152 protein-coding genes and 3 tRNA genes are annotated in these 181,290 nt (G+C 62.6%); 84 read left to right on the top strand and 71 right to left on the bottom strand.

Annotated features, from left to right (window positions below):
• Window positions 1–676: 676 nt before the first annotated feature.
• The 7 genes from GYH35_RS32385 to GYH35_RS32415 all read right to left on the bottom strand — a co-directional run bounded on the left by GYH35_RS32385 (window position 677) and on the right by GYH35_RS32415 (window position 8,379).
• Complete coding sequence (locus GYH35_RS32385; RefSeq protein ID WP_161830532.1) at window positions 677–1,051, bottom strand: helix-turn-helix transcriptional regulator; 375 nt, start codon at window positions 1,049–1,051, stop codon at window positions 677–679.
• Window positions 1,048–1,260, bottom strand: a complete 213-nt coding sequence (locus GYH35_RS32390) for a hypothetical protein (RefSeq protein ID WP_161830533.1) — start codon at window positions 1,258–1,260, stop codon at window positions 1,048–1,050. The genes GYH35_RS32385 and GYH35_RS32390 overlap by 4 nt, the downstream gene beginning before the upstream one ends.
• Complete coding sequence (locus GYH35_RS32395) at window positions 1,257–1,484, bottom strand: hypothetical protein (RefSeq protein ID WP_161830534.1); 228 nt, start codon at window positions 1,482–1,484, stop codon at window positions 1,257–1,259. The genes GYH35_RS32390 and GYH35_RS32395 overlap by 4 nt, the downstream gene beginning before the upstream one ends.
• Before the next feature lie 270 nt (window positions 1,485–1,754).
• The gene (locus GYH35_RS32400; protein ID WP_161830535.1) at window positions 1,755–2,540 is read right to left on the bottom strand and encodes a hypothetical protein; all 786 of its coding nucleotides are present in this window, start codon (window positions 2,538–2,540) and stop codon (window positions 1,755–1,757) included.
• A gap of 63 nt (window positions 2,541–2,603) precedes the next feature.
• Window positions 2,604–4,001: an AdeC/AdeK/OprM family multidrug efflux complex outer membrane factor gene (gene adeC / locus GYH35_RS32405; protein ID WP_161830536.1), complete on the bottom strand. Its 1,398-nt coding sequence runs from the start codon at window positions 3,999–4,001 to the stop codon at window positions 2,604–2,606.
• Between the two features lies 1 nt (window position 4,002).
• A complete protein-coding gene (locus GYH35_RS32410) occupies window positions 4,003–7,161 on the bottom strand; it encodes an efflux RND transporter permease subunit (RefSeq protein ID WP_161830537.1) in 3,159 nt (1,052 codons plus the stop codon).
• A 36-nt stretch (window positions 7,162–7,197) separates the two neighbouring features.
• Window positions 7,198–8,379, bottom strand: a complete 1,182-nt coding sequence (locus tag GYH35_RS32415; protein WP_161830538.1) for an efflux RND transporter periplasmic adaptor subunit — start codon at window positions 8,377–8,379, stop codon at window positions 7,198–7,200.
• Window positions 8,380–8,492: 113 nt separating this feature from the next.
• Here GYH35_RS32415 and GYH35_RS32420 point away from each other — a divergent pair, with 113 nt between their 5' ends.
• Window positions 8,493–9,101, top strand: a complete 609-nt coding sequence (locus GYH35_RS32420) for a TetR/AcrR family transcriptional regulator (RefSeq protein WP_161815492.1) — start codon at window positions 8,493–8,495, stop codon at window positions 9,099–9,101.
• A 1-nt stretch (window position 9,102) separates the two neighbouring features.
• On the opposite strand, the gene GYH35_RS32425 is transcribed toward GYH35_RS32420, so the two are convergent.
• Window positions 9,103–10,158, bottom strand: a complete 1,056-nt coding sequence (locus tag GYH35_RS32425) for a DUF1579 family protein (RefSeq protein WP_202624937.1) — start codon at window positions 10,156–10,158, stop codon at window positions 9,103–9,105.
• A 98-nt stretch (window positions 10,159–10,256) separates the two neighbouring features.
• On the opposite strand from GYH35_RS32425, the gene GYH35_RS32430 reads away from it, so the two are divergent.
• From GYH35_RS32430 to GYH35_RS32455, 6 genes are all read left to right on the top strand, one after another.
• Complete coding sequence (locus GYH35_RS32430) at window positions 10,257–11,189, top strand: LysR substrate-binding domain-containing protein (RefSeq protein WP_161830539.1); 933 nt, start codon at window positions 10,257–10,259, stop codon at window positions 11,187–11,189.
• Window positions 11,190–11,294: 105 nt separating this feature from the next.
• The gene (locus GYH35_RS32435) at window positions 11,295–12,614 is read left to right on the top strand and encodes a sugar MFS transporter (protein WP_161830540.1); all 1,320 of its coding nucleotides are present in this window, start codon (window positions 11,295–11,297) and stop codon (window positions 12,612–12,614) included.
• A gap of 166 nt (window positions 12,615–12,780) precedes the next feature.
• Window positions 12,781–13,167, top strand: a complete 387-nt coding sequence (locus GYH35_RS32440; protein WP_161815489.1) for a VOC family protein — start codon at window positions 12,781–12,783, stop codon at window positions 13,165–13,167.
• A 24-nt stretch (window positions 13,168–13,191) separates the two neighbouring features.
• A complete protein-coding gene (locus GYH35_RS32445) occupies window positions 13,192–14,094 on the top strand; it encodes a class I SAM-dependent methyltransferase (protein WP_161830541.1) in 903 nt (300 codons plus the stop codon).
• A 123-nt stretch (window positions 14,095–14,217) separates the two neighbouring features.
• Complete coding sequence (locus tag GYH35_RS32450; RefSeq protein ID WP_161830542.1) at window positions 14,218–17,463, top strand: LpqB family beta-propeller domain-containing protein; 3,246 nt, start codon at window positions 14,218–14,220, stop codon at window positions 17,461–17,463.
• Between the two features lie 227 nt (window positions 17,464–17,690).
• Window positions 17,691–17,951 carry a hypothetical protein gene (locus GYH35_RS32455; RefSeq protein ID WP_161815486.1) on the top strand — a complete coding sequence of 87 codons (261 nt, stop codon included), beginning with the start codon at window positions 17,691–17,693 and terminating at the stop codon, window positions 17,949–17,951.
• 55 nt (window positions 17,952–18,006) lie between these two features.
• Here the strand turns inward: GYH35_RS32455 and GYH35_RS32460 are convergent, their stop codons facing one another.
• From GYH35_RS32460 to ftrA, 3 genes are read right to left on the bottom strand one after another with little or no spacing between them, the layout of a single operon-like run.
• Window positions 18,007–18,285, bottom strand: coding sequence for a Dabb family protein (locus GYH35_RS32460; RefSeq protein ID WP_161815485.1), 279 nt, complete (start codon window positions 18,283–18,285; stop codon window positions 18,007–18,009).
• A 36-nt stretch (window positions 18,286–18,321) separates the two neighbouring features.
• On the bottom strand, window positions 18,322–19,491 hold the full coding sequence (locus GYH35_RS32465) for an MFS transporter (protein ID WP_161815484.1): 1,170 nt from the start codon (window positions 19,489–19,491) through the stop codon (window positions 18,322–18,324).
• An 11-nt stretch (window positions 19,492–19,502) separates the two neighbouring features.
• Window positions 19,503–20,486, bottom strand: a complete 984-nt coding sequence (ftrA, locus tag GYH35_RS32470) for a transcriptional regulator FtrA (RefSeq protein ID WP_161815483.1) — start codon at window positions 20,484–20,486, stop codon at window positions 19,503–19,505.
• A gap of 92 nt (window positions 20,487–20,578) precedes the next feature.
• Between ftrA and GYH35_RS32475 the strand changes: the two genes are divergently transcribed.
• From GYH35_RS32475 to GYH35_RS32485, 3 genes are read left to right on the top strand one after another with little or no spacing between them, the layout of a single operon-like run.
• Window positions 20,579–20,980: a rhodanese-like domain-containing protein gene (locus GYH35_RS32475; RefSeq protein WP_161830606.1), complete on the top strand. Its 402-nt coding sequence runs from the start codon at window positions 20,579–20,581 to the stop codon at window positions 20,978–20,980.
• On the top strand, window positions 20,977–21,438 hold the full coding sequence (locus tag GYH35_RS32480) for a GNAT family N-acetyltransferase (protein WP_161815482.1): 462 nt from the start codon (window positions 20,977–20,979) through the stop codon (window positions 21,436–21,438). The genes GYH35_RS32475 and GYH35_RS32480 overlap by 4 nt, the downstream gene beginning before the upstream one ends.
• A 42-nt stretch (window positions 21,439–21,480) precedes the next feature.
• The gene (locus GYH35_RS32485) at window positions 21,481–21,900 is read left to right on the top strand and encodes a hypothetical protein (protein WP_161815481.1); all 420 of its coding nucleotides are present in this window, start codon (window positions 21,481–21,483) and stop codon (window positions 21,898–21,900) included.
• Here the strand turns inward: GYH35_RS32485 and GYH35_RS32490 are convergent.
• Complete coding sequence (locus GYH35_RS32490) at window positions 21,895–22,278, bottom strand: VOC family protein (protein WP_161815480.1); 384 nt, start codon at window positions 22,276–22,278, stop codon at window positions 21,895–21,897. The two genes, GYH35_RS32485 and GYH35_RS32490, sit on opposite strands and share 6 nt — an antisense overlap.
• A gap of 164 nt (window positions 22,279–22,442) precedes the next feature.
• Here GYH35_RS32490 and GYH35_RS32495 point away from each other — a divergent pair, with 164 nt between their 5' ends.
• The 10 genes from GYH35_RS32495 (at window position 22,443) to GYH35_RS32540 (ending at window position 32,346) form a co-directional block, all read left to right on the top strand.
• Complete coding sequence (locus GYH35_RS32495) at window positions 22,443–22,715, top strand: DUF4242 domain-containing protein (protein WP_161815479.1); 273 nt, start codon at window positions 22,443–22,445, stop codon at window positions 22,713–22,715.
• Between the two features lie 87 nt (window positions 22,716–22,802).
• Complete coding sequence (locus GYH35_RS32500; protein WP_161830543.1) at window positions 22,803–25,397, top strand: ATP-binding protein; 2,595 nt, start codon at window positions 22,803–22,805, stop codon at window positions 25,395–25,397.
• A gap of 676 nt (window positions 25,398–26,073) precedes the next feature.
• Window positions 26,074–26,295, top strand: a complete 222-nt coding sequence (locus GYH35_RS32505) for a hypothetical protein (RefSeq protein WP_161815476.1) — start codon at window positions 26,074–26,076, stop codon at window positions 26,293–26,295.
• A complete protein-coding gene (locus GYH35_RS32510; protein WP_161815475.1) occupies window positions 26,292–26,483 on the top strand; it encodes a twin transmembrane helix small protein in 192 nt (63 codons plus the stop codon). The genes GYH35_RS32505 and GYH35_RS32510 overlap by 4 nt, the downstream gene beginning before the upstream one ends.
• A gap of 23 nt (window positions 26,484–26,506) precedes the next feature.
• On the top strand, window positions 26,507–27,919 hold the full coding sequence (locus tag GYH35_RS32515; protein WP_161815474.1) for an aminotransferase-like domain-containing protein: 1,413 nt from the start codon (window positions 26,507–26,509) through the stop codon (window positions 27,917–27,919).
• Between the two features lie 103 nt (window positions 27,920–28,022).
• Entirely contained in the window at window positions 28,023–28,409 is a 387-nt protein-coding gene (locus tag GYH35_RS32520) for a YciI family protein (protein ID WP_161815473.1), read from the top strand.
• Entirely contained in the window at window positions 28,409–29,662 is a 1,254-nt protein-coding gene (locus GYH35_RS32525; RefSeq protein ID WP_161830544.1) for an RNA polymerase sigma factor, read from the top strand. Before GYH35_RS32520 ends, GYH35_RS32525 begins: the two co-directional genes overlap by 1 nt.
• 78 nt (window positions 29,663–29,740) lie before the next feature.
• The gene (locus GYH35_RS32530; protein WP_161815471.1) at window positions 29,741–30,700 is read left to right on the top strand and encodes a hypothetical protein; all 960 of its coding nucleotides are present in this window, start codon (window positions 29,741–29,743) and stop codon (window positions 30,698–30,700) included.
• 117 nt (window positions 30,701–30,817) lie between these two features.
• On the top strand, window positions 30,818–31,600 hold the full coding sequence (locus GYH35_RS32535; protein WP_161830545.1) for a cytochrome b/b6 domain-containing protein: 783 nt from the start codon (window positions 30,818–30,820) through the stop codon (window positions 31,598–31,600).
• Window positions 31,597–32,346 (top strand): molybdopterin-dependent oxidoreductase, encoded by a 750-nt coding sequence (locus tag GYH35_RS32540; RefSeq protein WP_202624941.1) that lies wholly within the window; start codon window positions 31,597–31,599, stop codon window positions 32,344–32,346. The genes GYH35_RS32535 and GYH35_RS32540 overlap by 4 nt, the downstream gene beginning before the upstream one ends.
• 13 nt (window positions 32,347–32,359) lie before the next feature.
• On the opposite strand, the gene GYH35_RS32545 is transcribed toward GYH35_RS32540, so the two are convergent.
• The gene (locus tag GYH35_RS32545; RefSeq protein ID WP_161830546.1) at window positions 32,360–32,782 is read right to left on the bottom strand and encodes a GNAT family N-acetyltransferase; all 423 of its coding nucleotides are present in this window, start codon (window positions 32,780–32,782) and stop codon (window positions 32,360–32,362) included.
• Between the two features lie 382 nt (window positions 32,783–33,164).
• Here GYH35_RS32545 and GYH35_RS32550 point away from each other — a divergent pair, with 382 nt between their 5' ends.
• Together GYH35_RS32550 and GYH35_RS32555 are read left to right on the top strand one after the other, a co-directional pair.
• Window positions 33,165–33,812: a PEP-CTERM sorting domain-containing protein gene (locus GYH35_RS32550; protein WP_161830547.1), complete on the top strand. Its 648-nt coding sequence runs from the start codon at window positions 33,165–33,167 to the stop codon at window positions 33,810–33,812.
• A gap of 49 nt (window positions 33,813–33,861) precedes the next feature.
• Window positions 33,862–34,560 (top strand): extensin-like domain-containing protein, encoded by a 699-nt coding sequence (locus GYH35_RS32555; RefSeq protein WP_161830548.1) that lies wholly within the window; start codon window positions 33,862–33,864, stop codon window positions 34,558–34,560.
• On the opposite strand, the gene GYH35_RS32560 is transcribed toward GYH35_RS32555, so the two are convergent.
• From GYH35_RS32560 to GYH35_RS32570, 3 genes are read right to left on the bottom strand one after another with little or no spacing between them, the layout of a single operon-like run.
• Window positions 34,557–34,976: a VOC family protein gene (locus GYH35_RS32560; RefSeq protein WP_161830549.1), complete on the bottom strand. Its 420-nt coding sequence runs from the start codon at window positions 34,974–34,976 to the stop codon at window positions 34,557–34,559. The genes GYH35_RS32555 and GYH35_RS32560 overlap by 4 nt on opposite strands.
• 33 nt (window positions 34,977–35,009) lie before the next feature.
• On the bottom strand, window positions 35,010–35,783 hold the full coding sequence (locus GYH35_RS32565) for an AraC family transcriptional regulator (RefSeq protein ID WP_161830550.1): 774 nt from the start codon (window positions 35,781–35,783) through the stop codon (window positions 35,010–35,012).
• A 10-nt stretch (window positions 35,784–35,793) separates the two neighbouring features.
• Window positions 35,794–38,091, bottom strand: a complete 2,298-nt coding sequence (locus GYH35_RS32570; RefSeq protein ID WP_161830551.1) for an ATP-dependent DNA helicase — start codon at window positions 38,089–38,091, stop codon at window positions 35,794–35,796.
• Window positions 38,092–38,219: 128 nt separating this feature from the next.
• Between GYH35_RS32570 and GYH35_RS32575 the strand changes: the two genes are divergently transcribed.
• The 6 genes from GYH35_RS32575 (at window position 38,220) to GYH35_RS32600 (ending at window position 45,370) form a co-directional block, all read left to right on the top strand.
• Entirely contained in the window at window positions 38,220–38,750 is a 531-nt protein-coding gene (locus GYH35_RS32575) for a GNAT family N-acetyltransferase (protein WP_202624959.1), read from the top strand.
• Window positions 38,747–39,634, top strand: coding sequence for a DMT family transporter (locus GYH35_RS32580; protein ID WP_161815462.1), 888 nt, complete (start codon window positions 38,747–38,749; stop codon window positions 39,632–39,634). The genes GYH35_RS32575 and GYH35_RS32580 overlap by 4 nt, the downstream gene beginning before the upstream one ends.
• Window positions 39,635–39,742: 108 nt before the next feature.
• Window positions 39,743–42,841, top strand: coding sequence for a response regulator (locus GYH35_RS32585; protein WP_161830552.1), 3,099 nt, complete (start codon window positions 39,743–39,745; stop codon window positions 42,839–42,841).
• Window positions 42,838–43,659 carry a CheR family methyltransferase gene (locus GYH35_RS32590; RefSeq protein WP_235936898.1) on the top strand — a complete coding sequence of 274 codons (822 nt, stop codon included), beginning with the start codon at window positions 42,838–42,840 and terminating at the stop codon, window positions 43,657–43,659. The genes GYH35_RS32585 and GYH35_RS32590 overlap by 4 nt, the downstream gene beginning before the upstream one ends.
• Window positions 43,659–44,234 carry a chemotaxis protein CheB gene (locus GYH35_RS32595; RefSeq protein WP_161830553.1) on the top strand — a complete coding sequence of 192 codons (576 nt, stop codon included), beginning with the start codon at window positions 43,659–43,661 and terminating at the stop codon, window positions 44,232–44,234. Before GYH35_RS32590 ends, GYH35_RS32595 begins: the two co-directional genes overlap by 1 nt.
• A complete protein-coding gene (locus tag GYH35_RS32600; RefSeq protein ID WP_161830554.1) occupies window positions 44,231–45,370 on the top strand; it encodes a hybrid sensor histidine kinase/response regulator in 1,140 nt (379 codons plus the stop codon). The genes GYH35_RS32595 and GYH35_RS32600 overlap by 4 nt, the downstream gene beginning before the upstream one ends.
• Here the strand turns inward: GYH35_RS32600 and GYH35_RS32605 are convergent, their stop codons facing one another.
• From GYH35_RS32605 to GYH35_RS32630, 6 genes are all read right to left on the bottom strand, one after another.
• Complete coding sequence (locus GYH35_RS32605) at window positions 45,371–46,741, bottom strand: sigma-54-dependent transcriptional regulator (RefSeq protein WP_161815458.1); 1,371 nt, start codon at window positions 46,739–46,741, stop codon at window positions 45,371–45,373.
• A complete protein-coding gene (locus GYH35_RS32610) occupies window positions 46,738–47,859 on the bottom strand; it encodes a sensor histidine kinase (protein ID WP_161830555.1) in 1,122 nt (373 codons plus the stop codon). The genes GYH35_RS32605 and GYH35_RS32610 overlap by 4 nt, the downstream gene beginning before the upstream one ends.
• A complete protein-coding gene (locus tag GYH35_RS32615; RefSeq protein ID WP_161830556.1) occupies window positions 47,846–48,502 on the bottom strand; it encodes a hypothetical protein in 657 nt (218 codons plus the stop codon). Before GYH35_RS32615 ends, GYH35_RS32610 begins: the two co-directional genes overlap by 14 nt.
• On the bottom strand, window positions 48,499–49,683 hold the full coding sequence (locus GYH35_RS32620; RefSeq protein WP_161830557.1) for a BamA/TamA family outer membrane protein: 1,185 nt from the start codon (window positions 49,681–49,683) through the stop codon (window positions 48,499–48,501). The genes GYH35_RS32615 and GYH35_RS32620 overlap by 4 nt, the downstream gene beginning before the upstream one ends.
• A gap of 262 nt (window positions 49,684–49,945) precedes the next feature.
• On the bottom strand, window positions 49,946–51,157 hold the full coding sequence (gene manD / locus GYH35_RS32625) for a D-mannonate dehydratase ManD (RefSeq protein WP_129644403.1): 1,212 nt from the start codon (window positions 51,155–51,157) through the stop codon (window positions 49,946–49,948).
• A gap of 112 nt (window positions 51,158–51,269) precedes the next feature.
• Window positions 51,270–52,019 (bottom strand): FadR/GntR family transcriptional regulator, encoded by a 750-nt coding sequence (locus GYH35_RS32630; RefSeq protein ID WP_161815453.1) that lies wholly within the window; start codon window positions 52,017–52,019, stop codon window positions 51,270–51,272.
• A 233-nt stretch (window positions 52,020–52,252) separates the two neighbouring features.
• Between GYH35_RS32630 and GYH35_RS32635 the strand changes: the two genes are divergently transcribed.
• Window positions 52,253–52,969 carry a glutamine amidotransferase-related protein gene (locus tag GYH35_RS32635; RefSeq protein WP_161815452.1) on the top strand — a complete coding sequence of 239 codons (717 nt, stop codon included), beginning with the start codon at window positions 52,253–52,255 and terminating at the stop codon, window positions 52,967–52,969.
• Between the two features lie 61 nt (window positions 52,970–53,030).
• Here GYH35_RS32635 and GYH35_RS32640 read toward each other — a convergent pair whose 3' ends face one another.
• The 3 genes from GYH35_RS32640 to GYH35_RS32650 are packed head-to-tail and all read right to left on the bottom strand — an operon-like array spanning window position 53,031 to window position 55,394.
• Window positions 53,031–54,404 carry a sensor histidine kinase gene (locus GYH35_RS32640; RefSeq protein ID WP_161830558.1) on the bottom strand — a complete coding sequence of 458 codons (1,374 nt, stop codon included), beginning with the start codon at window positions 54,402–54,404 and terminating at the stop codon, window positions 53,031–53,033.
• Window positions 54,404–55,069, bottom strand: a complete 666-nt coding sequence (locus tag GYH35_RS32645) for a response regulator transcription factor (RefSeq protein ID WP_161815450.1) — start codon at window positions 55,067–55,069, stop codon at window positions 54,404–54,406. The genes GYH35_RS32640 and GYH35_RS32645 overlap by 1 nt, the downstream gene beginning before the upstream one ends.
• 1 nt (window position 55,070) lies before the next feature.
• On the bottom strand, window positions 55,071–55,394 hold the full coding sequence (locus GYH35_RS32650; RefSeq protein ID WP_161815449.1) for a PepSY domain-containing protein: 324 nt from the start codon (window positions 55,392–55,394) through the stop codon (window positions 55,071–55,073).
• Between the two features lie 158 nt (window positions 55,395–55,552).
• On the opposite strand from GYH35_RS32650, the gene GYH35_RS32655 reads away from it, so the two are divergent.
• Window positions 55,553–55,876, top strand: coding sequence for a PepSY domain-containing protein (locus GYH35_RS32655; protein ID WP_161830559.1), 324 nt, complete (start codon window positions 55,553–55,555; stop codon window positions 55,874–55,876).
• 48 nt (window positions 55,877–55,924) lie between these two features.
• Here the strand turns inward: GYH35_RS32655 and GYH35_RS32660 are convergent, their stop codons facing one another.
• Window positions 55,925–58,264: an NADP-dependent malic enzyme gene (locus tag GYH35_RS32660; protein ID WP_161815447.1), complete on the bottom strand. Its 2,340-nt coding sequence runs from the start codon at window positions 58,262–58,264 to the stop codon at window positions 55,925–55,927.
• A gap of 167 nt (window positions 58,265–58,431) precedes the next feature.
• Here GYH35_RS32660 and GYH35_RS32665 point away from each other — a divergent pair, with 167 nt between their 5' ends.
• The 8 genes from GYH35_RS32665 to GYH35_RS32700 all read left to right on the top strand — a co-directional run bounded on the left by GYH35_RS32665 (window position 58,432) and on the right by GYH35_RS32700 (window position 65,802).
• Window positions 58,432–58,947 (top strand): hypothetical protein, encoded by a 516-nt coding sequence (locus GYH35_RS32665; protein WP_161830560.1) that lies wholly within the window; start codon window positions 58,432–58,434, stop codon window positions 58,945–58,947.
• 130 nt (window positions 58,948–59,077) lie between these two features.
• Entirely contained in the window at window positions 59,078–59,788 is a 711-nt protein-coding gene (locus GYH35_RS32670) for a response regulator (protein ID WP_161815445.1), read from the top strand.
• A 1-nt stretch (window position 59,789) separates the two neighbouring features.
• Complete coding sequence (locus GYH35_RS32675; protein WP_161815444.1) at window positions 59,790–61,136, top strand: ATP-binding protein; 1,347 nt, start codon at window positions 59,790–59,792, stop codon at window positions 61,134–61,136.
• A gap of 58 nt (window positions 61,137–61,194) precedes the next feature.
• A complete protein-coding gene (locus tag GYH35_RS32680) occupies window positions 61,195–61,887 on the top strand; it encodes a carbonic anhydrase (RefSeq protein ID WP_161815443.1) in 693 nt (230 codons plus the stop codon).
• 10 nt (window positions 61,888–61,897) lie between these two features.
• The gene (locus tag GYH35_RS32685) at window positions 61,898–63,445 is read left to right on the top strand and encodes a SulP family inorganic anion transporter (RefSeq protein WP_202624943.1); all 1,548 of its coding nucleotides are present in this window, start codon (window positions 61,898–61,900) and stop codon (window positions 63,443–63,445) included.
• 35 nt (window positions 63,446–63,480) lie between these two features.
• On the top strand, window positions 63,481–63,750 hold the full coding sequence (locus GYH35_RS32690; protein ID WP_161815442.1) for a hypothetical protein: 270 nt from the start codon (window positions 63,481–63,483) through the stop codon (window positions 63,748–63,750).
• Between the two features lie 34 nt (window positions 63,751–63,784).
• Window positions 63,785–64,309 carry a hypothetical protein gene (locus GYH35_RS32695; protein ID WP_161815441.1) on the top strand — a complete coding sequence of 175 codons (525 nt, stop codon included), beginning with the start codon at window positions 63,785–63,787 and terminating at the stop codon, window positions 64,307–64,309.
• Between the two features lie 110 nt (window positions 64,310–64,419).
• Window positions 64,420–65,802, top strand: coding sequence for an alginate export family protein (locus tag GYH35_RS32700; protein ID WP_161815440.1), 1,383 nt, complete (start codon window positions 64,420–64,422; stop codon window positions 65,800–65,802).
• 3 nt (window positions 65,803–65,805) lie between these two features.
• On the opposite strand, the gene GYH35_RS32705 is transcribed toward GYH35_RS32700, so the two are convergent.
• The 7 genes from GYH35_RS32705 to GYH35_RS32735 form a co-directional block, all read right to left on the bottom strand.
• Window positions 65,806–66,153, bottom strand: coding sequence for a GFA family protein (locus GYH35_RS32705; protein ID WP_202624945.1), 348 nt, complete (start codon window positions 66,151–66,153; stop codon window positions 65,806–65,808).
• Between the two features lie 12 nt (window positions 66,154–66,165).
• Window positions 66,166–66,600 carry an NIPSNAP family protein gene (locus GYH35_RS32710; protein ID WP_161815439.1) on the bottom strand — a complete coding sequence of 145 codons (435 nt, stop codon included), beginning with the start codon at window positions 66,598–66,600 and terminating at the stop codon, window positions 66,166–66,168.
• Window positions 66,601–66,629: 29 nt separating this feature from the next.
• On the bottom strand, window positions 66,630–68,252 hold the full coding sequence (locus tag GYH35_RS32715; protein WP_161815438.1) for an ATP-dependent DNA ligase: 1,623 nt from the start codon (window positions 68,250–68,252) through the stop codon (window positions 66,630–66,632).
• Window positions 68,249–69,256, bottom strand: coding sequence for a ligase-associated DNA damage response exonuclease (locus tag GYH35_RS32720; RefSeq protein ID WP_161830561.1), 1,008 nt, complete (start codon window positions 69,254–69,256; stop codon window positions 68,249–68,251). Before GYH35_RS32720 ends, GYH35_RS32715 begins: the two co-directional genes overlap by 4 nt.
• Before the next feature lie 19 nt (window positions 69,257–69,275).
• A complete protein-coding gene (locus GYH35_RS32725; protein WP_161815437.1) occupies window positions 69,276–70,667 on the bottom strand; it encodes a UdgX family uracil-DNA binding protein in 1,392 nt (463 codons plus the stop codon).
• Window positions 70,668–70,669: 2 nt separating this feature from the next.
• Window positions 70,670–71,890 (bottom strand): putative DNA modification/repair radical SAM protein, encoded by a 1,221-nt coding sequence (locus GYH35_RS32730; RefSeq protein ID WP_161830562.1) that lies wholly within the window; start codon window positions 71,888–71,890, stop codon window positions 70,670–70,672.
• A 92-nt stretch (window positions 71,891–71,982) separates the two neighbouring features.
• A complete protein-coding gene (locus GYH35_RS32735; RefSeq protein WP_161815435.1) occupies window positions 71,983–72,429 on the bottom strand; it encodes an Lrp/AsnC family transcriptional regulator in 447 nt (148 codons plus the stop codon).
• Between the two features lie 174 nt (window positions 72,430–72,603).
• On the opposite strand from GYH35_RS32735, the gene GYH35_RS32740 reads away from it, so the two are divergent.
• Together GYH35_RS32740 and amaB are read left to right on the top strand one after the other, a co-directional pair.
• Complete coding sequence (locus GYH35_RS32740; RefSeq protein ID WP_407700241.1) at window positions 72,604–73,623, top strand: saccharopine dehydrogenase family protein; 1,020 nt, start codon at window positions 72,604–72,606, stop codon at window positions 73,621–73,623.
• A gap of 127 nt (window positions 73,624–73,750) precedes the next feature.
• A complete protein-coding gene (amaB, locus tag GYH35_RS32745) occupies window positions 73,751–75,271 on the top strand; it encodes an L-piperidine-6-carboxylate dehydrogenase (protein WP_161830563.1) in 1,521 nt (506 codons plus the stop codon).
• A 17-nt stretch (window positions 75,272–75,288) separates the two neighbouring features.
• On the opposite strand, the gene GYH35_RS32750 is transcribed toward amaB, so the two are convergent.
• A complete protein-coding gene (locus GYH35_RS32750) occupies window positions 75,289–75,888 on the bottom strand; it encodes a DUF938 domain-containing protein (RefSeq protein WP_161815432.1) in 600 nt (199 codons plus the stop codon).
• A 56-nt stretch (window positions 75,889–75,944) separates the two neighbouring features.
• Complete coding sequence (locus GYH35_RS32755; protein WP_161815431.1) at window positions 75,945–76,838, bottom strand: rhamnogalacturonan acetylesterase; 894 nt, start codon at window positions 76,836–76,838, stop codon at window positions 75,945–75,947.
• 322 nt (window positions 76,839–77,160) lie between these two features.
• Here GYH35_RS32755 and GYH35_RS32760 point away from each other — a divergent pair, with 322 nt between their 5' ends.
• From GYH35_RS32760 to GYH35_RS32770, 3 genes are all read left to right on the top strand, one after another.
• Window positions 77,161–80,397 carry a TonB-dependent receptor gene (locus GYH35_RS32760; RefSeq protein WP_161830564.1) on the top strand — a complete coding sequence of 1,079 codons (3,237 nt, stop codon included), beginning with the start codon at window positions 77,161–77,163 and terminating at the stop codon, window positions 80,395–80,397.
• A 10-nt stretch (window positions 80,398–80,407) separates the two neighbouring features.
• A complete protein-coding gene (locus GYH35_RS34725) occupies window positions 80,408–82,723 on the top strand; it encodes a pectinesterase family protein (protein WP_202624947.1) in 2,316 nt (771 codons plus the stop codon).
• A gap of 74 nt (window positions 82,724–82,797) precedes the next feature.
• The gene (locus GYH35_RS32770) at window positions 82,798–84,423 is read left to right on the top strand and encodes a glycoside hydrolase family 43 protein (RefSeq protein WP_202624949.1); all 1,626 of its coding nucleotides are present in this window, start codon (window positions 82,798–82,800) and stop codon (window positions 84,421–84,423) included.
• A 60-nt stretch (window positions 84,424–84,483) separates the two neighbouring features.
• Here the strand turns inward: GYH35_RS32770 and GYH35_RS34730 are convergent, their stop codons facing one another.
• The 3 genes from GYH35_RS34730 to GYH35_RS32785 all read right to left on the bottom strand — a co-directional run bounded on the left by GYH35_RS34730 (window position 84,484) and on the right by GYH35_RS32785 (window position 89,938).
• Window positions 84,484–86,592 carry a carboxypeptidase-like regulatory domain-containing protein gene (locus GYH35_RS34730; protein ID WP_202624951.1) on the bottom strand — a complete coding sequence of 703 codons (2,109 nt, stop codon included), beginning with the start codon at window positions 86,590–86,592 and terminating at the stop codon, window positions 84,484–84,486.
• 121 nt (window positions 86,593–86,713) lie between these two features.
• Window positions 86,714–88,801, bottom strand: a complete 2,088-nt coding sequence (locus GYH35_RS32780) for a carboxypeptidase-like regulatory domain-containing protein (protein ID WP_161830566.1) — start codon at window positions 88,799–88,801, stop codon at window positions 86,714–86,716.
• Window positions 88,802–88,819: 18 nt separating this feature from the next.
• A complete protein-coding gene (locus tag GYH35_RS32785) occupies window positions 88,820–89,938 on the bottom strand; it encodes a helix-turn-helix transcriptional regulator (RefSeq protein WP_161830567.1) in 1,119 nt (372 codons plus the stop codon).
• 68 nt (window positions 89,939–90,006) lie between these two features.
• Here GYH35_RS32785 and GYH35_RS32790 point away from each other — a divergent pair, with 68 nt between their 5' ends.
• Window positions 90,007–91,068, top strand: a complete 1,062-nt coding sequence (locus tag GYH35_RS32790) for an isoaspartyl peptidase/L-asparaginase family protein (protein WP_161830568.1) — start codon at window positions 90,007–90,009, stop codon at window positions 91,066–91,068.
• Here the strand turns inward: GYH35_RS32790 and GYH35_RS32795 are convergent.
• Together GYH35_RS32795 and GYH35_RS32800 are read right to left on the bottom strand one after the other, a co-directional pair.
• On the bottom strand, window positions 91,052–94,552 hold the full coding sequence (locus tag GYH35_RS32795) for a PAS domain S-box protein (protein WP_161830569.1): 3,501 nt from the start codon (window positions 94,550–94,552) through the stop codon (window positions 91,052–91,054). The genes GYH35_RS32790 and GYH35_RS32795 overlap by 17 nt on opposite strands.
• On the bottom strand, window positions 94,549–96,657 hold the full coding sequence (locus GYH35_RS32800) for a PAS domain-containing sensor histidine kinase (protein WP_161830570.1): 2,109 nt from the start codon (window positions 96,655–96,657) through the stop codon (window positions 94,549–94,551). The genes GYH35_RS32795 and GYH35_RS32800 overlap by 4 nt, the downstream gene beginning before the upstream one ends.
• A gap of 248 nt (window positions 96,658–96,905) precedes the next feature.
• Here GYH35_RS32800 and GYH35_RS32805 point away from each other — a divergent pair, with 248 nt between their 5' ends.
• Genes GYH35_RS32805 through GYH35_RS32820 form a run of 4 tightly spaced genes read left to right on the top strand, consistent with a single transcriptional unit; the run spans window position 96,906 to window position 99,638 of the window.
• Window positions 96,906–97,859 (top strand): response regulator, encoded by a 954-nt coding sequence (locus tag GYH35_RS32805; protein ID WP_161830571.1) that lies wholly within the window; start codon window positions 96,906–96,908, stop codon window positions 97,857–97,859.
• A 5-nt stretch (window positions 97,860–97,864) separates the two neighbouring features.
• On the top strand, window positions 97,865–98,908 hold the full coding sequence (locus GYH35_RS32810; protein ID WP_161830572.1) for a diguanylate cyclase: 1,044 nt from the start codon (window positions 97,865–97,867) through the stop codon (window positions 98,906–98,908).
• A gap of 2 nt (window positions 98,909–98,910) precedes the next feature.
• Window positions 98,911–99,297, top strand: a complete 387-nt coding sequence (locus tag GYH35_RS32815; RefSeq protein ID WP_161830573.1) for a response regulator — start codon at window positions 98,911–98,913, stop codon at window positions 99,295–99,297.
• Window positions 99,297–99,638 carry an Hpt domain-containing protein gene (locus GYH35_RS32820; protein ID WP_161830574.1) on the top strand — a complete coding sequence of 114 codons (342 nt, stop codon included), beginning with the start codon at window positions 99,297–99,299 and terminating at the stop codon, window positions 99,636–99,638. Before GYH35_RS32815 ends, GYH35_RS32820 begins: the two co-directional genes overlap by 1 nt.
• Here GYH35_RS32820 and GYH35_RS32825 read toward each other — a convergent pair.
• Window positions 99,635–100,288, bottom strand: coding sequence for a TetR/AcrR family transcriptional regulator (locus GYH35_RS32825; RefSeq protein ID WP_161815419.1), 654 nt, complete (start codon window positions 100,286–100,288; stop codon window positions 99,635–99,637). The two genes, GYH35_RS32820 and GYH35_RS32825, sit on opposite strands and share 4 nt — an antisense overlap.
• Window positions 100,289–100,453: 165 nt before the next feature.
• Here GYH35_RS32825 and GYH35_RS32830 point away from each other — a divergent pair, with 165 nt between their 5' ends.
• The 3 genes from GYH35_RS32830 to GYH35_RS32840 all read left to right on the top strand — a co-directional run bounded on the left by GYH35_RS32830 (window position 100,454) and on the right by GYH35_RS32840 (window position 106,990).
• Entirely contained in the window at window positions 100,454–103,954 is a 3,501-nt protein-coding gene (locus tag GYH35_RS32830) for a methylmalonyl-CoA mutase family protein (protein ID WP_161830575.1), read from the top strand.
• A 24-nt stretch (window positions 103,955–103,978) separates the two neighbouring features.
• Window positions 103,979–105,751 carry an acyl-CoA dehydrogenase gene (locus tag GYH35_RS32835; RefSeq protein WP_161830576.1) on the top strand — a complete coding sequence of 591 codons (1,773 nt, stop codon included), beginning with the start codon at window positions 103,979–103,981 and terminating at the stop codon, window positions 105,749–105,751.
• Window positions 105,752–105,994: 243 nt separating this feature from the next.
• Window positions 105,995–106,990, top strand: a complete 996-nt coding sequence (locus GYH35_RS32840; RefSeq protein ID WP_202624953.1) for an ornithine cyclodeaminase family protein — start codon at window positions 105,995–105,997, stop codon at window positions 106,988–106,990.
• On the opposite strand, the gene bioD is transcribed toward GYH35_RS32840, so the two are convergent.
• Genes bioD through bioA form a run of 3 tightly spaced genes read right to left on the bottom strand, consistent with a single transcriptional unit; the run spans window position 106,945 to window position 110,052 of the window.
• Window positions 106,945–107,649 carry an ATP-dependent dethiobiotin synthetase BioD gene (bioD, locus tag GYH35_RS32845; RefSeq protein ID WP_161830577.1) on the bottom strand — a complete coding sequence of 235 codons (705 nt, stop codon included), beginning with the start codon at window positions 107,647–107,649 and terminating at the stop codon, window positions 106,945–106,947. The genes GYH35_RS32840 and bioD overlap by 46 nt on opposite strands.
• Window positions 107,650–107,671: 22 nt before the next feature.
• Window positions 107,672–108,781 carry an aminotransferase class I/II-fold pyridoxal phosphate-dependent enzyme gene (locus tag GYH35_RS32850; protein WP_161830578.1) on the bottom strand — a complete coding sequence of 370 codons (1,110 nt, stop codon included), beginning with the start codon at window positions 108,779–108,781 and terminating at the stop codon, window positions 107,672–107,674.
• Window positions 108,778–110,052 carry an adenosylmethionine--8-amino-7-oxononanoate transaminase gene (bioA, locus tag GYH35_RS32855; RefSeq protein WP_161815414.1) on the bottom strand — a complete coding sequence of 425 codons (1,275 nt, stop codon included), beginning with the start codon at window positions 110,050–110,052 and terminating at the stop codon, window positions 108,778–108,780. The genes GYH35_RS32850 and bioA overlap by 4 nt, the downstream gene beginning before the upstream one ends.
• Window positions 110,053–110,108: 56 nt before the next feature.
• On the opposite strand from bioA, the gene GYH35_RS32860 reads away from it, so the two are divergent.
• Window positions 110,109–110,678, top strand: a complete 570-nt coding sequence (locus tag GYH35_RS32860) for a phosphoribosyltransferase (protein WP_161815413.1) — start codon at window positions 110,109–110,111, stop codon at window positions 110,676–110,678.
• A 1-nt stretch (window position 110,679) separates the two neighbouring features.
• Here the strand turns inward: GYH35_RS32860 and GYH35_RS32865 are convergent, their stop codons facing one another.
• Window positions 110,680–111,945, bottom strand: coding sequence for a M20/M25/M40 family metallo-hydrolase (locus tag GYH35_RS32865; protein ID WP_161830579.1), 1,266 nt, complete (start codon window positions 111,943–111,945; stop codon window positions 110,680–110,682).
• A 587-nt stretch (window positions 111,946–112,532) separates the two neighbouring features.
• On the opposite strand from GYH35_RS32865, the gene GYH35_RS32870 reads away from it, so the two are divergent.
• Window positions 112,533–113,537 (top strand): sulfate ABC transporter substrate-binding protein, encoded by a 1,005-nt coding sequence (locus GYH35_RS32870; protein ID WP_407700240.1) that lies wholly within the window; start codon window positions 112,533–112,535, stop codon window positions 113,535–113,537.
• Window positions 113,538–113,615: 78 nt separating this feature from the next.
• On the top strand, window positions 113,616–114,449 hold the full coding sequence (locus tag GYH35_RS32875) for an AraC family transcriptional regulator (protein ID WP_161830581.1): 834 nt from the start codon (window positions 113,616–113,618) through the stop codon (window positions 114,447–114,449).
• Here the strand turns inward: GYH35_RS32875 and GYH35_RS32880 are convergent.
• Window positions 114,399–115,778 (bottom strand): mechanosensitive ion channel family protein, encoded by a 1,380-nt coding sequence (locus GYH35_RS32880; protein WP_202624957.1) that lies wholly within the window; start codon window positions 115,776–115,778, stop codon window positions 114,399–114,401. The genes GYH35_RS32875 and GYH35_RS32880 overlap by 51 nt on opposite strands.
• A gap of 145 nt (window positions 115,779–115,923) precedes the next feature.
• Between GYH35_RS32880 and GYH35_RS32885 the strand changes: the two genes are divergently transcribed.
• The 8 genes from GYH35_RS32885 to GYH35_RS32920 all read left to right on the top strand — a co-directional run bounded on the left by GYH35_RS32885 (window position 115,924) and on the right by GYH35_RS32920 (window position 124,083).
• Window positions 115,924–117,027, top strand: a complete 1,104-nt coding sequence (locus GYH35_RS32885) for a flavodoxin family protein (RefSeq protein WP_161830582.1) — start codon at window positions 115,924–115,926, stop codon at window positions 117,025–117,027.
• 105 nt (window positions 117,028–117,132) lie between these two features.
• A complete protein-coding gene (locus GYH35_RS32890) occupies window positions 117,133–117,906 on the top strand; it encodes an enoyl-CoA hydratase/isomerase family protein (protein ID WP_161815408.1) in 774 nt (257 codons plus the stop codon).
• Between the two features lie 8 nt (window positions 117,907–117,914).
• Window positions 117,915–118,676: a coenzyme F420-0:L-glutamate ligase gene (gene cofE / locus GYH35_RS32895; protein ID WP_161815407.1), complete on the top strand. Its 762-nt coding sequence runs from the start codon at window positions 117,915–117,917 to the stop codon at window positions 118,674–118,676.
• The gene (cofD, locus tag GYH35_RS32900) at window positions 118,673–119,614 is read left to right on the top strand and encodes a 2-phospho-L-lactate transferase (RefSeq protein WP_161815406.1); all 942 of its coding nucleotides are present in this window, start codon (window positions 118,673–118,675) and stop codon (window positions 119,612–119,614) included. Before cofE ends, cofD begins: the two co-directional genes overlap by 4 nt.
• A gap of 69 nt (window positions 119,615–119,683) precedes the next feature.
• Window positions 119,684–120,001, top strand: a complete 318-nt coding sequence (locus GYH35_RS32905; protein WP_161815405.1) for a 2Fe-2S iron-sulfur cluster-binding protein — start codon at window positions 119,684–119,686, stop codon at window positions 119,999–120,001.
• Between the two features lie 22 nt (window positions 120,002–120,023).
• Window positions 120,024–121,304 (top strand): NAD(P)/FAD-dependent oxidoreductase, encoded by a 1,281-nt coding sequence (locus tag GYH35_RS32910; RefSeq protein WP_161815404.1) that lies wholly within the window; start codon window positions 120,024–120,026, stop codon window positions 121,302–121,304.
• Between the two features lie 153 nt (window positions 121,305–121,457).
• A complete protein-coding gene (gene prpC / locus GYH35_RS32915; protein WP_161815403.1) occupies window positions 121,458–122,615 on the top strand; it encodes a bifunctional 2-methylcitrate synthase/citrate synthase in 1,158 nt (385 codons plus the stop codon).
• Between the two features lie 13 nt (window positions 122,616–122,628).
• Entirely contained in the window at window positions 122,629–124,083 is a 1,455-nt protein-coding gene (locus GYH35_RS32920; protein WP_161815402.1) for a bifunctional 2-methylcitrate dehydratase/aconitate hydratase, read from the top strand.
• Between the two features lie 300 nt (window positions 124,084–124,383).
• On the opposite strand, the gene GYH35_RS32925 is transcribed toward GYH35_RS32920, so the two are convergent.
• Window positions 124,384–125,571, bottom strand: a complete 1,188-nt coding sequence (locus tag GYH35_RS32925; protein ID WP_161830583.1) for a hypothetical protein — start codon at window positions 125,569–125,571, stop codon at window positions 124,384–124,386.
• Window positions 125,572–125,802: 231 nt separating this feature from the next.
• Between GYH35_RS32925 and GYH35_RS32930 the strand changes: the two genes are divergently transcribed.
• Window positions 125,803–126,666 (top strand): VOC family protein, encoded by an 864-nt coding sequence (locus GYH35_RS32930; RefSeq protein ID WP_161815400.1) that lies wholly within the window; start codon window positions 125,803–125,805, stop codon window positions 126,664–126,666.
• A 14-nt stretch (window positions 126,667–126,680) separates the two neighbouring features.
• Window positions 126,681–126,836, top strand: a complete 156-nt coding sequence (locus tag GYH35_RS32935; RefSeq protein ID WP_161830584.1) for a hypothetical protein — start codon at window positions 126,681–126,683, stop codon at window positions 126,834–126,836.
• 5 nt (window positions 126,837–126,841) lie between these two features.
• Here GYH35_RS32935 and GYH35_RS32940 read toward each other — a convergent pair whose 3' ends face one another.
• Window positions 126,842–127,765: a S1/P1 nuclease gene (locus tag GYH35_RS32940; protein WP_161830585.1), complete on the bottom strand. Its 924-nt coding sequence runs from the start codon at window positions 127,763–127,765 to the stop codon at window positions 126,842–126,844.
• A gap of 195 nt (window positions 127,766–127,960) precedes the next feature.
• On the opposite strand from GYH35_RS32940, the gene GYH35_RS32945 reads away from it, so the two are divergent.
• The 3 genes from GYH35_RS32945 to GYH35_RS32955 all read left to right on the top strand — a co-directional run bounded on the left by GYH35_RS32945 (window position 127,961) and on the right by GYH35_RS32955 (window position 132,870).
• Window positions 127,961–129,829: a gliding motility protein gene (locus GYH35_RS32945; protein WP_161830586.1), complete on the top strand. Its 1,869-nt coding sequence runs from the start codon at window positions 127,961–127,963 to the stop codon at window positions 129,827–129,829.
• A gap of 7 nt (window positions 129,830–129,836) precedes the next feature.
• A complete protein-coding gene (locus GYH35_RS32950; protein ID WP_161830587.1) occupies window positions 129,837–131,333 on the top strand; it encodes an SWIM zinc finger family protein in 1,497 nt (498 codons plus the stop codon).
• A 229-nt stretch (window positions 131,334–131,562) separates the two neighbouring features.
• Window positions 131,563–132,870: a reverse transcriptase family protein gene (locus GYH35_RS32955; protein ID WP_161830588.1), complete on the top strand. Its 1,308-nt coding sequence runs from the start codon at window positions 131,563–131,565 to the stop codon at window positions 132,868–132,870.
• Window positions 132,871–132,917: 47 nt separating this feature from the next.
• Here GYH35_RS32955 and GYH35_RS32960 read toward each other — a convergent pair whose 3' ends face one another.
• Window positions 132,918–134,198 (bottom strand): glycerophosphodiester phosphodiesterase family protein, encoded by a 1,281-nt coding sequence (locus GYH35_RS32960; RefSeq protein ID WP_161830589.1) that lies wholly within the window; start codon window positions 134,196–134,198, stop codon window positions 132,918–132,920.
• A gap of 180 nt (window positions 134,199–134,378) precedes the next feature.
• Window positions 134,379–134,597, bottom strand: a complete 219-nt coding sequence (locus GYH35_RS32965) for a DUF3562 domain-containing protein (protein WP_161815393.1) — start codon at window positions 134,595–134,597, stop codon at window positions 134,379–134,381.
• Between the two features lie 342 nt (window positions 134,598–134,939).
• Here GYH35_RS32965 and GYH35_RS35295 point away from each other — a divergent pair, with 342 nt between their 5' ends.
• Window positions 134,940–136,661 carry a methyl-accepting chemotaxis protein gene (locus GYH35_RS35295; protein WP_161815392.1) on the top strand — a complete coding sequence of 574 codons (1,722 nt, stop codon included), beginning with the start codon at window positions 134,940–134,942 and terminating at the stop codon, window positions 136,659–136,661.
• Here the strand turns inward: GYH35_RS35295 and GYH35_RS32975 are convergent.
• Window positions 136,658–138,847: a sensor histidine kinase gene (locus tag GYH35_RS32975; protein WP_161815391.1), complete on the bottom strand. Its 2,190-nt coding sequence runs from the start codon at window positions 138,845–138,847 to the stop codon at window positions 136,658–136,660. The two genes, GYH35_RS35295 and GYH35_RS32975, sit on opposite strands and share 4 nt — an antisense overlap.
• A gap of 362 nt (window positions 138,848–139,209) precedes the next feature.
• On the opposite strand from GYH35_RS32975, the gene GYH35_RS32980 reads away from it, so the two are divergent.
• Window positions 139,210–139,701 carry a chemotaxis protein CheD gene (locus GYH35_RS32980; RefSeq protein WP_161815390.1) on the top strand — a complete coding sequence of 164 codons (492 nt, stop codon included), beginning with the start codon at window positions 139,210–139,212 and terminating at the stop codon, window positions 139,699–139,701.
• A 7-nt stretch (window positions 139,702–139,708) separates the two neighbouring features.
• Here GYH35_RS32980 and GYH35_RS32985 read toward each other — a convergent pair whose 3' ends face one another.
• Both GYH35_RS32985 and GYH35_RS32990 read right to left on the bottom strand, forming a co-directional pair.
• The gene (locus GYH35_RS32985; RefSeq protein WP_161830590.1) at window positions 139,709–142,048 is read right to left on the bottom strand and encodes a putative bifunctional diguanylate cyclase/phosphodiesterase; all 2,340 of its coding nucleotides are present in this window, start codon (window positions 142,046–142,048) and stop codon (window positions 139,709–139,711) included.
• 154 nt (window positions 142,049–142,202) lie between these two features.
• The gene (locus GYH35_RS32990) at window positions 142,203–142,832 is read right to left on the bottom strand and encodes a response regulator transcription factor (protein ID WP_161815388.1); all 630 of its coding nucleotides are present in this window, start codon (window positions 142,830–142,832) and stop codon (window positions 142,203–142,205) included.
• Between the two features lie 313 nt (window positions 142,833–143,145).
• On the opposite strand from GYH35_RS32990, the gene GYH35_RS32995 reads away from it, so the two are divergent.
• The 3 genes from GYH35_RS32995 to GYH35_RS33005 are packed head-to-tail and all read left to right on the top strand — an operon-like array spanning window position 143,146 to window position 148,883.
• Window positions 143,146–146,778 carry a response regulator gene (locus GYH35_RS32995; protein WP_161830591.1) on the top strand — a complete coding sequence of 1,211 codons (3,633 nt, stop codon included), beginning with the start codon at window positions 143,146–143,148 and terminating at the stop codon, window positions 146,776–146,778.
• Between the two features lie 4 nt (window positions 146,779–146,782).
• Complete coding sequence (locus GYH35_RS33000) at window positions 146,783–147,667, top strand: CheR family methyltransferase (RefSeq protein WP_161830592.1); 885 nt, start codon at window positions 146,783–146,785, stop codon at window positions 147,665–147,667.
• 25 nt (window positions 147,668–147,692) lie between these two features.
• Window positions 147,693–148,883, top strand: a complete 1,191-nt coding sequence (locus tag GYH35_RS33005) for a sensor histidine kinase (protein ID WP_161815385.1) — start codon at window positions 147,693–147,695, stop codon at window positions 148,881–148,883.
• Here the strand turns inward: GYH35_RS33005 and GYH35_RS33010 are convergent.
• Complete coding sequence (locus GYH35_RS33010) at window positions 148,850–151,336, bottom strand: PAS domain-containing hybrid sensor histidine kinase/response regulator (protein ID WP_161830593.1); 2,487 nt, start codon at window positions 151,334–151,336, stop codon at window positions 148,850–148,852. The two genes, GYH35_RS33005 and GYH35_RS33010, sit on opposite strands and share 34 nt — an antisense overlap.
• 241 nt (window positions 151,337–151,577) lie before the next feature.
• Between GYH35_RS33010 and GYH35_RS33015 the strand changes: the two genes are divergently transcribed.
• Window positions 151,578–153,224 (top strand): SulP family inorganic anion transporter, encoded by a 1,647-nt coding sequence (locus GYH35_RS33015; protein ID WP_161815383.1) that lies wholly within the window; start codon window positions 151,578–151,580, stop codon window positions 153,222–153,224.
• On the opposite strand, the gene GYH35_RS33020 is transcribed toward GYH35_RS33015, so the two are convergent.
• The 10 genes from GYH35_RS33020 to hemN form a co-directional block, all read right to left on the bottom strand.
• Window positions 153,218–153,946, bottom strand: coding sequence for a sulfite exporter TauE/SafE family protein (locus GYH35_RS33020; RefSeq protein WP_161830594.1), 729 nt, complete (start codon window positions 153,944–153,946; stop codon window positions 153,218–153,220). The two genes, GYH35_RS33015 and GYH35_RS33020, sit on opposite strands and share 7 nt — an antisense overlap.
• Window positions 153,924–154,091 (bottom strand): cbb3-type cytochrome oxidase assembly protein CcoS, encoded by a 168-nt coding sequence (ccoS, locus tag GYH35_RS33025; RefSeq protein WP_161815381.1) that lies wholly within the window; start codon window positions 154,089–154,091, stop codon window positions 153,924–153,926. The genes GYH35_RS33020 and ccoS overlap by 23 nt, the downstream gene beginning before the upstream one ends.
• A complete protein-coding gene (locus tag GYH35_RS33030; RefSeq protein WP_161830595.1) occupies window positions 154,088–156,541 on the bottom strand; it encodes a heavy metal translocating P-type ATPase in 2,454 nt (817 codons plus the stop codon). Before GYH35_RS33030 ends, ccoS begins: the two co-directional genes overlap by 4 nt.
• Window positions 156,538–157,935: a cytochrome c oxidase accessory protein CcoG gene (ccoG, locus tag GYH35_RS33035; protein ID WP_161815379.1), complete on the bottom strand. Its 1,398-nt coding sequence runs from the start codon at window positions 157,933–157,935 to the stop codon at window positions 156,538–156,540. Before ccoG ends, GYH35_RS33030 begins: the two co-directional genes overlap by 4 nt.
• The gene (locus GYH35_RS33040) at window positions 157,932–158,228 is read right to left on the bottom strand and encodes a hypothetical protein (RefSeq protein WP_161815378.1); all 297 of its coding nucleotides are present in this window, start codon (window positions 158,226–158,228) and stop codon (window positions 157,932–157,934) included. The genes ccoG and GYH35_RS33040 overlap by 4 nt, the downstream gene beginning before the upstream one ends.
• Window positions 158,215–159,150, bottom strand: a complete 936-nt coding sequence (gene ccoP, locus GYH35_RS33045; RefSeq protein ID WP_161830596.1) for a cytochrome-c oxidase, cbb3-type subunit III — start codon at window positions 159,148–159,150, stop codon at window positions 158,215–158,217. The genes GYH35_RS33040 and ccoP overlap by 14 nt, the downstream gene beginning before the upstream one ends.
• Window positions 159,147–159,320, bottom strand: coding sequence for a cbb3-type cytochrome oxidase subunit 3 (locus GYH35_RS33050; protein ID WP_161815376.1), 174 nt, complete (start codon window positions 159,318–159,320; stop codon window positions 159,147–159,149). Before GYH35_RS33050 ends, ccoP begins: the two co-directional genes overlap by 4 nt.
• Window positions 159,317–159,964 (bottom strand): cytochrome-c oxidase, cbb3-type subunit II, encoded by a 648-nt coding sequence (ccoO, locus tag GYH35_RS33055; protein ID WP_161830597.1) that lies wholly within the window; start codon window positions 159,962–159,964, stop codon window positions 159,317–159,319. Before ccoO ends, GYH35_RS33050 begins: the two co-directional genes overlap by 4 nt.
• An 8-nt stretch (window positions 159,965–159,972) precedes the next feature.
• Entirely contained in the window at window positions 159,973–161,445 is a 1,473-nt protein-coding gene (gene ccoN, locus GYH35_RS33060) for a cytochrome-c oxidase, cbb3-type subunit I (protein ID WP_161830598.1), read from the bottom strand.
• Window positions 161,446–161,681: 236 nt separating this feature from the next.
• Window positions 161,682–163,055, bottom strand: a complete 1,374-nt coding sequence (gene hemN / locus GYH35_RS33065; protein WP_161830599.1) for an oxygen-independent coproporphyrinogen III oxidase — start codon at window positions 163,053–163,055, stop codon at window positions 161,682–161,684.
• Between the two features lie 277 nt (window positions 163,056–163,332).
• On the opposite strand from hemN, the gene GYH35_RS33070 reads away from it, so the two are divergent.
• Window positions 163,333–164,604: an SAM-dependent methyltransferase gene (locus GYH35_RS33070; protein WP_161830600.1), complete on the top strand. Its 1,272-nt coding sequence runs from the start codon at window positions 163,333–163,335 to the stop codon at window positions 164,602–164,604.
• Window positions 164,601–165,725 (top strand): NAD(P)/FAD-dependent oxidoreductase, encoded by a 1,125-nt coding sequence (locus tag GYH35_RS33075; protein ID WP_161830601.1) that lies wholly within the window; start codon window positions 164,601–164,603, stop codon window positions 165,723–165,725. The genes GYH35_RS33070 and GYH35_RS33075 overlap by 4 nt, the downstream gene beginning before the upstream one ends.
• Before the next feature lies 1 nt (window position 165,726).
• On the opposite strand, the gene GYH35_RS33080 is transcribed toward GYH35_RS33075, so the two are convergent.
• From GYH35_RS33080 to GYH35_RS33090, 3 genes are read right to left on the bottom strand one after another with little or no spacing between them, the layout of a single operon-like run.
• Complete coding sequence (locus GYH35_RS33080; protein WP_161830602.1) at window positions 165,727–168,102, bottom strand: phosphoketolase family protein; 2,376 nt, start codon at window positions 168,100–168,102, stop codon at window positions 165,727–165,729.
• A gap of 31 nt (window positions 168,103–168,133) precedes the next feature.
• Window positions 168,134–168,781, bottom strand: a complete 648-nt coding sequence (locus GYH35_RS33085; protein ID WP_161815369.1) for a response regulator transcription factor — start codon at window positions 168,779–168,781, stop codon at window positions 168,134–168,136.
• A 5-nt stretch (window positions 168,782–168,786) separates the two neighbouring features.
• Window positions 168,787–169,536, bottom strand: a complete 750-nt coding sequence (locus tag GYH35_RS33090; RefSeq protein ID WP_161815368.1) for a sensor histidine kinase — start codon at window positions 169,534–169,536, stop codon at window positions 168,787–168,789.
• A 220-nt stretch (window positions 169,537–169,756) separates the two neighbouring features.
• On the opposite strand from GYH35_RS33090, the gene GYH35_RS33095 reads away from it, so the two are divergent.
• Both GYH35_RS33095 and GYH35_RS33100 read left to right on the top strand, forming a co-directional pair.
• Complete coding sequence (locus GYH35_RS33095; RefSeq protein ID WP_161830603.1) at window positions 169,757–171,313, top strand: hybrid sensor histidine kinase/response regulator; 1,557 nt, start codon at window positions 169,757–169,759, stop codon at window positions 171,311–171,313.
• Between the two features lie 63 nt (window positions 171,314–171,376).
• Window positions 171,377–172,336, top strand: a complete 960-nt coding sequence (locus tag GYH35_RS33100; protein WP_161815366.1) for a universal stress protein — start codon at window positions 171,377–171,379, stop codon at window positions 172,334–172,336.
• A gap of 21 nt (window positions 172,337–172,357) precedes the next feature.
• Here the strand turns inward: GYH35_RS33100 and GYH35_RS33105 are convergent, their stop codons facing one another.
• The gene (locus tag GYH35_RS33105) at window positions 172,358–173,305 is read right to left on the bottom strand and encodes a 3-oxoacyl-ACP synthase III family protein (RefSeq protein WP_161815365.1); all 948 of its coding nucleotides are present in this window, start codon (window positions 173,303–173,305) and stop codon (window positions 172,358–172,360) included.
• Between the two features lie 98 nt (window positions 173,306–173,403).
• Entirely contained in the window at window positions 173,404–175,284 is a 1,881-nt protein-coding gene (gene recQ, locus GYH35_RS33110; RefSeq protein WP_235936899.1) for a DNA helicase RecQ, read from the bottom strand.
• Here recQ and GYH35_RS33115 point away from each other — a divergent pair.
• Window positions 175,253–176,725 (top strand): spinster family MFS transporter, encoded by a 1,473-nt coding sequence (locus tag GYH35_RS33115; RefSeq protein WP_268894972.1) that lies wholly within the window; start codon window positions 175,253–175,255, stop codon window positions 176,723–176,725. The two genes, recQ and GYH35_RS33115, sit on opposite strands and share 32 nt — an antisense overlap.
• Window positions 176,726–176,746: 21 nt before the next feature.
• On the opposite strand, the gene GYH35_RS33120 is transcribed toward GYH35_RS33115, so the two are convergent.
• A complete protein-coding gene (locus GYH35_RS33120; RefSeq protein WP_116808918.1) occupies window positions 176,747–177,025 on the bottom strand; it encodes a PilZ domain-containing protein in 279 nt (92 codons plus the stop codon).
• A gap of 171 nt (window positions 177,026–177,196) precedes the next feature.
• On the opposite strand from GYH35_RS33120, the gene GYH35_RS33125 reads away from it, so the two are divergent.
• Window positions 177,197–178,180 carry a threonine ammonia-lyase gene (locus GYH35_RS33125; protein WP_161830604.1) on the top strand — a complete coding sequence of 328 codons (984 nt, stop codon included), beginning with the start codon at window positions 177,197–177,199 and terminating at the stop codon, window positions 178,178–178,180.
• Window positions 178,181–178,199: 19 nt separating this feature from the next.
• Window positions 178,200–179,090, top strand: a complete 891-nt coding sequence (gene murI, locus GYH35_RS33130; RefSeq protein ID WP_161815361.1) for a glutamate racemase — start codon at window positions 178,200–178,202, stop codon at window positions 179,088–179,090.
• Here murI and GYH35_RS33135 read toward each other — a convergent pair.
• The gene (locus GYH35_RS33135; RefSeq protein ID WP_161815360.1) at window positions 179,087–180,625 is read right to left on the bottom strand and encodes a sensor domain-containing diguanylate cyclase; all 1,539 of its coding nucleotides are present in this window, start codon (window positions 180,623–180,625) and stop codon (window positions 179,087–179,089) included. The genes murI and GYH35_RS33135 overlap by 4 nt on opposite strands.
• A gap of 180 nt (window positions 180,626–180,805) precedes the next feature.
• Between GYH35_RS33135 and GYH35_RS33140 the strand changes: the two genes are divergently transcribed.
• From GYH35_RS33140 to GYH35_RS33155, 4 genes are all read left to right on the top strand, one after another.
• Window positions 180,806–180,891, top strand: a tRNA-Tyr gene (locus tag GYH35_RS33140).
• A gap of 9 nt (window positions 180,892–180,900) precedes the next feature.
• Window positions 180,901–180,974: transfer RNA gene (locus tag GYH35_RS33145), tRNA-Gly, on the top strand.
• Between the two features lie 67 nt (window positions 180,975–181,041).
• Window positions 181,042–181,117 (top strand) — tRNA-Thr (locus GYH35_RS33150).
• Between the two features lie 66 nt (window positions 181,118–181,183).
• The coding region (locus GYH35_RS33155; RefSeq protein WP_161815359.1) for a GTP-binding protein at window positions 181,184–181,290 on the top strand (107 nt) is incomplete at its 3' end.

A 181,290-nucleotide genomic window follows, 5' to 3' on the forward strand; every position in this document is an offset into this window, starting at 1 on the left:
CCACACCTCATTGAGACTATGAACATGTGTGCAATTATCGTCCGCCAGATCTGTGCAGCTTTAACCCGGCGTTGACAGTTGACTGGTCACAGATGCCAAAGTAGACCATCAACGGCATGAAAGAAGAGCCCAACAAATTGCCGCACGCGACGCGCGAAACGCGCGCGTGAGCAATGGCGCTGGGCGGCATGAAGGAAGATGGATTTATGAAAATTGTCTACACAGCTTTGTGCATATGGATGGTCACTGGCTATTTTCTTACCGGAATCCGGATGGTCATCGGGGACCTGCGCCAGCCGCTTCACAATCAACCAGCATATGTGAGGCAGCGGCAGTTCGGAAAAATGCTCCTGGCTACTGTTGCTTGGCCAATGCCTTGGTATCACGTGTGGTCAATGTGCAGAAGTCGCGGAATGAAACGAACTAGCGGCATGAAAGCGCAGATACCAGTCTTGTCATCGTTTCTCCTCGCTTTTTTCACCACGGCAGCAACATACGCGCTGCGTCAGTAGGGAACAGATGCCCAACAATCGCGTGGAGCACGCGCACGTTGTGCGCTCGACTCGTAAAGGTGAAGCACCTTTACTCGCGGCTCACGCGGGACACTGAGTGACGAGAAAAGCCCCGGCCGCGAGCACCGGGGCGATTACAGCCGAGGCTGAGGCAGATCGTTCGGTTACTTGCCGGCAGCGGATCTGTCCTCCAGCAGATCGAGAATCCTGACGACAAAGCGTTGCTGTGTCTTCGACAGCGCCATCAGGCGCTCCGCGTGGCGGATCGCGCGATGCGACACCCGTCGCTTGCGATCGTGCACCGGCCGCGCCATGCCGATCAGTTGCTCGACCGGCATGGCGAACACTTTGGCGACCCTGGCTAGAATGAGCACCGACACTCGACGCTCGCCCAACTCGTAGGCAAACACTGCTTGCTGAGAAACGCCGATGGCACGCGACAGCTCCGCCTGCGTCATGCCTCGTGCCTTGCGTAGCTGACAGATGTGCGCGCCAAGAGCGGCGAAGTAGCGTTTCGATTCTGCGCGTATCGTGCTCATGACCGCTGCGCCTCCAGCTCATCAAGCGCGTCCAGCGCGCCTTCAAGCAGCGGCAGGATCGCGAGGAGAACATCAGCAAGGTAGTGAAGCTCTATCAGGTCGTGCGTCGCGGCTCGCTCCGCCACAGTCGCCACTGCATGTGCTTTCTGAAGACTTCGGATTGCCATATCAAGCGATCCGGGCTTGAACGGCGAACCTGGGGCGCTCATTGAGCACCGCCCTGGCCTTTGGGCCTGAGTTGCTGCAACTCACCTTCGAGAACTTCGATGCGCTCGATGGCGCGCACGGCAATCAACACGATAGCGTCAAGCGACTCTGCCGCCCGCATCAGGCGGAACTTCAATGGCCCCTGGCCCGGTGCGCAGGCGCCGGCCGAAGCGCGCAGCGACAACGCGGAGGCGCGGGCCTCGGCGATCTCGGGCATGGCGTTCATAGGCCACCTCCGGACCGAACGGTCTCGGCCAGGGCGAAGGCGGGGAAGAGAACGTCGGCGACACGGACGTAGAGACGATCCCGGACCAGCCGGGACATAATTGGCATAGCCATGACTACACCTCCAGCGTGCGGTTGTGGTTAGGCCGGCTGTCCGTCTGATACACGGGCAGTCGGCCGCTCACGGCTAGGGATGGAGTCGCGGGGGTATTATTGGGGGTATAAGCGCTTTTTCGTGATCGGCTGAAGCTGGAAAAAGGCCGAAATCAGCCTATTCCTTCGAGTCCCTCAGCCGCACCACCTTACGCGCGTCCTCTTTGGGCTCGTACACCGCCTGCAACAGCAAATCGTCGTCGGCAATCAGGCCGATGTGTGGGCAGTAGCGCTTGGTCGATTCGTCGCCGGGCTCGAGCGGTGTCGTTTCCGTGACTTGAATGCAATCGCGGAACGAGCCCGCCGGCGTCTGGATCTTCAAGTCGATCTCGACATGCTCGGCGCGATCCAGCGCGACGCCGGGTGCGAGCTCCTGGTAATAGCGGGAGCCGATCAGAAAGCCGGAGTCAGGCATGATGATGCCCGGCTTGGCTTGGTCGCGGCCGGCGAGCCACTCGCCTTCGTGGCTCACGATCTCGCCATCTTCGTAGATGTCGACTTCCTCGCCGAAGTAATACACATCGTTCGATGGACGGCAGGTGGCGAAGAAGTTTCGCGAGATCTCGACCAGCTCGCCATCGGCCGTTTCCTTTTCTTCGACGACGCGCGTGGTGATTTCTCGTTTGCGGCCGCCATCGCCGATTACGACGTTGCGCGTTTCAGCTAACGCGGTGATCCAAAGCTCCTCCAGCTCGTCGCATTCGCCTTCCGCCACGCATTGCTGATTGCTGAGATACAGCTGCCGTCCGGGCGTGAGATCGAAAAAGGGATTGCCGCCGCGCGCGACGAAGTTGCAGTCCTCGATGGGGAAGTCGTCGGTAAATTCACGATCATTATCGTTGCCTAGTGCAACTTGGGACGACGCGACGCACCAGGTGGCGGCAACAAGTAATTCGCTACGCATGGGAAGCTCCTCGGAAGGTTGCCCGACGTCATTAGACGCTTCCCGGCGCTTTCATCAATCGCGCTACTCCGACCACCCGCCGCCCAGCGTCTTGTACAAGGTCACAGTATTCGTGAGCTTCTGCAGGCGCGCGTCGATCAGGCCTTGTTGGGCGGCGTAGAGGGAGCGCTGGGAGTCGAGCACGTCAAGGTAGCTGTCGACGCCGCGTTCGAAGCGGGCTTGTGAGAGGCGGAAGCTGGTCGAGGTCGCTTCGACCAGTGACTCGCGAGCGGCGAGTTGGTCGCCGAGGGTGTTGCGTTCGGCGAGGGCGTCGGCGACTTCGCGGAACGCCTGCTGAATCGCCTGCTCGTATTGTGCGACTTCGATCTGACGGCCGACGTTTGCGGCATCGAGGTTGGCGCGATTCGCGTCGCCGGCGAACAGAGGAATATTGATCTGGGGCACGAAGCTCCATGCGCCGGAGCCGGCTTCGAACAAGCCGTTGAGGTCGTTGCTGCTGCTGCCAGCCGAGCCAGTCAGTGTGATGCGTGGATAGAAAGCCGCGCGTGCCGCGCCGATGTTGAAGTTCGCAGCTTTGAGCTCGTGCTCGGCTTGCACGATGTCGGGGCGGCGAGTCAGCAGATCGGAAGGCAATCCCGCAGGCAGATCGGCCACAGTGCTGACGGTGTCGCTCAACGTCGTCGGCGTAAGATCTTCCGGCACAGCCGTGCCGAGCAGTAACACGAGAGCATTGCGATCCTGTGCGATGAGCCTCGTGTAAGTCGCAACGTTCACGCGCGCCGTATCGACGCTCGTTTGAATCTGGCGCAAGGTCAATTCAGAAGCGCTGCCCAACTCGAAGCGACGCTTGGTGAGGTCGTAACTGTCGCTCTGGCTCTTCAGCGTCTGCTGTGCGAGCGCGAGCTGTTCGAGATCGGCCGCCCAGGTCAAATAGGTGTTCGCGACTTCGGAGATCAAGCTGATCTGCGCCGCCTTGCGCGCTTCGCCGGTCGCGAGGAATTTCTCCAGCGCCTGGCCGTTCAAGCTGCGCACCCGGCCGAACAAGTCGACCTCGTAAGCGCTCAATGCGATATTCGCGTTGAACTGCCGCATCGTCATCGAGCGCCCGAATTGCGAAACACTCTCGGGCACGCGATTCACGCTCTCATTGCCGACCGCATCGATCTGCGGAAAGCTTTCCGAGCGCTGGATCCGATATTGCGCGCGGGCCTGGTCTATGTTGAGAACGGCGACGCGCAGATCGCGGTTATTGGCGAGTGCAAGATCGATCAGCTCGCGCAGCTTGGGATCGGCATAGAACTCACGCCACTGAATATCGGCGATGCTCGCAGTCTCCGCCTCGCCGGCATCCGGAAACGCCGCCGCGACGGGCGCAGCGGGGCGCTCATAAGAAGGAGCCATCGTGCAACCGGCGAGCCATGAAGCCACGAGGGAGCCAATCAACAGTTTGCTGTAACTCATATCAATGCGTCTCCGCCGGAGCGGCGAGGGCCAGGGTCGCATCGCCCTGCGGAGCAGGGCGGCGCGAGAACACTTTCATCACGACGACGAACAAGAGCGGCACAAAGAAGATCGCGAGCACAGTGCCCGAGATCATGCCGCCGATAACCGCCGCACCGAGCGCGCTTCGAGCGCCAGCGCCTGCACCGGTGCTGAGCATCAGCGGCAGCGCACCGAGGATGAATGCGAGCGAGGTCATGAGGATCGGGCGCAAGCGCATGCGTGCCGCCGTCACCGCAGACTCGATCAAGTCGGCGCCGCGGGCATACAAGTCCTTCGCGAACTCGACGATCAGAATCGCGTTCTTCGACGCGAGGCCGATGGTCGTGAGCAAGCCCACCTGGAAGTAAACGTCATTCATCTTCCACATCAGCATCGCGGCGATCAGCGCACCGAGCACGCCGAGCGGCACGACCAGAATCACGGAGAGCGGAATCGCCCAGCTCTCATAGAGCGCCGCGAGACAGAGGAACACCACCGCAATCGACAAGGTGTAGAGCAGCAACGTCTGCGAGCCGGCCTCGCGTTCCTGCAAGGACACGCCGGTCCACTCGAAGCCGATGCCCGGAGGCAGTTCCTTCACGTGGCGTTCGACGATGTCCATCGCTTCGCCGCTCGACGCCGCGCCCGGCATCGCCATGCCCAGAATCTCGATCGAGGGTACGCCGTTATAACGTTCCAATCGCGGCGAGCCGGATGTCCACTCGGTGCTCGAGAACGCGCTGAACGGCACCATGTCGCCGGTGGCATTGCGCACGTACCAGCGATTGATGTCTTCGGGCAGCATGCGATAGGGCGCGTCGGCCTGCATGAAGACCTTCTTCACGCGACCGCGATCGATGAAGTCGTTGACGTACACGCTGCCCCACGCGCTGGAGAACGTGTCGTTGATGTCGGCCAGCGACAAGCCCATCGCACCGGCCTTCTGAGTGTCGATATCGAGACGCAGCTCGGGAGTGTCTTCCTGACCGTTCGGTCGCACGCCGACCAGGGAACGTTCCCGGCTGAGGGCGCCGAGCAGCTGATTGCGAGCTTGAATCAGAGCGTCATGCCCGAGGTTGGCGCGATCCTGCAGCATCAGATCGAAGCCACTGGCATTGCCCAGCTCCGTGACGGCAGGAGGTGCGAAGGCGAACACCTGCGCATCCTGAATGGTCGCGAAGTATTGGGAAGCCTTGGCGACCACGGCGCCGATCTGCTGATCGGGTTGCGTGCGCTCGTCCCAAGGGCGCAGCTTGATGAACGCCATGCCGGTGTTCTGTCCGCCACCGGCGAAGCTGAAGCCCGCGACGGTGAGTACGGATTCCACCGCGTCTTTCTGATCCTCGAGGACGTGGCGCTCGACTTGTTCGATGACCTCGAGCGTACGGTCTTGCGTGGCGCCGGGCGGCAACTGGACGATCGCGAAGATCGTGCCCTGGTCTTCGTCGGGCAGGAAGCCGGTCGGAATCTTCGAGAACACGATGGCGACGATGCCGACGATGACCGCGTAAGCAATCATGAAGCGACTACGGCGATTGAGGATGCCGTGCACGCCGCCTTCATAACGAGCGGTGCCTTTATCCATCCAGCGATTGAATGCGCCGAAGAAACCAGTCGTCGCTCGCGCATGCGACGGATCGACCGGCTTGAGCAACGTGGCGCACAGCGCAGGCGTGAGCACCACGGCGACGAGCACGGACAGCGTCATCGCCGCGACAATAGTGATCGAGAACTGACGGTAGATGACGCCGGTCGAGCCGCTGAAGAACGCCATCGGCACGAACACGGCAGCGAGCACGAGAGCAACGCCGATCAACGCGCCAGTGATCTGGCTCATGGATTTGCGAGTCGCCTCACGCGGCGGCAGGCCTTCCTCCGACATCACGCGCTCGACGTTTTCGACGACGACGATGGCGTCGTCCACGAGCAGGCCGATGGCCAGCACCATCGCCAACATGGTGAGCGTATTGATGGTGAAGCCGAATGCCGCCAGCACACCGAACGTACCGAGCAGCACGACCGGCACGGCGATCGTCGGGATCAGCGTGGCGCGGAAGTTCTGCAGGAACAGATACATCACCAGGAACACCAGCACGATGGCTTCGACCAGCGTCTTGACCACTTCCTGGATGGAGATGCGCACGAACGGCGTGGAGTCGTAAGGCTTCACGACTTCCAGGCCCTGCGGGAAGAACGGACGCAACTCTTCGATCTGCGCGTCGATGGCCTTGATCGTGTCGAGCGCGTTCGCGCCCGTCGCAAGCTTCAGCGCCAGACCGGCAGTCGGCTTGCCGTTGTAACGGCCCTGGCTGTTGTACGCCTCGCTGCCCAGCTCGATGCGGGCGACGTCCCGCAACCGAACCTGTGAGCCATCGGTCTGCGTGCGCAGAATGATCTCTTCGAATTGCTCAGCGGTGCGCAGACGCGTCTGAGCAGTGATCGTTGCGTTGAGCTGCTGACCGGAGACCGCGGGCAGGCCGCCCAACTGACCGGCGGACACCTGCGCGTTCTGCGCCTTGACCGCGTTTCTCACATCCAGCGCGGTCAGGTGATAGTTGTTGAGCTTGCTGGGATCCAGCCAGATGCGCATGGAGTACTGCGCGCCGAACAGCTGCGTGTCGCCGACGCCTTCGACGCGGCTCAGCGATTCTTGGATGTTGGCAGCGACGTAGTCGTTGAGATCGGCCGCGCTCATGCTGCCGTCCTTCGATACGAACGCCAACACGCTCACGAAGTTCTTCACCGCCTTCGCGACGGTAAGGCCCTGGCGCTGTACTTCCTCAGGCAGCGAAGCTGTCGCGAGCGAGAGTTTGTTCTGAACCTGCACCTGCGCCGTGTCGGGATCGGTACCGTTCTCGAACGTCAGCGTGAGGGTCACCAATCCGGACGATTCGCTGGTCGACGACATGTACGCGAGCCGATCGAGCCCTTTCATTTTCTGCTCGATCACCTGCGTGACGGTGTCTTCGACGGTCTTGGCGGACGCGCCGGGATAGTTCGCCGTGATGGAAATTGCCGGCGGCGCGATGTCGGGATACTGGGCGATGGGAAGCGTGGTGACCGCCAGCGTGCCGGCGAGCATCACGATGATCGCGATGACCCAGGCGAAGACCGGACGGTCGATGAAAAAGCGGACCATGACAGATTCTCGATGTTGGGTCTGGACTTATTTAACTCAGAACGCCACGCGCGAGGCGAGTTGCTGACTGTCGTTCGCGGGCTGCTGATAAGGAGTGGCTTCGACGAGCGCGCCGGCCTGCACTTTCTGCTGGCCCGCGACCACGAGCACGTCGCCGGCTTGCAGGCCGCGAGTGATCAGCCACTGATTTCCGATCGCGCGCTCGGTGAACAACTCGCGCTGTTGCACTTTGCCGTCGCTGCCGACGATGTAAGCGTGCGGCTTACCGGTCGCATCGCGGCTCACGGCTTGCTGCGGCACCAACAGCGCTTGCGACATCGTGCCTTCCTCGACGATCGCGCGGACGTACAGGTTGGGCAGCAACTCGCCCTTGGGATTCGGGAACTCGGCGCGCAATGTCACAGAGCCGGTGTTTGGATCCACCGTGACATCCGAGAACTGCAACTTGCCGTCGAGCGGATAGGTCGTGCCGTCATCGAACACGAGCTTCACCTTCGCCGTGCCATCGCCGAGCTGACCTTGTGCGATGGCGCGTCTCAGTTGCAGCACCGCGTTGCTCGACTGAGTCACATCCACATACATCGGGTCGAGCTGCTGAACGGTCGCGAGCGCATTGCTTTGATTCGCTGTGACGAGCGCGCCCGCGGTAACGGATGATTTACCGATTCGGCCGCTGATCGGCGACGTCACGCGCGTATAGGCGAGGTTGATACGAGCTGTTTCCAACGCCGCGCGAGCGGATGCAACCTCGGCGTTCGCTTGTAACAGCGCGGCGTCCGCGTCATCTGCATCCTGTTGGCTGACGGCGTTGATCGCTTTCAACTCGCCATAGCGCTCCGCTTTCAATCGCGTCGTGTGCTGATTCGCTTGCGCCTTCGCGAGCGCGGCTTCGGCACTGTCCACGGCTGCTTGATAAGTCGCGGGGTCGATTTGATAGAGCAGATCGCCTTTCTTCACGGCGCTGCCTTCGACGAACTTGCGTGATTGCAGGATGCCCGTGACTTGAGGCCGCACATCCGCAACCAGCACCGCGCTCGTGCGGCCAGGCAGTTCAGTCGTGAGAGTTACCGGCTTCGGCTGCACGACGACCGTGCTCACCTTCGGTGTGCCTTGGGGAGCGGGGCCTTGTCCCATGGGCGGCTTGCCGCAAGCGGTCAACACAGCCATGCCGATCAGGCTGAGCGCGGCGGCCAGAGGTGCGCGGTAAGGACGAATCATTGCGGGCTCCCAACTATTATCAAAAGCGTACTGTACGGTTCAGTTTAGAATTGACAGTCGGCAGCAGTCAAGCAAAAATGTACACATCGGTTTAGTTATGTGACGGGTTCGACATGAAGGTCCGCACCGACGCGAAGCGCGACGAAATCGTTGAAATCGCACGGAAAACGTTCCTGGAGCTGGGCTACGAACGGGCCTCCATGGCGGAGATTTCGGCCCGGATGGGCGGCTCGAAGGCCACCTTGTATGGGTACTTTCCCTCCAAGGAGGCGCTGTTCCTGGCGATCGTGAACCGGCTGGCCGAGCAATACGTGTCGCCGGCGGTACAGCGCCTGGAGGAGAGCGTCGATGACGACGTGCGCGAGGCGTTACAGCGCTTCGGCGAACAGTTCCTCGCGTTTATTTCGGATCCCGAGGCGGTGGCGTCTTATCGCGTGGTTATCAGCGAAGCCGCGCATTCGGATATTGGCGAGTCGTTTTACGAAACCGGCCCGAAGCGCACGATCGAGTCCATCGCGCGCTATCTCGCCGGCGCCATGGATCGCAAGCAGCTGCGTCGGGCAGATCCCGAAATTGCTGCTCAACATCTGACGGCGCTGCTCGCGCATGGCGAGCCGTGGCATCAATATTTCTTACGCAAGGCGCCGAATCCGACGCGCGCTCAGATCAAACGGATCGTCGAGCGCGCGCTGGATGTGTTTCTTGGCGGCTATCGAGCCTGATTTACGCCTTCCGGGTCAGCTCGCTGACCCAGTTTGTTTCCCACGTCGCGCCATTGTCTGCTGACCACGCTTGTTCCCAACGGGCCGACGACGGCGTGATTCGCGACCACTGCGCTCGCACCTTGACCTGCTTGCCCTCGTGCACGTCATCGCCGATGAACGTGCCGACTCCATCCTTGAAGCTGCCGCGCTCCGGTGTCGAGATCTGCGAGGGATTGCGGCTATCCATCCACCAGCTCAGCCATTGTTTGCTATCGCGATCGTAAGCTCGCAGGCTGACGCCGTGGAAAGCGCCGCCAGGTGCGTTGAACGTATTGTCGGCAACATTGCCGAAGCCGCCGAGCACGGCCCAGTTGGTGAGCGTGTTATCGAACTCTTCCCACTGTGTGCTGCCGGCGAGTCGTTGTTTGAGCCGACGATTGCTGACTTGCCAGCTGCCGACCAGAAAATCGAAGTCGCGCGGAGCATCGTCGAGCCGCGGCAGCGACGTCGGCTTCGCGCTCGTCCGAGTGAAGTAATTGCGCCAGTTCACTTCCCACGTCTTGCCGTCGTCGGGCGAGAACGCTTGCTCCCAGTTCGGACGTTTGCTGTGAATGTCGAGCCAGCGGAAGCGCACGACGACCGGCTTGCCTCGCAACGTGTCCTTGCCGATGAACGTGCCGGTGTCGGCTTCGATGCGGCCGAGCACGGGCGGATCGAGCCGCGTTGGATAGCGGCCGTCCATCCACCAGATCGCCCACTGCTCAGTGGCCGGATCGAAGGAGCGGATCGACAGTCCGCGATAAATGCCGTCGGGCAGCTCGACCACGTTGTCGTCGACGTTGCCGAGCCCGTTGAGCGTCGTCCAAAAAACGCTCTTGCCGTTGAACTCCTGCCAGTCGTTGTTGTTGGCGAGGCGCTCTTTCAAACGTCGGTGCCAGACGTCCCAGTTGCCGATCAGCCAATCCCAATCGTGTGCGTGGGCCGAAGCAGCCTTGCCGTTCGCCAACACGGACGGGCTGGCGGCCGCGGCTCCGGCCATTGCCATCGCGATCATCACATCTCGGCGATTCATCATCGGGGACATCCTCAGTCGTTGGTTCCTTACGAGGATGGTGGCAACTTGCGGGCGAGGTTGACCACGCGAAGATCGGGCCTATACCCTAAGGCAAACTTATGGTGTGGGATCACCGCTTTCCGTCGCTGGCTTCGATCCGTGCCTTCGAGGCCGCGGCGCGCCTGCGCAGTTTTGCCAAGGCCGCTCAGGAGTTGGATACAACTGCGGCGTCGGTGAGCTATCACGTGCGTCAGCTCGAGCGGCAGATCGGCGTGACCCTGTTCCGGCGTCATCCGCACAAGGTCGAGCTCACCGAGCCCGGCGAACTGATAGCAACCGAAGCGATGAATGCATTCGCGGGACTGCGCGCCAGTTTCATTCGCGCCGCTACTCTGGATCAGTCGCGCCTCGCGATCACGACGTTGCCGACGTTCGGCACGAGCTGGCTCACGCCTCGGCTCGGGCGGTTTCGCGCGAAGCACCCGGACATCCAGTTCGAATTGGATTTGTCGGCCGATGCGCAGGACCTCACCACCGGCCGCTTCGACGCTGCCATTCGCAACGGTCATGGCCGCTGGCCCGGGCTGCGCGCGACGAAGCTTTTTCCGAGCATCTTCATGCCGCTTTGTATTCCTTCGATGAAAGCGGCGGCGGCGAAGCTCGCGGATCCGAAGCGGGCGAGGGAAGTGCCGCTGCTCGGGCGGACCGATTGGTGGACGTTGTGGTATCAGGCGCTGGGCTTCAATGAAGTGCCCGCGCTCAAGAGCATTGGCGCGAACCTGTCGATCGAATATCTGGACATCACCCAGGCGCTTGCGGGCGACGGGGTCGCGATCGGCTCGCCGATCCTGTTCAGGGCCGAGCTCGACGCGGGCCGGCTGGTGCCAGCGCACGATCTGGTCGCGACCGATGGCCGGGCGTTCTGGTTTACGGTGCCCGTCGTGCGCCAGGACAGCCGCAAAATCAGTCAGTTTCGCGACTGGATCCATGATGAAGCGGCGGCCGCGCGCGCTTCGGCGGCTGCTTTCATTCGACGGGCGAACGCAGGCTAGTTCGTACAGAATTGCCGGCGGACTGCGGACGGCTCGAGTCGCTGTTGCTGGCGGGCCCGGGACCTGAGCTATACTCAGACAATTCGCCCGCCCTCGGAGCAGTTCATGGCGTCACCCGTGTCGTCTCTCCCTGCCAGCAACAGTGCCGGCATCACCAGCACACAGAAATCGGCGCTCACGCTGCTCGCCAGTCTGTTCTTCATGTGGGGCTTCATCACGGTCATCAACAACACGTTGCTGCCCCACCTGCGCTCCGTGTTCGATCTGACCTATACCCAGACCACCTGGATCGAGTCGGTGTGGTTCATCGCTTACTTCGTCGCCTCGATTCCCTCGGCCAAGCTGATCGAGCGCATCGGCTACAAGCATTCGATGGTAGTGGGGCTGCTGATCATGGCGGTCGGCGCGCTAGTGATGATTCCGGCGGCGAGAATTCCATCCTATGGGGTCGTGCTCACGGCGTTGTTCATCATCGCTGCGGGCATCACGCTGCTGCAGGTGGCGGCGAATCCATACGTCGCGGTCATCGGGCCGGCGGAAAGTGCATCGTCGCGCCTGAACCTGGTGCAGGCGTTCAATTCGATGGGCACGACGTTCGCGCCGTTGTTCGGCGGCTATTTGATCCTGAGCCGCAGCGCCTCGGGTAACATCGAAGGCGGCGCTGCCGTGTTGACGATGGAACAGCGCCTGGCCGACGCGCAGTCGGTGCAGCTGCCGTACTTCATCGTCGCGATGGTGCTGGTCGTGCTGGCCGTCGTGATCGCGCGTTACAAGCTGCCGGATCTCGATGCCGCCACGCGCCGCCTCGACGCCGCGGATCGCAAGAACCATTCGCTGTGGAAGCATCGCAATCTGCTGCTGGGCATTCCCGCGATCTTCATTTACCTGATCGCCGAGATCGGCGTCAGCAACCTGTTCATCAACTTCGTGTCGGCGCCGGAGATCGGCAACCTGACGCACACGCAGGCGTCCAACTATTTGTTCCTGCTGTGGGGCGGCATGATGGTGGGCCGTTTCGTCGGCAGCCAGCTGATGCGCAAGTACCAGGCGGAGAACGTGCTGGCGTGGGCTGCGACTGGCGCCTTCATCGTCATGATGCTGACGGTGCTTGCGAGCGGCAAGCTCGCGATGTGGAGCCTGATTTCCGTGGGCCTGTTCCACTCCATCATGTTTCCGACGATCTTCACGCTAGGCATTCGCGGCCTGGGCCCGCTCACCGAAGAAGGCTCCGGCCTCTTGATCATGGCGATCGCCGGTGGCGCGCTCGTGGTCGTGCAGGGGCGGCTCGCCGATATGTTCGGTCTGCAGGCGTCGTTCCTGCTGACCGCGGTGTGCGAGCTGTACGTGCTGTTTTACGCGATCTGGGGCTGCAAGGTCACTTCGGCCGAGCCGGAGCAGCATTTGACCGCGCCGACCAATAACTAGACTCGATTCCGGCTCAGCGCTCGAAGACCGCGCCCGCTGTCTTCGAGCTCTCTGGCGGCCAGACGAGCCCCTGGCGAGACAGGCCGCAATCGCGGCGATTGAACCCGTCATCGCGCCGATGCCATCCTTGGCGTCCACTCATGAGAGTTGCCTCAGGGGGATCGCCATGATCGATCATCTCGGCATTGCCGTGCCGGATTTCGCCGCATCCAAGAAGTTCTATCTCGAGGCGCTGGCGCCGCTCGGCATCGGCGTGGTCATGAACGTGCCCAAGGAAGAGAGCGGCGCGCCGAACGATTTCACCGGCTTCGGCGCCGAGGGCAAGCCGTTTTTCTGGATCGGCCAAGGCGTGGCGCCGCAAGGCATGCACCTGTGCTTCACGGCGCAGACTCGCGCGGCGGTTGACGCGTTCTACAAAGCGGCACTCGCTGGCGGCGCGCGCGACAATGGCCCACCGGGCATTCGCGCGCATTATCATCCCAACTACTACGGGGCCTTCGTCATCGACCTCAACGGTGTGAACCTCGAAGCGGTCTGCCACAAGCCGGCCTGAAATCATCAACGCAGGAGACAAGAAATGAGGAATGTATTGCTCACGTCCGCGCTCGTCATGCTTACAGCGCTGTCAGGTTGCTCGAAGCAGGAGCCGGTCACGGAGACTCCGCCCGTTGCAGAAGCGACTCAGCCGGCAGCTGCGGATCCATTGGTCGCCAGCATCGACGGCGAGTGGCGCAGCTCCGACGACAAGGCTCGCGATGTATACCGTCATCCGAAGGAAGCGCTGGAGTTCTGGGGACTCGCGCCGGGCATGACGGTGCTGGAAGTGCAACCGGGCGGCGGCTGGTGGAGCGACATTCTCGCACCGTACGCGAACAAGACGGGCGGCCAGTACTACGCAACTGCTGCCGACCTCGGCAATCCCGAGCTGCCCGAAGCGGCTAAACAGGCGCGCAAGGATTTCGAAGCGCGCTTCGCGGCGAAGCCCGATGTGTATGGCACCGTGCAGTTCGTGAACTTCGGCGCCAAGTCGGCGCCGCTGCCGGAGAACACTTTTGACTTCGCGCTCTCGGCGCGCTCGTTCCATGGCTGGATGGGCAGCGGCGTCACCGACAAGTTCCTCAAGGATCTGTACGGCGCGCTCAAGCCCGGCGGCATTCTCGCGATCGAGCAGCATCGCGCCAATCCGGGCGAGCAGGATCCCAAGGCGGCAAGCGGCTACGTCACCGAAGAGTACGTGATCGAGCAGGCGAAAAAGGCCGGCTTCGAGCTGGTGGAGAAGTCGGAGATCAACGCCAACGCCCAGGACACCAAGGATCATCCGTTCGGCGTGTGGACGCTGCCGCCCACCAAGCGCACGCGGCCCTACAGCGAAGGCCCCGACGCGAACGACCCGAACTTCGATCGCACCAAGTACGATGCGATCGGCGAGTCGGATCGGATGACGCTGAAATTCCGCAAGCCGGCGGCCGCAAGCGCCTGAAATAAGCCGACATGAGACTCGGGCGGCTGGTGCCCACTGGGCACCGAGCCGCACCGAGAACGCGCCGGGTCCGTCGATACCCGGTCTATAAGATGGCCCGACAACGATTCAACAGGGGTCATCATGAGTGGACGAAGCAACGCTCGGCCGGCGCTTGTCTTCTTTGCAGCGCTGGGCGCCGTGCTTGCGGCTCAGGTAAGCGCTGGCGCAGATGGTTATCGCGACATCAGCTTCACCGCGTCGGAAGGGACGTGGATGAGCCTGGATGTGAGCCCCGACGGCAAAACCATCGCGTTCGATCTGCTCAACGATATTTATGTGATGCCCGCCGCGGGCGGCGCGGCCAAGGTCATTCACTCCGGCCCGGCCGTACAACGCAGCCCGCAATTCAGTCCCGACGGCAAGTCGCTGGTGTATCTCAGCGATGAGACCGGCGCCGACAATCTCTGGATCTCCTCGCTCGACGGCTCGGCGGCGCGCCAGATCAGCAAAGAAAACCTGGCGATGATCACCGGGCCGGCGTGGGCGCACGACGGCCGCTCCATCGTCGCGATCAAGACCAACGCCAGCACGTACGAAATGAAGATGTCGGAAGTCCGCCGCTTCTTCCTCGACGGCGCGCCTGAGCAGGTCGTCGTGTCGGCGCCCGAGAGCGGCAAGGACGTGCAGGAGCCACGGCTCGCCTCGGATGGCCGTTATCTCTATTACACCGAGCGCAAGGACGGCGAGCACTACGTGTACATGAACACGGGGCTCAGCAACTTCGTCATTCGCCGCCTCGACATGCTAAGTGGCGAAAGCCTCGATCTCATTGCTGGATTCGGCAGCGCGACGACGCCGCAAGTATCGCCCGATGCCAGGAGCGTGGCGTTCATTCGTCGCGTCGGTGCGAAGACGGTGTTGTTTCGATATGACGTGACTGCCGGCACACAGCATCCGGTGTATCAGGAGCTCGATCGCGACCTGCAGGGCGACTATATCCCGCAAGAGCATTACTACCCTTCGTTCGGCTGGTTTCCAGACAATCGATCCGTCGCGATCTGGGGCAAGGGTCAGTTGTTGAAAGTGGACATGCAGACAGGCAAGGCGACGCAGATTCCGTTCCAGGCGCCCGCTCGGCATCGCATTCACAAGTCATTGCGCACTCAGCTCGAGTCCGCGCCCAGTCAGTTTGACGTTCGCATCTTCCGACAGCTCGCTGTATCGCCGAGCGGCGAACTGGTGTTCCGCTCGCTCGGCAAACTTTGGCGGCAGGATCTCGCGGGCCAGCGGGCTCCGCAGCGCTTGACGAAGTCCGTGCAGGCGGAGAGCGAGCCGGCCTGGTCGCCGGATGGTCGCCAGCTCGCATACGTCGAATGGAATGACGAGACGGGCTCGTCGCTCAAGCTGCGTGCTGCCAACGGCAAAGAGAAAGTGATCGCGCGCAGCCGGGGCGCCATTCGGCAGCCGCAGTTCTCACACGATGGCCGGCGTGTTGCCTATCGCATCATGGAGCCGGATGGCGCCATGGGCGGCGCGGCCGATCGCGCTGGCATCTATCTCGTGAACGTGGACGGCACCGGCGCGAATTTCCTGACGGAAGGCAGCGGGCTTGCGCAGTTCTCAACCGACGACAAGCGCATTTATTTCTTCGGTTCGCCCGACTTTTACGGCCGCAAGGCCGTGCTGCTGCGGAGTATCGGTGTCGATGGCAAGGATGCGCGCGATCAGGCGTATGCCGAGACCGCGGACACGGGCGACTTCGTGCTCAGCCCCGACGGGAAGTGGCTGGCGTTCAAAGAGTTCAATCAGCTCTACGTCATGCCTTACAAAGAAGAGGACAAAGCGTTCGCTGTCACAGCGGTAGGAAACAGCGCCGCTCGCCGGCTCACGGTGACCGACGGCTTTGAGCTGGTCTGGACGCCGGATTCCTCGAAGATGCTTTGGATGCTCGGCCGCGATCTTTATGTGAGCTCACCGAGCGACAGCGGCGTCGTCGAGAAAGCCCAGCGCGCAATCGACCTGAGCGCGAAGGGCGACGTGCCCGAAGGCGTGCTCGCTTTTGTGAATGCACGCATTCTGCCGATGACCGAGGAGGGCGTGATCGAACGCGGCGCGGTTATCGTCGAGGGCAATCGAATCAAAGCCGTTGGCCCGATGGGCAGCGTCACCATTCCGCGCGGTGCGAAGGTCATGGACCTCGGTGGCAAGACGCTCATGCCCGGAATGTTCGACGCCCACGGTCACATCGATTGCTGCTACATGACGGGTGTAACGCCGGTGAAGCGTCCGACGCATTACGCGGCATTGGCCTATGGCGTGACCACGAACTTCGACCCGTACTCGAACGAACTGAGCAGCTACGAAGCGACCGAGATGACGCAGGCGGGCGAGTTGGTCGGGCCGCGCTGGCTGAGCTCGGGCTTCGTGATTTATGGCCGCTCCGGCAAGCCGGATCGCGTGTTCAACCCGATCCGGAGTCTCGACGACGCGCGCACCATCGTGCGACGGAAGCAGGCGATCGGCGGCCACATCCTCAAGAGCTACAAGCTGACGACGCGCGAACAAAAACAGTGGCTATTGCAGGCGGCCTCGGAAGGCGGCTTGATGGTGGACGCCGAAGGCGCCGGTCATTTCTACGACAACGTCAGCATGATTCTGGACGGCCACACCAATCTCGAGCACAACCTGCCGGTGGCGACGTACTACGACGATCTGTTGCAGCTGTTCAGGAACTCATCGATGTCGAACACGCCGACGCTGATCGTCACGTTCGGCGAGCTGTTCGGCGAGAACTATATCTATCAGCACCAGCAGCCTTGGAAGGAGAGCAAGGTCCTCACCTACATTCCAGGCGTCAACAACGCGTACAACCCGATCACGGGCGCGGGCGAGGCTCCTCTGCATGTGCGTGGCATGCAGACCGTCCATTACGCCGACGAGCTGTATGACATCGGCTTCCGCTCGGTGGGCCGGTCGGTGAAGCGTCTCGACGACGCCGGTGTGACCATCAACGTCGGCTCGCACGGCCAGGCGTCCGGCATTGCCATTCATTGGGAGATGCAACTGCTGGCTGAAGGCGGCATGTCGCCGATGCGCATCCTGCGCGCCGCGACCATCAACGGCGCACGCACGTATGGGTTGGATCATCAGCTCGGCTCCATCGAGCCGGGCAAGCTCGCAGACATCATCGTGCTGGATCGCGATCCGCTTGCGGATATTCGTAACACCAACAGCGTTCGTTACACCATGGTCAACGGCCGGCTGTACGACTCGGAAAGCATGAACGAGATCGGCAATTACGATCGGCCGCGCAGTAAGTTTTATTGGGAACTCGGCGACCGCCACGGCGTCGATTGGAGCCCGGCGTGGACCGGTCATAGTCACTGAGCTCAATCGTGGTTTGTTCGCACGGCCTGACGTGTATCGCACTACAGTTATAACCTACCTCAACTCGGTTATTTCCTGCGAGCTGCGCACATGTCCGCATGCAACTCCGCGAGCGGCCACGCGTTTAACAGCGCGATGTCGGGCGCAGCATCGATGAGGGCGATTTCCCTCCGTGATTTGCACGGAGGGGCCCATTAGAGAAGTCAACGCGCCACGAGGAGACTTTCATGGCGAACGAGCGTAACAATCCTGAGGACCGCAATCGCACTCAGCAGGGCAGCAACGACCCCAATCGGAATCAGCAGCAACAGCAGCAGGGCAACAAGCAGCAGCAGGGCGGCGGTCAGCGGTCAGGTCAGCAAGAGCAGCAGCAAGGCGGACAGCGCAATCAACCCGGCCAGCAGTCGGGTCAAGGCCAGGTCCGTTCACCACAGCAGGGTGGTGGCAATCGCACCGAGCAGCAGGAAGACAAGGATCGTAGCCGCTGAGTCAGTGCAACTCGCCATCGGACGGGCGCGTCGCGCCCGTTCCGATGGCGATCGATCAGACTTCGTAGTCCAACACCCACCGATCCTGTATCAAACCGCCCACCGCCTGCTTCACCGGCACGTGCACGGGATGATCGGAATACGCATTCAGCGCGGCCCGATCCGAGAATTCGGTGTAAAGACCCAGATCGACCGGCGAGCTCTCCGCGAAATTGACGCCCACTTCCAGGCTGAGCAGGCCGGGAATCTTGCCGCGCATGCTCTCGAGTTCCTGCTTCACTCGCGCCACATCGGCTTTATTCTTGAGGCGCCACAGGACGATGTGTTTGATCATTGTTGGTTTCCACGGATCGAATCGAGGTTCGCGATATTACATCGCGGTGGCAAGTTGAGTACGGCGTAGCGCGAGATACGCCGTGAGCAGCACCGACCAGCCCGCAGTCAGCACAATGGGAATCAGCTCCAAACCCCACTGCTGAGCGATCAAACCGCACAACGCGGGCAATGCAGCCAGGCCCACCGCGCCCATGGAGACCTGCAGGCCGACGGTGTTTGCCGTATGCCGCGGACCGACGCGTCCGGGCGTGGTTGCAATCAAGGAAGGGAAGATCGGGCCGGCGGCAAATCCCATCAATGCGATCGCAGCGGTGTCGACGATGGGATGCAGATTGAACAGCAGCGTCACGACGCCGACGAGCGCAGCGATCATGCAGAGCTTGATGATGGACTCCGGGTTGGCATTCGCCGGCAGGAACGCATACCCGAGCCGGCTCGCGAACAAGCCGCCCCAATAAAGTGTCACGGCCGTGCCGGCCGAGGCGGTGGCGATACCACGAGCTTCATACAGCAACGAGAACACCCACGCGCCCGCAGCGGCTTCGCAGCCCGTGTAAACCAGGAACACCAGCAACGACAGCTGCACCTTGCCGAGCTGCAATGTTTCCAACAGTTTGGCCGGACGCTGATGCTCTTCGTGCGACACGACCGGTGGCGGCCATTGGCGACGCGACAGGATGAAGGCCACGGCGAGCACGATCTCGACGACCACGATGATGCGATAACCCAGCTGCCAGGGACGTCCCGTCGTCAGCACCGTCGTCATCAACGCCGGTCCGGCAGCGGCGCCCACTCCATAGAAGGCATGCAGTACGTTGACGAGCCGCGCCGAATAGCGAGTTGCGGCGTGAGTGTTGATCGCCGCATCGATCGCGCCGCCGCCGAAGCCCGCCAACAAGCCCAGTGAGACCATGACGATCCACGTCGGCGCGATGGTGTAGCCGAACAGGGCGATCGCCGTCAGCGCGCACGAGAATGCGAGCAGTTCGCCAATGCCCATCCGGCTGAGGATGACGCCGGTGCTCGTGCTCGCTATCACCGAGCCCACGGTCAAGGTGATGAACAACGGACCGAGCGCATCTTGATGCAATCCGAAGTGCGTGCGCAGGGCGGGCCACGCGACGCCGATGACCGCATCGGGCAAGCCCAGCGCGATGAATCCGACGAAGCTCAGGATGAGCAGCAGCTTGCTCGGTCGTGACATGAAGCGACCGGTCAGTTGCTGGCGAACTGGCGGCGGTACATCGCCGGACTGGTGCCGGCGACGCGACGGAAATGGCGCCGGAATGTTTCTTGCGACTTGAAACCCACGGCTTCAGCCACCCGAGGCAACGAATGACGCCCGGCTTGCAGCATGTCCTTGGCCAGCGCGACGCGCTCCCGAATCAACCATTCATACGGTCCAAAGCCGACTGTTTCCTGAAACTGTCGTTGCAGCGTGCGGGGGCTCATGGAAGCGCGACGTGCCAGCGTTCGCAGCGTGTGGACCTGTGACGGATGCGCGCGCACCCAATCGATGAGTTTGGAAAGGCGGTTGCGATCGTCTTGCGGCATGGGGCGCGGCAGATACTGGGCTTGTCCGCCTTCACGATGCGGCGGAATGACCAGGCGCTGGGCGACCTGGTTCGCGATGCTGGCGCCATAGTCCCGTCGCACCAGATGCAACAGCATGTCCAATCCCGCAGCGGAGCCGGCCGAGGTCAACACCTGTCCCGAATCGATATAGAGCGAGTTGGGTTCCACGGTCACGCCCGGGTAACGTTTGCTCAAGCGCTCGGCATAGCGCCAATGTGTTGTGACAGACCGGCCCTCGAGCACGCCAGCCGCGGCCAGCACGAACACGCCCGAACAGATCGTGCAAAGACGTGCGCCTCGCTCATACGCGGCGCGAATCCGGCGCAGTAACGCAGGCGGAGGCAGTTCGTCCGCATTCCGCCACCCTGGAATGACGATGGTGTCCGCCTCGTCCAGCAGCGCCAGCGAGTTCGGCACCTTGACCTCGATACCGCCTGCCGCACGCAACGGGCCGCGCTCGGCGGAGCAGACGGCGAAGTCGTACCACTCCACCCCCAGCTCCGGCCGTTCCAGGGCGAACAGCTCGACGACACAACCGAACTCGAAGGTGCACAGCCCGTCATAGGCGAGGGCGACCACTCGATGGCGGCGGGGTCGACGGCTGGGGCGGGCTGGTTTGCTCATGGCGCGATGTTACCGATCTATGGCGTCAGCGCCAGTGGGTGGCAGGGCGCGTTTTGCTCAGAATGCTCACACCTTCCAAGCCGGAGACGCTTATGACAACCGCAGTGACCGCCGTCACCCCCGCTGCCAGTGACCGAGCACTGAAGCATTTCGAGACGGCGTTCGAGTTCGAAACCGATTGCTGGGACGTGCACGACGCCCTGTCCGGCGGCAAGCAGGATTTCGTGCTGCTCGACGTGCGCAGCCACGCGCTCTACGAACAGGGCCATGTGCCGGGCGCGGTCAGCCTGCCGCACGGAAAGATTGTCGAAGGCATGATGAAGGACTATCCGGCCAACACGGTGTTCGTCGTATATTGCGCGGGACCTCACTGCAATGGCGCGCACCGTGGCGCGATCCGACTGGCGCGACTCGGCCGCCCGGTGAAGTTGATGATCGGTGGCGTCACCGGCTGGCTGGATGAAGGGTTCACTTTGGAGACAGGCAGGAAATGATTCGTCGGGCCCAGGCTTCGGACGCGCCGCAGTTGTTGTCTCTCATGCAAGGGCTGGCGCGTTTCGAGGGCTATGACGACCGGTTCGCGGTGACGGCCGACGTGCTGATCGAGCGCGGCTTCTCACCGCACCGTCCGCCGGAGTTCACGGCCTGGGTCGCCGAGCTCGATGCGGCGCTGGTTGGCTACGCGCTGATCTATGTGATTCCGTACACATTCGATTTGCGGCCGACCGTGGTGTTGAAAGAGCTGTTCATCGACCAGGCGGCGCGCGGGCGAAATTTCGGTCACGGCCTGATGACTGCGGTGATCGAGCATGCGCGCTCGCTGAACGCGAGGCTGATCCGATGGCAGGTGCTGCCCGACAACGAGCCGGCGAAGCGCTTCTATCGCCAGCACGGCGCTGCAATGGATGCCGACTGGGAGAACTGGTTCATCGATCTGTCGACGCTGGGGTAGAGGGCGCTGGCGAAAGCGCCCGCAGGCTCCTACTCTTGCGGTATGCAAAACATCAGCATCCGCGCGGTCATTCTTGCAACTCTTGCCGTCCTGGGCATCGACATCTTTTCCGGCATGTTGCTGACGCAGATGTTCGGCGGCCCGGGGTGGGGAACGGAGCTGTCGAGGGAGGAGATCCGGCGCGCCTACCAGGTGTTGATGCAGGATGTCCGCTATCTGGCCTTGGGTCTGCTCCTCGGGACTGCCTCCACGGTGCTGGGCGGCTATCTGGCCGCTCGTCTTGCGCGCAGCATGCCGTATTACAACGCGCTCGCATTTGGCGTGCTCGGCATCCTGATCAGCATGATCGGTGCGGGCGATCTGCCCACCTGGGTCAAGATCGTCGGGCTGGGATTGAGCCTGCCGGCCGCCGTGCTCGGCGGTCACATTGCGAAGCTGCGGGCTGGCAAGCCCGCCTCATGAACCGCTGCCGTACGGGCGCGTGATGATTTCCAGGTAGTGGCCGTTCGGATCGTTCCAATACACGCCTCGGCCGCCGTCGTGATGGTTGATCTCGGACGGGCGCGAGTGCATCGGATCCGCCCAATACTCCAGCTTGTGCCGCTGGATGCGCCCGAAGATCGCATCGAATTCGTTCTCGCTCACCAGAAACGCATAGTGCTCGATGATGAAAGACTCGTCGGTCTGCAGGTAGTCGAGCGTCACGCCATTGTCGAGCTGCACGGTCCAGAACGGCCCGAACCGCGCCGGCTCGCCCAGCCCGAGCATGTCCGTGAGAAACTGCGCCGAAGCCTTCGCATCCTTCGCGTGCACGATGGTGTGGTTGAGCTGAATGGCCATGAGCTTCCCTCCGCGCGGCCGGTCGATGTTTCTTCGCTGCCGCAAGCATAACCCCGGCTTCCAATAAAGTAAGGGCGCTTCCAATATAGGCAATCCCGCCGTATCGGCCTTAGGCGGCAGATTCGTAACTTGGTGGGGCGTTGCAACTCCTTCAGGAGAAGATCATGCCTCGTTATCTGATCGAACGTACTTTTCCCGAGGGCCTGGGCCTGCCGACGAATGCGGAAGGCGCCAAGGCGGCCTCCAATGTCATCGCAACCAACGCCCAGGAAGGCGTGACCTGGGTGCATTCCTATGTGACCCCGGATCGCAAGAAGACCTACTGCATTTACGACGGGCCCTCGCCCGAAGCCATCCGGTCGGTGGCCGGGCGCAATGGCTTGCCGATCGATCGCATTTCCGAAGTCCGGGTGCTCGATCCTTATTTCCTGTACTGAGCCGGGCCCGAGCTCGCGCCCGGGCGCCACAGCCGCGCTATGATTCCCTGACGTTGTCGGATCGACGTGGGCATGGCGGGCCCGGGCATGAAGCTGCTGGAGCGCGATGAGCTGCTGACCTCGTTACAGGTGCTGCTGCGCAATGCCGCTGCGGGCCAGGGCAGCTTGTTGTTTCTCGAAGGCGAGGCGGGCATCGGCAAGACTTCGCTGTTGCGAGCTTTCGCCAGCTCACAGCAGGCGCCGGTGTACTGGGGCGCTTGCGATGCTCTGCACACGCCGCGGCCGCTCGGTCCATTGTTCGATATCGCCGCTCAGGTCGAAGGTGAGCTGCAGGCTGCCCTCGATGGCAATGTCGAGCGCCTGCGCGTGTTCAGTATTTTTCTTGCCGAAATCGCCCGGCCGCCCGCATTGATCGTGCTGGAGGATTTGCATTGGGCGGACGAGGCAACGCTCGATTTTCTTCGCTATGTGGGCCGGCGCATCGGTCGTACGCATTCGCTGCTGGTCGCGAGTTTTCGTAGCGACGAAGTCGGACCGTCGCATGCGCTGCGCCTGGTGCTCGGCGATCTGGCCACCAGCGGTGCGAAGCGGTTGTCGCCACAGCCGCTGTCAGTGGCCGCGATTCAAGAACTGATCGGCGAGCGCGATATCGACGCCGCCGAGTTGCAAACAAAGACCGGCGGCAATCCATTCTTCGTTACTGAAGTCGTCGCTGCAGGTGGAGCGGGAATGCCGGCGACCGTGAGAGACGCGGTGCTGGCGCGCGCTGGCCGGCTGCGCCCATCGGCTCGTGCAATTCTCGACGCTGCAGCGGTTGCCGGCCCGCGCATCGAACCTTGGTTGTTACAAGAGCTGACCGCGGCGGAGAGCGGCTGGATCGATGAGTGTCTCGCAACCGGCGTGCTGTGCGCACAGAGCGGCGTGTTCACATTTCGTCACGAGCTGGCGCGTGAGGCCATCCTCGATGCATTGACTCCGACGAGAGCCATGAGCCTGCATCGCATGGTGTTACAGGCATTGCAATCGCATTCGTCGGCCGATCTTGCCCGACTCGCGCATCATGCTGAAGGTGCGGCACTCGAAGAAGCTGTGTTGGAGTTGGCGCCCGCGGCGGCTCGAGAAGCAGCAGCGAAGGGCGCGCACCGTCAAGCAGCTCAGCAATTTGCACGAGCACTGAAGTTTGCAACGACACCGACGCCTCGGCGCGCAGCCTTGCTCGATGATTATGCGTCCGAGTGTCAGCTCAGCGGCATGGTGAGCGACGCCATCGAGGCGCGCCGCGACGCTGTAAAGCTATGGCAAGACCTCGGTGAACGAAGCAGGCGGGCGATCTCGCTCGCGCGGCTCGCTCACGCGTTGGTCGTCTCGGGAAAGAACGCTGAGAGTGAGGTGACGATGCGGGAGGCGGCATCACTGGTCGCCGACGATCTATCGGGAGCCGCAGCAGTTGTCGTGCGTCGCTGGGCCGCGCATCTAAGAATGCTGGATCGCGACGTCGAGGAAGCAATCAACGAAGGGCAGCACGCCAAGGCGGTCGCGGCAGAGCTTGGCGATCGAGAGTCTATCGTTCACTGCCTCAATACCATTGGATCCTCGCTGATCATTGCCGGCCGCGTCGCAGAGGGCTGCGAACATTTGGAGCGCAGCCGCGCGCTGGCGGAAGAACTCCCGGCGGATTCGTGGATTGCGAACGCCTTCGTCAATCTGGGCTCGGCGTGCGGCGAGGTGTATCGATTCGATCTCGCGGACAACTATCTTCGGCAAGGCATCGAGTTCTGCAGCGAGCGCGACATCGACTTCGCACGGCTATATCAGTTGTCCTGGCAGGCGTTGGTGTGGATGTATCGGGGGCGCTATACGGAGGCGTCCGGGACTGCGCATGTCGTGCTTGCTGATCGGCGCTCGCCGGTGATCGCTCGCATCACGGCGTTGATTGCGCTTGGACGCGTGCGGGCTCGCCGTGGCGATCCGGGGGTATGGGAGGCTTTGCATGAAGCGCAGGAGCTGGCCGGCAACACCGGAACATTACAACGAGTGGCATTGATGCACGCTGCGCGAGCTGAGGCGGCGTGGTTCGAAGGAAGAACGGCCGAAACGGCGAGCGAGGCGTCGGCTGGTGTCGAGCTGGCGGTTCGCAAGCGTCATCCCTGGTTTGCGTCGGAATTGTTGTTCTGGTGTTGGCAAGGCGACGGCTCACTGCCGGGCGGCATGCCGGACTTCTGTGCTCGGCAACCGTTCGCGATGGAGATCTCCGGTCGCTGGCAGGAAGCGGCGGCGACGTGGAGCGCTTTGAAATGTCCGTTCGAGGCGGCGCGCGCGATGATGGAAGGCGACGAAGCGGCACAGCGCCAGGCCCTCACCGTGTTTGAAGCGTTCGGTGCGCGCCCGATGATCGAACGGATGCGTTACAAGCTGCGCTCGGCGGGCGTTCGCGGACTGCAGCGAGGCCCGAGAGAGAGCACGCAGAACAATCTGGCGGGGCTCACGACCAAGGAAGTGGAAGTGCTCGGCCTGCTTTCACAGGGGCTGCGGAACAAGGAGATCGGCCAGCGGCTGCATCGCTCGGCGCGCACCGTCGATCATCACCTGGCTGCAATATTCACGAAGCTCGATGTCTCGACGCGAGCCGAAGCGGTCAGCGCAGCGTACCGCCTCGGCATTATTGCGGCGAAGGCTCCATAGCGAGGCGTCAGCTCGCAACGCCCGGCTCCGGCGGCCATGCTACTGCTGCGGTTTCTCTGGCTGCGTCGTTGTCACACCTGCCGGCAAATCATCGCGTGTCGTATCGCGACGTTCGCACTCCGATTTCTCGAGGCCACGCAGTTTGGAGCAGTCGGGTTTGCCCGTCGTACCTACGCCGCGCATCGCCGGCGGAACGGGTCGCTGGTCGTTCGCAGGGTTGAGCCTGTTGTCATCTCGCTCTCTCGTCCGCCGCGAGTCCGGAGGCCGCACGGTCTCCTGTGTCGTGGCCGGCGGGTTCGGTCTCGTCTGCTCAGTCCTGTTCGGCTGCGTCGGTTGCGCCGGCGTTGGCGAGGTTTGCGGCGATGGCATGGGTGTCGCGGGCGGAGGCGATGTCGTCGGCTGACGAACCGGTGTCTGCGAGCGCGCCGGTGCTGCCGGGTTGCCAGTGTGCTGAGCGCCAGCGGCCGTAAACCCTGCGACAGCGACGGCGGCCACTATGTAAATCGATGTGCGCATTGGACTTTCTCCTCAGCCTCGATGCAGGAGTAACGGGCCGGCCAGGGCGCGGTTCCAAGCGGTCCAGCCCGGCCGTCTGTGCCACTTTTTTTGCGCCGATCTGCATCTGTTATGCAGCACAGAGCGTCCCTACGATGCGTCCGTACCCAGGAGAAAAGCGATGCGGATTGCCAAACCCCTGCTGCTAGTGACGACGCCCATCGGCGTTGTTGGCGCGATCTACGAGGCGTACCGACAGGCCGGTGGCCTGGTGATTCTGATGGTGGCGCTGATGGGGTTGATCGCCGTCGCCTTCGGCTCGCTGGTCTACACCATCCGTCGCGAGGCGGCGGAAGAGAAGCAGCGCACAGCGGCTAAAGTCAACGCAGCGGAGCCATCATGAAAGAGCTCATCGTCCTGACGATCATCTGCATCGTCATCAGTCTCGGGCACGCCATGTTCAGCATGGTGTCCGGTCCCACCGATTCCAAGGCCATGGTGAAGGCGCTGACCGTGCGTGTGGCGCTGTCGGTGGCGTTGTTTGCCTTCCTGATGATTGGCTGGTACATGGGTGCGCTGAAGCCTCACTAACGCTTATCGATAAACTTGGGCGCATGAAGCTGTATCAGGAGCTGGCCGCCGATCTCACATCGCTCATCCGTCAAGGCACGCTCCAGGCGGGCGAGCGGATTCCCTCGGTGCGCGAGCTGTGCCGTGAGCGGGGAGTGAGTCCAGCCACGGCGATGCGCGCATACGATGTGCTCGAAGCGAATGGCTTGGTCGAGAGTCGGCATCGTTCGGGCTACTACGTCAGCAACCGTTGGCAACAAGGTCCGAGCGAGCCGCGCGCCTCGCGACCGTCATCGCGCTCGACGCAAGTCGATGTCAGCGATCTGGTCTTCAACATTCTCGAAGCGTCGCGCGACCGCGATGTGGTGCCGCTGGGATCGGCCTTTCCCAGCCCGACGCTGTTTCCTTGGGCAAAGCTCGCGAGACATCTCGGCAGCAGCGCCCGAAACATGGACCCGTGGAGCACCGTCGAGAGTCTGCCGCCCGGCAGTCCGGAGCTGCGCCGTCAGATTGCACGTCGATATTTGCAGTTCGGCTCGCGTGTGCCGGCCGATGAGATCGTCGTCACTTCCGGCGCGCTCGAAGCCCTGACGCTCTGCTTGCAAACAGTCACACGCCCCGGCGACACCGTCGCGATCGAAGCGCCCGCGTTCTACGCTTGCTTGCAAGCCATCGAGACGTGGGGCTTGCGTGCAGTGGAGATCCCGACGCATCCGCGCGAAGGCGTCGATCTCGGCGCACTCGAGCAGGCCATCGCCAAACACAACGTGCGCGCCTGCTGGTTCATGACCACGTTTCAGAATCCGCTCGGCGCCTCGCTGCCGGAAGAAAAGAAGCGCGACCTGGTCGAGTTGCTGGCCGAGCATGACATCCCGTTGATCGAAGACGACGTGTACGCCGAGCTGCATTTCGACAAGCACCGGCCGAAGCCGGCGAAGGCGTTCGATCGCAAGGGGCTGGTGCTCAACTGCGGCTCGTTCTCCAAGTGCCTGGCGCCGGGCTATCGATTGGGCTGGACGGCGGCAGGCCGATTCGCGCCCGCTGTGCAACGGCGCAAGGTGACGACGTCGCTCGCCACCAGCGTGCCCATTCAGAACGGCATCGCGCAGATGCTTCGGAACGAAGGGTACGACCGTCACCTGGATAAGTTGCGTCAGGCGCTGCGATCTCAGCAGGGCGCGGCCCTTGCTTCTCTCAAACAACACTTTCCGGCGGGCTTTCGGGTGGCGACGCCCGAGGGCGGTTACTTCCTGTGGATCGAATTGCCGGAGAAGGTGGATGCGCTCGAAGTCCATCGCCGCGCCATCGAAGCTCACATCAGCATCGCGCCGGGCCCGATGTTTTCGGCGCGGCGGCAGTTCCGCAACTGCCTGCGGTTGAACTATGGCCACCCCTGGACCGCCCAGGTCGAAGACGCCGTGGCCGAGCTTGGGCGCATCGTCCGCTCGCTGGCTTGAAAAAATCTGGCCGGGCGTGTCGAAATCGCCAGCCCGGCTCCGACTTGCTCCTGAAAGCCCGCCGCAGGGCGCGCTAGAATCCCCTCACACAGGAGCTAACCGTATGAAATTCATGCTGATGATGAACACCCCGGCCGGTGGCGAGTACCAGATCATGAGCTGGCCGAAGCAGGACATCGAGGCGCATCTCGCCTTCATGATGGACTTCCACAAGAAGCTCACCGCATCGGGCGAGCTGGTGGATGGGCAGGGTCTGTCGGCGCCGTCGCAGGCGAAGCTGGTCCGTGCCGGGAAGGATGGCAAGCCAATCACCGATGGCGTGTTCCCGGAGTCGAAGGAATTCCTCGCCGGTTTCTGGGTCGTCGATGTTCCGAGTGCGGCCCGCGCCTACGAGATCGCGGCTCAAGCGTCACTGGCGCCGGGGGTTGGCGGCGTTCCGCTTTATCTGCCCATCGAAGTGCGTGAGATCGGCGTCGCGCCGAAAACCTAGTGACCGCTGGGAAGCTCGACGTAAGCACCGAGCATCTGTTGCGCGAACTGGCGCCGCAGGTGCTCGGAGCGGTGATGCGCCGTTATCGCAACCTCAACAGCTGCGAAGACGCCGTACAGGAAGCGCTGATCGCCGCGGCCACGCAATGGCCCGACGAAGGCGTGCCACACAATCCTCGCGGCTGGCTCTTGCAGGTCGCGCTTCGGCGTATGACCGACACCGTGCGCAGCGAGATCGCACGTCGCAATCGCGAGGCCGTGGCAATGGAAGATTCACCCTTGGTGGTCGCACCGGCGCTGTACAGCGAGCCGGAGATCGATCCGGACGATACGCTCGTGTTGCTGTTCATGTGCTGCCATCCGTCGCTGTCGCCGCCTTCGGCCATCGCGCTGACATTGCGAGCGGTGGGTGGACTCACAACCGGTGAAATCGCGAAGGCGTTTCTCGTGCCCGAAGCGACCATGGCGCAGCGGATCAGTCGCGCCAAGCAGAGTGTGAAAACATCGGACGTGGCGTTTCAGATGCCGGAGGCGTCGGAGCGGGCAGAGCGGCTGGGCTCGGTGCTGCATGTTTTGTATCTGATCTTCAACGAGGGCTACACAAGCAGTTCGGGCACTGAACTGCAACGCACGGATTTGTCGAGCGAGGCGATTCGTCTCACGCGATTGTTGGTCAAGCTCGCGCCGGGCGATGGCGAGGTTCTCGGTCTGCTTGCGTTGATGCTGCTGACCGATGCTCGTCGCCTTGCGCGGAGTGGGCCGAATGGTGAGCTGATTCCCCTCGATGAGCAGGATCGCGGCCTATGGGACCGCGAGATGATTGCGGAAGGCGTGGCGCTCGTCACCGCCGCGTTCTCACGCGGTGCTGTGGGCGAGTATCAATTGCAGGCGGCTATCGCAGCCTTACACGACGAAGCGGCGCGTGTGGAGGACACGGATTGGGCGCAGATCCAGGCGCTGTATGGCGTGCTGATGCGGATGTCGGATAACCCGATGGCCGCGATGAATCACGCCATTGCGGCCGCGATGGCTCATGGACCGACGCGGGGATTGGAGTTGCTGACGCCGCTGGAAAAGGATGAACGCCTGCGCGGCAATCATCGCTTGGATGCCGTTCGCGCACATTTGCTGGAGCGGGCCGGCGAGCGAGATCGAGCGGTCGAGTTGTATCAGGCCGCGGCAACGAAGACGAGCAGCATTCCGGAAAGGAACTATTTGATGCTGAAGGCGGCGAAGCTGCGCGACGACAGGTAGCGCGTCGCGCTGCTTGCCAGGGTTCACGCGTTGGAGGATAACGAGGCGCACCCGACGTCTTCGGCGACGGAGTCTCGTATGAACACTCTCGCTCGAGTCCGTTCCTTTCTCTTGCGTGTAACAGTTCTGCTGACATTCGCCTTGGCCGCCTCCGCGGGGCCGATCTCCGACAGCATTCAGGTAGGCGACCGGGTCACCGGCTCTTTTCGCTATGCCCTGTCGCACGCACCCGGGGACACCGATCCTCTGCTGTTCAGCGGAGAGTATCGTTTCACCGATGCCAATAGCTTCATCCAGGTGACTATCGGCGGCCACACTTTCTCGTCGGCTGTTGGCGCAACTTTCATCCCCTCGAGGCCCGGGCACCTGTCGGTGCTGGTCACGAACCGTGTCGCCGCTTTCGATTTTCTGCAGATCAGAGGCATCGGGGATGAGGCAAGCTTCGCGCCGTTCCTGAGTTTTTTCTCGCGGCAGGATCCAGCGTTCGTGCCGCTGGGGACGATTCTCATCAATTTCATTCTCGATCCGAACGCTCTCTTCTCGGACGCGCTGCCGACCGTGATCGATCCTTCCGCGGCGATGCCGTTCGATTCGTTTCCTGCCATCTACGGCCAGGTCGAAGGGTTGAGCACCCAGCCGCCTGACGAGGCGGAAGCCGCGGCGACGAGGGAGTGGGCCATCTTCTATGAGGTGGAGCCCCGCGATGTGTCGATTGAAAATAACGTCGTCTCTGGCCGTTTCGTGGGCCGAGTCACGGAGCTCGCAGACCATACCCAACTGCTGCCGCCGAACGAGATGTTCGACGCTCTGCTGGAACAAGTCACAGGAGTCGGACCCGGGCGGAGCTTGCAGCGGAAGATTCAACACGCGCGTGCTTACTTCGTCGCTTCAGACCTGACCGCCGCCTGCGCCATGCTCAGTGGTTTCTCGGCGGAGGTGCGTGCGCAATCCGGCAAGTCGATTCCGCGTGCCACTGCAAACAAATTGTCAGCCGAAGCGGCTGCAGTCGGGCTCGCGATCGAGTGTGACGAGTCCTGACGCTGCCCAAGTGCAGCGAATCGCCGTGCCGGAGCAGTAAGCGGTCTGGGTCGGTGCGAGCCTCGCACCTACACTGGATTTCGGCGCAAGTCGTAGAACGATAACGAGGGAGGGAGTATGTCCGATCTGGCCGCGGCGCAGAGTCCCGCCCTGTCCATCTCGTCATCCCGGGGACACAGCCGCTGGGTGAGGATCTGCCACTGGATGGCTGCTGCGAGCTTCCTGGCGCTGGCGCTCAGTGGATTTTTCATTCTGATGGTGCATCCCCGTCTTTATTGGGGCCACGTCGGCAACGACCTGACGCCGGCGTTGATGACGCTGCCCATCAGCAACAATCACCGGCCCGACGAGTTGCAGAACAGGATGGTGTTCACGGAGCTGCCCGGCGCCCGCGTCACTGCGGAGCGAAACTTTCACATTTTCAATCAGAATGGCTGGGCACGCAGCCTGCACTTTCTGGCGGCATGGATCATCGTCGGCACGGGGGCAGGTTATTTTTTACTCGGCGTCTTCAGCGGTCATGTGAAACGTAACTTGCTTCCGCGAGGTCGCGAGCTGGCGCCGCGCTCATTGCTGCAGGACCTCCGCAATCATTTTCCTCTGCGTGTCCGCCCGGCTGGCGTCGGACCGCCGTATGGACGGTTGCAGAAGCTGGCGTACTCGAGTGTCATGTTCGCGGTGCTGCCGTTGATGGTCGCGACGGGTCTGACGATGTCGCCGGCGGTGACTGCCGCCTATCCCATTCTCCTGGATGTATTCGGCGGCTATCAGACAGCCCGCACCCTTCATTTCTTTGGATTCACGATGCTGGTGCTGTTCTTGATCGTTCACGTCGCGATGGTGATCGCGACAGGTTTCAGTCGTCAGCTGCGCGGCATGACTTGGGGGAATGAGCGATGAAGCAGCCAAACCGGATGTTACGTCGGGCCTTTATCAAGGGCATGGCTTCCTCGGCCGGCGTGATGCTGGCCGGCTGTTCCCAAACCGATCCGCCGACCTACGGTCACGTGCTCCGCATGGGCGATTTGTTGACGTACAAGGCCCATCGGCTGTTGCTCCCTGCTCAGGCGCTCGCGCGCGAATACGATTACGCCGATATCTCCTCGGTGCCCGCGATTGGCACGACCAATCCCTCCGGGCACAAGGAGCATGGGGCGACATATGAACGTCTGCTCGCCAATCGCTTTACAGATTGGCGATTGCCCGTCGAAGGCAGCGTGACCCGGCCGCGCGCTTTCTCGCTCGATGAATTGAAACGCCTGCCGTCTCGAACGCAGATCACGAGACACACATGCGAAGAGGGCTGGTCGGCGATCGCGCAGTGGACCGGTGTGCCCTTGCGCAGCGTGCTGGAGTCCGCGGGAATTCGCTCGACAGCTCGGTTCGTGCAGTTCTACGCCTACGATGGCTGGGTCGACGGCATCGACATGCTCGATGCCTTGCACCCGCAGACCATCCTGGCCTACGGCATGAACGGTCGCGAATTGCCAATCAGTCACGGCGCGCCATTGCGAGCAAGAGTCGAGACTCAGCTCGGTTACAAGAGCACGAAATTTCTCAGGCGCATCGTGGTGACCGATAACTTCGACGACCATGGCGCTCGAGGCTTCATCCAGAACGGTTGGTCCTGGTACGCGGGCATCTGAGCCTGCGGACCCTTTACCGCAATCGCATCAATCCGCCATGGACAGGCTTGAACCCGCACTCGTCGATGTAGAACTGCGCCAGACCTTGTTCGAAATCCACGTGCAGGAAGTCGCAACCCGCGCGAGCGGCTTCGTCGCGTGCCGCGTGCACCAGGCGGACACCGATACGCTGACGCCGAGAGCTCGCCGCGACCATCACGTCCTGAATCCAGGCATGCACCAATCCGTCCCATAGCACATTGGCGAAGCCGACGAGCTCCCGACCGCGGCGCGCCGTTATCCAGCCGAGACTGTGTTTCTCCGTAAGCTCGCACCAGTTCCATTCGGTTTCATCGAAAACCCTGGTTTCAAACGCTTCGGCATGAAGTGCGTTGACCTCCGCATTCGTGAATGTTCCGCGCCACTCGAATATCACTGGCTCGTCGCCTGCCGTCATTTGCAACTCCGTCGGTCCCCTGAAGCAAGGATGTTACATTGCCATCGGCTGAAAGCATCTTGACGCGATGGCCTTGAACGGCTGGAATCGAGTCGGGCATTCACGATCGGCGGCGTGCTCAGGAATGATTACCCAGGGTTCGGGTTCAGGTTGTATCGGCCAACATATATGCGCTACCTCGATAGCGGCCCACCCTCCGAGTCAGTTCTAGTAGGGCCGTCGAGCTGTCGATAAAATTCCGAGTCGAGGTTCTTTACATATCCCACGCGCAGTGTTGCGGGAGTCTGTCCGCAACGGTTCTGAAGGGGCTGAACTTCGGCGCGTACTTATCCGGTGGCTCCGATTTTGCATTGCCAACACAGGGTCTCAGAGGAGGATAGGAATGCACAGGAAGAACCGCGTGACCGTGATCGGGATGCTGCTAGCCGCGCTGGCGTTCATCCCCGCTGCCAACGCAACGTTGATCACCTCCGGGCAAATCGAGGTTCTCACGCCGCACACCGGTCGATTCAACTTCGACTTCATGATCGGCGACCTCTCGGTTCGCGGCTTCACGGACGAAGGCTCGAAGCTGTTGCTCCCCGGTTACGAAGGCGACACTTTCAACGGCGACCATAACCGTGGCATCCAGGACATGTTCTACGGCTATGTCGAAGATCAGTTCGTGCTGTGGAGAGAAGGCAGCAATCCCATCGTCACGACCTTGTTCACCACAGCTCCGGGCGCGGTGCTGACGGCAGGCCAGACGTTGTATCAGTCGACGTTCGAGTTTCAGGGCGGGTTGTGCGGTATCTACTCCGGCACGTTCGGCACGCCTTGCGATATCGTCTTCCCCAGTCTCACCGGTCAGGGAATCGCCGAATTCCTGTTCGACGAGTCGATTCTCGACGACGGCCGGCATTACTTCACGCCCGTCAAGGCGACCTACACCTTCATGCCTGTTCCTGAGCCCGCCGCGCTGGCTCTCTTCTGCGTGGGATTGGTGGGCATCGCCGTTACGAGACGCCGACAACTCTTTCGACGCGCGTAGCGCTTCGGCACGCATGCAACCCGCGGAGCGCGCCGCGGGTTGTTGAGGCATGCGTCTGCTGATTTCGTTGGCGGTGCTTGCACTGATCGTCGCCGGCGCGCTGTACGGAGTACGCAGCGGTGCGATCGATGTGCCGCCGGACTGGAATCCGTGGGCGCAGCTCGATGTGAATGCCGAGCCTGACTTTCTTACCCGACACAAACTCAATCGGCTGTCGAAGAGCTCGGAACAATGTCAGCAGGTGCTGGCGACGACGGGTATCGAATACGAACGCCTGGATAATCGCGTCACCGGCCCGGCGTGTGGATTCTTCAATGCGGTGCGCGTCGACCGAACCTCGAGCCGGGTAAGCAAGCCGTTTTCTTTGAGCTGCCGAGCGGCGGTGTCACTGGCATTGTGGGAGCGTCATGTGCTCGTGCCAGCGGCGCAAAAGCACTTCGGTCAGAACGTGGCGACGCTGGAGCACTTCGGCAGCTATTCCTGTCGCAACGTGTACGGGCGTGCGAATGCCACGCGAAGCCAGCACGCGACGGCGGAAGCGTTGGACGTCGCTGGGTTCGTGCTCGAAGACGGGCGGCGGATTCGAGTCTTGAAGGATTGGGAGGAGGGTGGAGAGAAGGGCGCGTTTCTGCGAGAGGTGCGCACCGGAGCGTGCCGCTTCTTCGACGGCGTGTTGAGCCCGGACTACAACGCCGCCCACCGCGATCATTTCCATTTCGATCGCGGTCCGTATCGAGCCTGTCGTTAGGCCGAGGTCATGTAGGGATCCCAGAAGCCCGGCGCCGGCTCGATCTGTTGGACCACATCGACCCAGGCGCCGGACGGATCGACCAGGCCGAAACGACGCTGGCCCCAAGGCTCATCGCGCAGTTCGTACGCAATCCGCGCGCCCGACTGCCGCACCTTCTGAAACTCCACGGCCGCGTCACTCACCTGCAACGTGAAAAACATTCCCTGGCCATTGAATCTCTCGGGGCCGGGCGGAGAGGACGGATGGTCCGGGGACATGAAAGCGACGGCCAGCGCCGGATTCGCCTTCGAGGCCAGGTAGATGAACCACGACGACTCGAACACGACGTCGAATCCAAAGTGGCGCACGTAGAAATCGCGGCAGGCGCCGATGGCCTCGGTGACGATGACCGGATAGGCGGATTCCAATTGCATGAGGACCTCGCGGAGCAAAGCGCGAGCATGCGCTCAGCGCGGCGAGTGGTATTGAAAAAATGCGTCATCCGCGCGCAGTTGGCCGGGAGAGACGCCGGCGAGGCGGGTGAAGTCGCGCGTCATGTGAGCTTGATCGGAATAGCCGGCGTCATGCGCCGCTGCGGTCAGTGAACGCGAAGCCGGATGAACGATCAAATCGGCCGCATGCCGGAGCCGCGAGATCATGCAAAAGAATTTCAGGGGCACGCCGACGGTCTGCAGGAACACGCGCTCCATCTGTCGACGGCTCTTGCCGAAACGAGCGGCGACATCGTCGATCCTCAGATGGCCACGATGAGTTTCGATGTGCTGAACGACGCCATCGATATAGCTTTTAACCGGCGGGGTATGACGCAGCACTTCGAGCAGAATCTGGTCGAGCTCATCGAACAACGCTTCGGCCGCAATGTGAGCGGCCACGTGCTCCGACGGAAATTGCATCAGCGACCGTAAGTCTTCGCGGCCGTCCGTGATGTCCTGCGCAGCGATGGAAATGAAATGACGGCTCTGCCCCGGATGAAAGCGAATGCCGAGGTAATGAGTGCCGGCCGTGCACGGAATCGCGGTGGGTCGCGTCGTGCTGCCGTAGATCCATGAGCGATAGCGGCTCGCGGTGACTTCGAGCACCAAATCAACGCAGCCATCCGGCAGCGCCGCGTACACCGGCGATGTGTTGTTGAGGCTGAGCCAGTATTGACTGACATAGCGCGCCAGCCCGGGCGCGGGTTGCCGGACGGTGAAAGTGCTGGGAGCGGGCGCCGAGGTCATGCGGTGAAGATTAAACCGCTCGGGTCTTCAACTTCCACCACTTAGGCAACAGTTTCCTGACCTCGCGCCGGCCGAAGCGATCGTCGATCAAGTATACGATGCCGCGATCGTTGCGCGTCCGGATCACGCGCCCCGCGGCTTGAATGACCTTCTGCAAGCCGGGGTACAAATAGGTGTACGCATAGCCGGCGTCGAACAACTGATCCATGCGCAGGCGCATCTGCTCGCTCACGTCGTTGAGCTGAGGTAGCCCAAGCGTGGCGATGAATGCACCGATCATGCGCTCGCCCGGCAAATCGATGCCTTCGCCGAAGGCGCCGCCCAGCACGGCGAGCGCCAGGCTGCGGCCGTCGGGGGCGAAGCCGTCGAGGAATTGTTTGCGCTCGGTCTCCGACATGTTGCGCACTTGCAGCCGATTGGGAATATGCGGAGCGACCCGATCCAGCTCCTCCGCGATTCGCGCGAGGTAATCGAAGCTGCTGGCGAAGACGAGATAGTTGCCGGGCAGGCGCTCGAACTGCTGGACGATGAGCTCGACCATGGGCGCGATCGAATCGTCGCGATGCTGATAGCGCGTGGAAATGTGCCGCACCAGTTGCACGTCGAGCTGATCCGCCGAGAACGGCGACTCCACATCCAGCCAGCGCGTGGTGTCGGGCAGGCCCAGCAGATCCAGATAGAACTCTCGAGGCGAGAGCGTGGCCGAGAACAGCACCACGCAAGCGGTATGAGCGAAACGCAATTTGAGGAAAGGCCCCGGCACGACGTTTCGGATCGTGAAGGTCGCGTGCTCCGGATGAGCGATATCGAACAGCGAATGCTCGGCGAACTCCTCCGCCAGCCCGTTGAAGGCGAGCGCATCGAAAAACAGCTTCTGTACGTGCTCCGGAAACAGCACGGCCTGATCGGCCAGCGCACTTTGCTGGCTGATATAAGTGTCCAGTGCCTTCAGCAGGGACTTCGGCGGCACATCGTAGATCTCATACGCCGCCTGTTGCGCATCGGCGATGCGCTGGAACTGAGTGCTGAGCCGTTGAATGGCGCTGCGGAGCAGCGGCGGCGACTCCTTTCTTGCTCGCCTCAAAGTCTCTGCATCGATGGCCGCCGAATACATGCGCCGTGCGCGCTCTATGAGATTGTGCGCCTCATCGACCAGCACGCCGACGCGCCAGCCTTGTTCCTGCGCAAGACCGTACAAAAATGCGCTTTGATCGAAGTAGTAGTTGTAGTCGCCGATGATCACGTCGCTCCAGCGCGCCAGCTCCTGCGACAGGAAATAGGGACAGACGCCGTGTTCGGTGGCGACACTGCCAATGACCTTTTGAGTCATGATGCCGCGATAGAGCGCCGCCGAGCGCGCGCCCGGCAGGCGGTCATAGAATTTCTTGGCAAGCGGGCAGGAATCGCCGTGGCACGCCGAATCCGGATATTTGCAGACTTTCTCGCGTGCCGTGATTTCCAGAACGCGCAGCTTGAGATCGGGCGGCGTCAACGCCTTCAATGCGTCGAGTGCGAGCTGACGCCCGGTGGTCTTCGCCGTGAGATAAAAGATCCGGTCGATCTTCTGCGCGCCCATGGCTTTGAGCATGGGAAACAGCGTGCCCAGGGTCTTGCCCACCCCGGTGGGCGCTTGAGCGAGCAAATGCTCGCCGAGCGCAGCGACCCGATACACCGTCTCGGCGAGCTGACGTTGCGCTGGATAGAAATCGTAAGGAAAGCTCAGCGCCAGCAGCGCCCGATCGCGAGCCTGACGATGCTCCAGCTCGGCGCGGCCCCAGGTGGCATATCGCGCGCAATTTTCCGCAAAGAATGCCTGCAGCTCCTCGGCGCTGTAGTCTTCCGCCACCACTGTCTCGTGCTCGGTGTCCACATCGAAATAAACGAGAGCGACCCGGAGCTCGCGCAACTCATGCTTCCGACACAGCATGGCGCCATACATTTTCGCTTGAGCCCAATGCAGCGCGCGGTGATTGTCCGGCATGCGGGCGAGATCGCCGCGATAGGTCTTGCACTCGTCGACACGACGCGTCTTGCTGTCATAACCATCGGCGCGTCCACGCACTTGCAAGCCGTCGTGCGTGCCTTCGAGCGTCACTTCGGTTTGATAATCGCGCCCCCGACGGTTCGCGACGACGATGTGGCCAGCGATGCCTTCGCGAGCGCTCGGTGCGGGTGTGAAGCGCAAGTCCAGATCGCCGCGCTTGGCGGTGAACTGGCACAACACTCGCACGGCTACCGACAGGTTCGCGGAAGCCGTGACAGAAATGGGTGGCGCGGACGGCGGTGTCGGGGGATTCCCGGTCGACATGGGGATACTGCGGGTCTGTGGATATATACAGTATCATCCTTGCCGCGCGCCTGTGCCAGCCATTGAACACATATCCGCGCCTGTATATCTTTTCCGCACTCGCAGGCGACGCCTGCAAAGGACTCCACGTGCCGGATGGCATTCAGATTCGTCGCCTGCAAGTCGTTGGCGAACGGGAAATTCAGGGCTTGAGCGAAGTGCTGATCGATTGCGTCGAAGGCGGCGCGTCGGTGAGCTTCATGCTGCCCATGACGGTCGAGAAGGCGCGAGCCTTCTGGGAAAAGGCGGCACAAAGCGCGCTGCGCGGCGAGCGAATGATCTTCGTGGCCGAAGACGGTTCGGGCGCCATCGTCGGCACGGTGCAGGTCGTGTTGGACCTGCCCGAGAACCAGCCGCATCGAGGCGACGTGTCCAAGATGTTGGTGCATCGGAAAGCGCGCCGGCTCGGTGTTGGTGCGGCGTTGATGACTGCCGCCGAACAAGGAGCCCTGAGTGCGGGCAAAACCGTGCTCGTGCTCGACACCGCCAGCGACGACGCCGAGCGCTTGTATCGGCGCCAGGGGTGGCAGTTCAGCGGCACCATCCCGGACTACGCACTCATGCCCAACGGTGCGTACTGCGCCACGCATTTCTTCTACAAGATGCTGAAACCTTCATGAGCGAATCGCGCCGCTCGCTGGCGCTGGTCCTGCTGGTGGCGACCATGGTGGTCTGGGGCAGCACGTTCGTCATCACCAAGGCCGCCGCCAAAGACATCGCGCCGATGATGCTGGCGACCTTGCGTTTCCTCACCGCCGCTATCGTGTTGCTGCCGTATGCCTGGCTGAAAGGCAATTGGCGCTCGTTGCCGAAGCCCATGCCCTGGGGCGCGCTGTTCGGCATGGCGCTCACGGGCATTGCCACGTTCACCATCGCGTTCAACTACGCATTGGTGTATGGCTCCGCTTCGCAGGGCGCGCTGATCTACGCGTTAGTGCCAGCGGCAGTCGCGATCGCCGCCGTCGTGTTTCTGAAGGAGCGGATGTCGCAGCGACGGATCGCCGGGATCGTGTTGTCCATCGTCGGCGTCGGCTTGGTCGCGCTCGGCGCGGAGTCCGACAGCTCGTCGCCGCAGCCTTTGCTCGGCGCGGTCTGGATGATCGGTGCAGTGCTGTCCTGGGCTGCGTACACGATATTCGCCAAGCGCCTGGCGGAAGTGGATCAGGCGGTAACGATCGCCCTGGTATCGCTCTTCGGCACGCTGATGCTCGTGCCGCTCGCGGCGATAGAGTTGTCGCACGCGCCGTGGCAAGCGCCGTCCACGCAGGCTTGGCTGGGTGTGATCTTCCTGGGAGTTGCGGCTTCGGCGCTGGCTTACATCGCTTATGGCTACGCGCTGCGCGAGCTGGAAGCCAATCTGGTCGGTGCTTTCATCAACCTGGATCCCCTCGTCGGCGTGCTCACCGCCGTCCTGTTTCTCGGCGAGACCCTGCACTCGGGTCAAATGCTTGGCGGTGCGATCGCGCTGGCCGGCATGTGGCTCGCGTCGAGCGGGGAAAATTAAACTCACAGGGAACTTTCGCGCGCTGTTGTTCGTTCTCCGCAACATGCCAATTATTAAGTCGTGGCCAGATTCCTGAAGCCGCGGCACTCAGCGGAATCCAGCAGCGACATGCGCAAACGTTTCGAAAAAGAGACGCACAACGGTTGGTACGTCTTCATCGCCGCGAGCATGCTCGCGATCTTCGTGGTGGACTTGCAGACGCGCGTCGGCGTGGCCACGTGGCTGTTCTATCTGATCCCGCTCGGCGCCTCCATTTTCCTGACCCGGCCGGGCGCACCCATCGCAGTGGCGGCGGTTTCGACGCTGCTGATCATCGTCGATTTCCAATTCTCGGCGGAGGGCACGGCGCCGCTGATCGCGATGCTGAACCGCACGTTTGCGACGGTCGTGATCTGGGCGTTCGCTTTCCAGACCCGCATGAGCATCATGTCGCGCCAGTCGTTGCGCAAGCAGGACTGGATGCGAACGGCCGAGTCGACGCTCTCGCAACGACTGCTCGGCGAGCTGACGCTGACCGATGTGGGCGAGCGGATCGCCACGTTCGTCAGCGAGTATCTGGGCGCCAGCGTCGGCGCTCTCTATGCGCGGCAGGACGCGGCAGGCGCCGTATTCATTGGCGGTTACGCAGTGCCGGCAGCCCATCCGGCGCGCGTCAGTATCGCGCTTGACGATGGCCTGGTCGGCCAGGTGCTCAAGGATCGCAAAGCCATTTATTTGAAGTCCGTGCCCGCGGGCGAGCTGGAGATCAGCGGTGCGCTCGGCACGATCCGGCCGAAGACGCTGATCGTCACTCCGGTGATCGCCGATGGCGAAACCCTCGGCGCGCTGGAGCTCGGCTTCATCGATGTGCCCGGTCGAGCCGATCTGGAACTGCTGGAGCTGTTGAGCGAGCCGATGGGCGTTGCGATTCGCACTGCCCGTCTGCGCACCGAGCGTGAAGAGTTGCTGCGTGCGACCCAGGCGCAGTCCGAAGAGCTGCAGACTCAACAGGAAGAGCTGCGCGTCAGCAACGAAGAGCTCGAACAGCAGAGCAATATGCTTCGCGACAGCCAGGCGCGCCTGGAAACCCAGCAGGCTGAGCTGGAGCAGACCAATGTTCAGCTGGAAGAACATATGCAGATGCTCGCGCATCAGAACGACGATCTGGATGCCGCGCGCCGCGAGCTGGTCGCCAAGGCCACGGAGCTGGAACGCTCCAATCAGTTCAAGTCCGAATTCCTCGCCAACATGTCGCACGAGCTGCGCACCCCGCTCAACAGCTCGCTGATTCTCGCGAAACTGCTGGCCGACAACGCGTCGGGCAATCTCACCGAGGAGCAGGTGAAGTTCGCCCGCAACATCTACTCGGCCGGCAACGACCTGCTCGAGCTGATCAACGACATCCTGGATCTGTCGAAGATCGAGGCGCGCCAGATCGACCTGAAGCGCGAGCACATCGGGCTGCGACCGTTGCTCGACAACATGGGCCAGATGTTTCGTCCCATGGCCGCGCAGAAACGGGTGGAGTTGGAGCTGACGCTCGCGTCGGATGCGCCGACCGAGCTGGAAACGGACTCGCAGCGGCTACGCCAGATACTGCGCAACCTGCTGTCGAATGCGTTGAAGTTCACCATGCAGGGCAAGGTCTCGCTCAAGATCTTCATGCGCGCGGGCAGCGGCGACATTGCGTTCGCCGTCGAGGACACCGGCATCGGCATTCCGCCCGACAAACAGGAAATCATTTTCGAGCCATTCCGTCAGGCCGATGGCACCACCAATCGCCGCTTCGGCGGCACCGGTCTGGGCCTGTCGATCTCGCGCGAGCTGGCCGCGATGCTCGGTGGTCACATTGAACTGCATAGCGAGTCGGGTCGGGGCAGCACGTTCACGCTCGTGCTCCCGCGCAGCATGCCGGCGCAGGAAGAGAAGGCGGATCGCGTTGTTCCGCTGCCGCCAGTCAGCGCGCCGGTGCGCAGTCGTGAGAGCAAAGTCACCGAGCGGATACCGCAGCCGGTCCCGTCGCTTGCCAATGGGGCCCGCTTGCTGCTCATCGTCGAGGATGACGCAACGTTCGCGCAGACGATTGCCATGCTCGCATCGGGTCTGCAGTTCGAATGCATGATCGCGCACACCGCCGACGAAGGCATCGAGATGGCGTTGAAGCACCGACCGACCGCCATCGTTCTGGACATTCGCCTGCCGGATCACACCGGTCTGACGGTGCTCGATCGTCTCAAGCACGATCCGGCGACCCGGCACATTCCGATTCAGGTCATCTCGGGTCACGACTACACGCATGTCGCGCTGGAGATGGGCGCCGCCAATGTGCTGCGCAAGCCGGTGGAGCGCGAGCAACTGTTGAGCTCGCTTACCGCTCTGGCAAGCAAGGCCAACGACGCTGCTACGCGCGCCGTGCTCATCGTCGAAGACAACGCCATGCAGCGTGACAGCATCGAGCATCTGCTGCGGTCCGAGCAGGTGCAGACGGTAGCGGTCGCTTCGGCCGCGGATGCGCTGGAAAAGCTGCGCTCGTCGACCTTCGACTGCATGGTGCTCGACCTGGCGCTGCCCGATGCATCGGGCTATGAGCTGCTGGAGAAGATGGCGACCGACGAGACGTATTCGTTCCCGCCGGTGATCGTTTACACCGGGCGCACGCTGTCCGCGGACGAAGAGCAGCAGCTGCGACGGTACTCCAAGTCCATCATCATCAAGGGAACGCGTTCGCCGGAGCGGTTGCTCGATGAAGTGACCTTGTTCCTGCATCGGGTGGAGGCGTCGCTGCCGGCGGAACAACAACGCATGTTGCGAGTGGCGCGCAGTCGCGAGTCCGTATTCGAGAAGCGCCGCATCCTGCTGGTGGAGGACGACGTGCGCAACGTGTTCGCAATCACGCGAGTGCTCGAACCGCATGGCGCGATTCTGGAAATCGCACGCAACGGCCGCGAAGCGCTCGATGTGCTGGCACGCAGCCCCGAGATGGATCTGGTGTTGATGGACATCATGATGCCGGAGATGGACGGCTTCGAAGCGACGCGGGCGATCCGCGCCGAACGGCGCTGGGCGAACCTGCCCATCATTGCGCTCACCGCCAAGGCCATGCCGGATGACCGGCAGAAATGCTTGCAGGCCGGGGCCAACGACTACATCACCAAGCCCATCGACATCGAAAAGCTCTTGTCGCTGCTGCGTATCTGGATGCCGGTGCGGCGAGGAGCGCCGCGTTGAGGCTGGATATCTCAGACGCTGAGATTCGCCAGCTGCTGGAAACGCTGTACCAGCGGTATCACTATGACTTTCGTCAATACGCCTCGGCCTCGTTGAAGCGCCGGCTGCTGCAGGCCCTGACGCATTTCCATTGCCAGACGCTGGCGCAGTTGCAGGAGCGGGTGTCGAGCGACGAGAGTGCGTTCCCGCGCCTGCTCGAATATCTCACCGTCCAGGTCAGCGATCTGTTTCGCGATCCCGAGTTCTTCCTGGCCGTGCGTACGCAGGTCATTCCGCTGCTGGCGACCTATCCGTCGCTCAAATTGTGGGTCGCGGGCTGCAGCACGGGTGAAGAGGCCTATTCGTACGCGATTCTGTTGGCCGAAGAAGGACTGCTGGAGCGCACGCGCATCTACGCCACTGACATCAACGATGGCAGCCTGCGCAAGGCGCAGCAGGGCGTGTACTCGCTCGACCGGATGAAGCAGTTCACGCTGAATCATCGCACGGCGGGCGGGCACGGCTCGCTGTCCGATTATTATCATGCCGCCAAAGACAGCGCGGTGATGGCGCCGAAGCTGAAACAACACATCACGTTCGCGGACCACAGCCTCGCGACCGACAGCATTTTTTCCGAAGTGCAGCTGGTGTCGTGCCGCAATGTGCTGATCTATTTCGACCGGACGTTGCAGGATCGTTCGCTCGGATTGTTCAACGATGCACTGTGCCGGCGCGGCTTCCTGTGTCTCGGCACCAAGGAGTCGGTGCGTTTCTCGGCGCATGCCCATCGCTTTCAGGAGATCAGCAGCGAGCAGAAGATTTATCGGAGGGTGGATTGATGACGGCGCCTGCCGCAGTCGTCATTGGGGGTTCGGCGGGCGCGCTCGAAGTGTTGCGTGCGATAGTGCGCGAGTTGCCGCAGCCATTATCCTGCCCGGTGGTGATCGTCATTCATCTGCCGGCGCATTCCAGCGGTCTCGCCGAGTTGCTGGGCGCCGAGACGCCGCTGATCGTCAAGCAGGCCGAAGACAAAGAGCCGATGGTCGGGGGCACGGTCTATATCGCGCCGCCGAGTTATCACTTATTGGTCGAGTCGCAACGGAGCTTCGCGCTCTCGGTCGATCCGCCGGTGCATTTTTCCCGGCCCTCCATCGACGTGCTGTTCGAGACGGCGAGCGATGTGTATGGGGCGGGCCTCATCGGAGTTTTGCTGAGCGGCGCCAGTGAAGACGGCGCCGCCGGATTGCAGGAGATTCACACGGCGGGCGGCACGACCATCGTGCAGTCGCCGCTTTCGGCCGAGGTCGCCATCATGCCGGCGGCGGCGCTGGCCTTGTTCGAGCCCACTTACATATGGTCGCCCAACGACATAGCCTTCGGTTTGACGAGCCTGCTGAGCGGGAGGTCGCCATGACCGAACGTTCGCGCATCCTGGTAGTCGATGACATCGAGGAGAATCTGGTCGCGCTCGAAGCGTTGCTGCGCCGGGACGATGCGGACATCGTCACCGCGCGCTCGGGCAACGAGGCGTTGGAGCTGGTCCTGCAACACGATTTTGCGCTGGCGTTCCTCGATGTGCAGATGCCGGAGATGAATGGCTTCGGGCTCGCCGAATACATGCGCGGCGCGGAGCGCTCCAAATATATTCCGATCATCTTCTTGACGGCCGGCACGGGCGAAGCGAATCGGGTGTTCCGCGGTTACGAATCGGGCGCGGTGGATTTTCTGTTCAAGCCGGTCGATCCGAACATCCTGCGTCACAAGACCGACACGTTCATCGCACTGGATCAACAGCGCAAGAAACTGGCCGAGCAGTATCAGCAGTTGCAGGAGAGCGAAGGGTTGCTGCGCGAGGCGGTGCAGGCGCGCGAAGATGTGCTGGCGGTCGTCTCGCATGACATTCGCAACTTTCTGCAGGCGATCAAGAGCGGCGTGCAAATGCTCAGCAAGCCGCCGGAGAAGCTGGGCGCCGATGCCCGGGCTGCGATTCATGGCCGGCTGTCGAGCACCGTCGATTTGATGAGCCGGGTGATCGCCGATCTGCTCGACATGGCGAGCATTCGTTCCGGTCGCATCGAAGTGAAACCGCGGCCGGAGATTGCCGCGCACCTGGTGAATGAGGCCATCGCCGTGCATGAGCCGTTGGCACAACAGAAGGGCATTCGATTGACTGCGGAATGTGATGCGGTGGCGGCCGCGGTGCTCTGCGACCGTGAGCGCGTGCTGCAGGTGTTCTCGAATCTGCTGGGTAACGCGATCAAGTTCTGTCGCCACGGCGATCAGATCCGCGTGCGTCTGCAGAAGATGGAAGATCACATTCAGGCGTCGGTCGTCGACTCGGGGCCGGGTATTGCCAGCGAGGATCTGCCGCTGGTGTTCGATGCCTATTTTTCGGGCGCCAGTAACCGGCGCAATGGCACCGGTCTCGGGCTCTACATCACCAAGCGCATCGTCGATGCGCATGACGGCCGCATCTGGATCGAGAGCGAGACGGGCAAGGGCACGGCAGTGCATTTCACATTGCCGTTGGCGAAGCCGGAGCAGCCGTGACTAGAGGAAGTATTCCTTCTTGCCGATCTTCAACACGCTCAATCGTTTGTGCAGATAGGTCCGGCGGACGCCGAGGTCGGACGCGGACTGGCTGATGTTGCCCTTGTTTCTTTTCAGCGTGGCGATGATGAAATCGCGCTCGCTGCGGTCGCGGAAGGTCCTGAGCGCGGAGCTGTCGTGCCGTTCCTCGACTCCGTCGGTCGCGGACAGGATCTCCTCGGGAACATCGAGGACGGTGATCCGCTCGCCGCTCATCACCGACATGCGTTCCAGCACGTTCTGCAACTCGCGAACGTTGCCGGGCCACGCGTAGCGCTGCAGCTCGGCGACGACTTCCTCGTCGATCGGCTTCTCCTTGAGATTGTTCTTCTTGCTGAGCTGGCGCATCAGCACGGCGATCAGCTCAGGGAGGTCTTCGATACGCTCGCGCAGGGCGGGCACTCTCATCGGCACGACGTTCAGCCGGTAGAACAGGTCTTCTCGAAAGCGCTGTTCCGTTACCTCTTTCTTCAGATCCTTATGAGTGCCCGAGACGACGCGCACATCGACTTTGGTCACCGTCTCGGAGCCGATTTTCTGAATCTCGCCGTTCTGCAGGACGCGCAGGATCTTCGCCTGCGCCGACACCGACAAATCCGCAATTTCATCGAGAAAGATCACGCCGCGATGTGCGACCTCGAACAAGCCTTTCTTGCTGGCGGTGGCGCCGGTGAATGCGCCGCGTTCATGTCCGAACAGCTCGCTTTCAATCAGGCTGTCCGGAATGGCGGAGCAATTGACCTTCACGAAAGCCTGTTCGGCTCGCTCGCTGTGCGCGTGGATACTGTTGGCGACCAGTTCTTTGCCCACGCCGCTCTCGCCGGTGATCAGCACGTTCGCGTTGCTTTTCGCCACCCTCGCTATATCGACGACCAGTTTGCGGATCGCGCCGGACTGACCGACGATTTCACCCGATGAGGACTGCGATTCGATGAGCGCGAGCTGGGTCCGCAATTTGGACATATCCAGGCAGCGCCGCACCGTGGTGATCAGCTTTTCCGAACTGAACGGTTTCTCGAGGAAATCGTAGCCGCCGATCTTCACGGCCTGCGCTGCCTCTGTCAGCGTCGCATTTCCGGAGATGAAGATTGCTGGCGCGGTAATGCCGTCCGCCTGCATGCGCTTGAAGAATGACAAGCCGTCGATCTCACCCAATCGGATATCGACGATCACCGCATCGACAATGCGTCCATGCAGGGTACGCAGCGCACTCGAGACATCGAGTGCGGTGACAACGTCCATTCCCTCCTGGCCCAGGGCAAGCTCGATCGCTTTGCAGATGTTCTTCTCGTCATCGAGCACGAGCACGACGGGACGCGCGGTGGTGGTCATGCCGGCGCCCGTGGCAATGTGATGACGAACTGCGGATGCCCATCGCGTTCCTGGTATCGAATGTCGCCGCGATGCTCGATGACGATCTTCTTCACGATCGCGAGTCCCAGTCCCATGTTGTCCTTGCTGGCATGAGTGGAAAAGTACGGGTCGAAGATGCGTGGCGCGATCTCGGCGCGCACCGGATCCCCATCGTTCATGACCCTCACTTCCACGTTGCGCTCATCCGCACCGACCGAGATGGCGAATCGCACCTCGCGACCGGGATTCGCTTCCACGCCATTGCGCACCAGGTTGACGAGAACTTGCCTGAACAACGGCGCGTCGACATCGGCGTACAAGTCCGCGACTCCGGTGGGCTCTCTCAGCTCCAACGCTGTCGAGGACAGGGTGTTCGAGATCGCCCGCAGCTGCTGGCGCAGCAGTTCGAGGACGTTCGCGCGAGTGGGTTGAACCTGCGGCAAACGAGCGAATTCGCTGAACTTGTTGACCGTTGACTTCAGCTGCTGCAACTCCTCGGCGACCATCGTCTCGGTGGCGTTCAAGTGGGTCACGAACTCCTCCGAAGTCTTGGACTGGTAGGCCTTGGAAAGCGACGTGACCAGCACTTCGATGGGGGTCAGCGGGTTCTTGATCTCGTGAGCAAGCATCTTCGCGAGCTCTTGCCACGACGACATCTCGCGCAAATAGCGCACCTGCTCCCGCTGATGCAAAAGCTCATCGACAGCAGTTCGATAGCTATTGGCGACGCGACGGCTGAGTAACGTCGCCACCGCCAGCGACACGAGCACGGCCATGCCGAGGCCCAGCCCGAAGTAGATCTTCAATGGCTTCTCGATGCTCTGGCTCACCAGCTCGGGAGCCAGATAGATCTGCCTGAGCGCTTCAACGTCGTCGAACTGCGCGCGATAGTGCTCGCGCTGCGCGCTATCGAGCTTCCCCAACGCTCGCAGATTGACCGACGATTGCTCCAGCACCCGCGCCACGTCCTTGTTGAACCCCAGGTGTAAGCTGGTCCGTAAGGTAGCTTCCAACAAATAGAAGGACGCGAGCAGCGGTACCGCCGCCATCACCAGCAGCGTTACGAACAGCAACCAGCCGACTCTAGCGCGATTCAAGAGGCACGCTGCCGAGACGGAAAGGCTCGGTCGTGAGCGTCTGTTGCCAGACGGCCGCGGCGTCCGCGCCGCTGGTATATTGCTCGAAGATTCGCTCCATGATCGCGCTCGATACCGACGCGTCGCCGACGCCTAACGCGCCCGCCGGATCGAGTGTGGAGCGCTTGTTGTTCTTCGCCACCCATTTCCTGATTTCCTCCAGGCGCTCGCGATCGATCGGATTGAGCAGCACGACCGCCCGCATGACCAGCTCGACGTCCGCCGGCAGGCCGCTGGTCGGAAACAGCTCGGAAAATGTGATCTGCTGCAGTTCGCGAATCACCTGCTGGGCTTCCCGGTAGGTCGCGGTATCCAGGCTGATTCCGTCCAGGGTCCGCGTCAAGGTGAACGTTTCGTCCCAAAGATCGTACCTGATGGCGATCTCGACGGAGCGGGCGCGCAGCTCGCGTGCTGCCTGATGCAATGTCAGCCGGATCATCAGCCGGCTGGTGAGGCCGCTGGTGAGGTCGCGGCCAAAACTCTCCGGAAGCGATGTTCCCTGAAGGCGGGCGCCCAGGTGATTGTCGACTCGCACGGCAGCCAGCTCCGCGGCCCAGGAGTTCGTCGTCGCGAGGGCCAGGAGAATCGCCAGCACCCCTTTCATCGCTGGGGATCCTGGGTGGCGATCAGATACAGATCGACGATGCCAAATGCCGTGGTGTCGAGCCGCACTCCGGCCTTCACCCCGACTTCGTAGATCCGCTCGTCGCCACTGGTGTATCCGGCGGTGCCTACACCCGGCTCGATGTACCAGCGCCCGCGCTTGACGCCTTCGCTGGCCTGCAAAGACCGCCCATAGCTGATCGAGAGCAACTGGCTTTCGTCGAAGGACGTTCGATACTCGGGGCTCGGCGAGCCGCCCAGCTTCACCGTGAGCAGGCTGTCGTCGAGTTGCCAGGTGCGGCGAAACTGCACATGCGAGCGATTCGCGGGCGACCCCGAACCGAAGTCCCAGCCGGCGCCGATGTGAAAGCTGAACCCCTGCGTCGGAAAATAGAGATCGTCCTCCGAGTTCCAGCCGTAGATGAGTCCATAGCCGTGTTGCCGGTCGCGGACCGTGACGTCGAAGTCGGTCGGCCCGCCGAAGTCCCACTCGCCGGTGACCCACTGCGCATTGGGACGGAACGTCGCGCTGAGCGTGAAATAGGAGAAGTCGCCAAATCTGCGCCCGACGCGCAGGTCGATCTCGGCGCCTTCGAAATCGGAAAAGTTGCCGTAAATGTCGCGACGGCTCGCGTTTATCCAGCTCGCTCGGGCTACCGCGAAATAGCTGTCCGAGCCAAACAGATTCGGATCCGCGTAGCGCAGGTGAACCTGATACTGCTCGTCGTACGGCTCGCCGGCGAGCGGCGTCGCGGCCACCGCGGCCAGGTCGAGAGTCTTGCCGGCGCCGAACAGATTCTGATGGGCGACCCGGCCGGCGATCACGCTGCGTGTCGCATCCAGGCGCGATGACAAGCCAACGAGCGATTCCGTCGTGATGGGACTGGCTTCGGTCACCTCGATCACGACAACGACGGCGTTGCGCTGCGCGCCCTTCTCGAGCCGTACATCGACGGCTTCGAAGTTTCGCAGCGACGACAGCCTGAGTTGCGCGTTGCGCAGCTCCACTTCGCTCAGCGGCATGCCCGCCGACAGGTTGAGATGGCTGCGAATGAAATCGCAGGAGGTGGAATGGTTGCCTCGGCATTCCACGTTCTGGACCCGCAGATTCGATTCTTCCGACGCGTGCGCGCCGCCCGCCGCCGCCACGGCGAGCAGCAGAGTTAGTGTCGAGAGTTTCATGGCCGGCCCTGGACCAGAAGCGGAACGCGGCGCTGGCGCAGAGTTCGCCAGCGCGCCGTATATATATTGTCGATTCATTGTAACAGCTCCCTGATCCGGTTCTTACGAGTTGCGCATTGAACTCGTGGAGCCAGATAGCAAGGGCTGTGCCAATCACGCGTGAGGCGTCAGATGCCTCATATCATGCCGAGGGCGGGAGCAGGCGGCGTGAGGAAGGTGTCCAATTTAGTAGACACCTGTCCGCACGCAGTGGGCAGGGCTGCTACCAGTTGAACAGCGTGCCGTCCTCGAGGCGGTTCACTGGCAGGCTCGCCGGCCGATAGGGATATTTCGCGGCCAGCGCTTCGTCGATGTCGACACCGTGTCCCGGCGCTTCGCCCGGATGCAGTTCGCCATTCGAGAACGTGTACGCGTGCGGGAACACTGCGTCGGTTTCGTCGGTGTGGCGCATGTATTCCTGAATGCCGAAGTTCGGCACCCACAGATCGAAATGCAACGCTGCGCCCATGCAGACGGGCGACAGATCGGTCGCGCCGTGGAAACCGGTTCTCACATTGTTCAATTCGGCGAGGTGCGCGATCCGGCGGACGTGACTGATGCCGCCGGCGTGCACGATGGTCGTGCGGATGTAATCGATCAATTGCTCATCGAGCAGCTGCTTCGCGTCCCACACCGAGTTGAACACTTCGCCGACGGCCAGCGGCGTCGTGGTGTGCTGGCGAATCGTGCGGAAGCCTGCCTGGTTTTCAGCGGGCGTGGCGTCCTCCAGCCAGAACGGACGGAACGGTTCGAGATCCTTGCCGAGGCGGCCGGCTTCGAGCGGCGTCAGGCGATGGTGCACGTCGTGCAGCAGATGCACGTCCCAGCCGAGCGTCTCGCGGGCGGCGGCAAACAACTTCGGCACGGTCGGCAGATATTTGATCGTCGACCAGACATTCTCGGTGGGCTTCGCGGCGTCGGCCGGCTCGTAGTAGAGCTTGTCCTTGGAAACGCCATAGGTCGACGCCAGGCCGGGCACGCCGCTCTGCAAGCGGATCGCCTTGTAGCCCATCTCCTTGTACTTCTTCGCCTGCGCGATGGTCTCGTCGAGGTCTTTGCCGTTGGCGTGGCCGTACACCATCACGCCCGTGCGGCTCGCGCCGCCGAGCAGGTCGTACAGCGGCATGTTCGCGTTCTTGGCCTTGATGTCCCACAAAGCAACGTCGACCGCGGCGATCGCGGTCATGGTGACAGGGCCTCGACGCCAATAGGCGCCGCGATAGAAGAACTGCCAGATGTCTTCGATCTGGCGCGCGTCGCGGCCGATCAAACAGGGGACCACGTGATCCGTGAGATAGCTGGCCACCGCGAGCTCGCGGCCATTCAGGGTGGCATCGCCCAGGCCATACACGCCGCTCTTGGTCGTGATCTTGAGGGTGACGAAGTTGCGGCCCGGGCAGGTGATGATGACGCGGGCGTCGACGATGGTGTGCATGGCTCAAGTCGCAGAGTCGGGTATTGGTCATGCCACTCTGGCCTGACCAATTGCGGATGTCAACGATTGGCTGCCCAATCTGTGGCGCCGAGCCCGATCGGCCGGAACCCGCCTACTTGTTGGCGGCGTAACGCTTGCGTTGCTCGGCGATCTGCTGACGCGCGCGCTCCAGTTCCTGGACTTCGGTGGCCTTGAGCAAGGCATCGATGACGCGCGTCAAATGCTCGCGCATCGCCTCGCGGGCGCCATCGGCGTCACGTTGGCGAAGCGCTTTGAGGATCGCGGTGTGCTCGTCGATTCGAGGCTTGACGCCGGTCGCCCGCACCTTGGCGCTGAGCGAGCGACTCTGCGGTGAGCGGGTGCGCGCATCCCAGAGCATTTTCACGGCCGCGAGAATGCCGCTGTTCTGAGTAGCGGTCGCGATGACCTCGTGAAAACGGCGGTCGGCGTCCTCGCTGAGCATGATGTCATGCTCATTTTCCGTGCGCATTTCGTTGAGCAGCGCAGCCAGCTCGGCGAGTTGGGAATCGTCGATGCGAGTGGCGGCAAGCGCGCACGCTTCGCCTTCGATGGAGCGCCGCGCCTCGAGCAATTCGAACGGGCCAATATCGGTCGCGCCGGCTTTGCCGCCGGGCGGTTCGGTGTTCATGACATACACGCCGGAGCCGACGCGCACTTCGACGAGGCGATCCAGTTCCAGCGCAATGATGGCTTCACGAATCGTCGGACGCGACACCGAGAAGTTCTGCGCCAGCTCGCGCTCCGAGGGCAGGCGCTGGCCGACCTTGTACTCGCCTCGCGCTATGCCGCTCGCCAGCTTCTGCGCGATGCGCTCGTACAGTCGCTGGGTGTCTGCGGCCATTTTGGGGGTTCGCGGGTCGGTGGCGGGTGAGTCGCATTATTGCTGGCTTGACCAATTGTCACAAGCGACCCACCCGGCGAATTCAGTTGAATCCACCGACCGGCCGGATGCCCTGGGCAGGCGATTACGGCATCTGGCCTGACCATACTTGGCCAATTGGTCAGGCCAATTTCCTAGTGATGAGCTCGGGCCATTGCTATGCTATGCGCCACTGTTTCCTTGCTGAGATCGCGATGGACCTGGGCATCCTGGAGACCGGCGCGCCGCCGGCGGATCTGAAGAATCGGTTTGGCTCGTATGGCGATATGTTCCGGCAGATGTTGGGGCCGGACTACCGTTACGCCTATTACGACGTGCGCGGCGGTCACCTGCCCGAGCAGGCCGATCGCCACGATGCATATCTCATCACTGGCTCCGCTTCCGGTGTGTATGACGGCGATGCGTGGATCGAGCCGCTGAAGCAATTCATTCAGCAGTCGTCCGGTCGCACGCCCATGGTTGGTATTTGTTTCGGTCATCAAGTCATGGCGGAGGCGTACGGCGGGCGCGTGGCGAAATCGCCGAAAGGGTGGGGCGTGGGGCTGCACAGCTATGAGATCAAACGGCGCGCTGACTGGATGAATTCGGATGCCGGGTTGCAGCTGAGCATTCCGGTGTCGCATCAGGATCAGATCATCGAGCTGCCGGTGGATGCGAAGGTGCTCGCGGCTAGCGAATTCACGCCTTATGCCGTGCTCGAGTATCCGGAGCGGCGGGCGATTTCGTTTCAGGGTCATCCGGAGTTCTCGCCGGAGTATGCGACGGCTTTGATCGATCTACGGCGAGGGACGCGGTATCAGCAGGAGTTTGCGGATGCGGCGGCTTCTTCTTTGCAGAAGCCGAACGATGCGCATCGTGTGGCCGGCTGGATCCGGAATTTTTTGGGAGCCCACCCGCCCACCCAGGGTTGACAGGGCTAACGCCCTTCGTGCCCGGCCTTCGCCGGAAGATCGCCCGTTCCGAGCCGAAGGGCTAGCGCCCTTTGCGGCCGGGGTGCGCTGGGCGTTCTGGCGCGGGCCAGGCGACTGTGACTTGCAGTCCACCTAGGTCCGAACGCAGCAGCGTGATGGCGCCGCGTGTGGCGTCCACCAGATCGTTCGCAATGGCGAGGCCGAGGCCGTGGCCGGAGCCGGCCTCGTCGAGTCGTCCGCCGCGCATCAGTGCTTCGGCGATCTTTTCCGATTCGATGCCGGGGCCATCGTCCTCCACCGATAACAATCCGCCTTCGACGGCTTGTCCGGTAATCCGAACGCGTCGGCGTGCATAACGCGCTGCGTTCTCGATCAGCGCGCCTGCGATCTCGAGCAGATCTTCGCCGGCGACGGGCAAGTGCAGGTCTTCGGGAATATTGACCTCGAACACCAGCCTCGCGCCGAACTCCGTCTTTTCCACGACACCGACCAGCGATTCGATCAGCGGCAGCGCGATCGTGGTATCGCCGCTGGGAGCCGCGCGAATGGCTGCGGCGCGACTGCGAGCCAGCTCGCCTTCGATTGCAGACGTCGCTGCGGCGATGGCTTGATCCAAGCCGTCAGCTGCTTCAGTCGCGCCAGCCTCGCGAGCACGACGACTCTGCGCCGACAAAGCCGCGAGCGGTGTTTTCAAGCCATGGGCGAGATCGGCGGCGCGACGGCGTGCACGACTCAAATCTTTCTCGCGCGCGTCCGCTAGCTCGTTGATCGCCAGGGTGAGCGGCTCGATCTCGGTGACGTGCGCCGCGACGATGCGCTCGCGAGGGTTGCGCTTCAATGTTTCTACTTCGTTACGCACGTGACGCAGCGGTCGCAGGCCCAGCTCGACTTGCACCCACGCGGCGGCGGACAAGATGAACCAGAGAATCGCAAGGAACAACGCCAGCTCCTCGCCGAATTCCTCGCTCGCTTCGTGCAGCGATCGTTGCTCGTGCGCCAATTGAATCAGGACATCGGCGCCCGCCCGCTCGGGGCGAATGAAGCGTTCGACCAGCAGCACCTGCTGATTGAACGGCCCATCGAGGGTGCGGCTCTTCCACTCCAATGAATTGACGTTCCTGGGATCGGGCAGATGCTGATCCCACAGGGATCGCGAATTCAACGCGCCTTGCGGCGTCGAGACCTGCCAATACAGGCCGCTGGCGGGCTCGAAGAAACGGGCGTCGCCCGGCTCGTGCTCCAGTGCGGGTGTGCCGTCAGTCGCGACGGAGAGTGCCGCGGCGAGTTGCAGGCCGTCGCGGATCAGGTCGGCTTGGACGCGGCGCTCCACATGACGCTCGAACAGCAGCGTCATGGCCACCCAGGCCGCCGCCAGGGCGAGGAAGATTGCGATCGCGGCGCCCAGCAACAGCCGAACGCGCAAGGATCGCGGCATCACCCACCGTCACCCGCGAGCAAATATCCAAAGCCGCGGCGGGTCTCGATCACCTGCGGGCCGATCTTGCGTCGCAGCCGCACGACCAGCGCTTCGATGGCGTTGGAATCGCCGGGCTCGTCGGCGCCATACAAATGTTCCGCAAGCTCGCCGGCCGAAACGGCGCGGCCGCTTTGATGAGCGAGATAGTCGAGGAAACGAAATTCCAATTGTGACAGTCGTAGCGGGCGGCCGCCGAAAGTGGCCGACATGCGATGCGTGTCGAGCACGAGCTCGCCGACTTCGATGGTCGAAGAAGCCCGGCCGGCGGCGCGCCGGACCAGTCCGCGGATGCGTGCGATCAGCTCGCCCATCTCAAAAGGTTTGCCGAGATAATCGTCGGCGCCGGCTTCGATGCCCGCGACTTTTTCGGTCCAGTCGTTGCGGGCCGAGAGAATCAACACAGGAAACGTTCGCTGCGCACTGCGCCAGCGCTTCAGCACCGACAGGCCGTCGATGCGAGGCAAGCCGAGATCCAGCACCGCGACGTCGTAATCCTCGACGCTGCCTTTGTACCAGGCGTCTTCGCCTTCGCTGGCGATGTCCACGACGAAGCCGGCGCTCGACAAGGCTTGCGCCACGTCCTGCGCGACCGCTGCTTCGTCTTCGATCACCAGGGCTCGCAAATCAATCGTCCTCGATCTTGATCACGTTGCCGGTGCGGGCGTCTATTTTCACTTCGCGCACGCGGCCGTTGCCAGTGAGTATTTTTATTTCGTAGATCAGCCCGATCTTCTCTTCTTCCAGCTCCACCTCGATCACGTCGCCGGGCACCTGCTGGTTGGCGATGGCCAGGATCTTGACCAGCGGCAGCACTTCGCCGCGCTGTAGGGCTTCGCGCACCACGGTGTGCTCTTTCTTCCGGTCTTTTTTGTCGGCCAGTCCGGTGGATACGCCCAGCGACAGCGTGCTGAGCAGCAGGATAAGGGCCACTGCAAGTCTGGATTTCATGGCGTTACTGTGACTGCCAGGCGCTGACGCCAAGCTGACGAGGGGTGACGGCCTGCCGTCAGCATGCCCTGCGTAGATTGGGTCGCCATGGCAGCCCGATGCTTTGCTTGGTGAAGCGGGCCGCTGATTTGCAGGCAGTTTTACACAGGAGAAGACTCATGACTATTGGCACGAGCGGCGTGCGCGCCGTGATGCTGGCGACGGTGGTGACGATGACGGGCGCGGCAGGCGCATCGGCCTGGGCGCAGAACCCGCCCGAGTCTGTCGTCCAGGTACCCGCGAATGCGCTGAGCGTGGGCGAAATCGAGAGCCGTCTCACCGCGCAGGGCATCAAGGTCAAGGAGATCAAGGTGCGCGATCTGCTCGCCGAGGTCGAGGGCTATGACGCGCAGGGCCGCGAGATCGAGTTGATGATCGATCGCCGCAATGGCGAGACGCTGTCACACGAGTATGACGACGACGATCGCAAGAAGCGCAAGTAACGGCGTGACAACGGTCGCTCCCGAACGGGAGCGACCGTTACTGTTTGCTCAGGGCGAGGACAGCCCCAGCTGAATCTGCTTCGCCGCGTTGGCGTGCACGACGGTCAACGCCGCCATGTTCACAATACGGCGCACCGTCACCGACGGTGTCAGGATGGTCACCGGCGCGGCGCAGCCGAGCAGAATCGGCCCGATCGCCACGTTCTGACCGGCGGCGGTCTTCAGCAAGTTATAAGCAATATTCGCCGCATCCAGATTCGGCAGCACCAGCAGGTTCGCCGAGCCATGCAGCGCCGTCTCCGGCAGCGCCGTCTTGCGGATTTTCTCATCGAGCGCCGAGTCGCCGTGCATCTCGCCGTCGATCTCGAGCTCCGGCGCGCTGGCTCGCACGAGCTCCAGCACGCGGCGCATCTTCAGCGCCGACGGTGCGTCGCTGGTGCCGAAATTCGAATGTGAGATCAGCGCGATCTTGGGCTCGATGCCGAAGTTTCTGACTTCTTCAGCGGCCATGAGGGTGATCTCCGCCAGTTGCTCGGCGGTCGGATCCAGGTTCACGTGCGTATCGACGATGAACAAGTTCCGGTCGGGAAGAACCAGCGCGCTCATCGCGCCGTAAACGCTCGTGCCCGGCTTCTTGCCCAGCACGCGGTCGACGTATTTGAGATGGCGGCCGCTGCTGCTGATGGTGCCGCAGATCAAGCCATCGCCTTCGCCTTTCTTCATCAGCATCGCCGCGATCAGCGTCGTGCGCCGGCGCATTTCGAGCTTGGCGTACTGCGCGGTGACGCCCTGGCGGCCCATCAGTCGGCGATAATCTTCCCAGTATTCGCGATAGCGCGGATCGTACTCGGGATCGACATTCGAGAAGTGCTCGTCGCGCTTCAGTCGCAATCCATATTTCTGGATGCGCTTGTCGATGACGGCGCGCCGGCCGATCAGGATCGGACGGCCCAGCTTCTCGTCGACCAGAATCTGCGCGGCCCGCAACACGCGTTCCTCTTCACCTTCGGCGAAGATGATGCGCGAATGTTCCTTGGCGACGCGACGGGCAGCGGCGAACACCGGCTGCATGAACGTGCCGCTGTGATACACGAACTGCTGCAGCTTCTGACTGTACGCGTCGAAGTCCTGGATCGGGCGCGTGGCCACGCCGCTGTCCATCGCCGCTTTCGCCACCGCCGGCGCGATCTTCACGATCAAGCGCGGGTCGAACGGTTTCGGAATGATGTACTGCGGACCGAATGTAAGATTTTCTGTGTTGTAGGCGCTGGCGACGATGTCGTTCTGTTCCTGGCGCGCCAGTTCGGCGATCGCATGGACCGCGGCGATTTCCATCGAGCGGGTGATCGTCGTTGCACCAACATCGAGCGCGCCCCGGAAAATATAGGGGAAGCACAGGACGTTGTTCACTTGATTCGGATAGTCGGTGCGGCCGGTGGCCATCACCGCGTCGCTGCGCACGGCCGCGACTTCTTCGGGCAGGATTTCCGGCGTCGGATTCGCGAGCGCCAGAATCAAGGGGCGCGGCTTCATGGTCGACACCATCTGCGGCTTCAACACGCCGCCGGCCGAGAGGCCCAGGAATATGTCGGCGTCGACCACGATTTCGGCGAGCGTGCGCTTATCGGTCGGCTGTGCGAATCGCTCCTTCTCGGGATCCATCAATTCCTTGCGGCCCGCGTACACGACACCGGCGAGGTCGGTGAGCCACACGTTTTCGCGCGGCAGGCCGATGTCGACGAGCAGATCGACGCAGGCGAGCGCGGCGGCGCCCGCACCGCTGACCGCCAGCTTCACCGATTTGATGTCCTTGTCGACCACCTGCAAACCGTTCAGCACGGCGGCCGCGACGATGATGGCAGTGCCATGCTGGTCGTCGTGAAACACCGGGATTTTCATGCGCTCGCGCAGGCGGCGCTCGATGATGAAGCACTCCGGCGCCTTGATGTCCTCGAGGTTGATGCCGCCGAAGGTGGGCTCGAGCGCGGCGATCACGTCGACCAGGCGGTCGGGATCGTTCACATCCAGCTCGATGTCGAACACGTCGATGCCGGCGAATTTCTTGAACAGCACGGCTTTGCCTTCCATCACCGGCTTGGCGGCCAGCGGCCCGATGGCGCCGAGGCCGAGCACGGCCGTGCCGTTGGTGATGACAGCCACCAGGTTGCCGCGCGCGGTGTAACGGAATGCCGCCAGAGGATCGTCGGCAATCGCTTCGCACGCCGCAGCTACGCCGGGCGAGTACGCCAGCGCCAGATCGCGCTGGTTGGTCAATTGCTTGGTGGCCGTGATGGCCAGCTTTCCAGGCGTCGGCAGCTCGTGATAGGCGAGGGCGGCCTGGCGGAGATTATCGCGCGCGTTAGCTGATAAGGAGCTGTCTTGACTCATTCACCGGGACTCTTTGACGACCCTAAAGAACAATTCATGCAGATTTGGGGGCGTCACTGTATGCGATTCACGCGTCTCCTGCATACAAGTTGCGAAAGGGTACTGGAGCCGGCCGCCGCGACGGCCTATCCTATGCAACGCCTACCGCTCGGTAGGTGAATCAGGTTATGAGTAATCACACGGACATGACCCACTCCTGTGACTTTGTCGCGCCCATCCGCCGCTCGAAAGAGGTCAAGGCGGTTTGCGCGGCCTTGCGTGCCTTGGTCGAGCGCGGCGAGCTGCGAAGCTTTCAAGAAGGCAAGCTGCGCGTCGGCCGCATGCCTGTCGATATCGAATGGCCGGACGGACGAATCAGCCGGCTGCGCATTGACATCGAAGCCGCGACGCTGACGTTCGCTGCCTTGCTGGAAGCGGGCGCCGGCTCGGCGTTGTATCGGGAATTGAAGACGCTGGCGCGCGCCGCGCAGACGCCGGGCCGGGACGCGGCCCGCATCGATCCGGCAAGAGCAATGTTGCGCGTCACAGAACAGGGCGGCGCAGTGTCGTGGTCGATCGTCGTCACTCGCGGCGAGTACGAATACTGCACGCGACGCTTGATCGAGCTGGCGCGCGAGGCGCTGGCGCTCGCGATCGAAGCGCCGCCGCTTGCCCAAAACTATCAGCCGGCGGTCGCGAACTAGTTCGCCGACGAATGCCGGCAGGTGTTGGGACCGGCGCGGCTGTCATTAAGTTTCAAAGCAGGTTGACTCGGCGACGGTGAGCGGGCTAGATGCCGCGTTCTCAACGCAGCCAAGATTCCTGAAACGTCGCATGACTGCCCCAGCTGTCCTCGTCGTCGAGGATGATCCGGGTCTTCGAGTGCTGATTGCCCGCGCGCTCCAGCAGAACGGTTTCGCCGTTTATCAGGCCCGTTCCGGGCCGGAGATGTGGAATTCGCTCGAGCAGCGCCCGGTCGATCTGATTCTTCTCGACATCATGCTCCCCGGCCACAGCGGCATCGACTTATGTCGCGAGCTGCGCGCGCGCAGCGATACGCCGATCATTTTCGTCAGCGCCAAGGGCGATGAAACGGATCGCGTCATCGGGCTGGAGCTCGGGGCGGATGACTACATTCCCAAACCGTTCGGCACGCGCGAGCTGCTGGCGCGAATACGCGCGGTGCTGCGTCGTCGCCCCAGCAACAGCGATCCGAATCAGGCGCGCGAGGAAAAAGTACGGTTCGCGGGCTGGATGGTCGATCTGCGCCGTCGGTCGGTGTTGTCGCCGAGCGGTGCGAGTATTGACCTCACGGGCGCCGAATTCGACCTGCTCACCGCCTTCATCGGCAGTCCGCAGCGCATTCTCGGACGCGATCGGTTGATCGAACTGTCGCGCGTGCGCTTGGGCGATGCCTCCGACCGCAGCATCGACGTGCTCGTCAGTCGCCTGCGACGCAAGCTCTCGAACGCGGGGCAGCCGGCGCCGATCAGCACCGTGCGTGGCGTCGGATACATGCTGACCGCTGACGTGACTCACGATTGAGATGCGCATCACGCTCGTCCCTCGGGGTGCTCTAGCCAGTGTGCTCGCCGTGGTCACGATCACGGCCATCGTCGGCTTGACCGCGAATACGTTGCTGTACGAGGGCGCGAGCCGCTTCAGCCTTCGCGAAGAAGAGGCGCGCCGCACCTCGGAGCACATCGTCGTCGTCGCTCGCATGCTCGAGCGCGAAGAGCCCGAGCGTCGTTCCAAAATCGTCGACTTCAGCTCCACCGAACATTTCAAGCTCGGCTGGTTTCGCCAGCCGATCGATCCGGGTGAGCGCTCCGACGCGCTGGTGCAGATGCATCGGCAGATGGTGTTGTGGGAGCCGAGCCTGCGCGGCAAGGACCTGCGTCTGCACCTGGGCTCGGCGGGAAATGCAACGGTGGTCATCGGCTCGCTGCAACTCTCGGATGGCTCGTGGCTGCATTTCCGCGCGCAGGACCTGGTCGGCGAGTGGCCGCTCAAGTTGCAGCGGGTCTTCATTGCCAGTCTGCCGATGGTCGCGCTGGTGGTGATCGCGCTCGTGACATTGCGCGTCATCCTGCGGCCGCTGGGCTTGCTTGCCGATGCGGTCACCCGCGTGGGATACGGCAATTCGACGGTGCTGGAAGAGCAGGGCCCGGCCGAGTTCCGGCGTTTGATCCGCGCATACAACGATATGCAGGGTCGCATTGTGACGATGATCAAAGATCGGACTGAAGCGCTCGCTGCGGTAGGCCACGATCTGCGGACGCCGTTGGCGCGGCTGCGGCTGAGCGTCGACGGTGTAAACGAGGTGCAGACGCGCGATGCGCTGATCCATGACCTCGACGAGATGGAGCTGATGCTCGACTCGCTGCTCACGTATTTCCGCGGCGACGATCATGCCGAGAAGCCGTGTCTCGTCGATCTGGCCGTGCTGCTCGCGACCGTGGTCGATGATCTGCAGGATCGCGGCTACGACATAACCTATTTCGGACCCGAGCATTGCGATGCGAGGTTCCGGCCCGTCGAGTTCAAGCGCGCCTTGAGCAATCTCACCAACAATGCGGTTCAATACGGCAATCGCGCGTGGGTGTACTTGTCCGTGGATCACGACGCCCTCCGCATTCGCGTCGAGGACGACGGGCCCGGCATTCCCGAAGCGGACATGCAGCGCGTTCTGGAGCCCTTTCAACGCCTCGATCCCGCTCGTCAACGCAATACGTCCGGGGTCGGTCTGGGCATTCCCATTGCCGTACGCGCCGTCGCCGCCGCCGGCGGCAAGCTGATTTTGAGCAATCGTCGCGAAGGCGGACTGTGCGCCGAAGTGGTGCTGCCGCGCGAGGATCACGGGCAGCAACACTTTGTAACGAACCGGCCGTAGACCAGCAAAACGACCCCGGCACTCTCATACCTCGACAGATTCTCAGTTCGAGGTTGAGATGAACGAAGTCATCGGTCGTGTGTTCAAGTTCGAAAAGCATGTGTTCGCACGTCATGCGGACCTGTACAACCGATTGGCGACCAAGGGCCAAAGTCCCAAGGCGCTGATGATTTCCTGCGCGGACTCGCGCATCGTCCCCGAGCTCATCCTGCAAGCCGAGCCCGGTGACCTGTTTGTCACGCGCAATGCGGGCAACATCGTGCCGCCGTTCGCGCAAATGAATGGCGGCGTTTCATCGGCGGTCGAATACGCGGTGCTGGCGCTCGGCGTGACCGACATCATCGTGTGCGGCCACTCCGGATGCGGCGCGATGGAAGGGCTGCTCAAACCCGGCGCGCTCGATGAGATGCCCAACGTCGCCGCATGGCTGCGTCACTCGCACGCTGCAATAGGCGTCGTGCGCAAGTGCTATCCGGATCTCGAAGGTCGCGATCGATTGCGCGCGCTGACGCTGGAAAACATCGTTTGTCAGCTGGCGCATTTGCGCACTCATCCTTCCGTCGCTGCTGGCATTGCGCGAGGAGCCATCGCTCTGCACGGCTGGTATGTCGACATTCACTCCGGCGCCATTTCCGCACTGGATGAGAAGAGCGGCGAGTTCACGGCCGTGCGTGACGATACGCCGTTGCCCGTCGCGCTTCCGCATGCGCCGCGTCTGGCCGCTCACCAGGCATTGAGCCGCATCGCCTGAGGCTGACCCCATGAGCTCCACTGCGAATGCGGCGGGAATGTCCCGTCAAAGTATCTTTGTGCGCGACTTCACCGCGTCGATCGTGGTGTTTCTGGTGGCGATGCCCTTGTGCATGGGCATTGCCATTGCCTCGGGCGTGCCGGCCGAGAAAGGCCTGATCACCGGCATCATCGGCGGCATCATCGTCGGTGCGCTTGCGGGCTCGCCGCTGCAAGTCAGCGGTCCGGCGGCGGGCCTCGCCGTCATTGTGTTCGAGCTGGTCCGCCAGTACGGCATCGCCGCTCTCGGTCCGATGTTGCTGCTCGCGGGCGGATTTCAGTTCATCGCGGGCGCCGCGAAGCTGGGTGGATGGTTTCGCGCCATATCGCCGGCCGTCGTGCACGGCATGCTGGCGGGCATCGGCATTCTGATCTTCATCGGTCAGTTCCATGTGTTGTTCGGCGATCTGCCCAGGCCGAGCGGCGTGGAGAATCTGCTGGCCATTCCGGTCTCGCTGTTCCGCCTGTTCACCGAAGCGCACTCCACGGTCAGCGCCTTTGCCGCCGGCCTCATCACGATCGTGTCCATGTTGGCTTGGGAACGCTTCAGGCCTTCGACTCTGCGTCTGATTCCTGGCGCGCTGGTCGGCGTGACGCTCGCAACGTTGGCTGCGTACTTCCTGCAGCTCGAGCTCACGCGCGTCGATGTTCCTGAATCCATCTTCGCCAGCCTGGCCTGGCCGGTGCTGGCCGATGTCACCGGCTTGTTGAGCCCGCAGTTCATCGCGACCGCGCTGGCCGTCGCATTCATCGCCAGCGCCGAAACGCTGATCTCCGCTGCCGCGGTGGATCGTATGCACGATGGTGTGCGCACCGACTACAACAAAGAGCTGCGTGCGCAGGGCATTGGCAACTTTCTGTGCGGAGCCGTCGGCGCCTTGCCGATGACCGGCGTCATCGTGCGCAGCTCGGCGAACATCCAGGCCGGCGCGATGACTCGTGCGTCCGCCATCCTGCATGGCGTGTGGATCCTCGCGTTCGTGATGGGGCTGCCCTGGTTGCTGCGTGAGATCCCGATGGCTGCGCTCGCCGGCGTGCTGGTCGTGACCGGCTGGCGCCTGGTGAGCGTGGATCATGTGAAGCACCTCTACCATCACTACGGCGTGATGCCGGCGCTGATCTGGGCGAGCACGCTGTTCATGGTGGTCACCACCGATCTGTTGACGGGCGTGCTGACCGGCCTGGTGCTGTCGCTGCTCGAGCTCATGCCTCATCTGCGCGATCTGAAACTCGATGTCACTGTCGAGCAAAAGGACGCGCACATCGAGCTGCAGTTTCGCGGCCGCGCGACGTTCCTGAGCCTGCCGCGGCTCACCAAGATTCTCGACGAGCTGCCGAACGGCGGTCACATCCGTCTGAATCTCGCGGCGCTGACGGTACTGGATCACACCTGCGCGGAAGTGCTTGCCGACTGGATTCAGCGCAGCCGCAAAGCCGGCACGCGCGTGGAGCTGGTAGGCACGAACGAAATGCATGCCAGCAATCCTCATCGCCGCCTCGCCGAGGCCGCGAGCCTGTGAGGCAGCCCATGCCAGCAATTTCAGAGGAGAAGACCATGAAGACGATTCGTTCTCTCTCAGCGGCTCTGGCCCTTGCGGGTCTGTTCGGTGTGGCTGGCGTGGGCGCCGCCGACGCGAACGAGAGCGCGCCGGCGAATGCCAACTGCCGGCAAGAAACCAAGCGCGTCGCGGTGTGGCCGCGAACCGCGCCGAAAGCGCCGGCCATGGCGCGTTTCGAAGATCGCCAGGTGACGGTGTGCGATTCCAAAGCTGCAGCGAAGCGCCCGGCCGATGAGCAGTTGCAGGCGAAGGACGACGGCAATTAACCGCTCGAATTCAAACTCCGACAGGAAACAAACGATGTCTATTCGATTCATCGCGGGTGTTGCGCTTGCCGCGTCCACCTTCGGGCTGCTCGGATGCTCGAGCTTTCCCAGTACGTACGGCTTGGACGCGGGCAGCGCGTCGATGGTCCGTCAGACTTGCAACGAGATCATGGGGCTGCGCACCGGGCCTGAGTTCGAAGCATGCGGCGGCAGCCTCGCCGATACGGTGCGTTCCCTGCAGGACGCCAATCTGACCCTGCAAGCCGATCAAGCCTGCTCGGAACAAGGGCTGGTGCGCGGCACGGCGGAACAGGCGAAATGCGTCGTGAAGTTCAGAAGGGCGGCGCAGAGCTCCGTGGTTGCGAATGCGGATGCGGCGACCGTTCCCGCCGCGGAACCCTGGCAGTCTTACTTCAGCATGAGCCAGTCGCAGCAGGCAGAGCGTGCAGAGCTTTCCTGCGCGCAGATCGGATTGCATCCGGCCACCAGCGGCTTCTGGGGCTGCGTGAGCGACTTGAGACACTCGATCGTGAACATTCGACCCGACACCATGCCGTAAATCGCAGGACGGAGCGCCGCCGCCGTACACGTCAGAGCCCGGCTCGCGCGACACCGTCGCTACGCGTTATATTGCCATCGATATAGCGTGAATCGAGGGCGTGCGAGAAAATGAATCGTGTGGCGGCGGCGGTGCTCCTGGTTGGTTGGTCAGTCGTGGCGAGCGCGGCGCAGGACGCAAAGCCCTGGCGGCTCGATTCGGCGCTCGACTCGCCGGAGCTGTTCAGCCTCGGCGGGTCGTATCGGGTTCGATACGAGACGCTGAATCATCCCTATCGCGCCGGTGCCACCGGCTCGGACGAAATTCTCGTCGGCCGCTTCCTGCTGAATGCCCGGATTACGCTGCAGAACTTCTACGTGAATCTCGAGCTGGAAGATGCGCGTCAGCAGCTCGCCGATTCCGGCACCGCGTTGGGCACGGACTCCGTCAATACTCTCGAACCGCTGCAGGTGCTGGCCGGCATGCGCTTCGACAACGCGTTTGCGCGCGGCGCCCGGCTGGATGTGAGTGCAGGCCGGATGACCATCGACGTTGGCGCCCGTCGCCTGGTGTCGCGTAACAACTTCCGGAACACCATCAATGCGTATACCGGCGTGCACGCTCTTTGGAAGAGCGCCGGCGGTTTCGAAACGCGTGTCTTTTACGTCGAACCGGTGCAACGCAAGCCGTCCGATCTCGCTTCTTTGCTGGACAACGAACAGGAGCTCGATTCGGAAAGCTCGGATGTATCGCTCTGGGGAGTTTTCGGCGCGGCTCCTGAGTTGTTTGGCAACGTGCCGGCCGAGGCTTATTTTTACGGCTTGCGAACGCGCGATCACGCCGGCATACCGGCGGCGGACCGTGACATCTACACGCCGGGCTTCCGCTTGTATAGAACGCCGGCCCCGCGGTCCTGGGACTTCGAGACCGAAGCTGCTTATCAGTTCGGCACTTCCCGCCTGACCGCCGCGGCTATGGACACGAGGGATTTGCAGCATCGCGCCGGCTTTTTCCATGGCGAGATCGGCTACACGTTGAATGGCAGAATCTCGCCGCGACTGGAGCTTTCCTACGATTACGCGAGCGGCGACGACGATCCCACCGACATCGAAAACAATCGCTTCGACACGCTCTATGGCTCCCGACGCTTCGATTTCGGACCGACCGGCATCTACGGTGCGTTCGCGCGAAGCAATATCAACTCGCCGGGCTTGCGCTTCGAAGCCAAGCCGCAGCGGACATTGAGCACAATGGTCGGTTATCGCGCGGTGTGGCTGGCGAGCGCTCGCGACCAGTACACCACGGCACGGCTCCAGGACCGCACCGGTAATTCTGGTGACTTTGTCGGTCATCAGCTCGAGGCGCAGGTTCAATACAACTTGCTGCCGGGGAACGTGGTGCTGGAATTCGGCGGCGCCTACCTGGCGCACGGCGACTTCCTCGAAGCTGCGCCGAATGCGCCGAACGAAGGCGACACGACTTACATCTATGCCTCGGCGATGGCCACTTTCTGAGCGTTAGAAAGATTTGCCGTCCACCGGCTTGCGCTTGATGCCCGCCAGGTCGAGGTCTTCCAGGCAGCGCACATTGATGGCGGCCATCTTGCCGCCCTTGGGATTGGCGCCGATCCCGAACGGCGCGCAGCCGCAGCGCTTGCAGAAGTGGTGCTGGATGACGTGCTTGTTGAAGGTATAGGCGCCCAGGTTCGACGCACCCTTGTTGAGCTGCAACTGCTCGTGCGGGATGAACGTCAGCAGATAACCCTTGCGACTGCAGTGGGAGCAGTTGCATTCCATCACTTCATCGAAGCTGGCTTCGAACTCGAACGCGATGTCGCCGCAATGGCAGCTGCCGGTGTATTTCACGATGTCGCTCCCTTATTGAAAGACCTGGGTCGGAGAGTAGTCCTGTACTGTCAGCACGCGGTCTTCGATGTTGCCGACCAGCTGACCGTGCTGTGCGGCGGTCCGCTTCTTGATCGCGGCCCATTCCTGGTCGGCCATGAATTTTGCCCAGCGATCGGTCAGAGTCGCCCGATCCGGCCACTGTAACAAGTAAACGAATTCGGTGCGGCCCTCGTGCCGGGTTTCCCATTGCGCAACGATCTTGAAGTCGTACTTCGCCATGATGCGCATGGCGTGATCGCGGAAGCGTTCGTGGAACGCTTGTTTGTTGTTGTCGAAGATCTCGTAGATGCGCAGCTGATGAACTGCTGGTTGCTGCTCGGACGCCGCTGCCAGCTGCGGGACATTTGCAAATACGAGTGCCGCGGCAAATGTCAGGGCGGTGCGTCGCAGGAATTCCATCGCCATTGCCATCTCCTTGTGTGAGGACGCGAATGTTAGCTGCTTCGGCGGACTTCGTCAGGCGCTTGCATGAGCATGGCTTGCAGATTCGCGAGCGTGTCTGCTTCGCTGGCGGGTTTGTCGGCGCGCCAGCGCAGGATTCTTGGAAAGCGCAGCGCGATGCCGGACTTGTGACGAGCCGACGCGGCGATGCCTTCATAGGCCAGTTCGAAAACCTGGCTGGGCTCCACCGAGCGCACGGGACCGAATTTCTCCAGCGTGTGCGCACGAATCCAGCGATCGAGCTGCTCGACCTCCGGATTGCTCAGGCCGGAATAGGCCTTGGCGACCGGCACGAGCTCTTGCTCGCGCCACACGCCGAACGTGTAGTCCGTGTATAGATTCGAGCGCCGGCCTTGGCCGGGTTGGGCGTAGATCATGACTGCGTCGAATGAGTGCGGCTCGATCTTCCATTTCCACCACGCGCCACGTTGGCGGCCGGTGCCGTAGCTCGAATCGAGCGCCTTCAGCATCAAGCCTTCGACATTGCGTTGTCGGGAGTCGGCGCGCGCGCCTGCAAGCTCGTCCCAGGTCGAGCCAATCACCAAGGGTGAGATTTGAAGGAGCGGCGATGCGTCTGCCAGCAACTTTTCCAGATGAGCACGACGTTCTCGCAAAGGCGCCGCGCGCAGATCCTGACCCTCCAGCTCGAGCAAGTCGTAGGCGAGAAACTGCACCGGCACGGTGGCCAGAATCGCGGCAGTGAGCTTCTTGCGGCCGATGCGCTGTTGTAACAACGCGAAGGGCTGAATGCTTCCGTCCTTCCAGGCGACGACTTCACCATCCAGCACGATGCCATCCGGTAGGCGGGCCGCCGCGTCGACGATTTCGGGAAAACGTTCGGTGATGCGTTCCTCGCCGCGCGACCATAGGTGACATTCGCCCGCGCGCCGGATGAGCTGGCCGCGAATGCCATCCCATTTCCATTCGGCCTGCCACGCTTCGCGGTCGCCGAGCTGACTCGGCTCGCCTTCGAGCGGCGACGCCAGAAAGAAGGGATAAGGAACGGCTGGATCGGTCCGGGGGCTCTCGGCTGCATGCAGCCCTTGCCAGAAAAGCGCGCCCGGTTGCCATTCTCCCATGAGCCGGCCCGCGAGCTCGGTGCGCTCGATGCCGGTGACCTCGGCGAGCGCTCGTGTCACCAGCAGTTGCGATACGCCGACGCGCAACTCGCCGGTGAGCAGCTTGTTCAACAGGAAACATTGTCGATACGGCAGCTGGCGCCACCAGCCGGTGATGGACTGGCGCTGAATGTCGTCGTCCGCGTCACGCAATGGGAGCAGGCGATCTTCGATCCAGTCGGCGAGCGGAAGGTCGTCTGCGGTGGCTTCGCTGTGCGCCGTTCCGGCTGTAAGCAGCGCGATCGTTTCGGCTAGGTCGCCGACGGAAGCGTAGGCTTCATCGATCAACCATTCGGGCAGCGCGGCTTCGTCGATCAACCAGCGTTTCAACAAAGCCGGGCCGATGAAACGTTTGAGGCGGCGGCCAGATAATATGTACGTGGCCCATGCGGCGTCGGCCGGCGGCGCTTCGCGAAAATAGCGTGACATGGCCGCGACCTTGAGATTGGTCGACTGCGTCGTGTCGAGCTCTTCGTAGAGTGCGGCGAAGGCTCTCATTGCTGCTCCTCATCGCCGTACGCCGTTTCGAGCGCACTGGCGGAGATGCCCAGCTCGTTCAAGTAGCGAGCGAGGGCGTCGGAGTAGCCATGAGTCAGCAGAATTCTTCGCGCGCCGGTCGCTTTGAATGTTTCGATCAGGCCAGGCCAATCAACGTGGTCTGAAAGAACGAAGCCGCGGTCATAGCCGCGTCGGCGACGATTGCCGCGCACTCGCATCCAACCGGAGCAGAAACCGCTGGAGTGATCGCCGAAGCGTCGCATCCACGGCGAGCCGGCCGCGCTCGGTGGGGCGATGATCAGTGCGCCTTTATAGTCAGTCTTGCGCTCGCCCGTGACCGGGAGGGTGGGGACCATCTCGACGCCTTGCTGTCGGTAGACCTCGGTGAGCACGTTGACCGCGCCATGCAAGTAGACCGTTTCATCGGTGAACGCCCGCAGCTCGGCCAGCACGCGCTGCGCCTTGCCGAGGGCGTAACAGAACAGCACCGACGCGAGTCCGCGTTCGCGATTGGCTCGCCACCAATGGAAAATCTCTTCGACCACTTCGACGGTCGGCTGCCATTGATACACCGGCAGCGCGAAAGTCGCTTCGCTGATGAAGACGTCGCATGCCAGCGGCTCGAACGGCGCACATGTCGGGTCGGGCTGCCGTTTGTAGTCGCCGGACACGACCCAAACCTGGCCTTCGTGCTCGATGCGCAGCTGCGCCGAGCCGAGAATGTGACCGGCAGGATGCAACGAAATTGTCGTCGATCCGAGTTGCAGCTGCTCGCCATATTTCAGCGGCATCGGATGATGGTCCGTTCCGAGGCGATGACGGGCGATAGCCACGCCGGGCTCGGCAACGAAATAACGCGTGCTGCCATGGCGCAGATGATCGCCATGCGCGTGCGTGATGACGGCCGTGTCCACGGGCCGCCAGGGATCGATATGAAATCCCCCGGCCGGACAATAAAGGCCGTTCTCTGTCACGGTCACCAGCGGTGGCGGCATTGCGGACATTTATAGAGCAAGCGCGCCGTCAGGCAGCGAGTTCCCGCGCACGACGCAAGTCATCCACCAAGCGAGAGCGCAGCTGCCCGGCATTCGCCGGATCGGCCCGAAGGATGGCCGATGGATGATAGGTGCATACAATTTGCGCTCCGCTGGCGTGCGGGATTTGCAGCCGGCGCGCGGATTCGATCGAGTCGGTCAGGCCCGCGAGGGCGCGTAGTGCCGACGCGCCGAGGGCGACGATGATGCGAGGCTTGACCTGCGACACTTCGGCGTCGAGCCAGTGGTTGCATGCGGCCACTTCGGTCGTGGTTGGCCGCTGATGCAATCGACGCTTGCCGCGCGGCTGCCATTTGAAATGTTTGACGGCGTTCGTGATGTATAGCTCGCCGCGTTCGAGGCCGGCGGTTGTCAGTGCGGCGTCGAGCACCCGGCCTGCGGGGCCGACGAAAGGACGGCCGCGCAGGTCTTCTTCATCGCCGGGCTGTTCGCCGACCAGCATGATGGTCGCCGACGTAGAGCCTTCGCCGGGAACGGCTTGGGTCGCGTGACGCCAGATGTCGCATCGGCGACAGGCGGAAGGTCCGCCGGAATGATCTGGTAAGTCTGCCAGTGCACGCTGCATGGCCCGAGCCTTGGCAAGCTCCATATCCGTGGCTTCGCGCTGTCGTTGGGCAAAGCTCGCCTGGCCATCTCGCAACAGCGTTTGAATCTCGACCGACTCCGGCAAGTTGCGCCAGTACCGCTGCGGCATCTCGCGTCGCATGGCGGGTGGGTTGATGCGAGACACGTTGCAGATGTTCCGATAGTAGGTGCGCCACAAGCCTTCGTGAGCATCCGCTTTGGGCAGCGTCGCCTGGTCCGGCGTCTCGACAAACTGCAATTCGCCGTTCTGCCACAGCGCGGCGCCGTCCGGCGTCGCGATCATCCATTCCATGTTCGGAAACCGCTTGCAGAAGAACGCCACGCCCCGACGCAGGATGTCGTGACCCGGCTCGAACCAGGCGTAGTATTTCTTTTCGCCGTGCTCGTCGGCCATTTCGCGAAAGCGAACGAACGCGTGCATCTTGTGCACTTCGCGGTTCACGGCGCTCTCCATTTGCATGGCGTGGTGTACGTCGGGATCGGCAGCGTCTTCCAGAAGGCGCGGCTGTCGCAGCGTACGCCAGGCGAGGCGATACATCAGATCCCAGCGGCCGTCGTGACGATAGCAACCGATCGCTTCGAGCAATTCGATCAGCTGTCGTGACAATCGCAAAGATGTGGGGCCTGCCGCCGGCATGGCGGAGCCGTTGGATATCAATGGCTCGAATTGTCGGCCAACGCGCCACTCCATTTCCTCGGGCGCGATGCCGGCAGACAACAGCGGGCGCGCTACATCGCGCCATTGCGTGAATTCCTGTACGCAGGCTGAGTACATCGTCAGAACAAAGATTGCTGTTCGGGCGCGCCGATCAATGCACGGCGCAGCCCGTCGGAGCTGCGATCGCTTTGCCGCGGCCGATAATCGGCCGTGCAAATGAAATGGCGGGCGCGCTTCAGCGTTGCGCCGAGCGTTTTCAGGTCCTCGTAACGCAGCTGGCGATGGCGCCGCGAGCTGATGATGCGATCGATCACTCGCACACCTAGCCCTGGCACTCGCAGCAGCAGATGGCGATCGGCTGTGTTTACGTCCACCGGGAATTGATGACGATTCGCCAGGGCCCAGGTCGTCTTGGGATCCACGCTCAAATCGAGTTTGCCACCTGGCATGGACTGCGCCAGCTCGCCGACCGAGAACTCGTAGTAACGCATCAACCAATCGGCCTGATACAAGCGATGCTCGCGCATCAGCGGCGGCGCGCGATTCGGCAGGCGTGCCGAGGCACGTTGAATGGGGCTGAATGCCGAGTAATAGATTCGGCGCAGCTTGTACGAGCGATACAGCGTGTCTGCCGTCTCGATGATGGACGCATCGGAGCTGTCGTCGGCGCCGACGATGAGCTGCGTGCTCTGGCCCGCGGGAGAGAAGCGCGGGGCCGTCGCCCCGCCGTCCGCTTTTTCGTCAAGCTTGAGTCGAATCTCGCCCATGGCGCGCTTGATGGAGACATCGCTTTTTTCCGGCGCCAGCGTTGTCAGCGCTTCACGCGTCGGCAGTTCGATGTTGACGCTCAAGCGATCGGCGTAGCGACCGGCGGCCTCGACCAGCTCGGGGCTCGCCTCGGGAATGGTCTTCAAATGAATGTAGCCGCGAAACTCGTGCTCTTCGCGCAGCGTGCGCGCCACTTCCACCAGTTGTTCCATCGTGTAATCGGCATTGCGGATGATGCCGGAGCTGAGGAACAGGCCTTCGATGTAGTTGCGTCGATAGAAATAGAGCGTCAGGTCGACCACTTCCTGCGCCGAGAAGCGTGCTCGTGGGATGTCGCTCGAGCGGCGGTTGATGCAATACAGGCAGTCGTACAGGCAGAAGTTGGTCAGCAGGATCTTCAGCAGAGACACGCAGCGACCGTCGGGCGTGTAGCTGTGACAGATGCCCATGCCCGTGGTCGAGCCCATGCCTTTGCCCGGAGCGGCGCTGCGTTTGGGCGCACCGCTGCTGGCGCACGAAGCGTCGTATTTGGCGGCATCGGCCAGGATGGCGAGCTTGGTCTCCAGATCCATGTCTGGCTGTATATACAGCTCATGGGCATGGCGCAAGGCCGGCGACGCCGCTGTCAGGGGAACGTCTTCAACTCACAAAAAACTGACAGCTTTCAGCGTTGGAACTTGGTGGACAGGACGATGGAAGAGGTGGTGCGTTCGACGCCGTCCAGTTCGCCGATCGAGTCGATCAACTCGTCCATGTCGGTGATGGAATCGGTGACGGCCAGCGCCATCAGATCGAATGCGCCGCTGACGGCCTGCAGAACGCGCACGTCTTTGAGCTTGCGGACTTCGCGCTCGACCTGGCTTGCATGCTTCGGCTTCACCGTGATCATGACGTAGGCATGCACGGCGCCGCGCTCCTGCGTCTCCGACAGGCGCACCGAATAGCCCGTGATCACCTTGGATCGCTCCAGCCGTTCCAGCCGGCTCTGCACGGTCGTGCGCGACAGCCCGAGGCTGCGGGCGAGGACGGCGGTCGGGGCGCGAGCGTTCTCGCGCAACAGCGCGATCAGTTGCTGGTCGATGGAGTCGAGAGGTTGCGGGCGCGGCTTCATGCGAAAACGATCATGCCTTCGGCGAAATGACGAACGGAACCGACAAAACGCCGAAACATTGCCGGCTGCTCGGCGCTTTGGCAATACCCGTTGATGCCGGGGCTGCCGACAATGCCCCGCATGAAACACATTGTCGTTGCAGGCGCCGGCAAGATCGGCGTCACCATTGCCGATATGCTCGCCGCCAGCGGCGACTATCGCGTCACCCTGGCGGATCGCGCGGTCGGCCGCTTCGACGGCCTGAACCCGTCCATCGCCACCAAGGCGGTCGACGTTACCAATCCGCGCGAGCTGAGCGATCTGCTGAAGGGCAGCTTCGCGGTGCTGAGCGCGGTGCCGTTCAATCTGACCGGCGACATCGCCGTCGCGGCCAAGGAAGCTGGCGCTCACTATCTGGACCTCACCGAAGACGTGGCGACGACGCGCAAGGTGAAGCGCCTGGCGGAAGGGGCGCAGACGGCGTTCATTCCCCAGTGCGGCCTGGCTCCCGGCTTCATCACCATTGCCGCTTACGATCTGATCCGTCGCTTCGATACGCTGCATGACGTGCGCATGCGCGTCGGCGCGCTGCCAAAGTTTCCCTCGAATGCGCTCAATTACAACCTGACGTGGAGCACCGAAGGGCTGATCAACGAGTATTGCGAGCCCTGCGAAGCCATCGTCAACGGCGAGCGCCGCGAAGTGCCGCCGATGGAAGAGCTCGAGGAGTTCGCGCTCGACGGCGTGACTTATGAGGCGTTCAACACGTCCGGCGGCCTGGGTTCGTTGTGCGAGACCTTGAACGGCAAGGTGCGCAATCTGAACTACCGCACGATTCGTTATCCCGGTCACGCAGCCATCATGAAGGCGCTGCTCAACGATCTACGCTTGCGCGACCGTCGCGATGTGCTCAAGGACATTCTGGAGAACGCGCTGCCGGCGACGCTGCAGGATGTGGTGATCGTGTTCGTCACGGTCAGCGGCAAGCGCAACGGCCAGCTCGTGCAGGACACGTACGCGAACAAGATTTACAGCGCGGAGATTGGCGGCGTCATGCGCAGCGCGATTCAGATTACGACGGCGGCGGGGATCACGGGCGTGCTCGATCTGCTCGCGACTGGGAAGATCGCCGATCGCGGCTTCATTCGGCAGGAAGATATCGATTTGAATGTGTTCCTGGCGAATCGCTTCGGGCGCGCCTACGCGCCCCGCTAAAAGGTTTACTAAGTATGGCGCCGCCTTCGGCGGCGCCGAAGCCTCGAAGCGATGCCGCCGGTGCCGGCGACGCCGAAGTTCAATAGCGCGATCGCCTGTTCCGGCGGCGCTTTATCAGGAATAACTCATGACTAATTTGACCGTTGTCCAAGACGTGGCCGCGACGCTGTCGCGGCTCGGTGTGGCGGCTGAGCGTGTGAGCGGCGGCAGTTTGATCGCGCGGTCGCCGATCAGCGGTGACATCGTGGGGCGGCTGACCGAGTGCACCGCTCAAGAAGCCGACGAGCAGATCGAACGCGCACATCAGGCGTTCGTTGCGTGGCGCGCAGTGCCAGCGCCGAAGCGTGGCGAGCTCGTGCGCTTGTTTGGTGAAGAACTACGCGCGGCGCGTGAAGATCTGGGCCGTCTGGTCACGCTCGAAGCGGGCAAGATCCTGTCCGAAGGGCAGGGCGAAGTGCAGGAGATGATCGACATTTGCGATTACGCGGTCGGTCTGTCGCGGCAGCTGTTCGGTCTGACGATTGCGTCCGAACGCGCCGAGCACCGTTTGATGGAGAACTGGCATCCGCTGGGCGTCGTTGGCGTCATCTCCGCATTCAACTTTCCAGTCGCCGTGTGGGCGTGGAACGCAACGCTGGCGCTGGTTTGCGGCAACTCCGTCGTGTGGAAGCCGTCGGAAAAAACGCCGCTGACCGCGCTTGCCGTGCAGACACTGTTCGAGCGTGCGGCTGCAAAGTTCGGCGGTGTGCCGGAAGGACTGTCGACGTTGCTGATCGGCGGTCGCGCAGTCGGTGAAGTTCTAGTCGATCACCCGCGCGTGCCGTTGGTGTCGGCAACCGGCTCGACGCAGATGGGCCGCACGGTTGCGCCGAAGCTCGCAGCTCGATTCGCTCGCGCCATCCTCGAATTGGGCGGCAACAACGGCGCGATCGTTTCTCCAACCGCCGACATGGATCTCGCGCTGCGCGCGATCGCATTCGGCGCGATGGGCACGGCAGGCCAGCGTTGCACGACTCTGCGACGCTTGTTTGTTCACGCCTCCGTGTATGACGATTGCGTGTCTCGACTGAAGAAAGTGTACGAGTCGGTCGCGATCGGCGATCCACGGCGTCAGGATGTTTTGATCGGCCCGCTGGTGGACAAGCAGTCCTATCAGGCCATGCAGCAGTCGTTGCAACAGGCCAGCGCCATCGGCGGCAAGATCGTCGGCGGCGTGCGCGTTGCGCCGGAGTTGGGCGACGATGCTTACTACGTTCGCCCCGCGCTGGTCGAAGTGAGCTCGCAGGACGATGGGGTGCGTCGTGAGACGTTCGCTCCCATCCTGTACGTGATGAAGTACGAGAACCTGCAGGAAGCCGTTCGTCTGCACAACGACGTGCCGCAGGGCTTGTCTTCGTGCATCTTCACCAACGATCTGCGCGAGGCGGAATACTTCCTGTCGGCGCTTGGTTCGGATTGCGGGATCGCCAACGTCAACATCGGCCCTTCGGGCGCCGAAATCGGCGGCGCGTTCGGCGGCGAAAAAGAAACGGGCGGCGGTCGCGAGGCCGGCTCGGATTGCTGGAAAGGCTACATGCGCCGTGCGACCAACACGGTCAACTACGGCTCACGCCTGCCGCTGGCGCAAGGTGTGAAGTTCGATATCTGAGCTGACTCGAGGCGGCGCTAGGATTGGCGCCGCCAGACGAGCAGCCGGTTGTTGGCCGGCATCGTGTGATCCTTCACGAGCCTGCAGTCGATGTTCTGCGCCAACCGGTCGACGGCTTCGAAATCACGAATGCCGCTGAGCGCCGAGCGTTGCTTCAGCCAACCATCGAAGTCGCGGTTGCTGTCGCTCGTGTAGGCGCCGTGGTAATTGAACGGACCGTAGACGGCGAGGATGCCACCTGGCTCCAGCACACGCCCCACCCCTGAGAAGAATTGCTCCACCGCCGGCCACGGCATGATGTGCAGCGAGTTCGCGCTGAAGATTGCGTCGAAGCGCGCGTCGGGCCACTTGCCTGTGACATCGAGTGTGAGTGGCGGCGGCAGATTCGGCAAGGCTGCTTCGTCCAGCCACATCCGGATGCCGGACAAATTCTCTTCGACATCCGATGTTTGCCAGAGGGCATCGGGAAATGCCGGTGCGAAATGCACAGCGTGCTGTCCGGTGCCGCTGCCGAGCTCCAGCACGCGGCGTCGATCTGGAAAATATTCGCGCAGGACTGCGAGGATCGGACCTTGATTGCGCTCGCAAGCGGGCGCGAAGGGTTTGGAGGAGGTCATGACGGGCTGGACTCGGGCGCAGTGTTCGGGCGCCCTAGTCTATGCCAGTGCCTCTATCAGGGAATGAGCAGCGGGCGCATCTCCGGAACCGCGCTCGCAAGCTCCGCCGTGACCATCGCCGCAAAGTAGTCCGAACCTTTGCGTCCGAGGTGCGTGTAGTCGAACGACAGTTTCGGCTGCGCCATGGGCGGCAACTTTGGATCGACAGGTTGCGGCGCCGGCGGGCGATCGTTCGTTTCGGTCCTGGCAGGAATGGTGGTGCCGGTCGCCGCGGCGGCAGCAACGGCAGGCGAAGGAGGGCGTTGGGCGAACTCGTTTGCTGCTGTCGAGCCCATTGCCTGAACCGCGGCCGTGCTGCGTGCATTGAGATCGATCAGCGGAACTTTCATTTCGTTCGCGACGCGCGTGATCGCCTCGGCCCAGGGCGCCAGGCCATTCTCGAGCTTGCCGCCCTGAAACATTCGACGCGTCAGAGGAGTGACCAGGATAGGCTGCGCGCCGGCAGCGCGAGCCTCATTCACATAGCGTTCGAGATTGGCCGGAAATTCAGTCGCCAGATCGGTCGAGCGGCCGGGTTTGCCAGGCTGGTCGTTGTGACCGAACTGAATGAGCAGCCAGGTCGCGGCATAGCCCGGCGTGCGCGCTTCGTTGAGCGCGATAGTCCAAGAGCCTTCGGCAATATAACTGCCTGAGCTGCGACCGCCGCGCGCGAGATTCACGCAAGCAGCAAACGAAGTAACGTGTTCCGCGCAAAAGCTGCTGCCCCAGCCGCCCTGCACGGCGACTGTCGAATCGCCGATCAAAATAATTTTCGACGCACGAATCGGCGTGACAGCGGGCGAAGGTGCAGGGGTGTCGGCGAGCGCTGTATGGGCGGCGAACGAGCCGGTCAGGCACAACACCCCCGCACGCAAAATCCCCTTTCCGATCCAGCATGTTACGAAGTGCATGTGTCTGCTACCGGTGTCAGGAAATCCGAGGCTAGCAGATACCGAGACAGCATGGCCACTGCCCGACGGTTATGCAGTGCTACTGGAATCTTTACCCGCCCTGCCGCGCAAATTGGCCGTTTTCAGCGGTTGAAAAGTATTTTTTGATATGTAAAAGTAATTTCACGTGATAGCGGTAACTCGCCGTCGCGGCTGCAAGGCCTCCGGAAACCGCGAGGACGGGCTTCTTTTTGCCGAATTCTGACGCCGGATTGCTACCGGTGTCAGCGAGCCCTGGCCGCAGTGGATCGACACATACGACAACTGTTTTGGGGGATTCGTCATGCTGGTTAACGCGAAACCGTGCCTCGTGCGTCTGGCGGTGCATGCGGCTTTGGGCGCCTCGTCCATGGCGCTGTGCTCGGTGAGCTACGCTCAGGCTGCAGAGTCCGCTGGATCTCAGCTCGAGGAAGTGGTGGTGACTGGCTATCGCCAGGCGCTGCGCAGCGCGCTCGATGAGAAGCGCGACACTGCGGCGATGGTCGACGTGATCAATGCCGAAGACATCGCCGACTTTCCGGATGCGAACCTGGCCGAGTCCCTGCAACGTTTACCCGGTGTCTCGATCGACCGTGACAACGGCGAGGGCCGGTCGATCACCGTGCGCGGCCTGGGCAGCGATTTCACTCGCGTCCGTATCAATGGTCTGGAAGCGCTGTCGACGGCCGGATCGAACGATTCCGGCTCCAGCCCGAATCGAGGCCGTGGTTTCGATTTCAATACATTCGCCTCCGAGCTGTTCAGCTCGCTGAAGGTGCAGAAGACATCGACTGCCGATGTCGACGAAGGCTCGCTGGGCGCGACGGTGGATCTGATCGCCGCGCGGCCATTGGATTTCGACCGGCGGCAGCTGGCGTTCTCGGTGCAGGATGCCTATTACGAGGTCGGCGAAACTCACAATCCCCGCATCGCCGGCCTGGTTGCGGATCAATGGTTCGATGGACGGCTCGGTGTCTCCATGTCCGCCGCGTATAACAAGCGCGAGCAGGAGATCGATTCGTATCGGCGCGCGCCTGGAACGTCCGACTATGCATATCGAGGCGCGACGTTCACGGGTGTTACTCCGACCATTCGCGGTTTTGCCGTGCCGGATGCGAGCACACTGCCGAGCTCGATCACCAACACCTCGGTGCGCAATGCGCTGTCCGGCTCGAATCCCGCGGCCTACGCACAGCTGAACGATCTCACCCGCATCCCGGCGTTGCCCGCCGTCGAAGAGGCGGCGCTCGATCAGGAGCGGTTGGGCGTGACGTTTGGCGTGCAATGGAAGCCGACGGATCGGACCGATGTGAGCCTCGATGGCTTGTACTCGAAGTTCGAGCAGGACCAGATCAACTACCAGATCTCGCCGGTCGGTCTGAATCGCAACAACACCAATGCCAACCTGAACACTGCGAACGCCTCGACGGCCGCCAATACGCGCCGGGGAACGTACGCAACGTGTACTTCTCGGGCCGCGACCGAAACACAGGACGCGATCGATTGCGGCCAGCAGATGTATGGCGCGACTCCGGTATTCGCCGGCGGAAACAGCTTCAATCCGAACAACCTCGAACCGTTCGAGTACTACAACAACCCGGCGTCGGTGGGTTACATCGCCGACCCGAACGGCCTGGCGATGCGCACCGCGCTGATCGGCCGCCCGGCGACGCGCTTGCTCGATGCGCATGTGAACGATGCGAACCAGGCCGATTATCTGGTGCTGCAGAACGTGGATTTCCGTTCCGCGGCCGATGCCAGCTTCTACACCACCGAGTTCAACCAGGTGTCGCTGAACGTGGCGCATGAATTCAGCGACCGTTTCAGCGTCGCCGCGGTGTATGGCCAGTCCGAATCGACCAACGACAGCCAGGGCTTGCTGGCCGAGTTCAATCGCATGGATTCGCCGGGCAACTTCGTCTATGACGAGCGCGGCGGCGGCTCGATGCCGGTGATTCAATTCGGCTTCGATGCGGCCGACCCGAATAACTGGGATGTGGTCAAAGGTTTCTCGGCGCTGCGCATGTATCAGCGCGAGGTCGAGAACACATTCGAAACCGCGCGGCTCGATTTCAAGCTGGGCATTACCGATTCGTTCAGTCTCGATTTCGGCGCGAGCGTGCGTACTTATGAATTCGAAACCCGGCAATTCCAGCGCCTGACCACCGAGACCTTGAACCCGAGCCTGCTGGAGCTGGGCAAGTCGGTCGGCGAGATGAGCCGCGTCGTGACCTTCGGCGACGGTCTCGATGTTCCGGCCGGCCTGCCGCGTACTTTCATCGCCCCGGATCTGAATGCGTTCCGCAATGCTGTCGGCTTCGACTGCAACTGCGTAAACGAGTGGGGCGACTGGCGCTTGTCGTATCTGTCGACGCCCCAGAACGCCTATGCGGTCACTGAAGACGACGACAGCTATTTCGCGCAGCTGAACTTCTCGCTCGATGTCTGGAACCGCGCGCTCCAGGGCAATGTCGGCGTCCGCTATGCCCGGACCAATCTGGAGTCGAACGGCTTCACGACCGGTTCGCGACCGGTCGTGGGCAAGAACGAATACACCGATACGCTGCCCTCGTTGAACGTGAGCTACGAGCTCGTCCCGAATCTGTTGTTGCGTGTTGCTGCTGCCAAGGTCATGGCTCGGCCGTTGCTGAACAACCTGGCGCCGAGCATCACATCGCTCTCGGTGCCGACCAATGGCAACTCGACCGGCGGCTCACTCACGCTGGGCAATCCAAAGTTGGAGCCGTTCCGCGGCAAGAACTACGATTTCAGCGTCGAGTGGTACTTTGCGGAAGGCGGCTTGCTGTCGGCGGCATACTTCACGAAGAAGATCGATTCCTATCCGCAGACCGTCGTCAGCTCGCAAACGCTGTCGTCGTTCCTCGACCAGGAAGTGATCGATCAGATCATTGCGCAGCAGACCAACGACAATGCGATCCGCTACTTGCAAAACGACAGACCCTTCGACGTGCGCCAGTTCCGCTCGGCGCCGGGCGGCGACATCAAGGGCTACGAGCTCATCTATCAGCAGGACCTGAGCTTCCTGCCGGGCGTGTTCAGCAATCTCGGCGTGCAGTTCAACTACACGCACATCGATTCGGAGCTGCAGTATGTGATCGATCCAGGCACGCCTGCCGGCGCGGCGAATCCGCGTCCGCAGATCGTGCAGGCAGGTCCGTGGCTTGGCGCCTCACCTAACTCATACAATGCCACCGTTTACTACGAGACTGAAAAGTGGAGTGCGCGCGTGTCGGGCGCTTATCGCGATGGCTATGTCACGCAGTACCCGGTGGCTTCGGGCTCGTGCGATCCCGGCGTGTGCGATTCGCCGCTGGTCAACGACTTCGTAGGCAGCGAGGACACGCTCAATGTCGACGCCTCGATGTCGTACGAGTTGAATGAGGCGATCACGCTGAGCCTCGAGGCGTTGAATCTCACCAATCAAGCCGACGAGCGCTGGGCGTATCAGGACAGCCCGCTGGTGACTCAGTACCGCAGCACGGGCCGTCAGTACTTCGCCGGTGTGCGCTTGAGGTTCTGAGGAGCCAACGATGAGATCGCGTGTTCTTGCGTCGCTGAGTTGTTCCATCCTGGGTGGGATCGCCGGCTGTTCCTCGCCCCAGAGCGTGCCTGCAAACCCCACAGGCCAGCTCGCCGAAGCGCCGCTGGCGTTTCCGGGCGCCGAAGGGGCGGGGCGGCTGTCGCTGGGCGGTCGCGGCGGGCGGGTCGTCAAAGTCACGAATTTGAACGATTCGGGGCCGGGCAGCCTGCGCGCCGCCCTCGAGCTGGCGGAACCGCGCACCATCCTGTTCGATGTTTCGGGCACCATCGCGCTCGAATCGCCTTTGGAGATCGAGCAGCCGCGGGTCACGATCGCCGGTCAGAGTGCGCCGGGCGACGGCATCACGCTCAAGAATCACTCGCTCATCGTCGCTGCCGACGACGTGGTGGTTCGTTACATCCGCTCGCGTTTGGGCGATGAGCGCCGGGCCGAGAGCGATGCCATCTGGGTTCGCAGCGGCCGGCGCATCGTTCTCGATCACGTTTCCGCCAGCTGGTCGGTGGACGAGACGCTGTCGGTCAACAATGGATTCAAGGATCCGCAGACCGGCTTCTACGATGTGACCGTGCAATGGTCCATCATTGCCGAGTCGTTGAATCGATCGGTGCATGTGAAAGGCGCGCATGGCTACGGTTCGCTCATTGCCGGCGGTCACGGCACGCGCATCAGCTTTCATCACAACCTGTGGGCGCATCATCAGGGGCGCAATCCCCGGCCCGGCAATCCCGTGCCGCCGGCGCGCGATCCGCTCGGCGCGTTTCATGACTATCGATCGAATGTTTTCTACGACTGGGGCGGCGCGCACTCCGGTTACAACGCCGACACGGGCGTGAAGGCTTCGATCGTCAAGTACAACTTCGTCGACAACACTTATCTGCCCGGTCCGGCCTCGACCGGGCGGATCGCGTTCGATGAATCCAACGAGCTCGCGCAGGCCTGGTTCGCGGGCAACACCATGGACGGCGAGCTGCCGGCCGATCAGTGGACTCTGGTCTCGGGTAAGAAAGGCCCGGAGCATCGGCTTGCAAAGCCTGTCGACGTTGCGCCGGTTGCAGCGGATCCGGCGACTCGTGCTTTCGAGCGAGTATTGAGCACGGCCGGCGCGTCGTTGGCGCGCGATTCGGTCGATCGCAGAGTCGTGCAGAGCGTCCGTGATCGCAGCGGTGGATTGATCGATTCGCAGACACAAGTCGGTGGGTGGCCGGCGCTGGCCTCGCTGCCGCCGCTGCTGGATGGCGATCAGGACGGCATGCCGGATGTGTGGGAGCAGTCGAACGGAATGGATCCATACGTGGCGGATGGTTCTGTGGACGCCGATAAGAACGGTTACACGAATCTTGAAGAGTATCTGCACGACCTGACGACCGCGCCTGCTTCCAGAGGAAAATTCTCCCAGCCTACATATAACGGCACGCCGTTTCTCTCATTGCAGGCGGCCGTCAACGCGCTGCCCGCCAATGGCGGAGAGATCCTGTTGCCTCCCGGTGAGTACCGCGAAAAGATCGTGATCGACAAGCCGAACGTCCGGTTGCGCGGCCTGGGGGCGAGTCCCAGCGATGTGATCGTCGTTTGGAGCGATGCTGCGGCGACGGCGGGCGGCACGTTTCGATCGGCCACGCTGCATGTGAGCGGCGACAACTTCCGCGCCGAGAACCTCACCATACAAAACGACTACCACAAGCGGTCGGATCAGCGTTCGCAGGCGGTCGCGCTTTCGGTGACCGGAGATCGAGCGGTATTCGATAACCTGCGGCTGCTGGGCGCGCAGGACACGTTGTACGCGGGCAGCAAGAAGTGCGGCTCCGATTCGTGCCCGACCAGCCGGCAATATTTCTCGAATTGTTATATCGAGGGCCACGTCGATTTCATCTTCGGCGACTCCAAGGCGTTCTTCGAGCGCTGCCAGATTCACGCCATCGCTCATCCCGAAATCCTGATCACCGCGCATGCTCGTACGGCGCCGGATCAAGACAAGGCCTTCGTGTTCAACAACTGCACCGTGACGGGCGAGAAGGGCGCGGAGCGGATCTACTTTGGACGGCCCTGGCGCGACTACGCGGCTGTGATCTTCATGAATACCAAAGTGGAGGGCGAGCTCGATCCGCAGGGCTGGCGCGAATGGACGCCAGGCAAGACCGACCGGCTGAGGCTGGCATACTACGCAGAATTCAATACGTCGGGCCGCAACTCTGATATGAGCCAGCGGCAGTCGCATACGAAGATTCTGTCCGCCGCCGAGGCGCAACGTTGGGCGCTGTCTGCATTCCTTGCCGGTGCGGACGGGTGGAATCCCGCGGCGATGTAATGGGACGTCAAATGTGGTTTAGCCGTTCCTGCATCTCAATCCTTGCGTGCGCGATCGTTTCCGCGAGCTCAGCGATGGCCGAGGCGCGCGCGCCGTGGGTGGCGGATCTCGGCAACGGGCGATATCAAAATCCAGTGCTCGCGGCGGATTATTCCGACCCCGACGTGACCCGCGTCGGCGACGACTTCTACCTGACCGCGTCGTCGTTCACGAATATTCCCGGGTTGCCGATCCTGCACTCGAAGGATCTGGTGAATTGGACGTTGATTGGCCACGCGTTGCCGCGACTCACGCCGGATGCGCATTTCTCGGTGCCGCGGCGAGGCGGCGGCGTGTGGGCGCCAGCCATCCGGCATCACGACGGCAAGTTCTATATCTATTATCCCGACCCCGACTTCGGTGTGTATGTGATCACGGCGAACGATCCGAAAGGGCCGTGGAGCGCACCGGTGTTGGTGGATAACAGTCGGGGTGTCATCGATCCCTGTCCGTTCTGGGATGACGATGGCAGCGCATGGCTGATCGTGGCGTACGCGCGTAGTCGCGCTGGCTTCAACAACATTCTTCAACTCAAACGCATGTCGCCCGATGGCACGCGCTTGCTCGATGCGGGCAAGACGGTGGTGGACGGTAACGCGCTGCCGCCTCAGCCCACGACCAATGGTCCGATGCCTTGGGCGCCGATCGAGGGTCCGAAGTTATATAAGCGCGACGGCTGGTACTACATCTTCGCGCCGGCGGGCGGCGTGAAGGGCGGTTGGCAAACGGTGTTCCGTTCGCGAAAGCTCGACGGGCCTTATGAATTCCGCAATGTGCTGGATCAGGGCAAGACCGACGTCAATGGTCCGCATCAAGGCGCATGGGTGACCACGTCGGCGGGAGAAGATTGGTTCCTGCACTTCCAGGACACCGGTGCATTCGGACGTCGAGTGCATTTGCAGCCCATGGTCTGGAAGGACGGCTGGCCCATCATCGGCGCGGATCGTGACAAAGATGGTCGCGGCGAACCCGTGATCACGAATCGCAAGCCCAAGGTGAAAGCCGTCACGGGGATCGCCGTCCCGCAAATGAACGATGATTTCTCCGGCCCGTTGTCATTGGCGTGGCAGTGGCACGCGAACCCAGCTCAGGATTGGATGAGCTTGTCGGCTGCGCCGGGGCAGCTTCGCTTGAAATCCGTTTCCACGCCGGCGAGCTTGTTCGAAACCGGCAGCGTGCTGACACAGAAATTCCCCGCACCGAAGTTCGTCGCGGACACGAAGCTGCGCTTTTCGCCGTTACGTGAAGGCGAGCGGGCGGGCCTGGCTGTGGTAGGCACGAAGTACAGCTGGATTGGCTTGCGCAAAGACGCGGATGCCGTTCGGCTCGTGCATGACGGTCGAGTGCTACTGGAAGGAGTGACGAGCGATATTTATCTGCGCGCCCGGATCGAGCCGGTCGTGGTGGATATCACCCCGCCGGACAAGCCGCATTGGCCGGCCGAGCGCAAGGAAGTGCTCGCCCAAGTGAAGTTCAGTTACAGCACCGACGGCGAGCGTTTCGTGACCTTCGAGCATCCGCCGGTGCAGATCGATCCGGGCCGCTGGGTCGGCGCGACGATCGGATTGTTTGCTTCGTCGCCGGCGGGCACGCCGGCGTACATCGGTACCTCAGTCGGTCACGCGGATTTCGATTACTTCCGCGTCTCGGGCGTCGAATAAAAATCAGCCCACCGGAGGGAAACACCCTCGCGGTGGGCTGCCGAAGCTATCGACGTTCGATCAGCGCTGGCTGACGCCGTTGAAGCGCAGCTTGCGTGCGCTGCCTTCGTCGAAGAACGAAGGCTTGCTGCTCAAGCCGGCGGGTGCAGCCGGCAGCTCGGAGTCGTAGAAGCGGACCAGCGTGGTGGGAATGGTGTTCTCAGTCACGCCGCCGAACTGCGTGCGGCGATATTCCATCCAGTAAGCGCGATGCTGACCGGTGGGCAGGTCCATGACTGCCAGCGGCACCAGGCGGCGCTCATCGTAGACGATGCAATCCGCGCTGCCCGGCACGCAATGATCCTGTTCGTTCACCACGTCGAACGTGCGCTGGATCACCACGTCCTCGCCATCGATGCTCCAGTGGAAATTGTAATCGGGCCGATTGCTGCCATCGAAGGTGATCAGCTGGTCATTCTCGATCATGTCGTCTTCGTGCGCGCCAGTGTGATCGCTTTCGAACAGCAGGCGGAAGCCCTTCGTGCGCTGATCGCTACTGCCTTCGACGCCGACGCCGAATTGATAGAAGCGGCCAACGACGTTTTCCGAAGTGAACACCAGCGGCAGTTCGGGATCCTTGTACACCGAGGCGCCTGCGTCGACGTAACGGCCGTCGGCCGTGGTGATCTCATAGAACAGGTCGGTGGTGACGAAGTCGACTTCACGCAGCGAGCGGAACTGCGCGACCGTGCCGTCGGCGAACTCCACATTGACCGCACGGCCCGAGCTGTCGAGCGCCCAGGTGAAGTCCTTTTCGAAAGCCCAGGTCCGGCCCGTGCCGTCGGCGCTCAAATCCGCGATGTCGGCTGTGACGCCCACGCCGTCGACATACACGTAAATCGACTGGGTCGAATCCGCCAGATCGTCGGTTCCGAGCTGCTCGAAGTCCTCATCGTGGAGGATGGTGCGGGCCACTGTTCTGGTCTCAGTGCGCGGCGCTACGCCGCAGCCAGCGGGAATGCCCTGGGGATAGGCGATCTGGTTGGTTTCGGTGATCGCCACAACACGGTCGCTCAACAAGGTGAGTTTGACGCCATCGCTGGTGAGCGCCGCGAGAACCTGGGCTGGAATATCCGGGCAGGCTTCATAGCTGTTGACCAGCACCGTCTGCCCAAAGGCGATCTCGACGCTGCTGCCATTGATGCTCCAAGTGGTGTCCACGCTGCTGCCGTTGAGAGGCGCTGCATCGGCGTTCTGCCACGCTCCCGCCGTAGCCGTGCCCGTGCCGTCGCCATCGAACGTGTACGAGTACACCCGATTGAAATAGTTGAACGAGAACTCGGCGGCGTCGGACAGCATCGCGACCGTCAGCTTCGCCGGCAGCGAATCGTTGCTGACCGGCTGCGTCAGCGAGCTGTCGGTGACGATGGCGGTCTGCATGTTCTGGAAGGCCGTCGGATCCTGGTCGTACGCGCTATCCGTGAACTGCTCGCGCGTAGCGGCGCTGGACATCAGAGCCAGCAGCGAAGTTTCGCCGTCGGGCATCGGATAGTTGGCCGAATCGTCCACGTACAGTTTGATCGCGGTGGCCAGATCCAGCACTTCCTGGCTGTTGAGCGTTGCTGACAGAGCGCGCAGGCTCTCTTCGTCGGCAATCGGATTGCCGCCGTTGGCTTCCTTGAGCAGCACCGCCTGCGCCGTGCTCACATTCGTGATCTGGGTGGCGAAGTTCTCGGCGTTCGACAACGTGCCATCGTCGCCAGCCTGGCTTTGCAGCGAGGCGAACGTGCCCGCGAGGCTCGTGAATTCAACATACGACTGCGAACCCACACCGCGCGCGGACAATGTCACGAAGCCGCCCGTCGCGTCTTCATCCACCGCGATCTCGAGGCTGTACACGCCGTTGGCGTCGGCGGTGGCCGTGAATGTTTCATCGCCGATCGTTGCCGTGACGACGGCGTTGGCGATAGGAGCATCGGTGACTGTGCCGGCGAGCGTCACTCGGCTGAGCTCGGGCTCCGGCTCGGGTGTCGGCGTGGTCGGCGGGTTGGGATTGGGATTGCCGGTCGGCGGAGTCGGGGCCGGGGTGCTGCCACCACCGCCACCGCCGCCACACGCGGCGAGTGTCGCCATCAGCAGGGTTGAGAGGGCGGCTGCGCTCACGCGCCGCCCAGTTCGCAATGAACTCATCGAATGCTCCTCGAATGCCAGTGTTTTCATAACCCCGCGCCAGCAGCACGCGGGGCGGTATGAACTCACGGTAGTCGAGGAGCTTTTTTCAGCGCATTACCAATATGGGATAGGCGGCTGACTAGTTTCGCAACTTGTGATACGCACCTCGCGCGATGTGAGAATCGCGTCTCATTGCCGAAGCAACGGGGCCTGCGCTCGAGGGTTTGCCGTTCACGACGGCAGTCGCGCCGAACGGCTCGAAGTTGTAATACACGACCGCGGTGAAGAACGTGAATTGCCCGTAGGCGTCGGGCTGGGCATCGCGCGACCACTCGAGCACGTAGGTGCGACTGCCCTCTCGCGCCAGCGGCACGATGCGCAGTTCCCAGTCCAGGTTGCAAAACGGGTTGGTCCGCAGATCGCAGTTCAATGTCCCGTTGTCTTCCGTGTGCTGCTCCACCAGATCGTTGCCGTTGAGGCGCCAGTTGTAACCCCACTGCGGCCTGAGGTTGCTGCCGTCGACAGTAACGAGGTTGCCGTTCTCGTCGATCCTCTCGCGTTCCTGCGAACCGAAGCCGTCGGCGTCGAAGCGCCAGCGGCTGCCCTTGGCTCCCGGATTGAGCGGCGGATTGTCGACGCCGAAGCGGTAATGGCGACCGATCGTGTTGTCCAATGTGAACCCGAGCTGCGGTCGCAGGTCGGTTCGCACCGACGCACCGGCCTCGATGAACCGCTCTCCGCTCGGCAACGTGAATTCGAACAACATCTCGGTAGCAAAATCGTTGAGCTCACGCAGCGAGTGCAACTTCGCCGTCACGCCATCCTCGAAGGCCAGGCTGAGTATGCGACCGCTGCCATCCAGCGACCAGGTGAAACGCTTGCCCCACGCCTCGGTGGTGCCGGTGCCATCGGCCTGCAATCGCGCCAGGTCCGGCATGATGCCGCGGCTGGCATAGTCATGGTCGATGGGGAGATCGTAAATCCACAGCGTGCGAATCGAGTCGCGCAACTCGGCTGCATCGATCGTTTGAAAGTCCTCTGTCTTCTGGAGGGTGCGAGCCACGGTGACCACCTCGGTGGCCGGAACCGGGCTGCAGGCCCGGTCCCTGATCTGCCGGGTCTCGGTGATCGCCAGCACGCGCTCGTTCAGCAGCGTCAGCCTGGCGCCCGCCACGTCGTAATCGATCGGGTAATCGGCATAACCGTAATTGGCATAACCATTCATCAGGTACGTCGGACAGATCTTGCGCTCCCACGTGTACAGCCACGTGACAGGCGTTTCATAGACGATGTCGACGCTGGCGCCCGAGATGCTCCAGGTCATGTTCCGCTGCCAGGTGCCAGAGGAAACCTTGCCAGTGCCATCGGTATTGAACGTGTATGAGATGGCGCGATCGAGCCCGGCGTACGTCGCGGCGTCATCGTCCGTCACCAACACGGCCGTCAATGTCGAAGGCAGCGTGGCGCTCGTGACAGGTCGAGTCAGCGTCGGATCGTTCGCGATGGCGCTCTGGGCGGCCTGGAACGTTGCGGGATCCTGTTCGAAGAAGTCGCTGACGAGTTGCTTGCGCGCCGTCGTATTCGCGAGCAGTGCTTGCAGCGAGGTCTGCCCCGAGGGCATCGGATAATCGTCGGGCTGGTCAACCAGCAGCTTGATCGCCGCGGCCAGGTCGAGGAGCTGCTGAGCATTCAAAGTGGGCGTCAGAGTATCGATCGATGTCTGACTGGCGACCGGCTGCCCGCCGTTGGCCTGCTGGAGCAGAACGGCCAGCGCGGTGCTGACGTTGGTGATCTGGGTGGCGAAGTTCTCGCTGCTCGACAGGATCTCGTCGCTGCCGGCCTGGGTCTTCAGGGCCTGGAACGTGCCCAGCAGACTGGTGAACTCGACATACGACTGCGGGCCGGCGCCCTTGGCCTTCAATGTGATGAACTCGCCGGTCGCGCTCTGCGCGACGGTCAGTTCGAGCCGATAGTTGCCATTGGCATCTGCGGTGGCGGTAAACGTCTGGCCGCCGATGGTCGCTGTGACCACGGCGCTTGGAATGGGAGCGTCGGTGACCGTGCCGGTGAGCGTCAGGCGGCTCCCTGTTGGCGCCGGCGGAGGAGGAGTACCGCCACCATCGCCGCCGCCACCGCCACCGCCACCGCCGCAGGCGGCCAGTACAGACAGGAACAACGTCGACAGGACCGCCTTGCCGAGCGAGCGGCCGGACCGGAACGAAGCCATGAATACCCCAAGTTCTTGTTAGAGCTGATTCAGGCGGGCGACGAGTTCGATCTGTCTCTTGGCGCCGGCCTTGGCCAGCAATGCCTTGATCTGGGCGCGTACCGTGCCGACCGCTACCTTGCGTGCGGCAGCAATTATTTCCGGCGTTTTGCCGGAACACAACTGCAAGGCAATGTCACTTTCGGCGCTGGTCATGCCGTAAGCGGTTTGCAGGATGGCGGCCTTGCGTTCGAGCGCGCCCTTGCCGCCTCGCGCGACGACCAGCACGCGGGGCATGAATGAAAACTCGGTCGACTGCGGCGGCAAGGCAATGACGTCCAGGACCATGGGCGCCAGATCGTGCTCGCCACTGCGCACGATGACCGTCCGCATCAGTGGCGCCCCCGGACGAGCCTGACCGGTGGCGGCGGCGCCGATGGCGTCCTCGAGCTCTCTGGTATCGCTCGCCAGAGCGGCGCGCAGCCGGCCTTCTTTCAACTGCAGCCCGCGATTGGCGGTCGCGAGTCGTTCGGCCGCCGGCGTGAGCTCTCTTACGGTTCCAGTGCGATCACAAACGAATGCAGGCATGGACAGCGCTTCCATCGCGCCTGCGAGCAGCGCTGCGCCGTTGCCTTCCAGCGCTGCCTGGGTTCGAACTGCGGCACGGACATGAGGTGCGAGCGAGGCGAAAATCGCTCGCTCGGGTTCGCTGATATGACCCTGGCGCTCATTGCGGACCACCGCCAGGCCGGTCAGCATGCCCGGCGCGCGATCGAGCGTGCTCAGGCAAATGTATGGAACGTGGTTGGGAATGACGAATTCCTGGTAGTGCCGATCGCGCTTGTATTCCTCGGGGGAGATGAAGTCGGACTCGGCGAGCACGTCGAGCAACGGCGCTTTCATGCCGGCGCGCACTCGCGGATTGACCCTCGGATCGCCGCCGCCCTCGGCCACGAAGGCGTCGTGAAAGGCGGGGTCGATGTCGGTCAGGATGTCGATGGGCACGGTCGCATCGTCGCCGATGCAAATGAGCTGACCGTGCTGCGAGCCCGTGCCGTGAGCAAGGGCGGTGAGCGCTTCATACCAACCGGTGCCGCTCACGCCCGCGGCTTGAAATTTATCGACCAGGCCCAGCCAGTGTTCGTCGTTTCTTATCATTGCTGAAATTGACCACACAACTATGTAAAGGCAAAGTGGGGTCGCTCAGATTATGTGAGGAATTGGACATGGTTCACGCTTGCTTGAGAACATCGGTGCGAGCAGCCTGGCTGGCTGCGCTGGTTGCGAGTGTGGCCATGACCGCTGAAGCCGGACCGCGTTGGGCGATCGTCGTGCACGGTGGTGCGGGCGTCATCGAGCGTCAGCAACTTTCCGCCGAGCAGGAGCGCGCGTACCGGGAAGCGATGCGCAAAGTCACCGAGCACGGCGCCAAGCTGCTCGCGGCCAACAAGCCGGCGCTGGATGTGATCGAATCGACGATCGGCTTGATGGAAGACGACCCGCTGTTCAATGCCGGTCGCGGTGCTGTGTTCACGGCGCAGGGTCGCAACGAGCTGGATGCCGCCATCATGGACGGCAAGACATTGAAGGCGGGCGCGGTTGCCGGCGTCACCCGGACCCGTCATCCCATTTCATTGGCACGTCGCGTGGCGGATGCGTCGCCTCATGTGATGCTGGTGGGCGTGGGCGCCGACGAATTTTCCAAACAGCAGGGACTGCAGCAGGTCGAGCCCGGCTACTTCTATACGCAGCGCCGCTGGGATGCGCTGGTCAAGTATCTGCAAGCAAACAAACTGCCCGTGCCTGCCAAGCCGTCGGGCATCGCGAACGACGATCCGGCCGAGGGCCTGGCGCACGATGAAGGCAAGAAGGGCACGGTCGGCGTCGTCGTGCTGGACATGGCTGGCAATGTCGCGGCGGGAACATCCACCGGCGGCACCACCGGCAAGCGCTGGGGACGGGTCGGAGACAGCCCGATCGTCGGCGCCGGCACGTATGCATCGAATCAGTCGTGCGCCGTATCGGCGACCGGCACCGGTGAGTATTTCATCCGTCTCAGCGTCGCGCACGAGATCTGTTCGTTGGTGCGATATCGCGGCATGAGCCTGCAAGCGGCGGCCGACGAAGTGATTCAGAAGCAACTCACGGCGTTGCAGGGCGATGGCGGCATCATTGCCGTTGCTCCCGACGGTCAGATGGCGTGGAGCTTCAATACCTCGGGAATGTATCGTGCTCGTGCGGCCGAGGGGCAGCCGGTGACTATTGGCATCTTCAAGGATGAGAAATAACCCGCCGCGACTGGGTGTCGTGAGTGTCGTCGCCATCGATGCGAGCCAGCACGGTGACCATCAGTTGAGTCACTGAGTGTCGCGACTTGACCAGCGCCACGTCCACAGCGTTGCGCAAGGTTCGCGACGGCTCGTCGGCAGTGTAGGAGATGATGACCGGCGGCCGCTCGCCGGCGCGGGTCGGAATGGGCAACAGATCCTGGCCCGAGCCGTCCGGCAACGTGACATCCAGAATGACCGCGTCGAAATGTTTCTCGGCCAGCTGCTGGCGAGCTGCCGCGATCGATCGCGCCGAAGTCACAACTGCGTTGCGAGACATGGCCTCACGCACAATGGCGGCGAGCGACAGATCGTCCTCGATATGCAGAATCTGCGGCAACTCCTCGCCGCGCGCCGGCGCCGTGCCGCGTTCCACCTCGACCAACGTGTCTTCAGCTTTGCCGTGCGCATGGATGGGCAATATGACGTAGAAGCTGGTGCCCTTGCCGGGCGTGGTGTCGAAGCCGATGCGGCCGCCGAGTTTTTCGGTGATGGTCTTCGCGATCGACAGGCCGAGGCCGGTGCCGCCTTTGGCCCGGCTGTCCGATGCATCCGCCTGCGCGAACTTCTGGAAAATGCGCGCGCAGAATTCCGCAGGAATGCCGGGACCATTGTCGCTGACGGTTACTCGCACGTCGGCTGACTGTTCACGCTCGATGCGAATGCGCACGCCGCCGCCGGGCGGAGAAAACTTCGCGGCGTTGGAGATCAGGTTCGTGAGCACCTGAGTGAGCCGGTCGCTGTCGATGAGCACGTCGGCGTCGTCGCCGTCTTCGAGCTCGATGGCGACACCGAGACTTTGCGCGAAGCCGCGGCTGAACTCGGCCACCGAAGCCACTTCGGCGCGCAACGAGCGCACGCTCAATGTGAAATCCAGTTTGCCTGCTTCGGCCTTCTCCAGGTCCAGGATGTCGTTGATCAACCGGATCAAACGCTCGCTGTTCTGGCGCGCGATGCCGACCAGCCGCGCGGCCTTTTGCGGAATCTCGCCGGCCGCGCCGCCGGAGATGAGCGTGAGCGAGCCGGCAATCGACGTGAGCGGCGTGCGCAGCTCGTGGCTGATGGTCGAAACGAACTCGGCTTTCATGCGCTCGACTTCGCGTCGCACCGAGATATCGTGGAGCACGGCGACGTACAGTTGCTGGTCGTTGATGATCATTTGGCGGATCGAGACTTCGATGGGAACGATCCGGCCGCCGCCGTGCCGGCCTTCCATCTCGATGCGTCCGGCCTTGCTGCGATCGTCGGTGGTGAGATAGCGCGACAGCCGCGAGGCGTGCGGCTCGGGCAGCAGCAGGCGTGCGTCCTTGCCGACGATGTCTTCGGCGCTGTAGCCGAACAGATGCTGGGCGCCGCGATTCCAGGACTCGATGTTGCCGCTGGCGTTGATGACGACGATGGCGTCCTCGACGCTGTCGAACAGAGTGGCGAGCCGGGTCGCCTGGTCGCGATACAACCGTTCGCTGTCTTGCAGACGTTCGTGCGTTTCGCGCAGCTCCATTTCGCCGCGTTTGAGCAGCGTGAGATCGCGAACTGTCGCGACCAGCGTGCTGCGCGTGGCTGGATCGAGCCACGCGAATTCCACTTGCAGATAGCTGATGTCGCCGGCAGTGGATTCGCGCTGGAACTCCATGGCGGGCTGATCGGCGCAATGGGCCAGCGAGCGCATGCCATGGTCATCGATCTGCAGTTCCAGTCCGGGCAGCAGTTCGGTGAGCTGCTTGCCGACGAGTTCGTGCGAGTCGGTATCGAGCAGGCGGCGGAAGCCTGGATTTACCGAAAGGAGCGTGCCGATGCGATTGACGGTGATGATGCCGTCGGCCGCAGTGTTCATGATCGCCGTGAGATGCATCGCGCTGTCGTTGGCGCGCGAGCGTGCAGCGACCACTTTGCCGATGAGTGGGGCGATCTGCCAGCGAAGGATCCAGACAGCCGCTGCGACCAGGCCCAGCATCAGCCACAGCAACATGTTCAAGCGCTGACGCAAGTCGCTGTAGAGCGTGTCGAGCGGCGTCGTCAGGGTGATTGCCAGAGGTGTGCCGGCGATTGGCCCATACGCGGCGAAGAAGCGGGCGCCGCTCGGCTCCGCGACCAGCGTCACGCCGCTCTTGCCGCTGAATGCGAGGTTCAGCGGGCCTGTGCGCCCCGCCGTTTCTCGCGCAATCGGCAAACTTGCCAGCGCCGAAGAGGCCAGCCGCAGGCATTGCATCGAGTGCTCGCTGAGAGCCTGGCAGATGGAAGTGTCGAAATCGCTGATTGCCCGGTCCGATAACAATGCCGCGGTCAGGCGGGGCAGAGCGAACTGGATTCGGATGAACCCGTCGCGACCTGAGGCATCCCGACCGGTCGCCCGCTCGATCAACAGGCGCGCATCGTTGCCGATCTCGATGCGAGCTCCAGCATCGAGGCGCACGACGGCGCTGGATGGCGGGCCGAACGACCCCGAGCGCAACAAAGAATTGCCGTCGGCATCCGTCAGCTCCAGCGCTTGCAGACCCCGGCTCAGCGGCAGCCGGTCCTCGGCCCAGCGCTCCAAAGCCTGGCGCAATCTGGCCGCGCTGACTTGCGGCGACGTGCGCGCGACGATCAGGGCCAACGACTGACTCATCACGACGCGCTCGCTCTCCTGGCGCTGACCGGCGATCTCCGTGCCGATCAGCTCAACCTGGTTGCGCAATTCGCGGCTCAACGCCGCCTGCTGCAGATCGTGGCTGTGACGTACCACGACGGCGAAGCATACGGCAGCGCAGGTGATGGTGATCGCCAGCAACGCCGCCGTGCTGACTGCGAGAATGCGGCGTGAATCGTTGGAAACATCGTCGGTCTTGTCGAATGAGCGTCGATAGCAGAGTTGCCCCAGTCCCAGCGACAGCAGCAACAAACCGGCAGCGGTATGCGGAGCGATGCGCGTCGCATACTGCCAGTCATAAATGATATCGAGCCCCAGCAGCCGGCCGAAGAACGACACCAAGGCGATTAGAAATATCGCGCCCGTGGCCAGCGGCGCGAGCCAATGCAGGCGGTTGCTTCGCGGACGACTCAGCTGCGCGAGCGCCACTGCCGCGAGAACGAACGCCCCGGCCACTTGCGGCGCCATGCGGCCTCGATGAGGGGCCGCTTCCAGAATCCATGAATCGCCGAACAGCCGGTCGATGCCGAGATCGATGTCGAACGCGTGCTCGCAGAATGTGAGCACGCTTGGAATCGCCAGCAGAATCGCCAGGCCGAGGCGCGCACGCGGCTGTCCGAGGCTCAGTGCGAGTCCCGCGACGATGAAACAGAGGGCGGCGTTCAAGGTCATGCCGACGTTATCCAGCCCCACCTGGAAGGTGAGCGGCCGCCCCAGCAGCCAGCTGGCAGCGATCCCGATGCCGAGCGCGATCAGCACCAGGGCGACGATGTCACTATTGCGGAAGGGCAGGCGCTGCGGAGTCGGCGCGGTCATGAGACGTTGGATTGCTGGAGGGCCATGGTCTGCGCGGCGAGGCTGTCGGCGTCGGGCAGGTCGAAATAAAACGTCGTGCCGCCTGGTCCGGTCTCGAAGCCGATGTGACCGCCGAGCCGTTCGACGATGGCGCGACTGATGGCGAGGCCAAGCCCGGTGCCGGCCCGGCTGCGCGAGTCCGACGAATCGGCTTGAGAGAACTTCTGGAAGATGCGCGACTGGAATTCCGGCGGAATCCCCTTGCCGTAATCGCGCACCGAGACGCGCACGCGACCTTGATGGCAGCGGGCAGTCACTTCGATCGCGGCCCCGGCGGGCGAGAACTTGCTGGCGTTCGACAGCAGGTTGGCCATGACTTGCAGGAACCGGTCGGGATCGACCAGCACGTCGGCGTGACACAGCGGCTCGGGAGTGACGAAGTGCACGCTGAGCGATTGAGCAAATCCGGCGTTGTCCTCCAGCGAGCGGTTCACCAGTTCGCTCACATCCATACGACGCACATCGAAGCGCTGCTTCTCCGATTCCAGCTTTTCCATGTCGAGAATGTCGTTGATCAGCAGCGTCAGGCGCTCGCAATTGTTCAAGGCCATGTTGACCAGGCTCGCCGCGCGCTCCGGCAGCGCGCCCGCGACACCGGCCGACACCAATCCGAGCGAGCCGCGAATCGAGGTCAGCGGCGTGCGCAATTCGTGCGAAACAGTGGCGACAAATTCATTCTTCATGCGCTCGACGCGCCGGCTCTCGGTGATATCCCAGATCAATCCTGTCATACGGACGGCGCGGCCGCTCGCATTACGCAAGGTCAGACCGGATGCGCTGACGACACGCTCTTCGCCGGTGGGATAGGTGATGCGAAAGGTAGTGCGCAGTTGTGGTTGTTTGCCGGCGAGCGCCGCCATCAATTCGTTACGCGCCCGCTCGGCATCGTCTGGATGAACGGCGCGAAGCATGTAATTCACGTCGGGCTTCAGATCGCGTGGCGCGCCGTAGATCTCGTAGGTGCGCGCGTCCCAGGTGAGTGTGTCGGCGACCACGTCCCAGTCCCAGATCCCCATGCCGCCCGAGTGTGCCGCCAGCACGAAGCGCTGGTTCATTCGGATCAACGCTTCGGCGGCGCGCTTGCGCTCGCTGATGTCGATTGCGGTGGCCAGAAAGCCAGTGACAGTCTCGGCATCCGCGCGCGTGGGAGTCAGCACCAGATCCACGAGCACGCGCTGATCGTTCTTGCCGACGAACGTACATTCATGTCGCAACGTGCCGGTGGCGAGGCTGTACTGTAAAAGTGCATCGAGCCCGAACAGCTGACGACCTTCGGTGCTCAATTCGCCGGCCATGTCGTGCAGCTCGTCGGCGTCCAGCAGCAGTTCCAGCGTGAGCTTGCCGGCCAGCTCCTGTTCGGCGTAACCGAGCATTTTCTCGGCGCCGCGATTCATCATCGAGATCATGCCGTGATTGTCGAGCGCGATGATCGCGACGTGGTCCGCGGCGTCGATGAAGTCCCGCAGGCGATGATTGGCCTGAGCCAGCGCCCGCTCGGAGCGCTCCTGAGCGCGTTGTTGCTCGCTGGCGCGCATTCGAAGCACGATGTTCTCGGTGATGTGCTGGCTCAGGCGCACGGCGGCGGCCGAGATCACGACCGCATAGATCGCAACCATGATGCCCATCGTGGCGCTGTACGCACCGGGCTCGACCAGCAAACGGATCGACAGCGGCAGCACACAGGGCAGCACGAAGCCGAGTGCGGTCCGTTTGTCGACGGCAAGTGTGGTGATCGCGCCGGCCGAGACCCCGGCAATGACAAAGGCGATGAAGGCTTGTGCAGCGACGTTCCCGGCAGGAAACACCATCACGGCGCCGAAGCCCCACGCCGCGCCGGCGGCGATGGAGCCGATCAGGAACAACGTCGACCATGCAATGTTTTCACGCTGAGCCTGTCGTCGATAGGCCAGCCATAGGAACAGACGCGCCGCTGTGACGATGACAATGCACACACTCGCCCATGGCGCATGATTCGCGCCGGCAAGATGCGTTACCGCGACAGTGAGCGTCAGCAGTACCAGGGTGGCGAGCAGGGAGGACGGCAGCCCTGCAAACAGGAGCTGCAACTGTTCATCTCTTACGCGCTGTTCCGTTTGAAAAGGTCGGTCCAATGACGAATGCCCGCCTCGTGCGACTCGACACCCTATTAATACGTATGGCCGCCAGCCGATATACGCGCCTTTGCTATGGACTTCATGCAGGCCGGCGATTGCGGGAATCACTCATGCAAACGGCGTGGGCTACCTGATCTCATGCGGCGGCGCACGGAGCCAAGCTTCCGGAAAATTCTCACAAACATCGAGCCATCGCTCCCATGAGCAACGTTCAGGACGCATCCGTGACTGGGGCTTCGAGCCGTACACCGCAACGTATTCTGCTGGTGGATGACGACGAGCTCGAGCTGGAGCTGATGGCCGACCGCCTCAAATCGCTCGGCTTCGAAACACACACGGTCAGCGACGGCAGCGCCGCGCTGGAATTGTTGAAGACGCAATCGTTCCCCGTGGTGATCACCGATTGGCAGATGCCCCGCATGGATGGCATTCGTCTGACCGAGAATCTGCGCAATCAAGGCGACAGCGACACCTACATCATCATGCTCACGGTGCTCGACGACCACAGCTCGCACGAGCGGGGTTATTTTGCCGGCGTCGACGATTACCTGAGCAAGCGGGCGCCGGACGCGAAGATCGTCGCGGGCATTCGCGCCGGCTTTCGGGCCGTGGAAATGCGCCAGGCGTTGCACGCTGTGAGACAGCAGCAAGGTGCGGGTTTGGTGAGCGACGTGGCGAGCGGAGTATTGGCCGATCGGATGCGCGCCGAACTGAAGCGTGCCGCTCGTTACGGGCGGAACCTGTCGATATTGGCGATGGAGCTGCAATCGCAGAGCGGCGAGCCCGTGGCTGCCGACACGATGGCGCGAGCGGTGAGTGTCGTGAGCGACAGTATTCGAATCGATATCGATTTTGCTACCCGCTATCGGGGACACGATGGCAAGCAGCGTATTGCCGTCGTGCTGCCCGAGACCAATGGTGTCGCCGCGGCCGGCGTCGGCGTCCGCTTGAGCGCCACCTTGGCGGCGCGTCTGCTGACACCGCTCGAATCGTTCACGGCTCGTGTCGGTTGTGCGTCGTTTACGCCCGAGCAGGAAACAGGGTCGTCACAGCACATCTCCGCGAACATCGAAGCGCTGCTGCGTGAAGCAGAAGCAGGTGCTCGAATCGCGCCGACCACTGTCCCCACGCAACGGCGCACTGAAGTGCTCTGAGCCCCATGCAATCCGATCCCGGCGTATACGAGCAGACGCTGACGCTGGAGCTGAGCGCGTTGCAGCCGGAGTTGCGCGTGCTCATCGTCGATGACGATCCGGACGCGCGCGATTATCTGGTCGCGGTCGTGCAGGAAGCGGGGTATCGGACGGCCGTGGCGTCGAGCGGGGAAGAGGCCTTGCAGCTGCTGGAAACCGAGTTCTGTCCCATCATGATCACCGATCGCAACATGCCCGGCATGGACGGCGTGACGTTGTGCAAGCGGGCGCGCGAGGGTCACTATCCCGGTTACTTATATATCTTCCTGCTCACGGCGCAGAACGCCAGCGCCGATATCGTCTCGGGCCTGAAGGCCGGCGCGGACGACTACCTGGGCAAGAAAAACATTTCGGCGCCCGAGCTGGTCGCGCGCCTCGGCAATGCACGACGCATCGTCAGTCTCGAACAAGCGCTGCGGCGCGCGCTCGATCAGAAGCGGCAGATGGCGAATACGGACGCGCTCACCGGCGCGTACAGTCGTCGTTATCTCGAAAGGCAGCTGTCGTTGGAGCTGGAGCGCACACGGCGTTTCAACCATCCGGTGTCGCTCTTGCTGCTGGATATCGATTACTTCAAACGCATCAACGATCGCTACGGTCATGCGATCGGCGATGAGGTGCTGCGCAACACTTATCGCCGTCTGCGTGACTTGCTGCCGCGTGCCTGCGATTGGATCGCTCGTTACGGCGGCGAGGAATTTTTGATCGTGCTGATCGACACCGATCTGCGCGGCGCCGAGATCGTTGCTCAGCGGCTGGTCCGCGCCATGGCCGACACTCCCATCGATTCATCGGCCGGGCCGATTCCAGTGACCATCAGCGTCGGCGGCAGCGAGGCCGCGCAGATCTTGACGAGCGATCTGAATTCCACCCGCCTGATCGAGATCGCCGATCGTTGTCTGTACGCCAGCAAACGTGATGGACGCAATCGTTACACCATGAGCCTGGACGGCCAGTCGCCGCTCGCCTTCAGCTCGGCCGCATCGAGCGCACAGGGCCAGGCGCATTAGCCATGAATAGAGACAAGCTTCGCGAGATCCTGTACGTCGACGACGAGCCCGACATTCGCGAGATCGTGCAGATGGCGCTCGGGCTCGTGCCTACGCTGTCGGTGAACACGGCCGATTCGGGCATGCGCGCATTGCAGAGCATGCAGGCGAGCAAGCCGGATCTGGTGCTGCTCGACGTGATGATGCCGAACATGGACGGGCCGACCACATTGCAGCAGATGCGCAGCCAGCCCGAGCTGCAAGCCATTCCCGTGATCTTCATGACCGCCAAGGCCATGCCGCAGGAAGTGGCGCGCTTTCGCGCGCTCGGTGCGGCGGCGGTGATCGCCAAGCCGTTCGATCCCATGCTGCTGGCCGAGCATGTGCTCTCCATCTGGGAAACATTGTGATGGCCAGCGGTCCCGATGAGTTGCGCGCCAAGATGGTCCAGATCGCGGGCCGGTATATAGAGCGGGTGACGCGGGAAGTGGTGCAGCTGAAGACCCTGGTCGACAACGCCGCGAGCGGCAACCTGGATGTGGTTCGTGAGATCGAGACGCTGACTCACCGCATGCATGGCAGCGGCGCGATGCTGCAGTTCCATGAGATCAGCGGCTGCGCCGGCGAGATGGAACGTCTGGCTGCGGGTTTCGTCGCCTCCGGCACGGTCGATCAGCCGCGCTTGGTCGAGGCTCTCGCCAACTTACAAACGGCGATCGACAAAGCAGTGGCGGCGCGCGCCGCTACTTAACGCGGCTGTAATCCCTGCTCGAACAATTCGATGAATCGATGCGCGATCTCGGCAGCCGCGAGCTGGTCGTCGCTGCGATACCAGTGCGCAATCCAGTTCAGCGCGCCCGCCAATGCGAATGCCGTCATCTTCTCATCGCACGGACGGATCGAGCCGTCGTCGACGCCGGCGCGAATCAGGCTGCGCAGGCCCTGGTCGATTTCCGATTTCAGCGCCTTCACTTTGCGGCTCATGGCCGGGCTGAGGTCCTGGTTCTCGGCCTGCACCATGCACCAGCCGAAGTCCGAGGTGATGGCTTCGGCATAGCGCGAGATCACTGCCGCCAGTCGCTCGCGTCCGGTGGTCGTCGATTCCCGCTGTTCCTCGATGCCGTCCATGATCAGCTTCAGGCCGGCGCGGAAACATTCGAACAGCAGCTGCTCTTTGTTCTCGACGTAGTGATAGACCGTCGGCTTGGTGACGTTCAACTCGCTCGCGATGTCGTCCAGCGAGGTGTTGTGATAGCCGCGCTCCCGGAAGGCCCTGGCCGCGGTCATGATCACCGCGTCGCGCTTGCGCTCCCGATCCCGCACTCGCGCGCCCACCGAAGCCCATAGGGCGGGGCCGCTGGCCCGTTGCGGAATGTTCTTGCGCGCCTGTCGACCTGCCACCGGAAAGCTGCTCCTCAATAGGGACGAGCCACGATCATAGCGTGTGACCTGGTGCGCCGGGGGCCTGATTGACCGGGCGGGGTCGGGCTAAATATACTCGCGGGTAAATTAGAGCTCCAGCTCTACTCTGCCCCCGGAATACCTTCGATTCGCCCCGAGGCGACCATGAATACAGCCGCTGTTCTGCCTTTCCGTGCCGACAACCGGGCGACCCGCCCCGAGGCGCACCCGCTGCGCTTCGTCAGCGCCGCGTCGTTGTTTGACGGTCACGACGCCGCTATCAACATGATTCGCCGCCTGTTACAGGCCCATGGCGCGGAGGTCGTGCACCTCGGCCATAACCGCAGCGTGGCCGACATCGTCCGCGCGGCGATCCAGGAAGATGCCGATGGCATCGCCGTGTCGTCCTACCAGGGCGGGCATAACGAATACTTCGCCTACATGGTCGACATGCTGCGCGAGCAGGGCGTCGATCACATCCGTGTCATCGTCGGCGGCGGCGGCACGATTGCTCCGCACGAAGTCGAAGCGCTGGAGAAACACGGCGTCGAAAAGATCTATACGCCCGAAGACGGCCGCCGCATGGGCCTCGACGGCATGATCGACGACGTTTTCAAGCGCGTCGCTGCTTCGGCCAAGCCCAACTATGCCTTTGGCGCCGGCAGTTCGCTGGACCCGCGCGATCATCATCAACTGGCGCAGGCGATCTCACTGCTGGAAGGCACCGGCGATGAGGATGCTGCAGGTCAGGAGATCCGCAAGGCGATTGCGAAAGTGCAGGGTGGCGCGCCGGTCATCGGCCTCACGGGCACGGGCGGCGCTGGTAAATCCAGCCTCAACGACGAGCTGCTGCAACGATTCGTGCGTCATTTCCCGGATCGAAATATCGCGGTCGTGGCGATGGATCCGACGCGCCGTCGCTCGGGCGGCGCCTTGCTGGGCGACCGTATTCGGATGAATTCGCTCGCCGCGCCCAACGTGTTCATGCGTTCGCTCGCGACGCGTCGTCAGAACCTCGCAACCAGCGCGGTGCTGAAAGATGTCATCGGCCTGCTGCGGCTCGCGCAGTTCGATCTGATCATCGTCGAGACCGCCGGCATCGGCCAGTCGGACACCGAGATCGCCGACATGGTCGATGTGTCCGCGTATGTGATGACGAGCGAATATGGCGCGGCCAGCCAGCTCGAGAAGATCGACATGCTGGATTTCGCCGACGTGGTGGTGCTGAACAAGTTCGAGAAGCGCGGCGCTGAAGATGCGCTGCGTGACGTGCGCAAGCAGTGGCGTCGCAATCATCCCGATCGCGCCCGTCTGCCGGACGAGCAAGTGCCGGTGTTTCCGACCATTGCCAGCCGGTTCAACGATCCTGGCGTCAATCATCTGTTCTCGCACCTGTGCAAGCTGGTGAACGAGCGCTGTCTGGCGGCGACGGAGCGTCAGTGGTCGCCCGGCGATGTCGGGCCGATCAAGTTCGTTTCTCGCGACCCGCTGATTCCGGGCACGCGCAGCCGGTATCTCGCCGAAATCGCCGGTGCGGGACGCAAAGCCCGATCGAACATCGATGCGGTCGTGGACGCCGCTCGTCGCGCGTCGGGCGTGTATGAAACATTGCGCACGCTGCATGACGCGCGTCTGCCGGAGCCGTTGGATCGCTTCCCCGAAGATGCGCTCAACGATCAGTCGATCGATGCGACTCGTCGCGAGCTGCGCGCTGCTTACAACAAGGCGCTCGACGATGTCGGCGCCGAGGGTGTGGGCGAGCTGAAGCGTTGGCCTGCGCGGGTCAAGGGCGTCACCGACGAGAAGTATTCGTACAAGGTGCGCGACAAGCTCGTGACTGGCGACAACTACGTCACGTCGTTGAGCGGCAATCAGATGCCGAAGATCGCTGTGCCGCGCTTCAAGGACTGGGGCGAAACGTTGCAGTTCATCCTTTCCGAGAATCTGCCGGGCAGCTATCCGTACACCGGCGGCGTGTATCCGTACCGTCGTGAGGAAGAGGATCCGATCCGCATGTTCGCGGGTGAGGGCGGTCCGGAGCGCACCAATCGTCGCTTCCATTATCTCGCCAGCGGCCACGGCGCGACGCGTCTGTCGACGGCGTTCGATTCCACGACGTTGTACGGCGAAGATCCGGATACGCGTCCCGATATCTACGGTCGCACCGGCAACTCCGGCGTGTCGATCGCGACGCTCGACGACATGAAGAAGCTGTACTCCGGCTTCGACCTGTGCGCGCCGACGACGTCCGTTTCCATGACCATCAACGGCCCCGCGCCGATGCTGCTCGCCATGTTCATGAACACGGCGATCGACCAGCGCGTCGAACGTTTCCTGCGCGCTCAAGGCCGCTGGGATGCGGCTGAGAAGCGGATTGGCGAGATTCGCAATGAGATGAAGGCCAAGGGATTGAATCCTGCGATCTACAGCGGCGACTTGCCGCAGGGTCACGACGGCTCGGGCATTGCGCTGTTGGGCATCGCCAGCGACCAGCTGATCGCGCCCGGCGTGTTGAGCGCCGAGGAGCATGCCAAGCTGAAAGCCGAGGCGATGTCACTGGTCCGCGGCACGGTGCAGGCCGACATTCTCAAGGAAGACCAGGCGCAGAACACCTGCATCTTCTCCACCGAGTTCGCGCTGCGCATGATGGGCGACGTGCAGCAGTTCTTCATCGACAACAAGGTGCGGAATTTCTATTCGGTGTCCATCTCCGGATATCACATCGCCGAGGCGGGCGCGAATCCCATCAGCCAGCTGGCATTCACGCTGTCCAACGGCTTCACCATCGTCGAGTACTACCTGGCGCGCGGCATGAAGATCGACGACTTCGCGCCCAACCTGTCGTTCTTCTTCTCGAACGGCATGGATCCCGAGTACGCCGTCATCGGTCGCGTCGCCCGTCGCATCTGGGCGCGCGCCATGCGCGATCTCTACGGCGCCGGTCCGCGCAGCCAGATGCTCAAGTATCACGTTCAGACGTCGGGCCGTTCGCTGCACGCCCAGGAAATTCAGTTCAACGACATTCGTACGACGCTGCAGGCGATGTACGCACTGTTCGACAACTGCAATTCGCTGCACACGAATGCTTATGACGAAGCGCTGACGACGCCGACCGAAGAAAGCGTGCGTCGCGCCGTGGCCATCCAGCTCATCATCAACAAGGAGCTGGGCCTCAACAACAATCAGAATCCGTGGCAGGGCTCGTTCTTCCTCGAGCAGCTCACCGATCTGGTCGAAGAAGCCGTGTACCAAGAGTTCGAATCGTTGTCGGAGCGCGGCGGCGTGCTCGGCGCCATGGAGACGATGTATCAGCGCGGCAAGATCCAGGAAGAGAGCATGTACTACGAGAAGCGCAAGCACGATGGCTCGCTGCCGCTGATCGGCGTGAATACCTTCCTTTCGGATGCTGATTCGAACGAAGCCGCGAAGGGCGTGGCGCTGATTCGCTCGACCGATGAAGAGAAGGATTTCCAGGTTGCGGCTGTGAAGTCCTTCCAGCAACGCAATGCGGCTCATGCCGCGGAAGCCCTACGCAACTTGCAGAAGGTCGCCACGTCCGGCGGGAATGTCTTTGCCGAGCTGATGAACGCGGTTAAGGTATGTTCTCTCGGCCAGATCTCCCGCGCGCTGTACGAAGTCGGCGGGCAGTATCGCCGCAGTATGTAACTTGCAGCTAAGACACTGACTTCCATGTACAAAGCACCTCTCAAAGAACTGCGCTTCGCGATCCATCAGCTGATCGGCGACGAGCGTTTGGTCGGACTGTCCGACTTGCCTGACTACTCCACCGAGTTTGCCGACGCGGTGCTGGACGAAGCGGCCCGCTTTGCCGAGGGTGTGCTCGATCCCATCAATCGCATCGGCGATCGCACCGGTGCGAAGTGGACGGCCGAAGGCGTCCGCATGCCGGCGGAATTCAAGGCGGCCTATGCCAAGTTCGTCGAAGGCGGTTGGACGCAGTTGCGCGCCGAGGCGGAGTTCGGCGGTCAGGGCGCGCCCACCCTGCTGGGCACAGCCGTGGAAGAATTGTGGGCCTCATCGAATCTCGCCTTCAAGCTGTGCCCCATGCTCACGCAGGGTGCGGTGGAAGCCATCAATCAGTGCGGCTCGCAGGCGCAGAAGGAAAAGTATCTGCCGAAGATGATCAGCGGCGAGTGGACCGGCACGATGAACCTGACCGAGCCGCAGGCCGGCTCCGATCTCGCTGCCATCCGTACGCGCGCCGTCAAGGAAGGCGATCACTATCGCTTGTACGGTCAGAAGATCTTCATCACCTACGGCGATCACGACTACACGTCGAACATCATTCACATGGTGCTCGGTCGCGTCGAAGGCGCGCCCGCCGGTGTGCGTGGCATCTCGTTGTTCATCGTGCCGAAGGTGCTGGTGAACGATGACGGCAGCCTCGGCAAGCCGAACGATGTGCGTTGTGTTTCCATCGAGCACAAGCTCGGCATCCACGGCAGCCCGACGTGCGTGCTGTCGTATGGCGATAAGGAAGGCGCGGTTGCCTATCTGGTCGGCGAAGAGAATCGCGGTCTGGAATATATGTTCATCATGATGAACGCCGCGCGTCTGTCGGTGGGCCTGGAAGGCTATGCGCTCGCCGAGCGTGCGTATCAGCAGGCGCTCGAGTATTCGCGCACTCGCGTGCAGGGCAAGCCGAAGACGAAGAATGTGCCGGATGGCTCGAAGGTGCCGCCGATCGCGTATCACCCCGATGTGAAGCGCATGCTGCTGACTCAGAAGGCGTACACCGACGCGGCGCGTGCGGTGGCGTTGTACGCAGCGATGCAGCTCGATCTGGGTAAGCATCTTCCGGACGGGGATGAGAAGGCGAAGGCCCAGGCCCGCGGCGAGTTGTTGATTCCCATCGTGAAGGGCTGGTCGACCGAGCTGGGCGTGTCGATGGCGTCGCTGGGCGTGCAGGTCCACGGTGGCATGGGCTTCATCGAAGAAACCGGCGCGGCGCAGATCCTGCGCGACTCGCGCATCGCACCGATTTACGAAGGCACGACGGGCATTCAGGCGGGCGACCTGGTGGGCCGCAAGGTCGGTCGTGACAACGGTGCTGCGATGAATGCGCTCATCGCCGACATGCAGGCGGAGCTAGAGAAGATTTCGTCGAGCGATGCCGGTGTCGCGGCCAGCAAGGCCGCTGCGCTGGAAGGCGTCGCTGCGTTGAAGGATGCGACGGCGGCGGTGCTGAAAGATCCGGAAGGGGCGTTGGCCGTCTGCGTGCCGTATCTGATGCTGGGCGGCGTCGTTGTCGGCGGCTGGCTCACGGCCAAGGCGCACGAGCTTGCCGTTCGTCAGGCGTCTACCGATCCGGATTTCTTCGCGGCCAAACAACAGATCTCACGTTTCTATGCCGCGAACCTGTTGCCGGAGGCGCAGACGTTGTCGCGCGTTGTGAAGCAGGGTGCTGCGTCGATTCTCGAATCGGATCCAGCGAAGCTTTAAGTTCCGGCCGGAAGACCCACCCCCTTGCCCCCTCCCGTGAACGGGAGGGGGAACTCAATTTTTATTTTTTCAGGGGCGGGGCCAGGGGCCCCGCCGTGATCGCGGCCGGATGTATTGTTCTCAGCGATACGCGTGAGGATGCTCGACCCCGGATGAATTCTCCGGCGCGGCCGGTCATATCAGTGTGGGATATGGCTAAATCACATCCGGAGTTCGCTCGGATTGAGTCCGGCGAATATAACAATGCGTCATACAGCCTCCACTCCCGTGCTGGTCATCAGCGGCGCCGATGTGCGGTGTTTGCTGTCGATGGAGGATTGCATTCCCATCGTCGAGAGCGCGATGCGAGAGGTGTCACGGGGCGGGGCGCAGCTGCCCTTGCGCATCGGCTGTGTGCCGCCGGGCACGCCGAACATTCTGGCTGTCATGCCGGGCTATCTCGACGAGCCGCCGAGCATCGGCGCGAAAGTAATTGCTGTTTATCCCGAGAACGCTCAGCGAGGCCTGTCGTCTCACCTGGGCGTAGTGGTCCTGTTCGAGTCACGCGAAGGTTTGCCGCTGGCCATCATCGACGCGGCGTCGATCACCGCGTTACGCACGGCCGCGGCGACGGCGGTGGCGACCAAAGCGTTGGCGTCTGAAGCCGCCGCCGATCTGACGATCATCGGCACCGGCGAACAAGCGGCCGCCCATCTGCACGCGATCGGCCTGGTCCGCAAGCTGCGTTCGGTGCGTGTCTGGGGGCGCTCCAAAGAAAAAGCCTACGCGTTCGCCGATCGCGAAGCGCGGCCGGGACAGCCAAACATCGAAGTGTACGGAACGATTCGCGACGCCTTGCTGGGCGCGGACATCGTGTGCACGACCACCGGCTCGCGCGAACCCATCGTCGAAGGCGCATGGATCGCGCAAGGCGCGCACGTGAACCTGGTTGGAGCGAGCTCTGCTGCCGCACGTGAAGTCGACGACGCGCTGGTCCTGCGAAGCAGCTTCTTCGTCGACTTTCGAGGCTCGGCGCTCGCTCAGGCGGGGGAGTTGCTCAGTGCGATGGGCTCGAACGCCGCCAAACATATCCGTGGCGAGATCGGTGAGGTGCTCAATGGCAGCGTGCCCGGCCGCACCGACGAATTCGAAGTGACTGTCTATAAATCACTGGGCATCGCGGCGCAGGATCTCGCCGCGGCCCATGCGATCTATCAGCGAGCGCAGCAGCGCGGCTTGGGTGTCCGCGCCGAGTTGTGATCGCTGCTCCGGTGGGCTTCTTCGATGGCCACTGCCAGCGAATGCACGTCCGTAATCACGGTGAGCTTGTCCTGCTCGGCCAGCCAACGCCGGTTCAACTCGTGCAGCTTGCTGTTCGGATTGAAGCGGTTCAAATAAACAACGGTAGGCACGGGGCTGACGGCAGCCAGCGTCAGGCGCACCGCGTTGATCGTACCCAGTTCCGCATCGGCGACCAGGAGCATGCGATCCACTTCCAGGCGCCGCAACAGCTCCAGGCTGTCACCATCGCAAGCCAGCGGCGAGCGCACACCGCCCACGGTTTCGACGAAACCGATATCCACATCCGCAGGCCAGCGAGTCTCGCTGACGAGCTCCGACATCCACACCGGTCCTCGCCCCAGCGCCTGTGCAGCCATCGGCGGAGCCAGTCCGAGCGGATACCAGCGATGGGCGGGGCAGATCTCCGTGACTTCTTCTCCGCTCGCGCCGGCAAGACGCGCGGCATCGGTATCGATTTCATCCGGCCCATACGATTGCACCGGTTTTCGTGCCGCGACGCGCGAGCCCCGCAACTTCAGCGTTGCCAGCAGTTGCGCGGTCACCCAGGTCTTTCCTACTTCCGTGTTCGTGCCAATTACGCCAATCAATAGGGAAGGTCTGGAATCGATCACAGTCATTGCGTCTTGAGCGAAGTTCGAATTAAACAAAGTTGAATCTACCGAGCGCGGCTCTCAGGCTTTCGACCATCGCCTCGCTGTGAGAGGCCGACAGCGCAACCCGCAGCCGCGCCGTTCCTTTGGGAACGGTGGGTGGGCGAATTGCCGGCACGTGGATACCGACTTCCCGTAACCGGGCCGCCGCGCCGAGCGCGGCCGCATCGTCACCGAGCACGATGGGCACGATGGCGGACGGGTGACCCGGGCGAAGCATATCGACCAGCGAGCGCAAGCGCGCTCGCAAATGATTGCCTTCTTCGCTGCGACAGATCCGTACCGCCGCCGCGGCCGCCGCGGTATCGGCGGGTGACAGGCCGGTAGTGAAAATGAAGGTCCGCGCGCGATTGACGAGCAATTCGATCAAGCGGCTCGAGCCGGCGACGAAGCCGCCCAGCGAGCCCAACGTTTTCGACAAGGTGCCGACGTGCAATACCTCTAAATCCCGGGTTGCCGCGAGCTTGGGGCCAAGCGCCGCGTGCGCCTCATCCAATATGAGCAACGCGCCATGCTCGCTGCACAACTCTGCGAGCGCAGGCAAGGGCGCAGTGTCACCGTCCATGGAGAACACCGATTCAGTCACCACGATTTTCCGACCTGGAGTTTGTCTAAGCAGGGTCTGCAGGTGCTGCAGATCCAGGTGACGGTAAATCAAAGTGCGCGCTTTGGCCAGACGACAACCGTCGATTATCGAAGCGTGATTGAGCTCGTCGCTAAAAAGCGTCACGTCCGTTTCACCGAATGTCGTGAGGACGCCAAGATTTGCTGAGTACCCCGACGAGAACACGAGTGCGCGCTCCGTTTGGTTCCATTCGGCGAGCAAAGATTCCAATTCGTCGTGCAGGCTGCGGGTGCCGACGATCAGGCGCGAGGCCATTGCACCGGTGCCAAAGCGTTCAATGGCGGCAATGGCCGCGAGCCGCACCTGGGGGTGGGAGGAAAGGCCGAGATAGTCGTTGGAGGCAAAAGAAACAAGCCGCTGGTCGCGCACCCGGCCTTCGGGGCCGTGCCCATCGAACGGCACCGTCTCGCGATATCTGTTGATGGCGCGCAGGCCGGCCAGCTCGCGCTCGGCCCAGGAATTCCAGTGCGTCACGCTGTTTCCTCCAGGGCTGCGGCGAGCGTCTCGACGATGCGTTCGATCTCCGCTGCGGTGATGGTGAGCGGCGGCACGATCGTTATGACAGGCCCCATGGAGCGAGACAGGACACCGCGTTTGACCATCGCTGTACAAGTCCGGCGCGCCAGCTTGGGATCGTCGCTCGTATCGAGCTCGACCGCGCCCATCAAACCCTGCAGACGAATATGTTTGACGCGCTTGAAGGGGCGAATGCGCGTCTCGAGCCCGGCGCGCAGTTGAGCTGAGCGCTCGCGAACGTTGTCAAGGACGGGCAGAGACGCTATCAGCTGTAAATGTTTGAGCGCGACGGCGGCGGCGAGCGCATTGCCGCCATAGGAGTGGCCGTGATACAGCGTCTTCTCGCTCAGGTCCGGGCCGAGGAAGGCGGCGAACACCCGTTGGGACGCGACCGTCGCCGACATGGGCAGATAACCGCCGGTGATGCCCTTGCCCAGACACATCAAATCCGGTCGCAAGCCGCATTGCTCGGAAGCGAACAGCGTGCCGGTGCGGCCGAAGCCGGTCGCAACTTCATCGCAGATCAGCAGCACACCGGTCTCGTGACAGGCTTTGCCCAGCTCGGCGAAATCCCCAGCCGGCGCGATCGACATGCCGGCCGCGCCTTGCACGAGCGGTTCAACGACCACTGCCGCGAGCTTGCGGTGATGCTCGCGAACCATCTGAGCTGCCGTGTGCAGAGCGCCCGGCTCGGTGAACGCGGGAGCGCGCAGCACGGGGAAGCGCAGCGGATCGAAAATCTGTGTGCCGAATCCACCGCCGCCCAACGAGAGCGAGCCGATAGTGTCGCCGTGATACCCGTCGCCGAAGGCGAGGTAGGTCGTGCGGCCTTGTTCGCCTTTGTTGGTCCAATATTGGAACGCGATCTTCAACGCCTGCTCGACCGCGGCGGCGCCGTCGGATGCGAACAATGTATGTGCTCGATCCACCGGCACGACCCGAGCCAGCGCTTCGGCGAACTCGATGACGATGCGATTGCCATTGCCGAGCATGGTCGAGTGAGCGACACGGTCCAGCTGCTCGCGCAAGGCTTGATCGAGCTCGGGGACGCGATGGCCCAGCGTGGTGACCCACAGCGACGAGATTGCGTCCAGATAACGGCGCCCTTCGACGTCGATCAACTCGCGTCCCTCGGCGCGTTCCACGATCACCGGGCTGTTCGCCCCATAGCAATCCATTTGGGTAAAGCCGTGCCAGACGCTGGCGGCGTCGCGTTCGAGCCAGTTCATGCTGTCAACCTCGTCTACGGAATCAGGTAGACAGTGTAAGCGAGTATGATGCCGCGATGGAAAAAACCTATATTTCGGCGGAATCCCTGTTGCGGGACTCGCTGGCGCTCGGGGTGCAGATCGTCCGCAGCGGCTTTCGGCCGTCGTTCCTGGTGGGTGTGTGGCGCGGCGGGGCGCCAATCGGCATCTCCGTCCAGGAGGTGCTGGAATTCAACGGCATTCACTGCGACCACATCGCGATCCGCACCTCGTCCTACGAGGGTATCGATCAGCAGTCGAAGACAGTGCGCGTGCACGCGATCGACTATCTGGTGTCGCAGCTGAGTTTCGAGGACCAGTTGCTGTTGATCGACGATGTGTTCGATTCGGGACGCAGTCTCGAAGCCGTGGTCGCCGAGCTGCAGCGTCGCTGCCGGCGCAACATGCCGGAGCAGGTGAGGATTGCCACGGTCTATTACAAGCCGACCAGGAACACCAGCTCACTGCGACCGGATTACTTCATTCGCGAGACCGATCAATGGCTGGTGTTTCCGCACGAAGTGCAGGGACTGACGCGCGCAGAGATTCTGGCGAACAAGCCGGTGGAAGAAGATTTCTTCCTGCCCACGTCGCGGACCGATAAATAACTCAATTACCTCTCAGCAAATCCACGAGCGTCAGCGCGACCACCGCAGTCGCCTTTCTCAAGTCGTCGAGGCGCAAACATTCATCCGCGCCGTGCCCGTTTGCTTCCTGCAATGTTTTAGGGCCAGCGCCGTACAGCACGGTGGGAATGCCCGCTGACGCGTAGTGTCTCGCATCCGTGTAGAGCGGCACGCCCTGCACTGGGATCGCGACACCGAATTCTTCTTCGGCATGCGTGCGCAAAGCGATGACCGTGCGGGCGGCGCCGGGCAGTTCGAGCAGCGGCTCGGCCAGCATGATCCGTTTGATCTCGAGCGTGATGCCGGGGCGAGAGGAGACGGCGTTCGCGATCAGCGAGCGCAGCTGCGACTCTGCCTCTTCGGCCGACTCTTCCGGAATGATGCGACGTTCGAGACGCAGCGTGACCCGGTCCGGCACGACATTCGTATTGATGCCGCCCTCGATGAGGCCGATGTTGAGCGTGGCGCTCTCGATGCCAGGCACTTTCGAGCGCTTGTGAGCCAACTCCTGTCGGTGGGCATACAGCGCGTTGAGAATATCGGTGGTCGCCTCGAGCGCATCGACCCCGGTCTCAGGCATCGCGGCATGACCGGACCTGCCGTTCACCACGACTTCCAGATGCAAACAACCGTTGTGCGCGCTGGTGACGGCGTATGAGAAACCGGCGCAGATTGCCAAGGCGGGTGTGCTCAGACGCTGCGATACCAGACGTTTCGGTCCGATGTTGCCGCCGACTTCCTCGTCATAGGTGAAGTGCAGCTCGACCACGCCATGCAGCGGCACGCCTTGCTTCTCCAGATCGATCAAGGCGAGCAGGGCCCACGTATAGGTCGCGAAGTCCGATTTGCTCACGGCGACGCCACGACCGAACATCACCAGCCCATGATCGGGATCGTCGATGATCTCCGCGCCGTACGGATCGCGAGTCCAGCCCTGGCCCGGCGGCACCACATCGCCGTGCGCATTGAGCGCGATCGTCATGCCGCCGCGGCCGAAGCGTCGCCGCACGATGAGATTCGTGGCAGAAATCATTCCATTCGCTTTCGCGACCTGCGCGGGCACGACGTCTGTTTCCACTTCGAGATCGAGCAGGCTCTCGAGGAGCTCGTGGGCGCGCTCGGCCGCTGGCGCGCAATCGCCCGGTGGATTGTCGCTGGGCACACGCACCAGCTCGGCGAGAAACTCGACTTGCCGGATGAACTCGCGCTCCAGGAAGGCATGCACCAAGGCACGGGGGGACGCAGGCATTCAGCATTCCTAATTGTTGAGAGGGCGAGAGATCAATCGCCGGTGCCTTTGGATCCGATGCAGCATTATAAAGAGGCTGCGACGAGCGAACGCACCCTGCTTGCGTTGACGAAACATTGACATTCACTCCTGTTTGGAACCATCGAGAAGGCGAATCGCTTAGTAGGGGACCCGATTGCATCGGAAACATCTGGAGGGATGAGACATGCGTGCCTTTGCTTTGCTAGCCGTGACTGCGGTGGTGTTCGCGGCCGGTTGCGCGAAAAAGGATGACACCTCTGACATGAATACGCCGCCGGCCGATACCGCGCCGACGACACCTGCTCCAATGCCGGCTGAACCGGCGCCGAGCCCGACTCCGTCGGATACTCCGCCGCCTCCGGATAGCACCACGACTACGCCTCCGCCGGCTGAGGGTACGACTCCGCCGCCCCCGGCTCAGTAGTAGCCATTCAGGACCGTGAGGCGGCGTCGTCGCGACGCCGCCTCACTCATAACTGCCGATAACTTCCTTATCACCGCGGCGTTACTGACACGAGCCGCGGCCTGCCTGCAGAATCGCTGCCCCTCATTCAGGATCGATGGCAGTGCGTATGAATATTCGCTTCTGGGTGGCCCTGGCCGGCTTGCTGCTGGCGCCGGCCGCGTTCTCGCAGGAGCTGCTCAACGCGTCGTATGACGTGGCGCGCGAGCTGTTCGATGACATCAATCCGGCGTTCATTGCCGAGTGGAAAAAGCAGACCGGCAAGACGCTCAAGATCCGACAGTCGCATGGCGGCTCGTCCAAGCAGGCACGTTCGGTCGCCGAAGGCTTGCCGGCCGACGTGGTGACATTCAACCAGGTCGCCGATATCGAGTTGCTGCACAAGGCCGGTCTGCTCGGCGCCGACTGGCGGCAGCGGCTGCCGAACAATGCTTCGCCATTTTATTCGCTGCCGGTGCTGCTGGTGCGCGAAGGCAATCCGAAGCAGGTGAAAGATTGGAGCGATCTCGCCCGGCCTGGCATTCAGGTGGTGTTCCCCAATCCCAAGACTTCGGGCAACGGCCGATACACCTATCTCGCTGCTTACGCGTACGCGCTTGCGCAGAACAAAGGTGACGAAGCCAAGGCGAAAGACTTCGTGACCCGGCTGCTGGCGAATGTGCCGGTGTTCGACACGGGCGGGCGCGGCGCCTCGACGACATTCATCGAGCGCGGTATCGGCGATGTGCTGGTGACGTTCGAGTGCGAGATCACGGCGATCCGTCGTGAGTACGGCAAGAGCAAGCTGCAAGCGGTGATGCCGTCGATGAGCCTGCGCGCCGATTTCCCGGTGGCCGTGGTCGATAAGGTCGTCGATCGCAAAAAAACGCGCGAAGCAGCGACTGCGTACTTGAAGTATCTATACAGCCCAGCGGGACAGGACATCATCGCGAAGCACTACAACCGGGTGAACGACGCCAACGTCACCAGGAAATACGCCGCCCAGTTTCCGGCCATCAAGCTGGTGACGGTGGACGACGTGTTCGGCGGCTGGGATAAAGTGATGAAGGTGCACTTCGCCGACGGCGCCATCCTGGATCAGGCGCTGGCGAAAGCGCCGGCGCGCTGATCGCAATCGATCCGCAATTTCGATCAAATGGGCGCGGGCAGGCGGGACGACAATGGCGTCGTCTCGTGAGAGTTCGCCATGAATCCGATCAACAGCGCGCTGTGGTACATCGAAAGCCATCTGACGACTGACTTGTCGCTCGAATCGCTCGCCGCGCAGGTCAATGTCTCACCGTACTATCTGACTCGCGCTTTCAATCACCTCTCGGGTTTTTCCATCATGCGTTATGTGCGTGGCCGCCGCTTGAGCGTGGCTGCCCGCGCCCTCGCGAATGGCGCGCCCGACGTGTTGTCGATCGCATTGGAAGCCGGCTATGGCTCTCACGAGGCGTTCACACGGGCGTTTCGCGACCAATTCGGGATGACGCCCGAAGCGGTGCGCGCGCAGCGCCGTATCGACAATCTCGCCATCGTGGAGCCCATCGCCATGACCTACCAGCAACTGCCCGAGCTCGATCCGCCGCGCTTCGAGCAAGGCAAGGCGTTACTGCTTGCCGGCATCCGCGCGCGTTACAAATGCGACAACAAGGCCGGCATTCCATCGCAGTGGGAGCGGTTCCTGAATTACTTCGGCCACATCCCCGATCAAGTGGGCAACACCGCTTACGGCGTCGTCCACAACGTCGACGATGCGGGCAATATGGAATATCTCTGCGGCGCGCAGGTCAGCGACTTCTCGAGAACGCCTCCGGAGCTGAGCACGCTTCGTATCGCCCCGCAGCGCTATGCGATTTTCAAGCATCGCGAACACATCTCGACCATCAGTGGCACGTTCGCGGCCATCTGGGGTCAATGGGTGCCGGAGTCGGGCCACGAAGCGGTCGATGCGCCGCTGCTCGAAGTCTATGGCCCCGACTTCGATTCACGTGCCGGTCATGGCGGACTGGAAGTGTGGGTGCCGATCAAGGGTTGACGTGCGGATTCTCGGCAGGCTGTCCGGATAGCTCTTTTGCAGGAAGGCGATGAGCTTCTCGCGTACGTCGCAGCGCAAGTCGAAGGCCTGGCCGGCGTCGCGCGCGCTGACGATCACACGGACCTCGACGGTGTGCTGTTTCGTGTCCGTGACCTGCAGTGCGCTCACTTTGCGATCCCAGAGCTGAGATGCCTCGAGGATGCGCTGAAGCTCGGCACGCAGCGGAGCGAGCGGCACGTTGTAGTCGACATAAAGAAACACCGAGCCGATGACATCCGCGCTGGTGCGTGTCCAGTTCTGGAACGGCTTCTCGATGAAATACGAAATGGGCAGCACCAGCCGGCGCCAGTCCCAGATACAAACGACCACGTAGGTGAGCGTGATCTCCTCGATCCGGCCCCATTCGCCTTCGACGATCACCACGTCGTCGATGCGGATGGGCTGCGTCAGCGCGATCTGGATGCCGGCCAACAGCGTCGCGATGCTCTTCTGCGCGGCGAAGCCAAGGATGATGCCGGCCACGCCCGCGGACGCGATGATGGCTGTGCCGAAGTGACGCACCGATTCGAACACCATGAGCATCGATGCGATGGCGATGAGCGCCACGATGGAAGTTACGATCTTCCGCAGCATCGTCACTTGCGTATAGATGGCTCGCGCGCGTCGATTGTCGCTGACGGAGAGCTGGTGTCGTTGCAGGATCAGCGAAGTGCCGACGTGAATCAGCTGCAGCCCGACGTAAGCCAGGGTCGCGATGAGCAGGATGCTGGTCGCGTCTTTGACGATGGCTTCGGTTTTCGAGGACACCGCCAGCGCCGGCGCTCCGAGCAGAATGGCGATGAGCGGCAGCACCCAGCGCACGGCGCGCCCGGCGAAAGGAATCAGAATTTCGCTCCAATCGTTGTCGGTACGCGCGGCGATCTTGCGTAGTGCCGTGTCCGCCGTGACGCCGATGCGGACCAGTAACCACGTGATGCCGACCAGCGTGCCGAGGCCTTGCCACCACTCCAGCGCGGTGAGCGCGGTCGCCGAGAACTTGTATTCCTCGAGATCGGCAACGATGGTCGATGCCACCAGGTACAAGCCGTTGACCCAGATCAGGAACGCCAGTGGACGGATGCACCGGGTAGCGCCACGCCAGATCCATTCACGAATCGCGGCCTGCGTGCCGTCTTCCATCGGCATGTGAGTGTTCGTCTCGCGCGCCGCCTTGTACTTGATGAACCAACTCAGAATTACATGCGCCAGTGCCAGCCCCAGGAGCACACTGGCGACCGTGATCCAGGTCGCCCGGTCGAGACTGGTGAACGCCGCGATCGACTCTTGCATGAAAATCTCCGTCAGGGCGTGCGCGGATCGCGGTGAGCCGCGCACCAAGTCTTCTTAACCAAGAAGCGCGCGCAAAGTTCGATCCTGAGTGCCGGCAGCGTCGGTAATTCTGGGAACACCGCGCTTCGGGGCTGCGTTGTTTTGCGTGTCCTCATCCAACGACAACTGCGACAAGCCCGCGGTGCCCCAGCCGAGAAAACTCGGTGTGTCGGCCCAGATCGACAAGGACGCCTTTCGCACCCGCTTCCGTCAGCGCTTTTACGATCCCGCCTTCGATGGCTCGATGGCGCAGATCGATGCATTGGCAGAGATTGCTTGGGAGGCGTATCACGAGGGTCGCAAATCGCCTCGCACGCGCGCGGCCGGGCCAGAGTTCGAGAATCCGGAATATCAGCTGTCCGAGCAATGGCTGCAGACGCGCGACGAAATTCGCAAAGCGCAGCGCTTGCACGAGGATGCAAAGGGCCCGGCTCGGATACTGCTGATCAGCGGCGCGGCACGCCACGAGCAGACCTGTCCGGGCGAGGTATCGAAGAGCTATCGCTTGTGCCAGGAGGCGGAGCAAACATTGGTAGCCGAGCGAGCGATCGTCGATCTGCTCGATCTCAGTCATCTGACGGCGGAGTACGGTCGAGTCATCTATCCGTGCAAGGCTTGTGTCGCGACGGCGATGCCGTTGTGTCATTGGCCGTGCTCTTGCTATCCCAATCATTCGCTCGGCCAGGTCAACGATTGGATGAACGAAATCTATCCGCGCTGGGTGGCGGCCCATGGCGTGATGATCGTGACGCCGGTGTATTGGTATCAGGCGCCGTCGCCGTTGAAGCTGATGATCGATCGCCTGGTCTGTGCCGATGGCGGCAATCCGGATCCCACGCGCACCGATGGCAAGAACGCGAAGAAGGCCAAGGCCATCGAGCTGGAAGGCTGGGATTATCCGCGACACCTCAAAGGACGAGCGTTCTCGACGGTCGTGCATGGCGATGCCGTCGGCGCCGAAACGTTACGTCGCAATCTGCACGACTGGCTGTGTGACATGGAGCTCGTGCCGGCCGGCGGCGACGCGAATATCGATCGTTATATTGGTTACTACGAGCCGTATGCGACCAGCCATGTGGCGCTCGACAAAGACCAGGCGATTCAGCAGGAAGTTCGCAATGCAGCCCGTCTGCTGTTGCAGACGGTGACTCGGGTGCGAACGGCCAGGCCGCCCAAGGGCGACGGCGTGCGCGATCCGCGCCCGAAGTAGGGGCGCCTGTTCAATATAGGAAAAGGACTATGGCTCCCGCAGGCCATGCAGTTGCATGGCAGGCGGCTTCGCGCCATCCTGCCGCGCAGTCCAACGGAGACCTCAATGAGCGAAGTCCTATACGAAGAGCGCGGCCGGGTCGCGATCGTCACGCTGAATCGCGCCGATGCACTCAATACGTTCACGCACGAGATGCGCATCGGCATCATCGACGCCTTCAAGAAAATTGCGGCCGCCGAGCACATTCGCGCCGCTGTCTTGACGGGCGCGGGCCGCGGTTTCAGCGCCGGCGCCGATCTCAACAGCCTGCCGCCTTCTGGCGAGCAGGTGGCGGGAATGCTGGAAAAGGAATTCGGTCCCGGCATTCTGGCCATCGCCGACCTGCCGAAGCCGGTCATCGGCGCGGTCAACGGTTTCGCCAGCGGTATCGGCGCGGGATATGCGCTCGCTTGCGACATGTTGGTGATGGGCGAGAAATCATTCCTGCAATTGCCGTTTGCGAAAATCGGGCTGGTGCCCGACGGCGGTCTCACATGGCAGTTCGCCGAGCGGCTCGGCGCGCGGCACGCGTTTGAATTGGCGCTCATCGGCGACCGCATTCCGGCGGCCCGTTGTGTCGAGCTGGGCCTGGCGAATCGAGTCGTGCCGGATGCCGAGCTGATCAACGAAACGTGCGCGCTCGCCGAGAAGCTGGCCGACGCGCCGCCGTTGGCTTTGGCGGGCACGAAGCGACTGCTTCGTCGCGCGCATGTGTTGGATCTCGCCGGCGCCATTCGCGAAGAAGGGGCGATCCAGAAAGTTTGCATCGACAGCCAGGATTTCCGCGAGGGCGTAAAAGCGTTCTTCGATAAGCGGCCGCCGCAGTTCACCGGCCGCTGATTCGACCGGTGAAATCGGTCGTCTTCACTGCCCTGTCGGGATTGCCCGAAATTCTCGCAGGGCAGGATCTGTCGCAGACGATTGCGGCAGCCGTCGAAGGCGCGGGCCTGGCGCCCGCGCCGTTCGATGTGATCGTCGTCGCACAGAAAATTGTTTCTAAAGCCGAAGGGCGTATCGTCGACTTGCGCACCATCACGCCGTCGGCCCGCGCTCTGGAGTTGGCGGCCCGGACTCGCAAGGACGCGCGCCTGGTGGAAGTCGTGTTGTCGGAGTCACAGGAAGTGCTGCGAGCCGTGCCCAACGTGCTGATCGTGCGCCATCGGCTGGGCTATGTGATGGCCAACGCCGGCGTCGATCGCTCGAACGTTCCAGGCGCCGCGCAAGACCAGGTGTTGTTGCTGCCTCGAGACCCGGATGCCTCCGCCGAGCGTTTGCGGAATGAGCTGAGCACGCGTTGGCAAGTCCCCGTGGCGGTGCTGATCAGCGACAGTTTTGGCCGGGCCTGGCGCAACGGCGTCGTGAATATCGCCATCGGAGCGGCCGGACTGCCATCCATTATCGACCGTCGAGGCGAATATGACAGGGAAGGTCGCGCGCTGGAAATGACGGAGGTCGGCTGGGCCGACGCCGTCGCTGCCGGCGCCGCGTTGGTCATGGGTGAAGCAAACGAGGGAACTCCAGTGGTGATCGCACGAGGACTGCAATGGACGGCGAGTGAACGTAACGCGGCGGCGTTACTGCGCTCCAGGGATCAGGATCTGTTCCGATGACTCAGGTATTGGCGCTGTCAGGAGGGATCGGCGGAGCCAAGCTCGCCGAGGGGCTGCAACGCGTGTTGTTTCCCGGGGAGCTCACTGTCGCGGTCAATACCGGCGACGATTTCGAGCACCTGGGACTGGCGATCTCGCCCGATCTCGACACCATGATCTATACATTGGCCGGCATGCAGAACCCGGAGCTCGGCTGGGGCCGCGCCAACGAAAGCTGGAATTTCATGGCGGAAATCGAGCGTCTGGGCGGCGAGCACTGGTTCCGGCTCGGCGACAAGGACCTGGCCGTCCACATCGAGCGCACCCGCCGCCTCGATGCTGGCGAAAAGCTGTCGGCCATCACCGCCGACTTCGCGCGCCACTTCGGCATCCTCGGCAAGGTGGTGCCAATGACGAACGACCTGGTGCGCACGATGGTGATCACCGACGAGGGCACGCTGGATTTTCAGCACTACTTCGTCGGGCGGCGCTGCGAGCCGGTGGTCAAGGGGCTGGCATATGCGGGCGCGGCCGATGCGGAGCTGGTGCCTTTCATCGACGAGGCGGTGCAGGACCCGTCGCTGCAAGCCATCGTGATCTGTCCGTCGAATCCCTGGCTGAGCATCGGGCCGTTCCTGGAAATGCCCGCGTGGCGCCAGCTCCTGGTCGAGGCGACGGTGCCGGTAATTGCAGTCTCGCCGCTGGTGAATGGCCAGGCGGTCAAAGGGCCGACCACCAAGATCATGAGCGAGCTGCAGCTCGAACAGTCGTCGGCGACCATCGCCCGTTTCTATGAGGGCATCATCGACGGCCTCGTGCTCGACAGGTCGGAAGCGCACCTGGCGCCGCAAGTCAGCATGGCCACGCACGTCACGGCGACGCTGATGAAGACAGCGGCAGACAAGCAGCGTGTGGCCCGGGAGGTCATGGATTTCGCCCGCTCGTTTAGCAAGTTGTAGGACGCTCCGGACCGCGAAATGGCACAATTGCCGCCCGGTTTCGGGACGAGCATTGGCTGGAGTATTTGAATGAGTATTCGGTTGAGCGTGGTGGACCGCAACGGCGGCGAACACGAAGTGGAAACGGCGCCGGAAGGCTCGTTGATGGAAACGCTGCGCGAATTGGACTACGGCGTCAGCGCCATCTGCGGCGGCATGTGCTCGTGCGCCACCTGCCACGTTTATATCGCTCCGGAATGGCTCGCGAAGCTGCCCGACCGGCAGAGCGATGAGGGCGATCTGCTGGCCGAGCTGCAGTTCCGTCAGGACAACTCGCGGCTGTCGTGCCAGATCCAGTTGAAGCAGGAACACGACGGCCTGCGCCTCACGCTCGCTCCCGAAGAATGATCCTGGGTTTCGCATTTAGCTCATGTCCGACACGCACACTGAAGATCACATCTATATCGTTGGCGCCGGCCACGCCGGCGGCGAGCTCGCGTTCGCGTTACGTCAACAAGGTTATGCCGGGCCGCTGACGATCGTCGGCGACGAATCTCATCTGCCGTATCAACGGCCGCCGCTGTCCAAGGCTTATCTGAAAGGCGAGTGCGAAGCCACGTCGCTGTATCTGCGGCAGCTGGCTGCGTATGAGAAAGCAAACATCAGCTTGCTGCTGAGCCGTCGCGTCGAGCGTATCGATCGCGCGAACAAGAAGCTGGTGTTCGACGACGGCCGCGAAGTCACTTATTCAAAGCTTGCGCTGGCGACCGGCGGCCGCGCGCGTCGCATGACCATCAACGATGCAACTCGTGCGGAGGGGACCAGCAACTTCCGTTACCTGCGCAATATCGATGATGTGATGGCGATTCGCTCGCGCTTTGAAGCCGGGCAGCGCCTTGTCGTCATTGGCGGTGGTTACGTTGGATTGGAAGTTGCTGCGTCGGCCATCGCGCGCGGCGTGAATGTCACCGTGCTCGAAGCGTTGCCCCGCGTGCTGGCGCGAGTCACGGCGCCGCAGATGTCTCAGTTCTATGAGAAGGTGCATCGCGACGCTGGCGTCGATCTGCGCACCAACATCGAAGTGACGCATCTGGAATTCAACGCGACCGGCGATGCTGTTACAGCGGTACATTGCACCGGCGGCGTGGTGATTCCTGCTGACTACGTCGTTGTCGGCATCGGCTTGTTGCCCAACACCGAAGTGGCGCAGGCGGCTGGCTTGGATGTGGACAACGGCATCGTGGTCAACGAGTACGCCGTCACCTCCGATCCTGACATCGTCGCTGCCGGCGACTGCACGAATCACCCGAGCGTGTTCTGCGGCCGGCGCATTCGTCTGGAGTCGGTGCCGAATGCGGTCGAGCAAGCTCGCGTCGCCGCGGCTTCGCTCGCAGGCAAGCCGAAGGCCTATGAGTCGGTGCCGTGGTTCTGGTCCGATCAGTACGATCTGAAGTTGCAAATGACGGGACTGTCGCAAGGCTACGATCAGTTCGTGCTGCGCGGTTCGATGGAGAGCAAGTCGTTCGCTGCGTTCTATCTGAAGCAGGGCCGGCTGATCGCGGTCGATGCCGTCAATCGTGCGCAGGAATTCATGGTCGCCAAGCGCATGGTCGCAGCGTGTAAATCGTTCGATCCCGCCGCGCTCGCCGACGAGTCGGTGCCGCTGAAGACCCTTGCGGGGCCGGTACAGCCCGCCGCGCCCCAGGCCTGATATTTGCGCCAGCCGCTGACCCGCCGGAGGTCGGCGGCTTCGGCAAGACCCCATTGTTCGCAAGGACGGCCTGCTGGCCTTGTGGCAAAGTGGCGGCGACGCTTGGACGTGCGGCGCGTTGCGGCCGCAGGGAAAAATTTCAGGGGGTTCGCGATGACCGAAGCAACTTCGACCACCGGCTTCAAGCCGAAGAAGTCTGTCGCACTGTCCGGCGTGACCGCCGGCAATACCGCGCTGTGCACGGTTGGACGCAGCGGCAACGATCTGCACTATCGCGGTTATGACATCCTCGATATCGCCAACAGCTGCGAGTTCGAGGAAATCGCTTATCTGCTGATTCACGGCAAACTGCCGAATCATGCCGAGCTTGCTGGATACAAAGCCAAGCTGTCACGTCTGCGTGGCTTGCCCGCGGCCGTCAAAGACGTGCTCGAGCGATTGCCCGCCGCAGCTCATCCGATGGATGTCATGCGCACGGGCGTGTCGACGCTGGGCTGTGTCCTGCCTGAACCCGAGCATCACGCTCCGGCCGCTGCTCGGGACATTGCCGATCGGCTCATCGCCAGCCTCGGATCGATGCTCGCGTACTGGTATCACTACAGTCATCACGGCCGTCGCATCGATGTGGACACCGATGACGATTCGATCGGCGGGCATTTCCTGCATTTGTTGCATCAGGAGACGCCGTCGCGAGAGTGGGTGCATGCGATGCATACGTCGCTCATCCTCTATGCCGAGCATGAGTTCAACGCGTCGACGTTCACGGCGCGCGTCATCGCTGGCACCGGCTCGGACATGTACTCCGCGATCACTGGCGCGATCGGCGCATTGCGTGGGCCCAAGCACGGCGGCGCGAACGAAGTCGCGTTCGAAATCCAGCAGCGCTACGACTCGCCCGAGCAAGCCGACGAAGACGTCCGCAAGCGGGTGGGGAACAAGGAAGTGATCATCGGCTTCGGTCATCCGGTCTATACGATCTCCGACCCGCGCAATGAGGTCATCAAGGAAGTTGCGCGCACGCTCGCGCAGGATGCGGGCGACACCAAGATGTTCGACATCGCGGCGCGTCTGGAACGGACGATGAAAGAGATCAAGAACATGTTCCCGAATCTGGACTGGTACTCGGCGGTGTCGTATCACCTGATGGGCGTGCCCACCTCGATGTTTACTCCGCTGTTCGTCATCGCCCGCACCACCGGCTGGGCGGCGCATGTCATCGAACAGCGCGAGGACGGCAAGATCATCCGGCCGAGCGCGAACTACATCGGGCCGGAGAACCTCGAGTTCGTGCCGCTCGATCAGAGAAAGTAACTAGTTGGTTGCCATGGCCCATCACGATCTCAAATCAGCGGAACGTCCGGCACCGGATGAGATATTGCAGGCGATTGCCGATTACGCGCTGTCGTATCAAGTCGACAGCGAGGCGGCTTACGAGACCGCGTACTACTGCTTGATGGATACGTTGGCCTGCGGCTTCCAGGCCCTGCAGTATCCGGCGTGCACGAAGTTGTTGGGACCTGTGGTGCCAGGTGCTGTGATGCCGGGTGGATCGCGAGTGCCGGGCACGAGCTATGAGCTCGATCCCGTGCAGGCGGCGTTCAATATCGGCGCGATGGTCCGCTGGCTCGATTTCAACGACACCTGGCTGGCGGCGGAGTGGGGACATCCTTCCGACAACCTCGGCGGCATTCTCGCGGTCGCGGATTACATGGCGCGCCGGAGCGGCGCGCAGGGCAAGGTGTCGCTGAGGGTGAGAGATGTGCTCACCGCCATGATCAAGGCGCACGAGATCCAGGGCGTCGGCGCGCTGGAGAATAGTTTCAACCGGGTTGGATTGGATCATGTGTTGCTGGTGCGGCTCGCTTCCACGGCGGTAACGACTGCGATGCTCGGCGGCTCGCGAGAGCAGGTGATCAACGCAGTCTCGAACGCGTTCGTCGATGGCGGCGCGTTGCGGACCTATCGTCATGCGCCGAACACTGGATCGCGAAAGAGCTGGGCGGCCGGCGATGCGACCAGCCGAGCGGTGCGTCACGCGTTGATGGCGATGTCGGACGAGATGGGATATCCATCGGCGGTCACGGCGTCGACGTGGGGCTTCCAAGATGTGCTGATGAAGGGCAAGCCGCTGTCGTTCCCGCAGCCCTTTGGCAGCTACGTGATGGAAAACATCCTGTTCAAGATCTCCTTCCCGGCGGAGTTCCACGGCCAGACGGCGGTGGAGGCGGCGATGAAGCTGCACCCGCAGGTGAAGCGCCACATCGACGATATCGAGCGCGTGGTGATCGAAACGCAGGAGTCGGGCGTGAGGATCATCGATAAGACAGGACCACTTGATAATCCGGCGGATCGAGATCACTGCATTCAGTACATGGTCGCGATCGCGCTGATCTTCGGCCGTCTCTCAGCGTCGGACTACGAGGACGCGACGGCGAGCGATCCGCGCATCGATGCGTTGAGGGCGAAGATGGTCGTGAGCGAGAACACGACGTTTACCGAGGAATACTACGCGCCGGACAAACGATACATCGGGAACGCCGTGCAGGTGTTCTTCAAGGACGGCACCCGGACCGAGCGCGTCCAGGTCGATGTACCGCTGGGTCACCGCAAGCGTCGCGCCGAGGGAATGCCGGTGCTCGTACAAAAATTCGAAGCCTCCGTCGCCGCGCACTTCTCGCCGAAGCAGACCGAGGCGATCAAGGCAATGTTTGCCGATCGGGGGAAGTTGGAGAGGATGCCGGTGCAGGAGTTTGTGGCGGGGCTGGTCAAGAACAAGTGAGGGCAGCTCGCTGCGGACGAGTCAGGTCCTGGGCAGGAGCGAATGGCCCACTTGCCGACCAAATAATCGAAATCATTCTTGGAAGATGTCTCGCTCGCCGTTATCGCAAGTTTCCTGTCACGAAAAATAGACTGCATGCTCGTGCCCTCCATTGATGTGACTACATAAACGATTGCCACAGGTACTTGTTCATCGCGTGCGGCAGCTTCATTGCCGAGCGCTGCACGGCCTGTGCGGCGATCGAACAGAGCAGTAACTGCACGAATCCCGGAGTCGCGTAGCTTCGGCCCGACGGGGCTGTCAGAAGATCGCCTCGATCAGAAAAGTCGCGAAGTCATCGAGCGAGAACATCGTCAGCAGCAGTGGCAGGAAGGGCGTGGCTGAGATCGCAGCAAGTCTCATTACGTCCTTGATATCGAACGGCACGAGGCGAGTCTCGCGAACGACGCTGTAGCTGTTGCCGAGATCGGCGAGCGACTGGATATCGCTGCTGCCGAGCAGGGGCTCGCTTTGCGGAGCGCCGCCTTCCACCCACTTCTGATTGAACTCATCGGAGTACCGGTTGACCAACCGACCAAAGTGGCGCAATGCCTTGCGCTTGGCACGCAGCAGTTGAGGCGTGAATACCATGAGCGGAATGAGTGTCACGACGATGAAAAAGATGAGAAAGCTGAGAATCTCGACTTTAAAGCTCAGCAAGCCCCGGCCCGCGTACAGAATCTTGCTCGCGATCAATCCCGCAGCCACTGCGCCCTGGGCGAGCAGGACGAGCGAGAAGGCATAGATACTTTCGCTCAGGAAACCCAGTCCCGCGGCCCGGTCTGCATGGCTGGCGAGGAGACGTAGCTGCAACCGCGACACCCGAAATAGAAACCAGAACCACAGGGCGAAGCGAAAATACCAGCGCATCAGCATGAACTGGAAGATCGGCACGCTGACAAACGCATGCCAATACCCGGCCGGCGTGAGCTGAATCTGCGCGCCATCCTGGCTCGCGTACCAACTCGTCGCGTGCAGCGCGATCTCATTGCGCCAGATCCAGTGTCCGACAGCGTAGACGAGCACGATCAGCGCCAGCTCGATGATCGGCGAATTGCGCAGGCGCAAAGTCGTATCTATCGCCTGCCGAAACTCCGGCATCTGTTCCGACCCGATCAGCCCTCGCTCGACGAACTGGCTCACCACATGATGAATGCGACGATGCACGACGAGCTCCGCCGCGATCAGGATGGGCAGCGCGATCAGGAACCGAACGTGCGTTTCGATGTCGTCGACAAAGGCAATCGACACCTCATCGCCGACTGCATCTCCGCGCAGTGCCGACAACAACAATAGCGGGAGCCACGCGATGCCCATGACGACGATCATCCGCCGATGCAACAGTTCCAGCGCGCTGCCCGACAGATGGGTGCGCAGGAATATCTGGAACAGCGGGCCGCCGAGCACCAGGGAAAAATCAGGTCGCGATTCGAGGATCGGCGTGCTCATGCGCCGTCATGTTCCGACGATCAACACGGGGGCACAGTACGTGCCAGGGGACGGGAAGCGTGGATGGACTGATCATCGGCGGAAGTAATTTGGGCAACCGCCGTATCACTCGATACGTACGGCGATTCGAACGCCTAACGCACTTCCCCAAGGACGAATGGCACGAATGATCGAGGGAGTTAAGACTTTTCTTGCGCAGTCCTGCCGGCCCGGCAGTGAGGGCATCTATCTATGCGTGCATGGCCAGCCACTCTTGCAGTCGCGCTCTGTGCGTTCGCGGCTGCGTGCATCTCGACAACGCGCTTGGATACGTCGGGGCTGTCTTTCTCGCAGGACCCGCTGATCGGCAAGGTCGTGTGGAACGACCTCATCACGGACGATCTCGCTGCGGTACGCGCCTTCTATAGCGGCTTGTTCGGTTGGACTTACGACGACGCCGGCAGCCGTCATGGGCACAAGTATGTGCTTGCCAGAGCGGGCAATGCCTACGTTGGCGGAATCCTCGAAGTCGATGATCGCGCCGACGGCAAGCCCCTGTCTCGATGGCTCCCGTACGTCTCGGTCGATGACGTCGACGCCGCGGTCCAGCGCACGAAATCGGAAGGCGGTCGAGTCGCTGTGCCGCCAACGAAGGTGAATCTCGGGCGTGTCGCCGCAATCATCGATCCCGAAGGAGCTGTCATCGGTCTGGCTCGCAGCCGCATCGGTGATCCTGATGAGACGAGCACTGCGCCCGCGCTGGGGCGCATCGTGTGGACCGAGCTATTGGCGAACAATCCGCAGCAGGCTGCCAAGTTTTATGCGGCAGTCGTCGGTTACGAGCCGCTCACGGCCGCGAGGCGTGGGGGCGAATACACGTGGCTTACGCATCGGGGTACTCGGCGTGCGGGTCTGTTCGAGAACCCTTCCAGCGAGGCCGAGCCGGTGTGGCTGACTTTTTTCGCTGTTGACGATCCCGCTGCTTCAGCTGAGCGTGTGCAGACTCTCGGCGGCAGAGTCGTGCTCCCACCGTCACCCACCTTGCGCGACAACACGATCGCGGTCGTTACCGATCCGACCGGTGCGATCCTCGTCCTGCAGAAGTTTCCGACGTGAAGCGGATTCCTTCCATGCGCCAGTTCGTGCGAAAGATCTCTGTTTGTGCGCTCGTCGTGACGATGCTGTCGGTCGGTGGCTGCAGCGGCAACGTCGGTGTCGGTGTCAGCGTCGGCGTGCCGATCGGGAATCACGGGTATATGAGTGTCGGAACGAGTCGCTGGCGCTGAACGGATCAGCGCTCGTTGCGAAACGCCCAGCGCAACACCTCGGTGAGCCGATAGCCCGCCAGCGTGAGTCGCTGCTCGGCGACTTGCAGGGATTCGTCGAGATAGCGTTTGGGTTGCTCCGGCGCGGTCTTGGCGGAGTCGCTGGCGCGCAGGTCGGGGCCGTACGCGAGCGTGGTGGCGAGCTGATAGCTTTCCCGGGCCCATTCCGAAAATTCCGTCGCGCTTTTGAACGGTTGCAGCCTGAACTGCGAGCGCGGCACGCGACGCATGAGATCTTCGCCGCGCTCCATGGCCAACTCGGGCTCGCCGTCGCGGCTGACGCGGTCGTCCCAATACCAATGCAACGACACGGGCTCCGCGGCGACGGGATCCAGCACGAACTGCAGGCTGCCGCCGCGATCGCCTTCCGGAAAACGTTTGGATACTTGCGAGACGCTGTGCAGTGGCTGATGAATGTCGCCAACCAGATGAAATATCCACGCAAGCGCGACCGCTCGCTCACTCGCGGAAGCGCGCGGATCGGACGCGACGCTCAGATTCAGCGCGAACGCTTCATACGCCGCACCCTCCGGCACATCTTCCGGCAGCTTCGCGGGAGGCGACGATTTGTCGACGATGGGCCGGGACCAGTAATGCCAGGTGGGATGATCGTGAATGCTGCCACGGGTGTCGTCCGGCCAGCGGGCCAGTTCCAGAAAGATGCGACGGCCGCGTTCCTCGCCCTTGGCCCGGCCGATGGCCACCTCGAAGGCGCCGCGATCCGGATGTTTCTCGGCCAACGCCACCACTCGTTCGACGATCCGCCGGTCTTGTGCACTCAGCTCGTCATAAGCAATCGCTGCGCTGACCATATGTCCCGGGCGGGACCAGGCCAGCGCCGTCGAACAAGGAAGGGCGACAGCCAGCAGCAGGGCGATGAATGGCTTCATTGCGAATCCATGAAATTGAACGGCCGCCATCGATACCAGAGCGAGCGCCCCCCGAGGGGTGGCGTGCGCTCGAACCAGTGTTGCATGAAATGGTTCGCGGCGAGTAGCGAGAAGACTCGTTACGCGAGCCTGTGACGGGCGACGCTTTTCTTCCCCTGCCCGGAGCGGCTACGCTACCGGGCGGGGAGGATACGCATGGCGGACTGGCTCAAGGCTGCCGAGACGAAGCAGCTCAGGGAATCGATCGACTGGCATCTGGCGAATGTCGCCAACGACCGTGCCTTGCGCGATCGCCTCGAAGGCATGGCCGCCACGCGCCGGTTCCAGGCGCTCGCATGGTATTGGGCGCCGCGGCTGTACAAGCGCAGTCGCGCCGTATTCCTGCCCTTCATCCAGCAGCATTTCGCCGAACATTTCAGCGATCCGGACAACAATCGTTGGGACGCGATCGCCTGGAGCGGCGACGTCGCGGCCTCGCTCGATCCGTGGCTGGTCGAACTGGAGGAGCGGGGCGAGGTGCGGCTGTTCCGCCGCCTGTATGAGTGGAAGCATCGCAAGTCCGTCGGCTGGGGACTGAACGCCGAAGTCTGGCGCAAGGATCTGCTCCAGCGCTTCAAGGACGCCTCGGTGGCCCGGCGTTCGCAAGTGCTGCAGATGTTCGAGTCGCACGCCGAGCTGGACGAGCCAGCTGCGCTCGAGTTGTATCGCATCGATGCGGAGCTCGCCGAGCCCTTCATCCTCAAACATTTGCCGCGTCGCTGGTTCGGCGATGAGGCGAAGCGCCGCTTGTGGTCCGGGCTTGCGGATCTGGCCACGCAACGCGGCCGCAACGATTTCTATTTCAAGCTCTATCGTCAGCAGATCGCGCTCGATACCTGGCAGCGGGACACGATGGAGCTGTGCGCGAACATCCCCGATCCCAATGCGCTGGTCGCGGCGTTGGAGCAGCGTCATCCCGAAGGCGCCTGGCAAGGGTTGGGCAAGCAGTTCCACAAGCTGCTCGAGCTGCGCGGCCGGGACGCGGTGCCCTATGTGCGCAAACATTTGCGCCATATCTTCAGTTGGCGGGGCAACGACGGTTATGCGGAGATCGTTGCGCTAGCGAAGAAACAGCAGTGGCAGGATGTCTGGGCCGCGGTGATCGTGACTTGCGGCAACCCCAATCAATATAACGAAGCGGTCCGCGAAGTGCTCAAGGACAACTCGGTGTCCGATGCCGAGCGCGTCCGTCGTCTGTCGATGCTGTCCGGTGTTTCCAGCGAATGGAACGGTCTGGGCTGGGGACTGGCCCGAGTGCAGCAGCTCGACGAAGCGAACGCGCTGGAGATTTACCAGCGTTATCCGGCGATGTTGCGTCAGACGTTCAAGTCGCATGTGACGCCGGCCTGGTCCGATGACTACTACCGGCTGTTCGAGCGCGCCTGGGACCGCGGCGATGAAGAGCTGGCCGACTATCTCGCCAGTCGCTACGTCACGCGCAGTTATTTCTCGAAAAAGACCAAGAGCAACATCAACGAGCAGGTTGCCGAGAAGTTCGTGGCGCTGAAACTCGGGGACGAGGACTTCGCCCGTCGCGCGGCCAACGTGCTGACGCTGGTGCCGGCGTATTCGATCTTCGACTACAACCGTCTGGTTCGCGAGAACCGGTTGGCCCGCTTGTTGTTCGAGCGCTCGGTCAAGAGTTTCCTCGGTTCGCCCGCCGCCGTGCGCGATCTGGTCGAAGGGGGCGAGGTGCATGACCAGCAGCTCGCCTATCGAGTGCTTGCCAGCAAAGATGAGCGCGCACAGGAACTGGCTCGCGACAATCTGGATATATTGATTGGCACGCTGCTGCGTCCGTTACATCGACGCACTCGATTCGCGGCCTTCGGAGCTCTCGTCAATGCCGCTACCAACCTGGAATGCGCGCGTCGCGTACTGGAAAAGGCGCGCTCGGCGTTTGCTCTTCCCGACCGGCGGTATCCCAAGGAACAACTGGTCGGATTGATCGCGAAAATCCTGGCCCGCTATCCCGAGCTGGGCGGCCCGCGGGAACAGCGTGTGATCTATCGTCGCGCCGGGTGAGCTCAGCATGTTTGCTTCCATAACCTACGCCAGTCCGAGCGCATTCATCTCCACGCGGGATCGAGCGGATTTGTCGATCTCGGCCTCCGAGACGCGGCCGGTGAGCTTTCACGGTGAAGTCGTGCGCAACGGCTTCAACTTGCGCATTGCCTTGCGTGCGCTCGGCGAGGCGATCTGGTCCGAAGATGTTTGGGAGAGCCAGGCGGACTACGAATCGCGAATCCTGGATCCGGTCATCACCGTGCATCCGGACCGCCTGTGGTTCGAGGCGTTCAGTCAGGACATGAGCGCCTACTGTGCGCTGATCGTCGAGCCGGATTCGTTCCGTATGGAAGCGGCACCGAGCTATGGCACGACCAACATCGATTTCACCGCCTGGCTGTGGGGCGCGCTCGGCGAGATGCGCACCAGCCGGCGCACGCACTTTCGCGTCGGTGCCGGAGGCTTCGAAGGCTCGACGGCCTCGGCTGGCGGCCGGTTTGAAAGCAAGGTCGATATTCCCGATGCCTGGGTGCGCGGCTTTCTGCAGGTGCAGGGTGCGATGGCGCTGCCAGGCACGCGCTTGTCTGCTCGTGCCGTCGATGTGCTGTCGGCGATTCGTTTCTTGCGCTTCAACAAGGCGAAGGTCAGTCCGCGGGCGCTGCGTTATGAGTTCGAGCCGGACCAATGCGCGAAGCTGGTGCTGGAGCCGTGGGATCACGTCGTGCCGCTCGAAGGCGCAACGCATGGTTACACGGAGAAGCGCGTCATCCGCACTTGGGGGCGCCGCCGGTTACGCTTGATCGAGCCGTTGTTGCCATTCGCCGATCGGGTCGATGTTTATCTCAAGGGCCGGGCGTTGCCGAGTTTCTATGCAGTGAAGCTGCCGGGCATGACGTTCCTGCTGGGATTGAGCAGCTTCGCGGGCGAGGGCGGCTTTGGCGGCTCGTCTGGTTTCGATCTCACCACGCCGACGCAGGATGCGACTCACGAATCCGCCGTTCTTCGCGTGCTCGCACCGGCTTTTCATTTGAGCACTGCCGAGGTTGCTGAGCGTGCCGGCATTCCGCTGGCGGATGTTTCGAAGACCCTCACCTCGCTGAGCTACGCGGGCCGAGTCATGTATGACCTCGAGGCGCAGCGCTGGCGCTATCGTGAGCTGTTCGATCCACCGATCGATGCCGCTCGGTTCTATCCGCCGGATCCGCGTCGCGAAGCGGCGGCTCAGTTGATAAAGGATGGCGTCAGCGACATCGATGTCACTGCCGAGGACGATCGCAAAGTGCGTAAGTACAGCGATCCGAATACGGGCGAGAAGATCGTGCGCGAACTGGTGTTCCGGCAATGGCGCATCACTGGCAACTGCGCGAAGGAACAAACGACCATCGTCGTCAACGCCGAGGAGCGCATCATCTTCGGTCAGTGCGGTTGTGACTTCTTCAAGGAGCACGTGCTGAACCGCGGTCCGTGCGCGCACATGCTGGCTTTGTATCAGGCCAGTGCGTCACAACGGGTGGTGCAATGAGACCTGGGACATTGACAATGCGCGCCGCGATCACGGATAGTCGCGTCGCCCGGCGGCCTGCAGCTAGCCATCTGTCCCTGGTGTTTCGCCAGGGCGGCGCCTTGAGCGCATTACTTCGCCACGGTCCCCACGTACGTAACGCGGGGAGCCATGAGTCCACGGCCTTGCAGGTAGCCTTGCCGCCGGGCAATTCCTTTTACGTCGATGTCATGAACCGGAAGGGCGTCCTATGAGAGTCCTGCTGCTCCTGTTCGTGATTTATGTGGTCTGGCAGATCTTCGTCCGCTTCTGGCCGAAACGCGCCACGCGCGATCTGTCACGACTCGAGAACGCCGATGACGACGCGGCGGACGAGGAAGTGCTCGAAACCGTCGCCGTCGACGGCGGTCCGCTCAAGGAACATCATCGTCGTCTCGCGCTCCGTGACGCTCGACTGTTGCCGAAGGCCAAGCCACGGGCTCACACCTGGCCGCCGAAGCCGAAGCCAAAAGTCATGTCGATGGACGAGGCGACTCGTCTGTTCGCCGGCACGCTGCGCACGAAGAACCGCAAGTTGCGCGATTTGCGCGGCGACGACGACCAGTTGCGGCGTTATGCCTTGCCGCGCTGGGCTTCGGAAGAAGATATCGCCAATGCGCTCGGCATCAACGTGGCTCGGATGCGTTACTACAGCATCCATCGAGAGAAGGAGCGCGTTTCGCACTATGTGAGCTTTGCGATTCCGAAGCGCAGTGGCGGCGAGCGCATCATCATGGCGCCGAAGCGTGAGCTGAAGAAGCTGCAGCGCGACCTCGATCGATTGCTCGTGTCGAAGCTGCCGGTTTCTGAGTATGCACATGGGTTTCGTAAGGGGCGGTCGATTGCCTCTAACGCCAGCGCGCATGTGGGCCGCAAGGTCGTCGTGAAGCTCGACCTGAAAGATTTCTTCCCTTCGCTGCATGTCGGACGGGTGCGAGGTTTGCTGATCGCGCTCGGCTACAGCTATCCCGTCGCGGCGACGCTTGCGACTTTGATGACCGAGGCTGTGCGTCAGCTGGTGCAAGTGGGGGATGAAATATTCCATACACCAGTGGGCGGACGACATGCAGTGCAAGGCGCGCCGACCAGCCCGGGACTCGCGAACGCGCTGACGATCGCATTGGACCGTCGCCTCGCCGGCGCCGCTCGAGAGCTCGGGTTTACGTACACTCGTTACGCCGACGATCTCACCTTAAGCGGTGACGATGCAGGCAAGGCGCGCCAGCTGATTCGCACCTGTCAGCGCATCGTGCATGCGGAGGGATTCGCGCTCAATGACGCCAAGACTCGCGTCATGACTCAGCGTGGCGCGCAGCTGGTGACGAGCGTGACTGTGAATCGAGAGAAAGGATTGTCGCGGCGTCGGCGCCGTCTGTTGCGGGCCGAGTTGCATCGAGCTCAGCGTGAGGGCGGCGATGCCACGCTGTGGCGCAAGCTGCGTGGCAAGCTGGCTTTCGTATCGATGCTGAATGCGCGTCAGGCGGATGCGCTGGCAAAGAACGTTCGCTTTCCAGGCTGACCGCCGGCGGCCCGAGTGCCGCCGGCAGCCTGTTTCTCAACGAGGGACTACTTCAATCCCATGCAGTTCGCGTAGTAGGTCACGGTCGCCGGCCAGTCGGAGAAGATGCCGATGACGCCGACCTTGCGGGCGAGCACGTCCAGCGCCTTGTACATGTCGCTGTCTTTCTTCAGCGCCCGACCGGTCGGATCGAAGGCGTAGTAGAAGCCCGCGCCGGCGCCGCCGTTACGCAGGTCGGCACGCTCGAACGACCAGGTGATGATGTCGAAGCCGAGGCTCTTGATGTCGAGCGCGTACTGCGACGGCACGATCTCATCGTTGCTGTTCACCGCCAGCAACACGCCGATCGGCGGAGCGATGATCTTCACGCCCTGTTTCTTGAGCTGCTTCAGCTCTTCGAGCGTCAGGCGCGGGAAGTTGGGCGACGACGGGTCGACGTCATCGAGATACACCGCCTGCTGACCGAAGCGCGGCTCGTTCTTGATCCAGTACAGAACGTCGCGGACATCGAACGACTGCGGATACACGTCCCTCGGATGCACACCCGCGGCCTTGAACTCGTCGATCATCGCCTGCGCGTAGCCTTCCTGGCCGCCGAACACGGTCTGCAGGCGCTGCGGATTGCCCGCCTTCAGTTCCGGCGTGTGCTTGACGCCGAGCTTCTTGTTCAGCGCGATGCTCTCACGCAGCGTGAGCAGGGTGCCGCGGCTGTTGTAGAGATCGGTGCGGAACGAGGCGGTGCCGCCGAGATAACCCTTCGCGGTGGTCGCGTTCGGGTTGGATGCATCCATCTTGCCCTTCAGCGTCTTGAACTGGGCGAGAGTGATATCACTGGCGCAGCACTTGGGGCTGGAGCCCGGGCCGGACCACGGCACCGTGCAAGAGGCGTTCAATTCGGTGTCGACGATGTTGGTGGTGGTGTGCAGATCGCACTCGTCGTGACGGCACACCAGCTCGCCGTCCTTGGTGAAAGTCACATCGCATTCGACTACGCCCGCGCCCTGGCGCGCGCCGGCTTCATACGATTCCTTGGTGTGTTCCGGGAACTGCAGCGGCGCACCGCGATGCGCGATGGAGAAGTTGGACTTGTAGAACGGTCCGGCTTTGCAGCTCTGCAGCTTGTCTTTCAGACGGCTGTCGTCGAGTCCGTCGATCAGGAAGAACGGGCGATCGCCGAGCTGCACGGAAGTGCGCGCCGGGAAGCCTCTGTCGTCATGACGATCGCCGTAGCCATCGTCGCCGCGGCCGTAATCGCCGGCCAGCGAGGCAAAGGAACAAAGCGCAGCCAGCAAAGCCGCGGGCGCGGCCAACTGCAAAGGATGTGGCATTGAACTCTCCTGCGAGTGAGATAGGGAGTCCGGCGCGCATTGTTGGTTAACTTAATGGCGCTCGAACCGGCGTAGAGATACGCCGGCGAAGTTCAATGCAGGTTGCGATTCGATGATCGCTCGATGACAACCGAACGAATCCGGGTGTCGGCCGGTCCCGAACGGAACCGGGTGGGGGGATCAGCTGTTGGTACGTTCCGCGTGCAGCGTGTTGCGCACCAGGCGGGTCGCGATGACCGACACGAAGGTCTTGACTCGGGCTTGCGAATTCAGGCGCGCGTGTTCGATTTCGTACAGCTCGCGCACATGCTCGATCGGGGTGTCGCTCTCCTTGGCGAGAGCTTCGATGGCTTGTTGCTGTTTGGCCGGATCACCTGCGGTGTTGCGCAAGACGGTCATGATCCCTCCAGGAATGTAGAAGCGAGTTCATCGGCGGAGCGCATGGTAGCCGCACTCCCCGCCGTTACCGTTAACTTCGCCGCCCCTGCGCCATTTTGGTGCAAGGGCTGAATAGGCTTTTATTGTGGTGTCAGTCACTTGCACCGCCTTGCTGGCGCATTGCCGACAAGCTGTCACATTCGCGGAACGCGCCGATTGCGCAAGTCAAGCAATAAGTTTCGGCTGTAAAGCTTACCGCGCGCTCAGGCGATCCCCGAATCCCCCGAGGACCCGTCAAGCTCCGACCCCCGCGACCGATAAGACTAGCTACGCAGAACTGCGCACATTGCTTTTGGAGTTGTCGTGGGCTTGTCGAGATTCAGCATCAACACGCGGCTGACCGTGGCGTTTTCGGTCGTCGTCGCCATTCTGATCGCGCTGATCGGGGTTGCGACCCTGAGTCAGAACAAGCAGGCCGAAGCCCAGCGCACCAACATCCACACCTATGACGTGATCGAGCAGATCAATGGCTTGAGCGACGCGCTCATCAATATGGAAACCGGGGCGCGCGGCTTCCTGCTGGCCGGCGTCGACTCGTTTCTGGAGCCGTTGAATCAGGGGCGCCGGGAATTCGACAATCATTTCGAGAGCGCCCAGTCGCTGGCCCAGGACCCGCGGGTGAAGGAAAAGCTCGAGGCGCTGCGCGCTGCCCAACAGGATTGGCTGGCGCATGCCATCGAGCCCGCGATCGGCCTGCGGCGCGAAGTGACCACTGGCGACGCGACCATGGCGGATATCGTTGCGCTCGAGCGCGAGGCTCGCGGCAAGAAAGGCATGGATGCCATGCGCGTCATGATCGAGGAGATCAGGCAGATTCAGCAGAGCTTGCTGGAAGAACGCGCCGCGGTGGCTGAAGAGGCGCGAACGTTTTCCAATTCCGTGCTGGTGGTCGGCGGCGCGCTCGCGGTGATCCTGTCGATCGGGCTCGCTATCGCCATCGCGCGCAGCATCGCCACTCCGCTGCGTCAGGTGTTGCGGGCTACCGAAGACTTGCGCGCCGGCGATGGCGATCTCACTTATCAATTGCCCCCGATGAGCGCCGAGTTCGGCGAGATCTCGCGTTCGCTCAATGGATTCATCGATAAGCTGCATCGAATCATCTCGACCACCAAGTCGTTGTCGGCGTCCATGTCGAGCGGCGCTTTGCAGATCGCGCGCGGCAATGACGATCTCAATCAGCGCACGCAGGAGCAGGCGGCTGCGCTGGAAGAAACCGCGTCGAGCATGGAACAGATGACGGCGACGGTGAAACAGAACGCCGACAATGCGCGTCAGGCCAATCAGCTTTCGATCAATGCGCGGGCGCATGCCGAGAAAGGCGGGCAGGTCGTGCAGCGGGCCGTCGGCGCGATGGACGAGATCAACAACTCCAGCCGTAAGATCGCCGACATCATCGGTGTGATCGATGAAATCGCGTTCCAGACAAATCTGCTGGCGTTGAATGCAGCCGTCGAAGCGGCGCGCGCGGGCGAGCAGGGCCGGGGTTTCGCGGTCGTCGCCTCCGAAGTGCGCAGCCTCGCTCAGCGCAGCGCCAGCGCCGCCAAGGAGATCAAAGATCTGATCAACGACTCGGTCGACAAAGTGCGTACCGGCTCGGAGCTGGTCGACGAATCGGGGCGCACGCTCACCGACATCATGGAATCGGTGAAGCGCGTCAGTGACATCGTCGCCGAGATTGCCGCTGCCAGCGAGGAGCAGGCGCAGGGCATCGATCAAGTGAACAACGCCATCACGCAGATGGACTCGATGACGCAGCAGAACGCGGCGTTGGTCGAAGAGGCGTCGGCGGCCAGCAAGTCGCTCGAACAGCAAGGCCAGGGCCTGGTGGCGCAGGTCGGCCAGTTCCGTACCGCCGAGAATGTCACATCGCAGGTGCCGGCGCCGGTGGTTGCGCCACGTCCGGTTGCAGTCGTCAAATCGATCAACAAGCCTTCGCGTAAGCCGATTGCGAAGGCAGTACCGCGTGCTCGCGCTGCTGCTGCGCCGGTGGCCAAGGCCAGCGGCGGCGATTGGCACGAGTTCTAATCGGCGGTCACTCGCGCGTCGTTCTTGGTCGCTGCCGACTGCGGCAGCGTGAAATAGAACGACGCGCCTTGGCCGATCACGCTGTTGGCCCAAATCCTTCCGCCGTAACGCTGCACGATGCGTGCAGCGGTGGCGAGCCCGATGCCGACGCCGGGGAACTCGGACGTCGTGTGCATGCGTCGGAACGGCTCGAACAAATGTTGGGCGAAGTTCATGTCGAAGCCCACGCCGTTGTCCCGGACCACGAATGCCGGGCCGCACTTGTCTTCCTTGCGCGCCAGAGTCACCGAGGGCTCGGCGGTGCGCGTCGTATATTTCCACGCGTTGCCCAGGAGATTGACCAGCAGACTGCGCATCAAACGCGGGTCGGCGCATATCGGCGGACCGCAATCGATATCGACACGCACGCGGTGACCGGGGTATTGCAGCTGTAATTCCTGGATCACCTCGGCCGCGACTGCGTTCAGATCGATAGGCTTGCGCGCGAGTTCGATCTTGGTCAGCTGCGCGAGGCCCAGCATGCCGTCGATGACATCGTTCATGCGTCGCACCGACGCTTCGATGCGCTCCATGCGATGGCTGGCTTCTTCGTCGGGCTGCCGCTCGATCGCATCGCGCAGCATGCCGCAGTGGCCCGACATCGCATTCAACGGCGCTCGCAAATCGTGCGCGGCCGACGCGGTGAACTCTTCCAGATCGCGATTGGCGAAAGTCAGCTGCTGATTCATCGCTTGCAGCTCCCGTGTGCGTTCCTCCACCCGCCGCTCCAGCGATGCCGTGTGTCGCTCGATATCTTCGCGGAGCAAGGCTTGTTGAAGCGCAATCGCGAGCTGGTCGGCGATGCTGTGTGCCGCCTGCACGTGCTCGTCGCTGAACCACTGCGCGTGGCCATCGATCAGTTCCAGCATCCCGAGCAGATGTTGTTCGCCCCGCAGCGGCAGTCCGACATAGGAAACGACGCCGGCCTGACGCAGTTCGGCGAACAGCTCGGCCTTGCACTCCAAGGTGCGTAGATCGTCCAGCCGGATGGTCTGTTCAGTGCCGACATCGCGCAGCGCTTCTTCGTAGCTTGCGACCGAATGCACGCGCGGGATGAAATTCGTGGAACCGCAAGTGCCCGCGGCCAGCAGCCGGTGCGCGCTGGAATTCCGATCGAACACGATCAGGCTGGCGCCCGCGCACGGAATGATCCGTCGCAGATGATCGAGCGCCTTCCCGGCAATCTCGCGAGTGGAGCGCATGCCGAGGATGGCGCGATCCAGCTCGGCGACGGCCTCGACCCGGCGCAGATGCGCGAGCAGCGCGTGATCGCTGCGCCGGACGATTTGTGAGTTCCACCATACCAGCAGCGAGAAACCCAGCATGTTGAGCGCCGTGAACATCGCGAGCCCGATCTCGCCGTCATAAATACCGCCCTGCTGACCTTGCAGCAGCAGCCAACCGACGATGACAGGCAGCAGAATCGCTGCCGGCAGCAAGCGGCGCAGTTCCGCGCCTGCCCGATCCGACGCAATGACCTGGCCAGCCAGCACGAACCGCGGATGAACCGTGAGCACGGCCAAACTGAGCAGCAACAAACCGAGGGCTGTATGCAAGGCCACGACCGAGAAGCCCGGCAGTGAATACAGCGACGCCGCCTGATAGGCATAGCCGAGCACCATGATGAGCGAGCCCACCATGACGAGCAGCACCGTCAGCTCCATTGCCAGCCACAGGCGCGTCAACCGGGCGGGCCAGGGCAGCATCGCGATGGCGAACAGGCTGAAACTGATCGCGGAGATCGGCGACATGCGCCAGGGAAACAACACAATATGATTCGGGGGATCATGCGGTACCAGCAACCGGTCTATGCCGACCGGAAAGCGCAGCACATAGCTGAGCAGCGTCATACTGGCGACCAGCAGTAACAAAGCGGCGGCCACTGGCTGAATACGGATCAACAGGCGGCTCAACATTCCAACATGCGGATGCTCGTGCGCGGCCAGACCGGCAAGAGATATCCCGCCAAGTACGAAACAAAGCGCGGTATTCGGTTTGAGCGTGCCCAGCCCGGGCACCAGAATTTGGAATATCGGCTGAGACAGCCACCAGCCGATCAGTGCGGTGCCGCCGACCGCGACGCACAGGATTGCGATCGTGCGAGCAAGCGCTATCAAGGCCAGCGGCGGGCCGGGTGGTGCTGCCATCACGGCGGCCGGAGTAGGTGAGGAAACGTTATGTTTGTTGTTCAGGGGATCTCCTCGTCGCGCGCCTGGGTCCGGTTCGGCTTCGCTGCACCCTGGATTGTGCGATCAGTCTAAAGAGCGCCCGCACTACGCGGAGTCCGCATCTATACGCACCTCCGCGTAAGGGCCAGGGTGATGATGTTTCACCTGCTGCGCAAGCGTCCTAAGGAACAATCGGCGGCCGCCCGCGCAGCGGAGTTTTTGCTGATTTGTGCAGTGGCTGCCTGTGCTCGCGCAGCATTGGATACATCGGCGGTTGCCTGATGTGGGAATGTCTAGTGGCTGCGGACAGGCGGCCTCGCCATGCTAATGGCGTGAGCCCCATGTTGCATACGTCCTCGATGTCCGAGGTCGTACTGAAAATCGGTCAGTTCTATTTCGGTGGCGGGCGGACCAAGATCCGCACGCTGCTGGGCTCGTGCGTGTCCATCACCATGTGGCATCCGCGGCTGAAGATCGGCGGTATGTGTCACTACATGCTGCCTCAGCGTGGCGCAGGCGGGACGGCTTCCTCGGCAGCCGAGGGCAACTACGCCGACGAGGTCATGCAGATGTTTCTTGGTGAGATCCGCCACGCCGGCACGCGGCCCCGGGACTATATCGTCAAGTTGTTCGGTGGCGGTTGTATGTTCGCCGACAGCAGCGAGCTTCGTGAAGTGTCGGGCCGGAACGTCTCGGCGGGCCGAACCTTGCTCGCCAGGCATGGCTTTTCCATCTCGGCCGAGAATACCGGCGGCTCTGGCAGCCGCGTGCTGGTGTTCGAATTGTGGAGCGGCGACGTTTGGATCCGGCGCGGCCTGGCCCTGGCAACGTGAGCTTTCGCTACGCGGCCGGCGCCTGAACCTGCTTCGCCACGCACTCCAGCGCACGTGCCTTCACCGTTTCGGTGAAGCGGCGCATTTCGCCCATCTGTTCCAACAGGGCGCGGCACTGGTTCGCCGGCACCGGCTTGCTGAAGTAATAGCCCTGGCCGCGATGACAGCCCATCTCGCGCAGGCAGTCGAGCTGCTCTGCAGTCTCGATGCCCTCGGCGATGGTGTCGATGCCCAGCTGCTTCGCCATGGCCAGCACGCCGCGCACGATGGCTGCGTCGCTCGGATCGACGCTGATGTTTCTGACGAACGCCTGATCGATCTTTACTGCGTCGATGGGCAGATGTTTCAGATAGCTCAGGTTCGAGAAGCCGGTGCCGAAGTCGTCCAGATAGACCTTCGAGCCTGCCTGGCGCAACGTGTCGATCATCGCCACGCTCCGGGTCGAATTCTGCAGCCACGCCGACTCGGTGACTTCGAACGACAGCCACTTGGGATCGAGCCCGTGCTGTGACGCCAGCTCGTGACAGCGCGCCGGAAAGTCGGCGCGCTCGAACTGCAATGGTGCAACGTTGACCGCCACGGGCGCTAGCCGCACGGACGCGCGCTGCCATTCAGCGAGCTGCTCGATGACCATCCGCAGAATCTGCTCGCCGAGCGGCACGATCAGGCCGCTCTTTTCCGCGACCGGAATGAAGCGCCCCGGCGAAACGACGCCCAGCTCCGGATGCCGCCAGCGCGCCAGGGCTTCGAACGAGGTGAGCCGGCCGCTCTGCAGATCCACCAGCGGCTGGAATTCCAGATAGATCTGCTCGCTGCCGATCGCCCGGCGCAGCGCCTGCTCGATCGCGACATGCTCGCTCAGCTCGGTGTTCATCTTCGCGTCGAACAGCTGGAAGTTGTCGCGGCCCAGCTCCTTGGCCCGGTACAAGGCGATGTCGGCGTGTTTCAGCAGCGCTTCGGCGTCGATGCCATCGTGCGGATAGACCGCGACGCCAATGCTGGCGGTCATGGACACGGTTGCATCGGGCAGCGGAATGGGCTCTCGCAGAGTGGTGAGCAGCCGGCTGGCCAAGGTGCGGATCTCGAGCATGCTGTCCAGCATCGGCGCGACCACCACGAATTCGTCGCCGCCGGAGCGGATCACGATGTCGGCGGGCCGGGTCGCAGCCTGCACCCGCTGCGCGACGATCTTGATCAGCTGATCGCCGATGCGATGGCAGAGCGACTCGTTGATGTGTTTGAAATGATCCAGGTCGACATATAACAACGTCAGCGGGCGGCCGGCTTCAGCCGCTGCTTGCAACAGCTGAGGCAGTCGCTTGCGCAGGTGCGCGCGATTCGGCAGCTCCGTCAAAGAATCGTGTTCGCCGACATGGTCGAGCGTCTGTCGATGGCGCCGTTCGGCCTCGACCTGCAGCCGCCAGCTTTGTCTGAGTCGCAGCACGAGCCAGGTCAGCGATCCGACGCAGGCGACCAGCACCAGCGCGATGGCGCCGATCAGCATGAACGTCGTGCGACGGCCGAGCGTCCCGATGTCACGTTTGCTCGGTGCGCTCAGCAGCCCGACCGGCTGGCCATGCATGTCTCGCAACAGCGCGTAGCTCATCGCATGCTCGTCGTCGACATTGGTGGCAAAGATCATCGGTGCGTCGGCGGTCGCAATCCAACGGCGCACGTCGGTGGGCAGCTCGGCGCGCTCCGGCGCAGCGCCGCCGATGCGCGTCATGGTCGCCGGCAGCTGGCTGGTCTGCGCGATGCGCATGATCTCGTCCGGGTCGAAATAGCGGACGAACAGCAGGAATGCGCCGGTCGGATCGCTTTTGTCGGAGCGATTGATCTCGACCATGGAGAAGGCTATCGGACCTCGCGGGCTGTCGACGATGCGTTCGACCGGGGCGCGGTCGCGCCAGTCGTGCGGCTCGTCGCGCAGATGGAGGAACAGTCGCAGCAGATCCGGCGGCGCCGGGTATCGCAGGCGGCGCTGGCGCTCGAGCAATTCGGCGGAGAACACCAGCTCGCCGTGCGCGTTCAGGATCCCGACCATGTCCACTTCCATGCCGGCCAGGGAGTAGGGCGTGAAATTGACGTCGACGAAGTCCTGCGTGGGATGGCGGATGTATTGGTACATCTGATCCCACTGACCGTAGTCGCGGGCGCTGATCGCGAGCTGACTCAGGTCGGCATCCACCGCCTGCACGAGTTGCTCGGACTTGCGCAGGGTCTGGGCGTTTTCGATAGCGTCGAAACGGCTTACAAACAGCTTCGCGGCCACGGCCAGCGTCACCGCGAGGACGATGCAAGCCGAGAGGATGCCGATCAGGAGTCTGGTGCGCGAGCCGGATGCCACTTGAAGACGAATCGAAGTCAGGAACGAGCGAAGATGTGCGATTCAACCTCACATTCGCTCGCATAGCGGCATAGGAGTCCACAATCCAAACGGATTGAGGGAACGCCTCATCGGGCGACGAGGTCTTCGCTGTCCGGCGGGGGAGCGGGCGGCCTTAAGCGTTGCCGACGCCGGACTGGATGATCATGTGCATACGGACCAGGTGGGCCAGCGAGTGGGCGCCCATCTTGTCCATGATATTGCCGCGATGGACTTCGACGGTGCGTTCGCTCAGCCCCAGATCCAGCGCAATCACTTTATTGGCGCGTCCATCCACCACCAGTTGAAGGACTTCCTTCTCACGAGCGCTGAGAGTGAGGAAACGGGAGCGGATATCCGCATGCCGGCGGATGCTCTCCCGGTTCTGCGCGTCCTTTTTCAGGGCGGCGTTGACCCGGTCGATCAGGTCCTGGTGCCGGACCGGCTTCTCCAGGAAATCGAAGGCGCCTTCCCGCATGGCTTCCACGACCATGGGAATGTCGGCGTGGTTGGTGATCAGGATCACCGGCAGGATGGAGCCGATGCGGATCAGATGCCGCTGCAGCTCGAGGCCGCTCATCTCCGGCAGACGCACGTCCAGGATCAACGTGCCCGGCAACGTGTGATCGAGCTTTTCCAGAAACTGCGAAGGCCGGCCGTAAGAAACGGCGACATGACCGGCGGCCTGTACGACGGCCGTCAGCACATCGCGGACCTCATCGTCGTCATCCAGAATATGGACGACCGGGTGCGCTGCTTTATTCATTCCCCACCTCTCCCTGTCCCGTCTCGTCTGAAGCAGTGTACATCGCGCAGGAAAACTAGGCATCTAACGAAGTTTGATTGTTGTTAGTACCGTTGGAGCGGCAACGGACCATGACATGGCAATGATCGGTGCAGAGCGGCCGCCGACCCCGCTGTCGCATGCTGTAGGCGCGTTAACTACCGATTGCTAGCAGTTGCCGCCGTTACTATCGTGCTGCGGCTTTCAGCTCGTGGCCAGCCGATGTTGCAACAGTTACTGGAACATGCACGCCAGCTCGTTCGGACAGACCGGGCTGCCTGACCCTGCTCTCAGGATGGATTCCAGCGCCACGGCTGGCATCGACAACTGGCCGCCGCCGTTGGCTGCCGTTCCCGTAGAACCTGCCGGTCGCTCATGGCTGCCCGTCGGTGTGCGCATCGGCGCCGGCTTCGGCGTGGCGCTGTTGCTGCTGGGATTGTTCAGCCTGGCAGTCAATTCACGTCTGAAGGCCGTGGGTGAAGAACGACAGTGGGTGCAACACTCGCTGGAAGTGCTCAGCAAGAATGAGCGCGCCATTCGCCTGATCCGCCAGGCCGAGGCATCGGCGCGCGGCTTCAGGTTGATCGGCGCCCCGGTGTTCCGCGAACAGTTCGAAGCCGCCGTCATCGACACCAGGCGCACGCTTGCCGAGCTCAAACGACTCACGACCGACAACTCGATACAGCAGCAATCGATAGACACATTGCTGCCGGTGGTCTCGCAACGCTTCGAGTCCATGCGGCTGCTGTTCGAGCCGCAGCGCTCGGATGTCGCGGCGATCGTGATGAGCGGCACGGCCATCATGAATCGCATCGATGAGTTGACCCACGCCATCGATGCGGAAGACCGCCGCCTGTTACAGGAACGGCGTGAGCGGGCCGCTGCGGCGGAGCGAGTCACGCGGCAACTGATCCGTTACGGATCGCTCGCCGTCGTGCTGCTCATCACGCTGGTCGGCTGGCTGGTAACTCGCAGCATCCTGCGTCCGGTGGCGGCGTTGTCGGCCGGCGCGTCCCGAGTCGGCCGAGGTGAATATCAGCAAGCCGTAGCGGTGGCGCGGAACGACGAGCTAGGACGGCTCGCTGTGATGTTCAATCATATGGCGGCGCAGATCGCTGCGCGCGAGCAGACATTGTCCGAACAGGATTGGATGAATACCAGCCTGGCGCGATTGTCACGTCTGCTCGAAGGCGCGCGCGATCCGGCCAAGCTGGGCGCCAAGATCCTTGCCGAGCTCGCGGTGCTGGTGGGTGCGAAACAATCGCTCATCTATGTGCCCGAGAACGACAGCTCTGACAAATTGGAGCTGCAGGCCACGTACGCCAGCGAGAATGCGCCGAAAACCATCGTGCGCGGCCAGGGATTGATCGGTCAGTGCTTCCGCGACGCGAACGGCGTCGTGCTCGACAAAGTGCCCGAAGACTACCTGCGCATCAGCTCGGCGCTCGGCCACGCGAGTGCCGCCCAGGTTGTCGTCATGCCGGCGTGTTTCGAAGGCAAAGTCAAAGCCGTGCTCGAACTGGCCACCTTGACCAGCTTCTCCCCGCCACAACTCACATTGCTCAGCCGCTTCTGCGAGAGCTTCGGCACCGTGTTGCATGCCTTGCAGGCATCGCGCAGAACCGAAGAACTGCTGGAAGAAGCTACTGCCATGTCGGAGAAGCTGCGCGAGCAGCAGCTCGAGCTGCAGCAGGCCAACCTGGAAATGGAGCAGGTGAACGAGGAGCTGCAGCAGAGCAACGTCGAAATGGAAGAGAAGGCGACGGTGCTGCAGGAACAGCGCGAAGCGCTCGAGCGCGCCAACAAGGAGGTCGAACAGTCGCGCATCGCGCTGGAAGATAAAGTGCAGCAGCTGGCGCTCAGCTCCAAGTACAAGACCGAGTTTCTCGCCAACATGTCGCACGAGCTGCGCACGCCGCTCAACAGCTTGCTGATCCTGTCGAAGATCCTGGCGGAAAACAACGAGGGCACGTTGACGCCCAAACAAGTCGAACGGGCCTCTACCATCCATGGCGCGGGCAACGATCTGCTCGAGCTGATCAACGACATCCTCGACCTGGCGAAGATCGAGTCCGGCACGGTCACCGCCGATGCGGCGCCGGTGCGGATCGATGACCTCACTCAGCAAATGCGCCAGGCGTTCGACCATGTCGCCGAGAACGCCAATCTCAAATTCACGGTGGAGGTGGGCGCGGATGTGCCGGCGACGCTGGTGACCGACGGCCGGCGCCTGCAACAGATCCTGCGCAACCTGCTGTCGAACGCTTTCAAATTTACCGCCAAAGGCGGCGTGACGCTCAGGATCGAACGCGTGACTTCCGGGTGGGGCGGTCACGTTTCCAATCTCGCCAACGCCGATGCCGTCGTGGCGTTCCGCGTCATCGATACGGGCATCGGCGTACCCGATGACCGCCGCGAGATCGTGTTCGAAGCCTTCCAGCAAGCGGACGCTGGAACTGCACGGCGTTACGGCGGCACGGGCCTGGGCTTATCCATCAGTCGCGAGCTGAGCCGCTTGTTACAAGGCACGCTCACATTGGAAAGCACGCCCGGCGTCGGCAGCACGTTCTCGCTGTACTTGCCCGCCGCGTTGACGGCCGACGCGCCGGCTGGGAAAAGGCCGGAGCCGCCGCAAGTTGCTCGTACTCAGCCTAGGCCCGCGGTGGAAGAAGCGAAGCTGGTCGACAGCGATGCGCTCGGCGATGCGTCCGAGGTCGCCGACGACGATCGCTCCAACCTCGCCCCCGACGATCGCATTCTGCTGGTGATCGAGGATGACCGCAGTTTCTCCGCGGTGCTCGCCGACTTTGCACGCGAGAAGGGATTCAAAGTGATCATCGAGCGCTCGGCGCAAGAGGCGATCCGCTCGGCGCGACGTTTCAAACCGAGTGCCATCACGCTCGATCTGCTGCTCAAAGACAGCAATGGCTGGGCGGTGCTCGATCGTTTGAAGCACGACCCGGAGTTGCGGCACGTGCCGGTGCACGTGATCTCAGTGGACGATCAGCGTGAACGCGCGCTGATGCAAGGCGCGCTGACGTTCCTGCATAAACCCGTCACGCGCGAAATGTTGGATCGCGTGCTCGGCGAGACGCTGGCGCTGCTCGACAATCCAATCCGCCGCCTGTTGATCGTCGAGGACGACAAGCGTCAGCGCGATGCAGTGGTCGAGCTGTTCAACGCCACGGATGTGGAGATCGTGGCGACTGCCACTGCGGCCGAAGCATTGCAGGCGCTGAGCGAAGGTCGTTTTCATTGCATGATTGCGGACCTGATGCTGCCCGACATGAGTGGCGCCGACATGATCGCCACCATGCAGCGCCGGCTGGGCAAGATCTCGCCGCCAGTCGTGATCTACACCGGCAAGCCATTGTCACGCACCGAAGAGACCGAGCTGCGCGCCGTGTCCGAGGCCATCATCATCAAGGATGCGAGCTCGCCCGAGCGGCTGCTGGATGAGACGGCGCTGCTGCTGCATTACCCGGCGTCGCGCTTGCCGGAATCGCGGCGGCAATTGTTGGAGCGAGCGCGCAAGGAAGATCCGGTGCTGCGCGGACGCAGCGTGCTGGTCGTGGACGATGACGTGCGCAACATCTTCGCTATCACCGCCGGGCTCGAAAGTCATCACATGCGCGTGCGTTATGCGGAGAGCGGCGCCGCTGCCATCGAGATTCTGCAGTCGCCGGAACATTTCGACGTGGTGCTGATGGACGTGATGATGCCCGAAATGGACGGCTTCGAGGCGATCCGCCGTATTCGCCGTTTCGAGCGGCATGCGAACCTGCCCATCATCGTGCTCACGGCGAAGGCCATGGCGCGGGCGCGTGAGGAATGTTTGAAGTCGGGCGCGACGGACTACCTGGCGAAGCCGGTGGATCTGGACCAGCTGCGCTCCATGCTGCGTGTGTGGCTGTACAAGCAGCGTTAGCGCAGTGAGTGCGTGCGCCGTCATGATGCCGGAGGAATACCCAACGTCGACGTTTGCCGTGGCGGCGGACCAGGGGCGCGGCGCTGGGCCGGAGTTGCATCAATTCCTGGACCGGTTGTTCGATCTGAGCGGCGTTGACTTGAGCGGTTATGGCAAGCGCGCTTTGCAGCGTCGCTTGCGCAGCCTGATCAGCGGCGAGGGCCTGTCGGGCCTCGGCGAGTTGGGCGAGCGCATCGGCAACGATCCGCGTTTCCTCGCGCACGTGCTGGACCGGCTGATGCTACGGGTCACGACCATGTTTCGCGATCCGTCGTTCTTTCGCTTGTTTCGGGATCGCGTCGTGCCGCTGTTGCGGACGTATCCGTATCCCCGGCTGTGGGTGGCCGGTTGCTCCACAGGACAGGAAGCCTACTCGCTGGCGATTCTGTTGCGTGAAGAAGGCCTGTACGACCGCTGCCGCATTTACGCGACCGATCTCAACGAGGCGGTGATCGAGAAGGCGCGCAGCGGTGTGTTGCCGCTGGACGCGCTCGAGGAGTACGAACAGAACTATCGCGCAGCCGGCGGCATCCGCGCGCTGTCCGATTATTACATTCGGGGCAAGGCGTCGGCGGTGCTCGATCCCGCCGTGCTGGATCGGATCGCCGTGTTCCGCCACGACCTGGCGCGCGACGCGTCGTTCAACGAATTTCACGTGATCTTCTGTCGCAACGTGCTGATGTATTTCGACGAGCCGTTGCGCTACCGCGTGCACCAGCTGTTCAGCGACAGCCTGGTGCGGCTGGGATTTCTCGGGCTGGGCCAGAGTGAATCGCTGCACCTGAGCCGGCATGAATCGCAATATGACTTGCTGTCGCGACGCCACCGCTTGTATCGCAAGCTGGGCTGAGCGAGGCGATACGGGGGTTTCGGCGATGAGCAAAGCGGGCCACAAGTCGGTGCACCGATCGAACATTCTGCTGGTCGACGACGAGCGGGCCAATCTGGACGCGCTGGAGGCGGTGCTGGAAGGTCTGGGACAGAACCTGATCACGGCCTCGCGCGGCGAGCAGGCGCTCAAGTGCGTGCTCGAATATGACTTCGCCGTGATCCTGCTCGACGTGCAGATGCCGGGAATGAGCGGCATCGAGACCGCTGCGTTGATTCGCGCGCGTGAGCGGTCGCGAGCCACACCGATCATCTTTCTCACGGGCATGATGCGCACGGCCGAGATGGTCTTCAGCGGTTACTCGGCGGGCGCGGTGGATTATCTGATGAAGCCGCTGGAACCGGAGGTGTTGCGCGCCAAGGTCGCGGTGTTCGTCGAACTGGACAAGGCGCGTCACGAGCTCGAGCAGGAGATCGGCGAGCGCGTGCGAATTGCCGAGCAGGTCACGGAGCTGAACAACGCCTTGCGCGAGAAGAACGACGATCTGTCGGCCGCGAACGCCGATCTCGAATCGTTCTGCCATTCGGTCTCGCACGATCTGCGCATGCCGTTGCGTCACATTCATTCGTATGTGTCGATGCTGGAAGTGTCGGCCGGCGCCAAGCTGAATCCAGAGGAGCGGCGTCACGTGCATACGGTGCAGAAGGCCGCGATGCGCATGACGCGGCTGATCGACGATCTATTGGCATTCTCACGCATCGGCCGCGCGGCCATGCATCGGCAGCGCATCCGCATGGACGAGTTGATCGACGAAACCTTCCAGGAGCTCGGGCCGGAGTTGAGCGACCGCCACATCGATTGGGAACGGCATGCCATCCCGGACACCGTGGGCGATCCGCAGCTGATGAAACAAGTCTGGATCAACTTGCTGGCGAACGCCGTGAAGTACACGAGGCCGCGCGATCCCGCCAAGATCGAGATCGGCGCGGACGTGAGCGGCAATGAAGTCGTATATTACGTCCGCGACAACGGCGTCGGCTTCAACATGCAGTATGCCGATCGTCTGTTCGGCGTGTTCCAGCGCCTGCATGCGGAGACGGATTTCGAAGGCACGGGTGTCGGCCTGGCCAACGTCCGGCGTATCGTGCAGCGTCACGGCGGGCGTACATGGGCGGAAGGCGCCGAAGGGCGCGGTGCGACGGTTTATTTCTCCATGCCCATCGCCGGCAACGCCTGAGGCGGGCACCAGCGCTGCAACGTTCGCTCGAAGTCGGTCGCGGAGTAGGGCTTGGTGATGTAGTCGTCCATGCCGGCTTCGAGACAACGGTCGCGATCCTGGCTCATCGCATTGGCGGTGAGCGCGATGATCGGCGTATGCCGATTCTCCGCCTGCTCACGCTCGCGGATGGCCCGCGTCGCTTCGTAGCCGTCCATCTCCGGCATCTGGCAATCCATGAAGATGAGATCGTAGTCGTGTTGCGAAGTGCGCTCGCAGGCGATGCGGCCGTTCTCGGCAAATTCCACTTCGCAGCCCAGCTTGGCGAGCAAGCGCGTCGCAAGCATGCGATTGACGGCATGGTCTTCGACTACCAGCACACGAGGCTGTGACGAGCCCACCGCGCGCCGCTCCGTCGACTCCAGCCGAGCATCCAGTTTGAGCACTCGATTCGTGCCGGTCGCGTCGCTGCGCTGAGCGAACGGCAGCGTGAACCAGAAGGTCGAGCCGGCGCCGGGCTGGCTCTGCCCGCCGATCTGGCCGCCCATCAGTTCCACGAGCTGCTTGGAAATCGCCAAACCCAGGCCCGTTCCGCCGTACTTGCGCGTGGTGGACGAGTCCGCTTGCGTGAATTTGGCGAACAGGCGCGGCAGCTGTTCGGGCGTGATGCCGATGCCCGTGTCTTCCACTGCCATGCGCAGCATCCCATCGACCTCCGAGGCGCGAATGGTGACGCGGCCGGCATCGGTGAACTTGATCGCGTTCGAAGCCAGATTCACCAGCACCTGGCGCAGGCGGCCGGCATCGCCGAGGACGATCGCGGACACGTCCGACGGCCATTGCACGTCGAGCTCCAGATGTTTCTCGGTGGCGCGAGGTTGCAACAAGGCCAGCGCATCCCGGGCGATCTGCCGGGCGTCGACGCGCGACAGCTCCAGCGAAATGCGTCCGGCCTCGATGCGCGAAAAATCCAGAATGTCGTCGATGATGGTCATCAGCGCCCGTCCGGAGTCGCGGATGGTGCTGGCCATCGCCTGCTGCTCGAGTGTCAGCGAGGTCTGCAGCAGCAGATCGGTGAAGCCGATGACGCCATTCATCGGCGTGCGGATCTCGTGGCTCATGGTGGCCAGGAATTCGCTCTTGGCCTTGCTGGCGTCCTCGGCGGCATTGCGCGCCTGGATCAGCTCGGCTTCGGCGACCTTGAAGGACGTAATGTCCTGATAGGTGCCCAGCACGCCCCACACTTCGCCACGCGCGTCGATGAGCGGCACCTTGCTGGTGGTGCGCCACTCGGTGTGATCGCCGCGAGCGAGCTGGTGCACGTGGTTCAGCACCGGCTGGCGATGTTCCATCACTTGTCGGTCCTGCGAGCCGTCGGGCTGAGCGCCGGCCCACGGCACTTCCTGGTCCGTCTTGCCGGCGATGTCGTCGAAGCCAACGTCGGCTTTGAAGTTGCGATTCGCGCCGAGGAAGCGGCCGTCGCGATCTTTCCAGAACACTCGTTGCGGCAGCAGGTCGATGACGGTTTTCAGCAGCGCCTCGGATTGCTCCGCCTGGCGCATGGCCTGCTTCAGTTGTGAGATTTCGATGGCCGTGCCGGAGATGCGCAACGCCAGGCCGTTCTGGTCGCGCTTGTTCACCGAGCCGCGCAACAACAGCGACACCCAGTGGCCGTCCTTGTGGCGCATGCGGGCCTCGCTCTCGAAGAACGGCGTCTCGCCCTGGCAATGTCGATCGATCTGATGCAGCGTGACGGTGAGATCGTCCGGGTGCATGGCGCTATTCCACGCGTCCCGCGGAATGTGCACAGCTTCGTCCGGCGTATAACCGAACATCGGGCCCCAGTTGCCGTCGAACTCCACCGAGTCGCGCACCAGATCCCAGTCCCACAGGCAGACACCGGAGCCGTCGATGGCCCGCGCGTGTCGTTCGCGCAGCTGAGCCAACAGCGCTTCGGCCTGCTTGCGGGCCGTGATATCGACACACACCGAGGTGTACCGGATGACCCGGCCGGAGCTGTCGGTGGAGGGGATGATGGTGATGTCCAGCCAGAAGTGATCGCCGTTCTTGGCCCGGTTCCGGATCTCGCCGCGCCAGGGGTGGCCGGTGGCGATGTTCCGGTACATGTCCATGAAGAACTTGCGGGGATGGTGCCCCGAGTTGATCACGTTGTGATTGCGGCCGATCAGCTCCTCGCGCGCATAGCCGCTGAGGTAGCAGAACAGCTCATTGACATGGGTGATCCGGCCGCTGGCGTCGGTGCTCGAGACGATGCTGCAACTGTTGAGCACCTCGAGGTCGCTTTCCAATTCCTGGACGCGCCTGCGCAGCCCGCCCACGAAGGGACGAGCCAGCAACGAGCACAGCAGCTGCAGGGGCCGATACCAGGTCCGCGGCAGGGGCTTGCCCTGCGATTGCGTGTGCCGGCGGTCGCGGGAGAGCGGGCCGGCACCGATTAAGGCGGACAGTGGCATACAAAGGACTATCCGACAGAATGCGCGACATCAGTACGTGCCGCTGTCACATCGGCTCATTATGAATAACAAGTCCGAGCCAGGATTAAGCAATGGTCTTATGCCGGGACGAGGGTGGCGCACGAGCAGCAAGCAGTCACTACGGACTGACACTTAGGTAGTCCGGAACACTCTTTGTTTGTTCGGCGGCGCGCTGCCGCATAATCTCGCGGGGCATCGCCTACTCAAAGGAACATTTTCGATGATCGCGCTTCTGGAGGCTCATCGCGCCGGCTTGCTGGGACGCGCCCATTGGGCACGGAACATTGTTTCCGGCATCGTCGTCGGCGTGGTTGCCCTGCCGCTGGCCATGGCATTCGCCATCGCCTCGGGCGCCAAGCCCGAGCAGGGGCTGTACACGGCCATCGTGGCCGGCCTGCTGGTCTCGGCGTTTGGCGGCAGCCGGCTGCAGATCGCCGGGCCGACCGGGGCGTTCATCGTCATCCTGTCGGGAGTGACGGCTGAACACGGTATCGACGGCCTGCAGATCGCGACTTTGCTGGCCGGCGTGATGCTGCTGTTACTCGGCATCGCGCGGCTGGGCGCCATCATCAAATTCATTCCCGATCCGGTGATCCTGGGATTCACCGCGGGCATCGCCGTCGTCATCTGGACCGGCCAGTGGCGCGATTTCTTCGGGCTGCCCGGCGTGACCGGCCAGCACTTCCACGAGAAGCTCTGGCATACGTTGCAGGTGCTGCCGCAGGCACACCTGGGAACGACGGCGCTGGCCGCCGCGACGCTGCTGATCGTGCTGTTCGCGCCGCGCCTGTCTTTTCTCAAGCGGGTCCCCGGTCCGCTTCTCGGGCTGCTGTTCGCCACGATCGTGCAGGCGACGTTTCATATCGATGGCGTGGCGACGATCGGGTCGGCGTTCGGCGGCATTCCTCGAGGTTTGCCGACGCTGCAGATGCCGGAGATCACGGCGGATCGTGTAATCGAGCTGATCGGGCCCGCGTTTACTATCGCGATGCTGGGTGCGATCGAATCCCTCTTATCCGCTGTGGTCGCGGACGGCATGGCGGGGACGCGTCACGATTCGAATCAGGAACTGATCGGACAGGGCATCGCGAATATAGCCGCGCCATTGTTCGGCGGTTTCGCCGCGACCGGCGCGCTCGCGCGAACAGCGACGAACGTGCGCAATGGCGGCTCCAGCCCGCTTGCGGGCATCGTGCATGCGCTGACGCTGGTGCTCATCGTGCTCGCACTCGCGCCCCTGGCTGTGCACATTCCGTTAGCGGCGCTTGCGGCCATCCTGTTCGTCGTGGCCTGGAACATGAGCGAAGCCGGCCACGTCATCAAGATGGTTCGACGGGCGCCGACGGCCGATGTGGTGGTGCTGGCGCTGACATTCGGTCTCACCGTGTTCGTCGACCTGGTGGTCGCGGTCAACATCGGTGTGATCGTCGCGGTCCTGCATTTCCTGCGCCGGATGGCGAGCAGCGTGGAGGTGCAACAGCAGACTCATCAGGACTTGAGCCGCGAGTTCGCGCATCGGGGCCTGACTTTCCCGCCCGGAATACTGGCGTTCGCCGTGGAAGGGCCGTTTTTTTTCGGCGCCGTCGAGAATTTCGAGCGGGCGCTGGCGGCCACCCGCACCGATCCGGAAGTGCTGATCATCCGATTGCGCTGGGTGCCGTTCATGGACATCACCGGTCTGCAGACGCTGGAAGAAGTCATCCGCGATCTGCATCGGCGTAAAGTGCGCGTGATGCTGACCGGAGCCAATGAGCGCGTCGCCGGCAAGCTGCACCGGGCCGGCATTGTCGATCTGATCGGCGGCGAAAACTTCTGTGAGAATCTGGAGCAGGCGCTGGCGCGCTTGAACTCTGCCCCGGCTCAGTGATGATGCACGTGGCCGGATGCCGGTATCGACACCCAGATCATCCAGGCGCCAAACAACAGCAGTAGCGCGCCGCTGGCGAAGCGCGGCCAACGGCTCTTGAGGAAGCGTTGCATCTGCGAGGCGAGCACACTGCTCGTCAACATGGAGGGCAGCGTGCCGAGGCCAAAGACGAACAGAATCGCTGCTCCATTCAACGCATGCCCGCCGAGCGCGGCAAACAACAACATCGAATAGACGAGGCCACACGGCAGCCAGCCCCATAAAAAGCCGAGCGCGATCGCTCGAGTGTGTCCGGTCAATTTGCCGGCCCCGAGCGTGAACGGCTGCAGGCGGCGCCAGAATTTCGCGCCGAACGTTTCCAGCCATCGCAGCGGATTCCAGGGCGACAGGATGCGCAGGGCGATCAACATCAACAGCACGCCGCTGGCAATGCGCAACGCGGCTCCGATGCGCGCGAGATCCAGCACTGCTTGCAGCGTCGCGCCGATCAAACCGCAAATCGCGCCGGCCGTCGCATATCCACTGAGACGACCTACATGGTAGGAGAGGGCGTTGCCGAACGCCGCGCCGGGGCTCGTCGCGGTGACGCGAGATCGCATGCCCAGAGCGCCTGCCAATCCTCCGCACATGGCGAAACAATGAGCGCTGCCGGCAACACCGGCGACGAACGCGGCGGAAAGGCCGATGGCGGCGCTCGCGTCAGGCATCGCCAGGCGATTCATTTGTTGGCGGCTCGTCGCGCAGGGCGTCCCAGCCCGGCGATTCGAGATCGTCGAACTGCCCGGCGTTCACTGCCCAGAAGAAGCCCCAGCCCGCGAAGATCACCAGCGCCAGGCTCAACGGAATCAGAACGAACAGAATGCTCATGCCGTCGTCTCCCGAAGATGAGCGGATGTAACCACCGGTGACGCAGCGGTGTGTCGAGCTCCACGCGGCAGCAGCCGAGTCGAGTTCAACATCACGGCGACCGAGCTGAGGGACATGCCCAGCGCCGCGAGCCACGGCGGGATGAATCCCAGCGCCGCCAGCGGTATCGAGCCCAGATTGTAGATCGCCGCCCACAGCAGATTCTGTTTTGCGATCCGCAGTGTGCGTCGAGCGAGCAGAACGGCTTCGGGAAGCGCCGCCAGGTTGTCGCTGACCAGAACGAGCCCGGCACTCGCATGCGCCAGCGCCGAGCCTCGCCCCATGGCGATAGAAACATCCGCCGCACCCAGGACCGGCGCATCGTTGACGCCATCGCCAATGACGGCGACCCGCCTGCCTTGCTTCTGAAGGTTGAGCACGTGGGTGAGCTTCTGTTTCGCCGAGTGGCGGGCGAATTGCTCTGTAATGCCACATTGGCGAGCTATGGACTGCACGGCTTCGGAGCCGTCGCCACTGAGGATCTGAGGTTCGATGTTCAACGAGCGAAGCTGACTCACGGCGCTGGCGGCGGCCGGGCGCAGCGAGTCGGTGAGCTCGAACCACGCGAGCGCGCGTTGCTCGTCGGCGAGCATGATGACGCTGCCTGTCAACGCTGTGGGCTGCTGCTGCTCCCGACAAAGCTCGGCAACAAAGTCCGGCGAGCCGATGCGATACAGGCGGCCCCCGATTCGCCCTTGCACGCCGCGGCCGGCGATCGTTTGCATGTCCTCGACCGTGCCTTGGTCGAGATAAGGCGCGAACGCGCGAGCCAAGGGATGTTCCGATGCTTGTTCGAGCAGCGCCGCCGTGTGCAGGCATTGCTGTTCGCTGAGACCGGCGAGCGCGATGCATCGGGAGATTCGCAGTTCGCCTTGCGTCAGCGTGCCGGTCTTGTCGAAGACGATATGGTCCACTTTGGCCAGGCTCTCGAGCGCATCGGGATCGGTCAGCAGGATACCGTGGCGCCCGAGGGTCGCGGTCGCTGAAGCCAGCGCCGCAGGCGTCGCGATCGCGAACGCGCACGGGCAGGCGACGACCAGCACGGCGAGTGTCGCAGCGAAGGCTTGTGACGGATCGATCGCCAGCCATGCGGCGCAGGTCAGCCCGGCCCCGATCAGCACATAGCCGAGAAACCTGGCGGCCGCCGAGTCGGCATTGCGCGCCAGCGCCGGCTTGTACGTTTGGGCCCGCTGCATGAGCGCGACGATGTGAGATAGCGCTGTGTCCGTGCCCAGAGCCGTGATCGCGATGCTGATCGGGCCGTCGACATTGATAGTGCCCGCGACCACTCGCTGGCCGATCTTCCGATGTACCGGCAGCGATTCGCCCGTCAGCATGGCTTCATCGATGTGCGCGTCCGCGTCGAGCAATTTACCGTCCGCCGGCAATACCTCGCCTCGACGCACCTGGATCACACCGCCGAGGAGCAGCGATGTCACGGGCACATCTTCGATACCGTTTGCGCCGACTCGGTGGGCAATGGAAGGCAATTGCCTCGCGAGCGCATCGGTAACACCCGCCGTGTGCTGACGAACGCTCATCTGCACGAAGCGGCCCAGCGTCAGGAAGAAGATGAACATGGTGACCGAGTCGAAATAGACTTCGCCGCCTGCGCCGCTGAAGGTGTTCCAGACGCTGGCGCCATAGGCGAGCACCAGCGCGATGCTCACCGGTACGTCCATGCCGATCGAGCGGCTGCGCACGCTGTTCCATGCGCTCGACAGGATCGGCGCGCCGGCGTAGAACATGACCGGTGTCGCGACCAGCAGGCTGACCATGCGGAAGTAGCTGAGCAGTCGCGGCTCCATGATTTCGTTCGCCAGCTCGGCCGAATAGACCGCGACCGCGAACATCATCACCTGCATCATGCCAAAGCCCGCGACGGCCAGACGCTTGAGGCTATCGCGCCGCTCCTCGCGAAGCGCCTGCGTGACGGTTTCGTCTGTGACCGGATGCGGCACATAGCCGAGCTGCGCGATGGTGCGCATGATGTCGGCTAGATTCAGTTGGGCATTGTTCCAGATTACGCTGGCGCGGCCCGTGGCGGCGTTGACACTCACATCGTGTACACCGCCGAGCCGTCGCAAGACCTGATCGATCAGCCAGCTGCACGCCGAGCAGCGCAGCCCTTCGATGAGCAGCGTGACCGACGTTTGTTCCTTGGACGTCCGAGTGAACTGGGCGGCGAACTGTGGATCGGCGTAGACGCGCCACTTATCGCTCTGACTGCCGTCGCCAGGTCGAACGGAACTGCCGTCGCGATAACGATAGAAATCACCGAGGCCCGTGCCAGCGATCAGCTCCGCAACTGCCTGGCACCCACTGCAGCACACTGGTTCGTCGCGTTGCTCGACGCGAGCAACTAGCGTCGATCCGCGCAAAGGCTCGCCGCAGTGGAAACAAACGTTCATCGGGCCGCCGGGGCGATGAATCTCGCCTTGGAGCGGGCTTCGATGGCGCCGTCGTCGGAGCGAGCCACGATCTGAATGTCCCGGCCACCGCTGATCGCGCTGCTGGGCGCACGAATGCGGACGGCTGCGCTCACGACTTCACCGGCGCCGACGCGTTGCAGCTCGCGATCGGTATCTACAGTGACGCCATCGATGCCTTCAGCCGTGACGCGCAGCGCGTGCTCGCGCGTGTCCTTGTTGATGAAACGGATCGTGTAGACGTTTTCGATCAGCCCGCCTTCGATGGGGCGATACAGGGCGTTGCGGTCGCGGAGCACGTCGACTTCGATCAGATGACGATTCGCGACGGCGACGCCGAAGCCGACGATCAATGCCAGCAGCACCGAGCCGTAGATGACCGTGCGCGGCCGGACGACGCGAGTGGGTTTGTTATCCATGGCGTTCTGCGTCGTGTATCGAACCAGCCCACGCGGGTAGTTCATCTTGTCCATCACGCTGTCGCAGGCGTCGATGCAGGCGGCGCAGGCGATGCACTCCATCTGCAGGCCCTGGCGAATGTCGATGCCGGTCGGACACGCCTGCACGCACAGCTTGCAATCGATGCAGTCGCCGAGACCTTTGCTCTTGGGGTCGACGCCACGCGCACGAGAGCCGCGCGGGTCGCCGCGCTTGGCGTCATAAGAGATAACGAGAGTGTTCCTGTCGAACATCGCGCCTTGGAAGCGCGCATACGGACACATGTATTTGCAGACCTGCTCTCGCATGTAGCCCGCGTTGCCGTAGGTCGCGAAGCCGTAGAACAGAATCCAGAACAGCTCCCAGCCGCCGAGCGTCGCCGTCCAAACCGAATCCGTGAGCACACGCACCGGTGTGAAGTAGCCGACGAAGGTATAGCCGGTGTAGAGCGCGAACGACACCCACAGCAGCTGCTTGCCGGTCTTGCGAGCGACCTTATTCAACGACCATCCGGCCTGATCCAAACGCATGCGCTGCTGCCGATTGCCTTCGGTCCAGCGTTCCATCCAGACGAAGATCTCGGTCCAGACGGTTTGCGGACAGGCGTAGCCGCACCACAAACGGCCGGCCAGCGCGGTGAAGAAGAACAAAGACAGGGCGGCGATGATGAGCAGCCAGCTCAGCAGGAAGAAGTCCTGCGGAAAGAACGTCAGCCCGAAGATATAGAACTTGCGCGCCGGCAGATCGAACAGCACGGCTTGCCGGCCCTCCCACTGCAGCCAGGGCAGGGCGTAGAACAACCCGAGCAGCGCGATGGTGGCGGCGACGCGCAGCCGGTTGAAGCGTCCCTCGACCTCACGCGGATAGACCTTCTGATGAGCAACATAAAGACTGCCGTCATTGTTGACGGGCGGCTGCAGCGGGCGGGCGGCGTTCATCGATGTTCCCGGTCCGCCGCGCCGTTGCGTGTCTCGATCAGATAGGCTGTGAGAAAGCTGGCGATGGCGGACATCATCCAGAAAAAGAAAAAGCCGACGGTGTAGCCGGCGCGACGATCCGCCAGCCACGCCGGCGGCGCGGCATCAGTCACGAGCAGTTGTGGGTCGAAACAAGCGAAGAACAACAGCGTGGCGACGCATGCCGCGAGAAACGAAGCCCACAGCAGCACTCCCAGGTCTTCCAGGAAGTGCGGCCAGCGGGTGGGTGAAGTTGTCTGCTCAGTTCGCGGCATGCATCTGCGCCTCGTTGAGGCTGAGCACATAGGCGGCGAGCAGTTTCACTTTGGTATCCCCGAGCAGATCCCGGTGCGCGGGCATCTGGTTGTCGCGGCCGTTCGTGATGGTCGCGCGCACGGTGTCGAAGTCGCCGCCGTGCAGCCAGATGTTGTCGGTGAGATTCGGTGCACCGAGCATCGCGTTGCCCTTGGCATCGACGCCATGGCAACCGACACACAAAGTGGCAAACCGTTGCTGACCGGCGGCTACCCAATCGGCGGGTGCTTTGCCGCCGCTCAAGCTCACGACATACGAGGCAACTTCGTTGACGCCTTGTTCGCCGAGCGCGCCGCCGAGTGCGGGCATCATGCCGTGACGGCCTTGCGCGATCGATTCCAGCAGCCGCTGCTCGTCGCCGCCCCACAGCCAGTCTTGGTCGGTGAGATTGGGAAAGCCTTTGGCGCCGCGCGCATCCGAGCCGTGACACCCGGCGCAGTTCGCGCTGTACAGATTCTTGGCAGTCGCCATCGCGTTGCCGTTATTGGCCAGTTCGGTCAGGGAACGATCCTGCAACGAGGCCAGCCGCTCTTCGAAGTTGGCGCGCTGGCGTGCGACTTGCTCTTCGTACTGGCCGACGGAGCTCCACTTCGACGTGCCGGCAAAGTTGCCCATGCCGGGATAGAAGGTGAGATAGGCCGCGCCAAAGAGGATGGTGACGATGAACAGGCCCAGCCACCAGCGCGGCAGCGGATTGTTCAACTCTTCCAGATCGCCGTCCCAGACATGACCTGTCGCGCCCGAGCCCTCGGCGGATTTCTGATCCGATGTGTCCGCTACCGGCACGCGCGTGCGAGCGGTCCACCACATCAGCCACAGACACGCGACGATGTTGATCGCAGTGAAGACGATGATGAAAACACTGGCGGGCTGGCGAATCATCGCGGCTGTTCCTGAGTCGGATCCTGGTCTTCGAGCGGCAGGCGCGCCATGCGGTCGAAGTCATGCTTGCGGTTCTTGTTCCAGGCCCACGCCCATAGGGTCATGAAGGCAAGAAACAGAATCAGCGTCAGCAGGCCGCGCACCAGGCCCACGTTCAGTTCGATGCTCATCGTTGACTCTTGGCTATTTGTTGGGCGGAACCATCGGCGGCCTTGGGCTCGCCGTAAAACTTCAAACCCTGCATGTAAGCGATCAGCGCTTCCATCTCACTGCGGTTACGCACGGCTTCCGGCGCATCCGCAATTTCCTGTGACGTGTACGGCACGCCGATCTTCTGCAGCGCCTGCATCTTTGCTTGCGTGGCGGCGGGATCGATCGTGCGCTCGGCGAGCCATGGGAAGCCCGGCATGTTCGATTCGGGCACCACGTCGCGAGGATTCATCAGGTGGATGCGATGCCATTCGTCGGTGTAGCGGCCGCCGACGCGCGCGAGATCGGGTCCGGTGCGCTTGGAGCCGAACTGGAACGGATGGTCGTAAACCGCTTCACCGGCGATCGAGTAATGGCCGTAGCGCTCGGTCTCGGCCGGCAACGGCCGCACCATCTGCGAATGGCAGTTGTAACAACCTTCGCGGACATAAACGTCACGGCCTTCCAGTGCCAGCGCAGAGTAGGGCTTGATGCCCGGCGAGGGTTCGACGACCGAGCTTTGCATGTAGAGCGGAGCAATCTCCACGAGGCCGCCAATACTGATGACGATGGCAATGAGAGCTCCCATCCAGGCAATCTTCTTTTCGAGGAATTCGTGTTTCATGATGACGATCAATGACTGGTGGCGGGAGCGAGCACCGGCACGTCGACCGGCTGCGTGTCACGCACGGTGCGCCACACGTTGTAAGCCATGATGACCATCCCGCTCAGGAACATCAGGCCGCCGAGCAGTCGGATGCCGTAGTACGGATAGGTCGCTTTGAGCGATTCGACGAAGGTGTAGGTCAGCGTGCCGTCGCTGTTCACGGCGCGCCACATCAGGCCTTGCATCACGCCGGCGATCCACATCGAGGTGACGTACAGCACGATGCCGATGGTGGCGACCCAGAAGTGCGCGTCCATGAGCTTGACGCTCCACATCTGCTGCTTGCCGAACAGCCGCGGAATCATTTGATACATCGCCGCGATGGTGATGAAGGCAACCCAGCCGAGCGCGCCGGCATGCACGTGACCGATGGTCCAATCGGTATAGTGCGACAGCGCGTTCACCGTCTTGATGGACATGAGCGGCCCTTCGAACGTCGCCATGCCGTAAAACGACAGCGATACGACCAGGAATTTCAGGATGGGATCGGTACGCAACCGATGCCACACGCCCGACATGGTCATCAGGCCGTTGATCATGCCGCCCCACGACGGCGCCAGCAGGATCAGCGAGAACACCATGCCCAGCGACTGCGCCCAGTCGGGCAGCGAGGTGTAGTGCAGGTGATGCGGGCCGGCCCACATGTAGATGGAGATCAGCGCCCAGAAGTGCACGATGGACAGCCGATAGGAATAAATCGGCTTGCCGGCCTGCTTGGGCACGACGTAGTACATCATTCCCAGGAAGCCGGCGGTCAGGAAGAATCCCACCGCGTTATGGCCGTACCACCACTGCACCATGGCGTCGACGACGCCGGAATAGATGACGTACGACTTGGTCGGCGAGACCGGGATCGCCAGGTTGTTGACGATGTGCAGGACTGCGATGGTGATGATGTACGAGGCGAAGAACCAGTTCGCGACGTAGATATGTTTCACCGTGCGTTTGACGATGGTGCCGAAGAACACGACGCCGTAGGCGATCCATACCGCGGCGATCAGCAGATCGATGGGCCATTCGAGCTCCGCATATTCCTTGCTCTGAGTCATGCCCAGCGGCAGCGTGATGGCCGCGGCCACGATCACCACCTGCCAGCCCCAGAACGTGAACGCGGCGAGACGATCGGAGAACAAGCGTGCATGACAGGTCCGCTGCACGACGTAGTACGAGGTTGCGAACAGCGCACAGCCGGCGAAGGCGAAGATCACCGCATTCGTATGCAGCGGACGCAGGCGGCTGTAAGTGAGCCACGGAATGTCGAAGTTCAACGCCGGCCACAACAGCTGCGCGGCGATGAATGCGCCCACCGCCATGCCGACGATGCCCCAGACGACAGTCATGATCGCGAACTGGCGAACGACTTTGTCGTTGTACGTGGCGCGCGCCTCGGTGCCGGCGTATGGAAGCGCGGCGCTGGCGGGCAAAACATTGGCGGACATCTAAAGCCTCTTTGCGCAAGTTTCAATCGGCGCAGCAAAGGTACCGTGCAGCAGACTTTTTCTAATTACGGAGAGCCCGAGAGAGACTGCGGACCAGCCCTGAGTGGTAACGCTGAGTGCGGCTGGAGATGTCGACTGCGTCTCGCTTTGGAGGCGGAGGCTGCGCCGATGGCGATCATGCCCTTCGCGTCATGCGAACGAGCGAGAGCGAATGTTTCAGGGTTTGCCTGATGCGATCAGATGACTTTGGAGAACTGCGTGCTGGCTGAGCGAGGCAGGTAAGCGTCGAAGACCATGGCGATGGTTCGCAGGAGCGCGCGGCCGCGCTCCGTCACTTGGATCGCATTGGCGTCGCGGGCTATCAAGCCGTCGCCGGCCAAGCCATTCAACGCGACCAGTTCGCTGGCGAAGTAGTTATCGAATTCGACCGCGTAGCGATTCTCGATCTCACGCATGCAAAGCTCACCCTTGCACATGAGCCGCTGAATGATTTCACGACGCAATACGTCGTCCATGCTCAGCGCGATCCCGCGGTCCACCGGCAGCCGGCCCTGGTCGAGCGCGGCGTAGTAGCCGGACAAGTCCTTGCGGTTTTGGGAGTATGAGTTGCCCACTGCACCGATGGCACTCACGCCCAGGCCGATCAGGTCGCAGTCGCCATGCGTGGAATAGCCCTGGAAGTTGCGATGCAGACTGCCGTCGCGCATCGCGCGGGCGAGGTCGTCATCGGGCAGGGCGAAGTGATCCATTCCGATATACACATAACCTGCGTCGGTGAGTCGCTCGACGGTGAGCGCGAGCAATTGCAGGCGTGTTTCTGCATCGGGCAATTGGTCGGCTCGGATCGCTCGCTGTGCCTTGAAGAGGCGAGGCATGTGCGCGTACCCGTAGGCGGCGATGCGGTCGGGACGCATCCGCACGACTGTGTCGAGGGTCTCGCCGAAACTTTCGGTGGTTTGGAGCGGCAGTCCGTAGATGAGATCGAAGCTCACGGAGCGATATCCCAACGCGCGAGCCTGCGTCATGCATTCCGCAATCTGTTCGGCGCTCTGTATCCGATTCACCGCCCGTTGCACCCGTGGATCGAAATCCTGAACGCCGAGGCTGAGCCGGTTGAAGCCCAACTTTGCCAGCTCCGCGAGAGAGGTCGCCTGGAGCGTGCGCGGATCGATCTCGATGGAAAATTCCCGCTGCTCGGAGCGATCGATAGCGAAGTGTCGTCCCAGATGCTCGACCAGCGCTCCGAGCTGCCCCAGGGTCAGATAGGTCGGCGTGCCGCCGCCGAAGTGCAATTGAAGGGCAGTTCTACGCCGCGCGAACAACGCACTCTGCAATTCGATCTCACGCTGTAAGCGTTGCAGATACTGCTCGGCGTGCACCGGATTCTGGGTGATGATCTTGTTACAGCCGCAGTAGAAGCACGGTTTCGCACAAAACGGCACGTGCACATAGATCGACAGCGGCCGCGAGGCGCCGGCGTTACTCAATAAAGCGACGCGGCGGTAGCTTTGCTCGTCGAAGCCGGGATGAAACTGAACTGCCGTGGGATAGGACGTGTAGCGAGGTCCATGGCAGTCATAACGACGGATCAACGTGGCGTCGAGTTTCATTCGCGGCCTTGTGGCGGAGGAACCTGGACGGACCGAAGCGGGCCGGCCTGTGGCGACTATTTATAGAGAGGCCGCTGCCGCGCCGCGCTCCGGACCTCCACGCAAGGGCTGCGGGATAGTCCGGAACGGCTACAGGCTGTAATCCTTGCCGGCATTGGGCGGGGAATTGCATCAATTCCCGACAGACTCTTGCATCGAATAGAAAAATTCCCAATATAAAGGTCGGCGACTGCCAGCGGGGGCGGAGACAACAATGCAGACCTCTCAAGAGCGGCCTATGACGACGTTCCGTGTGGCGGACAGTGCGCCACCCGGTCCGGCACGCCACGACTCCTCTTCCCAGCCCGACCCCGCACCGCACCTGCTCTCGATCGAAAGCCGCATGCTGCGCGCATTGCTCCATGCATTCGGCGATCCGCCGGTTCAGCTGGCGCTCTGGAATGGTGAGCGCGTCGGCGCCCCGGACGCGGTGGCGACTCTGCATATCCCGGATCGAGCCACCTTGATGCGCCTGTGCCGGGATCCCGACCTGCAGTTCGGCGAGCTGTATAGCATCGGCAAGATTCAGGTCGAGGGCGATATCGGCCGCCTCATCGAGGTGTTGTATCAAGGCTCGGCCAGGCCGGGCCGCAACTCCATCTCGGCGCTGCGGCGTGTGGGGCAATGGTTGCATCGGCGGCCTGCCAATACGTTGCATGGCTCGCGCGAGAATATTCATCACCATTACGACATCGGTAACGAGTTCTATTCCCTGTGGCTGGGCTCGACCATGGCGTACACCTGCGCATACTTCCCGACGCCCGATGCGACCCTGGACGAGGCGCAGAACGCCAAGATGGAGCACGTGTGTCGCAAGTTGCAGCTGCGTCCGGGGCAGACCGTCGCCGAAGCCGGTTGCGGCTGGGGCGGGCTCGCGCTGTATATGGCGCGTCACCATGGCGTGAAGGTCAGGGCCTTCAATATCTCGCGGGAGCAAATCGCATTTGCGCGCGAGCGTGCCAAGGCCCAGGGGCTGGAAAACAACGTCGAGTTCGTCGAAGACGACTATAGAAACATCCGCGGCCAGTACGACGCCTTCGTTTCGGTGGGCATGCTCGAGCACGTCGGCGTCGAGAACTATCCCGGGCTGGGAGAGGTCGTTCGCGGTTGTCTGAAGCCGGAAGGGCTGGGGTTGATCCACACCATCGGCCGTAACCGCTGGAAGCCCATGCATCGCTGGATCGATCGACGCATCTTCCCGGGCGCGAATCCGCCGTCGCTCAAGCAGATGATGGAAATCTTCGAGGACGCGGAGTTCTCGGTGCTCGACGTCGAGAACCTGCGGCTGCATTACGCCAAGACCCTCGACTGGTGGTGGCGGTTGTATGAGGAGTCGCGCGACCAGGTGGAGCGCATGTTCGATGCGAACTTCGTGAGAATGTGGCGTCTGTATCTCGCCGGTTCGCGCGCCGCGTTCGTCACCGGTGAAATGCAGCTGTTCCAGGTGGTGTTCTCCGCCGGCGCCAATAACAAGATTCCAATGACGCGTGAGCACCTGTATCGCCCATGAGCGCAGACACTTGTGATGTCCTGATCGTCGGCGGCGGCCCGGCCGGATCCACTTGCGCGCGCACACTGCGGCGCGCCGGGCTGGACGTGCTCATCATGGACAAGAGCGTGTTCCCGCGGGACAAAGTGTGCGCCGGATGGATCACGCCTCAGGTCGTGCAGGAACTGGACCTCGATGTCGAGGACTATCGACAAAGCCGCGTCCTGCAGCCCATCAATTCATTCATCACCGGCATGGGCGAGCAAGCCAATGCGGCTGTGAGCTACGACAAGATCGTGAGCTACGGCATCCGCCGCTGCGAGTTCGATCATTATTTGTTGGAGCGTAGCGGCGCGCGATTGCGTCTGGGTGAAGCTTGGAAGTCGATGGAACGCCAGGGCGATCGCTGGCTGGTCAATGGCGAGATTTCTGCGCCTTTGGTCATCGGTGCCGGTGGGCACTTCTGTCCCGTCGCGCGCTTCCTCGGTGCGCACCTCGGCAAGGAGGAGCGGGCCATCAGCGCTCAGGAAATCGAGTTCGAGCTGAATGAGTCGCAGGCTGCGCAATGTTCGGTCACGGGCGAGCGGCCGGAGCTGTATTTCTGCGATGACCTGAAGGGTTACGGCTGGTGCTTCCGCAAAGGCAACTATCTCAACGTAGGTTTGGGCCGTGAAGGCAACCATCGGCTGGCCGAGCACGTGCAAACGTTTGCACGGTCGCTGGCCGCGCAAGGCAGGATTCCGGCGGATCTGCCGGGCAAGTTCAAAGGTCACGCCTACTTGTTATATGCGCACGGCAATCGGCCTGTGATTGCCGACGGCGTGATGATCATCGGCGACGCCGCGGGCCTCGCTTATACGCAAAGCGGCGAGGGCATCCGGCCGGCGATCGAGTCGGGCCTGCTGGCCGCGGCCAATGTGCTCGCTGTGAATCGTGACTATCGTCGCGAGCGTTTGTCTCATTACGAAGCCGCTTTGCAGTCCCGCTTTGGCGAGCGTGGGGAAGCGCCTGCGCTGGCGATGCTCCCCTCCAAACTGCGTCTGGGACTCGCGCGGGCGTTAATGCAAACCCAGTGGTTTGCGCGCAATGTCGTACTCGATCGCTGGTTCCTGCACGCGCAGTTGCCGGCGTTGTCCTCGTAAGCTACTTCACCACCGACCACTGCCAGTCGCGGACCTCCGGCATATCCTCGCCGTGCCGGCGCACGTACTCGCGATGCTCGATGAGCTTGTCACGTAGCCGCTGACGCAGATGGCCGGCTTGCGCGCCGAGTGAGGGCACCAGATCGATGGCGGCCTCCGCCAGGTGGAAGCGGTCGAGATCGTTCAGCACGGTCATATCGAACGGCGTGGTGGTCGTGCCTTCCTCTTTGTAGCCGCGCACGTGCAGGTTGTCATGACCGGCGCGCCGATAGGTGAGGCGATGGATCAGCCAGGGATAGCCATGGAACGCGAACAGGATGGGCTTGTCCTTGGTGAACATGGCGTCGAATTCCTTGTCGCTCATGCCATGCGGATGTTCGCTCTCGGGCTGCAGAGTCATGAGGTCGACCACGTTGACGACGCGGATCTTCAACGACGGCAACCATCCGCGCAGCAGTGAGACGGCCGCCAGGGTTTCCAAGGTCGGCACGTCGCCGCAACACGCCATGACGATATCGGGCGAGCCGTCCTGATCGTTGCTGGCCCAGTCCCAGATGCCGGCGCCGGCGCTGCAATGTTTGATGGCCGCATCCATCGACAGCCACTGGAACTGCGGCTGCTTCCCGGCGACGATGACATTCACGTAGTTGCGACTGCGCAGGCAATGGTCCGTGACGCTCAACAATGTGTTGGCGTCAGGCGGCAGATACACGCGCACGACCTCGGGCTTCTTGTTCACGACATGATCGATGAAACCCGGATCCTGGTGGCTGAAGCCGTTGTGATCCTGGCGCCAGACATGCGAGGTCAGCAGATAGTTGAGCGAGGCGATGGAGCGGCGCCAGGGAATGTGACGGCAGGTTTTCAGCCACTTGGCGTGCTGATTGAACATCGAATCGACGATGTGCACGAACGCCTCGTAGCAGCTGAAGAAGCCGTGCCGGCCGGTCAACAAGTACCCTTCGAGCCAGCCCTGACACTGATGCTCGCTCAGCATCTCCATCACGCGGCCGTCGGAGGCGACTTTGGTATCCGAGGGCAGGATTTCGGCCGCGAGCATGCGCGATGTGACTTCCAGTACATTGTCCCAGCGGTTCGACGTGAACTCGTCTGGCGAGAACAGACGGAAGTTCGCCGACTGCATATTCATCTTCATCACATCCCGAAGGAACGTGCCTTGGAAGCGCGTTGCTTCCGCGATACGTGAGCCGGGCGAGGGCAGCTCGACGGCATATTCGCGGAAATCCGGAAGGCGCAGATCTCGAAGCAAAACCCCGCCGTTCGCATGCGGGTTGTCGCCCATGCGGCGCTTGCCGACCGGGGCGAGCTCGCGCAACGTGGGCTGCAATTTTCCTTCGGCAGTAAACAGCTCCTCGGGCTGGTAGCTGCGCATCCATGCTTCGAGCTGCTGCAAGTGATCTTTCTTCTCGGCGAGCTTTGCCAGCGGCACCTGATGCGAGCGCCAGCTGTTCTCCACCGGCACGCCGTCCACTTCCTCCGGGCCGGTCCAGCCTTTCGGGGTGTGCAGCACGAGCATGGGCCAGCGCGGCCGTTGTTTGAAACCGTTCTTGCGCGCGTCCGCCTGGATCTCACGGATGCGCTCGATCATCCGATCCATCGTTCGAGCCATGGCGAGATGGGTCGCCGCCATGGAATCGGCTTCGTCGATGAAGAACGGCTCGTAGCCGTAGCCCTGCATCAGCTGAGTCAGCTCTTCGCGCGGAATGCGGGCGAGCACCGTCGGGCCGGCAATCTTGTAGCCATTCAAATGCAGGATGGGCAGCACCGCGCCATCGCGCACCGGACTCAGAAACTTGTTCGAGTGCCAGCTGGTCGCGAGCGGGCCGGTTTCGGCTTCGCCATCGCCGATGACGCAGGCCACGATGAGGTCGGGATTGTCGAACGCCGCGCCGGTTGCATGCGACAACGCGTAGCCCAGCTCGCCGCCTTCGTGAATCGAGCCCGGCGTTTCCGGTGCGACGTGACTGGGAATGCCGCCGGGAAACGAGAACTGCTTGAACAGCCGGCGCAGTCCTTCCTTGTCCTCGGAGACATTCGGGTAGTACTCGCTGTACGTGCCTTCGAGATAAACATTGGCCACCAGCGCCGGTCCGCCATGCCCGGGGCCGGCTACATACAGCACGTCCAGGTCGTATTTGCGGATGACGCGGTTCAGATGCGCGTACACGAAGTTGAGCCCGGGCGTCGTGCCCCAGTGGCCCAACAGCCGCGGCTTGATGTGAGACAACTGCAGCGGCTCTTCGAGCAGCGGGTTGTCCATCAGATAGATCTGACCCACCGCGAGATAGTTGGCGGCGCGCCAGTAGGCATGCAGCCGGGTCAGATATTCAGGACTGAGCGTGGGATCGGCTGACATGGCGGGCCCTCGGGCAATGCTTAGCTAATCGTCAGCCATTGCCGAGAGTTTCACCATTCAGCGTAAGGTGCATCTTTACCAGGTGCGCGACCGAGCGCGCCTGCATTTTTTCCATGACGTTGGCGCGGTGAATCTCGACGGTGCGCTCGCTCAGCCCGAGGTCGATGGCGATCACCTTGTTGGCGCGGCCATCGACGACCAGTGCCATCACTTCGCGCTCGCGGGGCGTGAGCGACTCGCTGCGACGCTTGAGATCGGCGTGCCGCTCGACGGTCTCGCGGTTCTCGGCATCCTGTTTCAGTGCGCCGTTGATGCGATCGAGCAGGTCCTGGTCGCGGAACGGCTTCTGTAGAAAATCGAATGCGCCATCTTTCATGGCCTGCACCGCCATCGGAATGTCGCCATGGCCGGTGATGAGGATCACGGGCAGCATCGAGCCGCTGCGGTTGAGCTGCTGCTGCACTTCCAGTCCGCTCATTTCCGGCATGCGCACGTCGAGCACCAGGCAGCCGGGCTGATTCGGATCGAGCTTTTGCAGGAATTCGGCGGGCCGCTCGAAGGTGACGGCGTTGTAGCCGACCGTCGACATGAGCACGCTCAAAGCGCGGCGCATGCCGTCGTCGTCATCGACGATGTAGACCGTGGGTTTTTTGCGAGGGGTGGTTTTGTTAGCCGTCATACTTATCAAACTGCCGCTGGCAATCTGAACCAGAACCTGGCGCCGCCGCCCTCGACATCGTCGCAGCCGATCGCGCCTTCGTGCGCTTCGACGATAGCGCGGCTGGACGCCAGGCCCAAGCCCGTGCCCTGATCCTTGGTGGTGAAAAACGGACGAAACAATTGCGCGCGAGCCTCGGTCGACAAGCCCACGCCATTATCGATCACAGCAGTCGTCACCGCGTAACGATCGCCAGTGACTTCGATGCGGACGCGCGCCGGCCGCTGCGCCGGGCGGGGCGCTTCGAGCGAATTCTGCACGAGCGTGTAGAGCACATGCTGAATGCGCAGCCGATCGACCGAAACGACCGGCAGCGCCTCATCGATCGCCGCTTCCACGTGCACGCCAGCGCGACTCGCCAGCAGTTCCAGCACTGGCATCAGCTCGGCGATCACGTCGGGCATGGCGCAGTTGATGCGCGCCACGGCCACGTCGTTGAACAATTTACGAATGCGTCGGATGCCCTGTCCGGCATTGAGCGCTTCATTGCTGATGTGGCGCAGGACATCCAGCGCCTGCGCCGTCATGGGCTCGGGACGCGACAGCATGCGCTCGGCAGCCTGCGCAAACGTGGCAATGGCGCCGATCGGCTGATTCAACTCGTGCGCAAAGCCGCTGGCCATCTCCTCCAGCGCCGAGGTGCGCGCAATCTGCATCAATTGCTCCAGCAGCCGCGACGTCGCCGGCGCGCCGGAAGCATCGCTGTCAGCGGACATGATGGAGTCGCCGTTGGGCGGCGGCGCGGGCGGGGCGGAGCGGGATTGCCATGATTCCGGGAGTTTCATATGGGTAGCAGACTGCCGCAACCCCTGGCCAGCGACACCCGCGACTTCCACGGAACTCACTACGCCCGCCCCTTAGAGCCGCGACCCCATCGGTATCGATGTTGTGCCGTGGTGAAAAGCGGCATAATTTTCCGGTTACGACGAGATGACGATGGACCAGCTCAGCGATATCACCCAGCACCTGTTGCGCTTTTCCCCGGACGCGTTGATCGTGGTCGACGCCGGCGGCCGCATCCGTTTCGCGAATCGGACGGTCACGGACCTGTTCGGGTATGCGCCGGAACAGTTGCTGGACAAGCCGCTGGAGACGCTGATTCCCGAGCGCCTGCGCGGCAAGCATGTCAGTCATCTGACTGCTTATCTGAACAAACCGGGCAATCGAGAGATGGGCGCGCGTATCGCCGATTTGTTTGCACGCCGCGCCGACGGCAGCGAGTTCGCGGCCGGCATCCGGCTGGCGCCGTTCAAAATCGGCAGCAACCTGTTCGTCGCGGCCGCGATCCGCGACAACACCGAGCGGCAGCAGATCAATGAAGCGCTGATCGCCGCACGCGAAGAAGCCGATCGGGCGAATCGGGCCAAGAGCCGTTTTCTGGCGACGGCCAGCCACGACTTGCGTCAGCCCATTCAAACCATCCGGCTGCTGAATGCAGCCATGCTCAAGATTTCGCGGCCCGATCTGCGCGAGCTGTTACAGCAGCAGGAGCGAGCGATCGAGGGCATGACTCGCATGCTCAACGCGTTGCTCGACATCAGCCGGCTGGAGTCGGGCGCGATCGAGCCGCAGGTCGTGGATGTGCCGCTTGCCGATACGCTGCATCAGCTGACCACCGAGTTCGAATCGGTGGCGCAGGCGCGTGGCATCAGGCTGCGCATCGAACCGGCCGCGTTGGTCGTTTCGACCGATCGCAATCTGTTCTACCAGTTGTTACAGAACCTGGTCGGCAATGCCTTGAAATACACCGATCAGGGGGAAGTCAAAGTCAGCTGCGTGCCGGGCTCGAGCGCGCTCACGATCACCGTGAGCGATACGGGCATCGGCATTCCCGCCGACAAGCTGGATCGCATCTTCGATGAGTACTATCAAGTCGACACGCAGGGCGCCAAGCGCATGGGCGTGGGGCTGGGCCTGGCGATCGTCAAAGAAGTCGCGCGACTCTTGGGATTCAGCGTGAGCATCAACTCGCGGGTCGGCGAGGGTACGCAGGCCGTTGTGAGCATTCCGAACCAATATTTGACGTTGGTGCAAGCGGCCGAGGACTCGACGGCTAGCGCCGAGCCCGCCGGCGGCGCGACACGTCGCTCGCGAGTGCTGCTGGTCGAAGACAACGATGGCGTGCGGCTGGCGACGGAATTGTTTCTTCGATTCGAAGGCTTTCACGTCGAGAGCGCGCCGTCCGCCGCCGAGGCCGAGACGCTGTTCGCGAAATTCCAGCGCGGCGATGTGATCGTCGCCGATTATCATCTCGACGGCCGCAACACCGGCCTGGAGTTGCTGACCCGGCTGCGTCAGCGGCTCGGTTATGACGCTCCCGGCGTCGTGCTCAGTGGCGATCTGCCGTCGGTGTTGCGCTCGTTGCGCACGCCGGTGCCGAATTGCCGCTTTCTGAGCAAACCGGTCGATACTTCTGCCTTGCTCGACGCAATCGACGAATTGTCGGCTCCGGCGCAGAGCGATGCCCAGCGCAGCGGGCTTGCCCGGAGCTGATACGCGGTTGTCCCGATACCGGGCGCGGCAGTGCGATTCGAGACTGAGCGGGAGGGCACAGTCATGAATGCGAGCACATCCATGCCCATGGATTACATCAAACGAATTCTGGTGATCGTCGATCCGACCGCGGCCGGGCACCCATCGATCGACAAAGCGGCGCTGCTGGCGGAAAAGTTCAACGCGCGGCTGGAGCTGTTCGTCTGCGATACGAAGGCGGCACGCGAGATGCGCTTGTCGTCACACCTGCGCTCGAAGCCCGACGCGCCTCTGCCGACGAACCTCAAAGGTGAGCTCGAATCTCTGGCCGCACCGTTACGTGAGCGCGGTCTGGATGTCACGACCGAAACCGTCTGTGCCGAGCCGCTGCACGTCGGATTGATCGATCGCATTCGACATACCAGCGCCGATCTGGTGGTGAAGGACACGCATCATCATTCGCTCGCGCAGCGAACGTTTCTGACCAATACGGACTGGCAGTTGATTCGCGCCTGTCCGGTGCCGTTGCTGTTGACCAAAGGCGCGCCATGGGCGGAAACACCGCGCATCGTGGCGGCGGTCGATCCCGGTCATGTCAACGACAAGCCGAAAATTCTGGATCACTGGATCATCGAGCATGCATCGCTGATCGCGCAGCGCTTGCACGGCGAGCTGCACGTGGCGCATGTTTATTTGCCGCTGGCCATCATCGGCGTAGCGACAACAGTGAATCAGATCGTTGCAGCGGCGGCGCCGGAGGAGCTGGCGCTCGAAGAAAAGAATCGCCGCGAGCTGGTGAGCTCGTTGGTCGCCGAGTACGACGTTCCGCCCAAGAACATTCATCTCGAACTGGGCGGCCCCGGTCAGATGCTGCCGCTGGCCGCCGAACGCATCAATGCGGATGTGATGACGATGGGCGCGATCGCTCGCAGTGGGCTCAAGCGGATTTTCGTCGGCAGCACGGCGGAGGATGTGCTCGAGAAGCTGCCGTGCGATGCGTTGATCGTGAAGCCGCCGCAGTTTGGAGAGCATGTCGCGCTCTGAGCGAGCGCGACATGAAGTTTGTCAGGGCGCGCGCCGGACGAGTGCGCCGGCTGCCGAATAGCCGCCGCCGAACGCGATCAGCAGCGCATATTCACCGGGCTCGAGCTTGTGCGCGTAACGATGCAAAGTGATCGCGACACTCGCGCAGCCGGTGTTGCCCAGCTCGCCGATCGTCAGCGCGACCCGTTGTGGCGCCAGGCCGAGGTCGTCCGCGACGCTATCGATGATGCGCTTGTTCGCCTGGTGCGGAATGACCAGCCGCACATCGCCCACCGTGAGCTTGTTGCGCTCCAGGAGCAGCCGCGCCATGCCGGCCATCTCCCGGCACGCGTGCACGAAAATGTCCTTGCCATGATGCATGACCAGGCCGCCATCGCGCGGGACCATGGTGATGCCGAACGGACCCTTGCCGCGATCCGCGAGACCGACGGTATGTGTGTCCAGCACTTCCAGCTGCAGCTTGCCGGGCGTGTTGCCCAAAATCAGTGCGGCCGCGCCGTCGCCCCACAAGTGACCGGATTTCTCGTCGCCGTCGGAGGAGTACAGGCTGTTGTGCTCGGAGGCCACGACCAGCGCCTTGGTCGAGCGGCCGGAGGCGAAGTAGGCCGATGCCATGTCGATGGCGTCGATGAAAGACGAGCAGGCCGTCGACAAATACATGGCGCGCGCGTTGGCGAGCGAGAACTCACGCTGTAACACGTGAGCGATGGTGCCAATGGTGTCCCACGGCGTGTAGGAAGCGCCGATGATGAGGTCGATATCCTCGAGGTTCGCATCGCCCGTGCGCAGCAGGTGCTTGACGGCTGCGATCGCCATCGAATTCGCATTCTCGCCTTCACCGGCGCGGCGGCGCTGGCGGATGCCGGTCAATTGCTCGAACCACGGCGAAGGCCGGCCGGTCAGCCGCGAGAAGTAGTCGTTGTCCACGACCCGTTCCGGCAGGTACTCACCCGAGGCATGAATGAACATCGGTCGTCTCTGGACTGTCAAAGCGAAGCGATCTCAGTAAGCAATAGTAAAGAGGGCCGCGCGTCCGGCGGCCGGCTGAGGCGGCGGCGATTATAGACCTATGACCGGGCTGCGCGGATTTCGTCCGTGAACAACTGCCCGTAGCGCGCCAGTTTCGCCTGGCCAACCCCCGGGATGGTGGCAAATTCTTCCAGGCTGGCTGGCGCCCGGCGCACCATCTCACGCAGCGTGGCGTCGTGGAAGATGACGTAAGGCGGTACCCCGCTCTGATCCGCCAGCTTTTTACGCAAGGCTCGCAACTTATCGAACAGCGGCTGATCGGCCACGTGCAGGTCGTCGGCGCCGCCCGACACGTCCGACTTGCGCCGTGGTGAAGCGGGGGCCTCGGCAATGTGTACCTTGCGCTCGCCGCGCAGGACCTCCCAGCTGGCCGCGTTGAGGGACAGCACCGAATAGCCGTCCTGAGTCTCCTGAGCCAGGCCCTGGTGGAGCAGAGCGCGCGCGACGCTGCGCCAGGTGTCGACGCTGTGCTGCTTGCCGATGCCGTATACGCTGAGCTGCGCATGTCCATTGTCGATCAGGCGCTGTGACTGACTGCCGCGCAGGATGTCGATCAGATAGGCGGCGCCGAAACGTTCGCGTCGTTGTGCCAGCCGCGCGATGCACGATAGAAACTGTTGCGCTTCGATCGTGCGGTCCTGCTGCTGGCGCGGGTTGCGGCAGTTGTCGCAGTTTCCGCAGGAATCGGGGAGCACTTCGCCGAAGTATCGCAGCTGGATTCCGCGGCGGCATTCGGTGGACTCGGCGTAGTTGAGCACCTGGCGCAGCTGTTGTCGGGCCAGCCGCTGCTCGTCCTCCAATGGCGCGCCGGTGTCGGGATCCACCTTTTGTTGAATCAGAAACTCGGCAGTGCGAATGTCGGCCGCGCTGAAATACAGAATGCATTCGGCGGGATCGCCGTCGCGCCCGGCGCGGCCCGACTCCTGATAATAACTTTCGAGCGTGCGCGGCAGATCGTAGTGAACCACCCAGCGCACGTCGGGTTTGTTGATGCCCATGCCGAACGCGATCGTTGCGACCATCACGCGCGCGTCGTCGCGAATGAAAGCTTCCTGATTGCGACGGCGCTGTTCGGCACTGAGACCGGCGTGATAGGGCAGAGCCTCGATGCCGTCGGATTGCAATTGCAGCGCGAGCTCGTCGACGCGCTTGCGCGACAGACAGTACACAATGCCTGCGCTGTCTTCGCGCGCTCGCGCGAGCAACTCGTCGTAAGTGCGTTTGTTCTTCGGGCGCACGCCGTAGTACAGATTCGGGCGGTTGAAGCTCGCGACATGAACCGCCGGATCGTGCAACGCCAGCTGATTGATGATGTCCTGCCGGACGCGCGGCGTGGCAGTGGCAGTGAATGCGAATAACGGAATGTGTTCGAATCGACGTCGAAGTGCGGCGAGCTGTCGATACTCCGGACGGAAATCGTGGCCCCATTCGGACACACAATGCGCTTCATCGACCACGAAAGCGTTGATGCCGCGGCCGCCGGCGAGGCGCGTCAGTACGCCATCGAAGAAGCCGGACTGTAACAATCGCTCGGGCGCGAGATACAGCAGTTTGTACTCGCCTTGCGCCGCGCCTCGCAGGCGCGCGCTCACTTCGCTCGACTCGAGGCTGGAGTTGATGTACGTCGCCGGGATGTCGTTGTCCTGTAGCAGCCGCACCTGATCCTGCATCAACGCGATCAGCGGCGAGATCACCAGCGTGATGCCGGGTTGCAGAACCGCAGGCAGCTGAAAGCACAGCGATTTGCCGCCGCCGGTGGGCATGATGGCCAGCAGGTCGCGACCCGCGAGCGCATCGCGCACGATCGCTTCCTGGCCGGGGCGGAACGAGCTGAAACCAAAGCGAGTCTTGAGCGCGGCGAACAGATCGGCGCCGTCGGCGAGGGCATTGGCGGTCATTGAAACGGGGGCGGCTGTCACCCCGGCATCATCTCATCCCGGTTCCGCATTTGGCACACGTTGGGAGCGTGTCGTTCCACAATTCTTTGCCCACCAGGCCGCGGGCACGGATGGTACCCTCGCGGCAACACCAAGATTTCATCGAGAACCGGGGGCATCCGTGACCGAACAGCAGAGCAACGCGCGCTTCGCGCTGGCGGTACTGTTCGGCATCAACCTGATGAATTTCTTCGACCGGCAGATTGCCGGCGCGTTGGGCGAGCCGATCCGCGTCGAGTTCGGGCTCAACGATACGCAGCTCGGCCTGGTCGCGACCGTATTCACCTTGGTGTATGCAGCCGTCGGCGTGCCGCTGGGACGGCTTACCGACAACTGGCTGCGGACACGTTTGATCGCCATCGGCGTGACCTTCTGGAGCGTGCTCACGGCCGCGTCCGGCCTGGCGTGGAACTACACATCTTTCCTGCTGACGCGCATCGGCGTCGGCATCGGCGAGGCGAGCTGCGCGCCGGCGGGGCAATCGTTGATCGGCGACTTGTATCCGCCCGAGCGTCGCGCGCGAGCGATGGCGATCTTCATGCTCGGCCTGCCGTTCGGTTTGTTCGCGGCTTATATGCTGTCGGGCTACATCGGCCAGAAGTGGGGATGGCGGACAGCCTTCTTCGTGGCGTGCCTGCCAGGTTTGATCCTCGCGGTGCTCGCACTGTTTATCAAAGAGCCGCCGCGCGGCGGCGTCGAGCAGCGCACTTCGCTGGCGTTGCCGGGTTCGCCATTTCGCAGCGTCATGCGGATCAAGACGCTGTGGTGGATCGTGCTGTCGGGTCTGCTGTACAACTTCAACGCCTACGCGGTGAACGTGTTTCAGACGCCGTTTCTGCAACGTTTCCACGAGCTCGGATTGCGGGACGCGAACATGATCTCGGCGTTCTCGTTGGGACTCACGGGCGCCATCGGACTGCTGTTGGGCGGCTGGCTCGGCGATCGCCTGCGTACGAAGCGAGCGAACGGTCGCGTGTTGATCGCCGCATTCGCGTTGTTGTTCGCGGCGCCGTGCGTGTTCATGGCGCTTCAGCAGCCGAAGGGCGGTGTGGTCGTGTTTACGATCTTGATGGGAGCGTCGAGCGCGCTGTCATTCGCGTATTACTCGACGGTGTACAGCGCGATTCAAGATGTGGTCGCGCCCAACCTGCGCGGCACGGCGGTGTCGTTGTACTTCTTCGCGATGTACGTACTCGGCGCGAGCTTCGGCTCGACCGTCATGGGCGCGCTGAGCGATTACTTCGCCCATCAAGCAATGGTGAATGCGGGCGCGACTGCGATGGAAGACACGTTCCGCGCGTCCGGGCTGCACAGTGCGATGTATGTAATCCCGCTGCTGATGTTGTTGTGCGCGGGATCGTTGTTCGGCGCGGCGCGGACCGTTGGGGCCGACATGCGCGCCATGGTGACGCAGACGAGGTGATCGCTCGTCTGCGAGAGTCAGTTAACGCGTACCCGTCAGGCTTTCCATCATCAGGCCCGTGCCGCCTTTGGACACGTGCGCAACGATGGCGGTACGCCGATGGATCTTGGTGACGACGCCGAGATTGATCGCGAACGCGAGGTGCACGGTCGCGCCTTTCTTCAATCCCAGGTTCTCGGTTTCGATGAAGACGCCGTTCGCGCTCAAGTTGCGCGCGCGGCACAGCTTGCCGGGACGTCCGGGGACGGAAACGTAGACGGCGGTACGCGCTCTATGACGTGTATGGAGACGTCGCTCCATGCTCAAACTCCCCGATGCGTTCTGTGCGCGATCATTATGCCGCGCTCGAAAGCGCGTGCGAAGCCCAATAAACAGGCGTTATGTCGACTCATTGTCTGGCTGGCACGGCACAATGTCACCCGCACAATATGCACCTTCGTTCTACTGATGTATTCACCTAGGTAACCGAGCATGGTGTCAGCGCTCACACTTGACGAAATACGTCTGGCCGCGGGCCAGCTCGCCGATCACGTCGTGCGGACGCCCGTGCATCGATTGCAGAGCCCCGAGGTCGAGCAAGTACTGGATGCCACTACCGAGACGTGGTTGAAGCTGGAGTTGTTCCAGCGGACCGGTACGTTCAAGGCGCGCGGCGCCCTGTTGAACGTGCTGGCGCTGTCGGAGGACGCGCGGAAGCAAGGTGTTACGGCGGTCAGCGCCGGCAACCATGCGGCCGCCGTCGCGTTCGCCGCGGCGACGGTGGGTGTCAGCGCCAAGGTGGTGATGTTTGCGTCGGCCAACCCGTTGCGTGTCGAACTGTGTCGCTCCTTCGGTGCTGAAGTGGTGTTCGCGGAGAATGCCCACGCCGGATTCGAGTTGGCAGCTCGCCTCGCGGAACAGGAAGGCCGTACGCTGATCCATCCGTTCGAAGGCCGCACGACGGCGCTCGGCACTGCGACCGTCGGGCTCGAGCTGTGTGAGCAGATTCCCGGCCTCGATGCGGTCATCATTCCCATTGGCGGCGGCGGCTTGTGCGCTGGCATCGCCTCCGCGGTGAAGTTACTGTCGCCTCGTTGCGAGGTTTTTGGTGTCGAGCCGGAAGGCGCGGACAGCATGCATCGCAGTTTCGCGGCGGGTGAGCCGCGTTCCATCGAGCGGGTCGCGACCATCGCCGACAGCTTGGGCGCGCCTTATGCCTTGCCGATCTCGTTCGCGCTGTGTCATCGCAATGTCGACGGGCTGGTTCGTATCAGCGATGGTGAAATGCGCGCGGCCATGCGGTTCTTGCTTCGAAATGCCAAGCTTGCGGTCGAACCCGCGGGTGCGGCGGCGACCGCGGCGCTACTCGGCCCTCTCAAGGAACGACTGCGCGGCCGGCGGGTCGGACTGATCGTCTGTGGCAGCAACATCGACGCGGCCACTTATGCTCGCCTGATCGGTGACGAGCCCCTTTAACGACTGCTTTCCTGCCTTCATGACCAAAGCAAATGCGCTCCCCATCGGGGTGTTCGACTCCGGTGTCGGCGGGCTGACCGTGCTCCGCGCACTTCGACAACGCCTGCCCAATGAGCAATTCATTTATCTCGGCGACACGGCGCGCTTGCCGTATGGCACGAAGAGCGGCGACTCGGTGCTGCGCTATTCGATCCAGGCCGCCGAGTTTCTGGTCAACCAGGGCATCAAGTATCTGGTGATCGCCTGTAACACCGCGTCTTCGGTCGCGGTCGAACCGTTGCGTGAGCGCTTCGCGCCCATGCCGGTGATCGGCGTGATCGAGCCGGGCTCGATTGCGGGATGCGCGGCATCGAAGAGCGGCCACATCGCGGTGCTGGCGACGGAAGGCACGGTGCGCGGCGGCGCCTATCAGCGCGCAATCGCTCGGTTGGAGCCGAACGCGCAAGTGAGTGCGCAGGCGTGTTCGCTGTTCGTGGCTTTGGCGGAGGAGGGATGGACGGACGGCGCCATCGCCGAAGCGATCGCGCATCGTTATGTTGACGAGTTGTTTCGTAACGATTCGCAGATCGACACGTTGTTGCTCGGCTGTACGCACTTCCCAGTGCTCGCAGCGGCGTTGCGCGCGGTCATCGGGCCGGCCATCACTATCGTCGATTCTGCGGAAACGACGGCGCGCGCGGTACAGGCGGAGTTGATCGATCGGGGATTGTTGAATACGGCGGGACCGGTGCTGGGCAGGATGCCCGAATGCCGGGGGCGCACGGACGCGCAGGACCGGCCGTCAGCGCCCATTCTGCAAGCAACGGATAGCCCGGAACGCTTTGCCCGCGTGGGCAGCCGATTCTTGGGAGAGTCGTTCGACGCGAGCCGGGTCGAACTCGTTGACCTCGCGCCGACTGCGGCGCGTTAGGTGCGGGCGGCACCCGAGCTGCGACGCGAAGTCGGCAGCTCGTCGTAACATTCCACGCGATTGCGGCCGCAGAGCTTCGCGGCGTAGAGCGCATGGTCAGCAGCTTCCAGCAGCGCAAGCGTGCTGGGGAAGCGCTGATTGGTCGTATATGTCGCGACACCGATCGATGCGGTCACGTGAACACCCGCGACGCTGTCACCTCCATGTTCAGCACCCGCGAGCGCCGCGAGAATGCGTTGCGCGACTTGGCGCGCAATCGCGCGATCCGTACTCGGCAGTACAACGATAAATTCCTCGCCACCGAAGCGCGCGACGAGGTCGCTGCCGCGGACCACGCCTTGAATGGCTTGCGCGCAGCTGTGCAGAACTTTGTCGCCGATGGGTGTGCCGTACTTCTCGTTGATCAGCTTGAAGCGATCGAGATCGATATGCGCGACGCTCAAGTCACGGCCGAACACCACGGCTTGTGTGAACTCGCGATCGAGCATGCGATCCAGCCACGGGCGGTTGAGTACGCCAGTCAGCGGGTCGCGGCGGCTCGAGTCTTCCGCTTCTTCGGTGCGTGTCTGCAGGGCGCTGGTCGTGGCTTGCAGGTTGGTGACTTCCTGCAGGGCATGCAGATTCCTGACTGCCAGTAGCTCGCGCGCTTCCGCCAGCAGGTTCTCGGCGTCATCCGCTTCGAGGATGGGCGTTTCGTACAGGGCTTCCGTTTCGGGAATCAGACTGAGGATGCGCGCGACCACTTCGTTGAAGTGCTCGTGACTCATGCTCAGCAGGCGATGCGCGCGTTGGGCGAGCGCGGGCACGGAGTTCGCCCGATCCGGGGACAGCACCGCCTCGGCCAGATCGCTGCCGAGCGCGACGCAGCGCGCGAACTGACCTTCCTCGGTGGTCCACGCGAACATCTGCGGCGAATGGCTGGCCTCGACCGGCTTGCACAGCCGCTCGGGCAGATTCCAGGCGCGCAACATCATCGCGGTGTAGTAGGAGTGGTCCTTGCCGAGCTTGGCGATTTCGTAGGCCACCCAGTCGGCATGCGTCGCTTTCTGCGGCAGCTGGCTGTAGAAATCGCGCGCGGCGCGGTCCAGCGCCAGCACGCCCATGTCCTGAAGCATCGCTGCCAGGAAAACATCTTCTTGATGCCCGGTTTTTGCGCTTTCGCCGAAAGCGCGGGCAGCGGTCGCGGCCAACAGCGCGCGGCGCCAGAAACGGCTGTAGTCGATGCCGGTTGCGCGGAGTGCGCGCATCGAGGAAACCAGCGAAAAGCTCAGGGCGAGGGTCAGCGCGGCGTTCAGGCCGATGATGACCAGCGCCTGACGCAGGTTTTGGCTGGGGCGGCGTTGTGCGTAAAATGCCGAGTTCGCGATGCGCAGGATCTTGGCCGTCATGGCCGGATCGCGGCCGACGGCGGTGGCCACCTTGGCCATCTCGATGTCCGGATCGCGCGCGAGCGCGATGATCTCAGTCGCGACCTGCGGCGGACTGGGAAAATCGACCTGCGCTCTCAAGCGTTGTTCGAGGTCCTGGGGCAGCATAACCAGTGTCCATGAGCTGCGTTTCGAATACGGGACGCGCCCGAATGGCGCCGTCGGGCCCTGTATCGGCGCCCGGCGAGATGACTTAAGCAGGAATTTTGCTTCGAGGCGTCAAACAACCCTTGGTTGCTGTTGACACTCAATAGGTTGGCGAAGAGAATGCCCGGCTCTTATGTCCGCGGAGGGGTACCCAAGCGGCCAACGGGGGCAGACTGTAAATCTGCTGGCTTATGCCTTCGTAGGTTCGAATCCTACCCCCTCCACCACTCCTCGAGGCGGGTGTAGTTCAATGGTAGAACCTCAGCCTTCCAAGCTGATGGTGTGGGTTCGATTCCCATCACCCGCTCCATTGCGCTTACCGCGATGAGTCGAGTACGGCGGATATAAGAAGTTAGACAGGTAATAGTTGAAGGGTCGCTCACGTAGCTCAGTTGGTAGAGCACGTCCTTGGTAAGGACGAGGTCACCGGTTCAATCCCGGTCGTGAGCTCCACTCGCCATGTTGACTGGTTCGTGTTTGCCATCTCGAATAAGTGAACCTAGATAGAGGAACGCCGCTGTGGCCAAAGAGAAGTTTGAACGCACCAAGCCGCACGTGAACGTAGGCACCATCGGCCACGTCGACCATGGCAAGACCACGTTGACGGCCGCGCTGACCAAGGTGAT

Source organism: Steroidobacter agaridevorans, from assembly GCF_009932555.1.
Taxonomy (GTDB): Bacteria; Pseudomonadota; Gammaproteobacteria; order Steroidobacterales; family Steroidobacteraceae; genus Steroidobacter; species Steroidobacter agaridevorans.

Coding starts and splice junctions, on each gene's coding strand:
- GYH35_RS32385 (WP_161830532.1), bottom strand. CDS start 1,051: ATGAGCACGATACGCGCAGAATCGAAACGCTACTTCGCCGCTCTTGGC.
- GYH35_RS32390 (WP_161830533.1), bottom strand. CDS start 1,260: ATGAGCGCCCCAGGTTCGCCGTTCAAGCCCGGATCGCTTGATATGGCA.
- GYH35_RS32395 (WP_161830534.1), bottom strand. CDS start 1,484: ATGAACGCCATGCCCGAGATCGCCGAGGCCCGCGCCTCCGCGTTGTCG.
- GYH35_RS32400 (WP_161830535.1), bottom strand. CDS start 2,540: ATGCGTAGCGAATTACTTGTTGCCGCCACCTGGTGCGTCGCGTCGTCC.
- adeC (WP_161830536.1), bottom strand. CDS start 4,001: ATGAGTTACAGCAAACTGTTGATTGGCTCCCTCGTGGCTTCATGGCTC.
- GYH35_RS32410 (WP_161830537.1), bottom strand. CDS start 7,161: ATGGTCCGCTTTTTCATCGACCGTCCGGTCTTCGCCTGGGTCATCGCG.
- GYH35_RS32415 (WP_161830538.1), bottom strand. CDS start 8,379: ATGATTCGTCCTTACCGCGCACCTCTGGCCGCCGCGCTCAGCCTGATC.
- GYH35_RS32420 (WP_161815492.1), top strand. CDS start 8,493: ATGAAGGTCCGCACCGACGCGAAGCGCGACGAAATCGTTGAAATCGCA.
- GYH35_RS32425 (WP_202624937.1), bottom strand. CDS start 10,158: ATGATGAATCGCCGAGATGTGATGATCGCGATGGCAATGGCCGGAGCC.
- GYH35_RS32430 (WP_161830539.1), top strand. CDS start 10,257: ATGGTGTGGGATCACCGCTTTCCGTCGCTGGCTTCGATCCGTGCCTTC.
- GYH35_RS32435 (WP_161830540.1), top strand. CDS start 11,295: ATGGCGTCACCCGTGTCGTCTCTCCCTGCCAGCAACAGTGCCGGCATC.
- GYH35_RS32440 (WP_161815489.1), top strand. CDS start 12,781: ATGATCGATCATCTCGGCATTGCCGTGCCGGATTTCGCCGCATCCAAG.
- GYH35_RS32445 (WP_161830541.1), top strand. CDS start 13,192: ATGAGGAATGTATTGCTCACGTCCGCGCTCGTCATGCTTACAGCGCTG.
- GYH35_RS32450 (WP_161830542.1), top strand. CDS start 14,218: ATGAGTGGACGAAGCAACGCTCGGCCGGCGCTTGTCTTCTTTGCAGCG.
- GYH35_RS32455 (WP_161815486.1), top strand. CDS start 17,691: ATGGCGAACGAGCGTAACAATCCTGAGGACCGCAATCGCACTCAGCAG.
- GYH35_RS32460 (WP_161815485.1), bottom strand. CDS start 18,285: ATGATCAAACACATCGTCCTGTGGCGCCTCAAGAATAAAGCCGATGTG.
- GYH35_RS32465 (WP_161815484.1), bottom strand. CDS start 19,491: ATGTCACGACCGAGCAAGCTGCTGCTCATCCTGAGCTTCGTCGGATTC.
- ftrA (WP_161815483.1), bottom strand. CDS start 20,486: ATGAGCAAACCAGCCCGCCCCAGCCGTCGACCCCGCCGCCATCGAGTG.
- GYH35_RS32475 (WP_161830606.1), top strand. CDS start 20,579: ATGACAACCGCAGTGACCGCCGTCACCCCCGCTGCCAGTGACCGAGCA.
- GYH35_RS32480 (WP_161815482.1), top strand. CDS start 20,977: ATGATTCGTCGGGCCCAGGCTTCGGACGCGCCGCAGTTGTTGTCTCTC.
- GYH35_RS32485 (WP_161815481.1), top strand. CDS start 21,481: ATGCAAAACATCAGCATCCGCGCGGTCATTCTTGCAACTCTTGCCGTC.
- GYH35_RS32490 (WP_161815480.1), bottom strand. CDS start 22,278: ATGGCCATTCAGCTCAACCACACCATCGTGCACGCGAAGGATGCGAAG.
- GYH35_RS32495 (WP_161815479.1), top strand. CDS start 22,443: ATGCCTCGTTATCTGATCGAACGTACTTTTCCCGAGGGCCTGGGCCTG.
- GYH35_RS32500 (WP_161830543.1), top strand. CDS start 22,803: ATGAAGCTGCTGGAGCGCGATGAGCTGCTGACCTCGTTACAGGTGCTG.
- GYH35_RS32505 (WP_161815476.1), top strand. CDS start 26,074: ATGCGGATTGCCAAACCCCTGCTGCTAGTGACGACGCCCATCGGCGTT.
- GYH35_RS32510 (WP_161815475.1), top strand. CDS start 26,292: ATGAAAGAGCTCATCGTCCTGACGATCATCTGCATCGTCATCAGTCTC.
- GYH35_RS32515 (WP_161815474.1), top strand. CDS start 26,507: ATGAAGCTGTATCAGGAGCTGGCCGCCGATCTCACATCGCTCATCCGT.
- GYH35_RS32520 (WP_161815473.1), top strand. CDS start 28,023: ATGAAATTCATGCTGATGATGAACACCCCGGCCGGTGGCGAGTACCAG.
- GYH35_RS32530 (WP_161815471.1), top strand. CDS start 29,741: ATGAACACTCTCGCTCGAGTCCGTTCCTTTCTCTTGCGTGTAACAGTT.
- GYH35_RS32535 (WP_161830545.1), top strand. CDS start 30,818: ATGTCCGATCTGGCCGCGGCGCAGAGTCCCGCCCTGTCCATCTCGTCA.
- GYH35_RS32540 (WP_202624941.1), top strand. CDS start 31,597: ATGAAGCAGCCAAACCGGATGTTACGTCGGGCCTTTATCAAGGGCATG.
- GYH35_RS32545 (WP_161830546.1), bottom strand. CDS start 32,782: ATGACGGCAGGCGACGAGCCAGTGATATTCGAGTGGCGCGGAACATTC.
- GYH35_RS32550 (WP_161830547.1), top strand. CDS start 33,165: ATGCACAGGAAGAACCGCGTGACCGTGATCGGGATGCTGCTAGCCGCG.
- GYH35_RS32555 (WP_161830548.1), top strand. CDS start 33,862: ATGCGTCTGCTGATTTCGTTGGCGGTGCTTGCACTGATCGTCGCCGGC.
- GYH35_RS32560 (WP_161830549.1), bottom strand. CDS start 34,976: ATGCAATTGGAATCCGCCTATCCGGTCATCGTCACCGAGGCCATCGGC.
- GYH35_RS32565 (WP_161830550.1), bottom strand. CDS start 35,783: ATGACCTCGGCGCCCGCTCCCAGCACTTTCACCGTCCGGCAACCCGCG.
- GYH35_RS32570 (WP_161830551.1), bottom strand. CDS start 38,091: ATGTCGACCGGGAATCCCCCGACACCGCCGTCCGCGCCACCCATTTCT.
- GYH35_RS32580 (WP_161815462.1), top strand. CDS start 38,747: ATGAGCGAATCGCGCCGCTCGCTGGCGCTGGTCCTGCTGGTGGCGACC.
- GYH35_RS32585 (WP_161830552.1), top strand. CDS start 39,743: ATGCGCAAACGTTTCGAAAAAGAGACGCACAACGGTTGGTACGTCTTC.
- GYH35_RS32595 (WP_161830553.1), top strand. CDS start 43,659: ATGACGGCGCCTGCCGCAGTCGTCATTGGGGGTTCGGCGGGCGCGCTC.
- GYH35_RS32600 (WP_161830554.1), top strand. CDS start 44,231: ATGACCGAACGTTCGCGCATCCTGGTAGTCGATGACATCGAGGAGAAT.
- GYH35_RS32605 (WP_161815458.1), bottom strand. CDS start 46,741: ATGACCACCACCGCGCGTCCCGTCGTGCTCGTGCTCGATGACGAGAAG.
- GYH35_RS32615 (WP_161830556.1), bottom strand. CDS start 48,502: ATGAAAGGGGTGCTGGCGATTCTCCTGGCCCTCGCGACGACGAACTCC.
- GYH35_RS32620 (WP_161830557.1), bottom strand. CDS start 49,683: ATGAAACTCTCGACACTAACTCTGCTGCTCGCCGTGGCGGCGGCGGGC.
- manD (WP_129644403.1), bottom strand. CDS start 51,157: ATGCACACCATCGTCGACGCCCGCGTCATCATCACCTGCCCGGGCCGC.
- GYH35_RS32630 (WP_161815453.1), bottom strand. CDS start 52,019: ATGGCCGCAGACACCCAGCGACTGTACGAGCGCATCGCGCAGAAGCTG.
- GYH35_RS32635 (WP_161815452.1), top strand. CDS start 52,253: ATGGACCTGGGCATCCTGGAGACCGGCGCGCCGCCGGCGGATCTGAAG.
- GYH35_RS32640 (WP_161830558.1), bottom strand. CDS start 54,404: ATGCCGCGATCCTTGCGCGTTCGGCTGTTGCTGGGCGCCGCGATCGCA.
- GYH35_RS32650 (WP_161815449.1), bottom strand. CDS start 55,394: ATGAAATCCAGACTTGCAGTGGCCCTTATCCTGCTGCTCAGCACGCTG.
- GYH35_RS32655 (WP_161830559.1), top strand. CDS start 55,553: ATGACTATTGGCACGAGCGGCGTGCGCGCCGTGATGCTGGCGACGGTG.
- GYH35_RS32660 (WP_161815447.1), bottom strand. CDS start 58,264: ATGAGTCAAGACAGCTCCTTATCAGCTAACGCGCGCGATAATCTCCGC.
- GYH35_RS32665 (WP_161830560.1), top strand. CDS start 58,432: ATGAGTAATCACACGGACATGACCCACTCCTGTGACTTTGTCGCGCCC.
- GYH35_RS32670 (WP_161815445.1), top strand. CDS start 59,078: ATGACTGCCCCAGCTGTCCTCGTCGTCGAGGATGATCCGGGTCTTCGA.
- GYH35_RS32675 (WP_161815444.1), top strand. CDS start 59,790: ATGCGCATCACGCTCGTCCCTCGGGGTGCTCTAGCCAGTGTGCTCGCC.
- GYH35_RS32680 (WP_161815443.1), top strand. CDS start 61,195: ATGAACGAAGTCATCGGTCGTGTGTTCAAGTTCGAAAAGCATGTGTTC.
- GYH35_RS32685 (WP_202624943.1), top strand. CDS start 61,898: ATGAGCTCCACTGCGAATGCGGCGGGAATGTCCCGTCAAAGTATCTTT.
- GYH35_RS32690 (WP_161815442.1), top strand. CDS start 63,481: ATGAAGACGATTCGTTCTCTCTCAGCGGCTCTGGCCCTTGCGGGTCTG.
- GYH35_RS32695 (WP_161815441.1), top strand. CDS start 63,785: ATGTCTATTCGATTCATCGCGGGTGTTGCGCTTGCCGCGTCCACCTTC.
- GYH35_RS32700 (WP_161815440.1), top strand. CDS start 64,420: ATGAATCGTGTGGCGGCGGCGGTGCTCCTGGTTGGTTGGTCAGTCGTG.
- GYH35_RS32710 (WP_161815439.1), bottom strand. CDS start 66,600: ATGGCGATGGAATTCCTGCGACGCACCGCCCTGACATTTGCCGCGGCA.
- GYH35_RS32715 (WP_161815438.1), bottom strand. CDS start 68,252: ATGAGAGCCTTCGCCGCACTCTACGAAGAGCTCGACACGACGCAGTCG.
- GYH35_RS32720 (WP_161830561.1), bottom strand. CDS start 69,256: ATGTCCGCAATGCCGCCACCGCTGGTGACCGTGACAGAGAACGGCCTT.
- GYH35_RS32725 (WP_161815437.1), bottom strand. CDS start 70,667: ATGTACTCAGCCTGCGTACAGGAATTCACGCAATGGCGCGATGTAGCG.
- GYH35_RS32730 (WP_161830562.1), bottom strand. CDS start 71,890: ATGGATCTGGAGACCAAGCTCGCCATCCTGGCCGATGCCGCCAAATAC.
- GYH35_RS32735 (WP_161815435.1), bottom strand. CDS start 72,429: ATGAAGCCGCGCCCGCAACCTCTCGACTCCATCGACCAGCAACTGATC.
- GYH35_RS32740 (WP_407700241.1), top strand. CDS start 72,604: ATGCTCGCCGCCAGCGGCGACTATCGCGTCACCCTGGCGGATCGCGCG.
- amaB (WP_161830563.1), top strand. CDS start 73,751: ATGACTAATTTGACCGTTGTCCAAGACGTGGCCGCGACGCTGTCGCGG.
- GYH35_RS32750 (WP_161815432.1), bottom strand. CDS start 75,888: ATGACCTCCTCCAAACCCTTCGCGCCCGCTTGCGAGCGCAATCAAGGT.
- GYH35_RS32755 (WP_161815431.1), bottom strand. CDS start 76,838: ATGCACTTCGTAACATGCTGGATCGGAAAGGGGATTTTGCGTGCGGGG.
- GYH35_RS32760 (WP_161830564.1), top strand. CDS start 77,161: ATGCTGGTTAACGCGAAACCGTGCCTCGTGCGTCTGGCGGTGCATGCG.
- GYH35_RS34725 (WP_202624947.1), top strand. CDS start 80,408: ATGAGATCGCGTGTTCTTGCGTCGCTGAGTTGTTCCATCCTGGGTGGG.
- GYH35_RS32770 (WP_202624949.1), top strand. CDS start 82,798: ATGGCCGAGGCGCGCGCGCCGTGGGTGGCGGATCTCGGCAACGGGCGA.
- GYH35_RS34730 (WP_202624951.1), bottom strand. CDS start 86,592: ATGAGTTCATTGCGAACTGGGCGGCGCGTGAGCGCAGCCGCCCTCTCA.
- GYH35_RS32780 (WP_161830566.1), bottom strand. CDS start 88,801: ATGGCTTCGTTCCGGTCCGGCCGCTCGCTCGGCAAGGCGGTCCTGTCG.
- GYH35_RS32785 (WP_161830567.1), bottom strand. CDS start 89,938: ATGATAAGAAACGACGAACACTGGCTGGGCCTGGTCGATAAATTTCAA.
- GYH35_RS32790 (WP_161830568.1), top strand. CDS start 90,007: ATGGTTCACGCTTGCTTGAGAACATCGGTGCGAGCAGCCTGGCTGGCT.
- GYH35_RS32795 (WP_161830569.1), bottom strand. CDS start 94,552: ATGACCGCGCCGACTCCGCAGCGCCTGCCCTTCCGCAATAGTGACATC.
- GYH35_RS32805 (WP_161830571.1), top strand. CDS start 96,906: ATGAGCAACGTTCAGGACGCATCCGTGACTGGGGCTTCGAGCCGTACA.
- GYH35_RS32810 (WP_161830572.1), top strand. CDS start 97,865: ATGCAATCCGATCCCGGCGTATACGAGCAGACGCTGACGCTGGAGCTG.
- GYH35_RS32815 (WP_161830573.1), top strand. CDS start 98,911: ATGAATAGAGACAAGCTTCGCGAGATCCTGTACGTCGACGACGAGCCC.
- GYH35_RS32820 (WP_161830574.1), top strand. CDS start 99,297: ATGGCCAGCGGTCCCGATGAGTTGCGCGCCAAGATGGTCCAGATCGCG.
- GYH35_RS32830 (WP_161830575.1), top strand. CDS start 100,454: ATGAATACAGCCGCTGTTCTGCCTTTCCGTGCCGACAACCGGGCGACC.
- GYH35_RS32835 (WP_161830576.1), top strand. CDS start 103,979: ATGTACAAAGCACCTCTCAAAGAACTGCGCTTCGCGATCCATCAGCTG.
- GYH35_RS32840 (WP_202624953.1), top strand. CDS start 105,995: ATGCGTCATACAGCCTCCACTCCCGTGCTGGTCATCAGCGGCGCCGAT.
- bioD (WP_161830577.1), bottom strand. CDS start 107,649: ATGACTGTGATCGATTCCAGACCTTCCCTATTGATTGGCGTAATTGGC.
- bioA (WP_161815414.1), bottom strand. CDS start 110,052: ATGAACTGGCTCGAACGCGACGCCGCCAGCGTCTGGCACGGCTTTACC.
- GYH35_RS32860 (WP_161815413.1), top strand. CDS start 110,109: ATGGAAAAAACCTATATTTCGGCGGAATCCCTGTTGCGGGACTCGCTG.
- GYH35_RS32865 (WP_161830579.1), bottom strand. CDS start 111,945: ATGCCTGCGTCCCCCCGTGCCTTGGTGCATGCCTTCCTGGAGCGCGAG.
- GYH35_RS32875 (WP_161830581.1), top strand. CDS start 113,616: ATGAATCCGATCAACAGCGCGCTGTGGTACATCGAAAGCCATCTGACG.
- GYH35_RS32880 (WP_202624957.1), bottom strand. CDS start 115,778: ATGCAAGAGTCGATCGCGGCGTTCACCAGTCTCGACCGGGCGACCTGG.
- GYH35_RS32890 (WP_161815408.1), top strand. CDS start 117,133: ATGAGCGAAGTCCTATACGAAGAGCGCGGCCGGGTCGCGATCGTCACG.
- cofD (WP_161815406.1), top strand. CDS start 118,673: ATGACTCAGGTATTGGCGCTGTCAGGAGGGATCGGCGGAGCCAAGCTC.
- GYH35_RS32905 (WP_161815405.1), top strand. CDS start 119,684: ATGAGTATTCGGTTGAGCGTGGTGGACCGCAACGGCGGCGAACACGAA.
- GYH35_RS32910 (WP_161815404.1), top strand. CDS start 120,024: ATGTCCGACACGCACACTGAAGATCACATCTATATCGTTGGCGCCGGC.
- prpC (WP_161815403.1), top strand. CDS start 121,458: ATGACCGAAGCAACTTCGACCACCGGCTTCAAGCCGAAGAAGTCTGTC.
- GYH35_RS32920 (WP_161815402.1), top strand. CDS start 122,629: ATGGCCCATCACGATCTCAAATCAGCGGAACGTCCGGCACCGGATGAG.
- GYH35_RS32925 (WP_161830583.1), bottom strand. CDS start 125,571: ATGAGCACGCCGATCCTCGAATCGCGACCTGATTTTTCCCTGGTGCTC.
- GYH35_RS32930 (WP_161815400.1), top strand. CDS start 125,803: ATGCGTGCATGGCCAGCCACTCTTGCAGTCGCGCTCTGTGCGTTCGCG.
- GYH35_RS32935 (WP_161830584.1), top strand. CDS start 126,681: ATGCGCCAGTTCGTGCGAAAGATCTCTGTTTGTGCGCTCGTCGTGACG.
- GYH35_RS32940 (WP_161830585.1), bottom strand. CDS start 127,765: ATGAAGCCATTCATCGCCCTGCTGCTGGCTGTCGCCCTTCCTTGTTCG.
- GYH35_RS32945 (WP_161830586.1), top strand. CDS start 127,961: ATGGCGGACTGGCTCAAGGCTGCCGAGACGAAGCAGCTCAGGGAATCG.
- GYH35_RS32950 (WP_161830587.1), top strand. CDS start 129,837: ATGTTTGCTTCCATAACCTACGCCAGTCCGAGCGCATTCATCTCCACG.
- GYH35_RS32955 (WP_161830588.1), top strand. CDS start 131,563: ATGAGAGTCCTGCTGCTCCTGTTCGTGATTTATGTGGTCTGGCAGATC.
- GYH35_RS32960 (WP_161830589.1), bottom strand. CDS start 134,198: ATGCCACATCCTTTGCAGTTGGCCGCGCCCGCGGCTTTGCTGGCTGCG.
- GYH35_RS32965 (WP_161815393.1), bottom strand. CDS start 134,597: ATGACCGTCTTGCGCAACACCGCAGGTGATCCGGCCAAACAGCAACAA.
- GYH35_RS32975 (WP_161815391.1), bottom strand. CDS start 138,847: ATGGCAGCACCACCCGGCCCGCCGCTGGCCTTGATAGCGCTTGCTCGC.
- GYH35_RS32980 (WP_161815390.1), top strand. CDS start 139,210: ATGTTGCATACGTCCTCGATGTCCGAGGTCGTACTGAAAATCGGTCAG.
- GYH35_RS32990 (WP_161815388.1), bottom strand. CDS start 142,832: ATGAATAAAGCAGCGCACCCGGTCGTCCATATTCTGGATGACGACGAT.
- GYH35_RS32995 (WP_161830591.1), top strand. CDS start 143,146: ATGGATTCCAGCGCCACGGCTGGCATCGACAACTGGCCGCCGCCGTTG.
- GYH35_RS33005 (WP_161815385.1), top strand. CDS start 147,693: ATGAGCAAAGCGGGCCACAAGTCGGTGCACCGATCGAACATTCTGCTG.
- GYH35_RS33010 (WP_161830593.1), bottom strand. CDS start 151,336: ATGCCACTGTCCGCCTTAATCGGTGCCGGCCCGCTCTCCCGCGACCGC.
- GYH35_RS33015 (WP_161815383.1), top strand. CDS start 151,578: ATGATCGCGCTTCTGGAGGCTCATCGCGCCGGCTTGCTGGGACGCGCC.
- GYH35_RS33020 (WP_161830594.1), bottom strand. CDS start 153,946: ATGAATCGCCTGGCGATGCCTGACGCGAGCGCCGCCATCGGCCTTTCC.
- ccoS (WP_161815381.1), bottom strand. CDS start 154,091: ATGAGCATTCTGTTCGTTCTGATTCCGTTGAGCCTGGCGCTGGTGATC.
- GYH35_RS33030 (WP_161830595.1), bottom strand. CDS start 156,541: ATGAACGTTTGTTTCCACTGCGGCGAGCCTTTGCGCGGATCGACGCTA.
- ccoG (WP_161815379.1), bottom strand. CDS start 157,935: ATGAACGCCGCCCGCCCGCTGCAGCCGCCCGTCAACAATGACGGCAGT.
- GYH35_RS33040 (WP_161815378.1), bottom strand. CDS start 158,228: ATGCCGCGAACTGAGCAGACAACTTCACCCACCCGCTGGCCGCACTTC.
- ccoP (WP_161830596.1), bottom strand. CDS start 159,150: ATGATTCGCCAGCCCGCCAGTGTTTTCATCATCGTCTTCACTGCGATC.
- GYH35_RS33050 (WP_161815376.1), bottom strand. CDS start 159,320: ATGAGCATCGAACTGAACGTGGGCCTGGTGCGCGGCCTGCTGACGCTG.
- ccoO (WP_161830597.1), bottom strand. CDS start 159,964: ATGAAACACGAATTCCTCGAAAAGAAGATTGCCTGGATGGGAGCTCTC.
- ccoN (WP_161830598.1), bottom strand. CDS start 161,445: ATGTCCGCCAATGTTTTGCCCGCCAGCGCCGCGCTTCCATACGCCGGC.
- hemN (WP_161830599.1), bottom strand. CDS start 163,055: ATGAAACTCGACGCCACGTTGATCCGTCGTTATGACTGCCATGGACCT.
- GYH35_RS33070 (WP_161830600.1), top strand. CDS start 163,333: ATGACGACGTTCCGTGTGGCGGACAGTGCGCCACCCGGTCCGGCACGC.
- GYH35_RS33075 (WP_161830601.1), top strand. CDS start 164,601: ATGAGCGCAGACACTTGTGATGTCCTGATCGTCGGCGGCGGCCCGGCC.
- GYH35_RS33080 (WP_161830602.1), bottom strand. CDS start 168,102: ATGTCAGCCGATCCCACGCTCAGTCCTGAATATCTGACCCGGCTGCAT.
- GYH35_RS33085 (WP_161815369.1), bottom strand. CDS start 168,781: ATGACGGCTAACAAAACCACCCCTCGCAAAAAACCCACGGTCTACATC.
- GYH35_RS33090 (WP_161815368.1), bottom strand. CDS start 169,536: ATGTCCGCTGACAGCGATGCTTCCGGCGCGCCGGCGACGTCGCGGCTG.
- GYH35_RS33095 (WP_161830603.1), top strand. CDS start 169,757: ATGGACCAGCTCAGCGATATCACCCAGCACCTGTTGCGCTTTTCCCCG.
- GYH35_RS33100 (WP_161815366.1), top strand. CDS start 171,377: ATGAATGCGAGCACATCCATGCCCATGGATTACATCAAACGAATTCTG.
- GYH35_RS33105 (WP_161815365.1), bottom strand. CDS start 173,305: ATGTTCATTCATGCCTCGGGTGAGTACCTGCCGGAACGGGTCGTGGAC.
- GYH35_RS33120 (WP_116808918.1), bottom strand. CDS start 177,025: ATGGAGCGACGTCTCCATACACGTCATAGAGCGCGTACCGCCGTCTAC.
- GYH35_RS33125 (WP_161830604.1), top strand. CDS start 177,197: ATGGTGTCAGCGCTCACACTTGACGAAATACGTCTGGCCGCGGGCCAG.
- murI (WP_161815361.1), top strand. CDS start 178,200: ATGACCAAAGCAAATGCGCTCCCCATCGGGGTGTTCGACTCCGGTGTC.
- GYH35_RS33135 (WP_161815360.1), bottom strand. CDS start 180,625: ATGCTGCCCCAGGACCTCGAACAACGCTTGAGAGCGCAGGTCGATTTT.